The organism is Streptomyces xanthophaeus (assembly GCF_000725805.1).
In the GTDB taxonomy this organism is placed as follows: Bacteria; Actinomycetota; Actinomycetes; order Streptomycetales; family Streptomycetaceae; genus Streptomyces; species Streptomyces xanthophaeus.
Genome location: NZ_KL647133.1, coordinates 115344 through 340160, shown reverse-complemented (window position 1 = coordinate 340160; position 224817 = coordinate 115344). Strand labels below are relative to the sequence as shown.

The following is a 224817-nucleotide window of genomic DNA, read 5'->3' as shown; positions in this document are numbered from 1 at the left end:
CGCACGGGCACAGGAGTAGGCGATGCCCGCGCCCATCATGCCCGCGCCGAGGACGGCGACCTTGCGGACGGTGCGCGGCTCCACGCCGCGGGGGCGGCTGCGGCCCGCGTTGACGGCCTGGAGGTCGAAGAAGAACGCCTGGATCATGTTCTTGGCGGTCTGTCCGGTGACCAGCTCGGTGAAGTAGCGGGCCTCGATGGTCAGCGCGGTCTCGAAGTCCACCTGGGTGCCTTCGACGGCGCAGGCCAGGATGTTGCGCGGCGCCGGGTACGGGGCCCCGTTGAGCTGCTTCTTCAGGTTCGCCGGGAAGGCCGGCAGGTTCGCGGCGAACCGCGGGCTGGACGGCGTACCGCCCGGGATCTTGTAACCGGGGACGTCCCAGGGCTGCTTCGACTCCGGGTTGGCGTCGATGAAGGCGCGGGCCTTGGCCAGCATCTCCTCGGGGGTGGCGGCCAGTTCGTGGACCAGACCGTTGTCGAGGGCGCGCTTCGGGTTGTACTGGGTGCCCTGCAGGAGGACCTTGAGCAGCGCGTCGGCGATGCCCATGAGGCGCACGGTGCGGGTGACGCCGCCACCGGCGGGGAGCAGGCCGAGGGTCACCTCCGGCAGGCCGATCTTGGAGCCGGGCGCGTCGAGGGCGATGCGGTGGTGGCAGGCGAGGGCGATCTCGTAACCGCCGCCCAGGGCGGCGCCGTTGATGGCGGCGACGACGGGCTTGCCGAGGGTCTCGATGCGGCGCAGCGAGCCCTTGATGGCCGTGCCGGTGTCGAAGGCCAGCTGGGCGTCCTCGGGGCGCAGCCGGATCATGTCCTTGAGGTCGCCGCCCGCGAAGAAGGTCTTCTTGGCGGAGGTGAAGACGATGCCGCGGATGGAGTCCCGCTCGGCCTCGGCGCGGTCGGCGATCGCCGCGATGGAGTCCTTGAAGGCCTGGTTCATCGTGTTGGCGGACTGGCCGGGGTCGTCGAGGACCAGGGTGACGACGCCGGTCTCGTCCTGTTCCCAGCGGATCGTGGTGGACTCGCTCATGTTCGCTACTTCCGTGTCAGAGGTGGGATCAGGGATCAGGACGGATCAGATGCGTTCGACGATGGTGGCGACGCCCATGCCGCCGCCGACGCACAGGGTGACGAGCCCGTAGCGCTTGTCCTGGCGCTCCAGTTCGTCGACGACGGTGCCGAGGATCATCGCGCCGGTGGCGCCGAGCGGGTGGCCCAGCGCGATGGCGCCGCCGTTGACGTTGACCTTGTCCAGGGAGACGCCCATGTCCTTCACGAAGCGCAGGACGACGCCGGCGAAGGCCTCGTTGATCTCGATGAGGTCGATGTCGTCGATGGTCAGGCCCGCCTTGGCGAGGGCCTTGCGGGTGGCCGGGGCGGGGCCGGTGAGCATGATGGTGGGCTCGGAGCCGGAGACGGCCGCCGAGACGATGCGGGCGCGGGGGCGCAGGCCGTTTCGCTCGCCCGCCTCGCGGGAGCCGATGGCGACGAGCGAGGCGCCGTCGACGATGCCGGAGGAGTTGCCCGCGTGGTGGACGTGGTCGATCTTCTCGACCCAGTGGTACTTCTGCAGGGCGACCGCGTCGAACCCGCCGAGCTCGCCGATGTCCGCGAAGGAGGGCTTCAGCTTGGCCAGGGTGTCCGCGGTGGTGCCGGGGCGGATGAACTCGTCGTGGTCCAGGACGACCAGGCCGTTCCGGTCGGTCACCGGGACGACGGACCGGGCGAAGCGGCCGTCCTTGACGGCGGCGGCCGCCCGCTCCTGGGACAGGGCGGCGTACTCGTCGACGTCGCGCCGCGAGAAGCCCTCGATGGTGGCGATGAGGTCGGCGCCGATGCCCTGCGGGACGAATCCGGTGTCCCAGTTGGTCATGGGGTCGGCGAACCAGGCTCCGCCGTCGGAGGCCATCGGGACGCGGGACATCGACTCCACGCCGCCGGCCAGTACGAGGTCCTCCCAGCCGGAGCGGACCTTCGCGGCGGCCATGTTGACGGCCTCCAGCCCGGAGGCACAGAAGCGGTTCTCCTGCACGCCCGCCACGGTGTCCGGGAGCCCGGCGGCGATGGCCGCGATACGGGCGATGTCCGAGCCCTGGTCGCCGACCGGGCCGACGACGCCCAGCACGATGTCGTCGATGGTGGCGGGGTCGAGGCCGGGGTTGCGCTCGCGCAGGGCGTGGATCAGCCCGACGACCAGGTCGATCGGCTTGGTGCCGTGCAGGGATCCGCTGGCCTTGCCGCGGCCGCGCGGCGTGCGGATCGCGTCGTATACGTACGCTTCGGTGCTCACTGGTCAAGCCTTTCTGGAGGTCCGGCGTCAGCCGAGGAGGGAGCGGCCGATGATCTCTTTCATGATCTCGGTCGTGCCGCCGTAGATGGTCTGGATGCGGCCGTCGGTGAAGGCCCGTGCGACCCGGTATTCGGTCATGTATCCGTAGCCGCCGTGGAGTTGCAGGCAGCGGTCCGCGACGCGCTTTTGGAGTTCGGTGGCCCACCACTTGGCCATCGAGGCGTGTACGTGGTCCAGTTCGCCGTTCGAGTGGTCGGCGATGCAGCGGTCGAGGAAGGTGCGGGTGACGGCGCACTCGGTGGCCATCTCGGCTATCTCGAACCGGATGTGCTGGAGCTTGGAGAGCGGCCGCCCGAAGGCCTCGCGCTCCTTGACGTACCGGGTGGTGATCTCCAGCAGGTGCTCGGCGGCGGCGATGCCCGCCATGGCGATGCCCATCCGCTCCTGCGCGAGGTTGGTCATCAGGTGGAGGAAGGCGCCGTTCAGCTCGCCGAGCAGGTTCTCCTTCGGCACGCGGACGTCGTGGAAGAAGAGCTCGGCGGTGTCCTGGGCCTTCTGGCCGATCTTGTCGAGGTTGCGGCCGCGTTCGAAGCCCTCCGCGCCGCGCTCGACGACCAGCAGCGACAGGCCGTGCGCCCCGCCCTCGGGGGTGGTCCTCGCGACGACGATCACCAGGTCGGCGAGGATCCCGTTGGAGATGAAGGTCTTGGAGCCGTTGAGCACCCAGTGGTCGCCGCGGTCCTCGGCCGTCGTACGGATGCCCTGGAGGTCCGAGCCCGCGCCCGGTTCGGTCATGGCGATGGCGGTGATGGTCTCGCCGGAGCAGAAGCCGGGCAGCCAGCGGCGCTTCTGCTCCTCGGTGGCGAGCGAGGTGAGGTACGGGCCGATGATGTCGTTGTGCAGGCCGATCGCGAGCCCCGGGGCGCCCGCCCGGGTGAACTCCTCGGCTATCACCGCGGCGTAGCGGAAGTCGGTGTTCCCGCCGCCGCCGTACTCCTCGGGCACGGCCAGGCCCAGCAGGCCCTGCCGGCCGGCCGCCAGCCAGGCCTCGCGGCTGACGATGCCGTCCTTCTCCCACTGCTCGTAGTGCGGCAGCACCTCCTTGGTGAGGAAGGTGCGGACGGTCTCGCGGAACGCCTCGTGGTCGGCGTCGAAGAGCTGGCGCTTCATCGCGCGGCTCGCTTCATCGGGGCTCCTCAAAGCCAGTTCTTGACGGTTTCGATCAGGCGGGCCGGATCGGGGCCGACGGGGGTGACGTTAAGCATGGTGACCCCCGCCTCCCGGAAGGCCTCGATGCGTTCGCGTACGTAACCCTCGGGCCCGCACAGCGTCATCAGTTCGCAGAACTCGTCCGGGACGGCGGCCGCGGCGTCGCGCTTGCGCCCGGAGAGGTAGAGCTCCTGGATCCGGCGGGCTTCCTCCCCGTACCCGTAGGCCACGGCGAGGTCGTTGTAGAAGTTCTTGCCGACCGCACCCATCCCGCCGACGTACAGCGCGATCTGCGGGCGGGCGAGGTCCCGTACGGCCGCGGCGTCCGCGCCGATGGCGAGCAGGCCGCCCGCCACCGTGTGCAGCGGGCCGAGCTCCGGGGACCGCTTCGCGGTTCCTTCGGCGAGCGGGCCGCCCCACACCTCGCGGGCCTTCTCCGGGATGAAGAGGGTGGGCAGCCAGCCGTCGGCGATCTCGGCCGTCAGGCGTACGTTGGCCGGGCCGAGCGAGGCGAGGTAGACGGGGATCGCGTCCCGTACCGGGCGGGTGAGGATCTTCAGCGGCTTGCCGTGCCGGCCGCCCTTCTCGGGCGGCAGCGGCATGTCGGTGATGCCGTGGTGGTCGATCGTCTCGCGGCGCCAGATCCGGCGGCACAGCTCGACCGTCTCGCGGGTCCGGCCGAGCGGCTTGTCGTACGGCAGGCCGTGCCAGCCCTCCACCACCTGCGGGCCGGAGGCGCCGAGGCCCAGGATGGCGCGGCCGCCGGAGATCGCGTCCAGTCCGGCGGCCGTCTGGGCGATCAGGCCGGGGGTGCGCGAGTAGACGTTGAGGATCGCCGAGCCGATCTGCATCCGCTCCGTCCGGGCGGCGAGGTACCCCATGATCGTCGGGGAGTCGAAGCCCCAGGCCTCGGCCACCCAGACCGCGTCCAGGCCCGCGCTCTCCAGCGCCGCCGCCTCGTCGGCGGCCCGGCGCGGATCTCCCGCGTAGTCGAGCATCATGGACAGTTCCATCAGCGTTCCTCCCCGAGCAGGGCCGGTACGTCCCAGTCGGCGGCCACCGACGCGGTGTGCGCCCCTGGCAGGGCGGGCCCGCCCACGGCGGCGGCCGGGGTCGCCGAGAACCGCGGAGCGGGCGCGGGCTGGACGATGCCGCCGACTTCGGTGAAGGTGCCGCGGGCGGCGAGGTGCGGGTGCCCGGGGGCCTCGCGCAGGGAGAGCACCGGGGCCACGCAGGCGTCGGTCCCCTCGAAGACCTCCGTCCACTCCTTGCGCGTACGGGACTTGAAACGGGCGGCCACGCTCTCGCGCAGCTCGCCCCAGCGGGCCAGGTCCTTGCGGGCGGGGGCCCGGTCCTCGATGCCGAGGAGTTCCACGAAGGTGTCGTAGAACTGCTGCTCCAGCGCGCCGACGGCCATGTACTGGCCGTCGGAGGTCTCGTAGGTGCCGTAGAAGGGGCAGCCGCCGTCGAGGAGGTTGGCCCCGCGCCGGTCCTGCCAGCCGCCGGCCGCCATCATGCCGTGGATCATGGCGGTGAGGTGGGCGGTGCCGTCGACGATGGCCGCGTCGACGACCTGCCCCGTACCGGTGCTGCGGGCGTGCTGGAGGGCGGCGAGCACCCCGATGACCAGGTAGAGCGAGCCGCCCGCGTAGTCCCCGACGAGGTTGGCGGGTACGGCCGGGGGCTCCCCCGGGCTGCCGATCATGCCGAGCGCGCCGGTGACGGCGATGTACGCGATGTCGTGCCCGGCGGTGTGGGCGAGGGGGCCTTCCTGTCCCCAGCCGGTCATCCGGCCGTAGACCAGCCGGGGGTTGCGGGCGTGGCAGTCGGCGGGGCCGACGCCGAGCCGCTCGGCGACCCCGGGGCGGAAGCCCTCGATGAGGACGTCGGCGCGCTCGACCAGGTCCAGGACGCGGGCGGGGCCCCCGTCGGACTTCAGGTCGACCAGCACGGAGCGCTTGCTGCGGTTGGTGACGTCGAAGGCGGGGTCGACCGCGAGTCCGCCACCGCCCGGCCGGTCCACGCGGACCACGTCCGCGCCCAGGTCGGCGAGGAGCATGGCGGCGAACGGGCCGGGGCCGATGCCCGCCAGCTCGACGACGCGCACTCCGGCGAGCGGGCCGTTCCCGTTCCCTGTCACTGCCATCGAGCCCCCAGCGTTGTTAGCCGCACGGTGTGACACAACTGATGTAACACCAGCGATGCTAGGAACGTGTCCCACTCAGCACAAGAGCAAGCGCTTAGCCGTTTGCCTCGATCCGGGCGTCCAGCTCCTTGACGTGCCGCTTGAGGGCCACCGTCCGGTAGCTCTCCTCCACCCACTCGCACAGCACCTGGAGGGAGGGCGCCCCCTTCTCCCCCAGGGGTACCGAGACCCAGCCGGACCGGCCCAGACCGTACCCGGTGGGCTCCGCGCCGGGCGCCGTCAGCGCGTGCCCGTGCAGCGCCTCGTCCTTGAGCTTCACGGACAGGCCGGGCGGCTGGGGGCCGTCCGTGTTGCCCAGGAAGACGAAAATCTTCTTGTTGACCTTCATCACGCAGTCCTCCGGCCCCCACGGGTGGTCCTCCACGGCCTCCGGAAGCCCCAGCGCGAACTCCCGCACCGCCTCCCACTTGCGCACCGCAGCCTGCCCGGCCTTCATGACGCCTCCTGCTACCGCTGGTCACACCTGCCCGCGCGGGCAGCCTGTCCTCACGCTAGCCTCAGCCACCGACACCAGCTGGGAGGAGCGGTCATGAACGCACAGGTTCGGCAGGACCCACCGGAACGGGCCTACGACGTGGTCCTCTTCGGCGCGACGGGGTTCGTGGGAGCACTGACCGCCGAGTACCTCGCCGCGCACGCACCGGACGGCTGCCGGTGGGCCCTCGCGGGCCGGGACCTCGGCAAGCTGGAGCGGCTGCGCGAGCGCCTGTCCGCCGCCCGTCCGGAGTGCGCGAAGCTGCCCCTGCTGCAGGCCGACGCCGGGGACGCCGCCGCCCTGCGGGAACTGGCCGCCTCGACCCGGGTGCTGGCCACGACCGTGGGTCCGTACATCTGGTACGGAGCCCCGCTGGTCGCCGCCTGCGCCGAGGCGGGCACCGACTACGTGGACCTCACCGGGGAGCCCGAGTTCGTCGACCGGATGTACGTCGAGCACGACGCGCGGGCCCGGGAGACCGGTGCCCGGATCGTGCACGCCTGCGGTTTCGACTCGGTCCCGGCCGACCTCGGGGCGTACTTCACGGTGCGTCAGCTCCCCGAGGGGGTCCCCCTGACGGTCGACGGGTTCGTACGCTCCAACGCCCTCTTCTCGGGCGGCACCCTGGCCTCCGCCCTCACCGCGGTCAGCCGCGGCCCGCAGACCCTGGCCGCCGCCTCCGCGCGCCGGCTGCACGAGCCCCGGCTGCTGGGACGCCGGGCGCGGGGGCCGGTGGGGGCACCGCGGTTCAGCCGCGAGACCGGCACCTGGGCGCTGCCGCTGCCCACGCTGGACCCGGCCGTCGTGGCCCGGTCGGCGTCCGCCCTGGAACGCTACGGCCCCGACTTCCGCTACCGGCACTACGCCTCCGTCAAGCACCTGCCCGTCGCGCTGGGCGGTACGGCGGCGCTGGGTGCGACCGTGGCCCTGGCCCAGTTCCCGCCCGCCCGACGGCTGCTGATGAACCGTTGGGAACCGGGACAGGGGCCGGACGCGGAGCGCCGGGCCCGCAGCTGGTTCACGCTGCGGTTCGTGGGCGAGGGCGGCGGACGCCGGGTCTTCACCGAGGTCTCGGGCGGCGACCCGGGCTACGGGGAGACGGCGAAGATGCTGGCCGAGTCCGCGCTGTGCCTGGCCTACGACCCCGTACCGGAGGCCGGAGGGCAGCTGACGACGGCGGTGGCGATGGGCGACGCACTGCTGGACCGGCTCCAGCGGTCCGGGATCACCTTCCGGGTGGCGCACAGCGGCTGACCGCGGCCGGCCGGGGCCTGCGGGCCCCGGCCGGCCCGCCGGGAGCCCGGTCCAGGGCTCAGGAGGCCTCGCGCAGGGCGCGGCGGCACAGGGAGTCCGCGTGCCGGGTGGTCTCCGGGATCCGGAAGCGGGGGCTGAGGGCCAGGACGTGGGCGCAGGCGTTGTCCAGCGAGACGCGGTGGCCGACGGAGACGTACACCGGCTTGATCCCGTGCTGGGTCCGCAGCGCCCGCCCGACCTCGGCGCCGTCGGGCGCGAGCAGTGCGGCCCCGTCACCGCGCCGTGCGCCCGGCTCCTCGTAGGTGAAGGTGAACGGGTTCTTCGCGACCCCGACGGACGGCAGGCCGGTGACCACGCCGAGGTGGCAGGCGAGACCGAAGCCGCGGGGGTGCGCGAGGCCGTAGCCGTCGCAGACGACGAGGCCGGGCCGCACGCGCAGGGAGTCGAGGGCGGCGAGCACGGTCGGCAGCTCACGGAAGGCGAGCAGACCCGGAACGTACGGGAAGCTGACGTGCCCGACGGCGGTGGCCTCCTCCACGACCTCAAGGGTCGCGGCGTCGAGCACCACGGCCGCGGCGGCCACCAGGTCCCGGGCGTCGTCGTAGGCGACGTCCACGCCCGCGACGAGGCCCTGGCCGGGCGGCGGGCCGGGCTCGGTGAGCACGACCTGATGGCGTAGTTCGTCCTGTATCGCCCGGGCCTCGGCCTCGTCGGCGGGGATCTTCGCACTCGTCATGATGGAGCGAGAGTAGCCTGGCGATCATGTTCGTCATGGAGCTCACCTACACCGCGCCCATCGAAGCCGTCGAAGAGGAGATGGACGCCCACATCGCCTGGCTGGACGGCCACTACGCGGCGGGCGTCTTCCTCGCGTCGGGCCGCAAGGTGCCGCGCGACGGCGGCGTGATCCTGGCCGGCGGGGTCTCCCGTGCCGAGATCGAGAAGATCGCCGCCGGGGACCCCTTCGCGGTGGCGGGCGTCTGCGCCTACCGGATCACGGAGTTCATCGCGACGAAGACCTCGGCCGACCTCTCGACGGTCCGGGAGAGCCCGCTGGCCTGATCACGGGTCGGGCCGAGGGGGGCGTCCGAGCCGCACAGCACTTGAGGGAGGGCCGCAGGGGCCTGCCCGGCCCCTGCGGCCCCCGCGGCCCCTCCGGCCCTCCGGTCAGCGGCGTTCCAGCCGCGCCACCCGCCCCTTCTCCCCCGCCGCCCAGCAGGCCGCGTCCGGCGTGCAGTCGACGGTGTCGAAGGAGCCCGGGTCCAGGGGCCGCCAGGTGCGGCCCCCGTCGGTCGTGACGTCCGTGCCGGTCGGGCCGACGGCGAGGGCCGCACCCCGGGTGTACGGGAACCAGGCCGCGCCCGAGCGGTAGGCGGGCGGCGGGGTCACGGCCTGGCGCCAGGTCCGCCCCGCGTCGGCGGACACGGCCGCGGCCTGCGGGGAGGGCTGGCCCGTGCGGTAGTCACCGCCGACCGCGAGGCCCGTCGTACGGTCCCGGAAGGCGAGGGCGAAGACCCCGCGCGCCGGATCGCCCGCGGGAACGGTGGAATCGGCGACCCGCCAGGTCAGGCCCCGGTCCGCGGAGTGCAGCACCCGTGCGGTGGCCCCGCCGCCCGTGGCCAGCCAGACGTCCCGCGGGCCGGACGCGACCAGGCACTGGCCGCTCGCGGCGAATCCCGCCTCGCCGGGCAGCGCCTCGGGCATGCCGGAGGCGGGCAGCACCCGCCAGGTGCGTCCGCCGTCCTGCGTGGACAGGATGCGGAACTTGCCGTCCACCGGGTCGCTCATCGCCAGGCCGTGCCGGGAGTCGAAGAAGGTGAGGCAGTCGTAGAAGGCACGCGGGTCGGGATTGCGGAAGGTCTCGGTCCAGGTGGCGCCGCCGTCCTCCGTGCGCAGCACCCTGGAGGCCTCGCCCTCCCCGATGGACAGGGCCACCGCGCGCCGCGCGTCGAAGGCCTCGATGTCCCTGAGTTCCAGCCCCTCCGCGACGGCGCCCGGCGGCGAGACGTCCCGCCAGCTGCGGCCGCCGTCCACGGTGCGCAGGACGGTCCCCTTGGAGCCCGCCACCCAGGCCGTCGAACGGCTGACCGCCGCCAGGCCGCGGAAGCGGGCGTCCTTGCCGGTGTCCTTCAGCGCCCAGGCCGCGCCGCGCAGTTCGGACGGAGTTCCGTCCGGGGAGGCCTGGGCGGGTGCCGCCAGGAGACCCACCGATAAAACCGCCGCGCACATGCCAATTCCCAGAAGTCTCATGGCGCCGGAAGCTAACGCACCCCGGATCGGCCGTCCAGGGCGCCTCGGGAAGAGCGTCCGCGCCACCTTTGCACGGCGTTGGGCCTGTGGAGTGATCGGTAACAGGCCCTTCTTCACCCCCTCCATGACCTGCGAAAGCAGCTGGTCCACCTTCCGGCGTCTCCACCGGCACCGTCACTCTGTGCGATCACACGGACGGGTTCCGGCCAATCGGTGACACAGCTCACGTCATCTCGCATGCACGGATTTGCCGATTCCGGCGTCTATCCGGTTGCCGGGCTCCACCCCCTCAGTCCGGCAGCAGATCCGCCGCAAGGGAGTGCGCCTTGATCACTGTCATCGAGCAGGCCGTTCAGGCCCGTCTGGTCGCCACCGCGCCGAAGGTCGAGACCGTGCCCGTCACACTCTGCTACGACCGTGCGGATCCGTTCGCCGTACGGATGGCCTTCCCCGCCCCGGCCACGCTGGAGGGCATCGAGGTCTCGTGGACCTTCGCGCGCGAGCTCCTGGAATCCGGCCTGGACCGCCCGACGGGCAGCGGCGACGTGCGCGTGCGCCCGTACGACGCCGACCGGACCACCGTCGAATTCCACGCGCCCGAGGGCGTCGCGATCGTGCTCATGACCACGGCCGAGCTCCACCGGTTCCTGGAGCGGGCCGCCACCGTGGTGCCGCCGGGCCTGGAGCACCTCTACCTCGACATGGACCACCGGCTCGCCGAGCTGATGCGCGACACCTGCTGAGCGCCGGGCGGCGCCCGCTAAATCCGATTGCGGACGGCTCCGGCCGTCCGTAGCTTCGTAGGTGCCCCATTGCCGCCGAAACGGAGCAGGACATTGCTCGTCTGAGGTTCGAGACACCGACCACCCCTCCCGTGACCTTCCGCGTCACCGGCTGACCGTCGGCTGTCTCCCCGCGTTGCACGCACCACTCACGCAACCTGGAGGCCTCTATGAGTCACGCCCCTGCATTCATCACCTGCTCCGCCCTCTCCTTCGACTGGCCCGACGGCACTCCCGTGTTCGAGGGGTTCCAACTGGCCGTCGGCCCCGGCCGTACGGGCCTGATCGGCCTCAACGGCTGCGGGAAATCCACGCTGCTGAAGCTCGTGGCAGGTGAACTCACCCCGTCCGAGGGCCAGTTCTCCGTCGCAGGCACGGTCGGCTACCTGCCGCAGAACGTCACGCTCGACACGGAGCTGCGCGTGGACGAGGCGCTCGGGATCCACCCGGCGCGCGCCGCACTGCACGCCATCGAGGCCGGCGAGGCCACCGAGGCGAACTTCACCGCGGTCGGCGACGACTGGGACGTGGAGGAGCGGGCCCTGGCCACGCTCGACCAGCTCGGCCTCGCCCGGATCGGCCTGGACCGCACCGTCGGCGAACTGTCGGGCGGCGAGTGCGTCCTGCTGCGGCTGGCCGCACTGCTGCTCGCCCGCCCCGACGTGCTCCTGATGGACGAACCCACCAACAACCTCGACCTGCGCGCCCGGCGCCGCCTGTACGCGGCGGTCGAGTCGTGGACCGGGGTGATGGTCCTGGTCAGCCACGACCGGGAGCTGCTGGAGCGCGTCGACCAGATCGCCGACCTGCGCGACGGCGAAGTCCGCTGGTACGGCGGGAACTTCACCGACTACGAGGCGATGCTTGCCGCCGAACAGGAGTCGGCGGAGCGGATGGTCCGCGTCGCGGAGGCCGACGTACAGCGGCAGAAGCGCGAACTGGCCGACGCCCAGGTCAAATTGGCGCGTCGCAAGCGGTACGGCCAGAAGATGTACGAGAACAAGCGCGAGCCGAAGATCGTGATGGGTGCCCGCAAGCGCGCCGCGCAGGAATCGGCCGGCAAGCACCGGATCATGCACACCGAGAAGCTGGCCGAGGCGAAGGACCGCCTGGACCAGGCGGTCGAGGCGGTGCGCGACGACGACGAGATCCGCATCGAGCTGCCCGCCACCCGGGTCCCGCCCGGACGGCGCGTGCTCACCCTGACCGACCTGCACCTGGCGCACGGGGCCGCCGTCCGCGGCGGGTGGGAGCTGCGCGGGCCGGAGCGGATCGCACTCGTGGGCCGCAACGGCTCGGGCAAGACCACGCTGCTGCGCACGATCGCCGGGCAGCTCGCACCGATGTCCGGGGAGGCGGTGGCCCATGTGACCACACGCTTCCTGCCGCAGCGCCTGGACGTGCTCGACGAGAGCCGCTCGGTGGTGGAGAACGTGGCACGGTTCGCCCCTCAGGCCACGAACAACCTGGTCAGGGCGCGCCTGGCGCACTTCCTGTTCCGCGGCGCCCGGGCGGACCGGCCGGCCGGCACCCTGTCGGGCGGCGAGCGGTTCCGGGCGGCGCTGGCCGCGCTGCTGCTGGCGGAGCCCGCGCCGCAGCTGCTCATGCTGGACGAACCGACGAACAACCTGGACCTGGCGAGCGTGCGGCAGCTCACGGACGCGCTGGACTCCTACGAGGGCGCACTGGTGGTGGCCAGCCACGATGTGCCGTTCCTGGAGTCGATCGGCATCACCCGGTGGCTGCTGCTGGACGGCGACCTGCGGCCGACCACGGCCGAGGAGGTCCGCGAGACCCTCTGGCACGCGTAGAGCGGGCCCGGGGTCCCCCGGGGGCGCGGCGGGGCGGACACCGGCACGGGCACGGCACGGACAGGTACCGGAATGCCCGAGTCCGCCCCGCACGCCCGCCGGGGTCCGAGTCGTCAATCTGGGGTCGTCGGACCCACCTGCGGGCATGAGTTTGTCCGCGGCGGTTCCCCTCCAGACCCCTCCTAAACTGCATAAATAACTGGACGTAACCGGACATAGGTAGGCCTGGGGCTTGGCTCGTCTTGATGTCGCGCTTAACCTACGACTCCGTAGGCTACGGAACCGTAGGTAATTCGCTTTGCACCCAGGAGTACCCGTGACGATCACCTCTCCCCACCTCGGCAGCTCGGAGGCGTGGACCGACGCCAAGCTGCTGTTCGCGCTGGAAGAGGTGGTCGAGAAGGAACTCAACCGCCATCTGAAGGTCACCAAGGACTGGATGCCCCACGAGTACGTCCCGTGGAGCGACGGCCGGAACTTCCCGGGCTTCTTCGAGGACGGCGAGGCCTGGGACCCGGAGCAGTCCAAGGTCACCGACATCGGCAAGATCGCGCTCGTCGTGAACCTGCTGACCGAGGACAACCTCCCCAGCTACCACCACGAGATCGCCTCGCTCTTCGGCCGCAACGGTGCCTGGGGCACCTGGGTGCACCGCTGGACCGCCGAGGAGGGCCGCCACGGCATCGTGATGCGCGACTACCTGCTGGCCTCGCGCGCCGTGGACCCGGACAAGCTGGAAGCATTCCGGATGCAGCACATGTCGGAGGGCTTCGAGTCCGACAACCGGCACTCGATGCTGCACTCGGTGGCCTACGTGGCCTTCCAGGAGCTCGCCACCCGCATCTCGCACCGCAACACCGGCCACCAGTCCGGTGACCCGGTCTGCGACCGGATGCTGGCCCGCATCGCGCAGGACGAGAACCTGCACATGGTCTTCTACCGGAACCTGCTGGGCTCGGCCTTCGAGCTGGCCCCGGACCTCACGATGCAGGCCGTGCGCGACGTGGTCGTCAACTTCCGGATGCCCGGACACGGCATGCCCGGCTTCGAGCGGATGGCCGCGCAGATGGCGATCGGCGGGGTCTACAACCTGCGGATCCATCACGACGACGTCCTGAGCCCCGTGATCCGGTTCCTGAAGATCATGGACATCGACGGCCTCGGCCCCGAGGGCCAGAAGGCCCAGGAGGAGCTCGGGCTCTTCATGAACGGCCTGGACAGCGAGGCCCGCAAGTTCGACGAGCGCCTGGCCGCCCGCGCGGCCCGCATCGCGGCCCGCAAGGGCTGAACGAGCCCCACCTCGGCCCGCCTGCAGGCCTGACGTCGGACCCGCCCTCGGACCCGCCCTCAGGCCTGACCGGTTTCCGCTCGCTCGCCCGAGTGACGCCGATTGCCCTGGCAGAGCCGCGCTCTGCCAGGGTTTCGCGTCATGACCTCGCTCCGGGTGGACATCGACCAGCTGACCCGCCTGACACGTGCCCTCGACTCCGCCCTGGTCTCGCTGCGCGAGGCCCGGCGGGCACTGGACCACGTAAGGGCCGACCAGCTCGGCACCGCGGACCTCGACGCCGCCTGTGACGGCTTCCAGGACCGTTGGGCCCACGGCGCGCGGGAGCTGACCAAACGCGTCAAGCGCGTACGGGAGGGCGTGGACCGCAGCGCGGCGCAGTACGCGGAGCTCGAGGCGGCCGTCCGCGAGGCCTTCCGCCGGGCGGCGGCCGACCCCCGTGCCTGAACACACCGCCCTGGGCTTCGACCCCGCGCCCGGCAATCCCGCAGCGGTCCTGGCCCTCACCAAGAAACTGGCCGCGTCGGCCGCCTCCCTCGGCGAGGCCGCCCGCGTGGTCAACGCCCTCGTCTCGCAGAGCTCGGCCTGGCAGGGCGAGGCCGCCACCGCCTTCCGCGCCGCCCTGTCGGACGACCTCCCGCGCTACCTGGGCTCGGCGCACACCTCCCTGGCGGAGGCCGCGCGCCGGCTCACCTCGTGGCACGACACCCTGGTCGCCCACCGCGCCCTGGCGGCCCGCTACGCCACCCTGGCCGCCGCGGCCAAGACGGAGGACTCCCTGTCGGACACCCGCCGCCTGGCCCGCGAACTCGCCGAGGAACACCGGTCGGCGGCCCGCCGCGTGGCAGACACCCTGAACGCCACGGCCGCCCGCCTGGCCCCGAAGGAACCGGGCGTCCTCGCCTCGATCTGGCACAAGATCACAGACGACCCGGGCGACGCCCTGTCGAACGCGTCAGCGGTCCTGGGGTTCGTGGGTGCCCTGGTGGCCCTCGCTTGCCCGCCGGCCGGGCTCGCGATCATGCTCGTCGGCAGCGGCCTCTCCCTGGCCGCCTTGGCAACGCACACCGCTGACCCGAAGTTCCGCAAGTCCCTGTCCGACGGCTTCACCAAGGGCGAGTTCGACGCGGACTTCTGGAAGAGCGGCGTGACCCTCCTCGGTGACACCGCCGGCACTGTCCCGGGCTTGGCAGCTGTGGCCTCTGGAGCCAAAGCCGGCACGGCCGCCGCCCGTGCAGCGATGGCCGCAGCCCCAGAGAGCAGTGCGCTCTCGGCGCTTGCACCCGGAACCACCGCCTTCAGGCAAACCGCATGGAGTACCGCCGACGACCTACGGCAGATGGAGAGTCCACTCACAGGCTGGGCTCTGCGGTCATCTACACAATCCACCAGGGACCGGGTGGGAGTGGCCGTGGTGGGGGCCGGGGCGGCCACCGCCGGACTCGACTATGCAAGTGACGATGAGACACTCGAGCACAGCACCACCGCAGTGGACGGCGCACGGGGCGTTCTGGACGACACACCCTCAGCCGTCGCAAAAACAAGCCATATCTGGACGGTGCTGAGGCCGTGACGAGTCACCACGCGCTGCCCCCAGTCTGGTTCCGGCTGCCTCCTGGATTCCACGACATCGGTCTCACCGACAGAGAGCTCTTGGACGGCATGGCCGAGGCTCTGGGCAGCCCTGACGCCCAGCGGGAGTTGGCCCAGCTCATGGACGGCCTCGACCAACTGTCCGGACATGACGTCGTCCACACGTCCATCTGCTTTCACCCGGATGCGCCCGGCAGCGTCACCACCGCCCTGTTCTCGCTGACTACCCAGCGTCTGGAGCAGCCCAACCCTCGGCTCTCCGTGGCACGAACAGCTCTGTCCATCGCCCGCGCCACTCTGTGGAGAAGCTCGCACCGGCGGTTCATCGAACTGCCGTCAGCGCTCCCGTGCTACTTGATCTCCGGGGTCATTTCCGTCCCCGGCCTGGAAAGGGAGTTGTTCCAGGCCAGAGCCGCCACCGCTCACGCAGACGGGATCCATCTGCTGGTCCTCGACTTGACCAGTGCCTCAACCCAGCACGCTGACGCGTACACAGACATCCTCGAGGCGATCGTTCACACCATGAGCTTCGCCGATCCTGCACCCAGCAAGCCGACGTCTGCCGGGACCTCGCGCATCCAGGAGTTGCTCCGATGAGTCTCGCGCTCACCAAAGTCGCCTGGGACCACCCGCCGACGGCTGTCGGGTACCAGCGGCTGGTGGTCCGTCGCGCCGTATGGGTGCTCAGTCTCGGTGTCCCTCCCCTGGCAACCTTTGCCTGCGTCGGCCTCGTGCCGCATGCCGGGGTCGCGTGCGCTCTGATCACGATGCTCGTGTCGCCCCTCCTGCCCTGGGTGGCCATCGCCTACGCGCGGAGGCGGCGGGTGGCTGGCGTGCTCCAGGCCTACCCATGGCGCGAACTGCCCTGTCAGCAGCCTGCGAGGGCGACCGGGAGCCCCGCAACCATCCTCGTCCCGTTCCGCGAGAACTTCACGGCCACGTTCCGCACCATCCCGTTCCCCATGGATCTGGCCGAGCGGGAAGACGGCACCCCGGGCCGGATCTGGTTCGCGGGGGACCCCCGCTTCGGTGGGGTCGTTTCGCCCGTCGGGGGGCACTACCCCGTGCGGGTCGTGCCCCATGTTCCGCGGCGGGAGGAATGCGGCGGCGACGGCTTCGACCTCGCCCTGCGGGTCGGGCTCGTGCGGCGGAGCGGGAAGGCGACTCGGACCTGATCAGCCGCGGGGACGCAGGGCGAGGCGCTCGGATTCCGAAAGGCCGCCCCAGACGCCGAAGCGCTCGTCATTGGCCAGGGCGTATTCCAGGCACGCCGCCCGACCCTCGCACGCCCCGCACAGCCGCTTCGCGTCCCGGAGGGACGAGCCGGGCTCCGGGAAGAAGAAGCCCGGGCCCGTCTGGGCGCAGAGCGCGAGGTCGTACCAGGCGGGGGCGGTGGTGGTGGAAGCACTGTTCATCGACATGCCGGAGATCCTGACCGCCACGGATGGACGTCCTATCAACGCCTGATCAACACCGCACCCCGCCCCACCACAGAGGCACTGCCCATCGAGCATCGCACCCGCCACTGACAACGCCGCCCACAGAGTGAACGACCGTGCGTTCGGTAAGATGCCCTCATGGCAGACGGACGCGTGGAGCGCGGGAACCAGACGCGGCGAGCCGTTCTCGAAAGGACGGTGCGCACGGCTTCCGTGGACGGCCTGGAGGGGCTGTCCCTGGGGAAGATCGCCGCGGACCTCGGGCTGAGCAAGAGCGGCGTCTTCGCCCTCTTCGGCTCCAAGGAGGATCTCCAGCTGGCCACCGTACGGGCCGCCGTGGAGGTGTTCGTCGCGCAAGTGGTGCGGCCCGTGCGCGAGGATCCCGCCGGTCTCGCCAAGGTGTGGCGCCTGTGCGAGCTCTGGCTCGACTACTCCCGCGGGCGGACCTTCCCCGGCGGCTGCTTCTTCTACGGCGTGTCCGCGGAGTTCGACGCGCGCCCCGGCCCCGTACGCGACGAGATCGCCAAGGCCCGCTCCGACTGGACGCGTTACGTGGAGCGGGTCCTCGACGAGGCTCGGCAGGCAGGCGGTTTCCGTGCCGGGGCCGACCCGGCGGAGGTGCCGCAACTCGCCTTCGAGTTCATCGCGCTGATGGAACTGGCCAACGCGCATTCCGTCCTGCACGACGACCCTTCGGCGTACGAGCGGGCCGGCCGCGGCATCCTCGCCCGGCTGCGCGCGGCGGCGGCCGATCCGGACGAACTGACTCGGTAGCCGTCAGCCGACCGCCGCCACGGGCTCGGTGACGAACCCGACGGCCGCCGCGATGACTTCCGGGTCGGCCAGTACGCGCCGGTGCCCCAGCCCGGTGGTCTCGACGAGGCGGGCCTGGGCGCCGTAGGCGGCCGCGAGGGCGCGGGACTGGTCCGGGGCGGCGACGTCGTCGTCCGTGTCGTGGATGAGGAGGATCGGTGCTGTCGGCCCTTCGGTGCCAGGGCGCCTGCGGGCGTCGAGCCGCTGCCAGATGTCGGCCTCCCCGGGGAAGAGCCGGTTCTCCACGTGGCCGCGCAGGGCGGCCTTGACCCTTGCGGTGAGGCCGAGCCGGGACGCGAACCCGTCCGTCAGGTAGTCGAAGTCGGCGACGGCCCCGATGCCGACGATCCGGTCGGCCCGCACCCCGTCCCGCAGGACGAAGACGGTGGCGAGCACGCCGAAGGAATGGGCGATGACGGCGGAGAAATCGCCGTGCTCCGCGTGGAGTTCATGAATGATGGCGCGGTAGTCGAGGATCGTGGAGGCCTTCCCGCCGGACTCCCCGTTGCCGGGGGCGTCGAAGGCGACCACACTGCGGCCCTCGGCCCGCAGCGCTTCGACGAAGCCGGCGAACCGCGAGGCGCGCGAGGACCAGCCGTGCACCAGCAGGACGGGCCGCTCGCCATCGCCCCATCGGTACGTGGTCACGGGTACGCCACGTACGACCAGCCGTCCGGTCTCGGCCTGCGCGAACACCGCGGCCTCCGCGGGCCGCAACCGCGCACGCCCGAGGGGCCGGACGAACAGACCGAAGGCCGCGCGCCCGGCGGTCCCCGGCGCGATCCGGGCGGCGGTGTTGAGGGTGGCGCTCAGGAGTGAAGCCATGGGAGACATGCCCGGTTCTCCGGATCTTCTCAGGGTGCCCAGATGACAGGGGAAGGGAAGTGCGATGGGGAGATATTAGCACGATCGTTCGTGCTAATTCTGGGACGGCTGCACTCCGCCCTGTCACGCCAACCGCCAGGTCGGCAACGACCGGTCGCGCCTGTCGACAGCCACCTCCAACGGCGGCGGGTACATAGGCTGACCGGCTGTGGCCGGCCATGCCCCCGACAGCGGGCAGGAAGCTGAGAAGGGAAGCGCGACGTGGCAATCTGCTTCGAACTCGTAGTGAACTTCGGCAACAACACCGAGGCGGCCCGGAAGGCCGCCCTCACCGACACCGAGCCATGGGCGCTTCGCGCAGGCACCCATCGCATCCCCCTCCACCGGCCGATACTGAGCACCACAGGCCCCCACATCCAACTCTCCGTCCTCCCGCTGGCCGTCGGCTGGGGCGTCGCACTCGACGGAAGCCTCCCAAGATTCCAACTCTCGGCAGCTGAGCTCACCGAGCTGGGACACCAGCTTTACGGCCTGCTCGCCACGTTCGACGGATACGTCGCTGCGCTGGTCGGCTGGGATCCCGAGTCGTTGCTGGACCCCGCTGAACTCAAGAGGGAGTGGTCCGAGGAACTGGCCGATGGCACTCTTCACGGGCTCGTCCTCTGCGAAGAGCTCCACGACGACCTGGGCCTGGGCGACGACTTCGTCCCGTTCCGGCCCGGCTATCGCTGGTTGCCGTACCAAGGTGAGAAGCCGAGCAACCTCACGGCCGAGTAGCGACGGCGGGGCTTCGAACCGGTCAGCGGAGCGCGTCCGCCTTGCGGGCAACGGAAAACCCTTCGACAGGCAGAGCCGGGGCGGGCCATGATCCGCCTTCGTGTCCGTACCGAAGCAGTCCCTGGTCCGTGCCGCCGCGTACAACAACGCCGAGTGGTGCGCGGCGATGAGCCGAACGCACGGGGTGGCGGGCCGGTTCGGGCCGCAGGCCTGGGCCGCGCCGTCCCGTACGCCGCTGTACTACCCCGACGCTGTGACGCTGGTCCCGGGCGCCGATCCGGCCGCGCTGGCCGCCCGCATCGACACCGCGCCGGGCGCCTCCGTCAAGGACAGCTTCGCCGACCTCGACCTGACGGGCGCCGGGTTCCGGGTGCTGTTCGAGGCGCAGTGGATCCACCGCCCCGCGTGCGCACCCGCCATCGCGTCAGATCTGAGCTGGGGCGTGGTGAGCCACCCGGACACGCTGCACGCCTGGGCGCTCGCCTGGGCTGACGGGGACGGCAACTCGGGCCTCTTCCGGCCTGCACTGCTCGACGACCCCGACACGTTCGTGCTCGCCGGACGCTCTGCCCACGGCAGGGTGCTGGCCGGCGCGGTGGCGAGACGTAGCGGCCCCGTGGTAGGCATCACCAACGTCTTCGCGCTGGACGGCGGCCCTGACGTGGCCTGGCCGGTCGTACTGGACGCCGCGAACCGGCTCTTCCCCACGCTGCCCGTGGTCGGCTACGAGCACGGGCAGGACCTGGCGGCCGCCGTTCGCCACGGCTTCGAGCCCATCGGTCCGCTACGGATCTGGCTGCGTGCCTGATCCGCAGACGGAGGCGCTGAGCGTCACGCGACCTCCGGGCGCCGGGGCGTCTTCCGCGTCTTCATCCCGCCGACGATGAGCGCCAGCCCCACGACCACGACGCCGAGGTAGGCGGTGGACGGAAGGTCGACGACCTTGTGCATCCAGCCCCACTCCGTTCCGAAGAAGGTCTGCGAAGCGAAGCTGACGAGCCCTTGGGCTCCTACGACGTAGCCGATGCTTTCGACGGTGTATCCGATGGTTGTTCGCACGGATCAACCCTCTCGCGGCAGCGCCGCAACAACGTCCTCCGCAGGGCCGAAAGCGCAGTAGGCCAAAGGATGCAGTCGGACCTGGCGCCGTCATCGAGGAGGGCTGGGACGGCCTGTCCTCGATGACGGCATCATGGCCGACGCCGCTCACCGGCGGCGGCCGGACCGACGGCCCGGGCTCACTTCAGGTGCCGGGCGAAGAACCGGGCTCCGTCCTCCATTTCGGACTGCGGGACACCGGTGTGCCCACCGAGGTTGGCGTGCAGGGACTTCTCCTTGGAGCCGAAGGCGTCGAACAGGTCGAGGGCCGCCTGCCGGTCGTTGCCTTCGTCGTCCCACTGCAAGAGGACCCGCAGCGGAATGGTGACCTGGCGGGCCTCCTCGAAGATGGCGGCGGGGATGAAACTCCCGGCGAAGAAGCCGGCGACCGCGATGCGCGGCTCGACGGCTGCCAGGCGGACGCCGATGGAGATCACTCCGCCCTCGAACCCGACCGGGCCGCCGGTCTCGGGCAGCGCAAGGAGCGCGTCCAGGGCGGTCTGCCATTCCGGGACCGCCTTTTCGACCAGCGGGAGGATGAGGGCGTCCACGATCTCGTCGCTGACCGGCTCGCCGGCCTCCATCACCCGGCGCAGGTCGGCGCGGGCCTGCTCGGCGGCGGCCCAACGGGGCCGGTCACCGCTGCCGGGGAGCTCGATGGTGGCCGCGGCCCAGCCGTACTCCGCCGCGTAGTACCGGGCCCGCCCCGCCAGCCGGGGGTACATCCTGCGCAGTCCGAGGGGAGGGTGGCCGATCAGGATCAGCGGCGCCGGTGCGGATGCGGATGCGGGCGTCCACAGGATGCCGGGGATCTCGCCGAGGGTGAATTCGCGCTCGAGGACGCCGTCGTCGAGGCGCTGCTCGGAAGTGAAGTGCATGGTCGTGCCTTTCGGGAGGGCTCATGTACGGCGCTCCCGGACGACTTATCGCCCGACCGTGACCCCGGAGGAGAGCACCCATGTCAACAGGTTCACGGGTACCACCTCCTCGTTCTCTCGCACGGCCTCCCGAAAGCTAGCAGCGGCCTCCGCGGGCCGGCAATCGGGTTTTCGGAGGCTCTGTGGCTGTGGTGCGCTCGCCACCAGGCCGCGAGGGACCGGTCAGGAGTAGAAGCCCTTGCCGTATTCGGCGCGGCTCATCGTGAAGTCGGCCGGGCGTTCTCGGCGCAGGTACTCGTAGCGGGACCGGAAGATCCTTGCACGGCGCTCGGCCGCAGCCCGAGCGGATTTCTGGGATCCGTGCGGTGGTCAGTCCTCGTGCTTTGCGCGGCTCGGCTGGACGCGCTTGGGTTCGCCCGGCATCTTCGGGTAGTCCGGCGGGTAGGGCATGTCTCCCAGGCCGTGGTCGTGCTCGTCGCGGTCGGCGAGTTCCAGGACGGCGTCCAGGGTGAAGGCGTGCTCGTCCATGTCGGCGTGCAGGTCGCCCAGTTCGGCGAAGCGCGCCGGCATCGTCACGATGTCGAAGTCCCGCGGCTCCGCGTCGTCCACCTCGTCCCAGCGCAGCGGGGCCGACACCGGGGCGTGTGGGCGGGGGCGGACCGAGTAGGCGGAGGCGATCGTGCGGTCGCGGGCCGTCTGGTTGTAGTCGACGAAGATCCGCTCGCCGCGCTCCTCCTTCCACCAGGCCGTCGTGACCTTGCCCGGCATCCGGCGTTCCAGTTCGCGGCCGAGGGCGATCGCGCACCGACGGACCTCGGTGAAGGTCCAGCGCGGTGCGATCGGCACGAAGACGTGTAGCCCGCGGCCGCCCGAGGTCTTGGGCCAGCCCCGCAGGCCCAGTTCCTCCAGCAGGGCCCGCAGTTCGTGCGCCGCCGCCACCGCGTGGTGGTAGTCGGTGCCCGGCTGCGGGTCCAGGTCGATGCGCAGTTCATCGGGCCGGTCGGTGTCGTCTCGGCGCACCGGCCAGGGGTGGAAGGTGAGACAGCCCAGATTGGCGGCCCACAGGACGGCCGCGGGCTCGGTCGGGCAGATCTCGTCGGCCGTGCGGCCGCTCGGGAAGGCGATGTGGGCCGTCGGGATCCAGTCGGGAAGGTTCTTCGGCGCCCGCTTCTGGAAGAAGGACTCGCCCTCCACCCCGTCGGGGAAGCGCTCCAGGGTCGTGGGGCGGTTGCGCAGGGCGCGCGTGATGCCCTCCGCGACGGCGAGGTAGTACTCGGCCACGTCCCTCTTGGTGAGGCCGCGCTCCGGGAAGTACACCTTGTCCGGGCTGGACAGCCGTACCTTCCGCCCGCCCGCCTCCAGCTCGATCGCATTTCCGGCAGCACCCATGAGCGCCACCGTAGGCGGGCCCGGCCGGGCGCGCATACCGGGCGGGCCCGGACGTACCACCGCAGAATCGAAGGCATGGATCTACCGGTGATGCCGCCCGTGAAGCCGATGCTCGCCAAAGCCGTGGCGAAGATCCCGCCCGGGATGCAGTACGAGGCCAAGTGGGACGGCTTCCGCGCCGTCGTCCACCGCGACGGCGACGAGGTGGAGATCGGCAGCCGCACCGGGAAGAGCCTGACCAGGTACTTCCCCGAGCTGGTGACGGCCCTGAAGGAGAATCTGCCGGCCCGTTGCGTCGTGGACGGCGAGATCGTGATCGCTCATGGCGGGCGCCTCGACTTCGACCGGCTGACCGAGCGCATCCATCCCGCGCAGTCCCGCGTCACCCTCCTCGCCGAGAAGACCCCCGCCAGCTTCGTCGCCTTCGATCTGCTCGCACTCGGCGACGATTCGCTCCTCGACACGCCGCTCACCGACCGGCGCGCCGCCCTCGTCCAAGCCCTTTCCACTGCTCGGCCCCCCGTCCATCTCGCGCCCGCGACCACCGACCCCGCGCTCGCGCAGGAGTGGTTCGAGCGGTTCGAGGGCGCCGGGCTCGACGGGGTGATCGCGAAACCGCTCGATCTGCCCTACCGGCCCGATGCCCGGCTCATGTTCAAGATCAAGCACGAGCGTACGGCGGACGCCGTCGTCGCAGGTTTCCGTTTCCACAAGAGCGGTCCGATTGTCGGATCGCTGCTCCTCGGCCTCTACGACGACAGCGGCGCCCTCCAGCACGTGGGGGTGTGCGCCGCCTTCCCCATGAAGCGCCGGGCCGAACTCGTCGAGGAACTCGACCCGCTCCGGATGGCCGACGCCACGGGGCACCCCTGGGCGGCCTGGGCCGAGGAGGAGGCCCACGGGAGCGCCCGGCTGCCGGGCGCACAGAGCCGCTGGACCGGGAAGAAGGACCTGTCCTGGGTCCCGCTGCGCCCGGAACGGGTCTGCGAGGTGAAGTACGACCACATGGAGGGCGACCGCTTCCGGCACACCGCCCAGTTCCGCCGCTGGCGGCCCGACCGCACCCCCGAGAGCTGCACCTACGCCCAGCTCGAGGTGGTGGTCGGCTACGACCTGGACGAGGTGTTGGGCGGGAAGGGTACGCAGGACCCGTAGGGCACCCGGGCGGACGTGTGTGGTTCTCGCCTTCTCCCCTCCCCCGCCCCCTGACCTCACGAAGCCTGGCCTTCGCGGTCTCCTGAGCCTTGCGGGTCCTGGCCCTCCGGGCAGGTCAGCTTCTCCCACACCACCCGGTCCGGCCCCGCCGCGTTCGGCGCGTACTGCGGGCGCGCCGCCAGCCAGCGCGCCACACGGGCCCGGACCTCCGGGTCCGCGTACGCCCGGTCCGGCGTGTCCGCCAGGTGCCGGACCCTGGCCCGTGCCCGCATCACCTCGGGGTCCTCCAGCGCGCAGTCGAACAGCGCCGCCTGCTCGCGCGACGCACCCGTCCGGGCTGCGCCGGTCGCGAAGCGCTCGCCCACGGCGGCGTCCACGACCACCTGGAAGTCGAACCACGGCTTCAGCGTGCGGACCGCCCAGGCGTGGTGGTCCGCGGCGAACAGCTCCGAGCCCGGGTCCCGGTGGGCCGTACGCGCCACCCTGCGCGCGGCCCACAGCGCGAGCGAAGTGCCCTGGCCCAGGGTCGGGTTGGTGTGCGTGATGGCGTCCCCGACCGGCACCAGACCGGACACCACCGGGCCCCGCTCGTCGACGAGGGCGCTCCACCGGTTGTCCAGGCCCGCGGTGGCCACCACCCCGGACAGCGGTTCGGCGCCCAGCTCCAGCCAGGCCGCGCCGGGAGGGAAGCAGCGGGCGGCGGCCTCGAAGACGGAGGGGTCGCGCAGGGCGGTGCGGGTGCTGTCCCCGGTGTGGACGATCAGGGTCACGGCGAACACCCGGTTGTCGGCCGGGAAGACCGCACATGCGGCGAAGGTCCCGCCGGTGACCGCCCACGGGCGGCGCGGCCCTTCCGCCATGCCGTCGGGCAGCCGGTACCAGCGGCAGAAGTACGCCAGCCCCGTGCGGTGCCGTTCCACGACGGGGGGACGGCAGCCCGCGGCGGCCAGCCAGCGCTCGACACCGCCGCGCCGCCCGCCCGCGTCCACGACGAGGTCCCCCTCGTGACGCCCGGCCTCGGTCGTCACTCCCGTCACCCGGACCTCAGCCCCGGCCCCGGCCCCGGTCCCGGGTGCTGGCGCGGGTGCCGTGGTCAGGCCGGTGACCGGCTGCCCGTACCGCGCCACGACACCCGGTTCGGCGCGCACCGCCGAGGCCAGGGCGCTCTCCAGCACGATCCGCCGGGCCTGGATCATCACGAGGTCCTCGTCTCCGGGCCGGGCGGGCGGCCGTACGTCGAACCAGTCGAGCTCGTGCCGTTCGCACGCCCCGAGGCGCAGCATCTCCTCGTGGACATCGGGCAGTTCCGACCGCAGGACCGCGCGCGCGGCCCCGAGCAGCACGTGCGGCTGGGTGGCCTGCGGTACGGACGGGCGGCGCCAGCCGAAGAAGTCCCGGTCGAGGGCGGTGCCCGGGGCCCGGGGGTCGCGTTCGAACAGTTCGGCCGTGTGCCCCTGCCGTGCCGCGAGCAGGGCCGTGGCCAGCCCGCCGATCCCGCCACCGATGACCAGCACATGTGTCATGTGGAACGCCCCCCGAGCCGTGGGACCGCCGAACGGTACGACGATCAGACCGCCCAGAGCCTGCGCGGACGAGGGCGGCCCGAAACCCGCACAACTGTCCGATACCGCACCCCGATACCGCACCGGACGCCGTCCCGTGCCGGTCAGCCGCCCCTTCCGGCCCGCTCCGGCCAGCTCCGGGCCACTCCGGCCCGCTCCGGCGCCTTCCGGCCCCGGTCACTCCCGGCGCGCCGCCCCCGTCCCCGCGCCCGCGCCCGCGCTCGCACGGTGTGCCTCGACCGCCCGCCGGGCCTCCTCCTCGATCAGGTCGGTGTTGATCGCGACGGCCGCCTTCAGGCCCTGGGCCGCCGCTCCCGCGATCTGCTCCGTCGGCGCCGTCACGTTGCCCGCAACCCAGACCCCCGCCAGCGCGGTGGCCCCGGTCGCCGGATCGGAGGGGACGCAGGTGCCGATCGCGTGGCCGTCCCGCTCCACGGCGACGGCCGGCAGGCCCAGGCTCGTCAGCACGCCCGAGCGGGCGGCGAACCGGGGCGCCACCACCAGCGCCCGGCACGCCACGGAGGTCCCGTCGGCCAGCGTCACCCCGGTGAGCCCTTCCTCCCCGACGGCCAGGCCGGTCACCTCGCCCTCGGCCACCGCCACGCCCAGGGCGGCCAGCAGTTCCCGGTCCTGCACGGTGAGCCGCCGGGTGTGGGCCAGCAGGGTGACCCGCTCGCTCCAATTCCGCCACAGCTGCGCCTGGTGCACGGCGAGGGGCCCGGTGGCCAGTACGGCGAGCGGCTCGTCGCGGACCTCCCAGCCGTGGCAGTACGGGCAGTGGAGCACGTCCTGCCCCCAGCGCTCCCGCAGCCCCGGCAGCCCGGGGAGCTCGTCCACCAGCCCGGTCGCGACCAGCAGCCTGCGGGCCCGCACCGTGGACCCGTCCCCGCAGCGGACCAGGAAGCCGCCCCCGGGCAGCGGGTCGGCGGCGACGGCCGTGCCCTGCCGGATCTCCCCGCCGTAGCCGGCCACCTCCGCGCGGCCCTCGGCCAGCAGCGCGGCCGGGCTGTGGCCGTCGTGGCCGAGGTAGCCGTGCAGGTGCGCGGCGGGGGCGTTGCGCGGGGTGCCCGAGTCGAGTACCAGCACCGAACGCCGGGCCCGGACCAGGGTCAGCGCCCCGGCCAGTCCGGCGGCCCCGCCGCCCACGACCACCACGTCGAACCGGTTCGCCATCTCGTTGTCGTCCATGCCGGCGAGGGTCCGCCTACGGGGGCTCCCTTGACAAATCATGTTGCCGAAGCAGCAAATGGAGTCATGGCCGCCCAGGAGCAGGACGAAGAGATAGCGGGTGTGCTCACCGCCGTCGGGCCGCGGCTGCGCGCGCTGCGCCGGCAGCGCGGCACGACGCTGGCGCAGCTCAGCGAGTCCACCGGGATCTCGCTCTCCACCCTGTCCCGGCTGGAGTCCGGGCAGCGGCGCCCGACGCTGGAACTGCTGCTGCCGCTGGCCAAGGCGCACCGGGTGGCCCTGGACGAGCTGGTCGGGGCGCCGGAGACGGGGGATCCGCGCATCCGCCCGCGCCCGTTCGTCCGGCACGGTTCCACGTACGTGCCGCTGACGCGCAGTTCCGGCGTCGGGGTGAGCGCCTTCAAGATGATCCTCCCACCGCATGAGGGACAGCTGCCCGAGCTGCGGGTGCACGAGGGCTACGAATGGCTGTACGTGCTCTCGGGGCGGGTCCGGCTGCTGCTCGGCGAGCACGACCTGGTGCTGGGTCCCGGGGAGGCCGCCGAATTCGACACGCGTACCCCGCACGCCTTCTTCAACGCGGGTCAGCAGCCCGCGGAGTTCCTCAGCCTCTTCGGGCCGCAGGGCGAGAGGATCCACGTACGGGCCCGGCCCGGCCCCTCGACGGAAGGACGGCCATGACCACTCCCGACCGGAACGACGAGGATCCCGGACGCCAGGAACGCCCCGAACGGGTCACGCCCCGGCCCAATGCCGTCGTCGGCGTCGGGCTGGTCGTGGTGGGCCCGGACGGCCGGGTGCTGCTCGGCCAGGCGCACGACGGCCGCTGGGAGCTGCCGGGCGGCAAGGTCGACCCCGGGGAGGACTTCGAGCGGGCCGCCGCCCGGGAGCTCGCCGAGGAGACGGACCTGCGGGTGTCGCCCGAGGGGATCCGGGTGCTCTCCGTGCAGATCGACGCCAAGGCCGGCACGACCCGGCTGACGGCGGCCGCCGTGACCACCACGGCCGAGGGCGTGCCGGCCGTCACCGAGCCGCACAAGATCGTCCGGTGGGAGTGGTTCGCCCCGGCCGAGATCCCGGCGGCCCTGTACAGCCCCTCGGCGGCCGTCCTGCGCGCCTGGCGACCGGACCTCACGACGCTGCCGCGCCCGACCTCGGCCACGTACGCCTACCCGACCGCACCGTCCCGGAACCAGCCCCTCTGATCCCGTCCGGGCCGGGGCCCGCACGGCCGGGCCCAGCCGGCCCGCCCGGCCCTGGCCCTGGCACTGGCACTGGCACTGGCCCAGGCTCTGGCCAGGGCTGCCCACGTGAGCATCGCCCGCCTCTACTCCAGGATGCGTTCCGCGTCGTCCGGAACCCAGGGAAAGGGGACGTCGGGCCACCGTGTGGAGGCCCACGCGTCGACATCGACGGCGAGAACGGCATCCATGAAGGCCTGCGGCGGTCGGTAGCCGTGGGCGGTGACGTAGTGCGTGATCAGGAACGGAGCGGCGAAAGCGACGCCGGGCCCGCCCGGAATCCGCACCTCCCCGTTTCCTTCCGGTGCGTGGTCCTCAGGACACAGGTCGCACTCGTGCCAGCCGAGGCAGACGTTCATCCACTGGACCTTCTGAACGGCCTTCAGCTTCTCCACGAACGCCGTGGGGACCGCCCCGGTCGAGTACGGCTCGCCGGCTTCCAGCCAGCCGATGTTCAGACGGGTGTACGCCGGTCGGTACCAGAGGGCGTAGAAGCCGGACTCCCTGTCCGTGAACTCGTCCTCGTCCCGATAGTCGTACGCGCTGAGGTCTTCGTAGAACACCCGCACATCATCGCCCCCCGCCCTAGCCCGGCAGGGACCGCCTGGGGGCGAAGTTGCCGTCGCGTAGGTCCTCCGCCAGGAGGCGTTTGGCGATCGCGTCCGCCGCCACCCGCAGTTCGGCGCTCCGAGGCCGTCCGCGGTCCTTCTCCAGCTGGTCCCCGAGCCACTGCGCCCAGGCCTGCGAGATCGTCGCCGCCTCCCGCTCCCCCGCCACGGTGAGCGTGAGGAAGGCGTCCGCGCGGGTCAGGTAGCCCTCGTCCACCATCCGGTCGAAGACCGGCAGCAGCACCTCTGGCGGTAGCGAGCGCCGTGAGGCGATCACGCCCAGGCTGGCGTGGCCCACGGTGCGCGTCAGCAGCTCCACCTGCATCACCGCCCACGCCCCCGCGATGTCGAGCCGCGTGTCCGAGGCGGCGACGATCCCGCGCGCCGTTTCCGGCCCCATGTTCCGTACGAGTTTGCCGACGGCCAGCTCCAGCAGCTTGGCGGAGTCCCCGGAGGCCGTGGCGGGCGAGGCGAAGCCGTCGCCCATGTCCGTCGACCCGGCCCGGGCGCTGTCGCGCAGCTTGACCTGCTTGAGGAAGAGCGCCACGACGAAGCCGACCACGGCCACCGGCACCGTCCACAGGAACACCGTCTGCAGGGCGTCCGCGTACGCCGCGATCACCGGCGCGGCCGCCTCCGGGTCCATCCCGTGCACGCCCTGCGGGCTCTGCGCGGCCGCGCCCAGCTCCGCGGGGTCGGCCCCGGTGGCCCGGGACGCCTCGGCCACGGCCGTTTCCAGGCCGGGCCCCAGGGTGTTGGCGTAGATGGTGCCGAAGACGGCGGTCCCGAAGGCGCTGCCGAGGGTGCGGAAGAAGGTGACGCCGGAGGTGGCGGTGCCGAGGTCGGCGTAGTCGACGGTGTTCTGCACGGCGATGGTCAGCACCTGCATGCACAGGCCGATCCCGGTGCCCAGCACGAACATGTACAGGGATTCCAGCCAGGTGCTGGTTCCCGGCCCCATCAGCGACAGCAGGTAGAGGCCGATGCCCATCACCGCGCAGCCCACGATGGGGAAGATCCGGTAGCGGCCCGTCTTGCTGGTGGCGTTGCCGCTGTAGACCGAGGCGATCAGCAGGCCGATGACCATCGGCAGGGTCCGTACGCCCGACACGGTGGCCGAGTCCCCGTCCACGTACTGGAGGTAGGTCGGCAGGAAGGTCATCGCGCCGAGCATGGCGAAGCCGACGACGAAGCTCAGTACGGAGCAGACCGTGAAGACGGGGTTGCCGAACAGCCGCATCGGGAGCATCGGTTCGGCGGCCCGGGACTCCACCACGCAGAACGCCGCCAGGGCGAGCACCCCGCCCGTGAACAGGCCGATGATCACCCCGGAGGTCCAGGCGTACTCGTTGCCGCCCCAGCTCGTGCCCAGGATCAGGGCGCTCGCGCCGGCCGAGACCAGGGCGATGCCGAGGTAGTCGATCACGGTCTTGCCCGAGGCCCGTACCGAGGGGATCGTGCGGGCGGCCGCGATCACGACCAGGATGGCGATGGGCACGTTGACGTAGAAGCACCAGCGCCAGCTCAGGGAGTCGGTGAACAGCCCGCCCAGCAGCGGCCCGATGACGGTGGCCACGCCGAAGACGGCGCCGATCGCGCCCTGGTACTTGCCCCGTTCGCGCAGCGGCACCACATCGGCGATCAGTGCCATGGCGGTGACCATCAGGCCGCCGGCGCCGATGCCCTGGACGCCCCGCCACACGATCAGGAGGGTCATGTTGCTCGCGAACCCGCACAGGAAGGAGCCGCTGATGAAGATGATCGCCGACAGCTGGAAGATCAGTTTTCGGCCGAAGACGTCACCGAACTTGCCGACGAGCACCGTCGCGACGGTCTCCGCGAGGAGGTAGGCGGTCACCACCCACGACATGTGGTCGCCGCCGCCGAGGTCCGCCACGATCGTGGGCAGGGCGGTGCCCACGATGGTCTGGTCGAGGGCGGCCAGCAGCACGCCGAGCATGATCGTGCCGAAGATGACGTTGCGCCGCCGCCGGTCGAGCACGGGGGGCGCCGCTCGCGGGGCGGCGGGGGCGTCGGCGCTGGCAGTGGTCACATCTCGCACTCTCACAGCGCCCCCGCCCGGCCGCATGCGCACTGGGCCGGACGGGGGACCCCGCCGGGGCCGGGCCCCCGGGACGGCCGCGGCCACCGGGGCGGCTCGGACCGCCGCGGCCGCCGGGGTTCAGCGCAGGTGGGCCAGGCCCGGATGGGCCTGCGCGTAGCCGTCGACCAGGCGGCGGGCCACGGCGACCGAGTCGACCAGCGGGTGCAGTGCGAAGGCCTTCACCGCGTCCGCCCGGGCGCCGCTCGCCGCGGCCGCCAGGACCTCCCGTTCGACCGCCTTGACGGCCGTCACCAGCCCCACGGCGTGCAGCGGGAGCGGGGCGACGGACACCGGATGGGCGCCGTTCGCGTCGACCAGGCAGGGGACCTCGATGACGGCCTCGTCGTCGAGCACGGACAGCGTGGAGCGGTTGCGGACGTTGAGGATGAGCGTGGCCCGCTCGTCGCGGGAGATGGCCCGCATCAGGGCCAGCGCGACCTTCTCGTAGCCGCCCGACTCCAGGTCGCTCTCCTCGCGCTCGCCGGCCCCTGCCGCCTCGCGGTTCTCGGCCATGTACGTGGCCTCGCGCTCGGCCCTGGTCCGGTCCCAGGCGGCGAGCGCCGCCCCGGGGGGCAGGCCGTCGCGGCCGGCCTCGGCGTAGAAGCCGCGCTGCTGGTCGCGCAGGAACGCGCCGCGGGTCTGCTTCGCCTCCTGGTAGGCCCGTACCGTGTCGCGGTTGAAGTAGTAGTAGTGCAGGTACTCGTTCGGGATCGCACCGAGCGAGCGGAGCCACTCCGCTCCGAAGAGCCTGCCCTCCTCGAAGGACTCCAGCGCCTCGGTGTCCGCCAGCAGCCGGGGCAGCTCGTCGCGGCCGCCGATGCGCAGCCCGCGCACCCAGCCCAGGTGGTTGAGGCCGACGTAGTCGATCCATGCCTCCTGCGGCCGGGCACCCAGCAGCCGCGCGACGCGCCGGCCCAGCCCCACGGGCGAGTCGCAGATGCCGATGACCCGTTCCCCGAGTTCCTCGGCCATCGCCTCGGTCACCAGGCCGGCCGGGTTGGTGAAGTTGATGACCCAGGCCTCGGGAGCCACCCTGGCGATCCGCCGCGCGAGGGCGCGCGCCACCGGCACGGTCCGCAGGCCGTACGCGATCCCGCCCGCGCCGACCGTCTCCTGGCCCAGCACTCCTTCGGCCAGGGCGACCCGCTCGTCCGCGGCGCGCCCGTCCAGACCTCCGACGCGGATGGCGGAGAAGACGAAGTCGGCGCCGCGCAGGGCCTCGTCGAGGTCGCCGGTGGCCGTCACGGCCGGGGCGTCCGGCAGCCCGGCGGCAGCCGCCTGGCCGGCGAGGACCCGGGCCATGGCACCGAGCCGCGCGGGGTCCTCGTCGTACAGGGTCACCCGGGTCACCCGGCCTTCGGCACGGTCCGCGAGCAGGGCTCCGTAGACGAGCGGGACCCGGAAGCCGCCCCCTCCGAGGATCGTCAGCCGCACGTCCAACCGCCCTTCGCCGTCACCGCTCCGCGCCGGTGCCACGATCCGTGGCATCCCCGCCGCACACGGGCGGCGGGGTACCAGTCTGCCCCGGTCGGTTACTCGCCGAGCGGCGGCACGGCTCGCAGCCGGGCGCCCTGCGGCGGGGCGAAGCCGCCGCCACGGACCGGGCCCACGGGCACGCCCTGCGGCGCGGAGAGGATCAGGGTGATCCGGGTCAGCCCCATCTCACCCAGCATCCTGCTGCTTTCGGCCACCATCCGGCAGCGCACCAGCCCGTACCTCGGGTCGGGGTGGCGCACGGTGCGCACCGCCCCGTCCTGTTCGGCGGCCTCGGCCCCGTGCGTGCTCAGCCAGTGCGGCACCCCGTACCGGTAGGCCGCCTCCATGAACGGGTCACGGGCCACCTCCTGGCGGATGCTGCGCAGCCCCTCGTCCTCCGGGGCTCCGGCCAGCGCGTTGGCGAACTGGGCGAGCAGGGGCACGCACCAGGCCGGCTCGTGGTCCTCCAGGACCGCCGCGGCGTCCGGGTGGAACAGTACGAAGCGCAGGAAGTTGTCGTCCGGCAGCGCCGTGGGGTGCGGCCGTACGGACTGGAAGAGCTGGTCGAAGGCCGAATTGGTCAGCGCGACGTCCCAGCGGTGGTCCACCAGGAAGCTCGGGTAGGGCACCGCCTCCATGAGTGCGGCGTAGTCGCACAAGTAGTCGCGCTGGGCCGGGTCCTCGGGGAGCCGGCCGTCCTCCGAGGCCCGCCAGGTGAGCGGCGGGTCGCGGTCCACCATGACGCGGAAGAGCCAGAAGCACTGCCGCTCGCTCATCTCCAAGGCCTCGGCCAGGGCGAGCAGCTTGCGGTCAGTCCACTCCTTGACCAGGCCCCGTTCCCAGTTCCCGTACGCCCGCACGCTGATGCGCAGCCGTGCGGCGATGTCTTCCTGGCTCAAGCCCAGTTCTTCGCGGCGCTGGCGCAAAATCTCCTTGCGTCGCTCCGACCGCACGGCGCCGCGTGCCGACTCATCGCCCGCCAGGCGCTCCCCGTCGGCTCGGGCGAGGCCATCGGACGGGCCCACCGCTGCGAGATGTGGCACCGAGGGCTCCCCCTCCTCACGGTCTGGATCTTCATTTCCTGTGGCGATCCTGCTACCGACTTCATTCGAGTGTCAACTATTGTGGCAATTCCAGCCTGCCGACAGCTCATTCCCGCCACAGCTGTGGCAAGTTCTGGTCCTCCGGAGGCGGAGCGGATAGATTCCAGTGGCCGACACGTGCCCGTACCGACCTCGCGCGATCTAGGAGAACCACTGGTGACAGACGGCTTCCCGGCTCCCGTCGCGGTGGCCAACGCACCCTTGGCAGCCACCGTCACACGGGTTGCCGAACTCGCGGGCAAGATGGGCCGCGAACTGAACCAGGTCTTCGACCTGCGGCGGCTCTCGGAGGCCTCCGGCGTCCCCACGGACGTGGTCAGGACCCTGCTGGAAGGACGGCCGGCCGGCGAACCCGATCTGCAGGCCCGTTTCCTCCAGCGCCTCGACCTGCTGCGGCGCACCCGGGTCAAGTCCAACGGGCGCCGCTACACGCAGCAGGAGATCGCCGACGGCGCGGGCATGTCACGCCAGCAGGCCGGGGCGCTGATCAACGGCGACCGTCGGCCCACCATGGAACACTGCGACGCGATCCAGCGGTTCTTCGGCGTCCACGCGGGGTTCCTCACCGCCCACGACGCCGACGCCCTGACCGACGCGCTCCAGCGGACCGAGCAACAGCTGCTTCAGGACTTCGCTGGCCGCGCGCGGGAAACCGTACCGGCCTCGGCCGCTTCGGCAGGCGATCCGCTGGCAAGACTTCTCCAGAACCACGGAGTGCGGGGCATCGCCTGGCGCGCCGCACAACTGCCCAGCGACAAGCACCGGGACAAGGTGACCGAATGGCTGGACATGCTCCTCGAAAGCGTAAAACCGAACGAATCCTGACCCAGTCGAAAGTCTGGGTCTGATCCTTGAGTCCTGGTCCGGATCCGCGCCGACGGGGAGAACGGTGAGCATAGGCAGAGAGCAGCGGCGGTTGTGCGGGGAGCTGGTGGCCGGCATCCGGCTGACCGCCCCCGTGGAACCCGTGGACCTCTACGCTGCCCTCTGCGAGGGCATGAGCAGACACCGTGGCCGCAGGGTGGACTTCCGGATGGCCGCGTTCCCGCCGGGCACGGCCAGCGGGCTGTGGCTCGACATGGCCGACCGCGACCTGGTGGTCATCGAGGAGCGCACCGCTCCGGACCACCAGCTGGTGATCCTCGGCCACGAGCTGTGGCACATGAAGGCGGGCCACTGCAGCCACCACGTCGACGGCGCCGCCGTCGCCGCGCGGCTGCTGACCGACGAGGCGGACATCGGCGAGACCGTCCGGCGCGTGGCAGCGCGCACGCGCGCGGACGTCCAGGAGGAGACGGAGGCGGAGACCTTCGGTTTACTGCTGGGCAGCAGGTGCAGGACGTGGCTGGCCGGTTCGGCGAGCCACCGGGCTCCGGCCCAGCGTGACCAGTTGGCGGGCCGGATCGAGGCCTCGCTCGGATACCGGGGGCACAGGAACGACCGTTGAACGGCGAGGACTACTACATACCGGCAGGCGCGATGGCCATCGCGCTCGCCTTCAAGGTGCCGGCCCTGCGGCACAACTGGCGCGACCCGCTGCTGCGCTCGGTCTGCGCCCTGCTGACCCTGGCAGGGCTGGTCTTCACGTTCGCCGCGCCGCCGACCATCGCCGCGGTCAACCGCTGGACCGGCATCGTCAACGTCTCTGCCCCGCTGGTGTACTGCCTGATCACCGCGTTCAGCGCGTCCTGCCTGGTCCTGATGGTCAACTGGCGGGGCGGGCCGCCCGAAGAGACCAGGCGCATCTCACGGCGCTGGATCCTGGCCTACAGCATCGTGATCGTCGCCCTGGTGGCGCTGTTCGCCCTCGGTGAGACCCCGGTCGAGCGGCTGCGCGACTTCGACACCTACTACGCGAACACGCCGTACATCGGCATGATGATCACGCTCTACCTGCTCGCGCACCACGTGGCGGCCGTCGTGATGGTCGTGCTGTGCTGGCGCTGGTCGCTCCAGGTGCGCGGCTGGCTCCGCGTCGGCCTGGTGATCATCGTCTCCGGCTACATCTTCAACCTGACCTACGACGCCACCAAGATGACCGCGGTCGTCGCCCGCTGGCTCGGGAACGACCTGGACGGCCTGAGCACCTACGCCGCCCCGCCGCTGGCCTCCCTGGGCGCGCTGATCAGCGCCATCGGTTTCGTGGTCCCCCTCGTCTGCCAGCGCCTCTCGGACAACTGGCACACCTGGACGACCTACCGTCGGCTCGGCACGCTCTGGCACGAGATGCAGATCTCCGCGCCCAGCGGTACCCCCTCCGTCCAGATGTCCTGGTGGACCGCCGGCGAGCTGCGCGTGATCCAGCGCGAATCCGACATCCACGACGGCTTCCTGCACCTGGGGCCCTACTTCGACACGCGCCACCGCGACGACGCCTATGCGAGCGCCGTCGCGGCCGGGGCCGACGAGGAGACCGCCCGCGCGGTCGCCGACGCCGCCATGGTCGCGGCCGCCGTCCAGGCGCGCTCCGCGGACCCGGAGGGCCGGGTCATCGTGGCCAGCGAGGAGACCGTGCTCGACACCGCGGACGGGCCGCGCGACCTGCTGAGGATCTCGCACGCCCTGCGCCACTCCCCGGTGGTCGCGTCCGTACGCCGGGAAGTGGCCCCGTCGGGCAGCAGCAGCCGCTAGCGGGCGGCGGCCGCCGCCAGGGTCGGGAACAGGTCCTGGAAGGGGCCTGCCGAATCGATCCCGTCCCGGCCGTAGGGGGCGTCGAAGCTCCACACCATGAACAGCAGGAACACGATCAGCGCGCTGAACAGCCCGGCCAGCAGAAGCTCCCGGCCCGACCGGCGGATCTGCAGGGTGAAGATCAGGCCGACCGTGACCACCCCGCCGACCAGCAGCCCGAACCAGACCACCCCCGGGAGCGTGGACTCGGAGCTCTGGGTCCGCGAGTGGCGTGCGTCGTCGGCGGCGGCGATGTGGTCCAGCAGCGGCTGGTAGGCCTGCGCCTGGAGCTCGGTGGCCGGGCTCTGGTGGGTGACGTCGGTGCGCAGCTTGCCGAGGAGCTGGGCCCCCTCGGGCGAGGCGCCCTCGCCCGAGGTCAGCAGCGGCCAGTCCACGGCCACGGTGTGGGAGACGTAGGCGTCCACCTCACCGCGGATCCGGTCGCGCACGGCGGCCGGATAGACGTCGGCGCGCTGGGTGACCTCGTACAGCGCCTGGGCCTCGCGGCGCACGCTGTCCTCGGCGGCGCCGCGCGCCTCCCAGACCCCCGCGATGGCCAGACCGAGCACGATCGCGTAGACCACGCCCACCATCATCGTCATGTACTCGATGACGTCGGGGGTTTCGCTGGTGTCCTCGTCATCGGCGGCCCGGCGGTGCCGGATCGCGGTGATGGTGAGGACGAGGGCGCAGACGAGCGCCATGGCGATGGCCAGGACCAGCCATTCGGACACGTGGATTCTCCCGGTGTGGATCGGTGGGGCGGTGGGTCAGTGGTGGGCGTGCGGAGGCCGCTCGCAGGCCGGCCCGCACGGGTCGGCCGCGCCGGTCAGCCGCGGCCCTTGGAGCGGGGCCGCAGCGCGGCGGCTGCGAGGACGGCGGGGGTGGTGACGACCACCATGAGCATCAGGGTGGACATGCCGGCCGGGTTGCGCCGTTCCACGGCGACGGAGCGGTACGGACGCACGTGGAAGGCGCTGACGCGCGCGACCGCGGCTGCGGGGAGGGCCCGCTCGGGGGCTTCGGCCGCGGCCCGTACGGGCTCGGCCGCCGGGCCCGGTGCGGGCTCCGCGGGCTTGTGGTCCTCGACCGCCCCGGCGGCCCCCGGCTCCGCGGCCGGTCCGCCCGGGACGGGTGCCGCCGGGACGGGACGGGCTGCCGGGGCGGCCGGCCCGGGGGGCCGGGGCGTGCCCCCCGGGTGGTGCACGGTCGGGCCGCCGGTCCCGGGCACGAGGGCCGGGACCGAGGGCTTGACCGACGGACGGGTCCCGGGGGGCCGCGGCTGCCCGGCGGGCACGCACAGGTCGATCCGGGCCCCCCGGCCATGGCCGTCGCCCGCGACCGCCACGTGGCCGTGCAGGGGGCAGAGCGCCGCCACCAGACCCGCCCCGGCGAAGTACTGCCAAGCGGTCACCGCGCGTCCTCCCGATTCCGCAGCAGATGTAGGGGTTACGCCTGAAGAAACGATCACGGCTCGGCTTCGATACGCGGCAGACAGGTCAAGATCCATGCCGCAGGGGTCACTTCAAGCCATCGGCGGCAGTAGCCTGCGCCGATGGACGAGTGGGAGCGCTGGGAACGACGGGTCCAGACGGCCGCACATCCCGTGGCGTACCGGCTGCTGAGCGCGGCCGGGGCGCGCGGCCCGGTGGTGCGGGTGCCGCGGGTCGGTGTGGTGGTCAGCGACGCGCGCCTCGCCCGTGAGGTGCTCATGGACCCCGAGCGCTGGACCAAGACGGGGCCGGGCGCGGCGGGCGGCCTGTGGACGTCGGTGCTCGGCCCGCGGGTGCTGATCAACACGGAGGGCTCCGAGCACGCGGCGCTGCGACGGCGGCTCGGCCCACTGTTCACTCCCGGCCATGTGGCGGCCGTCTGCGAACGGGTGCTGCGCGCCCCGCTGGCCGCCCTGGAGCAGCGGCTCGCCGCGGGCGGGGAGGTGGACCTCGTACGGGTCGTGCGCCGGGGCGCCACCGAGGTGATCCGCGAGCTCGTGGGGCTGCCCGACTCCTCGGCCGACTTCGCCGAGGCCGCCGCGGTGGTGGCGGGGGTCCGGCTCTGGCGCACCTCGCTGACCGGGCGTCAGGCGGACCGGGCCCGGGCCGCCCTGGCGCGCCTGAGCGAGGCGGCCGTGGCGGCGTACCGGGCTGGCGACGAGAGCACCGTGCCGGGGCGGCTGCGCGCGCTAGGCCTGGACGAGGCCGAGGCCCGGGGCGCGGTCGGGGTGTTCCTGCTGACCGGCACGGAGACGCTGGTGTCCTTCGTGCCGCGGCTGGTGGCGCTGGCCCATGACACCGGCCGGGGGCCCGAGGGGATCACCGACGCGCTGATCGAGGAGGCCCTGCGGGTCACCTCCCCCACTCCCGTGATGCTGCGCAGCGCGGCCGGGGCGGGGCGGCTCGGAGGGGTCCGGGTGCAGGCCGGGGAGCGGGTGGTCATCGCCACGCTGCTGTGCACGCGGGCCTACGGGCCCTTCGCGCCGGACCGGGCGGCCGCCGCGGCCCCTGCGGGCTCGGGGGACTCGGCGGGCTGCCCCCGTGCGGGTGCGGGCGGGGGTGCGGGCGAGGGCGTGCGCGATCCCGCGGAGCTGCGCCGGCTGTGGTTCGGCGCCGGGCCGCACTTCTGCCTGGGGATGCCGCTGGCGATGGCCGAGATACGGGCGGTGACGGGGGCCCTGCGGGGTTTTCCCGGGCTGGAGGTCGTGGGGCGCAAGCCGGCCCGGGGGGTGCTGATCCCCGGCTACGAGCGGCTGTCGCTGCGCGCGGCGCTCCCGGCGCCCTGATCCCGCTGCGGACGCCCTGATGCCGCTGCCGCTGCCGCTGCCGCTGCCCCTGGCCCTGGCCTACCGGTCCTGCCGTTGCCGGTCCTGCTGCCGCTGGTCCGGGTGCGCCGCCCCGGGGGCCCGTACCGGCGTCCGCGACGCGGCCTCGGCCAGGATCCGCAGGGCGGCCTCGGAGGGCGATCCGGCCGCCGCCGTGTAGGTGATCAGGCTCTGGTCGGGATCGTCCGGCAGGTTCAGGCTCTCGTAGGCGAGGGTGAACTCGCCGACCAGCGGGTGGCGCAGGTGGTAGCCGCCGTGGCTCTTCTCCGCCACTTCCTGGGCCGCCCACAGGCCGGCGAATTCCGGGCTGCGCTCGGACAGTTCCTCGACGAGCGCGGCGAACCGGCTGTCGTGGGGGTGGCGTCCGCGGTCGAAGCGCAGGTAGGCGACGAGGTCCTGGGCCTTGCGCTCCCAGTTGACGAACCGTCCGCGCACCTGCGGGTCGAGGAAGACCAGCCACGCCTTGTTGCGGCGCTCCGGGGGCAGGGCGCCGAAATCGGTGACGAGGGTGGCGAACAGCGGGTTCCAGGCCAGGATGTCGGTGCGGCGGCCGATGACGAAGGCCGGGGTCTGCGGCATCGACTCCAGCAGTCTGCGCAGCCCCGGCCGGACCTCCTGGGCCCGCTCCGCCCCGGCCTCGGCACCGGCGGACTCCCCGCCGCCGCGCCCCGCCGTGCGGACGAGCCGGGTGAGGTGGGCGGTTTCGGCCGGATCGAGGCGCAGGGCGGCGGCGACGGCGCCGAGGACGGAGTCGGAGACGTTCTCGGCGCGGCCCTGTTCGAAGCGGGTGTAGTAGTCGACGCTCACCCCGGCGAGCTGCGCCAGCTCTTCGCGGCGCAGGCCCGGCACCCGGCGGCGGCCTCCGTAGGAGCGCATGCCCACGTCCTCGGGGCGGATCCGTGCACGTCGGGACCTCAGGAAGTCGCCGAGATCCGTCCGGGGGCCGCTCTGGTTCATGCCCACGAGCTTACGCGGACGGCTCAGTCGACCGAGAGAGCCGGGCCCGTGATCATGAGGCCGAGATCGTGGCCGGCGTAGGCGAAGAACGCGAACATCACCAGCGCCGCTCCGCCGAGCGAGAGGTCCTTGAAGAACTGCGTCTGCTCCATCATCCGGGCCTGCGGGTCGCTCTCCTTCCAGAAGGGGTGCATCAGCAGGGCCGCGGCGAAGCAGAAGGCCGCCAGCGCCAGCGCGCCGAGGTCGGCCCAGATCCCGAGGGCCACGCTCACCGCACCCGCCAGCATGACCACGCCGCTGACGAAGGTGGCCGCGAAGGCCATCGGCACCCCGGGCGAGGCGGTGTACCCGGCCATCTCCCGGGTCTTCGTCACGTGGGCCACGCCGGAAGCGGCGAAGAGCAGGAGGAACAGCAGGCGGCCGATCAGTACGAGGACGTCCATCATGACCTCCCTGGAGATCACGCGCAGGGGCTATGTTCACTTATGTCCCCTTTACTATGATCCACTCGTCCGGCCCACTCCGCCACGGCGCCCGCCCCTCCCCCACCCGATGATCGGAACATCATCCGGCGGGGTCAGCTGGGATCAGCAGCGGCATCAGAGGAACGCCCTCGACCGGGGCATCGCCCTCCTCGCCCACCGGCTGCGGCACCGGGGCGCGCTGCTGATCGCCGCGGTGATGCTGGTGTTCTCCGTGCTCGGCACCGTGGTGGGCTTCGCCGAGGAGACCCTCGGGTTCTACGGCCTGCTGGTGCCGCTTCCCTGTGCGGATTCCTCCCCGGCGACCGCGAGCAGCAGGCGACCGCCGAGGACCAGGAGGAACCGGAACTGACCCGGCTGCACAAGGCCGTGCTGGTGCTGCTCGTCCTGGTCTTCTCCTTCATGATCTTCTCGGTCATCATCCTGGGCGCGGCCGACTTCGTCTCCCCCGCGCTGGTCATCATGCCGGCGCGCGGGGTCACCGTCATCATGAACAACTCGAAGATCAGGGCCCTGGTGGTCACCGCCTGGCAGTCGGCCAGCGGCTGGATGAACCTGTGGGTGCCCACCACCGCCGTGACCATCGACGGAGTCGCCCTCGCCAAGGTCGGCTACGACCGCTACCTGCGGTTCGTCTGGCCCCTGTTGGCCATCCTCCTCGTGCTGATCTGCGGTTTCCTGGCCCTGGGCGCGGTGATGTGACCCGCCCCCGCCTACGCTGGGCCCATGTCCGACTCCGTGTCCCTCCCCGAGCCGGCGGCCCCCGAACCACCCGTCGCCGTCTGGGCGGTGCTGCGCCGGCCCCTGCACTTCCTGGGCTCCTGGTGGCCCTGGCGGTGCTGGGGCTACCTCGGCAGCGGCTTCCTCCTCGGGTACGCCGTCCTGCTCACCCTGGCCCTGCTCCTGGGGCTGGGGGTGGTGCTCGCGGTGGCCGGGATCGGGCTGCTGCTCCTGCTCGGCGCCGTCGTGGGCGCGGTGCCCCTCGGAGCCCTGGAGCGGCGGCGGCTGCGCTGGGTGGAGCCCGCGCGGGTGCCGGACCCGCACGCCTCCCTCGCCGGCGCCGGGGCCGCGGCGTGGCTGCGGACGAGGCTGCGCGAGCGGGCCACCTGGCGGGAGCTGGGGTACGCGGCCCTGCTGGGACCGGTCTTCGGGGCCGCCGGGTTCGGGGTCGTCGCGCTCCTGGCCTTCGCCCTGCTGCTCGTGGCGACCCCGGTCATCGCCTGGGCCATCGCCCCGGACACCTTGATGCTGATCCCCGGCCGGCCGCTCTCCGGCCCGCTGGAGGCCTTCGGCGGCACCGCCGTGGGACTGCTCCTCGCCGCGGTGGCGGCGTACGCGGGAGCCCTGCTGGCCGGGGCCCAGGTGAAGACCGCCCGGCTGCTGCTCGGGCCGCGCGAGGAGGACGCGCGGGTGCTGGAACTGACCCGCTCCCGGGTCCGCCTCGTCGATGCCTTCGAGGCCGAACGGCGGCGCATCGAACGGGACCTGCACGACGGCGCGCAGCAGCAGCTGGTCGCGCTCAGCATGACCCTGGGGCTCGCCGAGCTCGAACTGCGCAAGGTCCCGCAGGCCGCCGAGGCCGCCGCCCTGGTGGGCCGCGGCCGCGGCGAGGCCAGGGTCGCCCTTGAGCAACTGCGGGAGCTCGTACGCGGGATCCACCCTCAGGTCCTCACCGACCACGGGCTGGCGGCGGCCGTGGCCGAGGTGGCCCTGCGCCATCCGGTACCGGTGTCCCTGGACCTGGACGTACCGCGGCTCGACGAATCCGTGGAGGTCACCGCCTACTTCACGGTCACCGAGGCGCTGGCGAACGCGGCCAAGCACAGCGGTGCCTCGCACGTCACCGTCGTCGGTAGGGTCGAGGGCGACCGGCTCACGCTCACCGTCACCGACGACGGCCGCGGCGGGGCCGATCCCGGCGCGGGAGCCGGACTGACGGGACTGGCGGACAGGGTGGCGATGTTGAAGGGCAGGCTGGTGGTGTCCAGTCCGGTCGGCGGACCGACCGAACTCAGGGCGGAGGTCCCGTGCTCCGGCTGATCCTCGCGGAGGACTCCGTCCTGCTGCGCGCCGGACTGACCGAACTGCTCACGCGCGGCGGCCACCAGGTCCTGGCGGCCGTCGGCGACGCCGAGGAGCTGCTGCGGGCGGTGGCCGCGGAGCGCCCGGACGCCGTCGTCACCGATGTCCGGATGCCGCCCGGACTGCGCGACGAGGGGCTGCGTGCTGCTCTCGAACTCCGCTCTCGTGACGCCTCGTTGCCCGTGCTGGTCCTCTCGCAGTACGTGGCCACCGCGTACGCGACCCAGTTGCTCACCGGGGCTTCGGCGGCCGGGCTGGGCTACCTCCTCAAGGACCGGGTCGGCGAGGTGGCCGAATTCCTCGACGCCCTGGAACGGGTCGCGGCCGGCCAGACCGTCATCGACCCCGAGGTGGTACGGGTCCTGCTCAGCCGCCGGTCCACGGCGGACCCGCTCGCCCGGCTCACCCCGCGCGAGCAGCAGGTGCTGGCCCTGATGGCCGAGGGGCTCAACAACCAGGCCCTGGCGGGCCGCCTGTTCATCAGCGAGGCCGCGGTCGTCAAGCACGCGTCCAGCATCTTCATGAAGCTCGACCTGGACGCCACCGAGGGCAACCGCCGCGTCCTCGCGGTCCTGGCCCACCTGTCGGGCCGTCAGGCCTGACCGGGTCAGCACGCCTGCCGTGCGAGGTCCTCGAACGCCTCTCGCGTCATCGTGCCCCGCAGGGTCAGGACCTCTCCGGCCGGCAGCCCGGCCAGTCGGCGGGCGTCGAACGTCACCGAGGCACTGTAGGCGTAGGAGTCATCGGGATCGGCGAACGCGAGCTCGTAGGAGTGGCCCGGTACCAGGTCCTGTGGACCGCGGCTCTCGGCCGCCCATGACGCGGGCGGGGCGAACAGGGGGAAGTCCGCGGCCTCGTGCAGCCCGGGGGCGTACCAGCCGTTCCAGGACTCCTCCGTCGGGGAAGCTCCCGGTGCGACGTCCTGCGCCCCCTCCGGCGCGGGCCCGTCCGCGCCGCGGAGGCCGGTGCCGCGCAGCCCGGGGGCGCGTACCCGGCCGTCGCCCCCGCACGGCCGCAGCAGCGCGTGCGCGGCGCCCTGCTGGTCCACGTACACCGCGGCCAGCGGCCGTTGCTCGGGCGAGCAGCCCGCCGAGGACAGCACGATCACCCCGCCCAGTGCCGCGCCGAGGCAGGCTCGGACCTTCGCACCCGTCCAAACCCGCATCGATCCACCCCTCCGTGAGCCTCCACCCCGCGCGCAGTCTCGCACGCGGGGTGGAGGCATCGGACGGTGAGGCGGCGGACAAGGCCTTGCGGTCGGCGGCCTGGTTCTCCTGGCCCGGGGTTCGCTCGAACTGATCGAGTGCGAAACTCAGTTGGGACACGACGACCAAGGGAGTCCAGGGCATGGCAACAGGTGCCTCCGAGGGCCAGGATCCAACAGCAGGCATACGCGGGCAGCGGGTCCTCGACCTCCTGGACAAGGCGATCGACCTCCAGAGCCCGCTGGTGCGCAAGAACATCGCCCGGGCCCGCCAGCGGAACCCCGGGGCGACACCGGCGCAGGTGATCCGCAATCTGGAGCGGATGTACGTCAGTGCCCTGACCGGGACGGGCGCTGCCGTCGGCGGAACCGCAGCCGCGCCCGGCGTCGGTACGGGAGTCGCACTGGCACTGTCGGCGGGCGAGGCCCTCTCCTCTCTTGAGCTGGGCGCCCTCTTCGCGCTCTCGGTCGCCGAAGTCCACGGAGTCCCCATCGACGAGATCGAACGCCGCCGGACGATCGTGATGGGCATCATGCTCGGCGGGGGCGGCTCCGCCACCATTTCCAAGGTCGCCGAGCGCACGGGGCAGCACTGGGGCCGTCAGGTGGTCGCGAAGGTGCCCGTCGAGACGTTGCGGCAGATCAACAAGATCCTGGGGAGGAACTTCGTCACGAAGTACGGGACCAAGCAGGGAATCATCGTTCTCGGCCGGGTGGCACCGTTCGGCATCGGCGCCGTGATCGGTGGCGGCGCCAATGCGGCCATGGCCGGTCTGGCCGTGAGGGCCGGCCGTCGCGCGTTCGGCCCGCCCCCGGCGTCGTGGCCGTCGCCGGCTCCCAGCACCCCTCCGACCTCCTAGGACGCGCAAGGGTTGGTGTGCGGAGCCGACGGAAGCGGGTAACGTCTTTCAGACGCCGATTTACGAGTGAGAGCGTGATGGGCCCCTGCGGACGTCCTTCGACGTCGCCGCCCGTCCCCCGCCGGTGAATCCGTAGATCACTTCGCATCATGACCGGGAGAACCCGTGACCGTCAGCAAGAACATCAACAACCCCGTGGGCCAGGGCGGCGGCCAGCGCAAGAGGCTGTCCCGCGCCGAACGGCAGAACAACGGTCCGCACCGCAACCTCGACCGCCAGGGTGCCGCCGACCAGAAGGCGGAGCTGGTGCGCAAGATGCGCGAGAAGGCCGGCGTCGACGAGGGCGCCGGGCAGGCGGGCGACGACACCGCACAGGACTGACACGCCACCCCGCCGCAGGGCGGGCACCGTACGGGGCAGGGCCCGGACCGCGACGCGCGGTCCGGGCCCTGCCGGCGTACCGGGAGCCTTGCCGGCGTACCGTGCGCGGCCGGTCCGGTCAGCTCCCGTCCTCCGCGGGCCAGCGGCCTTCCACGTGCAGCCGGATGAGCGCGGCGTGCGAGAGCGGGCTCGTGAGGTCGGCGACGTCACCGTTGGTGGTGTAGTCGAGGAGGACGACGTCCGTCTTGTCGCGGAGCCGCTCGACCAGATCCGCGACGCGGTGTTCGAGGACCCACCGGTAGGCCGGCAGGTAGATCCGGCGGCGGGCCGTCTCGTAAGGCAGGAGCCGGTCTCCGCCCGGTCCGGTGCGGTGGCCTCGGACGGGGCCGTGGCGGCGCACCGTCCGCTTCAGCCCCTTCATCGTGGTGACGTCGAGCTTCGCCGGATCGACGTCGGCGTGCTCGAAGACCTTCAGGGCTTGCCAGATGCCCTCCACCGACTGGCCCGTCACACCGTCGCCGTAGGGCACCGGGATGCCGCCGTGCGGGTAGAACGGGCTGAGCCGCACCCACGGCTGCGCCGCCCTGGAGGTCACGTCGATGATCTCCGCGCCGGGGAACGCGGCGTTCAGCGACGCCTCCCCACGGCGACGGCCGGCCACACGGATCGGCATTTCAAGGCTCCCCTGCCTCGGTGACATGAAGCGCCCAGCATTCCCCACGCCACTGACATCTCTCCGGGTACGGCCGACGGGCGGCCGCCGGACCGCCCGTCGCGGGGGCCTACGTGCCCTGCTGCGGGGCCCTTGCCCTGATCATCAGGGCGGCGAGCAGGCCCGCGAGCAGCAGGCCGCCGGCCGCGCACCACAGGGTGGTGGTGTAGGCGCCCAGCACCTCCAGGGTGAGCGCGTCGGGCTCGTGCGAGGCCTCGCTCAGGCGGTTGACCATGACGGTGCCGAGCAGGGCCCCTCCGATGGCCTGGCCCAGGTGGTGGGCCGTGGCCAGGGCGGCCGAGGCCGCGCCGGTGTGCTGCGGGGTGACGGCGCCGGTCACGGTGGCGTAGAGCGGTACGAAGGCCAGGCCCAGGCCGAAGCCGACGAGCAGCATGCCGGGCAGTACGCCGCCCTCGTACGTGCTGTCGGCGCGCAGGCCCGCGAGCAGGGCCACCCCGACGGCCGTGACCGCCAGGCCGGCCAGGACCAGGACCCGGGGCGCGGTACGGGTCAGCAGGCGCGCGGCGACCTGGGTGGCGCCGACCAGGGCCGCGGCGGCCAGGGGCAGCTGGCCCAGCCCGGCCGAGGACGCGCTCTCGTCGAGGACCTGCTGTGCGAAGAAGCCCAGGCCCGGGAAGAGGGCGACGAAGGCCACGCCGACGAGGAGGAGCACCAGGAGGGAGCCCAGCCGGCTGCGGTCCGCGAGGAGGTGCGCCGGGAGCAGCGCGCCGGACGCCCTGGCCTGCCACCGCAGGAAGGCCACGATCAGCGCGACGCCCGCCCCGAGCAGTGCCTGGGTCTGGCCGGACCAGCCGATCGTCTCGGCCTCGGCCAGGCCGTAGGTCAGGGCGGCGGCTCCCGCCGAGCCCAGGAGCACGCCGAGCGCGTCGAAGCGGGCGCCGGTGCGGCCCGGGCGGTCGGGCAGCAGGGTGAGGGCCCCGACCAGGGCGAGCACGGCGAGGGGGACGAGCGACCACAGGGCCATGCGCCAGTCCGCGGCCTCGGAGATCCAGCCGCCGGTGAACACGCCGAGCGCGCCGCCGCCCGCGGCGACCGTCGCGTAGATCCCGAAGGCCCGGGCGCGTTCCTTGGGGTCGGTGAATCCGGTGGTCACCATGGACAGTGCGGCCGGGGTCAGCAGGGCGGCGCAGGCTCCTGCAAGGGCGCGGGCCGCGATCAGCATCTCGGGGTTGGCCGCCAGGCCGCCGAACGCTGCGGCCGCCGCGAATCCGACCAGGCCGGTCACCAGGATCCGGCGGGGCCCGAAGAGGTCGGCGAGGTGACCGCCGAGGAACAGCAGCCCTCCGAAGCCGAGCAGGTAGGCGGCGAACAGCGGGTCCAGACCGGAGACGTGGAGGCCGAGTGCGGCCTGGGCCTGCGGCAGGACGAGGGTGAAGTGCGCCGCTTCGACCAGCACCAGCAGTTGGGCCAGGGCGAGCACCAGCAGGCCCCACCAGCGCCTGGGGTGCGGTGCGGCCGGACCCTCGGAGACGGAGAGCGACAGGGGCGGGCCGAAGCCTTGTGCCGCGCCGAATCCCTGCGCCGGGGGCGTGGGGGCGTACGCGGGCGGCGGGGGCGTGGACCCGTACGGGGAACCGGGCTGCGGCTCCCGCTGGGGCGGCACGAGGCGCGGGTCGGGCGTCGCGGCGGGCGGGCCCGCGGCCGCAGCTCCGGCTCCGGCTCCCGCTCCGGCTCCGGCTCCGGCTCCGGCTCCGGCTCCGGCTCCGGCTCCGGCTCCGGCTCCGGCGACGCCGCTCGACCCGGCGGGCGATGCCGGGGCGTAGTCCAGCAACTGCGCTGCATGGCGCCCCAGTTGGGCCAGTACCGTGCCCGGCAGCCACTCCCCGACACCGTCCGCCGTCGTACGCGCGGCCACCTCCTCGGGGGTGGGCCGCAGGGCCGGATCCTTGTGCAGGCAGGCGGCCACGAGGTCGACGAGCGACTCCGGGACCCCGGTCAGATCGGCCTCCTCCTCGGCGACCCGGAAGAGGTGGGCGTTGAGCCCGGTGTCCCCGGCGCCGAAGAGGAGCCGCCCGGTGGCGGCGTAGACGAGCACGGCGCCGAGGCAGAAGACGTCGCTGGCGGAGGTGAGTTCGAGGCCGCGGACCTGTTCGGGGGACATGAAGCCGGCCGAGCCGATCAGCATGCCCGTGCGGGTGTGCAGGCTGTCCCCGGTGAGACTCTCCATCGCCCGGGCGATGCCGAAGTCGATGACGCGGGGGCCGTCGACGGTGACGAGGACGTTGGAGGGTTTGAGGTCGCGGTGGATCAGACCCGCCCCGTGCACGGCCTGCAGGGCGAGGGCGAGCCGGTTGGCGAGGGTGCGGACCGAGTCCTCGGGCAGCGGCCCGAAGTCCTTGGCGACCACGGTGTGCAGGTCGGGCCCCGGGATGTACTGGGTCGCCACCCAGGGCACGGCGGCCTCGGTATCGGCGTCGAGCACGGCGGCCGTCCAGCTGCCGCCCACCCGCCGCGCGGCGGCGACTTCACGGGCGAAGCGCCTGCGGAACTCGGGGTTCCCGGCGAACTCGGCCTGTACGACCTTCACCGCCACGGTACGTCCGCCCTCGGAGCGGCCCAGGTAGACCAGGCCCATGCCGCCCGCGCCCAGCCGGGCGATCAGACGGTACGGGCCTATGCGGTGCGGGTCTTCGGCGATCAGCTCGTCCACGGGAGCAAGATAGTCGAACTATCCAACAGCTGGGGACCATCAGGCGATTCGGGTGTCCCGCTCCTGCGCCCGGCCCCGTGTCCCGGCGGACCGGAAGGAGCCCGTCACGATGCGGGAGGCCCTCGGGGCGGCCCGCCCGACGGCCCCCTGGACGGCCGCCGACCGGGCCCAGAGCGCCAGCAGGACCGGCAGCGCCAGATAGCCGAAGCGGCCGGCGGGTGCCAGCAGGAAGGCCAGCGTGAGGCCGAGGGCGAGGCGGTCGGCGGCGGCCACCAGGGTCCGCGGCGGCCGCACCGCCAGCGAGAGCGCGACCACCAGAGCGCCCCCCAGGAGCAGTCCCACCGTCAGGTACCAGCCCCAGTCACCCAGTCCGGCCAGCAGCCGCCCCGGCAGCGGACTGCTCGCCGGGGTCGGCACCTCGGCCCGCCCGGTGGGGAAGGCGAACACCTGCCGCCACAGCTCGCCCGGCTGGAGCACCGCGCCCGGCAGCACCAGCAGGGCCGTGCCGGCCAGTGTCACCAGCGCGCAGCGGACCGCGGCCCGCCCGCCCCGGCAGGCCGCGAGCAGGGCCACCGCCACGGCCACCGCGGGCAGCGCCGTCCACTTCAGCGCGCACGCCCCGGCCAGCGCCGCTCCGGCCACGGCCGGCCGTCCGGCCGCAGCGGCCGCCAGGGCCAGGCAGCACAGTCCGGCCAGGGGCAGGTCCACCCCGCTCACCGCCAGCGGCAGGGCCACGACCGGGGAGGCCACCAGGGCGGCCGGGAGGGCGGGCCGGGTACTGCCCAGCACCCGCCGGGCCGCCCACAGGCAGCCGAACAGGGTCGCCGCGCACCAGATCCGGGCATCGCCCAGCAGCCGCACGACCCAGCCGTCGCCGCCCGCGCCGCCACCGCCGAGCAGCGCCCGCGGGAGTCCGAGCAGGGCCGTGCCCGGCAGGTAGGGGGTGTACTCCTCGACCCGCTCGGGCCCGTCCACGTAGAGCCGGCCCGACTGGAGCAGGAGCCGCCCCGCCCGCTCGATGACCGTGACCTCCGACTGGCCCCGTCCGGTCAGCACGAGCCAGAGCAGGGGCACCGCGACGGCCCCCAGCAGGGCCGCCACCAGCGCCTCGCGGCGGCGGCCGAGGAGGGTGGCCGCGGCGGCGGCCAGGTACCCGGCGGCCGCGCACCAGCCCCAGAGCCGGTGCGGTGCCAGCGTGGAGAACAGCGGGAAGGACAGGGCCCAGGCGGCTGCGAGCAGCCAGCCGACGGTCCGGTGAACGGTGCGGGAAGGGGTCATGGACCCATTCCAGCCGCGGGGCCCCGCCCGGTCTGCACGCTCAAGGGGACACTTCGCGGTGGGGTTTTCCCTACCCGTAGGGGGTGTTGGCGGGGCGTTCGCGGGGGCGTCGGTACGGCCGGATACGCGTGAGGGGCGCGACCCTGTAGGTCGCGCCCTTCACGTCACGTGCTCATCGGGCTCCGGTCAGCCGCGTGCCGACGGTTCAGGCCGCCTCGGGGGAGCCGCCGAAGCGCTCCTTGTACGACTCCAGGTCCTCTTCGGTGATCTTCGCGAAGAGGACCGGCGGGACGGTGAACGGCGTCCCCGCCGGAACGGCGTCGAGGGCCTTGGCCTGCTCGGGGGTCACCCAGGCCGCCGTGTCGTCGGCGAGCGTGAACGCGGAGCGCATGGCGCGGGCCGAGGCCGGGATGAGCGGCTCGGAGACCACCGAGTAGAGGTGGATGAGGTTCATCGCGGTGCGCAGGGTGAGCGCCGCGCCCTCGGGGTCGGTCTTGATCTCCAGCCAGGGGGCCTTCTCCTCCAGGTAGGAGTTTCCGGCCGACCACAGGGCGCGCAGCGCGGCCGCGGCCTTGCGGTACTGGAGGTCCTCCATGTGGCCCTCGTACTCGGCGAGGAGCTCGGCGATCTGCTCGCCGAGCTTGGCCTCGGCCCCGCCGGCGGCGGTGCCCGCCGGGACCTCGTCGCCGAAGCGCTTGCGGGAGAAGGAGAGCACGCGGTTGACGAAGTTGCCGAGGGTGTCGGCGAGGTCCTTGTTGACCGTGGCGGTGAAGTGCTCCCACGTGAAGGACGAGTCGTCCGACTCGGGCGCGTTGGCGATGAGGAAGTAGCGCCAGTAGTCGGCCGGGAGGATCTCCAGCGCCTGGTCGGTGAAGACGCCGCGCTTCTGCGAGGTGGAGAACTTGCCGCCGTAGTACGTCAGCCAGTTGAAGGCCTTGACGTAGTCGACCATCTTCCACGGCTCACGGACACCGAGCTCGGTGGCCGGGAACATCACGGTGTGGAACGGGACGTTGTCCTTCGCCATGAACTGCGTGTAGCGCACGTCCTCGGCCTCGTACCACCACGACTTGTAGTCGCGGTTCGCCGGGTCCAGGTCCGACCACTCCTTGGTCGAGCCGATGTACTCGATCGGGGCGTCGAACCAGACGTAGAAGACCTTGCCCTCGGCGGCCAGCTCGGGCCAGGTGTCGGCCGGCACCGGGACGCCCCAGTCCAGGTCGCGGGTGATGGCGCGGTCGTGCAGGCCCTCGGTCAGCCACTTGCGGGCGATGGAGGAGGCCAGCTGCGGCCACTCCTCCTCGTGCTGCGCGACCCAGGCCTCGACCTCGTGCTGGAGCTTGGACTGGAGGAGGAAGAGGTGCTTGGTCTCGCGGACCTCCAGCTCGGTGGAGCCGGAGATGGCCGAGCGGGGCTCGATCAGGTCCGTGGGGTCCAGGACGCGGGTGCAGTTCTCGCACTGGTCGCCGCGGGCCTTGTCGTAACCGCAGTGCGGGCAGGTGCCCTCGACGTAGCGGTCGGGGAGGAAGCGGCCGTCGACCGGCGAGTAGACCTGCCGGATCGCACGCTCCTCGATGAAGCCGTTCTTCTGGAGCTGGCGCGCGAAGTGCTGGGTGATCTCGCGGTTCTGCTCCGAGGAGCTGCGGCCGAAGTAGTCGAAGGACAGCGCGAAGCCGTCGTAGACCGCCTTCTGGGCGTCGTGGGCCTGCGCGCAGAACTCGGCGACCGAGAGGCCGGCCGCCTTGGCGGCGAGTTCGGCGGGGGTGCCGTGCTCGTCGGTGGCGCAGATGTAGAGGACGTCGTGGCCGCGCTGGCGGAGGTACCGGGAGTACACATCCGCCGGAAGCATCGACCCGACCATGTTGCCCAGGTGCTTGATCCCGTTGATGTACGGAAGCGCGCTGGTGATCAGGTGTCGAGCCATCCTCGGATGCTCCATTTCATATATGCGGTACCACGTGGCCTGCCGGGCGACGATGCGGTTCATCGTATCGAACCGCCCAAAGGCCACGTCCCGCTTTTTCACTGGGTGGACATACGTGAAAGCGAGGGCAGTGACCTCTCCGTCACGGCCCTCGCAATGGGCCAATGTTACAGCCGGTGGGCGGTGCCACCGACCCGTCAGTCCCGGCCGCCGCCCTCCCCGTCGAGCGCGGTGACGCGGCCGCCGCCCGCGAGCCGGCCCGTCAGCGAGACCGCGGCGCCCTCCGGCCCGGCGGGTGCGGTCAGGGTCCGGCCCGCCGCCTCCGCCCCGACGGCACCGGTGGCGGTGATCCCGGTGACCTCCCGGCTGCCGGCCGCGAGCTGGTACCAGCGTCCGGCCGGGGACCGCCACCGGGTGCCCGCGAGGAGGTGCTGGCCGAAGCGCCCGCAGGCCGCGGTGGCCCGGGCCCGTGCCACGTCCTGCGGCGGCCCGGACGGCGGGCTCAGCCGGACGAGCACGTCGCCGGGGCCTTCCCAGGACGAGGCCCTGGTGCAGGACCACACGCCCCGGCCGCCGCCGTCGGGCAGCTCCGAGGCGGCGAACTCCCAGACGTTGACGGCGCGCACCCCGCCGCCCCGCACCTCCCGCAGCCGGCAGGCGATGGGCGCCCAGGCGGCCCGGGCGGCCGGTCCGGTGGCCTCGCGCGGCTGCCGCGCGGCGACGGCGCCCGGCCCGTCGGGCAGCGGCGTGTAGGTGAGGTGTACGGGGGTCAGCGCGCCCAGGTCGGCGAGGACGAAGGAGTGCTTCTCCACGATGCGGGCCGAGGAGGTGACTTCGAGGACGGGCCAGGCCCCGCAGGCGCCCTCGGCGGGAGGTACGGGGACGGGTTCCGTGACCCCGTCGGCGGCGAAGGCCAGCGGCCTGGTCCCGTCCCCGGCCCGGAGCAGGTCGCGGGTGCCCGCCGCGGCGATCCACGGGGCGAGCAGGTAGCGGGCGCGGGTTCCGCCGGAGCCGCGGACCAGGGTGAGTGCGGCGGCGGTGGTGACCCCGGCCTCGTCGGTACGGGCGAACTCCAGCTCCCGTCCGCGCTGCCCGCCGGTGGCTTCGGCGTAGCGCACCACCCGTTCCCCGTCGAGCAGGAGCACCACGGTCCGGCCCTCGCTGTCCCCCGCGTACAGCAGCTGCGGGGGCCGGGCGGGCAGGTCGGCGGCGGTCCCCGGGGCGACGCCGACCCGTACGCCGCCGCGCTGCACCTGCGCGTACGGGGCCTGCGCGTACGGGTTCTGCGCGGCGGAGGCGGAGGAGCCCGGGGCGGAGGGGCTCCCGGCGGAGGCGGCCGGGGCGGAGGGGGTCCCTGCGGAGGCGGATGAGCCCGGCGCGGAGGAGGGCACCGGCCCCCGGGCGGCCACGGACGACCAGGTGCCGAGCGCCCGCGCGAGCAGCGCCCGGTCCTCGGCGCGCGCGCCGCGGGCGGGCCAGGCGGTGAAGTCCACCCTGGCGGTGTCGGCCCAGGCCTGCGCCGGGACCCGCTGGAGGCGGCCGGGGTCCAGCGCCCCGGCGCCCGCCGAACCGCCCGCGGGCCGCGAGGCGTACGGCTCGGGCGGACCGTCGGCGACCAGTACCCCGGCGACGACGGCGAGCGCGGCGGCCGCGGCCCACCCGGCCCGCATCCGGCGGCGCCGGCGCAGCAGGTCGGTGGGGCGGGTGCTGACCACGCTGGCGTCGAACTCCGGGCGGCCCAGCTCCCGCAGGAGCGTTTCACCGACCCGCACCGCCAGGGCCTCGCCCATCACGTCGGCGGGGGCCGGGACACCGGCCGCGCCCAGCAGCCGGGCGGCCGCCTCCTCGGGCAGGCCGTCCATGCGGTGCAGGACGAACGCCGCCCGGACCGGCGCGGGCTCATCCGCCAGCGCCCGGGCGGCCTCCTCGATGCCCCCGGCGGGCGGCCACAGCCGCAGCCCCCACACGAAGGGCGGGAGCGGCGGCCAGCCCGCGCGCGCCAGGGCGGTGCCGGCCCGCCCGGCGGGAGCGAGGCAGCCGCGCAGGACCCGTACCCGCACCTCGGCGAGCGGTCCGCCGGGGCTGTCGGGGCCGCCCGGACCGCCGCGCTCGCCGCCTGCGCCGGAGCGGGGCAGCGCGCGCTGCACGGCCCGGTGGGCCAGCAGCACCCGGCTGTGGCGGCCGAGGGAGTCGGGGAGCGTGAGGTAGGCGAGCCGTACGAGTCGGGGGTACTGCTCGACGAGGACCGCCTCGGCCTGTTCGAGGGCGGTGGAGCGGAATCGCGGTGATGTGCTCACGTTTCCGACAAACGAGTGAATCTTGGGATGGTCACACCCAGTGCACCGACATCGGCTGGCGGCATATGCATACGCGCTGGTTGCAGGCCTGCCCGATCGGCATCGATCACGAGCCGATCATCACCGAACGTAATATTTCCAGGTTTCCTCTTCTGCGCCCCGCGGATGCGCCCGCGCTGATTTCCTGAGCCCGCACAGGGGATGAGGTGGAACGGTGAGCGATGGCGGACCGGAGGAGTCCGGTGGGGCCGTGGGACTGCCGAGCCGGCGTCGGCGGCCGACTCCCATGAGCCAGTGGGACGCGGCGGCACGCCTGTCGTACTGGGCGTTCCACGCCGACCGGCGGCCTGCGTACATGCGGTTCGCGTACCTGCACCTGGGTTCCGACGCGGCGGCCGAGCAGACGGTGGACGCCGCCTTCGACTCGATCATGAGCCAGTGGCTCCGGATGCTCCACATGGACCGGCTGGACGCCTACGCCTGGACCGTCCTCAAGCACTGCATCGTCGACCGGGAGCGCCGCCGCTCCCCCCGGCAGCAGCGTCCCGAGCCGATGGACATCAGCGCCTTCGAGGCCGCCCTGAAGGAGGCTCACGCGGACCAGTACGAAGTACTGACCGACACCATCCGCTTCTACTCCGCCGTGTCCCGGCTGGCCGAGCGGCAGCGCGATGCCGTCCTGCTGCGGTACGGGCTCCGGTGCTCCCCCGGCGAGGCCGCCGCCGTCATGGGCGTCGACGAGGCCACCGTCGGCTCGTACCTCGGCCAGGCGCACCGGCGGCTCTCCCGCCTGCTCGACACCCCCGCCGAATCATGAGCCGCCGCGACCGCCGCGACCGCCGCGAGCAGGGGGACGCCGACGGAACCCCCCGCTCCCTCGCCGAGTTCCTGGCCCGGGCGGGGGTCCGCGACCGCTACCCGCACTACGACCTCGGCGCGGCCGAGGCCCGGCTGCTGCGCGCGCCGCGCGGGGCCGGCATCGCGACCCGGACCCGGCGCCGCTCCTCCGGCTGGAGCGACCCCGCGCGGGACTGCCCGCTCGACGCCGAACGCGCCCGGCGCGACCTCAAGGCCGCCTGCCTGGCCTCCGTGTGCGCGCCCGAGGCGCAGGCACGGCTCGGCTCCTTCGTCGCCCACGCCCACACCGACCTGGCCGGCGCGGTCGTCTTCGGCTGCCTGCTGCACCTGTCCGGGATGCGCGAAGGGGCCCGGTTCTGGTGGCAGTTCGCGGCGGGTTCCGGCAGTCCGTGGACCGCCCCGGCGGCCTACTGCCTCTTCCTCGACCACTCCCGCCGCGGCGAGCACCACGACGCCGGGCTCTGGGCCCGCGAGCTCGGCCGCCGCGGTTTCCGGCCGAGCGGGGCCCGCGACCTGCGGGAGGTGCGGCTGTGCGCCCAGGCGGCCGTCCTGCGCTTCGTGGAGCAGTCCGACGACCCCGATCTGGGCCCGGTGCCGCTGCCGCGGCCCGGGCTGCCCGGGGTCCTGGCCGCGTTCCTGCCCCCGCGGGCCGCCGCCGCGCCGGCAGCGCCCGACCGGCCCGCCGCCGGTCCACTGCGGAACCCCGCGCTGACGGCGGCGGCCCGCAGGACGGCCGTCCAGGGCTCCGGGACCGGCGAGGCTCTGGCGGAGGCCCGTCGCGCGCTGGCCGTCGTACGGGTCCTGGAGAGGCATCCGCTGGGGGTGCGGGGCGGACAGCTCGGCCGGGAGTCGGGCCTCGCCGAGGCGGAACTCGGTCCCCTGCTCGCGATGCTGTGCGAGGAGGAGTACGCGTACCGCCCGGGCGCCGGGGTGTACGCACCCGGCCCGGCCCTCGACCGGCTCGCCGCGCCCGGGGGCAGCGGGCTGGCGGGACAGCTCCAGCGCACCCTGGCCCTGGCGCGGGACAGCGCGGGCGCGGCGGTGTACCTGAGCCGGTACGCCGACGGCGAGGTCCGCATCACGCAGATGGCCGACGGGCCCGGCACCCCGCCGGTCCAGGAGTGGGTGGACTTCCGGGCGGCGGCCCACGCCAGCGCGGTCGGCAAGTGCCTGCTGACGCAGCTCGACCACGACGGCCGCGCGGACCACGTGGCCCGGCACCGTCCCGCGCGCCTCACCCCGCAGACCATCACCGACAGCAGGGCCCTGTTCAGCGCCCTGGACGCGGTGGCCCCGGGGGCGCCCGTCTTCGACCTGCGCGAGTACGCGCCCGGAGTGGTCTGCTCGGCGGTCCCGATCGCCACCGGCGACGCCGCCGGGAGCCTCGCGCTCTCCCTGCCCGCCGTCCACGCCCACCGCCTGCCCTCGGCCACCGGGGCCCTGCGGCGCAAGGCCGTTCCGGTGCTGCTCGCGCTGCTGCTGAGCGGCGCGATCCCGCCGGATCCGGCGGCCGCGCCCGCCGCCCCGGACACCACGGAGGCCCCGGAGCCGCAAGGCCCCGGCGGCGCGGGCCCCGCCGAGTACCGGGCCGGTACCGAACCGCAGCCCCGGCCCCTGCCGCAGCAGGCGCGGGCCCCGGTCACCCCGGAGACCCTGCGCCACCTCCGGCGGCTGTTCCGCACCCCGCTCACCGGCGCGACCCTGCCGTCCGACGGCCCCCACCTGGTCAGCGACAGCACGGCCGCGGCCGCCTACCTCTTCGACGCCGCCCCGCCCACGGGCCGGCCCTGCCTCGCGCTCCCCCACACCTTCACCGAGGTCGCCCCGGGCAGCCTGACGACACCGGACGGCCTGGTGGTCCTCCACACGTGAGCGAACGGCTCCCGCTGGCGCCCCGGCCGAGTCGCCGATCAGGTCGCCGAGGTGGAGCCGTACGGTCCGGCGGCATCGTACGAGGGCGCGAGGGGGCACTGACAGGCGACGCCGTCCGTGGAACGCAAAAGAACCCCACCGGAGTGGGGTTCTTGCTTGTGTCCGAGGGGGGACTTGAACCCCCACGCCCGATAAAGGGCACTAGCACCTCAAGCTAGCGCGTCTGCCATTCCGCCACCCGGACCAGGTGGTCGGCCCCGGTTTCCCGCGGCGACATGGACAACAATAGCAAAGGATCGGCGGGGCTCCGACCACATATTTGCCCGGCCTCCGGTCCGCCACGCCGCGCTGACCTGCATGCATGCACAGCACAACGCCGCGAGACGAATCGTCTCGCGGCGTGTGGCCGTCCTGCGGCGGCGCCGTGGCGGGTCAACCCGCCTGCGCCCGGGGGCGTCCCGCTCAGGGGCAGCTGATGACCTGGCCCGCGTAGGAGAGGTTTCCGCCGAAGCCGAAGAGGAGGACCGGGGCCCCGGAGGGGATCTCGCCGCGTTCCACCAGCTTGGACAGCGCCATCGGGATGCTGGCGGCCGAGGTGTTGCCGGAGTCGACGACGTCGCGGGCGACGACGGCGTTGACGGCCCCGATCTTCTGCGCGAGCGGCTCGATGATCCGCAGGTTGGCCTGGTGCAGGACGACCGCGGCGAGGTCCTCCGGGGCGACCCCGGCCTTCTCGCACACCTTGCGGGCCAGCGGCGGGAGCTGGCTGGTGGTCCATCGGTAGACGGACTGGCCCTCCTGCGCGAAGACCGGCGGCGAGCCCTCGATCCGGACCGCGTGGCCCATCTCCGGGACCGAGCCCCACAGCACCGGGCCGATGCCCGGCTCCGCGCAGGCCTCGACCACGGCCGCGCCCGCGCCGTCGCCGGTGAGGACGCAGGTGGTGCGGTCGGACCAGTCGGTGATCTCGGTCATCTTGTCGGCGCCGATGACCAGGGCGCGGGTGGCGGAGCCGGCCCGGATCGCGTGGTCGGCGGTGGCCAGCGCGTGCGTGAAGCCCGAGCAGACGACGTTGAGGTCCATCACGGCCGGGCCGCCGCCCATGCCCAGCTTGGCGGCGACGCGCGCGGCCATGTTGGGCGAGCGGTCGATCGCGGTGGAGGTGGCCACGAGGACGAGGTCGATGTCGTCGGGGGTCAGGCCCGCGCTCGCCAGGGCCTTGCCCGCCGCCTGGTAGGCCAGCTCGTCGACGGGCTCGTCCGGGCCCGCGATGTGCCGGGTCTTGATCCCGACGCGGGACCGGATCCACTCGTCGGTGGTGTCCACCCTGGCCGCGAGGTCCTCGTTGGTGAGCACTCTCGCGGGCTGGTAGTGCCCTAGCGCCACCACTCGTGAACCGGTCATGGGCGGGGTCCCCCCTCGTACGGAAGTCAGGATCACCCAGCTTCGCCTGCTACTGGTGGGTACGGGGGCGCGTGACCCGACAGGATTCCGCTACTGGAATTTGGAGATTCCCGAGGATCTTCCTGCCGGGAGCGGGGTGCAAAACGGAACCGGGAGAATGACCTTGTCGGATGCAGACGAGAACAGAAGGGGTGGGCTGATCACCATGGGACGGGTCACCGAGCGCCGTCGCGTCGTCCGGATCCGGAACGGGGTCGCAGGGGTCCGGCCGGACACGCTGGTGGCCGAGGAGCCGCTGGAGATAAGGCTGAACGGCAAACCGCTCGCCATCACGATGCGCACACCGGGGGACGATTTCGCACTCGCCGTGGGCTTCCTGGTGAGCGAGGGAGTGCTCGGCGCCGCCTCCGAGGTGCGGGCCGTCACTTACTGCGAGGGCGCGGACGAGGACGGTGTGAACACCTACAACGTCGTCAACGTGCAGCTCGCCGCGGGAGTTCCGGTGCCGGACATCACACTGGAACGGAACGTCTACACCACCTCCTCCTGCGGCCTGTGCGGAAAGGCCAGCCTGGACGCGGTCCGCACCGCCACCCGCTTCCCGGGAGCCGCCGCCGCCGACCCCGTACGGGTCCCCGCGGAGCTCCTCGGCAAGCTCCCGGACCGGCTCCGCGCGGCCCAGAAGGTCTTCGACCGGACCGGCGGGCTGCACGCGGCCGGTCTGTTCTCGGCGCAGGGCGAGCTGCTGGACGTACGGGAGGACGTGGGGCGGCACAACGCCGTCGACAAGGTCGTCGGCCGGGCCCTGCAGGGCGGCCTGCTGCCGCTGACCGGCGCCGTCCTGCTGGTCTCGGGCCGGGCCTCCTTCGAGCTCGCGCAGAAGGCCGTGATGGCGGGCATCCCGGTCCTGGCCGCGGTCTCGGCCCCGTCCTCGCTGGCCGTGGACCTGGCACTGGAGTCGGGGCTGACGCTGGTGGGCTTCCTGCGCGGGGCGGACATGAACGTCTACGCGGGCGAGGAGCGGATCACCTTGTAGCGGGGCGGACGGCTCCCCGTGCGGGGCCGGTACGGGGCTCCCCGTTCGGGCCCGGCACGGGTGCCCGGGCTGCGGGCCCGGCACGGCTCCCCCTGGGGCTCCCCTCAGCGGCCCCGGCGGGAGCGGCGGCCCACGGCCGGTGACGGCTTGGGCTCCGGCGGGTCGATGCGGTGCAGGTCGAGCGTGGCGGGAAGCGGTGTGGCGCCCGGGCCGCCCGACTCGGCCCAGGCGATGATCTCGTCGGTCGCCGTGTCGTCCAGGGCCCAGCCGAACCACACCGCCCGGGCGCCACGGCGGCGGGCCTCGCTGGTGGGCTGCACCACGATGACGTTGGCCTGCGCGCAGGGGCCGAGGCACTCGCTCGTACGGACGGCCAGCCGGCCCCCGGAGGCTTCGGCGGCCTCGCGCAGCCGGGCGAGCTGCCCGGCGTGGTCGGAGCCGGGATTCTTGCGGGGGTCACCGCAGCAGCACCCGCGGCAGACCACGAGGGTGCAGGGGCGTTCGGCACGGGCGGCGATCGGGCGTATCCAGGTCACCGCCGCACGTTACCGGGCCTGCCGGGCGGGGTGTTGGGAGCTCCAGGAGACCTCCACCACACGGGCGGCGGGAAGTTCGCCGCCCCGGCCCCTGGAGTCCCCCGCGCCCCCGGCGTCGCCGACGTCGTCCGCGTCGTCGTCCGCGTCGTCGAGCGGGTCCTCGGCGCGGCGTCGGGCGAGGACCGCGCAGACCATGAGCTGCATCTGGTGGAACAGCATCAGTGGGAGCACGGCGAGGCTCGCCTGGGCCCCGAACAGCACGCTGGCCATGGGGAGTCCGGCCGCCAGGCTCTTCTTCGACCCGGCGAACTGGACGGCGATGCGGTCGGCGCGGTCGAAGCCGAGACGCTTGGCCCCGTACCAGGTCACGAGGAGCATCACGCCGAGGAGCGCGGCCTCCACCAGCAGCAGGGCACCGAGGCGCGGGAGGCTCACCTGCTGCCAGACCCCGGCGGCCATGCCCGCGCTGAAGGCCGCGTAGACGACGAGCAGGATCGAACCGCGGTCGACGCGGCCGAGGACCTTCTTGTGGCGGACGAGGAAGCCGCCGACCCAGCGGCGCAGGAACTGGCCGAGGAGGAAGGGCAGCAGGAGCTGGAGGACGATCTTCAGCAGGGAGCCGAGGGAGAAGCCGCCCGCGTGGCCACCGAGCAGGAGCGCCGCGAGCAGGGGGGTGAGGAGGATCCCGGCGAGGCTGGAGAAGGAGCCGGCGCATATCGCGGCGGGGACGTTGCCCCGGGCCATGGACGTGAAGGCGATCGAGGACTGGATGGTCGAGGGGACCAGGCAGAGGAAGAGCAGGCCGCTGTAGAGCGGGGGCGTCAGGAGGGTCGGGACCAGGCCCCGGGCGGCCAGACCGAGGAGGGGGAAGAGGAGGAAGGTGCAGGCGAGCACGGTGAGGTGGAGTCGCCAGTGCCGGAACCCGTCGAGGGCCTCGCGGGTGGAGAGCCGGGCGCCGTAGAGGAAGAAGAGCAGGGCCACGGCCGCGGTGGAGGCGCCGTCCGCGAGGGCGGCGGCCGCGCCGCGGGCGGGCAACAGGGCGGCGAGGCCGACGGTGCCGAGCAGGGCCAGGACGTACGGGTCCAGGGGCAGCCTGGCGGGGAGGTGCGGGCGGCGCATGCGCGGGGTGCTCTTTCGCTGTCGGGGCGGGGTGCCCATGGGTTGGGGTGGGGTGCTCCCGCCTCCCGCTCAGGGGCAGGTCGGGGGTCATGCCTACGGGCGCGGGCGGGTGCTCCCTGCGCCCGCCCAGCGGGCAGGTCGGGGTGCTCCCGCGCCCGCCCACGGGCAGGTCGCTTCCCCGCCCATGCCCACAGGCAGATCGGGGTGCCACCCGTTCCCACCCACAGGCAAGTCGGGTGCTCCGCCACCCACCCACATGCAGGTCAGGGGTGCCACCCTTTCCCGCCCACATGCAGGTCAGGGGTGCCACCCTTTCCCGCCCACATGCAGGTCAGGGGTGCCACCCTTTCCCGCCCACAGGTAGGTCAGGGGCGCTCCCCACTCCCACCCGGGGGCAGGTCGGGCGCTCCCCGCTCCCGCGCACAGGCACGTCGGGTGGCTCCCCCGCCCGTGCCCACGGGCAGGTCGGGTCGCTCACCTCCATCGTCACCGGACGGCAGTCATCGGGAAACCTGCACACTGCACTCACTGTCATCGCGAAGCGCAATGACACCGCCCTAACATGGGGGTATGTACGACCCCGTCCAGTTGCGCACCTTCCTCACGGTCGCCCAGACGCTCAGCTTCACCCAGGCCGCCGGGCGGCTCGGTGTGGGGCAGTCCACGGTCAGCCAGCACGTGCGGCGGCTGGAGGAGGCGACGGGACGGCCGCTGTTCGTCCGGGACACGCACCGCGTGGAGCTGACGGAGGACGGCGAGGCCCTGCTGGGCTTCGCCCGGACGATCCTGGAGGCGCACGAGCGGGCGGCGGCCTTCTTCGCGGGTACGCGGCTGCGCGGCCGGCTGCGGTTCGGGGCGTCGGAGGACTTCGTGCTGACGCGGCTGCCGGAGATCCTGGAGGGCTTCCGGCACGAGCACCCGGAGGTGGACCTGGAGCTGTCGGTGGAGCTGTCGGGCACCCTGCACGAACGGCTGGACGCGGGGCGCCTCGACCTGGTGCTGGCGAAGCGGCGGGGTCCGGGGGACGAGCGGGGCCGGCTGGTGTGGCGGGACCGGATGGTGTGGATCGGGGCGGAGGGGCTGCGGGTGGACCCGGAGCGGCCGGTGCCGCTGATCGTCTTCCCGCCGCCGGGGATCACCCGGGCGCGGGCACTGGAGGCGCTGGAGCGGGAGGGCCGGGCCTGGCGGATCGCGTGCACGAGCGGCAGCCTGAGCGGTCTGGTCGCGGCGGCCCGGGCCGGGCTCGGGGTGATGGCGCACACCCGGGGCCTGATCCCGCCGGGACTGGTGCGGGTGGGCGGGCTGCCGGAGCTCGGGCCGGTGGACTTCGCACTGCTCCAGGGACAGCGGCCGACCCCGGCCTCGGACGCCCTGGCCGCGGCCGTCCTCGGCGGCGCGGACCGCCTCAGCCGTGCCTCCTGACCCGGCGGACCCGGCGGACCCGGCGGGGCCCCCGCGGGCGGGAAACCGCTGGCTGCGGAGGTCTTGTGGAGGAATCCGCAGGCTGATCATCTGTAGCCGGGCGTGGGGTAGCGTCGCCGCGCCGTGCGGAGAGGAGCGTGACCTTGCGCGAGATCACCGTCCCGCCGGTCGCCACGGGCGCGCCCGTCGGCGGCCTGGCCGACGTCGTCTTCCAGCATGCCCGCCAGGATCCCGGCCGGGTGGTGCTCGGCCGGAAGACCGGGGGGATCTGGCGCGATGTGACCTCACGGGAACTGGCGGCGCAGGTGCTCGCACTGGCCAAGGGGCTGCTGGCCCAGGGAGTGCGGTTCGGGGACCGCGTCGCGGTGATGTCCCGCACCCGGTACGAGTGGACGCTCTTCGACTTCGCGCTGTGGGCCGTCGGGGCACAGCCCGTCCCGGTGTACCCGACCTCCTCCACCGAGCAGGTGCACTGGATCCTGTACGACGCGCAGTGCACGGCCTGTGTCGTGGAGAACGAGGACCAGGCCATGACCGTGGGCTCGGTGATCGACCGGCTGCCGATGCTGCGCCGGCTGTGGCAGCTCGACACCGGGGCGGTGGACGAGCTCGTGGCCGCCGGGAGCGGGGTCGCCGAGGACGTCGTGCACCGCCACCGGAGCGCCGTGACCCCCGACGCGGTCGCCACCGTCATCTACACCTCGGGCACCACGGGCCGCCCGAAGGGGTGCGTGCTGACCCACGCGAACTTCATGTACGAGGCCGACACGCTGGTCAGCCGCTGGGAGTCGGTCTTCCGGGCGCGCCCCGGCGAGGAGCCCTCCACCCTGCTCTTCCTGCCGCTGGCCCACGTCTTCGGGCGGATGGTGGAGGTGGCCGCGGTCCGGGCCCGGGTCAAGCTCGGGCACCAGCCGGTGCTGGCGGCGGCCGAGCTGCTGCCGGACCTGGCCGCGTTCCGGCCGACCTTCGTACTCGGGGTCCCGTACGTCTTCGAGAAGGTCTTCGCGGCGGCCCGCCGTACGGCGGAGGCGCAGGGGCGTACGGGGCCCTTCGACCGGGCGGTGGAGACGGCGGTGCGGTACGCGGAAGCCCGCGAGGAGAAGGCCTTCGGCACCGGACCGGGGCCTTCGGCGGGGCTGCGGATGGAGCACCAGCTGTTCGAGAAGCTGGTGTACGCGAAGGTCCGCGAGGCGATGGGCGGCCGGGTGCGGCACGCGATGTCGGGCGGTTCGGCGATGTCGCGCCGCCTCGGGCTGTTCTTCGAGGGCGCGGGGATCACGGTGTTCGAGGGGTACGGGCTGACGGAGTCGTGCGCGGCGGCGACGGCGAACCCGCCGGGGGCCACGAAGTACGGCACGGTGGGCCCGCCCATCCCGGGCAGTACGGTGCACATCGCGCAGGACGGGGAGGTGTGGCTGCACGGCGGGCACATCTTCTCCGGCTACCTCAACGACCCGCACGCCACGGATGAGGTGCTGCGCGGCGGCTGGCTGGCGACCGGGGACCTGGGGCGGCTCGACGAGGGCGGGTACCTGACCATCACGGGCCGCAAGAAGGAGATCCTGGTGACCTCCAACGGCAAGAGCGTGGCCCCCAACGCCCTGGAGGAGCGGGTGCGTTCGCATCCACTGGTGTCGCAGTGCGTATTGGTGGGCAATGACCGGCCCTACATCGCCGCGCTGCTCACCCTGGACATGGAGGGGGTCGCGCACTGGCTGGCCATGCGCGGCCGGCCGCAGCTGGGGGCCGCGGACCTGGTGCACGACGAGGAGCTGACGACGGAGGTCCGCAGGGCGGTGGTGGCCGCCAACACCCTGGTCTCGCAGGCCGAGGCGATCCGCAACTTCCGGGTGCTGGCGGATCAGTTCACGGAGGAACAGGGGCTGCTGACCCCTTCGCTGAAGCTGAAGCGGCGGGCGATCGAGAAGACGTACGCCAAGGAGGTCGCGGCCCTCTACCAGGCATGACGTACCCGGCCGGGGCGCCGTCCCATGGATTCTGACGGTCCATCACTTTACTTCGTCCTTGATATTGACGATCCGTCAGGTCGCGCACAGAATGCGGGGATTCCGACCGGAGGGGATCCTTTACATGTTGCGACCGATCCGCACCCTGGCCGCCGCGGCAGCGGCCCTCGCGCTCGTCTCCGCCTGCAACTCCGCCTCCACCTCCAGCGGCACCGGCCCGAAGCCCGGCCCCGCCGGGAACGCCCGCGGGGTGACCGCAGACTCGATCAAGGTCGGCGGGATCGTGTCGATGACCACCGCCAGCGGCTACAGCAAGAAGGACACCGACCTCGGGGCCAGGGCGCGCTACCTCAGAGCCAACGCCGAGGGCGGCGTCAACGGACGCAAGATCGAATACCTCGGCGCGGAGGACGACGGCCAGGACCCGGCGAAGAACCTCGCCGCAGCCCGCAAGCTCGTCCAGCAGGACAAGGTCTTCGCGGTGTCCCCCATGAGCTCGGTGACCTTCTCCGGAGCCGACTTCCTGGAGCAGGAGAAGGTCCCCACCTTCGGCTGGGGCACCCTGCCCTCCTTCTGCGGGCCCAAGTACGTCTACGGGTTCAACGGCTGCCTGGTGCCCACCCCCGGCGGAACCCTCAACCAGACCTGGCCCGAGGGCATCGCGCAGATCCTCGGCGGGGCCCAGGGCAAATCGGTGGCGGTCATCGCCAACGACAGCGACGCCGGCAAGTTCGGCATCCGGACCTTCCAGCAGGGCTTCACGAGCGCCGGGTTCACCGTCTCCTACGCCAAGGCCTCCGTACCCGGCACGGCCGTTCCCAACGACTGGTCCGCGTACGTGAAGGAGATCATGGAGAGCAACGGCGGCAAGGCGCCGGACGCCGTGGTCTCCGTGATGCAGACCCCCAACAACATCGGTCTGTTCACCGCACTCAAGCGCAGCGGCTACAAGGGCCTGATCTCCGACCCCACCGACTACGACCCGGGCCTGCTCGCCAAGGACGCCACCAAGCAGGCGCTCGACGGGGTGCACGTCCTGCTGCAGTTCCAGCCCTTCGAGTCGGCCGATCCGCAGATGGCGCAGTTCAAGGCCGACATCAAGGCGGCCGCGGGCGGCCAGGACGTACCGCTCAACATGCACATGATGACCGGGTACATGTCGGCCGACCTGTTCCTGTCCATCGCGCAGAAGGCGGGCAAGGAGCTGACCGTCGAGTCCTTCCAGGCCGCCGCGCAGGGCTTCTCCGACACCGGCACGCTCGTCGGCGACCGGGCGGAACCCAAGGGGCAGAAGGACAGCTTCGGCTGCGGGGCGCTCGTACAGCTGAAGAACGGCGCGTACGAGGTCTCCGTCCCGTTCAAGTGCTACGAGCCCATCCCCTTCAAGTAGAGGACGCGGCATGGGCGATCTGCTCGTCTTCGTACTGAGCGGTCTGGTCTCCGGCGCCCTGTACGCACTGCTGGCCACCGGGCTGGTGCTGTCGTACTCGGCGTCCGGGCTGTTCAACTTCGCGCACGGGGCCACCGCCTACCTGTGCGCCCTCACCTTCTACGAGCTGCACTCGGGGCTCGGCTGGCCCGCGGTGCCCGCGGCGCTGCTGGTGGTGTTCGTCCTGGCCCCCGCCCTGGGCTGGGGGCTGGACCGGCTGATGTTCCGGCGGCTCGCGCGGGTCGGCGAGACCGCGCAGATCGTCGCGACCATCGGGCTGCTGGTGGCCCTGCCGGCCGCCGGGCTGTGGGTGGTCGAGCTGCTGGCCGACGCGGGCGCACCGGTCAAGCCCGCCGAGAACCAGTTCGGGCTGCCGGGGGTGGGGCCCAGCCCCGCGAAGTCCTGGCAGCTCACGGAGGGCGTCGGCATCGACTCCGACCAGCTGATCACCTGGGTGGTGACGGCGCTGGTCGCGGTGGCGCTGTGGGTGCTGATGCGGCACACCCGGCTGGGCCTGCGGCTGCGCGCCGCCGTCGACAACCGGTCATTGACCGAGCTGCGCGGGATCAGCGCCGACCGGCTGTCGTCGGTGGCCTGGATGATCGCGTCGGGGCTGGCCGGGCTGGCGGGGGTGCTGGCGACGCCGCTGCTGGGGCTGTCGGCGCACGACTTCACCCTGTTCCTGTTCGTCTCCGCGACGGCGGCGGTCATCGGGCGGTTCGCGTCCGTACCGCTCGCCTTCGCGGGCGGGCTGGGGCTGGGCGTCCTGCAGAACCTGGTGGCCGGATACGCCTCCTTCGCCGAGCGGATCACCGGCTTCCGCACGGCGGTGCCGTTCCTGATCCTCTTCGCCGGCCTGCTCCTGCTCACCCGGCGGGCCCGGACCGCCGGGGTCGCGGCCACCGACGCCCCGCCGGTGGACCACCTGGCCGGGGCGTCCTGGGGGCGGCGCTGGGGGGTGTGGGCAGCAGGTGCGGGGCTGCTCTGCGTGGCCTTCTACACCGTGACGACCCCGTTCTGGAGCGGACTGCTGGCCCAAGGACTGGCCATCGCCCTGGTGTTCATGTCCTTCACCCTGGTGACCGGGCTCGGGGCGATGGTCTCGCTGGCCCAGGCCACCTTCGTGACCGGCGCCGCGCTGGTCGCCGGGCTGCTGATGAGCCGCGGCTGGCCCTTCGTCGCGGCACTGGCGGCCGGGACCCTCGTCGCGGCCGCACTGGGAGCGCTCGTCGCCCTGCCGGCGCTGCGCCTGGGCGGGCGGTCACTTGCGCTGGCCACGCTGGCCCTGGCCTTCCTCGCCGACCAGGTGCTGTTCCAGCTGAGGTGGCTGCGCAACGGGGACGCGGGCTGGCCGGTGCCGCGCCCGGTGATCGGGCCGGTGGACCTGTCCGACGACCGGGCGATGGGGGTGGCCCTGGTGGTCCTGGCCGCGCTGGCCGCCGCCGGGCTGAGCGCGCTGCGCAACTCCCCGTCGGGGCGCGCGATGCTGGCCGTACGGTCGGCTCCCGCGGCGGCGATGGCCTCGGGGGTCTCCGTCCTGCGGACCAAGCTGCTGCTCTTCACGCTGTCGGCCGGACTGGCCGGGTTCGGGGGCGTCCTGTACGCCTCGTACAACACCCGCATCACGGCCACCGATTTCACGGCGATGACCGGGCTGGTGTGGCTGGCGGTCGTGGTGGCCGCGGGGGTCCGCAGGCCGCAGTACGCGGTGGTGGCCGGGCTGGTGTTCGCCGTGGCGCCGCGGCTGCTCGCGGACTACGTGACGGAGTCGGCCCATCTGCCGGTGATCCTGTTCGGCCTGGCGGGACTGGCCCTGGCCAACGACCCGGACGGGTACTGCGCGGCGGTCTCGGTGCGGCGGGCCCGCAGACGGGCCGCAGCCGCGGCTCCTGCCCCGGTGGCGGTCAAGGCTCCTGCTGGGGCTCCCGCCCCGCCTCCCGCTGCGGTTCCCGCCCCGCCTCCCGCTGCGGTTCCGGCCCCGGTGCCCGCGCCCCGTACTCCGCCCGCCGGTGGCGGGGCCGTGGCCGCGGACCGGCCCGCGCCGGTCGGTGGCATGGCCGTGGCCGCGGACCGGCCCGCCCTGGAGCTGCGCGGCGTCACCGCCGGGTACGACGGGGGCCTGGTGCTGCACGGGGTCGACCTCACCGTGCGCAGGGGGGAGATCCTCGCCGTGCTCGGGCCCAACGGGGCCGGGAAGAGCACCGCGTGCCGGGTGGCCGCCGGACTGCTGCCCGTGTCGGGCGGCTCCGTGCACGTGGGCGGGCGCGACGCCACGGCCGACGGGGCCGTGCGCCGGTCGCGGGCCGGGGTGCTGCTCGCACCCGAGGGCCGCGGGATCTTCCCCGCGCTCACCATCGAGGAGAACCTGGCCCTGTACCTCGGCGGGGCCGAGGCCCGGGCCGCCGTCTACGACCGCTTCCCCCGCCTCGCGGAGCGGCGCGGGATCCCCGCGGGTGCGCTGTCCGGCGGGGAGCAGCAGATGCTGGCCCTGGCCCCGCTGCTCCAGCGGCCGCCGGAGGTGCTGATCGCCGACGAGCCCTCGCTCGGGCTCGCCCCGCGCGTCGTGGACGAGGTGTACGCGCTGCTCACCGAGCTCCGCGGGGCCGGGACCGCGCTGCTGCTCGTGGAGGAGAAGGCGGCGGAGATCCTCGGGATCGCCGACACCGTCGCCTACCTCTCCCAGGGCCGGGTCTCCTGGTGCGGCCCGCGGGCCGAGGTGGAGGCGGACCGGCTGACCGAGGCCTATCTGGGGATGGCGACATGAGCGGATACGTACTTCAGGCCCGTGGCGTCAGCGTGCGGTTCGGCGGCGTCCGCGCGCTCACGGGGGTGGACCTCGGCATCCGGGCGGGCGAGGTGTGCGGGCTGATCGGGCCCAACGGGGCCGGGAAGACCACCCTGTTCGACGTCCTGTCCGGGATCCGGCGGCCCGACGAGGGGCGGATGCTGCTGGACGGCACGGACATCACCCGGCGCTCCCCCGTCTGGCGGGCCCGGCACGGCATGCGCCGGACCTTCCAGCGCCAGCAGTTGTTCGGCCAGCTCAGCGTGGCCGACAACGTGCTGGTGGCGCAGGAGTGGCGGGGCGGCGGGGGCGGTCTCGCCGCCGACCTCGTCGCCTTCCCGGCCCGCCGGGCCCGGGAACGGGCCCGGCGGGAGCGGGGCGAGCGGGTGCTGGCGGGCTGCGGGATCGGCGCGCTCGGGGCGGAGTACGCCGGCGGGCTGCCGGTCGGGCAGGCCCGGATGGTGGAGCTGGCCCGGGCGGTGGCCGATCCGCCGCGGGTGCTGCTGCTGGACGAGCCGGCCTCCGGCATGTCCGCTCCCGAGCGCGAACGGCTCTCCGCGGTGGTCCGGCGGCTGGCTGCGGAGGAGGGCTGCGCGGTGCTGCTCGTGGAACACAACGTGGCCTTCGTGATGGACCTGTGCACCCGGGTGGTCGTCCTGGACCTCGGAGCGGTGCTCGCCGAGGGCACGGCGGCCGAGGTCCGGGCGGACCCGCTGGTGCGGGAGGCGTACCTCGGGGCCGCGTGAGGCGCCCGTACGGGGTGCCGGACCGGGCCCCGTACGGAGTACCCGGCCAGGCCCCGTACGCGGTGCCGGGCCGGGCCCGGGCGGCGGGAATACGTCGCACGGGGGGCCGGTTGTCGACCCTCGTACGCCGCCTCACCACCGACGCGAGGGAAGCACCAGACGTGAACCAGGTCCCCACCATCCAGCTCAACAACGGCACCGCGATGCCCCAGCTCGGCTACGGCGTGTGGCAGGTCCCCGACGCCGAGGCGGAGCGTGCCGTCGCGACCGCGCTGGAGGCCGGCTACCGCAGCATCGACACCGCGTCCGTCTACGGCAACGAGAGCGGCACCGGCAAGGGCATCGCCGCCTCCGGGCTGCCCCGGGAGGAGCTGTTCGTCACCACCAAGCTGTGGAACGGCCCGAAGCAGACCTGGGACCGGGACGCGGTGCTGCGCGCGTTCGACGACTCGCTGGACAAGCTGGGCCTCGACCAGGTCGACCTGTACCTGATCCACTGGCCGCGCCCGATGCGCGAGGACTTCCTCACCATCTGGCAGTCCTTCGAGGAGATCGCCGCGAGCGGCCGGGCGAAGGCCGTCGGCGTGTCCAACTTCCGCCCCGCGGACCTGGACCGGCTGGCCGGGGTGAGCGCGCTGGTCCCGGCCGTGAACCAGATCGAGCTGCACCCGCTGTTCCCGCAGGCCGAGCTGCGCGCCCTGCACGCCGAGCGCGGCATCGCCACCGAGGCCTGGTCCCCGCTGGGCCAGGGCAAGGAGCTGCTGACGCTGCCGGCCGTCACCGCGATCGCCGCCAAGCACGGCCGCAGCGCCGCGCAGGTGGTGCTGCGCTGGCACCTGCAGCTGGGGAACGTCGCGATCCCGAAGTCCGTGACCCCGGAGCGGATCCGGGAGAACCTGGACGTCTTCGGCTTCGAGCTGGACGCCGCCGACATCGCCGCACTGGACGCCCTGGGCGCGGGCTCGGCGGGCCGCCGGATCGGTCCGGACCCGGCCGTCTTCGACGTGTGAGCGGCGCCCGCGTGAACCTTTCCGAAGGGCTCTACAAGATCCGGAACGTGGAGAGCGGGCTGGTGCTCCAGCTGGAGGGCGCCTCCCGGGTGCGGGTCGGCCCCGACGGGCCGCCCGCCCCGGAGGCGGCCCGCCGGTGGCGGATCTCGCCGGTGCACAGCGGCGGCGGGATCTTCCACGTGGTGAGCGAGGACAACGAGCGGCGGCTCGACGTGGCGAACGCCTCGACGGAGAGCGGTGCCCGCGTCCAGGTGTGGCGGGCGAACGCCTTCGGTGCGCAGGAGTGGATCGTCGAGGAGCACCTCGACGACCCCGGGGTGGTGTCGCTGATCGCGTGCATCAGCGGCCTGCCGCTGGAGGCCGACGGGCAGGGCCGCACCCGGCAGGGCGAGGACACCGACTCCCCCGCCCAGTGGTGGCGCCTGGAACCCCAGTGACCCCTGGCGCGCCGGGCGCCCCGGGCGCCCGGCGCATCCCCCGCGCCCCGCGCCCGGGCCCTCAGGCCCGGGTGTAGCGGCGCAGGGTGTACGTCGGCTCCGCCCGGGGCTCGTCCGGATCGGGCAGCGCGCCCAGCCGGGCCGCCAGCTCCTGCGTGGTGGTCCCGCGCGGGCCGATCCGGGAGGCGTACCGGCCCGCCAGCAGGTCGGCGGCCGCCGCGCGCGGGGTGCGGCCCTGGCCGTGGCCGGTGAACCGGGCCTCGCCCGTGGGCCGCAGGCCCGCGCGGGCCGCGCAGTGCGCGACCTGCTCCGAGGAGTCGGCCGGGGCCGTCGTCAGGTGCGGTGCGAGGAGGACGTCGATGTCGCTGCCGACGTCGTGTGCGGCGTCCTTGTCCACGGTGGTGACCAGGACCCCGCCCGGGCGCAGCACCCGGCCGGCCTCGGCGACCAGCGCGGCGACGGCGCCCGGCTCCCGCAGCAGGTGCAGCAGCCAGACCGCGCTCACCGCGTCCAGGGAGCCCGTGCGGACCGGCAGCCGGGTCCCGGAGGCGAGGACCACCGGGACACCGCGGCGGGAGGCGGTCGCGGCCATCCCGTACGAGGCGTCAGCGCCCAGGACGCGCAGGCCGGGGCGGGTCAGCCGGATGGTGACGATGCCGGTGCCGCAGCCCAGGTCCAGGAGGGTCCGGGTGTGCGCCGGGAGCAGGCCGAGGACCGCCGCGGCGGCGGCCTCGGCGCGCGGGGTGCCGCCGCGGGTGGCGTCGTAGGCCCCCGCCTCCTTGTCGTAGTCGAGCAGGGTCTTCGGTGCGGGGTGGCTCAGCGGCACCGGATCAGCTCGCGCCGTGGGCCGGGGCGATGGCCTCGACCCGTTCGGCGAGCGCGAAGTCGGTCTCGGTCACGACGCCGCCCGCGTCGTGGGAGTTCACCGACAGGCGGACGGTGTCGTAGCCGAGGGTCAGGTCGGAGTGGTGGTTCAACTCCTGCTGGACGGAGGCGATGTGGGCGACCAGGGCGCTCGCGGCGAAGTGCGTTCCCAGCCGGTAGGTACGGAAGATCCGGTCGTCCTCGAAGGCCCAGCCCGGGAGTTCCCGCAGGCGGTCCTCGATCTCCTTCTGCGACAGCGGCTCACTCGGCATGCACCGGCTCCTTTTTCCCGTGACGTGGAGTCAAGGTTCGCACAGCGGGCGCCGGTGTGACCCTTTCGCGCCATAGTGCGCCCGGGTACTTCCGTGCCTTCCGTGCCGGGCGCGGCGCCCCTATGCTCCTGCGCCGGACAGCACTGTTACCAGCGGTAACGAAGGGGCACCGGATGGCGGGCACGGGAAGTTCCAGACGTACGTTCATGGCGGGAGCGGCGGCCGGCGCCGGAGCACTGACGGCTGCCGGGGCGACGACGGCCGCAGCGGCCACGGCAGCTCCTGCGGGCGCGGCGGCCACGGCCGCATCGCCCCGGGCCGCCGGCCGCCGGGTGGCCGTACTCGGCGGCGGGGTGGCCGGCCTGACGGCCGCTCACGAACTGGCGGAGCGCGGCTACGCCGTCACCGTGTACGAGCGCCGGGCGCTCGGCGGCAAGGCCCGCAGCATGGACGTGCCCGGCAGCGCCCGCGGCGGACGCCGGCCGCTGCCCGCCGAGCACGGCTTCCGCTTCATCCCCGGGATCTACCACAACCTGCCCGACACCATGCGGCGCATCCCCTTCCCCGGGAACCCGAACGGCGTGTGGGACAACCTCGTCGCCCCGCGCGAGATGATGTTCGCCCGGGCCGGCGGCCGCGAGGACCTGCGCGCACCCATCCCCTGGCCCGGCCACTCCGCGGCCGACCTGACGCCCGACGAGCTGCGGCGCGCCCTCGGCGGCATCCTCCAGACCCTGGTCCGCCTCCCCCTGCACGAGACGGCGTACTTCCTCGACCGGGTGCTCGTCTTCCTGACCAGCTGCGACGAGCGGCGCGACGAGGTGTGGGAGCACACGCCCTGGTGGGAGTTCGTGCGCGCCGCGCAGATGTCCGCCGAGTACCAGCGCATCCTCGCCGTCGGCATCACCCGCAACATCGTGGCCACCAAAGCCGAGGAGGCCTCCACCCGTACGGTCGGCACCCTCGGCGAGGCCTTCGTCTTCAACGCGCTCGGGCGCGGCGCGGACGGGCCGCCCGACCGGATCCTGAACCTGCCGACCAACGAGGCCTGGATCGACCCCTGGGAGGCCCATCTGCGCTCCCTCGGGGTGGAGTTCAGGATCGGCTGGACGGTGCGCGAGGTGCAGTACGGCGGCGGCCGGGTGAGCGGGGTCGTGGCCTCGGACCCGGCCGGTACGCGGCAGACCGTCACCGCCGACCACTACGTGTCGGCGCTGCCCGTCGAGCACGCACGCCGCACCTGGAGCGCGGCCCTGCGGGCCGCCGATCCGATGCTGGGGCGCTGCGACAAGCTGGAGACCGACTGGATGACCGGCATCCAGTTCTATCTGACCGAGCGGGCCCCGCTCGTGCACGGACACCTCAACTGCATCGATTCCGCCTGGTCGCTGACGGCGATCCAGCAGGCCGAGCACTGGCCGTCCCGGGACTTCCCCGCCCACTACGGGGACGGCGCGGCGGTGGACTGTCTGTCGGTGGACATCTCGGAGTGGGACAAGCCGGGCATCCTCTACGGCAAGACGGCCAAGCAGTGCACCCGCGACGAGGTGGCGCGGGAGGTGTGGGCGCAGCTGAAGGCCTCCCTCAACGACACCGGGCGGACCCTGCTCAGCGATTCCGCGCTGCACTCGTGGTTCCTGGACCCGGGGGTGGACGGGCTCGGCACCCCTCACCCCACCAACGAGGACGAGCTGCTGATCCACCCGACCGGCACCCTCCACAACCGGCCGAGCGCGGGCACCCGCGTCCCGAACTTCTTCCTCAGCGGGGACTACGTGGCCGTCGACATCGACCTGGCCACGATGGAGGGGGCCAACGCCTCGGCACGCGCGGCCGTCAACGCCCTGCTGGACCGGGACGACTCCCAGGCCGCGCGGTGCACCGTGACGCCGCGCTACCGGGCGCCGGGCATGGAAGCCGCCCTGCGGCACGACCGGTGGCGCTACCGGCTGGGCCTGCGGAACGTGTTCGACGTGGGATGAGCCGCGTGGGATGAGCCGCGTGGATGAGCCGCGCCCGGCTGGGCGCGGACAGCGGCTACCGTCGTGGGCATGACGACGGCGAAGGTGGGCGCGCTGCTGCGCGACTGGCGGGAGCGGCGCGGGATCAGCCAGCTGGAGCTGGCGGGACGCGCCGACTCCTCCTCCCGGCACATCAGCTTCGTGGAGAACGGGCGGTCCCGGCCGAGCGAGGAGATGGTGCTGCGGCTCGCGGACCACCTGGAGGTGCCGGTCCGGGACCGCAACGCCCTGCTGCTGGCGGCCGGTTACGCCCCGCGCTATCCGCACACCCCGCTCGACGACCCGGCGATGGGCGTGCTGCGCGAGGGCCTGGAGCGGCTGCTGACCGGCTACGAACCGTATCCGGCACTGGTGGTGGACGGCACCTACACGGTGGTGGCGGCGAACCGGGGCATCACGATGCTGCTGGACGGGGTGCCCGGGCACCTGCTGGAGCCGCCGCTGAACGCCATGCGGCTCACCCTGCACCCCGAGGGCCTCGCCCCGCGGATCCACAACCTGAGGGAGTGGCGCGGGCACCTGCTGGCGCAGATGGAGCGGCAGATCGCCCTGTCCCGTTCGGCGCCGCTGCGCGCCCTGTACGAGGAGGTGGCGGCGTACCCCGTGCCGGACCGGCCCGGGACGGACGGGCCTGCGGACGCCGAACCCGAGGAGGCGGTCCCGTACATCGCCCTGCCGCTGCGGATCGAGCACGACGGCCAGCTGCTGTCCTTCGTCTCGTCCATCTCCACCTTCAACACGCCGATGGACGTGACCGTCGCCGAGCTGGCCATCGAGACGATGCTCCCGGCCGACCCGGCGACGGCGAAGTACCTGCGCTCACTGGGCTTCTGAGCCGCGCGAGCGCAGGGCCAGCTGCTGGAGGACGGCGAACGCGGCGACGGTGAGGGCCTGCGCCGCGATCCACACCGCCCCGGCGGTGGTGGGCGAGAACCACGCGAAGAGGGAGACCAGGCTGAGCACGGCCCAGGCGTAGTTGGCCTCGACCACGCAGGTCACCGGGAAGGCCGGGGGCTGCCGGCGCGAGGCCAGCAGGCCCACGGCGGCCCCGTAGAGCGTGAGGAGGACGCCGAACACGAGGACGGTCGTACGGCCGACGCCGAACAGCTCGCCGAGCGGGCCCGCGAAGGCCACGTAGGCGAGGGCGTTGGCGGTGGTGACGATCGCGTCGAGGGCGAGGAACCGGCGCAGCGCGATCTGCGGGGCGGTGGTACGGGCAAGGGTCGCGAACACGGTCACGGACATGGCGGGTGAGCCTCCGTCGAGGTCGATTGCGCTGGTGGGAGCAGGCCCCGGAGCCGAGTGCGCGACCCCGGAACCCGCTTCCACCACTGTGCCGCGCAGGTCCGGAGCGGTCGATTACCTGAGAGGTAACGCGCGCCGACCGGCGGTCTCCCGGGAGGGCGGGGGATCCGCCCTCCCGGGGCCCGCAGGCCTGCGCCGTGCGCCCCTGTGCGCCGCCGGGCGCCCTCTTGCGCGATGCGCGTGCGGCCAGCACGGTTTTCCTTGATGCTGCTCGGCGCTGCGGCGCACGAGGGGGAGGGCGGTGCCATGGGGTCGGCTACGGCATGGGCGCGTGCGACGTTCGGCGATGTGGCCCACCAATTGGTGGACATCATCCCGGCTTGCCTGCGACGGGCCCACGAGAGGGCGCGCAACGGTCACGAGGGCGTCCACACACAGACGTTGGAGGCGTACGGGCACGGGCTGTACGCGGCTCAGTACGAGGAACTGGCGGCCGGACTGGGTTCCGTGGGCGATGCCACGGCGGTGCGCCTGCAAGGACGCACCGTGGTGGTGCTCGCGGACCGCGTGATCTACCCGATCCGGTACGCGAAGAAGAACGTCCCGGTGACCGCCGCCCGGCTGCGCCGTGCCACGGGCTTCCGCGCGGAACTGATCCGCCGGCACGGCCCGGAGCCCATGCAGCAGGCGCTCGACCTGGGCCTGGACGAACTGGAGGACCCGGAGGTCCATCCCGACCTCGGGATCCTTCCCGAGGACGTCCGGCTGGTCCTGGTCGCCTACGCCTGCGCCATGGACCGCGGCGTGATGCACATCGAGTGGGGCTCCGCCGAACTGCGCCGGGAGGACCGGTACCTGCTCTGGCACCACCACGAACCGCTGCCGGCCACTGCCCCGTAGCGCCCCCCGGCGACTCGGGTCGCTGTCAGTGGCGGCGCCTACCCTCCGGCCATGAGCGTGATCGGTGAGTACTTCCGCGTGTCGCCCGCCGAGCTGGAACGTGCCGTCCGGGAACCGGACCGGATGCGCGAGTGGATCCAGGAGATGCAGGACTCCGAGCTGGATGCCGGGGCTTCGCCCGCCGGGGCGCGGCACTTCTCCACCTACAAGACGTGGGACCTGTTGCGCTTCCTCCTGCGGCGGGCGAGCTTCCCCGTGGACGTGGTCCACGGGGAGGAGCCGCTCGGAGCGGCGGGCGACTGGGGGTACGGTCCGCCGCTCCACCTGACCGCGGACCGCGTCGGGCTCGCGGCCGGGGCGCTGGGCCGCCTGACGTACGACCAGCTCCTGAAGGGGGTCGACGCCGCGGAGCTGCTCGCGGCGGACGTCTACCCCCTGGGCTGGGAGGACGAGGCCTCCCTGGAGTGGGGCAGGGACTACTACTGCGGACTCACGGAGTACCTCACCGCGGCGGCAGCCGAAGGGCAGGCCGTGATCGTGCGGCTGGACTGACGGAGCGACCGCCCCGCCGGAGCAACTCTCTCCCCGGCGACCGCGCCACCGGCCGTGAGCCGCATGGCAGGGGTCGGTGGTCGGTTGTCCAGCGGCATACCAACCTTTCTTGAGCCCCACGGCAGGAAATGTTGAGGGCGGCCTGGTTCCGCGGGAGTCGGGAGGTTACGCTTCGTGCAGCCCAGCCCCACTCGAACGCCTTGTCGACATACGGAGAATCCGCAGGTGCGAGCCGCCGCCCGACCCGACCTCGCCGCGGCCTGGCGTCGGATCGAGGAACTGTCCGGGCAGCGCGGCCAGGATCCGGCCGCGGTGCTGTCCGTGGAGCGGCTCAGCCACCTCTCCGGGGTCGAACCCGCGCGCGTGTCCGGGGTGGTGGCGGGCACCGTCGGCGAACTGCCGCTGGACCAGCGCGTGCACCTGCGGTTCCTGCGGCTGCGGGCCACCCGCCGCGACAAGCACGGCCGGGAGTGGCCGCTCGCCGCCATAGCCGACGACTTCGACGCACCCGGCGCCTCCCTCGGCCCCCTCAACGCGGGCACCGGACTGCCGCGGCTGGGCCACGCGGCGGGCGTCCAGCGGTTCTTCGGGGTCTACGCGGGTTTCCTCCTCGCCGACAGCAAGAGCGCGGTGGAACGGGCCCTCGCCCTCGCGGCGGCCACCGCGCCGGAGCGGTGCGACGACCTCGAACACCTCTCCCACCTCACGGGCATGACCCCGCAGGCCATCCGGCTGACCCTCGACGGCAGGCCGCCCCGGCTGCCGCTGAAGGAGCAGGTGCACCAGCGGTTCGAGCACCTGCGCCGGACCCGTCCGCGGGAGGACGGCCAGCCCCATTCGCTGGCCGCCATCGCCAAGTCCTTCGACGCCTCCGGCCAGTCCCTGACCCGTCTCGCCCAGCGCGAGGGACTGCCGAACCTGGCGGCGGCCGCCGGGATCCAGCGCTTCTACGGGGTCGACGGCGGCTTCCTGATGGCCGAGGACGCCGAGGCGATCGCCACCGCACTGTCCGGGATCGAACGCGAACTGGAGTCGACCGAGCGGGAGGCGCAGAACCCGATGCTGGCGGTGATGCGGGCGCACGACGTACGGAGCATCGTCACCAGGGCCGGACGGCTGTCCCCGCAGGGCTGGAAATCGCTGGCCGACCACCTGGACGACCTCCTCGCGCGCGAGGGGCAGCTCGGAATACCGGGCACGAAGGGCGGACCGGCGGCCGATGGCCGCACCGCCGAGGGGAAAGCGCCATGAGGACCACACGGGCCATGCGAAAGCTGGGTTCCGACCTGCTGAAGGACATCCGCCTGGAGCCGCCGGGCGAGGTCGCGGAGGTCATCGGGGGGCTGTGCGCCGCCTACGCCCGCCACCGCGGCAGTGACCGGCAAGTCGACTTCCACTTCGCCTCCTTCCCGCCCGACACGGCGAGCGGCCTGTGGCTGGAGCTCGACGACATCGACCTGATCGTCGTCGAGGCGCACACCCGTCCCGAGCACCAGCTCGTCATCGCCTGCCACGAGCTGTGGCACCTGGACGAGGGGACCAGCGACAGTCTCGGGCCGGGCATGGCGGTCGCCGCCCGGCTGACGGGACGCCACGGCTGCCTCGCCGAACTGCTCGACCCGGGCAACGGGCTGGACGCCGTGGTCCGGCAGGCCGCCGCCCGGGCCGACCAGGGGGACCCGGCGGAGATCCGGGCCGAGATGTTCGGGCTGCACCTCGGCAAGCTCCTGCGGCCCTACCTGCCCGCACCCCGGGAAGAACAGTTCCCCGAGGCGATCGAGCGCATCAAGACCTCGCTCGGCTGGGGAAGCCCCGTGTCACGCCGGTGACCTGCGCCACGCCAGCCGCCGCACCCTCGCGCCGATGCCCTCAGCACGGCCCTGACAGAGAGCACGACACGATGAACCAGTCTTCCCCGCCCCGCCACGCCGTCGTCATCGGCGGCAGTCTGGCCGGCCTCCTCGCGGCGGCCGTCCTCGCCGAGCACGCGACGGTCACTGTCATCGACGCGGACCCGCTGCCCGAGGGCCCGGCGCCGCGCCGCGGGCTGCCGCAGGCCCGGCACACCCACCTCCTGTGGTCCGGCGGCGCCCGCGCCATCGAGCAGATCCTGCCCGGCATCACCCAGGACTGGACGGACGCGGGAGCCATCCGCCGCAGCCTGCCCACCGACCTGGTCACCAAGACCGCGCAGGGCTGGATCCCGCGCTGCGGGGAGAAGCAGTTCAACATCTCCTGCAGCCGCGACCTCCTCGACTCCGTCGTCCGCGCCCGGGTGACCGCCCTCAAGGGGGTCACCACGCTCCAGCAGAGCCGCGTACGGGGCCTCGAAGGCACCGCGGCCAAGGTCACCGGCGTCCGCGTCGACACCCCGCAGGAGAAGGACCTGCTGGTCAGCGCCGACCTCGTGATCGACGCCAGCGGACGCGGCTCGCGCGCCCGGACCTGGCTCCAGACCCTGGGCGTGAGCGGCATCCGCCAGGCCGAGGTCGACTCCGGCCTCGTCTACGCGACCCGGATCTTCGAAGCCCCGCCCGGGGCGCACGAGATGGGCTTCCCCATCATCAACGTGCAGTCCGACCCGCGGGTGCCCGTACCCGGACAGACCGCGACGATCGTGCCCATCGAGAACGGCCAGTGGCAGGCCACCCTCTCCGGCACCCGGGGCGGCCAGCCGACCGGCGACCCCGACCGGTTCATCCCGTTCGCCAAGGGCATCCGGGACCCGATCGTCGGCGAACTCCTCGAAGGCAGGAAGCCCCTGACGGACGTCGCCGTCACCCAGGGCACGGCCAACCGGCGCGTCTACTTCGAGAAGGCCGAACTGCCCGACGGCTTCTTCGCCGTCGGCGACTCGGTCGCCACCTTCAACCCCCTGTACGGGCAGGGCATGACGGTCGCCGCCCAGGGCCTGCTGGCCGTACGCACCCTGCTGCGGGCCAAGGGCCTCGCCCACCCCGGCTTCTGCCGCGAGGCGCAGCGCGCGATCGCCCCGCAGGTGAGCACCGCGTGGGAGCTGGCCACCTCGCAGGACATCCTGTACCCGGGGGCCACCGGGATGAAGCCGCGGGCCGGGACCGGCCTGCTCAACGGGTACGTCAACCGGCTGATGACGGGGGCCACCACCGACGAGGTGCTGACCGCCGCCCTGTTCAACGTCCTCACCATGAGCAGCACCCCCACCCACTGGCTGCGCCCCTCGGTGGTCTGGCACGTCCTGCGCGCCTCGGAGCGGGGCGCCCTCCAGGCGCCGCCGCTCTCCGTCGCCGAGCGGGCCGTCGCCGGACTGGGCCCGGCCTCCGGCCCGGTCTCCGGCCCGGTCTCCGGCCCGGTGGACCCGGTCGGCCCCGCGGACGCCGTCGGACAGGCCCGGTGAACGGCGGGCTCCTGCTGTACCTGCCGGGATTCCTGATGGTCCTGGCCCTGCTGATCAAGGCGCCCATGCTGCGCCGCGACTGGGACCAGCCGCTGAACCGGGCCGCGTGCGCGCTGCTCGTCGTGGGCGCTCCGATCAATTTCCTGGCGGCGCCGCCGACGATCTCCGCCGTCAACCGTTTCACCGGCGTGGTCAACTTCTCCGCGCCGCTGGTGTTCTGCCTGGCCACCGTGTTCTCCGGGACGTGCGTGGTCCTGGTCCTGCAATGGCGCGGCGGCCCGGCCGGGGCCGTGCGGCGGGCCACGCGGCTGACGGCCGCCGTGTTCGGTGCGGCGACCGTGGCGATCGTCGTCCTGTTCCTGATCGGCGACGCACCGGTGGAGCGGCTCCGGGACCTGGACACGTACTACGCCACCACGCCGTGGATCCGCGAGATGATCGTCTGCTTCCTGGTGGCCCACACCGTGGGCACCTCGGCGCTGACCCACCTGTGCGCGAAGTGGCTGCTGCGCGCGGACCGTTCGCTGCGGCCGCTGCGGACCGGGCTGGCCCTGATCGTCGTCGGCGGGGTGCTGGACCTGGGCTACCTCGCCGCCAAGTGGGCCTCGGTGGCGGCCCGCTGGGCAGGCCGCGACTGGGTGTACCTGTCCACGGACGTGGCACCGCCCATGGCGGCCGCCGCGGGCATGATGGTCGGCGCGGGCTTCATCGTGCCCCTGGTCGGCGGCTCGACGGCCTGGCTGGACTACAGCCGGTACCGGCGGCTGACCCCGCTGTCGAAGGCGCTGCGCGGCTTCACCGCCTCCAACGCCCGCTCCGTGCCGCTGGCCTGGTGGTCGCCGGTCGGGATCCGGCTGATCCACCGGGAGTCCCTCATCGACGACGGGATCCTGGCGCTCGCCCCCTGGTTCGACCCGGACGTGCGGGCGGCCGCGTACGAGGCCGCGCGCGGGCAGGGCATGGACGGGGAACGGGCCGCCGTGGTGGCGGACGCGGCCATGCTCGCCGCGGCCTGCCAGAGCCGGACGGCAGGCGCCGCGCCGCGTCCCGGCGGCGGAGCGGGGAAGACGGACCCGTACCGCCTGGACAGCAGGCCGCTGACCGGGCTCGCCCGGGAGTTCCGCGGCTCCCCCATCGTCGACGCGGCGCGCAGGGGCGTACGGGCGCCGGCGGTGGCCTGAGACCCGAGGGCTCAGGCGGCCACCGGTGCGGGGACGGGGGCGGCCGTGGCGCTCTCCCCGGTCAGGACCCTGAGGCGTTTGGCGAAGAAGACCATGACGGCGCCCGCGGCGATCACCGTGGCGCCCTGCCAGAGGAAGTTCAGGCTCTGGCCGATCACCGCGTCGAGGCGGGGCAGCTGCGCGCCGATCGCATCTCCGGTGGCGGCCGCGAGGAACCAGACGCCCATCATTTGATTTGCGAAGGCCCGCGGCGCCAGCTTGGTGGTGACCGACAGGCCCACCGGGCTCAGGCACATCTCTCCCATGACCTGGATCACGTACACCCCGACCAGCCACATCAGGGAGACCTTGACGCCCTTGGAGGCGATGGCCGCGGCACCCGACATGACCACGAAGGAGGCGCCGGTCAGCAGCAGGGCCAGACCGAATTTGAGCGGGGTGCTCATACGGCGGCCCCGGCGCACCCAGAAGGCGGCGAAGAGCGGGGCGAGCAGGATCACGAACAGCGAGGGCAGGGACTGGGTCCAGCTGGCCGGGACGTGCAGGCCCAGCAGGCTCAGGTCGGTCTTCTGGGCGGCGAACAGGTTCAGCTCGTTGCCCATCTGGTCGTAGACCAGCCAGAAGAGCGTGGCGGCCAGGAAGAGCCACACGTAGGCCCGCAGCCTGGTCTTCTCCACGGGAGTGACCTTGGGGCTGCGGTACATGGAGAACAGCACCCCGGCCGGGACGACCACGGCGACGACGGTGAGCACGAAGGTGATGGTGTCGATGCTCAGCGCGTGCCCGGCGGCCAGCAGGGTGATCAGGACGGCCGTGAGGACCAGCCCGTACGCGGACGAGCGGCGCAGCCGGGACCGCTCGGCGGGGGTGAGGCGGACCACGGGCTCCTCGCGCAGCTGGGCGGAGAGCCGGCGCCCGCCGAGGACGTACTGGAGCAGGCCGAGGGCCATGCCGACGGCCGCGGCGCCGAAGCCGAGGTGCCAGTCGACCTCCTCGCCGAGGAAGCCGACGACGAGCGGGGCGATGACGGCGCCGAGGTTGATGCCCATGTAGAAGATCGAGTAGCCGGCGTCGCGGCGCTGGTCGTCCTCGGGGGCGTAGAGGCGGCCGACGAGGGCGGAGATGTTCGGCTTGAGGAGTCCGGTGCCGATGACGATGAGGACCAGTCCGGGCCAGATCAGGGCGGGCTGCGGGAAGGCCATCAGGGCGTGACCGGCCATGATCACCAGGCCGCCCCACAGGACGGCCCTGCGGGCCCCGAGGAAGCGGTCGGCGATCCAGCCGCCCGGCAGGGCCAGCAGCGAGATCATGGCCATGTAGACGCCTTCGACGGCCTCGGCGGTGCCCACGTGCAGGCCCATGCCGCCGTGGCCGCGGGAGGCGGCGAGGAAGTGCACGAGGATCGCGACCATGCCGTAGAGGCTGAACCGCTCCCACAGCTCGGCGAGGACGAGGGTGGCGAGCCCGCGCGGGTGCCGGGCGGGCCTGGTGGGCCGGGCGGGCCCGCGGGGCGCTTGCGTCTGCATGTCCACGGTTGCGTTCACAGGTCCAGTGCAGCGCCGCAGCCCGCCCCCGGGATCCTTCCTTCGGCCGGTTACCGGCGGAAACGGAACGCCCCGGACCGAAGGGCCCGGGGCGTTCGCCGTGCGGAAGGCGGTGCGGGAGGGGTCAGAGGTCCGCGAGGTCCAGGCCCGCCTGCGCGGCCGCGGCCTGCACGGTCTGCTCCAGCAGGACGGCGATGGTCATCGGGCCGACCCCGCCCGGTACGGGGGTGATCAGCGAGGCGCGGGCGGCGGCCGACTCGAAGTGGACGTCGCCGACGTTGCCCTCGTTGTAGCCGGCGTCCAGGACCACGGCGCCCGGCTTGATGTCCTCGCCGCGGATGAACTCGGCCTTGCCGACCGCGGCGACCAGCACGTCGGCCTGGCGCACGATCGAGGGCAGGTCCTGGGTGCGGGAGTGGCAGTAGGTGACGGTGGCGTTCTGTTCGAGCAGCAGCATCCCGGCGGGCTTGCCCAGGATCGCGCTGCGGCCCACGACCACGGCGTGCTTGCCGGTCAGGTCCACGTCGTAGGCGGCGAGCAGGCGCATGATGCCGCCGGGGGTGCAGGAGACGAAGCCCGGCAGCCCGAAGCCCATGGCGGCGAAGGAGTGCATCGTGACCCCGTCGACGTCCTTGCCCGGGGCGATCGCCTCGAAGGCGGCGCGCTCGTCGATGTGGTGCGGGACGGGGTGCTGGAGCAGGATGCCGCTGATCTCCGGGTCCTCGGAGAGCGCGGTGAGGGTCGCCACCAGTTCCTCGGTGGTGGTGGAGGCCGGCAGCTCCACGTGGCGGGAGGTGATCCCGGCCTTGGCGCAACGGTTCTGCTTCATCCGTACGTAGGTCACGGAGGCGGGGTCCTCGCCGACCAGGACGGTCGCGAGACAGGGCGCGGTGCCGGTGCGCTCGGTGATCTTCGCCGCGAGGGCGGCGGTCTCCTCCGAGATGCGGCGGGCGAGGGCGGTGCCGTCCATCAGCTGGGCAGTGGCAGTCGTCACGGGGTCTCCTGAACGTCGCTGCGGATCGCGGATCGCCCAGGCGCGCGGCAGTCGGCGTACGCCACGTACGCCGGGCCGCTCCCCGGTGGTGATCCACCCGAACGCCAGTCACGGCCCGCGGGCCACTCTAGTCGACATATCCGGTGGATGACGGGCGCCCGACCTGGGACGATCTAGACATGACGCGCACTTTCGACCACCTTGTCGCCGAAGCCGACGCGGTCTCCGTGGACGGCTGGGACTTCTCCTGGCTCGACGGCCGGGCGACCGAGCAGCGGCCCTCCTGGGGCTACCAGGGCCTGCTGCGGGAGCGGCTGGCCACGGTCCGCTCCGTGCTCGACATCCAGACCGGAGGCGGCGAGGTGCTCGCCGGGGCCGGTCCGCTGCCCCCGCTGACGGTGGCCACCGAGTCCTGGCCACCCAACGTCCAGAAGGCCACCGCGCTGCTCCACCCGCTCGGTGCGGCCGTGGTCGTCGACAGCGACGAGCCGCCGCTGCCCTTCGGCGACGGGGCCTTCGAGCTGGTCACCAGCCGGCACCCGGTGGCCGTCTGGTGGGACGAGGTCGCGCGGGTCCTGGCGCCGGGCGGCGCCTACCTCTCCCAGCAGGTCGGACCGGCGAGCGTCTTCGAGCTCGTCGAGTACTTCCTCGGCCCTCAGCCCGAGGAGGTCCGGCGCGGCCGGCACCCCGACGACGCGGTGGCCGAGGCCGCGCGGGCCGGGCTCGAAGTGGTCGATCTGCGCTCCGAGCGACTGCGGACGGAGTTCCATGACATCGGAGCCGTGATCTACTTTCTACGGAAGGTGATCTGGATGGTGCCCGGCTTCACGGTCGGGCAGTACCGGGACCGGTTGCGCGAGCTGCACGAACAGATCGAAAGCGACGGTCCGTTCGTCGCGCACACCGCCCGTTTCCTCGTCGAGGCCCGCAAAACGGGCTGACGGCGAGGCCGGACGGATCCGCGCCGGATCGGTTGCGCGGACACAGCGTGGCGCAGGTCACTCAATTCAGCGCGTAACGAATCGACTCGGGCGTGCGATGAACCGACAGGTGTCCTCGCGCGGCCACGGAATACAGACCCCCCTCGGGTCTGTTTCCCGAGTTCGCGCGATGATGTCCCGCCCGACCTTTATCTGTTCGCAACGAGAGGCTCCTTGTGTCGCTCAGCCCGTCCCGTACGTTCCCTCCGGAGATCGCCGAATCGGAGGCCCTCGTCGCGCTCGTCGAGCGCGGCCGCGAGCAGGGTCACATCAACGGTGACGACGTGCGCCAGGCCTTCGAGGCCGGCCGCATCCCGGTGGACCAGTGGAAGCGGGTCCTGCGCAGCCTGAACCAGGTCCTGGACGAGGAGGGTGTCGCCCTTCACGTCAGCGCGGCCCCCGCCACCAAGGCTGCAGCCAAGAAGCCCCGCAAGGCCGCCGCCGCCCCCGCCCGCACCGTGGCCAAGAAGGCCGCTGCCGCGCCGCGCCCCATCGGCGCGCGCAAGACGGCCGCCCCCGTCGCCGCCGCGGCGGCGATATCGGCAGACCCCGCGGCCGCTCCCGAGGACTCGGCGGAGACCGCCGAGCCGAAGAAGCGCACGGTCAAGAAGACCGCCGTGAAGAAGACCGCCGTCAAGAAGACCGCTGCGGCGAAGAAGACCGGAGCCAAGGACGCGGACGAGGGCGAGACCCCCGCCGCCGCCGAGGGCGAGGACTGGGCCGCCGAGGACCTCGCCGACGAGGCCGAGGAGGAGGCCCCCAAGACGGGCGGCTCCCAGGGCTTCGTCCTGTCCGACGACGACGAGGACGACGCCCCGGCGCAGACGGTCATGGTCGCCGGTGCCACCGCCGACCCCGTCAAGGACTACCTCAAGCTCATCGGCAAGGTGCCGCTCCTCAACGCGGAGCAGGAGGTCGAGCTCGCCAAGCGCATCGAGGCGGGTCTCTTCTCCGAGTACAAGCTCGAAGAGGAGGAGGACCACAAGCCCGCCTTCAAGCGCGAGCTGGAGATCCTCGTCGAGGACGGCCGCCGCGCCAAGAACCACCTGCTGGAGGCCAACCTCCGTCTCGTGGTCTCCCTCGCCAAGCGCTACACCGGCCGCGGCATGCTCTTCCTGGACCTGATCCAGGAGGGCAACGTCGGCCTGATCCGCGCCGTGGAGAAGTTCGACTACACCAAGGGCTTCAAGTTCTCCACGTACGCGACGTGGTGGATCCGGCAGGCGATCACCCGCGCCATGGCCGACCAGTCGCGCACCATCCGCATCCCCGTGCACATGGTCGAGATCATCAACAAGCTCGCCCGCGTGCAGCGCCAGATGCTCCAGGACCTGGGCCGCGAGCCCACCCCGGAGGAGCTGGGCAAGGAACTCGACATGACCCCCGAGAAGGTCATCGAGGTCCAGAAGTACGGCCGCGAGCCGATCTCCCTGCACACCCCCCTGGGTGAGGAGGGCGACAGCGAGTTCGGTGACCTCATCGAGGACTCCGAAGCCGTCGTGCCGGCCGACGCGGTGTCCTTCACCTTCCTCCAGGAGCAGCTCCAGTCCATCCTGGGCACGCTCTCGGAGCGCGAGGCGGGCGTGGTCTCCATGCGCTACGGCCTCAACGACGGCCAGCCGAAGACCCTGGACGAGATCGGCCGCGTGTACGGGGTCACCCGTGAGCGCATCCGCCAGATCGAGTCCAAGACCATGTCGAAGCTGCGCCACCCGTCGCGTTCGCAGGTCCTGCGCGACTACCTCGACTAGGCCCTCAGGCCAGTCGGAAGACGGGCCCCTTGGGTGTGAACGGCAGGGAGGCACCCTGCGGAACCAGATAGGCGTGCTCGCGCCGGATCCGCAGGGTGTCGCACCACCCGTCCGTGATCACCAGGACCGGGGCCCCGGGCGGGAAGTCCTCGGCCCGCTGGAGCAGGTCGATGCCCGGCTGCAGCACGGTCCCGCCCCGCCCCCGCACCTTCACCCGGCCCGCGATCTCGGTCGGGGGCAGATAGCCCGCGTCGTACGGCGCGGCGTCGCAGAACACCACGCGGGCCGCCGGTACGTCGCGGGCCTGCGCGTACGAAGCGATGGCGCCCAGCGCCTTGCCGAGCAGGGCCGCGGGCATGGACCCCGAGGTGTCGAGCACCACCCCGAACGTGCAGCGGGCGGTCTCCTCGGGCGGGAAGTACCGGCCCGCGCGCGGGATGTCCGGGGTCGAGGCCTGGCGGCGGGCCGGGCGCGCGTAGGACCGTACGGCCACCGGACGCGGCACGTACTCGTCGAACCAGCGGGCGAGGCGGGCGTCCCAGGGCACCGGCGGGTGGGCCAGCGCCCGGATCTCCTGGACCAGCCCGGCGGGCAGCAGCCCGCGCTCCCCGTACGCGTGCAGGTCGAAGCCCTGCACCAGGGCGCGCCGGTAGAACTCGTCGAGGTCCGTGTACGGGCCGGCTGCCGGGTGCGGCAGCGCTTCGCCCAGGATGTCGCCGACGCCCTTGCCCCGCAGGGTCGACAGGCGGCGCATCCGGCGCAGGTCGGTGGTGATGCGGTCGTAGACCTCCTCGGTGGACAGGCCCTTCAGCGCCTGGTCGTGGAGCAGCCCCTCGGGCATCTCGCCGACGCCCATCTCCACGAGCCAGCCGTTGACCACGTAGTCGGCGGCCACGTTGTGCAGGTACGGGTCGCGGCCGCCGCAGCGTTCGCCGTGGCGCAGGGCGGCGTGCAGCATCTCGTGGGCGAGGACGAACCGCCACTGCTCGTCGGTGAATCTGCGCAGCGGGTTGACGTAGATCTCCCCCGCGCTCGCGCTGACCGCCGCGACGGCGATGCCCTGGGAGCGGGCCAGCTCGGCGTCGGCGACGATCCGCAGCCCTGCGGCGAGGCCGCCGAGCAGCGGGTACGAGGAGACGAACCAGTTCAGGGCGCGGTCCCAGGGGTGCTGGCGGACCCGCTCCCCCGTGGTCCGGTCGCGGCGTCCGCCGGCCACGTCCATGGAGGCGGAGACGCTGCGGGTGAGGGCGTGCGCGAAGGCGGTCTCCCAGTGGGGGACGGTCGTGTTCCAGGCGTTCCAGGCCACCAGGACCTGGTCGGGGTGGTCCCCGGCGGTGCCGCACTGCGCGTACGCCTCGGGGATGCCGTCGCGGCGCCAGCGGGCGGCCAGGGTCTCCTCGTCGCCGCCGGGGTAGTCGGCGGGCAGGTGGTCCGGGGCCCGTCCGGCCGGGAAGGTGAGCAGGAAGCGGTTGACGACGGCGCAGCGGGCGGCGCGCTCGAAGCGGTCGGGCTGGGTCCGGTCCGGGTCCTTGGCGGCGGGGACGTGGCCGAAGCCGAGGTGGAGGAAGGCGTGGGCGAGCGTCCAGGCCCATTCACGGGGGTCGGCTCGCCGGGTGGGGTGGACGTGGACGGTGCCGTTGGAGTCCACGGCGGCCAGTCCCCCGGCGGGGGTGCCCGGGCACTTGGCCTGGCGGCAGATCCCGGCGTCCACGGCGGCGAGGGCCGGGTTCCGCTTGACCAGGGCGAGACCTTCGGCGAAGGCCTCGGCGGCGGGGTCGGGCCGTCCGTCCTTGCGGGCGCGGGTGCGTGCGCTCACCGGCGGGCCTCGACCAGGCGGGGCATGTCGCGGGCGGCTTCGACGAGGAACCAGGCGGGCAGGACGGGCAGGCCGTCGGCGTCGTCGGCGATGACGGTCTGGGCGACCTCGACGGAGATCTCGGCGAGCTGCACGAGCAGGGACTTGGCCCGGTGGGCGGTCTGCCGGACGGCGGGCGAGACGTGTTCCTTCTGCGCGGGGAGTTCCTTGACCAGGCGGCCGCGGAAGGCCTCGGCGAGGTAGTAGAGAAGGTCGCGGTCGGCGAGGCGGGTGGGCCAGGAGGCGTCGCCCTTGAGGATCGCCTCGATGCCGAAGGTGTGCCGGACGATCTTCGCGTAGCCGCAGAAGGAGACGGCGTGGGCGGGGGTGAGCGTGCCGTGCGCGACGATCTTCAGGGTCTGCTCGTCCATGCCCGTCCCGAAGGAGTGCAGGGCGTCGGAGAGCATGTGCCAGGAGCGCGGGGTCGAGAAGGGCTCCTCGGTCTTCGGCGGCGGCGACCAGAGGTGGTCGGGGCGGTCGGTGAGGTAGTCGGTGACCCAGGGGTGGATTCCGTTCTCGCCGGCCCACACCAGCCAGTCGCCCGCGGACGCCTGGAGGTGCACGTGGGTGAGACGGTTGACGAGGGCCGAGGCGATGGGGCGGGCGAGGGCGTTGTCGGTGGCCCGGTTGCCCGCGCCGATCACGATGGAGCCCGCGGGGAGTTCGTAGGAGCCGATCCGGCGGTCGAGGATCAGCGAGTAGAAGGCCTTCTGGACGTCCGGGGTCGCGGCGTTGAGCTCGTCGAGGAAGAGGCAGTAGGGCTCGTCGCGGGCGATCGCCTCGGGCGGGCAGAACACGGACCGGCCGTCGCGGATCTGGGGTACGCCGATCAGGTCCTCGGGGGCGAGCTGCGTCCCAAGGAGGCTGACGCACTCCAGCCCGAGGGAGTCGGCGAACTTGCGCACCAGCGAGGACTTGCCGATGCCCGGCGCTCCCCAGAGGAACACGGGCCGCACGGTGGCGAGGCCGAGGAGCAGTTCGGGGATCTGGGCGGGGGTGACGGTGACGGCGGCCTGCACGGACTTCCTTCGCGGCGGGAGGGCGGAACGCGCCCAGTGTGGGCGCACCCGGCTCCCGGCCGCAGCCGATTTTTTTCCCGTGCGGGGGCCGTCCTCGGACTTCGGGTCAGTGGATGACGCTGAAGCTGCGCCAGGGGAGGCTGGCGGGGGCGGTCACGTTGGAGAAGGTGGTGGCGACGTAGATGCCGTCGTCGCGGTCGCTCTTGCGGCAGTCCGGCGTCCGGTACAGGACGACGTCGACGAGCGTGTTGTTCTCCACGTGGGTGGCGCCGTGCGGGACGGCGATGCGGTGGCAGCCCGCCACCGGGGTGTTGGAGTAGCTCACTTCGAGCGTGGAGTCGTGGCCCCGGAAGCTGAGCATGCCCACTGTGGTCCGGCCCGCCGAGCAGGCGGTGGCGGTCAGCAGCAGTGCTGCGACCCCGGTCATGACGCCGATGCGCCGGCTGTGGGTCATGGCACGGTCCTCGTCTGTGCGGTGGCGGCTGTCAATGGGCACAGCCTGCCCCGGCCCGGCGGGGACGGCATCCGGGGTGTGGCCGTCCGGGTGAACCCCGCCGGGCGCCGGGCCCCTCAGGCTCCGGTGGGTCCGGCGGAGCGCCGGGCGCGGCGGGCCGACAGGACGGCGTGGACGAGCACGCCCACGAAGAGGAACAGCACGCCCTGGTAGACCGCCGCGTAGCCGGAACCGGCCACCAGCCACATCGAGAAGCCGAAGGCCAGGCAGGCGAGGACCGCGTCGCGCACGAGGCGGGGGCGGTCCACGCGCGCCGAGCGGCCCGAGGCGAGGAAGTACAGCTGCGCGGCGGTGGACAGCAGGTACGGGACGGTGGCGGTGAAGGTGGTGACCAGGACCAGGACCTCGAAGACCCCCTCCGAGCCGGCCGTGTAGTTGTAGACGGTCAGGGCCGAGGCGAGCGCGACGGTGACGAGGACGCCGACGACGGGCACGCCGCGCTTCTTCTTCGCGAAGGCCTTCGGGAAGAGCCCGTCGCGGGCGGCGGCGTACGGGGTCTGCGCGCTGAGCAGGGTCCAGCCGTTGAGGGCGCCCACCATCGAGACCACCGCTGCGCAGGCGACCGCCGTGCCGCCCCAGGTGCCGCCGAACATGGCGTTCACGGCGTCCGTGAAGGGGGCCTGGGAGCCGACCAGGGTGTCGTGGGCGACCAGGCCGAAGACGGCGAGGGTGCCGAGCAGGTACACGGCGGCGGCGCCGGCCGTGCCGAGGACGGTGGCCCTGCCGACGTTGCGGGCCGGGTCGCGCACCTCGCCCGCGCTGACGGCGGCGGACTCGACGCCGAGGTAGCTGAAGAGCAGGATCGCCGCGGAGGCGGAGACGGCGCCGACCGCGCTCTGGTCGGTGGCCCGGAAGGGGCCGAGGTTGTCCGGGTCGAAGAAGAACAGCCCGCCGACGGCCACCAGCAGGAGCGGGGCGAACTTCAGCACGGTCGCGACCAGCTGGACCGCGCCCACGTACCGGGTGCCGGCCAGGTTGGCGAGCGCGGGCAGCCACTGCACGGCCAGTGCGGCCAGGCACATGGACCACTTGTGGGCGCCGACGGCCGGGAAGAGCACCGTCAGGTAGCCGACGGCGGCCACGGCGAGGGCCGCGTTCGAGACCCAGGTCGTGATCCAGTAGCTCCAGGCGGCGAGGAAGCCGGCGAAGTCGCCGAAGGCGGCTCGGGCGTAGACGTACGGGCCGCCGGTGCGCGGGTGCTGCTCCGCGAGCCGTCCGAAGACGAGGGCGAGGGCGATCGCACCGGCGGTGAGCACGGCGAAGGCGACCAGGCTGATGGTCCCGAAGGGCGCCACCGAGGCGGGGAGGAGGAAGATTCCGCCGCCGATGATGTTGCCCATGACCAGGCAGGTGGCGATCGGGAGGCCGAAGCGGCGGGTGTGCGGGCCTCCGTCCGGGGTGGTCCCGGCGGCCCTCGCGGGCCCTGATGCCGGGCCGGCGGTCCCCGCGGTCCGGGTCGTTCCCGCGGTGTCGGTCGTCCCCGTGGCGGTCGTCCCCGTGGGTCCGCCCGTCCCGGTGGTCTCTGCGGGCGGGGCGGTGGTGCTGGTCATCGGTGGTGCGCCTCGGGTCGTCTCACATGGTGGGCAGGTCGACACATGGTCGGCCACCGCCCGACCGGCACCAAATCACCGGATTTCGTCCCGTGCGGGCGCCCCCGCAGAAGGAAGGGTTGCGCTCCCGTCGCCCTCCGGCCGGGGATCCTCCGCCGCCCCCGCGCCGGGCAGCGGGCCCGGCTGCCGGGCCGCTCGCGCCGCGGGCCCGGGTTCCACCGGGACCTGCGGCCCGTCCGCCTCCCGCAGCCAGCGCCGCAGGACGCGGTGCACCGACTCCGCGCCCACCAGTTCCGCGTCCGGGTCCGAGAGGTCCGTCGGCCACATCAGGAACGGGTGTCCCTGCTCCCCGCCCAGGCCGCCGTGCGAGCCGATCTGCTCCTCGAAGGCGTGCACCGCACCGGTCACGGGGTCGTACGCCGAGTTCACCATCACGTCGGCCACGTGCGGGAAGGAGTCGGTGCGCCGGACGGCCTCGGCCGCGCCCGGGCCGAAGGGTGCCAGGAACTCCTCCGCCTCCCCGGGCACGTCGAGGCGCGCCGTCATCCCGCCCGGGCCCAGCAGCACCCCGTCCACCAGCAGGAAGCCGACGCCCGGATGGTTGGCCAGGGTCGCCAGCAGCGCGGGGTGCGCCCGTTCGATCCACTCCCTGGAGGCCCGCCCGGGCACTTCCGGGAAGGAGATCAGCGCCAGGTTGCCCGAGGCCAGCACCACGGGCGCGGAACCGGGCTCCGGGTGGGCCTCCTCCTCGCCGTCCTCCTCCGGCCGGTGCAGGGCCGCGAGGACCGCCGCACGGGCCTCGGCCCCGCTGCGGGTACGGCCGGCCCGACGGGACACCGGCAGCCCGCAGCCCGCGCGCACGAGGTCCTTCAGGGTGAGCCCGTAGCGGCCCAGGAAGGTCTCCCCCGGGCTCTGGCCGTGGTCGGACAGCAGCACGATCCGGTACCGGCGCGGGGCGTGCTCGGCGACCCGGGCGAGCAGTGCCAGGCTGCGGTCGAGCCGGGCCAGGACCCGGTCGGTGTCCCGGCCGCTCGGACCGCTGTGGTGCGCGACCTCGTCGTAGGCGACCAGGTCCGCGTAGACGGCGGCCCGGCCCGCGAGCATGTCTCCGATCACGGCCGCCACCACCACGTCCCGTTCCACGACCGTGGCGAAGGCCCGGATCAGCGGGTACAGCCCGCCCCGCGACACCCTGGGCCGGTCCCCGCGCAGCCGCGCCCGTACCGACTGGCCGATCTCCCGGACCACCTCGGCGACGAAGGACAGGGCCGTGCGGACGGCGTTGGCCGGGTCGCTGAAGTACGCGAAGTAGCCCGCGCGGGACCGGTTCGCCCGGCCCCGCCGCGCCGAGACCGACAGCACCAGCGCCAGCTGGTCGGCGCCGCCGCTGAACAGGTTGCCGCGGCTGGCCCCGTCCAGACTGAGCAGTCCGCCGTCACCGGTGCGCTCCACGGCCCGCCGCTGGAGTTCGGCGGCGCTGGTCGGCCGGTTGCAGACGACCACCTCGCCGGTGTCCTTCTCGTACCAGCGGAAGGCGGGCACGTCGAAGTTGGAGCCGTGCAGGATGCCCAGCTGGCTGGCCCCGGTCTGGCTGGACCAGTCCGTACGCCACGACGCGATGCGGTGGCCGTCGTCCAGCCAGGCCTGCACGGTCGGCATCACGGCGCCGGCCGCGGCCCGGCGCAGCACCTCGTACCCGACCCCGTCGAGCTGGAGGAAGACCAGGCCCGGCGCGGGAGGGGCGGTGCCGGGTGCGCCCGCGCGGCCCTGCCTGCGGCGGCGCCGGTCGGCGAGCCGGTAGAGCCGCCGCCGGTAGGCCTCGTCGTCGCGCACGGCGAGCGCGGTCGAGGTCGCCGAGGCCACGGCGGACATCACCGCGGCCACCACGACGGCGGTCTCGGGCGCCACCTCGCCGCGCCCGTCGGGGCTCAGGCGGAGCGCCAGCAGCAGCAGCGAACCGTTCAGGAAGAAGACGAGCAGCCCGAGCACCAGGGCGGGCACCAGCAGCAGGGCCCGTACCAGCACCGGCCAGACCAGGGCGCTCAGCAGGCCGAAGGCCCCTGCGCCCCAGGCGGCGGTCAGTCCGAGCTGCGTGATGCTGGCGCCGTCACCGGACTGGAGCCGGAAGTCCGGCAGGATCCCGGCCAGCACCAGCATGGTGAGCGTGGACACCGCCCACACGAGGACCACCCGTACCAGGGTGCTGCCCGCGGTCCGCCACCGTCCTCGCCACACGCCGTACCCGCCTCACCGCTCCGGCCCGCGACGTGCCCGCGGACCCCCGTCCCGCCTCCCAGGCTCGCACAACGGCGCTCGCCGGGCCGGGCGACACGGTCCCGGTGCCGAGGTGGCGGTGGTGCGGTGGCGGTCGGGCGGGGCTCGCGCGGTCGGGTGGCCGGGCGGGCAGGCGGCCGGTCGGTCAGGTGCCGTCGTAGCCGGCGGTCGGCATGGACAGCCTGCGGTGCACCTCGGCCTTCATCGCGGACGTGTAGCGCGGCTCGTCGAGTCCGGCCGTCTCCAGCCGTACGCCGCGCCGTCCGCATTCGGCGGTGAACTCCTCGACGGAGCGCAGCGCGCGGGCCAGCACCCGGTGGTTGGCGGCGACGAACAGGTCGACCTGCCCGTCCTCGATCCCGGACCAGAGCCCGCAGTGGTCGGATCGCAGCCCGTAGAAGAGCAGTTGTCTCGTCACGACGTAGCCCTGGTCGGCGGCCCAGCGGGCGCACATCGCCTGCTGGCTCCGGGTGTCCACGGCGAAGGGATCGGCGTCCAGGTCTTCGAGCGGGGCCAGGCTGGCGATCGCGGCCACGCGCAGCTCTTCCATGCCGCCCGACCCTACTCCGAACCGCCGCCCGGGAGGAGGGGGTGGTCACTTCCGGTTCCCGGCGGATCTCCGGGGCAAGCTTTAGGCTCATGACCGAGGTACGGGTCCGGGCACGAGGGAGGGAGGCCGGATGCCGGTGGAGATCACCTGGTGGGGCCATGCCACGTGCACGGTCGAGGATTCCGGGGTCCGGGTGCTGACGGACCCGCTGTTCGCGCGGCGCCTGGCCCATCTGCGGCGCAGGCGCGGGGAGGTGCCCCCGCCCGCGGCAGCCGCCGCGGACGTGGTGCTGGTGTCCCACCTGCACTCCGACCACCTGCACCTGCCGTCCCTGGCCCGGCTCGCGACCGGTACCCGGCTGCTCGTGCCGCGGGGGACGCGCCGGGCGGTGCCCTCGCTGGCGCGCCTCGCCCGGGTGTGCGGGCTGGAGGTGACCGAGGTGGCGCCGGACGACGAGGTCGCCGTGCGCGACGGCGTCCGGGTACGGGCGGTCAGTGCGCGCCACGACGGGAGGCGGCTGCCCTTCGGCCCGCAACTCGCCCCCGCCCTCGGGTACGTGGTCCAGGGCGCGGCGCGGACCTACTTCGCCGGGGACACCGGGCTGTTCGACGCGATGGCCGACGAGGTCGGGCCGGTGGACGTGGCGCTGCTGCCGGTGGGCGGCTGGGGGCCCTACCTGGGGCCGGGACACCTGGACCCGGTGCGGGCGGCCACGGCCCTGGCGTCGCTGGCGCCCGCGGCGGCTGTCCCGGTGCACTACGGGACGTACTGGCCGATCGGTCTGGACGCGGTACGGCCGCACGAGTTCCACGCGCCGGGCGAGGAGTTCGCGCGCCACGCGCGGCGGCTGGCGCCGAAGGTGACGGTACGGGTGCCCGGGCACGGCGAGCGGGTACGACTGCCGTGATCCTGCGCGAGATCGCGGTGGCAGCCGGTCAGGTGCCGCCGGAGTCCACCCAGCAGGCGGTCGGATACCCGGCGCTGTTCCTCCTGGTGGCGCTCGGCGCGCTGGTTCCGGTGATCCCGACCGGGGCGCTCGTCAGTTCGGCGGCGGTGGTGGCCTTCCACCAGTCGCTCCCCCTGGGGCTGTTGCTGGTCTTCGCGGTATCGGCGCTGGCGGCGTTCACCGGGGACGTGACGCTGTACTGGCTGGGGCGGCGCGGGGTGCATTCCCGCAACGGGTCGCGCTGGCTGGAGGCGCTGCGCGGCCGGGCGACCCCCGAGCGGCTGGAGCAGGCGCAGACGAAGCTGGACGAGCACGGGGTGCTGGTCCTGGTGGTCTCCCGGCTGGTCCCGGCCGGGCGCATCCCGGTGATGCTGGCCTGCCTGCTCGCGGAGCTCCCGCTGCGCCGGTTCGCGCGGGGGGACGCCCCGGCGTGCCTGGCCTGGGCGGCGACGTACGGGCTGATCGGCATCCTGGGCGGCTCCCTGTTCTCCGAGCCGTGGAAGGGCGTCGCCCTGGCGGTGGGCCTGACCCTGCTGATCAGCGCGGGCCCCTCGCTCTGGCGCCGGCTGCGGCCGGGGTCCTGACCGGCCCGCCGGACCGCACCCCGCCGCAGGTCACGCTCCGGCCGCGTCCCGGCGCTGGACCTCAACCGCGGTTGACTTCCTAGGCTCCTGTGCAGCGCACGAACCGCGCGGAGCGAACGGAGCGGACCCACCATGGAGTACTCGCACGACGACGCCGAACTGATCCGGCAGCCCATCGGCTACTGGAGCTGGGCCGCCTACGACGCGGTCGTCGGCCGCACCCGGGCCGCACTCGCCGAGCTGGGCACCACCCAGCCGCAGTGGTGGGTCCTCGCCCAGGTCGCGACGGCCACGGAGGTGAAGACCCGCGACGAGGTGACCGCCGTCCTGCGGAACTACCTCGCGGTGGGCGAGGCCGTACTGGACGAGGAGACGGACACGCTCGTCGTCCGGGGCTGGATCACCCAGGACGCCTCGGGGCGCCTCGGGATCACCCCCGAGGGCAGGGAGTTCTTCGACCGGGCGGCGGCCCTCCAGGAGGACCTGTGGGCCGAGCGGCACGCGGGCATCTCCGACGAGGAGTACCTGATCGCCCTCAAGGTGCTCCAGCGGTTCGTCCACAACGTGGGCGGACGGGCCTGGCACCACTGAGTCAGCCGGGGGCCTGCGGTTCCAGGGTCCGGGAGGCGCCGATCGGCAGGTCCCAGAGGTCTTCCCGGGGCAGGCCGGCGCGGGCCCAGGCGGCCCTCGTCCGGTGGAGGGGCTCCATGACGGGTTCCGCCGACAGGACGAAGGCGCCCCAGTGCATGGGTGCCATCCGCCGGGCGCCGAGGTCGAGGCAGGCCCGTACGGCCTCCTCCGGGTCGGCGTGGACGTCGCTGAGCCACCAGCGCGGGGCGTAGGCCCCGACCGGCAGGAGGGCCAGGTCGATGCCGGGGTGGCGGCGGCCGATCTCGCCGAACCAGTGCCCGTAGCCGGTGTCGCCCGCGAAGTAGACCGTGCTCGGTGCCGCGCTGCGGGTGTCGGTGAGGGTCCAGCCGCCCCACAGGCTCCGGCAGGTGTCGGTCAGGGACCGCTTCGACCAGTGGTGGGCGGGGACGAACCCGAAGCGCACGCCGTCCAGTTCCGCGCACTCCCACCAGTCGAGCTCGGTGACCCGGGTGAACCCGCGGCGCCTGAACCAGCGGGCCAGGCCCGCCGGGACGAACAGCGCGGTGCCGCGCGGCAGCCGCTTGAGGGTGGGGGCGTCGAGGTGGTCGTAGTGGTTGTGGCTGATGACCACGGCGTCCACCGGTGGCAGGTCCTCCCAGCGGACGCCCACGGGCGTCATCCGGGTCGGGGTGCCGAGGATGCGCCGGGACCAGACGGGGTCGGTCAGGACGGTCAGCCCGCCGGTCCGGATCACCCAGCTGGCGTGCCCGGCCCAGGTGACGCACACCGTTCCGGGGGCCGCGGCGGGCAGCGGGGCGGGCTCGTACGGCAGGTCCGGGATGCCGCGCAGCCCTTCGGGAGCGGGCCGGAAGGCTCCCTCGCGGGCCAGCCGGGCGAAGGCACGGACGCCGGGCAGCGGGGTGGTCAGCCGGTCGGCGAAGGAGCGGGGCCAGCGGCGGAACTCGCCGAGGGGCCGGGGCGGAGCCATGTCGGGAGCCGGAGCCGCCGGAGCCGGGCCCGCACCCGGCGCCCGGGCCCCCGGACGCGGCGGAGCCGCCCGGTCCCGGGCGGGCGCGGCGACGGGGGCGAGTTCGGACGCGGCGGAGGCGGGCGCCAGCGCGGCGGCGGAGGCAGGCGCGAGTGCGGGGGCAGGTGAAGACGCGAGCGCGGCGGAGACAGGCGCCGATGCGGCGGCGGAGGCAGGCGCAGACGCGGTGACCGGGGCAGGCGCGAGCGCGGCGACGGGGGCAGACGGGGCGGCGGCAGACGCAGGTGCGGCGGCGGAGGCAGGCGCCAGTGCGGAGGCAGGCGCAGCCGCGAGCGGGGCGGTGGGCACAGGCGCGAGCGCGGCGGCGGGGGCTTCCGTCTGGTCGCTCATCGAGATGTCTCCGTTCACCGGTCGGGGATCAGGCCAGCCCGGCCAGGACTGATCCGAGGAGGTCCAGGGAGCGCCGTACCTGCGGGAGGCCGAGGGGGTCGGTGGCCGTGAGCGCGGCCAGCCGCTCCTCCGGGGTGGCCCCCAGCAGCGGACCGGTCGACAGGCGCACGCGCAGCGCCCCCAGTTCGTCGGCGAACCGCTGCCCGCCCGGCGTGGGCGCACCGAGGCGTGCGCCGAGCCAGTCCTCCAGTTCCATGGCGTCGCCGACGCCGTTCCTGGCGAGTCCGGCGCGTAGCGGGCCGAGGTCGGCGTACAGGTGACGGCCCGCCTGCGGGGGCCGGGCCAGGGCCCCGACCGCGAGCAGTTCCCGGTGGGCGGCGGCGGCCACCACCCCGTGCAGGGCGGCGGCCGCCCAGGCACGTCCCGCGACGGCGTCGGGTTCGTCCAGGGCGTGCGCGGCGGCCCCTGCGACGGGCCCGGCGACCAGCGCGCCGGTGGCGGTGAGCACGTCGAGGGTCCGGGCGCGCAGCCAGGTCCCGCGCGGGGTGGCGGGGAAACGCACCACCGCGGCGGGCCAGCCCGCGGGCAGCAGCGCCCCCGACAGGTCGACCAGGACCGCCGCCCGGTCGGGGAGCATCTCGGCCGGGCTCAGGACGAGGGTCTCGTGCGGCCGGTGCACGGTGTCGCGCCAGCTCTCGTCGCTGACGACGAACAGTCCGGCGGACTCGGCGGCCTCGCAGGCCTCAAGCAGCAGCTCGGGCGGCGGCACGGTCGCGGTGGGGTCGTCGGCCACCGACAGCAGCAGCACGCGCGGGTCGCCGCCCTCGGCCCGCACCCGCCGTACGGTCTCCAGCAGGGCGTACGGGTCCGGTACGCCGCCGCATTCGGCCGGGGTGGGTACGTGGTAGGCCCGCCGTCCCAGCAGCCGGACCTGCGGGGTCCACCAGGCGGGACAGGGCCGAGGCAGCAGCACGTCGCCCCCGTACGCGCCGAGCAGGGCGAGCAGCAGACCGGGAGCGCCGGGGCCGGCGGCCACGTCCTCGGGGGCGGTCACCAGGCCGCGCCGCCCCCAGTAGCGGCACGCGGCCTCGCGGACGGGGTCCCCTCCGCCGGGGGGTTCGGGGGCGGAGCGCCCGGCGGCCGCGGCGAGGACGGAAAGGAGTTCGGGGAGCACGGGCAGGCCGGGCTGGGGGGCGGGGGGACCGTACCGGACCGGACCACGCCCCTCCGCCGTCGTGCGCTGCATCCCCGCCACCGGTTCCCGCCTTCCGCGTCCGCACCGCTCCGTCCACTCCGCCAGCCTGCTCTTTATACGATTATTTGGTGCGGTATGCCCGTTGTCGAGGCGGTATCGGCCCCTCAGCCCTTCCGGCCCACGAGGGCGAGCAGCCGGGTCTGGGCGTTCGCGCCCGGCGGGATCTCCAGCGGCTCGGCGTACATGCCGCTCGCGGCGAGCCCGTCGGCGTACGGCATGACCTCCTTGACGGAGAACTCGACGAGGCCGTCCGGCAGCCGGTCGTCGGCGCCGATGCCCCGCGAGAGGTCCCAGGTGTGCACGACGCAGTCGGCGGTCAGTTCCGAGCAGTACGCCGATCCGAGTGCGGGCCCGTACGACAGCCGGACCGTCCGGTCGAGCACCCCGGGGGCACCGAACGCGGCGTGCGCGGCGGCCGAGGCCTGTTCCCAGGCGCCGACCGGGTCCTCGCCCAGCACGTCGCCGGAGAAGGCGTCGCCGAGCTCCTCCACGGTGCGGCCCTCGGTGACCAGCGGCGGGATCCACAACTGCTCCCCGGTCACGTGGTTGACCAGGTCCCGCACCGTCCAGTCCGTGCACGGCGTCGGCGCGTCCCACTGGTCGTCCGCGACGGCGCGCACGCGCTCGCCGAAGAGCCGCAGCGCCGCGGCGTGCTGTGCGAGCAGGGTGTCCGGCATGACCTCCACCGCCTCTGACAAAGGGTGTGCGACCCCCTGCGCCCACTCTCCTCGCACCCACCGGGCCCTGCCACCGCCCCGCCCGCTCCCCTTGCCGCGCAAGGGTGCCGTCCACATGTCAAAACGCAGGTCTCATATGCCGAACTGATCCTTTACGGTGGGGACAACGCTTCGACGAGGAGGGGCCAGGCCATGGAAGCCAGCAAGGAGACCGCCGTCTACACGCACGGCCACCACGAATCGGTACTGCGCTCGCACCGTTGGCGCACGGCCGCGAACTCGGCCGCCTACCTGGTCCCCGAGCTGCGGCCCGGCCTGTCCGTCCTGGACGTGGGCTGCGGCCCGGGCACCATCACCGCCGACCTGGCGGAGCTGGTCGCCCCGGGCGGCCGGGTGACCGCCGTGGACGCCTCCGCGGACGTCGTCGCACAGGCCCGCGCGTACGCGGCCGAGCGGGGCCTGGACGGGGTGGAGTTCGCCACGGCGGACGTGCACGCGCTGGACTTCCCGGACGACTCCTTCGACGTGGTCCACGCCCATCAGGTGCTCCAGCACGTCGGCGATCCGGTGCGGGCCCTGCGCGAGATGCGCCGCGTCTGCCGGCCGGGCGGGATCGTGGCGGCGCGGGACGCCGACTACGCGGCGATGACCTGGTACCCGGCGGAGCCGGGCCTCGACGGCTGGCTGGACCTGTACCGCCGGGTGGCCCGTGCCAACGGCGGCGAGCCGGACGCGGGCCGCAGGCTGGCGGCCTGGGCCCGGGAAGCGGGTTTCACCGACGTCCGCTGCACGGCGACGGCCTGGTGCTACGCCACCGCCGAGGAGATCGCCTGGTGGTCGGGGCTGTGGGCGGACCGCACGACGGCCTCCTCGTACGCGGACGTGGCCACCCGGGGCGGACACGCGACCCCCGCGGACCTGGAGACGGCCGCGGATGCCTGGCGCACCTGGGGCAGCCACCCGGACGCCTGGTTCTCGGTCCTGAACGGCGAGGTCCTGTGCCGCGCCTGACCCGGGGGCTGACGCGGGGCCCAGCCGCTGGCGCGGTGCCCGGCAGCAGCTTTGCCGCCGGGCCCCAACACCCGGCCTCACCCCGGACCTGACGGCGGTCCGGCGGGGCCGGGCCGTGGGCTGGTGCCGGGCCCGGCACCCGGCCTCACGCCGCGGTCGCACGCGGGGCCGGGCACGAAGTCCGACACCGGGTCTACGCGGGGCCGGCGCGGGTTCGGCTCGGGGCCCGGAGCGCGGTCCGACAGCAGGGCCCGACACCGGCTCACGCCGGGACCCGCACCCGGCCTCACGCCGCGGTCGCACGCGGGCCCGGCAGCAGGGCCCTGGCGCGGTCCGACAGCAGGTCTACGCGGGGCCGGCGCGGGTTCGGCTCGGGGCCCGGAGCGCGGTCCGACAGCAGGTCTGACGCGGCGTCCGGCACCGGGACCGGTGGTGGGGCTGGCGTTCGGTCCGGCGCGCCGGGGCTGGTGTCCGGACGGACATCCGCTTCGGCAGCGGATCCGGTGCCGCGTCGTTACGGGGTGCTCGGCGGGCGCATGCTGAAGTCGTAGCGGGGCGGCAGCGGGTGGTCGGTCAGGGCGGACCAGGCCTCGGCGAGGGTCTCCTCGCCCTCCCTGAGGTCCGGGATCTCGAAGCCGTCCTCGAAGACCCGCCGGGCCGCCGCCACATGCCCCTCCGCGGCCAGCAGCCGCGCCGCGAGCAGCCGGAAGCGGCCCTGTTCGCGCAGGCCGGGCCGCAGCCGGTCCCAGACGCTGCGGGCCTGGGGCAGCCGCCCGGCGGCCAGCAGGGCCGTCATGGCCTCCCGGCCCAGCGCGGACTCCGCGGCCGTCCACGCCTCGCCGCCCCGGCTCTCCCCGGCCAGGTCCTCGAAGGCCGCCGCGAAGCCGTCGGCCGCCCGCGCCGGGTCCCCTGCCAGGGCGTCCGCCACCGCGAGGCAGCGCAGCAGCGGCCACCGCGAGGGGGCCAGGGCCAGCCCGCGCTCCCAGCTCCGCACCGCCTGGGCCACGTCACCGGCGTGCCACTGCGCCACGCCCAGGTGGTATTCGGTGAGGGGGTCCGCCGGAGCCGTCTCCAGCATGTCCCGCCAGTGCGCGGCGACCAGGCTGGGTCCAGGCGGCGCCACCCGCTTCGGCGCGGGGAACACGCCCGTGCGCCACAGCTGCGCCCACGGCGCCTGTTCCTCGCCGAGGGTGGACTCCTCGAAGGGGGTGCCGGGCAGCTTGTGGCCCCCGCACAGCACCTCCAGCGCGCCCCAGCCCGATCCCGTCGCCAGCCGTTCGCCGGGCTCGGTGTCGGCGCGGCCGCGCCAGGCCTCGTAGGCCGCGTCCACCTGCTCCCGGGGCAGTACGCGGTCCAGCGCGCCGCCGGCCGCGGCGCGGGCCGCCGCCCAGTCGGCTCCGTGCACGGCCCCGGGGTCGGCCGAGAGCGGCCCGTACGCCTCCAGCCAGCTGAACTCCGCCCCGCCCTCCAGCCGTACGTGCTCCAGCTGGGTCCGCGCCAGACCGGCCTGGATCTCGGCGTAGCCGCCGGTGCCCGGCTCGGTCAGCCACTCCTGCCAGCGCCGACCGCCCGCCCCCGCGCCCCACACGAACAGCTTGCGCCCGCGCAGCCGGTCCGTGGAGGTCTGCGCGAGCCCGTGGCCCTCGGCGTCCAGCGAGGCGATCCAGGGCCGGGTCCCGCCCGGGACCTCGTAGAAGAAGTCGGCCGGGTGCGCGCTGCGCAGCGGGTACGTACGGTCCGCGTCCTCCCAGACGGGTACCGGGATCCGCCGCAGCGTGCGCTCGTAGCCGAAGTGCCAGGCCTCCTCGGCGGGGGCCAGCACCCGGGTGCCCGGGTCCTCCGGGACGGCGGTGTTGGACCACCAGTACACGGGCGCGGGCCGCTCGTGCGGGTTGCGCACGCGGACGCCGGCGTACAGGAACGCGGAGTCCTCGGGCAGCCACAGGTCGACCTGGAACGGCAGGTCGCGCAGCCGCTCCCATTCCCACATGCGCAGCATGACGCCGCCGTCGGGAGCCGGGACGAGCGCGGCGTGCAACGGGGCGCAGGACAGGGTGGTGTGGCCGGTGGCGCCGATGTTCCACTCGATGCCGCCGGAGAACCAGGCGCCGCTCAGGGCGAAGTTGGCGGGCTGGAACACCGGGTTGCGGTAGAGGAGTTCGCGTCCGGTGGGCAGGTGCACGAGGGAGTGGACGCGCCCGCCGAGCCCGGGCAGGACGGTGACCCGCAGGTGGGCGTTCTCGATGACGACCGCGTCGAACTCCCGTTCCGTGCGCTCGCGCTGGTACCCGTCGGCGACCCGCACGGGCAGCAGCGAGCGCAGCGGCCCGTACGCGATCTGCCGTGCCATGTCGCGCGGGAGCCCCTGGAGCGAACGCTCGTCCAGGACGTGCACCCCGTCGGGTGCGCGCAGCGCGGGCAGGGGGTTCTCGGGGCCGGTCGGGGCGGCGGGGAGCGTCAGTACGGCGCGTCGGACGGTGGTGGCCATGAAGAACAGGGAACACGCCACGGCGGCCGGTGCACAGGGGTTCCGCAGATCACCACCGGTCAGGATTACGCAAAGGACGTACGAGGGGTTACGCGAAGGCGCCCGCGACGAGGTCGGCGAGCAGTGCGCCCGCACGCCCGTCCGGGTCCAGGTCCGGGTCGTAGATGGTGACGTTGAGCCCCACGCACCGCGGTGAGCGCACCAACACCCCGAGCAGTTCGGCGAGTTCGTCCGGGATCAGGCCTCCGGCATCAGGGCTGTCCACGGCCGGCATCACCGCCGGATCCAGTACGTCGGCGTCCAGGTGCACCCAGAAGCCGGCGGTGACCGGCGGGTGGAGTCCCTCCAGGGCGGCCCGCGCCACCGGCCCCGCGCCGCGTTCGCGGATCTCCCCCACGGTGGCCGCCGCGATGCCCGCCGCGCTCAGCTCCGCCAGGTCGGCGTCCCCGTCCCGCAGGCCGAAGAGGCGTACGTCCTCGTCCCGCAGGTAGGGGGCCAGCCCCTCCAGGTCGGCGAGATCGGGCTGCCCGCGGCCCGTGGAGAGGGCGAGCTCCTCTCCCCCGGCCGCGCCGACGGGGCCGTTCACGGCTTCGTTCCCGGGGTGGCGGAAGTCCGCGGAGCCGTCGATCGCGGCCAGTCCGTAGCGTCCGAGCCGGCGCATGGCCAGGGCGGCGCCCAGCTGGATCGAACAGTCGCCGCCGAGCACGACGGGGAACTCCCCGTCCCTGAGGTGGCGTTCGATCCGGTCGGCGAGGGTGACGGTGTACGCGGCGAGGGCCTCGGCGTGGAAGACCCCGTCGCCCTCCTGCCAGTCGCCGCGGTCGTAGCGCGGCGGGACCACGACCCCGCCCTCGCGCGCCCCGAGCCGGCCGAGCAGGCCTTGCTCACGCAGGGCGCCGGCCAGCTTGTAGACCCCGGGGACGGTGCCGGGCGCGGGCGGACGCAGGCCGAGGTTGGACGGGGCGTCGAGGAGCACGAGGGATCGCATGGACCCATCCTGTGCCACGCGCCTGCGGCGGGCACGGCATTTCGCCCGCGACGGCCACCGCGGGCGCGGGACGGACGCCACCGGCGCGGGACGGACGGCACCATCCAGGGACGGACGGCGCGGGCGCCGGACAGCGGCACGGGCGCCGGACCACTCGCCGCCGCCCGGGACGGGCAGGACCGGCGCGGGAGGGCCGGGCGCCGGACGGGCGGGGCCGGGCGCCGGACGGGCGGGGCGGGGCGCCGCTAGCGGCGCCGCCGGGCCAGGTACGCCCCGCAGAGTCCGCCCAGGACCGCCGCGATCAGCAGGGCGCCCCACAGGGGCATCGTCACCAGCGGGATCAGCAGCCGGATCCGGGTCTGCGCGGTGTTCTCGAAGATGAACACCAGGGTGAGCACCACCAGCGCGGCGATCGAGGCACGGCGCGGCGTGATCATCCCGCGGGCCCTTCCGGAGCCCTTGGACGACGTGGGGGAGGTCATGGCCCCATCGTCCGCCCCCGGCGGGCCCGGGGCTCAGTCGTGCAGGGCCAGACGGGGGACGTCCCGCCGGTCGATCCCGAAGACCTGCGCGTACAGGGACAGTTCCGCCTCCAGCGCCCGGACCATGGTGCCGGCCCGCCGGAAACCGTGGCCCTCGCCCTCGAACGCCACGTACGCGTGCGGTACCGACCGGCCTCGCATGGCCGCGAGCAGCCGTTCGGCCTGGGCCGGCGGGCAGACCGGGTCGTCCAGCCCCTGGAGCAGCACGAACGGTGCGGTGATCCGGTCGGCGCGGGCCACCGGCGAGCGCTCGCGGCAGAGCACGGCGAGGGTCTGCGGGGGCCCGGCGAGGCCGTCGATGTAGCGGGACTCCAGGTCGTGGGTCTCCTCTGCGAAGCCGATCAGGTCCAGCACCGGGTAGATGATCGCCGCGCAGGCGTAGAGGCCGGTGGAGGCGAGGGAAGCCGCGGCCGTCCAGCCGCCCGCGCTGCCGCCGCGGATGGCGAGCCGGCCCGGGTCGGCGGTGCCCTCGGCGGCCAGCGCACGGGCCACTGCCGCGCAGTCCTCCACGTCCACCAGGCCCCACTGCTCGCGCAGCCGCTCCCGGTAGGCGCGGCCGTAGCCGGTGGAGCCGCCGTAGTTCACCTCGACCACGCCGATGCCGCGGGAGGTGAAGTAGGCGATGTGCAGGTCGAGTACGGGCGGTACGTGGTCGGTGGGGCCGCCGTGCGCCCACACCACGTACGGGGGCAGTTCGTCGGCGGGGGCCCGGCAGGCGGGGTGGTGCGGCGGGTAGACGTGCGCGTGGATCTGCCGGTCGTCGGGGCCGAGGAAGGTGCGGCTCTGCGGCTCCGGGTAGTAGGCCGGGTCCGGCCGGGCCGGGCCGTCGGCGCCGCCGGCCGCGTCCGCCCCGGGCCCGGCCCCGCCGCCGATCACCCGGGCGTGCCCGCTGGACGTGTCCAGTTCCACCACCTCGTACGGGCTGCGCGGGCTGGCGGCGACCCCGTAGACCCGGGTGCCGCACACGGCGAGCGTCGGCTGCCAGGCCGTCCACGGGCCGGCCGCGTCCACCAGGTCGCCGCTGTCCGGGTCGAGCACGCCGAGCACCGAGGAGCCCTGCCCGTGCAGGACGGCGAGCAGCCCTCCCCCATAGCCTTCGGCCTGGGAGGTGCCCCCTTGGAGCGGCGCGAGCCAGCGCAGCCCGGGCTTCCACAGGGCGCCGCCGAACTCCTCCTCGCGGGGGCAGAGGTTGACCGCGGCGCCGGTGGCGGGGTCCACCCGGTAGGGGTTCCACCAGCCGCTGCGGTCGCTCACCGCCAGCAGGGTGCCGTCCGGGGTCCACTCCACCTGGGCGACGGCCTCCTCGGGGCCGCCGAGCACGGTGCGCGCCCCGGTCAGCTCCCCGTCCGCGGTGATGTCGGCGAGCAGCAGCTCGGTGCCGTCCCAGGGCATCCGGGGGTGGTCCCACACCAGCCGGGCGAGGCGGCGCCCGTCCGGGGAGATCCGGGGGCCGGTGCTGAACCGGTGCCGGTCGTCGGTGAGTTCGCGTACGGCGCCGCGGTCGCCCGCCGCCGTCCCGTCCAGCGGTACGGCGGCCAGCACCCGGCGCACGTCGGTGGGGGCCGGGCCGGTGAACTCCTCCAGCACGCACCAGACTTCACCGTCGCGCAGTACGGGGTCGGCCCAGCGCAGTCCGCCGCCGACCCCGGACAGGGGGGTGAGGGGCCGCGGAGCGGCGCCGTCGGGGGCGTCCGGTTCGTACGCGTAGAGCCGCTGGTCGGCGAAGTGGACGAACACCAGCAGGGGGCCGCCCGCGTCCCGCTCGGCCCCGGCCCAGGGGCTGCCGCCGTACTCGGTGACCCTGCTGCGCACGTTCCACGGGGCGGGCAGTGCCGTGACCGCGGGTCCGCCGTCGGCGGGGCGGCGCACCAGGGCGCGGCGGCCGCCCTCCTGCGGCCGGGGTTCGGTCCACCACACCTCGGGGCCGACCGCCCCGAGGTACTCGGGCCGCCCGTCGAGCGCGGCGGCGAGGCCCGCGTCGATGGGCGAGGGCCAGCTTCCGTAGGGCAGGGTGTCCGCCGCCATCACAGGGTTCCCCTCACAGAGTCCGCAGCGCGTGGTCGAGGACCCGGACGCCGAAGTGCAGGGCTTCGACGGGGACGCGCTCGTCCACCCCGTGGAAGAGGGACCAGTAGTCGAAGCCGGGAGGGAGCTTCAGGGGGGAGAAGCCGTAGCCGGTGATGCCGAGGCGGGAGAACTGCTTGGCGTCGGTGCCGCCGGCCATGCAGAAGGGCACCACGCGGCCGTCGGGGTCGAAGCGTTCGACGGATTCGCGCAGGATCCCGAAGGTCCGCCCGTCCACCGGGGCTTCGAGGGCCACCTCGCGGTGCGCGAACTCCCAGCGCACGTCGGGGCCGGTGAGGGTGTCGAGGGTGGCGATGAACTCGGCCTCGCCGCCCGGCAGCATCCGGCCGTCCACGTAGCCGGTGGCCTCGCCGGGGACGACGTTGAGCTTGTAACCGGCCTTCAGCATGGTCGGGTTGGCACTGTTGCGGACGGTGGCCTGCACCAGGCCGGCGGCCGGACCGAGCCCGGCGAGGACTGCGTCGAGGTCGAAATCGGGGCTGCGCGGGTCCACGGACAGGCCCTGGAGGGCGGCGAGTTCGGTGATGCAGGCGGTGACGGTGGCGGTGAGGCGGACGGGCCACTCGTGGGCGCCGATGCGGGCGACGGCGGCGGCGAGCCGGCTCACGGCGTTGGCCCGGTTGGGCTTGGAGCCGTGGCCCGCGGTGCCGTGCGCGGTCAGCTTCAGCCAGGCCGTGCCGCGTTCACCGGCGGCGATCGGGTAGAGGGCGGGTCCGGCGCCGGTGTGCAGGGTGAAGGCGCCGGACTCGCTGATCCCCTCCGTGCAGCCCTCGAAGAGGTGCGCGTGGCGGTCGGCGAGGAAGCCGGAGCCGTCGACGGCGCTGTCCTCCTCGTCGGCGGTGTAGGCGATCACGACGTCCCGGCGCGGCTTGATCCCGGCCCGCGCCCAGGCCCGTACGACGGCCAGCACCATCGCGTCCATGTTCTTCATGTCGACGGCGCCGCGGCCCCACACCACGCCGTCGCGGACCTCGCCGGAGAAGGGGTCGACGCTCCAGTCGGCGGCCTCGGCCGGGACCACGTCGAGGTGGCCGTGGACGAGGAGGGCCTCGGCCCCGCGGTCGGTGCCCTCGACGCGGGCGACGACGTTGGTGCGGCCCGGGGAGCGCTCCAGCAAGGCCGGCTCCAGTCCGGCGGCGGCCAGGCGCTCGGCGACGTACTCGGCGGCGGGGCGCTCGCGGCAGTCGCCGCCGCCCCGGTTGGTGGTGTCGATGCGGATGAGGTCCGAGGTGAACCCGACGGCCTCGTCGAGCGCGGTCTCGTCCACGGCTCCTGCCGGGGCCTCGGCGGTGATTGCGGGCATGTCAGCCATACTGCTCCTCCACGGCGGCCGAGACGACCGTCGTGACCGCCTTGAAGGTCCGGATCCCCTCGTACATCGTCTCGCTGCTGTACGAAACACGGCGTTCGCCGGACCTGTGCACGCCCGGGACCACGGTGGCGGCCATCGCCAGGTGCTCGGCGTCGAACTCCAGCTCCACGGCGAAGGGTCCGCCGAGGACCGGTTCGCGGCGGACCGCGAGGGCCGTGGCCTCCTTGGCGGCGGCGCGGATGTCGGCGGCGGTGCGGGCCGGGGTGCGGCAGACGGCGGCGTACCGCGAGACGTGGTCCTTGACGGCGACGGTGACGGCGTCCGGGGCGTAGCCCGCGGCGTCGACGCAGGTCAGGTCGTCGCCGGTGACCAGCACGACGGGGACCCCGTACTCGGCGACGACGTGGGCGTTGAGCAGGCCCTCGCTGGCGCGGACCCCGTTGACCCAGACGCCGGTGATGGAGTTGGCGAGGTAGGTGTGGGCGAGGACCCCTTCGGTGCCGGCCCCGGTGTGGTAGCCGACGAAGGCGACGCCGTCCACGTCCCCGTGCTGGACGCCTTCGACCATGGACAGGGACTTGTGGCGGCCGGTGATCATCTCGACGCGTGCGTCGAGCCGCTCCAGCAGCAGGTTGCGCATGGTCCAGTGGGCCTCGTTGACGAGGACCTGGTCGGCGCCCCCGTCGTAGAAGCCGAGGACGGCGGCGTTGACGTCGGAGGTGAACATCGACCGGCAGCGTTCCCACTGGGGTGTCCCGGGCAGCACGTCGGCGGGCCAGGTGACGCCGGTGGCGCCTTCCATGTCGGCGGAGATGAGGATCTTCATCGGGCCCCCGGGCGGTCGGTTGCACGCGGTCCGGGCACACGGTCCGGGCACGGACGGCCGCACGCGGCGCGGACGCCGCGCGCAGGGGCCCCACCCTAGCCGCCGGGGGCCCGTACGGCCCGGGGCCACGCCCGGCTGCCGGCGGCCGGTGCGCCGCCGGGAAATCCACCCGAACCGGTGAGCCCCCGCGTCCCGCGCGGGCACCACCGGTCAGCCGGCCGGCAACGCCCGGTCTCAGCCCTCGACTTCGCCCGCCAGATTGGCCAGCAGGGTGTCGTAGATCCGGCCGAGGCCCTTGGGCGCGAAGGTGCGCTCGAAGAAGCCTCCGATGCCTCCGGCGCCGTTCCACACGCTGGTGACGACGACCTTGGACCTGCTCTCGCCGGCGGGGGTGACCACCCAGGTGGTGACCATGGTGGAGTTGCGGTCCTTCTCCACCAGCTGTCCGTCGGTGGGCTCGGTGACCTCCAGCAGGCAGTCGCGCACGCGCTTGCTGGTGGCCTGGAGCTTCCAGTGGACGAGGGTGCCCTCGCCGTCGCCGCCCTCGCGCACCTCGTACTCGCTGAAGTGCTCGGGCAGCAGCTTGCCCCGGGTCCCGGCGTAGTCCGCCAGCGCGTCGAACACGGTCTCCGCGTCGGCCGCGATGATCCGCTCCGTGGTGGCCTCGACCTGCGCCATAGCTGTTCCTCCCGCAGTTGTCCTCGCTCGTCACGGCGAAGCCAACCACCTCCGGCCCGGGCGCCCAAATCCGGGCCGGACGGTGCGGGCGGAAGCGGCCGCCCGCACGATCATGGGAACACTTGTTCTATTCTCGGCGCAGAGCTACCGAGGGAGGCGCCCATGCGCTGGGACCATCTGACCGAGCGGCCCGCGGGTCCGGCCGCGCTCTTCGGGGCCGGCTCCGTCGTCACGCGGACGTTCGACACGCCCGAGTTCCGCGGGATCACCTTCCACGAGGTGCGGGCGCGCTCGGTCCTCAACCGGGTGCCGGGCGCCTCGCGCATGCCGTTCGAGTGGACCGTCAACCCCTACCGGGGCTGCAGTCACGCCTGTGTCTACTGTTTCGCCCGCAACACCCACAGCTACCTCGACCTGGACACCGGTCTCGGCTTCGACTCGCAGATCGTCGTCAAGACGAACGCCCCCGAGGTGCTGCGCCGCGAGCTCGCCGCGCCCCGCTGGAGCGGCGCGCACGTCGCCATGGGCACCAACGTCGACTGCTACCAGCGCGCCGAGGGCCGCTACCGGCTGATGCCCGGGATCATCGAGGCGCTGCGCGACCGGGCCAACCCCTTCTCCGTCCTGACCAAGGGCACGCTGATCCTGCGCGACCTCCCCCTCCTGCGGCAGGCCGCCGAGGTCACCGAGGTCGGGATCTCCGTCTCCGTCGGCTTCACGGACACCGCCCTGTGGCGGACCGTCGAACCCGGGACCCCCTCCCCCGCCGCCCGGCTGGCCGCCGTACGGACCCTGACCGACGCCGGCCTGGAGTGCGGGGTGCTGATGGCGCCCGTCGTCCCCTTCCTCGGCGACTCCCCGGAGCAGCTGCGGGCGACGGTCCGCGCCGTCGCCGCGTCCGGGGCCACCTCCGTGACACCCCTGGTACTCCATCTGCGGCCCGGGGCGCGCGAGTGGTTCATGTCCTGGCTGGGCGAGCACCACCCCCACCTGGTCGGGCGGTACGAGCGGATGTACGCGGGCGGCTCGTACGCGCCCACCTGGTACCAGCGGCAGATCACCCGCCAAGTGCACGAGCTGGCGGCCGCATTCGGCATCGGCCCCGGAGGCCGGCGGGAGACCGGGCGCGACCTTGCCCCCGGGCGGCACGGGGACCGGCCCGCGGAGGCCGCGGCCGCTGCGCCGGTGCAGCTCACCCTGCTGTGAGCGCCGGCAGCCCCTGAGGACTCATCACATCGGGCCATTACAGGCCCCAATACCGCCTTCCGGCCTCGGTTTCCGGGACGATTCCGCCCAGAACCCTCGGCTGGGAGGCCCCATGCTGCACCCCTTGAAGAAGCGCGCCGCCGTACTGCTGGCGATCTCCACCGTCGCCGCCGCACTGGCCAGTCCCGTCACGGCCGCCCCGGCGCCCTCCGCACCGGCGCCGTCGAAGGCGGACCTGCGCTGGACGGACTGCGCGACCCCCCGCTACCCGACGCTGCAGTGCGCCTCCCTCAAGGTCCCGCTCGACCACGACCTGCCCGCCGGGCGGCAGATCTCCCTGGCCCTCACCCGGGTCCGGCACACCGCCGCCACCTCCCAGGGGCCGCTGCTGGTCAACCCCGGCGGCCCGGGCGGCAGCGGCCGCAGCCTCGCCGGGTTCGTCGCCTCCGCGCTGCCCAAGGACGTGGCCGCGCAGTACGACGTGATCGGCTTCGACCCGCGGGGCGTGGGCCGCAGCGAGCCGGCCCTCGACTGCGGGAACGGCCACTTCAGCCCCGTACGGCCGGACTCGGTCCCCCGCGACGCGGCCACCGAACGGGCCAACCTGAAGCGGGTGCGGTCCTTCGCCGAGTCCTGCCGGGACAAGCACGCGGACGTGCTCCCGCACATCGGGACCGTCTCGGCCGCCCGCGACCTGGAGGTGCTGCGCACCGCGCTGGGCGCCGAGCAGATCAGCTACTTCGGCTACTCGTACGGCACCTACCTGGGCGCGGTGTACGCCAAGCTCCACCCGGGCAAGGTGCGGCGGCTCGTCCTGGACTCCGTGGTCGACCCGGGCGGGGTCTGGTACGAGGACAACCTCGCGCAGGACCGCGCCTTCGACGCCCGCCACAAGGCCTTCCTGGCCTGGGTGGCGCAGCACGACGCCACGTACGGGCTGGGCACGGACCCGGCGCGGGTCGAGGAGCGCTGGTACGCGATGCGCGAGGACCTGCGCCGCACCCCCGCGGGCGCGAAGGTGGGTCCCTCCGAGCTGGAGGACACCTACATGCCGGGCGGCTACTTCAACGGCTACTGGCCGAACCTCGCGGAGGCCTTCTCCGCGTACGCCGTGAAGGGGGACCCCAAGCCGCTGGTGGCCGCGTACGAGCGGTTCGGCGCGGTGGAGCCCTCCGCGGGCAACGGCTACAGCGTGTACACGGCGGTGCAGTGCCGGGACTCGGCCTGGCCGAAGGACTGGAACAGGTGGCGGGCCGACATGTGGCGCACGCATGCCGAGGCCCCGTTCATGACCTGGAACAACGCCTGGTACAACGCCCCGTGCGCGTTCTGGCCGACCGAGTCGCTGCAAGCCCCCGACGTGACCAACGACGCCCTGCCGCCCGCCCTCCTGCTCCAGGCGACGGAGGACGCCGCGACGCCCTTCGGGGGCGCGCTCAGCATGCGGGACAAGCTCAAGGGCGCGGCTCTGGTCGTCGAGGAGGGCGGCGGCAACCACGGCATCGCGCTGAGCGGCAACAAGTGCCTGGACGAGAAGGTGGCGGCCTACCTGCGGACGGGGCAGGCCGCGGACGCCACCTGCCCGGCGCAGGCGGCCCCCAAGCCGGCCGCGGCCACCCGGGCGGTGACCCCCTCGGCGGGCGGCGCGGCCCTGCACGGGCTGCTGGGCTTCCGCGGCTGAACCCTTCCGGGGCAAGATCGTCCCCATGACCACGCCGACGGACAGTCACCTCACCCGCATCGCCGCTCCGGAGGGCGTGAGCCCCGGGACCGGCTACAGCCACGTCGTCTGGGGCACCGGGCGGTTCGTCGCGGTCTCGGGGCAGTGCGCCCTCGACGAACGGGGCGAGGTCGTGGGCGCCGGCGATCCGGCCGCCCAGGCCCGGCAGGTGTTCGAGAACCTGCGCCGGTGCCTGGCGGCGGCCGGGGCGACCTTCGACGACGTCGTGAAGCTCACCTACTTCGTCACGGACGTCGCCCACCTCCCGGCGGTCCGGGAGGCCCGGGACGCCGTGATCCCCGCCGACCGGCTCCCCGCGTCCTCCGCGGTCCAGGTCGCGGCGCTGTTCCGGCCCGAACTCCTGCTGGAGGTGGAGGCCTTCGCCGTCGTCCCCGAGGCCCGCTGAGTCCGGCCCGGTCCGGCCGCGTCCGGCCGCGCTCAGCCCCGTCCGGCCGCGCTCAGCCCAGCGCGCGCAGGGCGGCCGTCGCCGCCACCGCGAGCCGGGGGTGCGACTGGGCCCGGGTGAGGACCTCGCGGGCGCGCGGGTCGCCGAGGGCGCCCAGTCCCTCGACGCAGGCGAGTGCGACCCGCCAGTACGGGTCGTGCGGTGACAGCAGCCGGGACAGCGTGGCGATCAGCGCCGGGGCCGATTCCGGGGCGCGCAGGGCGGTGAGCAGCCGGACCGGCTGGAGGGCGTAGGCCGTGCGCAGGCCGTTGGTGGCGAGGGCGGCGGCCGCGCGGGCGGTGCGGGGGTCGCCCAGGACGGCCAGGGCCTCGGCGGCGGCCGTGCAGCGGGGCGGGTCCCGGTGGTTGAGGAGGAGCACCAGGGACTCGAAGGCCCGGCGGTCCCCTGCCAGCCCCAGCCGGTACGCCGCCAGTTCGCGGGCCCACAGGGGCAGCCCGGACTCGGTCAGGGAGGCGGCGAGGGCGTCCGGCCCGGCCGCGAGCAGCCGCTCGTACTCCGGGGACTGCGCCGAACCGATGGCTTCCGCACGCAGGCGCTCCAGCACGTCGTTCACGCGGGCCACCCTAGGGCGCCGCGGAGACCGCCGTGGTGCCTTCTCCCGTACGGGGAGGAGCGGGATCACGAGGCCTGATGATCGATGATCGATGATCGGTACATTTGGGCGGTACAGGTCACATCTCCGCGCTCTGGCGCAGCAGTTACCGGCGAGTTACTGTCGCTTCAACACGTACGAGGGCGGCCTGGTGACGCAGCCGCCCCGTGCCGGTCGGTTCGTATCCGAACGGCGTGGCCCCGGGACAGGGCCGCTCCGTCCCCGCCCTTCCGGGCCTTCGCCCCTGGGCTCCTCCCGCACGGTTCTCCGTACGGCATCAGCGCGCGCCGTGCGCCGCGCGCCCCTCAGTCGTCACCCTCTTCCACTGGAGTCCCTCGATGGACCGTCCGTCCAGTCACCCCACGCTCCGCACGATCGCCGTCGTCGGCCTCGGCACGATGGGCTCCGGCATCGCCGAGGTCCTCGCCCGGGCCGGTCACGAGGTCATCGGCATCGACATCGACGAGAGCGCCGCCCGCCGGGCCACGGCCGCCCTCGCCTCGGCCACCGCCCGTTCCGTCACCAAGGAGCGCCTCAGCGAGCAGGAGCGCGCCGACGTGCTCGCCCGCTTCCGCACCTTCGGCGACCTGACCGCCGCTGCGGACGCCGACCTCGTCATCGAGGTCGTGCCCGAGACGTACGAGGTCAAGCAGCAGGTGTTCCGCGAGCTCGACGCGGTCGTGCGGCCCGACGCCATCCTGGCGACCGGCACCAACGCGCTCTCGGTGACCCGTCTCGCCGCCGAGTCCCAGCGCCCCGAGCGCGTGCTGGGCCTTCACTTCTTCAACCCGGCCCCGGCGATGAAGCTGGTCGAGGTGGTCTCCTCGGTCCTCACCGCCCCGCCCGCGGTGGAAGCGGTCACCGAACTGGCCCGCTCGCTCGGCAAGGAGCCGGTCGCGGTCGGCGACCGTCCCGGCTTCGTCGCAGACGGGCTCCTCTTCGGCTACCTCAACCAGGCCGCGGCGATGTACGAGTCCCGGTACGCCTCCCGCGAGGACATCGACGCGGCGATGCGGCTCGGCTGCGGCCTGCCCATGGGCCCGCTGGCCCTGCTCGACCTGATCGGCGTGGACACCGCCCGGACCGTCCTGGAGGCCATGTACACCTCCTCGGGCGATCGGCTGCACGCTCCGGCCCCGATCCTGGGCCAGCTCGCCGAGGCGGGCCTGACCGGGCAGAAGGCCGGGCGCGGGTTCTACACGTACGAGGCTCCGGGCAGCTCCACGGTCGTCCGTGACGCGCAGACCCCGCTGGAGGGGAGCGGGGTCGGCGGGGGACTGCCCGTCCGCTCGGTCGGCGTGGCCGGTTCGGGCACGATGGCGAGCGGGATCGCGCAGGTCTTCGCGCAGTCCGGGTACGCCGTGGTGCTGGCCGCCCGCAGCCAGGAGAAGGCCGAGGCCGCGAAGGCATCGATCGGGAAGTCCTTGGGCCGTGCGGTGTCCAAGGGCCGCCTGACCGAGGAGGCGGCCGCCGCGACCCTGGAGCGGATCACCCCGGCCGGCTCGCTGGACGCCTTCGCCGAGGTGGACCTGGCCGTGGAGGCCGTCGCCGAGGACCTGGCGGTCAAGCAGGAGCTCTTCGCGGCCCTGGACAAGGTCTGCAAGCCGGGCGCGGTGCTGGCCACGACCACCTCCTCGCTGCCGGTGATCGCGGTCGCCCGGGTGACCTCGCGTCCGCAGGACGTGATCGGCATGCACTTCTTCAACCCGGCCCCGGCCATGAAGCTGGTCGAGGTGGTCCGCACGGTGCTGACCACCGACACCGCGCACGCCACCGTCCGCGAGGTCTGCCTCAAGGTGCGCAAGCACCCGGTGGACTGCGGTGACCGGGCCGGCTTCATCGTGAACGCGCTGCTGTTCCCGTACTTGAACAACGCCGTGAAGATGGTCGAGCAGCACTACGCGAGCCTCGACGACATCGACGCGGCGATGAAGCTCGGCGGCGGCTACCCGATGGGACCGTTCGAGCTGCTCGACGTGGTCGGCCTCGACGTCTCACTGGCCATCGAGAAGGTCCTCCACAAGGAGTTCCGCGACCCGGGCCTGGCCCCCTCCCCGCTGCTGGAGCACCTGGTGGCGGCGGGCTGCCTGGGCCGGAAGACCGGCCGCGGATTCCGTGAGTACGCCCGCCGGTAAGGGGACACCCGCTGACCGGCAGGCCCATGAGCCGGATGCGTGGGGAGGGCTGCTCGGGTCCGCCGGACCCTCACGGCGGACTGACCCTCCCGAGCCCAGTGCGGGCTCTCCCCCGCATCCATCCCCCCTGCACCCCCCGCAGGCGCGGTCCCCTGCGCAAATGAAGTACTTTCGCTCTATGTCCCAGCCCGCCAAGACCTCACCCCGCGCCTCCTCGGCCTCCGACGCCCCGGAGAGCGCGGCCGGCACCCGGGCGGCCGCACAGCGGCTCAAGATGCGGCGAGAGCTCGCCGCGGCCGCCATGGAGCTGTTCGCGACCAAGGGGTACGAGGCGACGACGGTCGACGAGATCGCGGCGACCGCCGGGGTGGCGCGGCGTACGTTCTTCCGGCACTTCCGGTCCAAGGAAGAGGCGATCTTCCCGGACCACGACGACACCCTGACCCGCGCCGAGGCGGTGCTGGACGTGGCCCCGGCGCACGAGCACCCGCTCGACACGGTGTGCCGCGGGATCAAGGAAGTCATGAAGATGTACGCCGCCTCTCCGGCGGTGTCGGTGGAGCGCTACCGGCTGACCCGCGAGGTACCGGCGCTGCGGGAGCGGGAGATCGCCTCGGTGGCCCGGTACGAGCGGCTGTTCACCCGCTACCTGCTGGCCCACTTCGACGAGCACGAGCCGCACGACGGCAACGACGACCCGCTGCTGGCCGAGGTGGCCGCCTCCGCGGTGGTGACCGCCCACAACCACGTGCTGCGGCGCTGGCTGCGGGCGGGCGGGCAGGGGGACGTGGAGGCGCAGCTGGACCACGCCTTCTCGATCGTGCGCAAGACCTTCGGCACGGGGATCGGCGCGGGCCGCACCCTGAGCGCGGCGCCGGCCGCTCCGGCGGCCGTCCGTACGCAGGGTGAGGTACTGGTCGCGGTGGCCCGTACGGACGCTCCGCTGGACGAGGTCATGCGGACCATCGAAGAGGCACTGAAGCAGAAGTAGCAGCACCCGACGCGACACGCGTCACAGCGGCCGCTCCCGTTCCGGGAGCGGCCGTTTCCGTTTGTCCAGCTTGCCCCTACTCGCCGGTAACTCTGATCGATCATCGCTCATCGGTGCAGGTCAATCGGCAAATGAGAGAAAGTTTTGGCACGCGGTGCCTTGCTGAGTGACACGGGGTGCCATACGTTGAATCTCGTCCGGATGTCCCCGCGACCCACGCCCAACCCGGCACGGAACGCGCCCCGGATTGCCTGCGTCACCAGGCACCGCACGCCCCACCACGGGCTGCCCAGCACCACCGCACCAGCCGGACCGACGGCACACACACCACACACCACATGCACCACGCACCCCCGTTTACCTCAGCGCACCCTCATCAGCGCTAGCCGGAGGCTCTCCCGTGAAGGACATCCTGGACGCGATTCAGTCGCAGTCCGCCACTGCCGCAGACTTCGCAGCCCTGCCGCTCCCCGAGTCGTACCGCGCGATCACCGTGCACAAGGACGAGGCGGAGATGTTCGCCGGGCTCACCACCCGCGAGAAGGACCCGCGCAAGTCCCTGCACCTGGACCAGGTCCCCGTCCCCGAGCTCGGCCCGGGCGAGGCCCTGGTGGCCGTCATGGCCTCCTCGGTCAACTACAACTCGGTGTGGACCTCGATCTTCGAGCCGGTCTCCACCTTCAGCTTCCTGGAGCGCTACGGGCGCCTCTCCGAGCTCACCAAGCGCCACGACCTGCCGTACCACGTCATCGGCTCCGACCTCGCGGGCGTCGTCCTGCGCACCGGCCCCGGCGTCAACGCCTGGAACCCGGGCGACGAGGTCGTCGCGCACTGCCTCTCGGTCGAGCTGGAGTCCTCCGACGGCCACAACGACACCATGCTCGACCCCGAGCAGCGCATCTGGGGCTTCGAGACCAACTTCGGCGGTCTCGCCGAGATCGCCCTGGTCAAGTCCAACCAGCTGATGCCCAAGCCCGGCCACCTCAGCTGGGAGGAAGCCGCCTCCCCCGGCCTGGTCAACTCCACCGCCTACCGCCAGCTCGTCTCCCGCAACGGCGCCGGCATGAAGCAGGGCGACAACGTCCTCATCTGGGGCGCCAGCGGCGGCCTCGGCTCGTACGCCACCCAGTTCGCCCTCGCCGGCGGCGCCAACCCGATCTGTGTCGTCTCCTCCCCGGAGAAGGCCGACATCTGCCGAGCCATGGGCGCCACCGCGGTCATCGACCGCAACGCCGAGGGCTACAAGTTCTGGAAGGACGAGCACACCCAGGACCCGAAGGAGTGGAAGCGCTTCGGCAAGCGCATCCGCGAGCTCACCGGCGGCGAGGACATCGACATCGTCTTCGAGCACCCCGGCCGCGAGACCTTCGGCGCCTCCGTGTACGTCACCCGCAAGGGCGGCACCATCACCACCTGCGCCTCGACCTCGGGCTACATGCACGAGTACGACAACCGCTACCTGTGGATGTCCCTCAAGAAGATCATCGGCTCGCACTTCGCGAACTACCGCGAGGCCTGGGAGGCCAACCGCCTGATCTCGAAGGGCAAGATCCACCCCACCCTCTCCAAGGTCTACTCCCTGGAAGAGACCGGCCAGGCCGCCTACGACGTCCACCGCAACCTCCACCAGGGCAAGGTCGGCGTCCTCGCGCTCGCCCCCGAAGAGGGCCTCGGCGTCCGCGACCACGAGATGCGCGCCACGCACCTCGACGCCATCAACCGCTTCCGCAACGTCTGAGACGCCTCAAAGGCCAAAGGGACAGCCTGAGATGACAGAGCGCCAGAAGGACCGTCCGTGGCTCATGCGGACGTACGCCGGCCACTCCACGGCCGAGGCGTCCAACGAGCTGTACCGCCGCAACCTCGCCAAGGGCCAGACGGGTCTGTCGGTCGCCTTCGACCTGCCGACCCAGACCGGCTACGACCCCGACCACATCCTCGCCCGCGGCGAGGTCGGCCGGGTCGGGGTCCCGGTCTCCCATCTGGGCGACATGCGGCGGCTGTTCCAGGACATACCCCTGGAGCAGATGAACACCTCGATGACGATCAACGCCACCGCCATGTGGCTGCTGGCGCTCTATCAGGTGGCTGCCGAGGAGCAGGGCGCGGACATCTCCCAGCTCCAGGGCACCACGCAGAACGACATCGTCAAGGAGTACCTCTCGCGCGGGACGCACGTCTTCCCGCCGGGACCCTCGCTCCGCCTGACGACGGACATGATCGCGTACACGGTCAACCACATCCCGAAGTGGAACCCGATCAACATCTGCAGTTACCACCTGCAGGAGGCCGGGGCCACCCCGGTCCAGGAGATCTCGTACGCGATGTCCACCGCGATCGCCGTCCTCGACTCCGTGCGCGACTCGGGCCAGGTGCCCGAGGAGCGCTTCGGAGAGGTGGTCGCCCGCATCTCCTTCTTCGTGAACGCGGGTGTCCGCTTCATCGAGGAGATGTGCAAGATGCGCGCCTTCGGCCGCATCTGGGACCAGGTCACCCGTGAGCGCTACGGCATCGAGAACGACAAGCAGCGCCGCTTCCGCTACGGCGTCCAGGTCAACTCCCTCGGCCTGACCGAGGCCCAGCCGGAGAACAACGTCCAGCGCATCGTGCTGGAGATGCTGGCCGTCACCCTCTCCAAGGACGCCCGCGCCCGCGCCGTGCAGCTGCCGGCCTGGAACGAGGCGCTGGGCCTGCCCCGGCCCTGGGACCAGCAGTGGTCGCTGCGCATCCAGCAGGTCCTCGCCCACGAGAGCGACCTGCTGGAGTACGAGGACATCTTCGCGGGATCCCACGTGATCGAGGCCAAGGTCGAGTCCCTGGTGACCGAGTGCCTCGCCGAGATCGACCGGATCCAGGAGATGGGCGGCGCGATGGCCGCCGTCGAGTCCGGTTACCTCAAGGGCGAGCTGGTCTCCTCGCACGCCGAGCGGCGGGCCCGGATCGAGGCCGGCGAGGACAAGATCGTCGGGGTCAACTGCTTCCAGCAGACCGAGGAGAACCCGCTCACCGCCGACCTGGACGGCGCCATCATGACGGTGGACGCGGCGACCGAGGCAGTGACCGTGGAGCGCATCGGCCGCTGGCGCGCCGAGCGGCAGGAGTCCTCGGACCGGCAGGGCAACGGCGACCCGTTCGTCTTCCCCACCACCCAGCAGGCGCTGGAGCGCCTCAAGGAGGCGGCGGCCGGTACCGAGAACCTGATGGAGGCCACCCTGGAGTGCGCCCGGGCCGGCGTCACCACCGGCGAGTGGGCGAGCGCCCTGCGCGAGGTGTTCGGCGAGTTCCGGGCCCCGACCGGGGTCTCCTCGGCCCCCGTGGCGGTCACCGCGGAGGAGGGCACGCCGATGGCCCTCGTCCGCGCGAAGGTCTCCCGTACGGCCGAGGACCTCGGCTCCGGGCGGCTGCGGCTGCTGGTCGGCAAGCCCGGCCTGGACGGCCACTCCAACGGAGCCGAACAGATCGCCGTGCGGGCCCGTGACGCGGGCTTCGAGGTGGTCTACCAGGGCATCCGGCTGACGCCGGAGGAGATATCCGCGGCCGCGCTGGCAGAGGACGTCCACTGCGTGGGACTGTCCATCCTGTCCGGATCGCACAGCGCCCTCGTCCCGGACGTGCTGGAACGGCTGCGCGCGGCGGGGGCGGGCGACATCCCCGTCGTCCTCGGCGGCATCATTCCGAACGCCGACGCCATCGCGCTCAAGGCGGCCGGAGTCGCCGCCGTCTTCACACCCAAGGACTTCGGTATCACGGAGATCATCGGCCGTATCGTCGACGAGATCCGGAAAGCGAACAAGCTCGACCCTCTGGAGGTCCCCGCATGACCACGCCCACGTCTCCCGTGAACCGGCTGCGCCCGCGTCGCTCCTGCCTCGCGGTTCCGGGCTCGAACCCGCGCTTCCTGGAGAAGGCCCAGGGCCTGCCGGCCGACCAGGTCTTCCTCGACCTGGAGGACGCCTGCGCGCCACTCGCCAAGGAAGGCGCCCGCCACACGATCGTGGACGCGCTGAACAACGGCGACTGGACGGGCAAGACCCGGGTCGTGCGCGTGAACGACTGGACCACGCACTGGACCTACCGCGACGTCATCACCGTCGTCGAGGGCGCCGGCCAGAACCTCGACTGCATCATGCTGCCGAAGGTCCAGGACGCCCAGCAGGTCGTGGCCCTGGACCTGCTGCTCACGCAGATCGAGAAGACCATGGGCTTCGAGGTCGGCAAGATCGGCATCGAGGCGCAGATCGAGAACGCCAAGGGCCTGGTGAACGTCGACGAGATCGCCGCCGCCTCGCCGCGGCTGGAGACGATCATCTTCGGCCCGGCCGACTTCATGGCCTCCATCAACATGAAGACGCTGGTCGTGGGCATGCAGCCGCCCGGCTACGGCGCGGACGCCTACCACTACATCCTGATGCGGATCCTGATGGCGGCCCGCACCCACAACCTCCAGGCGATCGACGGCCCCTTCCTCCAGATCCGCGACGTGGACGCCTACCGCGAGGTGGCGGGCCGGGCGGCGGCGCTGGGCTTCGACGGCAAGTGGGTGCTGCACCCGGGCCAGGTCGACGCGGCCAACGAGGTCTTCTCCCCCTCGCAGGAGGACTACGACCACTCCGAGCTGATCCTGGACGCCTACGACTGGTGCACCTCGGAGGCCGGCGGCAAGAAGGGCTCGGCGATGCTCGGCGACGAGATGATCGACGAGGCCAGCCGCAAGATGGCCCTGGTCATCGCGGGCAAGGGCCGGGCCGCGGGCATGCAGCGCACCAGCAAGTTCGAGATCCCGGAGGCCTAGGACCATGCAGTTCGGACGCACGTACGAAGAGTTCGAGGTCGGCGCGGTCTACAAGCACTGGCCCGGGAAGACGGTCACCGAGTACGACGACCACCTCTTCTGTCTGCTGACCATGAACCACCACCCGCTCCACATGGACAGCAACTACGCCGAGAACACGACCGACTTCGGCAAGAACGTGGTCGTGGGCAACTACATCTACTCGCTGCTGCTGGGCATGTCCGTGCCGGACGTCTCGGGGAAGGCCATCGCCAACCTGGAGATCGAGTCCCTGCGGCACGTGGCGCCGACCTTCCACGGCGACACCATCTACGGCGAGACCACGGTCCTCGACAAGACCCCGTCGAAGTCGAAGAACGACCGCGGCATCGTCTACGTGGAGACCAAGGGCTACAAGCAGGACGGCACCCTCGTCTGCGTCTTCCGGCGCAAGGTGATGGTCCCGACCGAGACGTACATCAAGGAGCGCGGCGGCGAGCAGCCCGGCCGCCCCACGCTGAAGGAACAGGGGAAGTAGCCATGGCCCGACTCGCCCAGACCGCCGGGCTCACGGACGTCCAGCGGGAGATCCTCAAGACCGTCCGCGAGTTCGTCGACAAGGAGATCATCCCGGTCGCGACCCAGCTGGAGCACCGCGACGAGTACCCGCAGGACATCGTCGACGGCCTCAAGGAGCTCGGCCTCTTCGGCCTGATGATCCCGGAGGAGTACGGCGGCCTGGGTGAGTCGCTCCTCACCTACGCCCTGTGCGTCGAGGAGATAGCGCGTGGCTGGATGTCCGTCTCGGGCATCATCAACACGCACTTCATCGTGGCGTACATGCTCAAGCAGCACGGCACGCAGGAGCAGAAGGACCACTTCCTGCCGCGCATGGCGCTGGGCGAGGTGCGCGGCGCGTTCTCGATGTCCGAGCCGGCCCTGGGCTCGGACGTGTCGGCCATCTCCTCCAAGGCGGTGAAGGACGGCGACGAGTACGTCCTGAACGGCCAGAAGATGTGGCTGACGAACGGCGGCAGCTCCACCCTCGTGGCGGTCCTCGTGCGAAGTGACGAAGGACACCCCGAGGGCACGGCGCCCCACAAGTCGATGACCACCTTCCTCGTGGAGAAGGAGCCGGGCTTCGGTGAGGTCCGTCCGGGTCTGACCATCCCCGGCAAGATCGACAAGATGGGCTACAAGGGCGTCGACACGACCGAGCTCATCATGGACGGACTGCGCATTCCGGCCAATCGGGTCCTCGGCGGCACGACCGGACGCGGGTTTTACCAAATGATGGACGGGGTCGAGGTCGGCCGCGTCAACGTGGCGGCGCGTGGCTGCGGCGTCGCTCAGCGTGCTTTCGAACTGGGCGTCTCTTATGCCCAGCAACGTCACACTTTCGGAAAGCCGATCGCCGAACACCAGGCCATTCAGTTCAAGCTGGCCGAGATGGCTACCAAGGTCGAAGCCGCCCATGCGATGATGGTCAATGCAGCACGCAAAAAGGACTCCGGGGAACGAAACGACCTCGAAGCAGGGATGGCGAAGTACCTCGCCTCCGAGTACTGCAAGGAGGTCGTGGAGGACGCCTTCCGCATCCACGGTGGATACGGATTCTCGAAGGAGTACGAGATCGAGCGCCTCTACCGGGAGGCCCCGATGCTGCTGATCGGTGAAGGTACCGCCGAGATCCAGAAAATGATCATCGGGCGACGTCTGCTCGAGGAGTACCGCCTCCAGGGCTGAAAGTACCTTTTGTGGTGAATCATCCATGGGTTCGTCGCAAACGGGTCACAGGCAGTCACTGGCCGACGGCCATCGACTCGGCTTCTGGCTTGCCCAGTTGTTGCGTGCAACCGATAGCATTCCAGTAAAGCCGCCGTCCCGTCCCCCCGTTTGCGGCGCGGCAATCACCCGCTACGAAGGTCATCCATGCCCCACAGCCAAACCTCTGCACCTCGCGTCGGCTTCCTGAACGGACGTCTCGCACGCGGAGCATCGCCGTGGCTTCTGCCGACCGTCGCCACCGCGGCGCTCAGCCTCACCCGGGCGCGCAAGTCCGGGCGCTGGGCCGCGGCGGCCGTGCCCGCCACCGCGCTCGCGGCGGGCATGCTGTGGTTCTTCCGCGACCCCGAGCGTGAGATCGCTCAGGGCCGTGTCATCTCGCCCGCCGACGGTGTGGTGCAGAGCATCATGCCGTGGAAGGACGGGCGGACCCGGGTCGCGATCTTCATGAGCCCTCTGAACGTCCACGTCAACCGCGCGCCCCTCGCGGGCACGGTGACGTCCGTGGAACACGTTCCCGGCGGGTTCGTCCCGGCGTTCAACAAGGAGAGCGAGAACAACGAGCGCGTCGTCTGGCACTTCGACACCGAGCTCGGCGACATCGAGATGGTGCAGATCGCCGGCGCCGTCGCACGCCGCATCGTCCCGTACCTGCCGGCCGGCACCAAGGTGGAGCAGGGCGAACGCATCGGTCTGATCCGCTTCGGCTCCCGCGTCGACATCTACCTCCCCGAGGGCGTCGAGGTCGCGGTCGAGGTCGGTCAGGCCACCACCGCGGGGGTGACCCGAATTGACCGTGACTGACCCCGAAACTCCTTCGACTCCGTCGCAGGGCTGGGTGCCCGAGTCCGTCGAGGAGGAGTCCGCCGAGGACGACATGCCGCTCTCGCTGCGGCTGTCGATAGCGGACACCCTCACGCTCGGTAACGCGACCTGCGGATTCATGGCGGTGTACTTCACCACCACCGGAATCCTCATCCCGCACCTCACCGGCAGCGGCGAGTCGGGCATGGCCCGGCACAGCGCGGCGACCGCGGTGATACTGATGCTCCTCGCGGCGGTCTTCGACCTCTTCGACGGCATCGTGGCCCGCAAGCTGCGCAGCTCGCCGATGGGCGCCGAGCTGGACAACCTGTCCGACCTGATCAGCTTCGGCCTGGCTCCCGCGTACTTCGTGCTCGTCTACGGCATGGTCGCCGACGACGCGCACCAGAAGATGTCGGCGCTGGCCGCGATCGTGGTGCTGCTCGCCGTGGTGCTCAGACTCGCCAGATTCAGCTGCGTGACGATGAAGGACGGCATGTTCCAGGGCATGCCGAGCCCCTTCGGCGCGCTGACGGTCGTCTCGATCGTGCTGCTGGAGCTGCCGTTCGTCCCGACGCTGCTGGCGATCATCGGGGTGGCCTGGCTGATGGTGAGCCGGGTTGAGTACCCCAAGCCGCGGGGTGTCCTCGCGGTGGCGATGCTCAGCTGGATCGTCGGTGCGATGGGTCTGCTGGCCGCGTGGGCGTTCGACGCGCCGGGCGGTGCGGCCCTGCTCCAGACGGGCTGTGCCCTCCAGATCGCGCTGGCGGCCACCATCCCGCTCTTCGCGACGACCCGCCGGGCGAACACCTTCCGGCACAACCGCCGCGAGGCCCGCGCCTCGCTGCGCTAGACGTACGCGAAAGGGCCCCCGGATGCCGATGGCATCCGGGGGCCCTTTGTCGTTCCCGCCCGCCGTCCGGGCGGGGGACGCCTCAGCCGGCCGGAGTGAAGCTCTTCGCCGCCTCGGCGACCGCGGCCTCCTTGACCACCGTCAGGCCGCCCGGGGTCTTCGCGTCCGGCTTCATGATCACGCTCTGCCGGGTGGAGGGGGCCTTCGGGTCGGAGAAGTCGTGCGTGATCCCGAAGCCGCTGTCGTACGCCTTCAGGCTCAGCAGGGCCTTGCCGACGCCCGCACGGGTGAGGTCCTTGTCGGCGCAGGCCTTCTTCAGGGCCTCCCCGTAGACCGAGGCGGCCGTGTACCCGGCCACCACGCCGTTGTCGAGGTCCGCGCCCGGGTACTCCGCCTTGTAGGCCGCGGCGAGGGCCGCCGGAGCCGCGGCCGTGGAGCCGATCGGGAGGGTGGACGCGGCCACGTAGTAGTCCTTCTGGAGCGCCGCGCCCGCCGGGGTGGCGAGCAGCTGGGGCGCGTACGCGGAGTTGTTGCCGACCACCGGGACGTTCCAGCCGCCCGCGGCGGCCACGCCGACCAGCGAGGCGGCCTGGCGCGGTCCGGCACTGATCACGACGGCCTTGACCCCCGCCTGCTTGAGCGCGGCCACCTGCGCGGACATGTCGTTGTCGGTGGGCTTGATCTTCTGCTCCACGACCGTGAGCCCGGCCTCCTTCGCCGCGTGCTTGGCCCCGGCGAGGGCGTTCTCGCCGTAGTCACCCTCGAAGTACACGTGGCCGATCTTGTCCCCAGAGGCGATGCGCTTCTCGTCGAGGAGGTAGCCGATGGCGTTGACCGTCTCGATGTCGTAGGTGGCCCCGATCGTCCGGATGGACGGGCTGCCCAGCAGGGAGGCGGACCAGGCCTGCGGGACGACCAGGCCCTTGTCCTGGCCGTCGATGCGATCCTTGACCGCGGCGACGAACGGGGAGCCGATGAACTGCGCGAAGCCGAGGACCTTGGGCTCCAGCTCGGTGTAGGCCGCCAGCGCCTTCTGCGGGTCGTAGCCGTGGTCGCGGACCGTCAGCTCGTACTGGCGCCCGCAGACGCCTCCCGCGGCGTTGGCCTGCTTGACCCAGAGCTGCTGGGCCTGGGTGACGCTCTTGCCGAGCGAGGCGTAGACGCCGGTCATGTCGGTCAGGGCGCCGAGCTGCACGGTGGTCGCGGTGACCCCCGGGCCGGTCTTGACACCCCCCTCGGACTGCTTGTCCTCGCTGCCGCCGCCCGCCTTGGAACTGCACCCGGCGGCGCCGGTGAGGACGAGCGCGGCCAAGGCGGCCGCCGTACCGAGTCGTGCTCCCTTGCCGGGGCGGGATCTCTTCACGCTGTCTCCTTCGGGGTTCGTGCGGGCTTGGAGGGACGGATGCGGGCGAGCCCGCCGGGCAGGAACAGGACGACCGCGACGACGGCCGCGCCGTACAGGTAGCGGGACGCCTCGCCCGGGGAGACCCCGCCCGTGCCGGGGGCGGAGACGAGCGGGAGGGCGTCGCTGTAGCGGGTGAGCAGCTGGGGCAGCAGGGAGACGAAGGCGGCGCCGATGACGGCGCCCGCGACCGTGCCGAGACCGCCGATCACGATCATGGCGAGGTACTCCAGGGCGAGGACCATGCCGAAGTAGTCGGGCACGGTCCGCTGGAAGACCAGGGCCAGCAGGACCCCCGCCAGACCCGCGTACATGGACGACAGGACGAAGACGGCGGCCCGGTAGCGGGCCACGGGAACGCCCATCACCCCGGCGGCGATGTTGTGGTCGCGGATGGCGTTCAGGGCGCGTCCGGGGCGCCCGCGCAGGACACCGCGGGCGAAGAGGGCGCAGCCCAGGAGTGCGCCGAGGGCCACGTACCAGAGCTTCTCGGCGGACTGGAAGGGGACGGCTGCGACGACCGTCTCGGTGTCGTCGAAGGTGATCCCGAGGAGGGACAGGGGTTCGACGGCCCGGCCGTTGAAGCCGCCGGTGAGGGAGGTGGCGTTGAACAGGACGTGCTGGCCGATGAAGATCAGCGCGAGGGTGGCGATGCCGAGGTAGGCGCCGCGCAGTCGGCCGGCGATGGGGCTGAACAGTCCCCCGGCGGCTCCCGCGAGGGCGACGGCGAGGAGGGCCGCGAGCCAGCTGGGCAGGCCCAGCCCGACCAGCTCGTGGCCGCCGGAGCGGCCGCCGTCCCCGGCCAGCGCGCAGTACCCGTACGCGCCGACGGCGAGGAAGAAGGCGTGCCCCATGGACAGCTGTCCGGTGGCGCCGGTGAGCAGGTTGAGCCCGATCGCCCCGATCCCGGCGGCGATGGCGAAGAGCCCGGCCTGGAGCCAGAACCGGTCGAGGTAGAAGGGCAGGGCGAGCAGGAGGGCGCCGCCCGCGGCCCAGAGGGCGTACCGGACCCGGCCGGGGCGCGGCCCGCGGCCCGCGCCGCCCGTTCCTGTGCCCGTGCCCGGGAGCGCCGGGGCGGCCTCGGTCGGGGCGGCCGCGGCCCCGGGGATCACGTCAGACACGGGCGAGCTCCTTGGTGCCGAAGAGGCCCGCCGGACGCAGCAGCAGCACCACGACCATGACCAGGTAGGGGGCGAGGTCGCCGATGCCGCGGCCGAGGAAGGCGAGCTGGCTCTGGTAGCCGGTGGCCAGGGCCTCGGTGACGCCCACGATCAGGCCGCCCGCCAGGGCGCCGGTGGTGGAGTCCAGGCCGCCGAGGATGGCCGCGGGAAAGGCCTTGAGGGCGGCCAGGGACGTGGCCCGTTCCAGGCCTGGGGTGGGGAAGACGGTGAGGAAGAGGGCGGCCACGGCGGCCAGGGCTCCGGCGACCGCCCAGGCGGCCAGGGAGACCCGGCCGAGCCGGACGCCCATCAGCGCGGCGGTCTCGGGCTTCTCGGCGGCGGCGCGCATGGCCACGCCCCAGGCCGTGAAGCGGAAGACCAGGAGGAACGCGCTGATCATCAGGGCCGCTGCGGCGAAGGCGGCGATGCGGGTCTGCGGGAGGGTGACCGGGCCCAGGTGGACCACCGCGTCGCCCCACGGGTCGCCGAGTGCGAGGACGTCCGTACCGATGCGGCGGGTGAGGTCGGTGGTGAGCAGGATGTCGACGCCGATGGTGACGATGGCGAGGACGCTGTGGTCCTGGCCCCGGTAGCGGCGCATCACCAGGAACTCGACGCCCGCACCGACGGCGGCGGCCGCGCCGATGCCGACGGCCAGGGCGGGCCAGAAGCCGATGTCGTCGTGGAGGACGGCGGTGACGTACCCGCCGGCGAGCAGGAGGGAGGCGTGCGCGAAGTTGACGACCTCGGTGGCCTTGAAGATGACCACGAAGCCGAGGGCGATCAGGGCGTAGACGGAGCCCATGGAGAGCCCGCCGAGCAGCAGTTCCAGGAAGGTGGTCACGCGGCCGGTTCCTCCTCGCCCAGATAGGCGCGCACGACCGCGGGGTCGTTCTGCACCTGGGCGGGGGTTCCGCCGCCGATCCGTCTGCCGAAGTCGAGTACGGTCACCGCGTCCGCGAGCCGCATCACCACCCCCATGTCGTGTTCGACCAGCACGATCGATATGCCGAGGCCGTCCCGGACGCCCGCGACGACGGCGGCGGTGCGCCTGCGTTCGTCGGCGGTCATCCCGGCGACCGGTTCGTCCAGGAGCAGCAGCCGGGGCTCCATGCACAGGGCCCGGGCCAGCTCGACGAGCTTCTGCTTGCCGTACGGGAGGGAGCCCGCGGGGGCGGCCAGGTCGGCTTCCAGACCGACGAAGGCGGCGATCTCGCGGACCCGTTCCCGGTGGCGGCGGTCCTCGCGGGTGGCGGCGGGCAGCCGCAGCCCGGTGGCCAGGAAGCCGGACCGCATCAGCCGGTGGCGGCCGAGCAGCAGGCTGTCGGCGACCGTGGTGTGCGGGGGCAGGGCGAGGTTCTGGAAGGTACGGGCGATGCCGAGGGCCGCCACGGCGTGCGGGGCGAGTCCGGTGAGTTCGGCGTCGCCGAAGCGGACGCTGCCGGACGCGGCCCGGTAGACGCCGGAGAGCACGTTGAAGCAGGTGGACTTGCCCGCGCCGTTGGGCCCGATGACGGCGTGCACGCTGCCCGGCTCCACGGTGAAGGAGACCCCGTCGAGCGCGGTCAGCCCGGCGAAGCGGACGGTGACGTCGCTGACGGTGAGCGGCGGGACGCCGGGGGCGGGCGCGGCGGGGGCGGGCAGGCCGGGACCCGGCCGGACCGGTCCGGAGGGGCCGGGGATGCTGGGGCCGGTCATGCGGACCACCGGGCCAGGGGGCGGGGCGCCGCCGGGGCCGGGGCGTCCTCGCCGGTGAGGCCGAGGTAGCGGCGGCGGACCTCGTCCGAGGCGGCCAGCTCGGCGGCCGGACCCGCGAGGGTGACCTCCCCGACCTCCAGGACGTACGCGTACGAGGCCAGCCGGAGCGCGAGCGCCGCGTTCTGCTCCACCAGCAGCACCGAGGTCCCCGAGGCATTGATCTCGGTGATCGTCCCGGCGATGACCGCGGCCATCTTCGGCGCCAGCCCCAGGGAGGGCTCGTCCAGGAGCAGCAGCCGGGGGCGGGCCATCAGCGCCCGGCCGAGGGCGAGCATCTGCTGCTCGCCGCCGGACAGCAGCCCGGCCCGCTGCCCGGCCCGCCCTGCCAGGACCGGGAACAGCTCGTGGACCCGGGCCAGCGAGCGGGCCACGTCGGCCCGGGACCCGGCGCGGGAGCCGAGGGCTCCGGCCCGCAGGTTGTCCGCGACCGTCATCCGGGCGAACACCTGCCGCCCTTCGGGCACTTGCACCACCCCCGCGGCCACCGCCCGGTCCGGACCCAGTCCGTCCAGCGGCCGGCCGTCGAAGCTGATGCTCCCGGCGGTGACCGCGCCCCGGTGGAACCCGAGCGTCCGGGACACCGCACGCAGCAAGGTCGACTTTCCCGCGCCGTTGCCGCCGAGCACGACGGCCACCGCGCCCTCCGGCACGTCCAGCGACACGTCGCGCAGTGCCCGTACCGGCCCGTAGCCGACGGACAGCCCGCGCACCTGAAGCGAGGCCACATCCCCTCCTACCGCCAAGCCCTCTCCGGGCGTTGTGCTGGCGCACAGACCAGCACCGGGGGGCGGCGCCCGTCCACGGCCCGAACCGGAATCGCTGCCGATGACCAGCCGGGACCGGGGTGCGGTTGTGCAGCGGCACAGACCTGCTGACGGGGCCCCTTACGCAGGCGCCCGGCGGATGACATCCTCTGCGGCCATGGGCGGACGCAGGGCGCGCACGGAAGCGGAGTGGTCGGTGCTGCTGACGGCGGCCGAGGTGCTGCTGGAACGCGTCCCGGCGCTGACGGAACAGCTGATCGGCGACCTGGCGAAGCACTCCCCGCTGTTCGACCTCGCGGTGCCCCGTGACGAGCACTGGCAGCAGGTCACCGAGGCCATGCGGTACGGCATCGAGGCCTTCGCGGCGCGCCGCTCGGACTCCCGCAAGGACCTGGACTACGCGCAGGAGCTGGGGCGGCGGCGGGCCGAACAGGGGCTCCCGCTGGACCTGTTGCTGTACGCGTACCGGCGCGCCGGGCGGCTGACCTGGGACGCCCTGCTGGACATCGTCACGGAGGAGGATCCGGAGGCCCTGCCGGTGCTGGCCCGGACGGCGGGCGCGATGTGGGCCGGGATCGAACAGCAGGCGGCGGCGACCGCCGAGGCCTACCGGGAGGGCGAACTGGAGATGCGGCGGCGCAGCGACGAGCGGGTGCAGGCGCTGCTGGACGCGCTGCTGGAGGGGAACGCCGCGCCGGGGCTGGCGGCGCGGGCGGCAGCGGGCCTGGACCTGCCGGAGCAGGGCCGGTACGCGGTGGTCGTGCTCCCGGTCGACCGGCGGGACTCGGTCCACCGGGTGTCGGCCGTGGGCGGGATGCGGCTGTTCTGGCGGATGCGCGCGGAGCACGAGCTCGCGGTCGTGGCCCTGGGGTCCTCCTCGCTGGACGAACTGGCGGCGGAGCTGGCCGACCGCTGCCCGGGCCCCGGCGGGATCGGCCCCGTGGTGGACGGGCTCGCGGAGCTGGGCCGGGCCAGGCGGCTGGCGGAGACGGCGCTGGCCACCTGCGGGGCGGAGGACCGGTCCCTGGTCCGGCTGTCGCAGCGGCTCCCCACGGCCCTGGTCGTACGCCAGCCCGAGCTGGCCGCGGAGCTGGTGCAGGAGGTCCTGGGTCCGCTCCTGGAGCTGGACCCGGCGGACCGGGCGGTGCTGCTGGAGACCCTGGACGCCTGGCTGGCCGCGGAGGGGTCCGCGGGGCGGGCGGCCACGCGGCTGTACTGTCACCGCAACACGGTCTTCAACCGGCTGCGCCGCCTGGAGCACCTGACCGCCCGGTCGCTGTCGCGCCCGCACGACCTGATCGCCCTGACCCTGGCGGTATCGGCCCACCGGCTGGCCGGGACGGCGTAGCCTTGATGTCGGAAAACCGCCAGCCCCACACCGTCCGCCCCGGGATCCTGGATCCATGCACACCGACACCGAGCGCTGCGTCAGAGCCGTGCAGTCGAAGGACGCCCGCTTCGACGGCTGGTTCTTCACCGCGGTCCTGACCACCCGGATCTACTGCCGTCCCAGCTGCCCGGCGGTACCGCCCAAGGCACGGAACATGACCTTCCTGCCCAGCGCCGCCGCATGCCAGCAGGCCGGGTTCCGGGCCTGCAAGCGCTGCCGGCCCGACACCAGCCCCGGCTCCCCCGAGTGGAACGCCCGGGCCGACGCCGTGGCCCGCGCCATGCGGCTCATCCAGGACGGGGTCGTCGACCGCGAGGGCGTGCCCGGTCTCGCCGCCCGGCTCGGCTACTCGACCCGCCAGGTCGAACGGCAGCTCGGCGCCGAGCTCGGCGCCGGGCCGCTGGCCCTGGCCCGGGCGCAGCGCGCCCAGACGGCACGGCTGCTCATCGAGACCTCCGAGCTGCCGATGGGCGACGTGGCCTTCGCCGCCGGGTTCTCCTCCATCCGCACCTTCAACGACACCGTCCGCGAGGTGTTCGCGCTCTCCCCCAGCGAGCTGCGGGAGCGGGCTGCGAAGGCCGGCGGCCGCCGGGACGCCGGGCCGCGGATCCCGGGGACGATCAGCCTGCGGCTGCCGTTCCGGGCCCCCCTCAACCCCGACAACCTCTTCGGCCACCTCGCCGCGACGGCCGTACCGGGCGTGGAGGAGTGGCGGGACGGCGCCTACCGCCGCACCCTGCGCCTGCCCTACGGCACGGGCGTCGTGGCCCTGACCCCGCAGCCCGACCACATCGGCTGCCGCCTCGCCCTGACCGACCTGCGCGACCTCACCGTCGCCATCAGCCGGTGCCGCTGGATGCTCGACCTGGACGCCGATCCGGAGGCCGTGGACGGGCAGCTGCGCCGCGACCCGCTGCTGGCCCCGCTCGTGGACAAGGCCCCGGGGCGCCGGGTCCCCCGTACGGTCGACGCGGCGGAGTTCGCCGTACGGGCGGTCCTGGGCCAGCAGGTGTCCACCGCGGCTGCCCGTACGCACGCCGCCCGGCTGGTCACCGCGTACGGCGAACGCGTCGAGGACCCGCACGGCGGGCTGACGCACCTGTTCCCCTCGCCGCAGGCGCTGGCCGGGCTGGATCCGGAGGCGCTGGCCCTGCCGCGCAGCCGGCGCACCACCTTGACCACCCTGGTCACGGCCCTCGCCGACGGTTCGCTGCCGCTCGGCATCGACAGCGACTGGGAGGCGGCGCGGGCGCGGCTGGCGGCGCTGCCGGGCTTCGGGCCGTGGACCACGGAGGTGATCGCGATGCGGGCGCTCGGCGACCCGGACGCCTTCCTGCCCTCCGACCTCGGGGTGCGGCGGGCCGCGCAGGGGCTCGGCCTGCCCTCCACCCCCGCCGCGCTGACCGCCCGGGCGGCCGCCTGGCGGCCCTGGCGCGCGTACGCCGTGCAGTACCTGTGGGCCACCGACGCCCACCCCATCAACCACCTGCCCGCCTGAGGAGCACACCGCACATGAGCGTCACCACCCGCACCACCGGCAACACCACCGGCAAGCAGTACACCGTCGTCGACAGCCCGCTCGGGCCGCTCACGCTGGTCTCCACCGGCGGAGTCCTGAGCGCCCTCTACATGACGGACCACCGCCACCAGCCCGGCGAGGAGACCTTCGGGGAGCGGGTCCCGGCCGGCGCCGCCCCGTTCGGTGAGGTGGTCCGCGAGCTGACGGCGTACTTCGCCGGGGAGCTGAGGCAGTTCACCGTGCCGGTGCACCTGGAGGGCACCGAATTCCAGCGCAGCGTGTGGGACCAGCTGCTGCGGATCCCCTACGGCGAGACCTGGTCGTACGGGCAGCTGGCCGCGGAGCTCGGCAAGCCGAACGCCTCGCGGGCGGTGGGCCTGGCCAACGGGAAGAACCCGGTCAGCATCATCGTCCCGTGCCACCGCGTCATCGGGGCCTCGGGCGCGATGACCGGCTACGGCGGCGGGCTGGACCGCAAGGTGCGGCTGCTGGAGCTGGAGCAGAAGTGACCCCGGCGCCGGCGGTGTCTCAGACGACGGCGAGCGGGACCAGGAGGGCGAAGGCGGCGCCGGCCTCGACCGCGTAGCCGAAGAGCGAGGGGTGCTGGACGGGGGCGGCGAGCAGGACCACGCTCTGCTGGGCGGTGGCCGCCTCGACCCAGTCGGGCTCGGCGCCGAGGTTGCCCTGGTACCAGCCCTCGCAGGCGCCGGGCCCGGTGACGGCGAGGAGGTCGTCCTCGCGGCGGTAGAAGGCCTGCCAGCCGGGGGCGGGCGCGGACCAGGCCTCGAAGTCGGTGAACTGGGCCCAGCCGCCCTCGCGTATCGCGGTGTCGAAGAGCCAGACGGGCGTCCCCTCGGGGGTCACCTCGCCGCCGGCCTGCTGGTCGGTGGTGAAGTGGACCATGGCGAGGGCGTCGGGCCCGTCGGCGGTGCTGGGCCAGGCGTACATGGTGATCATCTGCTGAATTCTGTCCTGCTCGGCGTCGGCACGGTGTCAGGGGTCCCCGGTGTCACGAGGCGGCAGGGCGGCGGCCGTTCTCCAGTTCCACGGTGCCCTCGCCCGACTCCAGGACGCGGCAGGCCTCCACGGCGCGCAGACCGAGGGATCCGTGCAGGTGGGCGGTGAGTTCGGCGGGCTCGACCAGCCGCCAGGACAGGAGCTCCTCCTGCTGGAGCTCGATGGAGGCCAGCTGCTCGGCGTCCAGCACCCCGCCGTCGTAGAGGTACGCGACGATCGGCGGGCGGGCCGGGCCCAGCACCCAGTCGACGGCGAGCAGCCGGCCGAGCGGTACGTCGATGCCGATCTCCTCGGCGCTCTCGCGGCGGGCGGCGCTGCGCGGCGACTCGCCCCGGTCCGACTCGACGGTGCCGCCCGGCAGGACCCAGCCCTCACGGTAGTTGGGCTCGACGATCAGGACCCGGCCCTGCGCGTCCCGGTAGAGGGCGGCCGCTCCGGCCAGCACCCGGGGCAGGCTCGCGATGTACGTGGCGTAGTCATCCGTGGTGGTCACGCCGCAACCCTACCCAGCCGTCCCGGCACCCGGGCCGGGGCCCGTGTCGTCGCGGGTCCTGGACTCGGCCACGCGCCGCAGCCTCGGGTGGCGGGCGGCGTTCTGCTCGGTGATGGCGTCGCCGACCATGGCCCGTACCGCGTCCCGCATGCCGTGCAGGGCGTGGTGGCGGGCGGGTCCGGCGCCGGGGTCCTCGCGGAGCTCCTTGACCAGAGCCCAGCACAGCAGCAGCATGACGACGACGAAGGGCAGCGCCACCAGGATGGTGGCGGTCTGCAGGGACTTCAGGCCGCCCGCGACGAGGAGCACGGCGGCGACGGCGGCCATCAGCACGCCCCAGGTGACGACGAGCCAGGTGGGCGGGTGCAGGGAGCCGCGGCTGGTGAGCGAACCCATCACCAGGGAGGCCGAGTCGGCGCTGGTGACGAAGTAGGTCATGACCAGCAGCATGGCCGCCCACGAGGTGACCGCGGACAGCGGCAGGGCGTCCAGCATCGCGAACAGCGAGGCCTCCGTGCCCTCCTTGAGCTCGGCGGCGAATTCGACGACGCCGGTGGAGTCGAGCCGGATCGCGGTGCCGCCCATCACGCAGAACCAGACGACGGTGGCCCCGCTGGGGACGAGCAGGACGCCGATGAGGAACTCGCGGATGGTGCGGCCGCGCGAGATGCGGGCGATGAAGGTGCCGACGAAGGGGGCCCAGGAGAGCCACCACGCCCAGTAGAAGATCGTCCACGCGCCGAGCCAGGCGGAGTCGGTGAAGGCGCCGGTGCGGCTGGCCATGGGCAGCAGCTGGTCGAGGTAGCCCCCGACGCTGGAGGGGATCACGTCGAGGATGTAGACGGTGGGGCCGAGCAGGAAGACGAAGAGCATCAGGGTGGCGGCGAGCACGAGGTTGATGGTGCTCAGCCATTTCACGCCCTTGTGCAGGCCCGAGAAGGCGGAGAGGACGAAGGCCGCCGACAGGGAGCCGATGATGACCAGCTCCACGCCGGTGGAGTCCTCGATGCCGGTGGTGAGGCTGAGCCCCTTGGACACCTGGAGGGCTCCCAGTCCGAGGCTGGTGGCGGTGCCGAAGACGGTGGCGAAGACGGCGAGCAGGTCGATGGCCTTGCCCGGCCACCCGTTCGCCCGTTCCTCGCCCATCAGGGGGACGAAGGCGGAGCTGAGGCGGTTGCCGCGGCCCTTGCGGAAGGTCGCGTAGGCCAGGGCGAGACCGGCGATGCCGTAGATCGCCCAGGGGGTGAGGGTCCAGTGGAAGAAGGAGTACTCCATGGCCGCGAGGGCGGCGCCGCCGGTGGCGGGGGCGGCCCCGGAGGCCGGGGGCGGGTTCAGGTAGTGGGTGAGCGGCTCCCCGACCCCGTAGAACATCAGGCCGATGCCCATGCCCGCGCTGAACATCATGGCGATCCACGCGAGGTTGGTGAACTCGGGCTCGGAGCCGTCGGCGCCGAGCCGGATCCGGCCGAACCGGCTGATCGCGAGCACGACGCACATGACGAGGAACACGTCGGCGGCGATCACGAACAGCCAGGCGAAGTTCTCCAGCACCCAGGCGAGCGCGGTGCCCGACGCCGCGTCGAAGGAGTCCCCGGCGAGCGCGGCCCAGGCGACCACGGCCAGTACGGCGATCACGCCCACGATGACGACCGTGAGGTCGGGCGCGCCCTCGCCCGGGGTGTCTGGACGTGACTGTTCCGGTGAATCCGCGCTCATGCGGCCACACTATGCAGGCGTATATACCTATTTAGGGGCATGGCGCGCCGGGTGTGGCCCAGAGCACTCATGGGCATAGGAGGATCCTCCGGATAAGCTCATGGCGGCGCGACTGCACTGTTCGATAGCAAGGGAATAGCAAGGTGACGGACGGAGCAGTAACTGAGACCGCGCGCGTGCTCATCGCCGCGGACAAATTCAAGGGCTCGCTCACGGCCGTTCAGGTCGCGGAGCGAGTGACGGCAGGCCTTCGCAGGGCCGTACCGGGCGTGGAGATCGAGACCCTCCCGGTCGCGGACGGCGGCGACGGCACGGTCGCGGCCGCGGTGGCGGCCGGTTTCGAGCGCCGGGAGGTACGGGTCACCGGACCGCTCGGCGACCAGGTCACGGCCGCTTTCGCGCTGCGCGAGGGCACCGCGGTGGTCGAGATGGCCGAGGCCTCCGGGCTCCAGCTGCTGCCCGCGGGCACCTTCGCCCCCCTGACGGCCACCACGTACGGCTCGGGCGAGCTGCTGAAGGCCGCGCTGGACGCGGGTGCGCGCTCGATCGTCTTCGGCGTGGGCGGCAGCGCCACCACCGACGGCGGCGCCGGCATGCTGGCCGCCCTGGGCGCCGTGTTCCTGGATGCGAACGGCGAACCGGTCGGTCCGGGCGGCGGCGCACTGGCCTCGCTGGCCTCGGCCGACCTGTCCGGCATCGACCCCCGCTTCGCCGACGTGGACTTCGTCCTCGCCAGCGACGTGGACAACCCGCTGACGGGCCCGAAGGGCGCGCCCGCGGTCTACGGCCCGCAGAAGGGCGCCTCGCCCGAGGACGTGGCGACGCTCGACGCGGCCCTGGCCCACTTCGCGGTGGTGCTGGAGAAGTCGGTCGGCGCGAAGGCCGCCGAGTGCGCGGTGCTCCCGGGTGCGGGCGGCGCGGGCGGCATCGGCTACGGGGCGCTGCTGCTCGGCGCCACGTTCCGTCCCGGCATCGAGCTGATGCTGGAGGTGCTGGGCTTCGCCCCGGCCCTGGAGCGGGCCACGCTGGTGATCACCGGTGAGGGTTCGCTGGACGAGCAGACCCTCCACGGCAAGGCCCCGGCAGGTGTGGCGGCAGCCGCGCGTGCGGCGGGCAAGCCGGTGGTCGCCGTCTGCGGCCGTCTGCTGCTGGACCAGGAGGCCCTGGAGGCGGCCGGCATCCGCCGGGCGTACTCGCTGACGGACCTGGAGCCCGATCCGGCGAAGTCGATCCCGAACGCGGGTCCGCTGCTGGAGCAGGTCGCGGCCAACATCGCCGCCGACGTCCTCTGACCCACCCGTACGGTGCGGCCCGGACCCCCGCTGGGGTCCGGGCCGCGGCCGTTGCCGGGGAGCGGTCCACGGGGCCCGGGTGCCCTCCCGGAGCGCACCCACGCGCACCGCCCGGCGAAGTCCGTCCCTGCAGCCACTCCCAAACAAGCGCGACAGTGTTAGAAATGGCTCATGACCGGACGTTTTGGTCGGCAGCCGACCGGATGGGGCCAGCGCCTGCGCGCGCGCCTGTCCAAGTGGGTCCACAGCGTCGCCGGTCAGGTCTTCGCCCTCAATGCCGTGATCGTGCTGATACTGATCACCGCGGCCGCGGCGGCCCTGGTGGTCCAGGCCCGCTTCGACAGCCAGCGCGACGCCGCCAACCGCTCGCTCGCCGCCGCCGAGGCCTTCGCCCACGCCCCCGGCCTCCCCGAGGCCCTGCGCTCCAACGACCCGACCGCCGCGCTCCTGTCCCTGGCCGAGGAGGCCCGCAAGGCCGCGGGGCTGGACTTCATCGCCGTCATGAGCACCGACGGGATCCGGTACACCGACTCCCGGCCCGAACTGATCGGGAAGCGCGCCACCGGAGACCTGGCGCGCGCCGCAGCGGGCCAGTCCTTCACCGAGGCCTTCACGGGCGAACCGAGCGACGCCGTGCGCGCGCTGGTTCCCGTACGCGACGCCAGTGGCGCCGTGATCGGGCTGGTCGGCACCGGCATCGAGGTGGAGAACGTCTCCGACACCGTCGAGGACCAGCTCCCGCTCCTGCTCGGCGCCGCCGCGGGCGCGCTGCTCCTCGGCACGGGGGGCGCCGCGCTGGTCAGCCGCCGGCTGCGGCGCCAGACCCACGGCCTGGGCGCCGCCGAGATGACCCGGATGAACGAACACCACGAGGCGGTCCTGCACGCCGTGCGCGAAGGCGTCATGATCATCGACGCCGGCCACCGGCTGGTCCTCGCCAACGACGAGGCCCGCCGCCTCCTCGACCTGCCCCCCGACCCCGAACAGCGGCACGTCGGCGACCTCGGCCTCGAACCGCGCACCGCGGAACTGCTCGTCTCCGGCCGCGTCGCGACGGACGAGGTGCACCTGGCGGGCGACCGGCTGCTCGCCGTGAACGTACGCCCCACCAAGCCCTACGCGGGCCAGCCGTCCGGCACCGTCATGACGCTGCGCGACTCCACCGAACTCGCCGCGCTCTCCGGCCGGGCCGAGGTGGCCCGCAGCCGCCTCCAGCTGCTGTACGACGCCGGGGTGCGGATCGGCACCACCCTGGACGTGGTGCGCACCGCGGAGGAGCTCTCGGAGGTGGCGGTCCCCCGCTTCGCCGACTTCGCCACCGTGGAACTGCTGGACCCGGTGCTGCGCGGTGACGAGCCCTCCGTGGTCAGCGGGCTGTACACCGGGATGCGCCGGGCGGCCATGAGCGGGGTCCGCACCGACCAGCCGCTCCAGCCGGTCGGTGACGTCATCCGGTTCGACGTGCCGACCGCGCCGATGGCCACGGCCCTGGACGCCGGGCACGCCGTGCTCGCCCCCGATCTGAAGGCCGCGATGGGCTGGCGCGCCCAGGACGCCCCCGGGACGCGCGTCGCCCTCGACTACGGGCTGCACTCGCTGATCTCCGTACCGCTCCAGGCGCGGGGCGTCGTCCTCGGCATGGCCAACTTCTGGCGGGCCGCCGACACCCCGGAGCCCTTCGACGAGGAGGACCTGTCCTTCGCCGAGGAGCTGGCGGCGCGCGCCGCCGTCTCCATCGACAACGCCCGCCGCTTCACCCGCGAGCACGCGATGGCGGTGACGCTCCAGCGCAGCCTGCTGCCGCGGGTGCTGCCGGACCAGAGCGCCGTGGACGTCGCCTTCCGCTACCTGCCCGCGAAGGCGGGGGTCGGCGGGGACTGGTTCGACGTGATCCCGCTGCCGGGCGCCCGGGTGGCGCTGGTCGTCGGCGACGTCGTCGGGCACGGGGTGCACGCGGCGGCCACGATGGGGCGGCTGAGGACCGCGGTGCACAACTTCTCCACGCTGGACCTGCCGCCCGACGAGCTGCTCGGCCACCTGGACGAGCTGATCAACCGGATCGACCAGAACGAGAGCGGCGGGGGCGCCGAGGGCGAGGCCGCGGACGCGGAGGGCGGCGCCGGGGAGGACCTGGGCGGCGGACCGGCCCAGGTCACGGGCGCCACCTGCCTCTACGCGGTCTACGACCCGGTCTCCGGGCGCTGCGTCATGGCCAGCGCCGGACACCCCGGTCCCGCCCTGGTCAGCCCCGACGGATGGGTGGAGTTCCCCGAGCTGCCCACGGGGCTCCCGCTCGGCGTGGGCGGCATGCCCTTCGAGGCCGCCGAGTTCCAGCTGCCCGAGGCGAGCCGGCTCGTGCTGTTCACCGACGGCCTGGTGGAGGACCGGGACCGGGACTTCGACACCGGGCTGCGCCTGCTGGGCGAGACACTGGCCCAGCCCGGCCGCAGCCCCGACCAGGCCTGCGCGGACGTGCTCTCCGCACTGCTGTTCCCGAACCCGAGCGACGACATCGCGCTGCTGGTGGCCGACACCCGGCGGCTGGAGGCGGACCGGATCGCCGAGTGGGAGGTGCCCGGTGCCCCTTCGGCCGTCTCCCGGGTGCGCAACGCGGGCTCGGCCCAGCTCACCGCCTGGGGGCTGGAGGGCATCTCCTTCACCACCGAGCTCATCCTCAGCGAGCTGATCACCAATGCCATCCGGTACGGGAGCGCGCCCGTGCGGGTGCGTCTGCTGCGCGACCGGAGCCTGATCGTCGAGGTCTCCGACGGCAGCAGCACCTCCCCGCACCTGCGGTACGCGGCCACCACCGACGAGGGCGGGCGCGGGCTGTTCCTCGTCGCGCAGTACGCCTTGCGCTGGGGCACCCGCTACACGGACCGCGGCAAGGTCATCTGGGCCGAGCTGCCGCTGACCGGGGACGGCGGGCCGGCAGAGGCGGCTGAGCCGGACCTCGACGCGCTGGAGGACCTGGCCTGGTGACCCGGGGGCCCCGCGGCCAGGGCACGCCGCGTCAGGGCCGGCGGGTCCGGGCCAGCAGCACCGCCACGTCGTCCTGCGGGGCGCACGGCAGCAGCCGCTCCAGGACCGTGTCGCACAACTCCTCCAGCGGCTGGTCCGCCGCGCTGAGCGCCTGTGCCAGCTGGTCCATGCCCTGATCGAGGTCGCGGTCCCGGGCTTCGATGAGGCCGTCGGTGTACAGCACGAGCAGGCTCCCGGGGGACAGCCGGACCTCCTGCGTGGCGAACTCCTGCCCGCCTCCCGTGCCCAGCGGGGTGCCGGGCGGGCCGTCGAGGAAGCGGATCCGCCCGTCCGGGCCGACCACCGCGGGCGGCGGGTGTCCGGCCCGGGCGATCACGCAGCAGCCCGTCTCCGGGTCGTGGACGGCGTAGACGCAGGTCGCCATCTCGTCCTCGCCCAGGTCGGCCACGACGGCGTCGAGGGAGCGGAGCAGCTGCGCGGGGGGCGTGTCGAGGCGCGCGAGGGTGCGTACCGCCGTACGGAGCTGGCCCATGACGGCCGCCGCGTGGATCCCGTGCCCCATGACGTCCCCGATGACCAGCCCGGTGCGCCCGCCGGGCAGCCGGATGGCGTCGAACCAGTCCCCGCCGACGTCGTGGTCACTGGCGGGCAGGTAGCGCCCGGTCAGCTCCAGGCCCGCCACTTCGGGCAGGGCGCTGTTGGTGAGGCTGCGCTGGAGGGTGAGGGCGGCCTGCCGCTGGTGGGTGTACATCCGGGCGTTGTCGATGTTGAGGGCCGCGCGGGCGACCAGCTCGTCGAGCAGGACGCAGTCCTCCTCGTCGAAGGGCTCGCGCTCGCGCGTGCGGGTGACGGCGACCGCGCCGAGCACGGTGCCGCGGGCGACCAGCGGGACCATGCGGGCCGAACCCAGGGTGGCGAGGTAGGCGCGCAGCCGCCCGGCGCGCGGGTCCCTGATCAGTGCCGGGATGTCGGAGGTGTACAGGTTCATGGACCGGCCCTCGGCGATCACCTGCTCGTAGACCGTGCCCGTGGGGATCCGGAAGGTCTGCCCGGCGGCGAGTTTCGCGGTGGGGGCGGCCGGGTCGGGGAAGGAGGCCGCGAGGCGGCGCAGGACCCCGTGCGTGGACGCGGCCGCCTCGTCCGGTTCGAGCACCGCCTCCAGGAGCTGTACGTCGGCCGAGTCCGCGAGCTGCGGTACCAGCACCTCCACGATCTCCTGGGCGGTCTGGCGCAGGTCCAAGGTGGTGCCGACGCGGGTGCCCGCCTCGGCGAGGAGGGCGAACCGGTGCCGGGCGCGGTCGGCGTCCGCCTGGGCCCGCTGGCCCTCGGTGATGTCGATCAGCGAGGCGATCAGGCCGAGGCGGCGGCCGGCGCCGTCGAGGAGGGGAGCGTAGGAGCAGGACCAGGTCCGGTCGTGCTCGGGATCGGCCGGGGTGCGGCCGGTGCGGCGGACGTCGACGACGGCGGTGCCCCCGTCGAGGGCCCGCTGCATCATCGCCTCCAGCGCGGTGGCGTTGACCCCGGGGACCACCTCGGTGAGCCGTTTGCCGAGGTGGTCCTCGGCGGAGACCCCGTTCATCCGGGCCAGGGCGTCGTTGACCCGCAGGAAGCGCAGGTCGGGGCCGAGGGTGGCGAGGCCGATGGGCGACTGGGTGAACAGGCTCTGGAGGGCGGCCAGCGAGTCCCGCATGTGCAGGACCTGGGAGGTCTCCACGGCGATGAGCAGGGCTCCCGTACCGCCCCCGGCGTCGCGGGCGGGCACGATCCACATCTCCATCGGGACCCGGTGCCCGTCGCGGTGGCGCACCGGCAGGGTGCCGACGACCGTCTCCCCGGCCTGGACCCGCCGGGTCAGCTCGTCGGCGAGCTCCCGGTTGGCCTCGGGGACCAGGACGGAGCTGCCGGGACGGCCCAGGACGTCCTCGCGGCGGTGCCCGAGCAGGTCCTGTGCGGCCAGCGACCACTCGGCGATGCGTCCCTGCGCGTCCTCGCGCCACAGGGCGATCGGCAGCAGCTCGCGGAGCACGCCCGCGTAGCCGACGGCCGCCGCCGGCTGCTCCGGCACCTCGCTCGCGGACTGGTAAGTGTCCAATGCACCGACCTCACCCCGGGGGGTCTGATTCCTACCGATTCACCCTATCCGAGGGCTCGGCGCGGGGCGCTGCGTCCACGGAGGGCGGCCGGGCGGACGGGGCCGGGACGGGGTCCGGCGCCTCAGCCGAGGGCGCCGGCGGTCCGGGCGGCCCGCACGGCCCGGGGTACGCCGGCCGGGTCGAGGACGCCCGCGATCCCCCGGGCCAGGCAGGGGATCCGGTCCACGGGGATGCCCGCGATGTTGATCCGCCCGGAGGTGGTGCCGTAGACGGCGAACTCCCTGCGCAGCCTGAGCATCTGCTGCGAGCTGAGCGGCAGCATCGAGAACATGCCCTTCTGCCGGGCGAGGGACGCGGCCAGCGATCCGTGGCCCAGCGCCTCCAGGCGGGCGGTCAGCTCCGTGCGGTTGGCCGCGATCCGGCCCCGCATGACGTCCAGCTCCGCACGCCAGGCGGCGCGCAGCCCGTCGTCGTCGAGGATCGTGGTGACCACGGCCGCGCCGTGCTCGGGCGGCATCGAGTACAGCGTCCGGGCGGCGTTCTGCAGGGCCGTCTCGGCGTGCCGTACGGCCCTGGCCGAGGAGCCGAGGACGATGGCGCAGCCGGTGCGGTCGCTGTAGAGGCCGAAGTTCTTCGAGCAGCTGACGGCGATCAGCAGCTCCGGCACCCGCTGCGCCAGCATGCGGGTGGCCCACAGGTCGGCTTCGAGCCCGTCGCCCAGCCCGTGGTAGGCGAGGTCGACGAAGGGCACCCAGCCCGCGCGGACGGACAGCTCGGCCAGCGCTTCCCAGGCCTGGCGCGAGGGGTCGGCTCCGGTGGGGTTGTGGCAGCACCCCTGGAGCAGGACGACGTCGTCGCGGCGGGCGCCGGCCAGGTCCCGCAGGGCCGCCTCGGTGTCGAAGTCGCCGGCCGCGTCGCGCCAGGCGTAGGTGCGCACGTTCAGGCCCGCGGCCTCCAGGATGGGCCGGTGGTTCACGTAGGCCGGGTCACTGATCCACACGGTGGCGCCCGGGCGGGTCCGGCAGATCAGGTCGGCGAGCAGGCGCAGCGCCCCGGAGCCCGCGACGGTCTGGACGGCCGCCGCGCGGTCGGCCGGTCCGCCGGCCCCCAGGACCGCGCCCAGCAGGGCGCGGTTGAAGGCGGCGTTGCCGGAGAGCCCGCGGTACTCCTTGGACTCGGAGCGCTCCGCCAGGCGTATCTCGGCCGCGCGCACCGCGGCCATGACCGGGGTGCTCCCCGCCTCGTCGCGGTAGACGCCGAGGACGAGGTTGAGGCGTTCGGGCCGCTCGTCGGTGCCGAACTCGTACGTCAGGTCCCACAGCGGGTCGGTGGGCGGCGGGGGAAGGAGCTCAAGCATCTGCGGGGACCTCGGGACGGTGACGGACGGGGGTCGGGGTCGGGGCCGGAGCCGGGACGGGGGCCGCCGGGGTGCGGGGGCGGCGGTTGGCGAGGACCACGCCCACGGTGATCAGCGGTACGCCGATCAGGACCGCGACGGTCGGGGACTCGCCGAGCACCGGGACGGCCAGCAGGACGACGGCGACGGGGCTGAGGCTGCCGACGACGGAGCTGCGCCCGGCGCCCAGGCGCCGGATGGCGAAGGCGTACAACAGGCCCGCGCACAGTCCGACACCGAGCCCCTGCACCACCAGGAACAGCGCGATGTCACTGCCCGCGGCGTGCGCGATGCCCGTCGGGAGCACCCCGGTCAGGACCAGGAGCCCGATCACCGCGAAGGACGGCAGGCAGAGCAGGCCGATGGAGCCGACCGGGTCGAGGTCCACGTCGCGCAGACCGACCGTGTACAGGGCCCACAGGCCGCTGGCGACGAGGAGGGTGCCGGCGCCCTCCAGCACGTCGGCGTCCACCGGGACCACGTAGCGCCAGACGAGGGCGGCCACGCCGAGGGCGATCAGCGCGAGCCCGGCCGGCTGGGTCCCGCGGGGGGCGCCGTGGCCGCGGGCGGCCATCAGCGCGCTGACGAAGAGCGGCACCATGCCGGGGACGATCGAGCCGACGAAGGCGGCCGAGGTCAGGGCGCCGCCGTGCATGGCCGCCAGGAAGAACGGCACCCCGGCGCCACAGACGATCTTGGCCGCGGGTCCGGGCCGCACCGCGAGGATGCGGTGGCGGCGGCGCCACAGGGCGGGGAGGAGGACGAGGAGCGGCACGCCGAAGCGCAGCAGGGCCGCGTCGGCGGGCAGCAGGGAGGAGGCGCTCAGGGCGCGGGCGCTGAGGGCGAAGGCCGCCCAGATGGCCACGGTGACCAGCAGCGCCGCCATGCCCTCGGCCTGCGGGGAGAGCCCGCGCCGGCCGGGGTGTCCGGCCTGCGGGGCTGCCATGGGGGGAGGCGCGGCCGCGCCGGTGGTGTTCGTCGCGACCAAGGGAAACGCTCCAGCCTCTGGGACACGGGCCGGTCCGGTCCGTGCCTGGGCAACGCTAGGCCCTGGGGCGGGGCAGCCGATTGCCAGTTCTGTCCCCCAGGCCTACGTTTGGGGCAGGATCTGCCAAGGACCGCGGAAGAGCGGGCACGAAGGCGTCCGAACCTCCACGAACCACCCAGAACCTCCGAGGAGCGCGGCCATGGACGCGGTCGATCTGCAGATCATCCGGGAGTTGCAGGCCGACGGCCGCCTCTCGAACCAGGACCTCGCCGACCGCGTCCGGCTGTCCCCCTCCCCCTGCCTGCGCCGGGTCCGGCGCCTGGAGGAGGCGGGCCTCATCCGCGGCTACACGGCCATGGTCGACCAGGTCGCCTTCGGCCTGCCGGTCACCGTCTTCGTCCGGATCCGGCTGGAGCGTCACACGGCGGAGGCGGTCCGGCTCTTCGAGGAGCACGTCGCGGGCATCGAGCACATCCAGGACTGCTATCTGATGGCGGGGAGCAGCGACTACCTGCTGCGGGTGGTCATCGAGGACCTGGAGGCGTACGAGGCCCTGGTGCGGCACCGGATCCACGCCATCCCCGGCATCGCCTCGATCGAGTCGAGCTTCGCCTACGGCAGCGTCAAGCAGTCCCGCACCTACCCCCGCCCGCGCCCCGGACCCGGACGCCCGACCCCTAGGTGACCCCAGGTCAGCCGCCCCTTCCCGTAGGGGAGTTGTCGGGGCGATCACCCATGGCGGCGGCACGGGACGGGCGCCAGGGTTGAGCCATGACAGAGCGAACAGCAGCGATCACCCGGTTCTCCTTCGTGGCGGCCCCCGTCCTCCTCGTGTTCTACGGGTCCGTACGCCTCCTGGCGGAGGGGTCCAAGGAGCCCGGCGCCGCATGGACCACCGGCCACCTCGCCTTCCTCCTGGGGGTGTTGTTCTTCGGGGTGGTCTGCGAGGGGCTGCGGCGCACCGCGGCCGCTTCCGGCGGACCGGCACGCCGGCGGGTGGCCCTGGCCGGGGCGGTGGCCGGGCTGGCGGGCACCGCGGCGGCCGCCGCCCAGGCCGTGATCGACCTGTACGCGGGACTCCGGGCGGCCGACAAGCCCGAGATGAGCGACATCTTCGCCCGGGTGCAGGACGTTCCCGGTGTGATGCCGGTCGTGTAACCGTCGTGCCGCTCTTCCTGTACCTGGGAATGATCACCCTGCTCGCCACGCTGCGGGGCCCGGGCGCCGTCCGCTCCCTGGTGCTCTTCGCCCTGGGCACGGCCGCGATCGCGACGAACCTGGACCTCCTGCCGCTCGGCGGCCTCTGCTACCTGCTGGCCTTCGCTCCCCTGCGCCGGCGGATATCCGTGGCGCAGCACCAAGAGCGTGCAGGAGCCAGGTAGGAGCAGGTAGGAGCACAGGTAGGAGGATCGCTCCCCGGCCCGGAACGCGACGTCGCATTCCCGCCAGCACCGGTGGGCCCGCTCACGAGAGGGTCGGCGAAGGCCCGCGTTCCCGAGCGCGGGCCCTTCCGTCCGGCACTTGGCGAAAGGCCCGCGCATGCATGTCGTCCCCGGTCTCAAGGTCCTGTACTTCGGCACGCCGGTGGTGCTGATCAGCTCGCTCAACGAGGACGGCACGGCGAACCTCGCACCGATGTCCTCGGCGTGGTGGCTGGGCAGGTCCTGCATGCTCGGTCTCGGCAACAACGCCCAGACCACCGCGAACCTGCTGCGGGAGGGCGAGTGCGTGCTCAACCTGCCCTCGTCGGCGCTGGTCGATGCGGTCGACCGGATGGCGCTCACCACCGGAAGACGTGCCGTGCCGGACTACAAGGTGAAGCAGGGCTACCGGTACGAGCCGGACAAGTTCTCGGCCGCGCGGCTGACCGAGCAGGCATCGGATCTGGTCCGGGCCCCCAGGGTCGCGCAATGTCCGGTCCAGCTGGAGTGCCGGGTCGTCTCGGCGCACCCCTTCGGCGGGTCCGAGCCGGACGCCACCGCCTTCGAGGTCGAGGTCCTGCGTGCCCATGTCGAGGAGGACCTGGTCATTCCCGGGACGCACCACGTGGACCCGCTCGGCTGGGACCCGCTGATCATGAAGTTCTGCGAGTTCTTCGGCGGTGGGCACAACATCCACCCGTCGAGGCTCGCCGAGGGCTGGAACATGCCGCACCGCAGCCGGCCGACGGCCGTCTGAGCAGGGATCCGAGGCATGCCCCGCGGGGGCGGCGGCTCAGCGGCCCGCGGTGACGGCCGCCTCGAACACCTCGTACGCCGCCCGGTCGAAGAGGACGAAGCGGACCTCCTCCACCAAGGTGTCGGCCGCCCGCACGCTCTCCACGGCGATCTGGGCCCCGTCGTCCATCGGCCAGCCGTAGATGCCCGTGGAGATGGCCGGGAAGGCGACCGTACGGGCGCCCAGCTCGTCGGCGACCCGCAGGGACTCGCGGTAGCAGGACGCCAGCAGCTCCGAGCGGTCCTCGTCCCGCGACCAGACCGGGCCGACGGTGTGGATCACGTGGGCCGCGGGGAGCCGGCCGGCCGTGGTGGCGACGGCCCGGCCCGTCGGCAGGCCCTTGCCGTAGTGGGAGCGTCGCAGGTCCTCGCAGGCCGCGAGGATCTCCGGCCCGCCGCGGCGGTGGATGGCGCCGTCCACTCCCCCGCCGCCGAGCAGCGAGGAGTTCGCGGCGTTGACCACGGCGTCGGCCTCCTCGGCGGTGATGTCGCCCTGGACGAGGGTGATGCGGACCATCAGGAGTCCTTCCGAAGGCTGCGCCACACGGCCTTGGCGGCGTTGTGCCCGGACATGCCGTGCACACCGGGGCCGGGCGGGGTCGCGGAGGAGCAGATGAAGACGGCCGGGTGCGCCGTCGCGTACGGGAAGAGCGAGGGCTTGGGGCGCAGCAGCAGCTGGAGTCCCGAGGTGGCTCCGCAGGCGATGTCCCCGCCGACGTAGTTGGGGTTGCGGGCCGCGAACTGCGGCGGGCCGGCCGTGGCGCGGGCCAGGACCAGGTCGCGGAAGCCCGGGGCGAACCGCTCCAGTTGGCGCTCGACGGCATCGGTGAGGTCGCCGTCCCAGCCCGCGGGGACGTGCCCGTACGCCCAGAACACGTGCTTGCCGGCGGGCGCCCGGCCCGGGTCGACGAGGCTGGGCTGCGCGGTGATGAGGAACGGGTTGCGCGGGGCCCGGCCGCCCGAGGCGAGCTGGAGGGCGGCGTCGATGTCGCGGCTGCCCGGCCCGATGTGGACGGTGCCCGCGCGGCGCGGCTCCTCGGCGGTCCACGGGACCGGGCCGTCCAGGGCGTAGTCGATCTTGAAGACGGAGGGGCCGTACCGGTAGCCGTCGTAGGCGCGCCCCAGGCGGGCGATCCGTGACAGTGCGGTCGGCGAGGTGTCGAAGACGTAGGCCCGCGCGGGCGGGAGGTCGTCGAGCCGCTTCACCTCGAAGCCGGTGTGGACGACCCCGCCGAGCGCGCGCAGGTACGCGGTGAGGGCGTCCGAGATGGACTGCGAGCCCCCGCGCGGCAGCGGCCAGCCGTTCGCGTGCGCGGCCAGGAGGAAGACCAGGCCCACCGCGCCGGTGCCGATCCCGCCGAGCGGGGCGTTGACGTGCGCCACGAGTCCGGAGAGGAGGGCGCGGGCCCGGTCGTCGCGGAAGCGCCGCAGCAGCCAGGTGGACGGCGGCAGTCCGGCGAGCCCGAACCGGGCGAGGGTGACCGGATCCCGGGGCAGCGCCGTACTGGGCAGGGACATGAAGTCCCGGGCAAGGGTGTCCCATCGGCCGAGGAACGGCTCCACCAGCCGCCGGTAGGTGCCCGCGTCGCGCGGCCCGAAGGAGGCGGCCGTCTCCGCGACCGAGCGGGAGAGCACCGCGGCGGTGCCGTCGTCGAAGGGGTGGGCCAGCGGCAGCGGGGCGTCCAGCCACTCCAGCCCGTACCGCTTCAGCGGCATCGTGGCGAAGACCGGCGAGCCCACGCCGAGCGGGTGCACCGCCGAACAGGGGTCGTGGCGGAAGCCCGGGAGGGTCAGCTCCTCGGTCCGGGCACCACCGCCGACCGTGTCCCCGGCTTCGAAGACGGCCACCGAGAAGCCGCGCCGGGCCAGTTCGACGGCGGCCGTCAGCCCATTGGGCCCCGCCCCCACCACGACCGCATCGAGAATCGACGGCACTTGCGACTCCTTCGTCCGGCGGCGCCACTGCACCCAGGATATTCCGCCCGCAGGGACGGATTCGTCGCCCGGTCCTGCCGGGCGCCCCTCACTCTCCCCGCAGCAACTCGCGGATCCGTACGGCCGTGGTCTCGTCGCGGCCTACCGCGAAGGGCAGCGCGTTGTCCCGGTCCACCCGGAAGGGGACGCCGTCGACCGTGCTCTGGGCTCCGCCCGCCTCCGCGACCAGCAGCAGCCCGGCCGCGTGGTCCCAGGCCGAGGGCCAGGTGAAGGCCAGGCCGTCCATCTCCCCGCGGGCCACCTTCAGGTACTCCAGGCCCGCCGAACCGCAGGGCCGGGCCGCCACCCCGGGGACGTCCAGGCGCGTGAGGGTCCGCTTGTCGGCCTCGGAGGTGTACAGCGGGTGGGCCATGGCGATCCTCAGCTCGGCGCCCGGCTCGGGCGAACCGCTGTGGATGCGCACGCCGTCGACGTAGGCGCCCTGCCCGCGCACGGCGGTCGCCAGCTCCTCCAGGGCCGGGGCGAAGGTCCAGGAGGCGAGGATCTCCCCGCGGTGGGCCAGGGCCACCAGGGTGCAGAAGGCGGGGTTGCCCGCGACGAACTGCCGGGTGCCGTCCACCGGGTCCACGATCCACACCGGGGCGTCCGCGCGCAGCGCCCCGTACACGGTCGGGTCGGCGTGGACGGCTTCCTCCCCGACCACGGCCGAGCCGGGCAGCAGCCGGGTCAGGGAGGCCGTGAGGTGCTCCTCCGCCTTGCGGTCCGCGACGGTCACCAGGTCGTGCGGTCCGCTCTTCTGGTCCACCTCGTGGTCGGCGAGCTGCCGGAACCTCGGCATGATCTCGACCGCCGCCGCCTTGCGGACGGCCTCTTCCACATCGGACAGGCCACGGGCCAGGAACTCATCGATCATGCCCCCAGCAAAGCACGCCCCGCCGACAAACCCCACCGCCGGACGGGACGGACGGCCGGACAACGGGTGGACACCCGGTGAACCCGCCATCGGCGGCATCCCGCCGCGAGGGCCCTGCGCCGCGGCCGTCCGGCCCTCACAGCGCTTCGTCGGCGGCCCGGTCCATGAACGTCTGCAGCGCGGCCAGCTGCTGCCGCACCGCCTCGGCGAATTCCTCGCCCCGCTTGTTCACGTCGACGCCCGCGGGGCCCCGGTCGATCCAGTCCGTGGCCAGCTTGCCCACCTCGGTGGAGCGGGCGTCGATCGCCTCCAGGTCGTGCCGGCCCTCCGGCGTGGTCACCAGGCGCACCGTCGTGACGGACCGCGCCAGGTCCGTGTTGGCCGGGGCGAACCTGTCCTCGAACTGACGCCGCCTCTCCTGAGCGGTCTTGCCGGGGTCGAGGCTCACGGACAGCAGCTGGGCGGCTTGCTGCACGTACTTGTTCGTGCTCGCCGCGAGCTCGACGTAGGCGGCCCGCCGGACGTCCGCCCGCCGTGCGGCGGCTTCCGCGTGGTGGGAGTCCTTGGCCTCGAAGTAGGCGAGCGTGCTTCCCGTGAGACCGGCCAGGGCGCCGATGCCCGCTCCGACGAGCGCGGCGTAGGCCGATCCGTGCGGCTTCGCCCGCTCGCGGGTCCCCTCGTCAGCCCTGTCCTTCTTCTGTGTCATGCACTACCCGTACCGCGGCCGGCGCCACCCGGCACCTCCAACCACCTGGAGGCACGAATCCCCCCGCAGGGGCCGCGTCAGGTCGCGGCGCCTGCGGGGGGGGGAGCTTCAGGGCGTCACAGGATCTCGATGGAGTCGACCTTGGGCGGACGGTTCGGGAACGTGATCTCCGTCCAGCGGTTGACCCGCACGGAGTCGCCGTTGGCGTCGTAGTAGATCAGGTCGTTGTTGCCGGTGGAAATCTTGTCGACCCACCAGCCCCCGAACCCGGTCCGCCCCTTGTTCGCGTAGCAGTCCACGCTCTGCCGGCCTCCGTCGTGGGACCAGATCTTCAGGAAGTTCTCACCGCCACGGCACTCGACGTGATCGATGGCGAACGCGTTGCCGGGGACGGTCAGGGTCAGTGATGCTGCCGCGGCGAACACCACGGCAGCCGATCGAATCAACCTCTTCGGCGTCATGAGCACGATCTCTCCTTCACGGGAATCGAGCGGAAACAGGGCGCGCCGCACCCACGGGCACGTCGGCAACCCACACCGCGACGGTCCGGCCATCGACCTTCGCGGTTGCACACCGAGACTCGCCCGCGATCGGTGGCCCCTGCAATCAAATCCGCTGTGCGCGACTGGAATTCGCACCATGTTGTCCCGATTCAGACCTCTGATGGACAGTTGAAACGTTTGAGCGCCTTGGCCCTTTTCGGCCACAGACCACGGCGGTGGCGGACGGAGTGCTCCGTTGGAGTGGTCCGTGGAGTTCACGCACGTCCGGGAGCGCCTCGGCTCCGAAGCAGGCGTGCGCTCCGCCCTCACCTGGGCGGCGCACGAGACCACGACTTCCCGAAAGGTGAACATGCGCACTCGCAGCACCGTTCTCGCCCTGTCCGCCGTCCTGGCGATGGCCTGCGCGGCCCCCGCTCTCGCCGCCTCCGACAACGGCACTCCCCCGGTGACCCTGCCCGCCATGGAGCACAAGGGCCTCGCCGCGATCGGTCTCACCGCCGACCAGCGGCTGGTGGAGTTCGATGTCGACAAGCCGTCCAAGAGCGTCCCGGCCCGGAGGGTGTCGGGCCTGACGGGCGACGCCAAGCTGGTCGGCATCGACTTCCGCGTCCAGAACGAGAGGCTGTACGGCGTCGGTGACCGGGGCGGCGTCTACACCCTGGACACCGGCAACGCGCGGGCGACGAAGGTCTCCCAGCTGACCGTCGCACTCTCCGGGACGTTCTTCGGGGTCGACTTCAACCCGGCCGCGAACCGGCTGCGCGTCATCTCCGACACGGGCCAGAACCTGCGCCACAACATCGACGACGCGGCAGCGGCCCCCGGCACCGCCGTCGACGGCCCGCTCACCAACCCCGGCACCCCGCCCGCCACCGCCTCGGGCGTCACGGGCGCCGCCTACACGAACAACGACCTGAACGCGGCAACGGCCACGACCCTGTTCGACCTGGACACCCTGGCCGACCGGATCTCGCTGCAGTCCCCCGCGAACGCCGGCACCCTCGCCCCCACCGGCAGTCTCGGCATCAACGCGGTACCGGACGCCGGCTTCGACATCTACTCCTCGCCCAGGACCGGGACGAACCGGGGCTTCGCCACGATCAGCACGGGCGGCTCCTACGCCCTGTACGAGATCGACGTCCTGAACGGCAGGGCGACCAGCCGCGGTGCCTTCCCCGGCCGCACGCAGGTCACCGACATCGCGCTGCCGCCGAACCAGGGCTGATCGCCCACCGGCGGGCATCGGGCGGGGCCGCTCGGGGCGGTCCCGCCCGATGTCACCCGTCCGTGCGTACCCCGCCGACGCAGGTCAGGTCAGGTCAGGTCAGGTCAGGTCAACGCCGGGATCACGTACTGCCCGTAGGCGTCGATCGTGGCCTCCTTCGCGTCGTGCATGTCGTAGACGGCGAACTGGTCGACGCCCAGGTCGCGCAGGATCCGCAGCTTCTCGATGTGGGCCTCCACCGGGCCCAGCAGGCAGAAGCGGTCGACGATCTCGTCGGGGACGAAGTCGGCGGACGGGTTCCCCGCGCGGCCGTGGTGGCTGTAGTCGTAGCCCTGGCGGGCCTTGACGTACTCGGTGAGCTCGTCCGGGACCATCGAGGAGTGCTCGCCGTAGCGGGTGACGAGGTCGGCCACGTGGTTGCCGACCATGCCGCCGAACCAGCGGCACTGGTCGCGGGCGTGGGCGAGGTCCTCGCCCACGTACGCGGGGGCCGCCACGCAGATGGTGATCGAGTCCGGGTCCCGGCCCGCCGCCTCGGCGGCCTCCCGGACGGACTTGATCATCCATTCGGTGAGGTAGGGGTCGGCGAGCTGGAGGATGAACCCGTCCGCCTTCTGTCCGGCGAGGGCCAGGGCCTTGGGCCCGTACGCCGCCATCCACACCGGGAGCTTCCCGTCCCTGATCCAGGGGATCCGCAGCGGCTTGCCGTCGACGAGGGCCTCGCGGCCCTCGGCGAGGTCCCGGATGACGTCGATGGCCTCGCCCAGGCGGGCCAGGGTGTTGGGCGCGCGCCCGGCGACGCGCATCGCCGAGTCCCCGCGCCCGATCCCGCACACCGTGCGGTTGCCGAACATGTCGTTGAGGGTGGCGAAGGTGGAGGCGGTCACCTCCCAGGTGCGGGTGCCCGGATTGGTGACCATCGGGCCGATGTGGAGCTTGCGGGTGTGCTCCAGGATCTGGCTGTAGATGACGAACGGCTCCTGCCACAGCACGGCGGAGTCGAAGGTCCAGCCGTAGCGGAAACCGTTGCGCTCGGCGCGGCGCATGAGGCTGATGACCTGCGAGGCGGGCGGGTCGGTCTGCAGGACGAGGCCGAAGTCCATACGGGCGGCTCCTTACGTGCGCTTACAGGTACTGGCAGGTGGAGCGGGGGATGTAGACCCCGTGGCCGGCCCGCCCGGTGAACTCGCGCCGGTCGATGACGAGTTCGCCGCGCGAGAGCACGGTGTCGACGCGTCCGGTGATCCGCTTGCCCTCGTACGCCGAGTAGTCCACGTTCATGTGGTGCGTCTCGGCGGAGATGACCTGCTCGGCGTGCGGATCGTAGAGGACGATGTCGGCGTCGGAACCCGGCGCGATGGTGCCCTTCTGGGGGTAGAGGCCGAACATCCGGGCCGGGCTCGCGCAGGCGATCTCGATCCAGCGGCGGCGGCTGATGTGGCCGTCCAGGACGGCCTGGTGAAGGAGGTCCATCCGGTTCTCCACGCCCGGCAGGCCGTTGGGGATCTTGGAGAAGTCCCCGCGGCCGAGCTCCTTCTGGCCCCGGAAGCAGAAGGGGCAGTGGTCGGTGGAGACCACCTGGAGGTCGTTCGTCCGCAGCCCCCGCCACAGCGCCGCCTGGTGCTCGCGGGGCCGCAGGGGTGTGGAGCAGACGTACTTGGCGCCCTGGAAGTCGGGCTCCGCGAGATTGTCGGTGGACAGGAACAGGTACTGCGGACAGGTCTCGCCGAAGACCGGCAGGCCCTTGTCACGGGCGGCCGCCAGCTCGGCGACGGCCTCCTCCGCGGAGACGTGGACCACGTACAGCGGGGAGCCGGCCACCCGCGCGAGCTGGATGGCCCGGTGGGTGGCCTCGGCTTCGAGGAGCACCTTGCGGACCTCGCCGTGGTGGCGGGGGTCGGTCTCCCCGCGCGCCAGGGCCTGTTCGACGAGCACGTCGATCGCGATGCCGTTCTCGGCGTGCATCATGATCAGCCCGCCGTTGCCGGAGGCCCGCTGCATGGCGCGCAGGATCTGCCCGTCGTCGCTGTAGAAGACACCCGGGTAGGCCATGAACAGCTTGAAGGAGGTGACGCCTTCCCCGACGAGGAGGTCCATCTCCTTCAGGGTGCCTTCGTTGACGTCCGAGAGGATCATGTGGAAGGCGTAGTCGATCGCGCAGTTGCCGTCGGCCTTGTCGTACCAGGTGTCGAGCCCCTCCCGCAGGGCGTGGCCCACGCTCTGCACCGCGAAGTCGACGATGGTGGTGGTGCCGCCCCAGGCGGCGGCGCGGGTGCCGGTCTCGAAGGTGTCCGAGGCCGCGGTGCCGCCGAAGGGGAGTTCCATGTGCGTGTGCGCATCGACGCCGCCGGGGATCACGTACTTCCCGCTCGCGTCGATCGTACGGTCGGCCGTCCAGACCTCGGCGGCCGCGGAGCCGTGGGCGGCCAGGGCGGCCACCCGGCCGTCCTCGATCAGGACGTCGGCGTGCAGTTCGTCGGCGGCGGTGACGACCAGACCGCCGCGGATCAGGGTGCGGATGCTCATGGGAATCCCCCTACGGGATGCTGCGGAGCGCCTGTTCGAGGATCTCGGCGCCTTCTTCCGCCTCGGCGACGGTGAGGGAGAGCGGCGGCGCGATGCGCAGCACGCTGGTGTTGTACCCGCCGCCCTTGCCGAGCAGCAGCCCGCCGGCGCGGGCGGCCTCCAGGACGGCGGCGGCCGCGTCCGGGTCGGCCCGGTCGGTGCCGGGGCGGGTCAGCTCCAGTCCGGCCATCAGGCCTCGGCCGCGGACCTCGCGTACGGCCGGCACATGGGCGGCGATCGCGCGCAGCCGCTCCAGCAGCAGGCCGCCGACGCGGCGGGCGTTGCCCTGGAGGTCGTGCTCCAGCAGGTACGAGAGGTTGGCGACGCCGGCGGCCATGGTGACCGGGGAACCGCCGAAGGTGGAGATGGAGTTCGCGTCCAGGCAGTTCATCACCTCGGCGCGGGCCACGACCCCGCCGATGGACATGCCGTTGCCGATGCCCTTGGCGAAGGTGAGGATGTCCGGCGGGCCGTTCTGGGCGTGCGCCTGCCAGCCCCAGAAGTGCTCGCCGGTGCGGCCCCAGCCGGTCTGCACCTCATCGCTGATCCACAGGATGCCGTGCCGGTCCAGGACCTCGCGGAAGGCCCCGTAGAGCCCGTCGGGCGGTGAGGTGAACCCGCCGACGCCCTGGATCGGCTCGGCGAGGAGCGCGGCCACTCCCCCGCGGGTCTGACCGAGCACGTCCTCCAGGTCGGCCACGGCCGCCGCGGTGAAGTCGGCGTCGGACAGGGCGGCGAACGGGCCGCGGGTGCGGACGGCGCCGTGGACGTAGTGCGTCTGCAGCGGCGAGAGGCTGGTCGGGGACCAGCCGCGGTTGCCGGTGACCCCGACGGTGGAGAAGGACCGGCCGTGGTAGCTGTTGCGCATCGCGAGGATCTGGTTGGAGCGGCGGTACGTCGTCGCGAGCAGCAGGGCCGTGTCGTTGGCCTCGGTGCCGGAGGTGGTGAAGAAGACCCGGGCGTCGGGGATGCCGGACAGCGCCGAGACCCGTTCGGCCAGTTCGACCATCGGCCGGTTCAGGTACAGGGTGGAGGAGTGGATGATCCGCCCGGCCTGTTCGGAGACGGCCTTGGTGACCTCGGGCAGGGCGTGGGCCGTCATCGTGGTGAGGATGCCGCCGAAGAAGTCGAGGTAGCGGTTGCCGTCCGCGTCCCAGACGTGGCGGCCCTCGCCGTGGGTGAGCTCGATGGGGCGGTCGTAGTACAGCGCGAGCCAGTCGGGCAGGACGGCGGCGTGGCGGCTGTGCAGGGGGATCGGGTTGGTCACGGCTGTACGAGCCCTCCGTAGGCGTCGGGGCGGCGGTCGCGGTAGAAGGCCCACTGGTCGCGGACCTCCTTGATCAGGCCGAAGTCGAGGTCGCGGACGAGGAGTTCCTCCTCCTTGTCGCTGGCCACGTCGCCGACGAACTTCCCCCGCGGGTCGACGAAGTAGCTGGTCCCGTAGAAGTCGTTGTCCCCGTACTCCTCCTGGCCGACCCGGTTGATGGCGGCGATGAAGTACTCGTTGGCGACGGCGGAGGCGGGCTGCTCCAGCTGCCAGAGGTGCGCGGAGAGGCCCCGGTGGGTGGCGGAGGGGTTGTAGACCAGCTGAGCCCCGGCCAGACCCAGTTGGCGCCATCCCTCGGGGAAGTGGCGGTCGTAGCAGATGTACACGCCCACCCGGCCGACGGCGGTGTCGAAGACGGGCCAGCCGAGGTTGCCCGGACGGAAGTAGTACTTCTCCCAGAAGCCCTTGACCTGGGGGATGTGGTGCTTGCGGTACTTCCCGAGGTAGCTGCCGTCGGCGTCGATGACGGCGGCGGTGTTGTAGTAGAAGCCCTCGCTCTCCAGCTCGAAGACCGGGACGACGATGACCATGCCGGTCTCGCGGGCGAGGTCCTGCATCCGGCGGACGGTCGGACCGTCGGGGACCGCCTCGGCCCAGCGGTAGTGCTCGGGCTCCTGGACCTGACAGAAGTAGGGGGCGTTGAACACCTCCTGGAAGCCGATGATCTTCGCCCCCTGAGCAGCGGCCCGGCGGGCGTGCTCCTCGTGTTTGGCGATCATCGTTTCGGTGTCTCCGGTCCAGGTGGCCTGGACCAGCGCGGCGCGGACGACTTGGGCCATGAGCTGCTCCTCGCGACGGGAACGCCGGTTCTACGCACGTAGACGGAGTGCGTAGGGAGTAGAACGTAGGCCTCGGCACAGCGTGGGGCAAGACCGCGTTGCGCGGTTGGAGTAGTCGATCACGTTACGTCTCCCCGCGGTCGTTAGCGGTCAGGAGACGGGCGTTTTACGCCATGGCAATTCCGGCCACGCGCAGGGCGTGGACCAGGTCCCGGTGCCGGGGCCCGGACAGGGCGCGGGCCGCGTCCAGCAGCCGGGGAGCGAGCCATTGCGGGTCTCGGCCGGCGAGCCGCGCCGCCTCCTCCGCGGTGCGGACCCGGACGAAGGCGCCGAGCAGGGCCTCGGCCTCCCGGGTGTGGCCGGCCCCGCCGAGGGCGAGGGCCGCATCGGCGATCTCGGCGGTGGGGCGGGCCACGCCCTGACGCAGCAGCGCGTCGCTGTCGGCCTCCCGGCCCGCCTCGCCGAGCGCCGCCGCGGCGGCGGCGAGCCGCTCGGGCGGGAGCGAGGCGGCCTCCCACAGGAGCGTGGCCCAGTCGGCCGCGAGCCCGGCGCGGGTCAGTTCGGCGGCGAGCCCGGGCAGCCGCCCGGCGGGCCAGGCGGCCGCCTCGCACAGCAGCACGTGGGCCTCGCCCGTACGCCCCCGGGCGCGCAGGGTGAGCAGTTCGGCGACGAAGGCCCCGGTGGGGCGGGCGCCCGCCGGAGACGGGGACGAAGACGGGGAAGGGGCGGGGGCCGGGGCGGCCGTGGGGGCGGGATGGCCGAAGCGGGCCCCGCGCGGCGCGGCGCGCACCGGGTCCGGTCCGGCCGCGGGGGCCTGCGCCTCGTAGCCCGGCGGCGGGGTGAAGTCGGCGGCCCCGGAGGGCGCGGCTCCGGCGTATCGGGCCCCTCCGGCGCGGCGGCCGGTGCGCAGCCACCGTCCCTCGGCGCGCCCGACGGGCGGCTCCGGCTCCGGCGCCTCCGGTTCCGGGGCCGGGGCCGCGGCCCCGGCAGGGGTGGTGACAGGGGCGGCCTGCTGGGGCCGGGCCACCAGGGGCTGGGGCCGCTCCGCGACCCGCTGCCGCGGTACGCCCGGCAGCGGCGGGCCGTCCTGCCCCGGCCCTGCGGGGCGGGTGGCCGCGGCCAGCCGGGCGCTCAGGTCCTCGTACCGGGCCGCGGCACGGGCCGCGTCGTCCCGGGTCCAGGAGAGCTCCCGGTCCAGGACGTCCGCCTCGGCCCGGTCGGTCGCGCCGGCCCGGCGGGCGGACAGGCTCCGCAGGGCAGCGTCCGCCTCGGCCCGCTGGGTGTCCGCCGTGGTGAGCAGGGTCCGCAGCTCCTCGGTGCCGCCCGGCAGCCGGTCCCACGCGCCGACCGCGGCGGCCCGCAGCCCGGCCGCGTAGGCGCCCTCGCGCGCCGCGAACTCCTCGCCCCGCAGTCCGGCGAGGTCGCGCAGCAGCGATTCCACGACGTCCCACGGCGCCATCGCGGCCCCCTGGAGACAGGCCCGCACGCCTTCCGGGTCCCGGCGCAGGAATTCCCCGTACCAGCCTGCCCCGGGATCCAGTCTCTGGGTCAACCCCCGCAGATAGTCGGAGAATTGACTGATCGCCAGCGAAGTCGCGGTCTCCATGACCGCATTGCACCCCACCCGTGTTACGGGCGCGCTACGGGAATCTCAAAGCTTGACGGCGATCGCGGTGTGCGGCCTCTTGCCCCGCCGCCAGAGCGTGGCGGGCACGTCCACCGCCCAGAACTGCCAGGTGTACTTGCGCGACATCAGGGCGCGCACCCGCCGCAGCCCCGCCTCGTCCAGCAGCCGGGCCCGCCCCTCCAGGACGGGCGCGCCCTCCTCGACGCGGCCGCGCACGTCGCATGCGGTCACGGTGACCCGCCCGTCGCGGGCGATCCGCTTCACCTTCCAGGAGTCGCTGCGCGTCCACACGTACAGCTCGCCGCCGTCGGCCACCGCCCAGACCGGGGTCGCCACCGGCGTGCCGTCCTTGCGGAAGGTGGTGAGACTGACGTACCGCGCCCTGCCGAGCTCTTCCATCGTCATGCCCCGACATTAGGCGACCGGGTGGAGGTCCACCCCTGCCGGTGGAGCCTTTCCAGGCCGTCGAGGAGGAGGTCGAGGGCGAACTCGAACTCGAACTGGTCGTCGCAGATGCGGCCGACGGCGGATTCCTCGTCGTGGGCGGCCGCGGCGGCCAGCTCCGCGACGCGCGGGTACGCCCCCGCCAGCGCGGCGAGCGCGTCCGCGGTCATGCCCGGGGAGCCGGCGGGCGCGGGATCGTCGAACAGCTCCTGGCTGAAGCCGAGCAGGCGGCTCCCCATGGCGTGCATGACGTGGTGGGTGAGGTCGACGGAGAAGCCGCCGTCGCGGAACGTGCCGATCATCGAGTCCAGGTACGCCAGCACGGCCGGGGTCGGCGCGGTGCGCGACTCGATCACCTGCGCGGCCCAGCGGTGGCGCAGGAGCTCCTGACGGGCCGACAGGATGCGGCGGCGGACGATGTCCTTCCAGCCGGAGCCCTCCAGTGGCGGGGCGATCCCGGCGACGACCGCGTCGACCATGCCGTCCAGGAGCTGTTCCTTGTTGGCCACGTGCTTGTAGAGGGCCATCGGCACGACGCCCAGTTCCTGGGCGAGCCTGCGCATGCTGAGCGACTCGATGCCGCCGTCGTCGGCGAGCGCGACGGCGGCCCGCAGCACCCGCTCCCTGTTCAGCGGCTCCCGGCGCGCGGATCCCACGTGCTGTGCCATCCCGACCCTCTCCTCGCCGCTGGGCACCGGCCGGCCACCCCGCTTGACGAGTGTACGGCGTACGCCTACGGTGACCGCCAGGTGTACGGCGTACACCTCGAAGGTCGAAGGGACCGATGATGAGCCCCAACCGAAGGACCGCGGCACTCGCGGGCACGCTGTTCCTGGTGACCGAGGTCGCCGCGATCGGGGGGCTGGCCCTCTACCAGCCACTGCTCGACGGGGCGCCGGGCACGCTCGCCCCGGGCGCCGGCACCTCGGCGCTGCTCGGGGCGCTGTGCGAGCTGGTGCTCGTGGCGGCCGTCATCGGGACCGGGGCCGTACTGTTCCCGGTGGTGCGCAGGCGGCACGAGGGGGTGGCGGTGGGATACCTCTGCCTGCGGCTGCTCGAAGCGGTGGTGATCACCGTCGGGATCCTCGGCGTCCTGACCCTGCTGACGCTGCGCCAGGACGCGGCAGGGGCGGCGGGAGCGGCGACGGCGGTGGGCGACGCGGGGGCAGACCGGGCCCTCGTGGCCCTGCACGACTGGACGTTCCTGCTCGGCCCGAACGTGGCCCTGGGCCTGAACACGGCACTGCTGGCGTACCTGATGTTCCGCACGAGGCTGGTGCCGCGGCCCATCGCGGTCCTGGGCCTGATCGGGGGCCCGCTGATCTGCATATCGGCGGCGGCCGTGGCGGCCGGGCTCTACGAGCAGGTCTCGGTGGCGGGATCGGCCGCGGCCCTCCCGGTGTTCGCCTGGGAACTGGCGCTCGCCGCCCGGCTCCTCACGAAGGGGTTCGACCCGGCCCGCGTCGCGGCGTGACCCCCGCCGCCCGTCAGGCGGGGACGAAGGCGCAGCGGCGCAGTACGTCGTCCAGCGAGAGGCCCAGCGCCTCGGCGAGGGCGGCGACCGTGAAGAAGGCGGGGGTGGGGGCCCGGCCCGTCTCGATCTTGCGGAGGGTCTCGGCGGAGAGTCCGGCGCTCGCGGCGACCTCGACCATGCTGCGGGGACCTCGGGCCTCGCGCAGCAGCGCGCCGAGCCGCTCGCCGCGCTCGCGCTCTTCGGGGGTGAGGGGGGTACGGACCATGCCCCCATCCTACCCCCGCACCCCAATAACTATCCCGTTAAAGTTATACCGGTATAGTTATTGGCATGGTGGAACTCAAGACAGAACAGTCGATCGACAAGATGCGCGCCGCGGGACGGGTCGTCGCCCATGCCCTGGCCGCCGTACGGGACCGGGCTCAGGTCGGCGTCTCCCTGCGGGAACTGGACGCGGCGGCCCGCGAGGTGCTCCGCGGGGCGGGGGCGAGCTCGCCCTTCCTCGGCTACCGGCCGCGGTTCGCCCCGGTGCCCTTCCCCGCGGTGATCTGCGCCTCGGTCAACGACGCGATCGTGCACGGCATCCCCGGCGACCACGTCCTGCGCGACGGCGACCTGGTCAGCATCGACTGCGGGGCGAAGCTCGGCGGCTGGGTCGGCGACGCCGCGGTCAGCTTCACCGTCGGCCGGGCCCGCCCCGCCGACCTGCGGCTCATCGCCACGGCCGAGGCGGCCCTGGCCGCGGGCATCGCGGCCGCCGTCGTCGGCAACCGGATCGGGGACATCGCCCACGCGGTCGGCACGGTCGGCCGCGCCGCCGGGTACGGCATCCCCGACGGCTTCGGCGGTCACGGCATCGGCCGCAGCATGCACGAGGACCCGGGCGTGCCCAACGAGGGCCCGCCGGGACGCGGGATGAAGCTGCGCGCCGGCATGGTCCTCGCGATCGAGCCGATGCTGGTGGCGGGCGGCACCGACGACTACACCTGCGACCCGGACGGCTGGACCCTGCGGACCGTCGACGGCAGCCGCGCCGCCCATGCGGAGCACACGGTCGCGATCACCGCCGACGGCCCCCGGATCCTCACCGCCCTGTGACCCCTACGGCGTGCCGCGGGGGTGGACGACCATCGCCGAGCCGCCGCCCCGCCGGCTGGTCTCCGCCGCGGCCAGCCAGCGCCCGTCGGGCAGCCGCTGGACACCGGTGGCCGCGCCGATCTCCGGGTTCTGCCGGAACCCGTGGCCGATGGCCTCCAGTTCGGCGCGCAGCGGGCTGTTCCACAGCCCCGGCTCCAGCTCGGTGGTGGTCTGGTTGCGCTGGCTGGCCCGGGGCGCGGCGATCGCGTCGACCAGCGGAAGACCGCGGTCCACGTGGCCGGTCAGGGTCTGGAGCACCGTGGTGATGATGGTGGCACCGCCCGGGGAGCCCACCGCCAGGACGGGCCGCCCGTCCTCCAGGACGATGGTCGGCGACATGGAGGAACGCGGCCGCTTGCCGGGACCGGGCAGGTTCGGGTCCGGGACCCCGGGGGCGGCGGGCGCGAAGGAGAAGTCGGTCAGCTCGTTGTTGAGCAGGAAGCCCCGGCGGGGCACGGTGATCGCGCTGCCGCCCGTGGACTCGATGGTCAGGGTGTAGGAGACCACGTTGCCCCAGCGGTCGGCGACCGTCAGGTGCGTGGTGTTCTCCCCCTCGTAGGTGGTGGGTGCGGCCTGCCCGGTCGTGGCGCACGGCGCCGGGTTGCGCGGGTCGCCGGGGGCCAGCGGGCTGGTCAGCGCGCGGTCCGGGGAGATCAGGCAGGCGCGGGCGTCGGCGAACCGCTGGGAGAGCAGCTCCCGGGTCGGCACGTCCTCGGCGGCCGGGTCGCCGACCCAGCGGCCCCGGTCGGCGAAGGAGATCCGCGAGGCCTCGATGAAGCGGTGCAGGTACTGGGTCTCGGAGAGGGCTCCGAGGTCGGTGCGCTCCAGGATGTTCAGCGCCTCGCCGACGGTGGTTCCGCCCGAGGAGGACGGCGCCATGCTGTAGACGTCCAGGCCCCGGTAGCCGATCCGGGTGGGCGCCTGCCGCTTGGTCTCATAGGCGCGCAGGTCCGCGGCGGTCAGGTCGCCGGGGCGGACCTTGCGGGTGGCGGCGGGGTCGACCGGGGGCTTGCGGACGGTCCGGACGATGTCCTCGGCGATCGGGCCGCGGTAGAGCGCGCCGGTGCCCTTGCGGCCGAGTTCCGCGTAGGTCGCGGCGAGGTCGGGGTTCTTGAAGGTGGAGCCGACCACCGGCAGGGCGCCGCCCGGCAGGAACAGCTTGGAGGTGGCCGGGAAGTCCCGGAACCGGGCCTCGTTGGCCGCCGTCTGGGCGCGGAAGGTCGCGTCCACGGTGAAGCCCTTGCGGGCCAGCTTCTCGGCGGGCTCCAGCAGTTCGCGCAGCGGCCGGGTGCCCCAGGCGTCGAGGGCGCTCTTCCAGGTGGCGGGGGTGCCCGGGACCCCGACGCCGAGGCCGCTGGTCTGGCCCTCCTCGAAGGGGATGGGCAGTCCGTTCTCCTGGAAGAGGCCGGCGGTGGCCGTCGCCGGGGCGGTCTCGCGGCCGTCGATGGTCTGCACCCGCCGGGAGGCGGCGTCGTAGTGGACGAAGTAGCCGCCGCCCCCGATGCCCGCCGAGTACGGCTCGGTGACCCCGAGCGCCGCGGCGGTCGCGACGGCCGCGTCCACGGCGTTGCCACCGGAGCGCAGGACGGCGATCCCCGCGGCGGAGGCGTCGGCGTCGACACTGGCGACGGCCCCGCCGTAGCCCACGGCCACCGGGACCTTGGCCGGGGGCGGCGCGGCCGACGGCGGCGCGGCCGCGCCGGTGGCGACGAGCGCACCGGCGAGGGCGAGCAGCGGTAACGTGCGGGCGGCAGGACGGTGCATGGAGGACCTCCGGTCGGCAGCGTGCGCCGAGCCTAGCGGCCACCCCGCCGCCCCGGCAGTGGACCGCCCCGCGCCGTCCCCCTCCGGGTGATCCCGCACCCCCGCCCGGCCGGTCGGCGCCCCTGCCCTGGCCAGGACCCCGCCCGGGACCCGCCGCGGGTGAACAGGCACGGCCGCGGCCCCTGTTGTGGGGCTGACCCCGTGCGGATCATGCCCTAGCATCCGGCGCATGAACGACGACGTGCGCAACATCGTGCTCGGGGTGGTGGCCACCGCACTCAGTGGAGGGTTCGGCTGGTTCTCCCGTACCTACCTCTGGCGGCGCGCGCTCCGCCGCAAGCAGGCCTTCCTCGGCCTGCCCACCGGATCCGACTGCCTGTTCGTGGTCAACCGGCAGATGGGCGGCACCGATTCCTCGCTGCACCGCAACGACGCCTTCGCCCTGCTGGAGATATCCGCCCTGATCAAGGACTGCGGGGCGACCGTGCAGATCGTCACCCACGACGCGGCCCGCCAGGGCTTCGGCGAACGGGCCGAGTTCTGCGTGGGAGGACCCGTCTCCAACGCCCGGACCACGGCGCACCTCTCCTCCATGCTGCCGGGGGTCCGCGTCGACACGAACAGCGAGCGCGGTCCGGACCGGGGCTCGATCAAGGTCGGCGGGGAGACGTACCGGTGGGAGAAGGGGCAGACGGAGTACGTGCTGCTGGCGCGGCTGACCGCCGGCCGGGCCTCGCGGCCGGTGTTCCTGCTGTCGGGGCAGACCGCGAACAGCAACCAGGCCGCCGCCCGTTACCTGGCCAAACACCACGAGCGGCTGGCCCGCACCTACGGCCGGGACTCCTTCTGCGTCGTCCTGAAGGTGATCAACTCCGACGCCTACGGGCCCGACGTGACCGAGCTGGTCGCCGACGTCAGCGCCGCGGCCCGGACACCCGTAGCGGCAGACGCGTGATCCCGTTGATGAAGTTGGACACCAGCCGGCGCGGCGGGCCCGCCAGTTCGGGCGCGGGCATCAGGCGGATCCACTCCTCGTGGAGGGTGCGCAGCTGGAGCCGGGCGAAGTGGGCGCCGAGGCAGACGTGCGGGCCGTCCCCGAAGGAGACGTGCGGATTGGGCGTGCGGTCCAGGGCCAGGCGTTCGGGGGCGGTGAAGACGCGTTCGTCGTGGTTGGCGGCGGCGTGGAACACCACCACCTTGTCCCCGGCCCGGATCCGCTGCCCCGCCAGCTCGGTGTCGGCGGCGGCCGTGCGCCGGAAGCTGAGCACCGGCGGGTGGACGCGCAGCAGTTCCTCCACGGCCGTCGCCACCGGGACCCGGCCGTCGGCGAGCTCCCGGTAGGCCTGCGGTTCACCGGCCAGTGCGAGCAGTCCGCCCGGGGCGGCGCTGCGCACGGTGTCGTTGCCCGCGACGGTGAGCAGGAAGAAGAACATCTCCAGCTCGGCCGGGTCCAGCCCGGCCCGGGCCAGCGCCGTCATCACGTCGTCGCCGGGGTGCGCGAGCTTGTGGGCGGCCAGTTCCCGGGCGTACGCGAACATCTCGCCGAGCAGGGCCGGTGAGCGCGGGTTCAGCGGAACTCCGTCCGGGCCGAGGCGGGGCGCGGGGGCGTCCTCGGGGTCCTGGTAGCCGATGATCCGTACGGTCCACTCCAGCAGCAGGGCGCGGTCGGAGGCGGGGACGCCCAGCAGATCGGTGAGGTTCAGCAGGGCGTACTCGTCGGTGACGGTCCGCACGAGGTCGGCGGCGCCGTCCTCGGCCTGTTCCCGCGCCGCGGCGAGCAGGGTGCGGGCCCGCTCCCGTACCCGTCCGGCGAAGGCGTCGACGCGGGCGGGGGTGAAGGCGCGGGCGACCAGGCGGCGCAGCCGGCCGTGCTCCCCGAGGGCTGCGGCCGGGTCCTGGTTGAGCATGGTGCGGCGCAGGAAGGGCAGGTCGGCGGGGTCGGGGTCGCGGATCTGGGTGGCCCCGAGCCAGGAGGAGTACGCGCGGTGGTCGCGCAGGACCCGTACGACGTCGGCGTGCCGGGTGACCGCCCAGAAGCCGGGTCCGGCGGGCCAGCCCATGACCTGCGGTTCCGGCTGCCAGGCGACGGGATGGTGCGCGCGCAGCAGCCGGTAGCGGGCGTGCGGGACGCCCTCGGCGTAGATCCGGGGGTCGAAGACGTCGGGAACCTCGTGGTCCATGGGCCCACCGTGGCGTGGGCGACCCCCGGCCGCAAGAGGGCGTCCGGAGCCTGTCGAGGAGTCCGGGTGTCCTGGGCGGCCGGGGTGTTCAGCGGCCGATGTCGCAGCGCTCCCCGGCGAAGGCGGAGTCCGGGCCGCGCAGCATCACGTCGACGGTTCCGCTCTCGTTCACGGCGACGGACACCGCCGTGCAGACCAGCTGGCGCCGGGCGACCTGCGACAGCTCCTGGACCTTGAAAGGGACCCTGACGTCGACGACGCCCTCGCCGGGGAACGTGACGCCGACCGCCCCGGCGTTGCCCTCCAGGGCCGGCAGCCGGGTGCCGAGCCCGGCGGCCCGCTCCTGCGGTCCGGGGCCGGCGAGCAACCGCAGCAGGGTGCCGGTGGGGGACGAGGGCGGCGAGTCCACCTGTGGCGACGGGACGAGCTTTCCGTCCGGCGTCACGAAGTACACGAGGCCGGAGTGGTCGCGCGGCCCGATGACCACGGAGGCCGCGGCCCCGCTCTCGATCACGCCGGTCGGCTTGATCCCGCAGCCGGCCGTCAGCAGGCCCAGCAGGGCGGCGGCCACGGACGAGGCCGTCCGTACCCGGGTCATGCGCGGGCCTCCAGGGGCATGTCGACGGTGAACACGGCTCCTCGGCCGGATCCGTTCGCGGCCCGCAGGGTGCCGCCGTGCAGCCGGACGTTCTCCAGGGTGATGGCGAGGCCGAGGCCGCTGCCCGCGGAGCGGGTACGGGCGGCGTCGGCCTTGAAGAACCGGTCGAAGATGTGCGGCAGCACCTCGGGGGCGATGCCGGGCCCGCTGTCGGCGACCTCGATCAGCAGCCGCTCCCCCTCCCCCTCCGGACCGGGCCGGGCGTCGACGGTGACGGTGACGGGGGCGCCGCCGTGCTTGAGGGCGTTGCCGACGAGGTTGGCGAGGACCACGTCGAAGCGGCGCGGGTCGAGCCGGGCCCGGACCTCGTGCGGCAGCCGGGTGGTGACCCGTCCGTCGTCCCAGTGGCGGCGTTCGAGGGTCTTGGTGACGGCGACGGCGATGTCCACGTCGTCCAGGTTGAGTTCGGCGGCGCGGGCGTCGAAGCGCGATATCTCCATCAGGTCCTCGACGAGGACGGCGAGCTTGCCCGTCTCGGCGCTGATCAGCCGCAGGGCCTTCGCGGTGTCGGGGTCGAGGTGGGCGGCGTCCTCGTCGAGGACCTCGGTGACGGCGAGCATCCCGGCCAGCGGGGTGCGCAGTTCGTGCGAGACGTCGGCGGCGAAGCGGCGGGCCCGGACCTCTGCGTCCCGGAGTTCGCTCACCGACTGTTCGAGGGCGCGGGCGGTCTCGTTGAAGGTGCGGGCGAGGCCGGCGAGCTCGTCGGCGCCGCGGACCTCGATGCGGGTGTCGAGGTGGCCCCGGCCGAGGCGCTGCGCGGCGCGGCGCATGTCCCGGACCGGACGGAGCACCCCGCGGGCGGCGAGCAGGGCGGGGATCACGGCGATGGCGAGACCGGGGACGGCGCCCTGTTTGGCGGCGTCGACCATGGCGTCGACGGTGTCCCGCTCGGAGGTCAGCGGCATCAGGGCGTAGAAGACGAGGCCGGTGGGTTCCCGGAGTTCCTTGTGGGTGAAGACGGCCGGCATGCCGATGGTGAGGTACGGGTCCCCGTCCGCCTCCACCCGCTGGAAGGCGCCGTGCGGATTGGCGGTGACCTGCCGGCGGAGCTGATCGGTGACCACGTCGGATGTGACCGGGGTCGTGTTGGAGACGGCGTGCAGGTCCCCGTACTCGGCGAACACCCCCCACGGGTGCGGTTTGCCGCGCTTGGCGAGATCGGTGACGACGGCCTGGAGGGTCTCCTGGTCCATGGGGACGCGGAAGGCCTTGGAGTCGATCAGGTCGCGCAGCGTGCTGACGGCCGTGTCCTGGCTCTGCGTGAGGATCGCGTTGCGCGCCTTCTGGTAGGTGAGGGCGGCCGTGGACACCGCGCTGATCGCGGCGACGAGCAGGAAGGCCGCGATCAGGCGGGTGCGCAGTCCGAGCGGTGCGATGCGTCTCATGTCCGGCCCCCTACAGCGGGCCGAAGCGGTAGCCGAAGCCCCGCACCGTCTGGATGTAGCGGGGGCTGCCCTCGGGGTCCTCCACCTTCAGGCGCAGGCGGCGCACGCACGCGTCGACCAGCCGGGCGTCGGCGTGGTAGCTGTGGTCCCACACGTATTCGAGGAGCTGTTGGCGGGAGAAGACCTGTTCCGGTGAGGCGGACAGGTGGAGCAGGAGCTTGATCTCGCTGGGGGCGAGGGGGACGCGTTCGCCGCTCTTGGCGACGGTCAGTCCCGAGCGGTCGATGGCCAGCTCTCCGTGGTGCTCGACCCCGGGCCGGCCGCCGACCGGGTCGTGCAGGCGCCGCAGGACGGCCCTGACGCGGGCCTCGATGACCTCGGTGCGGGCGGGTTTGACGATGTAGTCGTCGGCGCCGGCTTCGAGGCCGACGACTATGTCGAAGTCGTCGCCGCGCGCGGTGAGCATGATGATCGGCACCTCGCTGGCGTCCCGGATCCGGCGGCAGACCTGGACGCCGTTCATCCCCGGCAGCATCAGGTCGAGCAGGACGAGTTCGGGGCGGAAGCTCCCCATCAGGACGAGGCCCTCCTCGCCGGTCTCCGCGGCACTCACCTCGTGGCCGCGGCGGCGCAGGCCGAGGCCGACCCCTTCCCGGATGGAAGGGTCGTCCTCGATCAGGAGTATGCGTGGCATCGGGTCAGCGTCCCAGGGTCGATCGTGCGTTTCCTCGTCCTAACGGCCGGTCTTGCGCCGCAGGGATTGAAGCAGGCCGGTGATCTCCGTCAGGCGCAGCGGTCCGGCGAGGAGGACGACGACCAGGGCGATCGCCACGGTTCCCGTCCCGGCGGCGGCGAAGTTGCCGAAGCGGTCGGCTGCGAGGGCGGCCCCGTATCCGGCGGCGGCCGCGGGAACGCAGGCGGCCAGGAGCCGCAGGTGGGTCCGTACGGCCGTCGTGCGGCGTTCGCTGCGGGTACCCGTGCGGGGGCCGAGCCGGCGGGCGAGGGTGTACGCGGTCACGGCCGCGCCCGCGGTGAAGGCGACGGAGGAGGCCGCGGCCATGCCGGTGACCGCCCAGCGGGGGGACAGCAGGAAGTACGCGGCGGCGGACAGCCCGGCGTTCAGCCCGGCGATGACCAGGTTGAGGAAGAAGGGGGTGCGGGTGTCGGAGAGGGCGTAGAAGCCGCGCGAGAGCACGTACTGCGCGGAGAAGGCGATCAGGCCGGGGGCGAAGGCGATGAGCATGCCCGCCATGACCTCGATGTCCGCGGCGGTGGTGCGGCCGTACTCGAAGACGCTGCCCATGACCCAGGGGGCGAGGGCGGCGAAGACGGTGGCGGCGGGCACGACGAGGGCGGCGCTGGAGCGCAGCGCGTACGACAGCTCCCGGCGCACGGTGGCGAGGTCGCCTTCGGCGGCGGACGCGCTCATCCGGGGCATCAGGGCCGTGACGAGCGAGACGGTGATGATGCCCTGGGGGACGATCCACAGCTGGTAGGCGTTGCTGTAGGCGGTGTAGCCGGCGCCCGCGAGGCCCGCTGCGTCGGCCTGCGCCCCGGTGGTCGTGGAGAGCCGGGTGACGACCCAGTAGGCGATCTGGTTGGTGAAGACGAGCATGACCAGCCAGCCCGCGTTGCGCAGCGGACGGCCGAGGCCGCTGCCGCGCCAGTCGAAGCGGGGGCGCCAGCGGAAGCGGGCGGCGCGCAGCGAGGGGATCAGGGCGAGGGCCTGGAGGACGATGCCCGCGGTGGTGCCGATGCCGAGGAGGCGGGTCTCGGCGGCGGTCAGGCCGTCGGCGGCGTCGTGGGAGACGTAGAGGAAGAGCCCGAAGACCGCGATGATCACGAAGTTGTTGAGGACCGGGGTCCACATCATCGCGCCGAACCGGCCGCGGGCGTTCAGCACCTGACCGAGCAGGGTGAACAGCCCGTAGAAGAGGATCTGCGGCAGGCAGTAGCGGGCCAGGGCCGTCGTGGTGCTCGCCTGGGCCCCCTCGTAGTCGGTGTAGGTGGCGACGATCAGCGGGGCCGCGAGGACCGCCACGGCGGTGAGCGCGAGGAGGGCGGCCGTGCAGGCGGTCAGCAGCCGGTCGGTGTAGGCGGAGCCGCCGTCGGCGTGTTCCTTGGCGGCCCGGACCAGCTCGGGTACGAAGACGGCGTTGAGCGCGCCGCCGACGAGCAGCATGTACAGGATGTTCGGGACGGTGTTGGCGACGGCGTAGCTGTCGCCGAGCAGTCCGGTGCCCAGGGCGGCGACGACGACGGCGGAGCGGACGAAGCCGGTGGCGCGGGAGACGACGGAACCGGCCGCCATGAGGGCGCCGCTGCGCAGCACCGACCCCTTGGCGGGGGCGGGCGCGGAGGCGGGCGCGGGCGTTGGGGCAGGCCCGGGAGCCGTGTCCGTCGCGGGTCCGGCCGGCGGGGCGGTCTGCGCCCCGGGGGGCGTCGTCCCGGTGGTGGTGCCGTGGCTCACCGGCGGGCCAGGTACGCCTGGAACGCCTTGTAGAGGGCCGTATTGGCGTATCCGTCCATCGGGGTCTCCCACTCGCCGAGCGTCTCGACGACCTGCCCGCCGGTGCCGAGCTTCCAGCGCAGCAGCCCGAAGGATCGTTCGTCGGGGTCAAGGGTGGAGGGTATCCCGCGCATGTCGTACTCGGTCGCCCCGAGGTCGTGGGCGTCGGACATCATGCGCCACTGCAGGGCGTTGCTGGGGCGTACCTCGCGCCGGTGGTCGGCCGAGGCGCCGGTCTGGTACCAGACCCGGCTCCCGGCCACGATCATCGTGTGGGCGGCGAGCACCTCGCCCTGGTGGACGCCCAGGTAGAGCCGCATCCGGCCGGGCTCCTCGGCGTTGAGGACGGCGTACTGCTGCTCGTAGTACGCGAGGGAGCGGCCGAGCCGGAAGCCGTCGCGGGTCTCGGTGATCCGGAGCAGCCGGTAGAACTCGGGGAGGTCGGCGGCGGTGCCGAGGACGGTTTCCACCCCGGCCTTGGCGGCCTTGCGCACGTTGCGGCGCCATTCCTGGTTCAGCCCGCACCACAGGTCCTCGCGGGAGCGGCCGGCCAGCGGGACGCGGAAGACGTGGCGGGGCTGGGCGTCGCCGTCGCTCTCGCCGCCGCAGCGCTGCCAGCCCCGGGTGCGCAGCCGGTCGGCGAGGGCCGCGCCGACCGGGTCCACCTCGGTGGCGAGCACGTCGGACACCTGCCGGCCCGGCCCGGTGGCGGACTTGACGGTGGCGGCGTCCCAGCGGCGGTAGGCGGGGGTGGGGCCGATGCGGACGGCGAAGGCGCCGGCCGCCTTGAGGTGGCGCATGAAGGGGCCGAGCCAGCGGTCGATCCGGGGGTCGGCCCAGTCGGCGACGGGACCTTCCGGCAGGTAGGCGAAGTATTTCCGGGTGCCGGGGAATTGCCGGTAGAGAACGAGTCCGGCCCCCTCGATTTCACCGCCCGGGTAGTGCCATCCGACCCTTTCCGAGCGCCAGAGGTCCTTTACCCCGGCCCAGGAGGGGTACTGGAGAAAGCTGGCCCCGCCGTGCCGGGAAAGGAAGGCCTGGTATTCGGCCACGGACAGGGTGCGCACCGTCAGCTCCGGCTCCTGACCCTGGTGCTGGAGCTGCGGGGTGGGGGTCACGAGCAGTGCACACATGGCTGACGAGCCTTCCTGTACGTCCTGTTGGGGGGATGTACAGGACTGTCACAGCCGACCGTGACCGGTGTGCGCAGCGTTTGTGACCGGACGATGACCGTTTCGCTGCGGTCCAGGTCACAAGCAAAAGACCGACATTTTCGGCGGATTGTGCAACCTAGAGTCGTGTCGTTCGCATCTACGTTTGCGAACACCCGATACTCCCGCTACTCGAAGGGGCCCTTCGTTGAGCCGCATACGCCGCACCGCCATGGCGGGTACCGCACTTCTCGCCGCCGCACTGACCGCCTGCTCGGGCGGGAGCGGCAACGGGGGCGGCGCCGACGACGGCAAGGCCGAGCTGAAGCCGAAGCCGGACATGGCGGTCTCGGTGAACCTCACGGGCGATCAGGTCAAGGCGGGCACACCGGTCACGGTGACCCTCGCCGAGGGCAAGCTGGCCCAGGTGAAGGTGACGGACGCCAAGGGCGCGGAGCTGCCGGGGAAGATAGCCGACGACGGGAAGACCTGGACCTCGGAGCGCAACGCCCCGCCCGGCTCGGAGTACAAGGTCGAGGCGCAGAACACCGAGAGCCAGAGCGCCACCACGCAGTTCAAGACCAGCGCCGCCGACAAGGTGAACAAGGTCTCGATCAACGTGCCCAAGGGCAGCACGGTGGGCGTGGCGATGCCGGTGTCGATCGTCTTCGACAACCCGGTGACGAACAAGGCCGAGGTGGAGAAGCAGCTCAAGGTCACGACCTCGAACAACACCGAGGGTTCCTGGGGCTGGATCAAGGACTACTCCGGCAACGACCGCGTCGACTGGCGGCCCAAGGAGTACTGGAAGGCCGGCACGGACGTGAAGGTCGAGATGAACCTGAACGGCGTGGACTCCGGCAAGGGCGGCGGCCTCTTCGCCAAGGACTACAACACCGAGTTCAAGATCGGCAAGGACCGCCGGATCGAGGTCAGCCTCGACACGAAGAAGATGTCAGTGACCGAGAACGGCCAGGCGCTCAAGTCGATCCCGGTCTCCGCCGGCACTCCGGGCGGCAAGAAGGCCTCCTGGTCCGGGAAGATGGTGATCATGACGAAGGAGGGCACCATCCGGATGGACTCCCAGACGGTGGGCCTGGACGACGCCTACGACAAGATGGTCGACTACTCGATGCGGCTCACCTGGTCGGGCATGTACGCGCACGCCGCGCCGTGGAACGCCGCCAACTTCGGCCGCGCCAACAGCAGTTCCGGCTGCGTGGGGATGAGCGACGCCGACGCCAAGGACTTCTTCGCCCAGTCCCAGGTCGGCGACCCCTTCGAGGTGGTCGGCCAGGGTTCCAAGGGCAACGCCGAGATCGGCAACGGCTACGGCGAGTGGAACCTGTCCTGGGACGAATGGAAGGCCAAGAGCGCGGCGACCGGCACCCCCCAGAACGGCTGAGCGCGCTCCGGCCCCTCCCTGCCCTTCACTGACTTTCGTTCAATTGTTACCACCACGTAACTTACTGACGGGTTACCCCCAGTAAGCCCCTCCCGTTACCGTCGGGTCACTTTGACACCCCCGGCGTACGCGAGGAGCGATTGATGGAACGCACCACCACCGCCGCAGCCGTGGCAGCCCTGTTGGCGGCAGCCGCCCTGGGCCTGGCCCCCCACCAGGCCCAGGCAGCTCCCGCCCCCGCCGCGGCCGTAGCCGCCGGCACCCCGGCGGCCTCGCCGGAACTCCGCTTCCACGACATCCCCGGCTCCGGCGGCATCACGCTCAAGGGCAACGTCTTCACCCCGGCCGACGCCTCACCCGGCCGGAAGTACCCCCTGATCGTGCTGCCCACCAGCTGGGGCATGCCGCAGATCGAATACATCGCCCAGGCCAAGAAGCTCGCCGACTCCGGCTACGTCGTGGTCAGTTACACCTCCCGGGGCTTCTGGCTCTCCGGCGGCCAGATCGAGGTGGCCGGGCCGCCGGACGTCGCCGACGTATCCGCCGTCATCGACTGGGCCCTCGCCCACACCCCCGCCGACGCGGACCGCATCGGCCTCGGCGGGGTCTCCTACGGTGCGGGCATCAGCCTGCTGGCCTCGGCGCACGACCCGCGCGTCAAGGCCGTGGTCGCGCTCAGTGGCTGGGCCGACATCATCGAGTCCATCTACTCCGGCCGCACCCAGCACCTCCAGGCCGCCGGGATGCTCGGCGCCGCCGGGTACCTCACCGGCCGCCCCGGCCCCGAACTCCAGTCGATCCTCAGCGACTTCCTCGGCTCCCGGCTGGAGAAGGAACAGACCATGATCGAGTGGGGGAAGAAGCGCTCCGCCTCCGAGCAGGTGGACCGGATCAACGCCAACGGCGCCGCAATCATGCTGGGCAACGCCTGGGGCGACACCATCTTCCCGCCCAACCAGTACGCGAAGTTCTTCGAGGAGCTGAGCGGCCCCAAGCGGCTGGAGTTCCGTCCCGGCGACCACGCCACCGCCGAGGCGACCGGCCTGCTCGGCCTGCCCAACGACACCTGGACCAACGCCCACCGCTGGTTCGACCGCTACCTCAAGGGCGAGCGCAACGGCATCGACAGCGAGGCCCCCGTCCAGCTGAAGTCCCGCAGCAACGACGGCTACGAGGGCTACGCCGACTGGAAGTCGGTCGGCTCCGGCGGCACCGAGAAGCTCGCGCTCTCCGACTCCGAGCACGTCTTCGCGAACGTCGACTCCGGGGCCAACGGCGGCATCCTCTTCCTCTCCAGCATCCTCGACCAGTTCGCCAAGGCACCGCCCACCGCCTCGGTCCCGCTCCTGCCCCGCGCCTTCGCCGCCGTCTGGCAGTCCGGGCGCTACGAGGAGGACCGCCGCGTGCGCGGCACGGTCCGGGTGCACACCACCGTCACCCCCACCAAGGCCGACGGCACCTTCGTCGCCTACCTCTACGACGTCGGCCCGCTCGGCATCGGCAAGCTGGTCAGCAACGCCCCGTACACCTTCCACGGCAGGACCCCGGGGCAGGCCTTCGGCGTGGACCTGGAACTGTTCTCCACCGCCTACGACGTACCCGCGGGCCACCGGCTCGCCCTCGTCATCGACACCGTCGACCCGCTCTACATCGAGCACAACCCGACCGGCGCGCAGCTGACCTTCTCCTCGCCGCGCACCGATCCCTCGTACGTCTCGGTGCCGCTGCGCGAGCAGTGATCCACGGCTGCTGCCGGGCGGGGTGGCCCTTCGGCGCTACCTCCCCTGCAGCAGCGTCCCCGGATCGGTCCCGGCGACCTCGACCGCCCGGGTCTTGACGTTGCTCCGCTCCCGTCTGGCCACCCACGTGGCGAACCAGGAGAGCAGCATGCACATCCCGATGTAGATCGGAGAGATGATCATGACGACGGGGATGAAGGGCAGGTCGTAGTCCAGGTTGGAGGCGATCAGCTTGCCCGCGTGCAGGAACTCCTCGTAGGTGATCAGGAAGCCGAGCGAGGTGTCCTTCAGTGCCACCACCAGCTGGCTGATGATGGCGGGCAGCATCGCGCGCACGGCCTGCGGGGAAAGGACGTAGGTCATCACCTGCGTCTTGCGCATGCCCAGCGCGTACGCCGCCTCGCGCTGCCCCCGGTCCACGGAGTTGATGCCGGTGCGGAAGACCTCGGCCAGCACCGAGCCGTTGTACAGGGTCAGCCCGGCCACCAGGGCGGGCAGCGGCTGGACCTTCAGCGCGACGAAGATGAAGAAGATCATCACCAGCACCGGCATGGCCCGGAAGAACTCCACGCACAGGGTGGCCAGCCAGCGCAGCGGCCGGTGCACCGAGAGCCGGCCCGCGGCGAGCACCGCGCCCAGCACCACGGAGAGCACGGAGGCGTAGGCGAAGGCCTTCAGGGTGTTGCCCAGACCCCTGAGCAGCAGTTCCTGGATGCCCTTGTACGTGAAGGGGGTCCACTTGGCGGAGGTGAACTGGTCGGTGTCGAAGAGCAGGTAGACCAGCCAGGCGAGCAGGGCGACGATCACCACCGTCGAGGCGATGCCGTAGAAGAAGTGCCTGCGCCGGGCCAGCGGGCCGGGGATGTCGTAGAGGGCGGTCGACTCGGTGTCCCCCTGGAGCGCGTGAGCGGTCATCGGGCGACTCCGTAGCGCTTCTCCAGCACGTTGAAGAGCGCGCTGATGGACAGGGTGATGATCAGGTAGCCGACGGCGATCCAGACGAAGGTCCAGACGATGCTGTAGCCCAGCTCGTTGAGGGTCTTGTAGGTGCCCAGCAGCTCGTTGACGCTGAAGGCGCCGGCGATCGCGGAGTTCTTGGCCAGCGCGATCAGGGTGGAGCCGATGGGCGGGATCACGGAGCGGAAGGCCTGCGGGAGGACCACCGAGCCGAGCGTCTGGCCGAAGGACATGCCCAGGCTGCGGGCCGCCTCGCCCTGCCCCTTGGGGACGGTGTTGATGCCGGAGCGCAGCACCTCGCAGATGAAGGCGGAGGTGTAGCAGCCCAGCGCGAGGACGGCGAACACCTGGAAGGGCAGGACCAGCCCGAACCGGGGCAGGCCCAGCAGCACGGCGAAGAAGAGCAGGGTGAGCGGGGTGTTGCGCAGGATGGTGACCCAGACCGTGCCGAAGACCCGGAAGGAGCCGACGGGGGCGACCCGGAACGAGGCCATCAGGAAGCCGAGGACCAGGGCGAGCAGGGAGGAGTAGACGGTCAGTTCGACCGTGCCGAGGAAACCCTCCCCGTAGAGCGCGAAGTTCTCTGTCAGTACGTCCATGGCGGTGCCCTCTCCCTCAGCTCGCCGGGTAGCGGTCGATGGCGGGCGGCGTCGGGGCGGGCTCGCCGGACAGGCCGAGCGTGGCCTCGTAGGCCTTCTTCCAGTTGCCGTTCTTCTCCTGCGCCTCCAGGGCGTCGTCGAGTGCGAAGCGCAGGGCGTTGTCGCTGCGCGGTACGCCGATGCCGTAGGGCTCCTCGGAGAAGGGCTCGCCGACCACCTTGAGCTCCTCGGGGACCTTGGCCGCGTAGCCGAGCAGGATCGAGTCGTCGGTGGAGACGGCGTCGACCTGGTAGGTGAGCAGGTTGTCCACGCAGACGGAGTAGGTGTCGTAGGCGACGAGGACCGCCTTCGGGAACTCCTTCTGGAGGCGCTGGTACGGGGTGGAGCCGGCGGCGGAGCAGACCTTCTTGCCGGCGAGGTCCTCGGGGCCCTTGATGTCCTTCTCGTCCTTGCGGACCAGGAGGGACTGGCCGGCCATGAAGTAGGGCCCGGCGAAGCCGACCTGCTTCTTGCGGTTGTCGTTGATCGTGTAGGTGCCGACGTAGTAGTCGATCTGGCCGTTCTGCAGGGCCGTCTCGCGGTTGGCGGAGGCGATGGTCTTGAACTCGATCGTCTTGGGGTCGAAGCCCAGGGAGGCGGACATCATCTTGGCGATCTCGATGTCGAAGCCGGAGTAGCGGCCGCTCGCGGGGTCCTTCTCCCCCATGTACGGCTGGTCCTCCTTGGCGCCGACCACGAGGTGACCGCGGCGCTTGGCCTTCTCCCAGGTAGGCGAGTCGGGCAGTCGGAAGGCGGAGTCGACCTGGTAGACGGGCAGGTCCTCGGGCTGCGGCCCCTTGACCGGCGGGCTGCCGGGCTTGCCGCAGCCGGCCAGGGCGGCGAGGACGGCGAGGGTGAGGGCGAGGGCACGGACGGGGATCATCGGGCGGCCCCCTCAGTGCTTCAGGATCTTGGAGAGGAAGTCCTTGGCCCGGTCGCTCTCGGGGGCGGTGAAGAACTCCTCCGGGCTCCGGTCCTCGACGATCCTGCCGTCGGCCATGAACACGACGCGGTTGGCGGCGGAGCGCGCGAAGCCCATCTCGTGGGTGACCACGACCATGGTCATGCCCTCGCTGGCCAGCTGCTGCATGACCTCCAGCACCTCGTTGATCATTTCCGGGTCGAGCGCGGAAGTGGGCTCGTCGAAGAGCATCACCTTCGGGTTCATGGCGAGGGCCCGGGCGATGGCCACGCGCTGCTGCTGTCCGCCGGAGAGCTGGGCGGGGTACTTGGCGGCCTGGTCGGCGAGGCCCACGCGCTCCAGGAGTTCGCGCGAGCGCTGGTCCGCCTCGTCCCGCTTGCGGCCCCGGACCTTCATCTGGGCGAGGGAGACGTTGGCGAGGACGGTCTTGTGCGCGAAGAGGTTGAAGGACTGGAAGACCATCCCGACCTCGGCGCGCAGCTGGGCCAGTTCCTTGCCCTCCGCGGGCAGCGGCTTGCCGTCGAGCTTGATCGTCCCCGATTCGACGGTCTCCAGCCGGTTGATCGTCCGGCACAGGGTCGATTTCCCGGATCCGGAGGGGCCGATGATCACCACCACCTCCCCGCGGCCGACGGTGAGGTCGATGTCCCGGAGTACGTGCAACTCTCCGAAGTGCTTGTTCACGTCCCGCAGCTCGATCAACGGATCGACGGCCATGCGCTGCCCTGCCCACTTGTCGGTGTCGAGGTCCGCAAACTATCCAGCCGCCGAAGGGGACTTCAGCTCGACACGCCTAAAGGGGACATAAAGCTCATCTGGTCGTGCGGGATTCAGCCCTCGGAGGCCTCGGCATAGGCCTGGCTGAGCTCGGGGGACCCGGTCATCGCCCAGGAGACCCCCGATTCGATCACGTTCAGCTCCCGGCCCGAGGCCAGCCGGATCACCGGCTGGCCGTTCGGCCACACCTGCCACACGGCACCCTGAACGGTCCTGACGATCACGGTGCCCAGGTAGAAGCCCGCGTCGTTGCCCAGCCACGGCACCGCCTCGGGGTCCCGCCGCCAGCGGGGCATCAGCTGGTCGAGCTGCTCCAACGAGGCCGGGCTCTGGTCGAGTTCGAGCCCGGCCGACCTGGCCTGGTCGCGCAGCATCTCGCACTCCGCGAACAACTCGTTGACGCCGTCGGGGTCATCCGCGAGCGCCGCGGCGAGCCCCGCACCACCCTGTTCCGTTTCGTGCCGGTGGAGCCAGTTGCCCAGGAAAGGGATGTTCATACCGCCCAGCGTGGCACCAGGATCCCCGGCTGGCCACAGGGCGCGCCTGGATCGTTGCGGGCGGTCGTCTCCTCAGACGGTCTCGGCATCCAGGTCGAGGTCCACGACGACCGGGGCGTGGTCGGAGGCGCCCTTGCCCTTGCGCTCCTCGCGGTCCACGTAGGCGTCGGTGACGGCCTTGGTGAAGGGCTCGTTCCCGAAGACCAGGTCGATGCGCATCCCCTTGTTCTTCGGGAAGGCGAGCATCCGGTAGTCCCAGAAGGTGTAGGCGCGGTCGTACTTGAGCGCGCGGGGCAGCACCTCGGTGAGCCCGGCGGCGCGCAGCGCCTCCAGGGCGGCCCGCTCCTCGGGGGTCACGTGGGTGGCGCCCGCGAAGACGGCCGGGTCGTAGACGTCCTCGTCGGTCGGGGCCACGTTGAAGTCGCCGAGCACCGCGAAGGGCCGGGCGCCGGCCGCGTCCTCGGCGACCGCCGCCGTCAGGGAGCGGAACCAGTTCAGCTTGTACCCGTAGTGGTCGTGCGCGACCTCGCGGCCGTTGGGCACGTACACCGACCAGACGCGGACCCCGCCGCAGGTCGCGGAGATCGCCCGGGGCTCCTGGACCCCCTCGTAGTCCGGGCCGCCGGGCAGCCCCAGCACCACGTCGTCCAGGCCGACCTTGGAGAGCAGGGCCACCCCGTTCCACCGGCCGGTGGCATTGACGGCCGACTCATAGCCCAGCTCGCGCAGCTCGTCGTGCGGGAACTGCTCCGCGGAGCACTTGGTCTCCTGGATGCACAGGACGTCCGTGCCGGAGCTCTCCAGCCAGGCCAGCAGGCGCGGCAGCCGGGCGGTGATCGAGTTGACGTTGTACGTGGCGATACGCATGCGTCCCAACCTACCGCCCGGCACCGACAGTCACAGTTGCGTGCTGTCCCCGGCGGTGAGTCGTCCGTGGTCGGAGCCGCCGAGGGCGCCCAGGACCGTGTCGTAGACCGGCCTGGCGATGTCGGACAGGTACGCGTCGTGGACGTCGAAGGCGCGCCGCGGCTTGACCTCGCGGAGGTAGTCGATCACCTCGGAGACCTTGTTCCAGGGGGCGTGCACCGGGAGCATCAGGGTGTCGACCGGGGCGTCGGGCACGGTCAGCGCGTCGCCGGGGTGGAAGAGGGAACCGTCCACGAGGTAGCCGACATTGGTGATCCGCGGCAGGTCGGGGTGGATCACCGCGTGCAGTTCGCCGTGCACCTGCACCTCGAACCCGGCCGCGGTGAAGGTGTCCCCGTGGCCCACGGTGTGCACCCGGCCCGGGTAGGCGGGGGCGAGCCGGTCCGCGACGCTGCGCAGGGTCCACAGGGACGCCGCCGGGTTCGCGTCGAGCGCGGCCCGCAGCCGGCCCTCCTCGAAGTGGTCGGGGTGCTCGTGCGTGACCAGCAGGGCGTCCGCCCCCAGGCCCGCGTCCGGTTCGCTGAAGGCGCCCGGGTCGATGACGAGCGTGTGCCCGTCCTTCTCCAGCTGGACGCAGGAGTGCAGCCGCTTGGTGAACTTCATGATCCCAGGCTAGCGGCGGAACGGAACCTCAGGGGGTGGTCGAGGAGACCACGTAGACCTTGGAGACCTTGGGGTCCGTGAGGTCCACGGTGATGTCCCGGGTGGGCCGCGGGTCGTCCTGTTCGAGGGTGGTGCCGAGCCACTCGTCGTGGGTCTTCCAGTTCCAGCCCGCGACCGAGGTGTCGTGCGCGGAGATCGACACCCCGGGGGTCAGCTCCTCGCGGCTGGAGCCGACCGAGGTGAGGAAGGCGTCCAGCTCCGGCGGTGTGACCGCGAACTGGGTGTACAGCCGGCTGGTGCGCCAGTTGTTCGTCTCCAGGAAGCCGACCCGCCAGGCCTTGTCCGGGATCGGCACCTCGTAGATGCTGCGCTGCACCCGCGAAGGCCAGCCGGGGCGCACCTTGGTGGCGCCGACCTTGGCCGCCTTGTCGCGGCCGCTCTGGCGGCTCTGCTGCGCGGACACGGCGAGGTAGCCCGCGGGGACGCCGACCAGCAGCAGGATGATGATCGCGGTGATCCAGCGGCGCCGGACGACGTGCTTGCGGTCCTCGGCGGGCGGCGGCGGTACGGAGTCGCCGTCGGGTGCGGAGGCCTGGCGGGGCAGGGAAGGGGGCGTCACTGCTGTTCGTCGTCCTTGGATTCCGTGGGGGCCGCGGCGATGCGCCGGCCCAGCTGCGCGTAGCGCTCGTACCGCTCCACCCGGCGACGGGTGGCCCGGCGGAAGCGGCGGGCGACGAGCCGCGAGAGGTCGGCGGCGCCGACCATCCCCGCCTCGGGGCCGAGCTGCGCCTTGGCGATGCGGGCCTCGGGCCGGTAGCCGCGGCCGGTGAGGTGGCGGCGGAAGGCGTCCCGGGCGGGGCCGATCAGCAGGTCGTCGGCAGCGCTGACGCCGCCGCCGATGACGAAGCAGGACGGGTCGAGGGCGGCGGCGAGGTTGGCGATGCCGACGCCGAGCCACTGGCCGATGTCCTGGAGCAGTTCGACGCACATGGCGTCGCCCTCGCGGGCCAGCTCGGTGATCAGCGGGCCGGTGATCTCGGAGACGTTGCCGCCGACCCGGGCGATGATGTTGTAGGCGACCGGGGAGTCGGCGGCGGCCAGTTCGCGGGCCTCGCGGACCAGGGCGTTGCCGGAGCTGTACTGCTCCCAGCAGCCGCGGTTGCCGCAGGGGCAGCGGTGACCGCCGGGGACGACCTGCATGTGGCCGAACTCGCCGGCCACGCCGTACCGGCCGCGCTTGACCTGGCCGCCTTCGAGGATGGCCCCGCCGATGCCGGTACCGAGGGTGATCATGACGAGGTGGTCCTCGCCGCGTCCGGCGCCGAAGCGCCATTCCGCCCAGGCTGCGGTGTTGGCATCGTTGTCGACCATGACCGGGACCGCGAGCCGGGACTGGAGGGCGTCGCGCAGCGGCTCGTCGCGCCAGGCCAGGTGGGGTGCGAACAGGACCCGGGAACGGTCCGCGTCGACCCAGCCGGCCGCGCCGATGCCCACGGCGTGCACGTCGTGCCGGTCGGAGAGGTCCAGCACCAGTTCGACGATGGTGTCCTCGACGACCTTGGGGCTCTTCGACTTGTCCGGGGTCTCGGTGCGGATCTTCTCCAGGATGACCCCGTCGGCGTCGACGACGCCCGCCATCACCTTGGTGCCGCCGATGTCGATGCCGACGGTCGGGACGCGCGGGGCGGTCAGGTGCGACCGGCGCTCACGGGTCCCGACGGTCCGCAGGACGGTGCCCCGCGCCGCGCCACGGTGGGCGAGCGCGAAATCCCGGTACGTGCTCATCGAGTCGGGCCGTCCCTCAAGGTGCGGTGGTGCCGGGCGGGGTGTCCGGGCCGGATGGAGTGCTCTCCGGCCCCGATTCTGCCACTCTCTCCAGTTCGTGGCTCAGTTCGTCGAGCTCCGAGCCGCCCGCCATCTGCCGGGTGAGCTCGTCCAGCGTGATCGAGTCGCGGGTGTGGCTGCCCGCCATCGTGCCGCGCTTGAGGAGCACGAAACGGTCCCCGACCAGGTAGGCGTGGTGCGGGTTGTGGGTGATCAGGACCACGCCGAGGCCCGCGTCGCGGGCGGCCGCGACGTACTTGAGGACCACCCCGGACTGCTTGACGCCGAGGGCCGCGGTGGGCTCGTCCAGGACGAGGACCTTCGCGCCGAAGTACACGGCGCGGGCGATGGCCACGCACTGCCGCTCGCCGCCGGACAGGGTGCCGATCGGCTGGTCGACGTCGCGCAGGTCGATGCCCATGCGCAGCAGTTCGGCGCGGGTCGTCTCGCGCATGAATGCCACGTCGAGGCGGCGCAGGGGGCCGCGGCCCCGGGTGGGTTCGGAGCCGAGGAAGAAGTTCCGCCAGACGGGCATCAGCGGGACCACGGCGAGGTCCTGGTAGACGGTGGCGATGCCGTGGTCGAGGGCCGCGCGCGGGTTGGCGAGCACGGTCTCCTCCCCCTCGATCTCGAAGGAGCCCGCGTCGTGCCGGTGCAGCCCTGCGATGATCTTGATGAGGGTGGACTTGCCGGCGCCGTTGTCACCGAGGACGCAGGTGATCTCCCCGGCGGAGACCTCCAGGGACACCCCCTGGAGGGCGCGGATGTTCCCGTAGTACTTGCTGACGTCGGTCAGCTTCACCAGCGCGGTCACTTCGCCTCCGCCCGCTTGCGGACCCATGCGTTGAGCAGCGTGGCCAGCAGGAGCATCGCACCGAGGAAGAACTTGAACCAGTCCGGGTTCCACTGGGCGTACACGATGCCGTTGCTGGTCATGCCGAAGATGAAGGCTCCGACGGCCGAGCCGATGGCGGAGCCGTAGCCGCCGGTCATCAGGCAGCCGCCGATGACGGCCGCGATGATGTACAGGAACTCGTTGCCGACGCCCTCGCCCGACTGGACCACGTCGAAGGAGAAGAGGATGTGCTGCCCGGAGATCCAGGCGCACAGGGCGACGCCCATGTAGAGCCCGATGCGGGTCTTCACGACGGGTACGCCGGTCGCGCGGGCCGCGTCGGCCCCGCCGCCCACGGCGAAGATCCAGTTCCCGGCGCGGGTGCGCAGCAGGATCCAGGTGGCCACGGCGACCAGGACGAACCACCACAGGATAGTGACCTTCAGGGTGACCGAGCCGATGTTCCACTGCGAGGCGAACAGGGCGCGGGCCGAGGAGAAGCCCTCCATGTCGGCGATCGACTTGGTGGAGACGGAGCCACTGATCAGCTTGGTGAAGCCGAGGTTCAGGCCGGTCAGCATCAGGAAGGTGCCGAGCGTGATGATGAAGCTCGGCAGCTTGGTGCGGGTCAGCATGAACCCGTTGAAGAAGCCGATCGCCAGGGTGACCAGCAGGGACACCAGGACGCCGACCCAGACGTTGGCGGTCATCTGGTAGCTGAACATCGAGCTGAACAGCGCCGAGGTGGTGACCATGACGCCGGCGGAGAGGTCGAACTCGCCGCCGATCATCAGCAGGGCCACCGGGACCGCCATGATCCCGATGGTGGAGGCCGAATACAGGACCGTGCTCAGGCTGGACGCCTGCAGGAAGCTGTCGGCGGCGAAGGAGAAGAAGACGAACACGGCCGCGGCGCCGACCACGGCGCCCAGCTCCGGACGGCCCAGCAGTCTGCGCACCAGCGAGGTGGGCGCCAGCCGTTCGTCCACGGCGGCGGACGCGCTCATCGGCTGCCCCGCTTGATGAACTCCTCCAGCTCGGCCGCCTGGTCCGCGGTGACGATCTGCGGTCCGGTGAGGACCGGGCGGCCGCCGCCGAGCACGTCCGCGTTGTAGCGGTAGAGCCAGAGCAGGTCGACGGCCTCGTAACCCTGCAGGTAGGGCTGCTGGTCCACGGCGAAGCCGAGGGCGCCGGACTTCAGGTCGCGGGCCACCGACTCGTTGAGGTCGAAGGTGTCCACCTCGGCCTTGCTGCCCGCCGCGTCCTTGGCCTTGACGGCGGTCGGGGCGAAGGGGGCGCCGAGGGTGAGGATCGCGTCGACGGAGGGGTCGGCCTGGAGCTTCGCCTGGAGGGCGGCCTGGACGGAGGGCATGTTGGTGCCCTCGACGTACAGGTTCTCCATCGTGCCGGAGAAGGTCTTCTTCGCTCCGGCGCAGCGCTGCTCGTGGCCCACGTTGCCCTGTTCGTGCAGGACGCAGACGGCCTTCTTGCGGCCGCGCTTGTTCAGCTCGGTGCCGACCGCCTCGCCGGCGATCTCCTCGTCCTGGCCGATGTGGGTGAGGGCCCCGTACGCGGCGGACTGGGCGGATCCGGAGTTCACGGTGACCACCGGGATGCCGGCCTTGACGGCCTTGCCGATGACGTCCTTGAGGGCCTCCGGCTTGGCGAGGCTCACGATGATCCCGTCGACCTTCTGGTCGATGGCGTTCTGCACGAACTGCGCCTGCTGCTGTGCCTGGTCGTCGTGGGCGTAGACGAAGTTGATGTTGTCCTTCGCGGCCGCTTCCTTGGCGCCCTTCTGGACGATGTCCCAGAAGGTGTCGCCGTCGCCCGCGTGGGTGACCATCGCGAAGGTCCAGCGCGGGGTGGACACGGCCGGCCGGCCCGCCTCGGCGGCCTTCGCCCGCTCCTCGGCGCGCTTGCCGCCCGTGCTGCTGCAGCCCACGAGCGAGGCTCCCAGCACCGCCGCGAGGACGGCGCCCACGACGCGCACCCCTGTCCGAACCCTAGCCACGTCGCCGCGCCCTTCCCTCGTCCGTCTCGTCCGTCATCTCGTCCGTCATGATTCGGTCATTCCGGTTCCAGCCGCCCAGTATCCGCCACAGTGGACCATGAAGGGTCATCGGGGCGTGCCCGGGCAGATTGACAGGTCCCCCGTACGGGGTCACGTTGAGTGCATGCGCATCGGGCTCATCGGGACGGGACGGATCGGCTCGTTCCATGCGGCGGCCCTGGCCCGCCGTCCGGACGCGGGCTCGCTCCTGCTCGCCGACGCCGACCCCGCGCGGGCGGCCCGGCTGGCCGACCGGCTCGGGGCGACCGCCGCGCCCTCCGTGGAACAGGTCTTCACCTGGGGCGTGGACGCGGTGGTGGTGGCCTGCGCCACCGCCGGGCACGCGGAGCTGGTGGTACGGGCGGTGCGCGGCGGGCTGCCGGTGTTCTGCGAGAAGCCCGTGGCCCCGGACCTGGCCCGCACCCTTGCGGTGCTGCGCGAGGTGAGCGCGCTGGGCGGGGTGCTCCAGCTGGGCTTCATGCGCCGCTTCGACGCGGGCTTCGCCACCGCCCGGGATCTGGTCCGCTCCGGCGCCCTGGGCCGGCTGCACACCATCCGCACGATGACGGCGGATCCGGCGCCGCCGGACGCCTCGTACCTGGCCGGATCCGGCGGTCTCTTCCGGGACTGCATGGTGCACGACTTCGACATGGTCCGCTGGGTGACCGGGCACGAGGTGACCGAGGTCTACGCGGCCGGGTCCGATGCGGGGCCCCCGCAGTTCCGCGAGACCGGTGACGTGGACACGGCCGCGGCGGTGCTGACCCTGGACGACGGGACGCTCGTCAGCTCCACCGGCACCCGGTGCAACGGCGCCGGGTACGACGTGCGGATGGAGCTGGCCGGGGAGCTGGACCAGGTCTCCGCCGGGCTGGACGACCGTACGCCCATCGCCTCGACGGAACCGCACGGCCCGCCGCCCGCGACCAAGCCGTGGACCGGCTTCCTGGAGCGGTTCGGCCCGGCCTACGAGGCGGAGCTGGCGGCCTTCGTCCGGCTGGTGCGCGGCGAAGGGCCCAACCTCTGCGAGGGCGTCGAGGCGCTCGCCGCACTCCGGGTCGCGGAGGCGTGCGAGCTGTCGCGCCGGGAGCGGCGCCGGGTACGGCTGGAGGAGCTCCCGGACCTGTGACCAGGCCCGTGTGTGGGCGGGCATGGAGGCCACAGTACGACGGGCGGATCATGCTCCGGGGGGCCTGATCCGGACAATCGTTCAGCCCGCCGCGCGCCGCCCCCACGCGGTGCCCGCGAGGACCAGGGCCGCCCCGGCGAATCCGGTGACGCCGAGGTGCTCGCCGCCGATGGCGATGCCCGCGGCGGCCGCCCACAGCGGTTCGGTGCCGAGCAGCAGGCTGACGCGGGAGGGCGAGGTGCGCCGTACGGCCCACATCTGCACGAAGAAGGCGAAGAGGGTGCAGAAGACGGAGAGGAAGACCAGACCGGCCCATTCGGCGGGCCCGAAGTCGGCGGCCGCGGCCCAGGGGGTGTCGCCGGTGCCCGGTACGGCGGCCAGTACGGCGAAGACGAGGACGGCGCCGCCGAGCTGCACCGTGGTCAGGGAGAGCGAGTCGGCGTCCTGGACGGACTTGATCCGCGCCATCAGCAGCACGTGCAGGGTCCGGGCGAGCGCCGCGCCGAGGATGAGCAGGTCACCGAGCCCGGGGGCGGTGAAGCCCCCGCCCTGGGTGAGCAGGACGACCCCGGCGACGGAGACGGCCGCGGCGCCGAGGAAGGCGGCCGGGGGTGCCTCGCGCCGGAGGGCGGCCTCGGCGAGCGGGGTGAAGATCATGGTGAGGCTGATGATCAGCCCGGCGTTGGTGGCGGAGGTGTGCACCACCCCGTAGGTCTCCAGCAGGAAGATCCCGCCTAGTACGCCGCCCAGCAGACCCGCCCCGCGCAGCTGGGCGGGGGTCAGCACGCGCAGCCGCTGCCAGCCGGTGGCCACCAGGACGGGCAGCACCAGCGCGAAGCGCAGGACGAGCACCGCGATCACGGTGTGGGTGGTGGTGATGCCCTTCGCCGCGAGGTAGCTGCCGCCCCAGACGACGGCCACGGCCAGGACGGGCAGGTCGGCGGTCCAGGTCCGGCGGGGGGCGGTGGGTCCTGCTGGGGCGAGGGCGGGCGAGGCGGTGGTCACCGGGTCTCCAACGGCTGTGACGGAGTGGAGGCTTCGGCGGCTCGCACGGGTGCGCGCCCACGCTATCCGAGCCGATCATGCAGGTCGACCGCTTTACGGTCCGGGCCGGTCAGTCCCCGAAGGTGCCGAACTCGGCGCGGCCCTTCACCCGGTAGGTGTGCAGGGCCGTACCGCTGCCGGTGGTGCGCGAGGTCGTGAGCTCGAAGGCCGTCGGCAGCCCTCCCGTCGAGAACAGCTTGCGGCCGGCCCCCAGGAACACGGGGAAGACCAGCAGGTTCAGCTCGTCCACCAGGTCCCGGGCCAGCAGCCACTGCGCCAGCGCCCCGCTGCCGTGCACCTGGAGCTCGCCGTCGAGCGCGTCCTTGACCCGGACGATCTCGCTCTGGAGGTTCTCCCCGTCGATCACGGTGGTCCCGGCCCAGGACGGCTCCTTCAGGGTGGTCGAGGCCACGTACTTGGGGAGCCGGTTGAGGCGGCCCGCGACGGGGTCGGCCGGGTCGTCGTGCTGCGGCCAGTACCCCGCGAAGATCTCGTAGGTGCGGCGCCCGAGCAGGAAGGCTCCGGCCCGGTCGAAGACCTCTGTGACGAACTCCCCCATGCCCTCGTCGGCGAACGGCACGACCCAGCCCCCGTACTCGAACCCGCCGGTGGTGTCCTCCTGCGGCCCGCCGGGGCCCTGCATCACGCCGTCGAGGGTGAGGAAGGTGGTGAGGGTCAGCTTGCCCATGGCTCTGCACTCCTTGTTCGGTGGTGCGTCCTGGCGGATCGCGCACTCAGGGGTTCAGACTCGCGGCGGGCCGCGAACTCATCGGTGCGGCGCGCGAGGACACCGGGCCGCATTCCTGCCGGCGTAGCCCTGGCGGCGGGTACGCCGCAGGGGCGCACCCTGTGGGTGCGCCCCTGCGGGCCGTGCGCGCCCCGGGGGTGTCGGCCCCCGGGTGCGGGTCAGTTCCTGGGCGTCAGCCGCCCAGCTCCTGGTGGCGGGCGGTGTGCGCGGCCGTACCGGTCTCCGTCAGGGAGCCGTACAGGCGCAGGCGGGAGAAGCCGCCGTCCGGGAAGATGTCGATCCGGACGTGGGTGCCGACCGCCGGGGCGTCGAGCACGAAGCGGTGGTTGGTGTCGGGCTGCAGGCGGGTGCGCGGCAGGAACTCCGTCCACTCGCCCTCCTCGCCCGTCTTGACGGACAGCGAGGCCCAGCCGGCCGAGTTGCCCTTGAGGTAGGCGGTGTCGATCTCGACGGCGCGGATCTCGGACTCGGCGACGAGCTGGTAGCGGATCCAGTCGTTGCCGTTGTCGCGGCGGCGGGCGGTCTCCCAGCCGTCGTCCATCTTGCGGGAGCGGCCCGGGTTGATGGTGTTGGTCGGCGGCGAGTAGAAGCGGTTGGAGGCGTCCTCCACCGAGCCGCCGTTCTCCAGCGCCACGACGTCGAAGGTGCCCAGGGTGGCGAGCCACTGCGGGTCCGGTACGACCTCGCCGTACACGCGCAGGCGGGCGATGCCGCCGTCGGGGTGCTGGTTGACGCGCAGGTGGGTGAAGCGCTGCTCGGCGGTGACCTCGAAGCCGTTGGCCGCGTGGCCGCCGACCGCGGTGCGCGGGACGAGGGTGGTCCACTTGACGTCCTCGCCGAGGAGCTCCTCCGGGGTGGGCGCGAGCGCGCCTTCCCAGTTGGTGCCCTCGATGGAGACGGCCTGCGGCATGTTGCCGCGGAAGTGGGCGGTGTCGACGACGATGCCGCGGATCACGCCGGGCGCGCCGAGGCGCACCAGGGCGTAGTCGTGGTCCTCGGGGGTCGGCCAGGGCTGGGTGGCGGAGACGCCACGGCGGCGGCGGGTCTCCCAGCCGTCCATGATCTTGCCCTTGTGGCCGAAGTGCTCGGGGTCGAAGTGCGCGGCCTCGGCGATGAGCAGGTTCTCGCGCTGGGCGAAGAACTCGTCGTTGGCGAAGGTGACACCGGCGCCCAGCTCACGGGCGGCGAGGTTCGCGTACTGGGTGAACGGGAAGTCCGCGGTGCGGTAGTCCGCGTACGGGTCGCCGCCTCCGTACGGGTTCGCGTTACCGGTGAAAGAAGGAATCGCCACTGTCAGTTCTGCCTTTCGAGGAGGAGGCCCGTGGGCTCGGTCGGGGTGCCGTGGTCGGCGATCTGCGTACCGCGCAGCCAGGTGGACTTCACGACGCCGTGCAGGGTCTTGCCCGCGTACGCCGTGATCCGGTTGCGGTGGTGCAGTTCCGCGGGGTCCACGGTGAAGGTCTCTTCGGGTGCGAGGACCGCGAAGTCGGCGTCGCGGCCGGGCTCGATCGCGCCCTTCTGCGCGAGGCCCGCGAGTGCTGCCGGGGCGCTCGACATCCAGCGGACGACGTCCTCCAGGGAGCGTCCGCGGCGCCGCGCCTCGGTCCAGATCGCCGGGAGTCCCAGCTGGAGGGAGGAGATGCCGCCCCACGCGGTGGCGAAGTCGCCGGTCTTCAGGTCCGCCGTGGAGGGCGAGTGGTCGGAGACGATGCAGTCGATCGTGCCGTCGGCGAGCGCGTCCCAGAGCAGGTCCTGGTTGGCGGCCTCGCGGATGGGCGGGCAGCACTTGAACTCGGTGGCGCCGTCCGGGACTTCCTCGGCGGTGAGGGTGAGGAAGTGGGGGCAGGACTCGACGGTGATCTGCACGCCCTCGGCCTTGGCGGCAGCGATCAGCGGCAGCGCGTCGGAGGAGGACAGGTGCAGGACGTGGACGCGCGCGTTCAGCCGCTTCGCCTGGTCGATCAGGTTCTGGATCGCGGTGTTCTCCGCGTCCTTGGGGCGGGAGGCCAGGAAGTCCGCGTACTTGGGGCCCGGGTTCTGCGGGGCCGACTCCAGGTGGTGCGGGTCCTCGGCGTGCACGATCAGCAGGCCTCCGAAGCCGGTGATCTCCGCGAGGGAGGTGGCCAGCTGCTCCTGGTCGAGCTCGGGGAACTCGTCCACGCCCGAGGGCGACAGGAAGCACTTGAAGCCGTAGACGCCCGCGTCGTGCAGGGAGCGCAGGTCCTTGACGTTGTCCGGGAGGGCGCCGCCCCAGAAGCCGACGTCCACGTGCGCCTTGGCGCGGGCTACCTCCTGCTTGACGCGCAGGTTGGCGGTCGTGGTGGTGGGCGGCAGGGAGTTCAGCGGCATGTCGAGGATCGTGGTGATGCCTCCGGCCGCGGCGGCGCGGGTGGCCGTCCAGAACCCTTCCCACTCGGTGCGGCCCGGGTCGTTCACGTGGACGTGGGTGTCGACCAGGCCGGGGAGCAGGACGTCGTCGCCGAAGTCCTCCAGCCGGGCTCCGGCCGGTACCTCGGCCTCGTACGCCAGCACGGCCGTGATCTTCCCGCCGGCGACGGCCACCGAGGCGGCGCGCGTCCCCTCGGGGGTGATGACGCGCGTCGAGCGCAGTACCAGTTCCACAGCCACGTCGGACACCGGAACCTCCCCATCTACTTCCACAGAGCGAAATTCAACGTTCTGTTGACGGAGTCTTCACGCCGATGCGGGAGCAGTCAAGAGCGCCCGGACGGACCGCTGACACACCCGCACCGCAATTGGATGTTTCCACAGGATGGAATTAAGATTTCGCTATACAGAATGTAGCTACCACCACCTGGGGTGGGGCGGGTAACTTCCCGAGGACGTCCGCCACCCGGACAAACCGCCTCTGACCGGCGGGGACGGCAATCGCCCCGGCTCTAGGGCCGGCGCCGACCGACCGGTAGGCTGCTTCCTTGCCTGCCAGCACCGAAAGGACCGCGCCGTGCCGACGTCCAGCGCCAGCACCACCGACGCTTCCGCCAAGCCCACCGCCGCCAGCGGTGGCGTTCAGTCCCTCGAGCGCGCCTTCGATCTGCTCGAACGCATGGCCGATGCCGGGGGCGAGGTCGGCCTCAGTGAGCTCTCCGCCGCCAGCGGTCTGCCGCTGCCGACCATCCACCGCCTCATGCGCACCCTCGTGGCATGCGGCTACGTCCGCCAGCAGCCCAACCGACGGTACTCCCTCGGACCGCGCCTGATCCGCCTCGGCGAGTCCGCGTCGCGCCTCCTGGGCACCTGGGCCCGGCCCTACCTCGCCCGCCTGGTCGAGGAGACCGGCGAGACGGCGAACATGGCCCTGCTCGACGGGGACGAGATCGTCTACGTCGCACAGGTGCCGTCCAAGCATTCCATGCGCATGTTCACCGAGGTCGGCCGCCGGGTGCTCCCGCACTCCACCGGCGTGGGCAAGGCCCTCCTCGCCTACACCCCTGCCGACGAGGTACGGGCCCTGCTGGCCCGCACGGGGATGCCCGCGGCGACCGAGAAGACCATCACCACGCCCGAGGGCTTCCTGGATGCCCTGGAGCAGGTCCGCAAGACCGGCTACGCCGTCGACGACAACGAGCAGGAAATAGGAGTCCGCTGCCTGGCGGTCTCGGTGCCGAACTCGCCGACCGCCGCGGCCATCTCCATCTCCGGCCCGGCGGGCCGGGTCACCGAGCAGGTGGCGGAGTCCTTCGTGCCGATCCTGCAGGGCGTCGCGGCCGAGCTGTCGGTGGCCCTGTCCAACCAGAACCCGGCCTGACCGACACCACCCGCCTGGCAGGCGCAGCAGCACCCGAAGGCCCCGCCGCCCCTCGGCAACGACGGGCGACGGGGCCTTCGCGAAGTGAGTACGGTCTGCTCATGCAGAACATCGCGGTGGAGCAGCAGCGGGGGCACGTCCTCCTCATAGCCGGGGACGCCGCCGTGCGACGGCGCACCGTGCAGGTCGCGCCGAGCGCCAACCTGGCCGCGCTGGGCGTGGTGCCCGTCGCGATGCTGCTGGGCAGCGAGGTCCCCAGCGACACCACGTACCTCGACGGGGCCCGCGACCCCAACACCGTGCTGATGCGGCTGCGCACCGCCGCGGCCACGCCCGGCCCGCTGCTGGTCTACCTCTCGGGCCGGCTCAGCGTCGACCGCCGCAGCCGCCGCCTGCACCTGTGCCTCGCCGGGACCACTCCGGCCAGCGTCCGCTACACGGGGCTGCCCTGGGAGTGGCTGGGCGCCGAGCTGCGCGGCCGTCCCGCCGGGCTGACCACGGTGCTCCTCGACCTCGCCGCGGACAAGGCCGCCTGGCCGCTGCTCCAGGAGTACGGCAGCCTGCCCGCCTCGCCCTCCGCCGAGGTCTACGGGGTGGTCGCGCCGCCAGGCTTCGCGGGCGCCGGCGAGGGGGTCAGCGGCTACACCCGGGAGTGGATCAACCAGCTCCGCAGCAGCCCCGGGCGGCCCGCCAACCTCCAGCTGCACGCCTTCGCGGTGGGCTCCGCCGCCCTCCCGCCCGGCGCACTGGTCCTGCCCACCACCCGCGAGCTGGAGGCGGCAGGGGGCCGGGAAGCCGTACGGGAGCCCGTACGGGAGCCTGCGGGCGCGTCCGGGCCCGTACCGCCCGCCGCGGTCCCACAGGCCGCGCAGGGGCCCGTACCGCCGCCGCGCCCCGGCCACGCGCCCGGCCACGCACCCGGCGCCTCCCCCGGTCAGGCGCCCGGGCAGGACCCGCGGCCGCACATCCACGCCCTGGCCACCGCCGGACGGCACCTGGAGGCGGCCACCCTCGCCCAGGCCTGGGAGCAGCACGTCCTGCAGGCGTACGGGTACACCTCGGCGGAGGCCACCCAGTGGGCGGAGATCCGGGCCGACCTGGCGCGGATGGCGGGCAACTTCCGGCTCGCGACCCAGCTGTGGACCAGCGCCGGGCGCGCACGGCTGGCCCACCAGCCCCCGGACGCCCCCGAGGTGAAGGGCGCCGCCGCGGGCGCCCTCTACTGCTGGACCCAGCTCAAGGACCAGGCGGCGGCCGTGGAAGCCGGTCCGGAACTCATCAGCCTGCTGCGCGCCCTGCCCTCGCTCGACCCCCGCCACCTGGAACTGGCACGGCAGCGGCTCGAACTCCTCAGCCGCACCCCGATCGGACGCTGAGGCCCGCGCTGCTACGGCGCCGGGACCCGGGCCGGGCCGGGGACCCGGGCCGGGTCCGCCGCGTGGGTCAGGCGGCCGTCGGCCATCGTCGCGGTGCGGTCCATCCGTTCCAGGTGGGTGTGGTCGTGGGTGACCAGCACCGTGGCGGTGGAGCGTTCCCGGGTCAGGGTGACCAGCAGGTCCAGCACGGCGGCGCCGCGCTCGTGGTCCAGCGCGCTCGTCGGCTCGTCGACCAGCAGCACGGCGGGCTCGTTCATCAGGGCGCGGGCGATGTTGATCCGCTGGCGCTGGCCGCCGGAGAGCTGGTGGGGCCGCCGGTCCGCCTTGTCGGCCAGACCCACCGCGTCCAGCAGCTCCAGGGCCCGGCGGCGCAGCTGCCGGGAGGGGCGGCCGGAGAGGTGCGCCATGACCTGGAGCTGTTCGGCGGCGGTGAGCGAGGCCAGCAGGTTGGGCTGCTGGAAGACGATGCCGATCTTCTCCCGGCGCAGGGCCGACTTCTGCGCCGCACCGAGCCGGGCCGTGTCCTGGCCCGCGACCACGACCCGGCCGGAGTCGGGGGTGACCAGGGTGGCGGCGACGGCGAGCAGGCTGGACTTGCCCGATCCGGAGGGCCCGATCACCGCCGTGAGGGTGCCCGCGGGGACCTCCAGGCAGACCTCGTCGAGGGCGGTGAGGCGCCCGTCGCCGTCCGGGTAGGTGAGCGTGACGTCATGGACGATCAGGGTCATCGGGCGCTCCCGAGGGCGGTCAGCGGGTCGACGGCGGTGATCCGCCGGACGGAGAGGGCGGCGCCCAGCGCGCCGAGCAGGATCATGACCCCGGCGGGGACCAGCACGGTGGCGGCGTCGAGCACGAAGGGCACGTCCCCGCCGCTGATCAGCGCGCCGGAGGCGACGGCGAGGGCCGTGCCGAGTCCGGTGCCGACGGCGAGCATGACCACGGCCTGGCCGAGGGCGTCCCGCAGGAGGTACGGGGTGGAGGCACCCAGTGCCTTCAGGACGGCGATGTCCCCGCTGCGCTGGATGGTCCACACCGTGAAGAAGGCCCCTATGACCAGGGCCGAGATGGCGAAGAGAAAGCCGCGCATCAGCTGGAGCGAGCCGTTCTCGGCCTGGTAGGAGCCTATGGCGCCCAGGGCCTCGTCCACGGTCTGCGCCTTCGTGCCGGCGGCCCCGTCCCCGGCGGCCAGGTCCATGCCGTCGCCGGACAGGGCGATGACGGTGGCCAGGGTCTCCAGGGAGGTGCCGGGGTTGCCGATGCGCTGCCAGTCGAGGAGGTCCATCCAGACGACCGGGGTGTGGCTGTAGGAGGCGGTGCCGGAGACCGCGGCCACGGACAGTTCCAGCGAGCCGATCTTGACCTTGGCTCCCGCGGAGAGGCCGCCGAGCTCCTCGGCCGCCTTCTCGGTGAGCACCACCCGGCCCTGGCCCAGGCCGCTGCCGCGCGGCCCGGGCTTGCCGGGGCCGTCCCCGGGCTCCACGCCGAAGACGGACACGGCGGCGGTGCGCTCGCCCGAGACGGCGTTGGTGGTGCGGATGCCCACCGGCTCGGCGCTGCGCACCCCGCGCTGCGCCCGCCAGGCCTGCCAGGCGCTCTCGGGCACCTGGGAGTTGGTGAAGGAGACCTTCTGGTCGCCGCCGGGCGCGGCGAAGGCCAGGTGCGAGGCGGGCAGCCCCGTGACGGCCGAGATGTTCTCCCTGGCCAGCCCGGACGTGAGCCCGGACAGCAGGCCGACCAGCAGCGTGATCAGCAGGACGACGGAGCCCATGAGGGCGAACCGGCCCTTCGCGAACCGTAGATCTCTCCATGCGACGAACATGTTCCCCACCCTGGTCCTCCGTGCGGGCACAAGGCATCGCGCCACGGTAGCGATCCTCGTATCGAAGGGAGCATCCGGACATCAAACTTTTGGTTGACCGGGGCCGGCCGGCCCCCACTTACGCTGGTCGGGCCATGGCTTCCCCCGATCCCCGCTCCGCGCGCGCCCTCACCCCCGTGTCGAAGGTGCTGCGCCTGTGTCTGCACGCACTGCTCTTCGGCCTGCTCGCCCTCGCCGCCGGGCGGGCCGTCACCGCTTCCGCCCCCCGCTGCGAAGGGGTGGTCGCGGTGTGCGCGGTGATGGCCGCCGTGTACGTCATCGGCGTACGGACCCCCGCCGTGCACGGTTCGCCGCGCGCCGGGGCGGTCTGGCTGGCCGCTCTCGGGGCGGCCTGGGCGGGGCTGCTCGTCCTGTCCCCCGACGGGCTGTGGATCGCCTTCCCGCTGTACTTCCTGGAGCTGCACCTGCTGCGGCTGCGCTGGGGGGTCGCGGCCGTCGCGGTGACCGCCTGCGCGGCGATCGGCGGGTTCCTCCTGCACAGCGGTCCGCCGACCCCGGGGGCCTTCCTGGGCCCGCTGCTCGGCGGGGCCGTGGCGGTGGCGACCGTGCTGGGCTACCAGGCGCTGTACCGGGAGAGCGAACGCCGCCGCCAGCTGATCGAGGAGCTCATCGCCACCCGGGCGGAACTGGCGGCGGCCGAGCGGGGCGCGGGCATCCTGGCCGAGCGCGAACGCCTCGCCCGGGAGATCCACGACACCCTGGCCCAGGGCCTGTCGTCCATCCAGCTGCTGCTGCGGGCCGCCGAGCGGACGCTGCCCGCCGGGGCCCCCGCGGCCGAGCACATCGGCCGGGCCCGGCAGGCCGCCCAGGACAACCTGGCCGAGGCGCGCCGTTTCGTCCGGGCCCTCGCTCCGCCGGACCTGGAGCACGGCTCGCTGGCCGCCGCGCTGGAGCGGCTGTGCACGGGGGTGCCCGGGCCGCGGGTCCGGTTCTCGCTGAGCGGCACCCCGCGGGTGCTGCCCACCCCGTACGAGGTGGCCCTGCTGCGGATCGCCCAGTCGGCGCTGGCCAATGTCGTGCGGCACGCGCGGGCCGGGCGCGCCGAGATCACCCTGACGTTCATGGACTCCTCGGTCACGCTGGACGTGGTGGACGACGGGCGGGGCTTCGACCCCTCCAGCGCCCCCTCGGGCGGGGGCGGCTTCGGGCTGCCCGCGATGCGTTCGCGCGCCGAGACGCTGGGCGGGCTGTTCACCGTCGAGTCCGACCCCGGCCAGGGCACCGCCGTGGCCGTCACCCTGCCGCTCCCGGCGGACGCGGATGCCGCGCCGCTCCCCGGACCGGGCCCGGACCCCGTGGAGGCTCCCCGATGACGATCCGGCTGCTGCTGGCCGACGACCACCCGGTCGTCCGGGCCGGGCTGCGCGCGGTGCTGGACACCGAACCGGACTTCACGGTGGCCGCGGAGGCCGCGACCGCCGAACGGGCCGTGGAGCTGGCGGCCGCCGAGCCGGTGGACGTGGTCCTGATGGATCTCCAGTTCGGCCCGGGCATGCACGGCTCCGAGGCGACGGCGCTGATCACGGCCCGCCCGGGCGCTCCCCGGGTGCTGGTCCTGACCACGTACGACACGGACGCGGACATCCTGGCGGCGGTCGAGGCGGGTGCCTCGGGGTACCTGTTGAAGGACGCCCCGCCGGAGGAGCTGGCCGCCGCGGTGCGCACCGCGGCGGCGGGTCAGTCGGCGCTGGCCCCGGCGGTGGCGCTGCGGCTGATGGACCGGATGCGGACCCCTGCGGAGGCGCTGACGAAGCGGGAGCTGGAGGTGCTCCAGCTGGTCGCCGACGGTCTGTCGAACCAGCAGATCTCCAAGAGGCTCTTCCTCAGCCAGGCCACGGTCAAGTCCCACCTGGTCCACATCTACGCCAAGCTCGGCGTCGACTCGCGCACCTCGGCGGTCGCGGCGGCCGGCAGCCGCCGCCTGATCCGTACGCCCTGAGTCCGCGACGGGGCGCCCGGGGGCGCCGCCCGCGGCCGGCTACGCGACCCAGTGCGGCCGGTCCACCGCCGAAGGCAGGGGCACTCCGTCGTGGAAGGCGCTCGCGAGGCGGCGTACGCCCTCGTCCAGCTGCTGGGCGGACAGCGTGTACGGGATGCGCAGCCGGTGCTCGAAGGTGCCCGGGTCCACTCCGAAGCGGGCGCCGCGGCCGATGTGGACCCCGGCCGCCGCGGCCCGCTCGGACAGGGCGGAGCTGACCGGTTCGCCGAGGTCGACCCAGAGCGAGAGGCCGCCCGGCGGGAGCTGCCAGGACCATTCCGGGGTGTGCCGCTGGAGCGACTGCACCAGGGCCTCGCGCTGGATCCGCAGCTGGGCGAGGCGCACCGGCAGGTGCCGGTCGAGGCCCGCGAGCAGCGGGAGCGCGACGAGCTGGTCGAGGACCGAGCCGCACATGTCGGCCGCGACCCGGACCGCCGTCAGCTCGTTGATCATCTTCTCGGTGGCCCGGATCCAGCCGACCCGCAGTCCGCCCCAGTGGGTCTTGCTGAGGGAGCCGATGGTGACGACGTGGTCGGCGCCGCCGCGCGGGGCGAGCGAGGCCAGCGGCGGGGGCGCGGGGACGTCGAGGGCGATGTCGGAGATGGTCTCGTCGACCACCAGCCAGGTCCCGGTGCGCCGTGTCGCGGCCAGCAGCCGCAGCCGCTGCTCCTGCGGCATGAGCGCGCCCGTGGGGTTGTGGAAGTCGGGGATCGTGTAGGCCAGCCTCGGCACGGTCTGGCGCAGCGTGGACTCGGCTATCTCCATGTCCCAGCCCGCGTCGGACACGGCGATGGAGCCGGTTCGCAGCCGTGCGTGGCGCAGCGCGTCGAGGGCGTTGGCGTAGGTGGGGCTCTCGGTGACCACCCGGTCCCCCGGCCCGCAGAGCAGGCTGACCACGAGCGCGAAGGCCTGCTGGGCCCCGGCCGTGACCAGGATCTGCTCGGGGCGGGTGGGCAGGCCGCGCCGGGTGAAGCGGTCGGCCACGGCCGTGCGCAGGTCGGGCAGGCCGAAGGGGTGGTAGCCGGGGGTACGGGCGGCCGCGGGGAGCCGGGGGGCGGCCCAGGCGAGGGCTTCGGCCAGGGTGCCGTCCGGGGCGCCCATGGCGGCGATGGCGAGGTCGATGCCGGGATCGCCGTCGGCGCTGTAGCCGCCCGCCCCGACGAGGGAGTGGGCGCCGACGGGGCCGTGGCCGTCGGGGAGTTCGGTCCAGGTGCCGGCGCCGCGCCTGCTGCGGACGTAGCCGCTCTCGCGCAGCAGGTCGTAAGCGGCGGTCACGGTGGCCCGGCTGGCTCCGACGGCCTCGGCGAGTTCGCGCTCGGCGGGCAGCCGTACGTGCAGGGCGATCCGGCCGTCGAGGATCAGGGTGCGGACGGAGTCGGCGAGGGCCCGGTAGCCGGGGCGGGCCCGCACGTCGGCGGGCAGCAGGGCCGCGAGCTGACGGCTGCCGATGGTTCTGTCCGCCGTCTGGACCACTCGCCCGTTCGCCATGCCAACCTCCCCTGATTGGCTCTGACGTCCAGGCCAATCGAGGTCCAGACTCGCCGTATTGGCCCCCGATTGGCAAGGAGTCCCCGCGATGTTGACCGACCGTGACGAGCGCGCACTGCTGAGCGCCTCCGAGAACCGGATCTGCGAGCCGCTGCGGATCGGGGCCGCGCTGGCCTCCGTGCGCCGGACCCTGTCGGGGCGTGCACGGCGGTCCGGGAAGGAGCGAGAATCGGTGACATGTCCACCCACACCGGTCCGCCAGTGATCGCGGGCCTCCTGCTGGCCGCCGGTGGCGGCCGTCGCCTCGGCGGCCGCCCCAAGGCCCTGCTGCCCTACCGCGGGCGCCCGCTCGTCGAGAACGCCGTGCGCGTGCTGCGCGAGGCGGGCTGCGGGCCCGTGCACGTGGTGCTCGGGGCCTCGGCGGCGGAGGTCCGCGAGCGGGCCGACCTGAGCGGGTGCGTGGTGAGCGACAACCCGGACTGGGCGCAGGGCATGGGCTCGTCCCTGCGGGTGGGCCTCGCCTCCCTGGCCGGTACAGGCGCGGGCGCGGCTCTGGTCTCGCTGGTGGACCAGCCGGGCATCGGCGCGGCCGCCGTGGCCCGGGTGCGGGAGGCGTACCGCTCGCCGGCGTCCCTGGTGGCGGCGGCCTACGACGGGGAGCGCGGGCATCCCGTGCTGTTCGGCGCGGACCGCTGGGCGGACATCGCCGCGACGGCGACCGGCGACAAGGGCGCGCGGGTGCACCTGGCGCGGCACGAGGACGAACTGGTCCTGGTGGAGTGCGGGGACATAGCGGAGGCCTTCGACATCGACACCCCGCCCGACCTGGCACGACTGGCTTGAGTGGACCTCCGGCCGGCCTTGAGCAGGGGGTGACGACGGTGGCACTGAGGGCCACGAGGAAGTGGAATCTGTCGACTCAGAGAATCTCGACATCAACAAACCATTGAACTTCCACCATGAGGAAATTACTATCCACTGGTCAGAAGCGCCCTGAACCAAGAACGGCGCCCGCGACCGTATTCCGGAACTCTCCACACCCGACGGCACTGCGTGCCGTCTCGCGCGAGCATTCCCCCGCGGCCGCCAGGCACCGCCGCTGAAGGAGTGACAGTTATGTCCGCACCAGCGCCGTCTCCGCTGGCCATCGTCGACGCCGAGCCCCTGCCCCGGCAGGACGAGGTCCTCACCGGACCGGCCCTCGCCTTCGTGGCCGAGCTCCACCGGCGGTTCGCCCCCCGCCGCGCCGAGCTGCTCGCCCGCCGCGGCGAGCGACGCGCCGAGATCGCCCGGACCTCCACCCTCGACTTCCTCCCGGACACCGCACAGGTCCGCGAGGGCGACTGGAAGGTGGCCCCGGCCCCGGCGGCGCTGAACGACCGCCGCGTGGAGATCACCGGCCCGACGGACCGCAAGATGACCATCAACGCCCTGAACTCGGGCGCCAAGGTCTGGCTCGCCGACTTCGAGGACGCCTCGGCCCCCACCTGGGAGAACGTCGTCCTCGGCCAGCTCAACCTGATCGACGCCTACGAGCGCCGCATCGACTTCACCGACTCCCGGACGGGCAAGGCCTACGCCCTGCGGCCCGCCGAGGAGCTGGCGACCGTCGTCATGCGGCCGCGCGGCTGGCACCTCCAGGAGCGCCACCTCCGGTTCGAGGGCGGCCCGGCCTCCGGCTCGCTGGTCGACTTCGGCCTGTACTTCTTCCACAACGCGCAGCGCCTGATCGACCTCGGCAAGGGCCCGTACTTCTACCTGCCGAAGACGGAGTCGCACCTCGAGGCGCGCCTGTGGAACGACATCTTCGTCTTCGCCCAGGACTACGTCGGCATCCCGCAGGGCACCGTCCGCGCGACCGTCCTGATCGAGACGATCACGGCCGCGTACGAGATGGACGAGATCCTTTTCGAGCTCAAGGACCACGCGGCGGGCCTGAACGCCGGCCGCTGGGACTACCTCTTCTCCATCGTGAAGAACTTCCGTGACGGCGGCGAGAAGTTCGTGCTGCCGGACCGCAACGCGGTCACGATGACCGCCCCGTTCATGCGGGCGTACACCGAACTGCTGGTCCGCACCTGCCACAAGCGCGGCGCGCACGCCATCGGCGGCATGGCGGCCTTCATCCCGTCCCGCAAGGACGCCGAGGTCAACAAGGTCGCCTTCGAGAAGGTCAAGGCGGACAAGGACCGCGAGGCCGGCGACGGCTTCGACGGCTCCTGGGTCGCCCACCCCGACCTGGTCCCGATCGCGATGGCCTCCTTCGACGCGGTGCTCGGCGAGAAGCCGAACCAGAAGGACCGTCTGCGCGAGGACGTCTCGGTGGCCCCGGGCGAGCTCATCGCCATCGACTCCCTCGACGCGAAGCCCACCTACGAGGGCCTGGTCAACGCGGTCCAGGTCGGCATCCGTTACATCGAGGCCTGGCTGCGCGGCCTCGGCGCCGTCGGCATCTTCGGCCTGATGGAGGACGCCGCCACGGCCGAGATCTCGCGCTCGCAGATCTGGCAGTGGATCAACGCCGGCGTGGTCTTCGAGAACGGCCGCCAGGCCACCGCCGAGCTGACCCGCGAGATCGCCGCCCAGGAACTGGCCGCGCTGCGCACCGAGGTCGGCGAGGAGGCCTTCGCCTCCGGCAAGTGGCAGCAGGCCCACGACCTCCTCCTCCAGGTCGCGCTGGACGCGGACTACGCGGACTTCCTCACCCTGCCCGCGTACGACCAGCTGACCGGCTGACACTTGAGGTTCGGCTGAACGCACAGCAGCCGAAATCAGCGCCTCCGCCCCCGTTGCCCTTGTGGCAGCGGGGGCGGAGGCGTTTCCAGCCAACCGAGGAGCCGAACGACCGGTCGGTCGTTACCCCATCGTAATCTGCGGCTACCTAGCGGTAACAAGAGGCGGCGTGTCACCTTTCCGATTGCCACCGGCCGGCGGTGCCCCCACTTTCCCAGCCACGCAATGGAGTTGTACCTGGCTTCCGCGTGGCCGAACGCAGGAGTTCCGCAGTGATCGGATCCCGCACCGCCCTCAGGAAGAAGCCCGCCAGTCGAGTGCGACGACTGACCGCCGTCGGCCTGGCCCTCCCGCTCGCGTTCACCGCCCTGCTCACGGCCGGGGCCGGAACCGCTGCCGCGGGCCCCGGCACCGGCCCCACCGCCGTCGTCTCGCTGGGCGACAGCTACATCTCCGGCGAGGCCGGCCGATGGAAGGGCAACAGCCTGACCAACACCGGCAACCGGCTCGGCACCGACCGGGCCTGGGTCAGCGGCAGCACGTACGACCCGGCGAAGGTATACGGCGCCACGGCCGGCGGCTGCCACCGGTCCGACTCGGCCGAGGTGCGCAGCGCGGGCCCGATCGCCGACGTGGCGGTCAACCTGGCCTGTTCCGGGGCCACCGCGGAGAACGTGTTCCGGGCCTCGAACGGCGGCGTGGCCTACAAGGGCGAGGCCCCGCAGGCCGACCAGCTGGCCGCCGTGGCCGCCTCCCACGACGTCAAGCTGATCGCGCTGTCGGTCGGCGGCAACGACCTGGGCTTCGCCGACATCATCAAGGACTGCGCGTACGACTTCATCATCTGGAACTCGTACTGCTACGACGACCAGCAGTCCGGCGTCGACCAGAAGATCGACGGGGTCATGGCCAAGGTCGGCAAGTCCGTGGACGAGATCCGGGCCGTGATGCGCGGGGCCGGGTACGCCGACTCCTCATACCGGATCGTGCTCCAGTCCTACCCCTCGCCGATCCCGCGCGGCGCGGAGAACCGCTACACGCAGAGCGACTGGAGCCGGCTCAACACCGGCGGCTGTCCGTTCTGGAACCGGGACTCGGACTGGGCCCGCGACTCGCTCGTGCCGCAGCTCGCGAACCGGCTCAAGGGGGTCGCCGCCGCCAAGGGCGTGCAGTTCCTGGACCTGCGGGACATGATGCAGGGCCGTGAGGTGTGCGCGAAGGCCAGCAGCCTGGTCAGCTCCACGAAGCCGGCGTCGGCGAAGACCAGCGAGTGGGCCCGCTGGATCGACAGCAGCGAGACGCAGGGGCTGATCCAGGAGTCCATGCACCCGAACCACTTCGGCCAGCTGGCCGCGGGCCGGTGCCTGGCCCTGGTCGCCGCGCAGCCGGCCACCTCGGGCTTCTCCTGCAAGAACACCGCGGGCGCCGACCAGACGGGCATGTTCCTCAGCCCGGTCTCCTAGACCGTCTCCCGCACGGTACGTCGCGGCACGGCACGGCCCCTCTTCCCGGGCCCGCCGTGCCGTCGGCGCGCGGGACCCCGCCGGGGTGCCCGCGAGAGGCCGGTCAGCCGGATTCGTCGAGCACGGACAGCACGTTGCCCGCCGGGTCCTTGAACCAGGCGATGGTGGGCCCGCCGCCCGCACCGCGCACGATGCCCTTGTCGTCCGCCTCGAACCCCTCGTAGCGCTCCATGGTGACGCCGCGCGCGGTGAGTTCGTCCACGGCCCGGTCCACGTCGTCCACGGGGAAGTTCAGGACGGTGAAGCCCGCCGGCTCATGGTTGTCCTTCGGGTAGACCAGGACCGTGGCGTCACCCGCGAGGTGCAGGGCCAGGTGGCCCATGGTGCCCTCCTCCGAGACGCGCAGCCCGAGGGTCGAACCGTAGAACTCCTTCGCCTTGTCCAGGTCGTCGACCGAGAACCCGCTGAATGCCTTGCTGTCTGCGAACATGGCTGTTCCTTCGATGGGGCCCGTGCCACTCGTACTTCCCATCGTCCCCCCGCGCCCGTCGGCCGTCGATTCCGCACCACGCGCCCGGTCCGCACGGCTACGCGACGTAGCCGGCGCAGCCACCGGAAATCCGGGTGAGCGGCGCCGCACCGGCTGGCATGCTCGGGCGCATGGCAACCCGTACCGCACGTCCCAGTCTCTACATCTCCGTCGACGTCGAGGCCGACGGGCCCATCCCGGGGCCGTACTCGATGATCAGCTTCGGGGCGGCGGTCGCGGGGCGGCAGGACGGCGCGGTGTACACCGCCGCCGATCCCGAACAGCTCACCTTCTACCGGGAGTTGCGCCCCATCAGCGAGGAGTTCGTGCCGCAGGCGCTGGCCGTGAGCGGGCTGGACCGCGACCGGCTGCTGAAGGAGGGAACCGAACCGGGCGCGGCCATGGCCGAGTTCAGGACCTGGGTGCGGGAGGTCTCCGCGGGGGCGCAGCCGGTGATGTGCGGCTACCCGGCCTCCTTCGACTGGACCTTCCTGTACTGGTACTTGATGCGGTTCGGCGCCGACAGCCCCTTCGGCCACTCCGGCTGCCTGGACATGAAGACGCTCTACGCGACGAAGGCGCGGGTCCCGCTGCGCGCCGCCGTCAAGGGCCGGATGCCGCGCGAGCTCCTCTCCCGCCGTCCCCACACGCACCACGCCCTGGACGACGCGGTCGAACAGGCCGAGCTGATGAGCAACCTGATGCTCTGGCAGCCGTAGGCCGGCCCGCCCGGCCCGTACCGCGGTGGACGCACCGCACGGCGGCGCGTACGCCACACCCGCAGTGGGTGGCGTGCGCGCCGCCGTGGGGTCCGGCCGGGCCGGATGTCAGTGCACCGGCACCGGTTCCGGGGCGGCCGAGGCCGCGCCCTTGCCCGCGCCGAGGTGGTTGAAGGCCAGGTTCAGCAGGATGGCCACCACGCAGCCGGTGCTGATGCCGGAGTCGAGGACGACCAGCAGGTCCTTGGGGAAGGCGTGGTAGAAGTCGGGCGCGGCGATCGGGATCAGGCCGATGCCGACCGCGGCGGCGACGATCAGGGCGTTCTCGCCCTTCTCCATGGCCGCGCCGGCCAGGGTCTGGATGCCGCTGGCGGCGACCGACCCGAAGAGCACGATCCCGGCGCCGCCGAGGACCGGCAGCGGGACCACGCCGATGACGGAGGCCGCGATCGGGCACAGGCCCAGCAGGATCAGGATGCCGCCGCCCGCGGCGACCACGAAGCGGCTGCGCACCTTGGTCATGGCGACCAGGCCGATGTTCTGGGCGAAGGCGCTGCACATGAAGCCGTTGAACAGCGGGCTGATCGCGCTGCCGAGGGTGTCGGCGCGCAGGCCGCCCTCGATGGTCTTGGCGTCCGCCGGACGTCCGACGATCTTGCCGAGCGCGAGGATGTCGGCGGTGGACTCGGTCATGCAGACGAGCATGACGATGCACATGGAGATGATCGCGGCGACCTGGAACTGCGGGGCGCCGAAGTGGAACGGGGTCGGGAAGCCGACGACGGAGGCGTTCTTGACGGCGTCGAAGCTGGTCATGCCGAGCGGCAGGGCGATGAGCGTGCCCGCGACCAGGCCGAGCAGGATGGCTATCTGCTGGAGGAAGCCGCGCAGGAACTTGCGCATCAGCAGGACGATGACCAGGGTGGCGGCGGCCATGCCGATGTTCTTCATCGAGCCGTAGTCGGCGGCGGTGCTGTTCCCGCCCTGGGACCAGTTGAAGGCCACCGGCAGCAGGGACACACCGATCAGGGTGATGACCGTGCCCGTCACGACCGGTGGGAAGAACCGGACGAGTTTGCCGAAGTAGGGGGCGGCGAAGAAGCCGAGGACCCCGGCGACGATGATCGCGCCGAAGATGATGGGGATGGCATTGTCCCCCTCCCCCTTGCCGATGGCGATCATCGGGGTCACGCCGGCGAAGGAGACGCCGTTGACGAAGGGGAGTTTGGCGCCGATCTTCCAGAACCCGAGGGTCTGGAGGAGGGTGGCGAGGCCGGCGGTGAAGAGCGAGGCGCCCATCAGGAAGGCGGTCTCGGTGGCGGAGAGACCGACGGCAGGGCCGACGATCATGGGCGGGGCGACGACACCCGCGTACATGGCGGCCACGTGCTGGAGACCGCTGGTGAACATCTTGAGCGGAGGCAAGGTCTCGTCGACCGGGTGCTTCCCCTCCGGTACTGCGACTGCATCTTTGCGAAACCTGGGCATGGCGGCCACGGCTTCCTCCGGTCGGTTAAACACGTCGGCAGGGACGTGGGTGTCTTGGAGGTGGTACGAAAGCTGTGCGAGTCGAGCCTTTGTTCAGTTGTGGGTGGTGCGACTACGTGTCCCAAGGGGTGCAGAAACGATTCGCCCAAAACCGTTCCGCGCCGGTCGTCCTGTGTGGAGAAGCCGGTGGCAGGTTCACCGCCCCCGGGGGCGCCCTCGGATTGCCTCGGGCGCTTCCCGGGAACAGCTGCCGCGGACCCCGCTCGGGTCCGCGGCGACCGGCCGGGGGCCGTCCCCCCCGGCCGGACGGTGTGGACTCAGCCCTGCGCGGTGATCCGCGCGAGGCGCTGAGCCTCTTCCCGCGTGGACACGGCGATGGCGTCCTCGTCGGCGAAGAGGAGTCGGTTGTTCTCGACGATCTGCTTGCCGTTGACGAACGAGGCCGTCACGGGGGCCGCGGCACCGAAGACCAGCGCGGTGACCGGGTCGGCGATCGAGGAGTGCAGGAAGGTGCTCAGGTTCCACAGCACGAAGTCGGCGCACTTGCCGACCTCCAGCGAACCGATGTTGTCGGCGCGGCCGAGGACCTGGGCGCCGCCGTAGGTGCCGAGGCGCAGGGCCTGGCGCGCGTTGAGGGCGCGCTCGCGGTGGACCGGGTTCAGGCGGTTGATCAGCAGCGCGTTGCGCAGCTCGGTGTGCAGCTCACCGGACTCGTTGGAGGCGGTGCCGTCCACGCCGAGGCCGACCGGTACGCCGGCGGCCAGCATGTCCGGTACGCGGGCGATGCCGGCGGCCAGGCGGGCGTTGGAGGACGGGCAGTGCGCGACACCGGTCTTGGTGCGGGCGAACGCGGCGATGTCGGAGTCGTTCATGTGGACGCTGTGCGCCATCCACACGTCCTCGCCGAGCCAGCCGGTCGACTCGAAGTAGTCGGTCGGGCCCATGCCGAACAGTTCCTTGCAGAACTGCTCTTCCTCGACGGTCTCGGAGCCGTGCGTGTGCATGCGCACACCCAGGCGACGGGCCAGCTCGGCGCCCTGCTTCAGCAGCTCGGTGGAGACCGAGAAGGGGGAGCACGGGGCGACGGCGACCTGGGTCATCGCGTCGAAGGAGGCGTCGTGGTACTTCTTCACGGTCGCCTCGGTGTCGGCGAGCGCACCCTCAAGGGTCTCGACGGCGTGGTCCGGCGGCAGGCCGCCGTCCTTCTCGCTGCGGTCCATCGAGCCGCGGGCGAGGGTGAAGCGGACGCCCATCTCGGAGGCGGCGCGGATGATCGAGCCGGAGAGGTCGCCGGAGCCCTTGGGGTACACGTAGTGGTGGTCCATCGCGGTGGTGACACCACCGCGGGCCATCGCGGCCAGGGAGCCCTGGGCGGCCGTGTACGTCATCTGCTCGTCGATGCGCGCCCACGTCGGGTACAGCGCGACGAGCCAGTTGAAGAGGTTGTGGTCGGTGGCCAGACCACGCGTGATCCACTGGTAGAAGTGGTGGTGCGTGTTGACCAGGCCGGGGGTGACGAGGTGACCCGTGCCGTCGATCCGGCGGACCACGTTCTCGAGGTTCTCGGGGGCTTTGCCCGCACCGATCGACTCGATCTTGTTGCCGGCGACGACCACGTGGCCCGAGGCGTACTCGGTGTCGTTGGCGTCTACGGTCGCGATCGCACAGTTCTCGATGACGATGCGCTCGACCGCGCTGTCAAGGGCTGCCGATGCTGCCATGGGACTTCCTCGTGCTTTCAGTGGCGGTGCGGGCACGGCAAGGCCCAGGAGATTTGAGTGCCGGAGCCGGGGGCCTTGACAGCTGACAGTACTGCCGCCCCGTGTGATGCGTCCGGGTGCCGATTCAGGAAGCTGAAGGGTGTCGCGCCGTCCCGGGGCCACTGCGGAGCCCCGGGACGCGCGTGCCGCGTCAGAGGTTGGTCATGTCCACGGGGATACGGGCGTCTACGCCGTCCCGGAGAACAGTGGCCTCGATCAGACCGTACGGGCGGTCCGCGGCGAAGTACACCTCGTTGTCGTTCTTGAGGCCGAAGGGCTCAAGGTCCACGAGGAAGTGGTGCTTGTTCGGGAGCGAGAAGCGGACCTCGTCGATCTCCGAACGGTGGTTGATGATGCGCGAACCCATCTGGTACAGGGTCTGCTGCAGCGAGAGGGAGTAGGTCTCCGCGAAGGCCTGCAGCATGTGCTTGCGGGTCTCGGCGTAGGACTTCTCCCAGTTGGGCATCCGCTGCTCGTCGTCCGACCAGTTGAAGCGCCAGCGGGCCGACACCTGGGTGGCCAGGATGCGGTCGTAGGCCTCCTTCAGCGTCGTGTACTTGTCCTTCACGTAACCCCAGAACTCGGAGTTCGTGGAGTTCATGACGACGAGGTCCTTGAGGCCGGAGATGACCTCCCAGTTCTTGCCGTCGTACGTGATCTGGGTGACGCGGGTCTCCATGCCCTCACGGACGAAGGAGTGGTTCACCTCGTCGGAGCCGATGAACTTGGAGTTGGCGTCCGAGGTGGCGATCCGGGACCAGGAGTACTCCTCGATCCGGATGCGCGCCTTCTGGATCGGCTCCTGGCTGTTCACGAACCAGCGCGCCAGGTGGATGCCGAACTGCTCGGCGGACTCGATGCCGTATTCCTTGGCGAAGGCGTACACCGTGTTCTTGGTGGTGTCCGTCGGCAGGACGTTGGCGTTCGAGCCGGAGTAGTGGACGTCGTCCATGTCGCCGGAGAGGGCGACCGAGACGTTCAGGTCCTTGATGTGGTGGGTGTCGCCGTCCCGCGTGATCTTGACGACGCGGTTCTCTGCTTTGCCGTACTGGTTCTGGCCCAGAATCGTGGCCATGCTAGCTCCCTCGGTAAACGGAGTAGCCGAACGGGTTGAGCAGCAGCGGTACGTGGTAATGCTCGCCGGGAGTGACCGCAAAGGTGATCGTCACTTCCGGAAAAAACGCACCGCTGTCCCTTACGCGGGGGGCGTCCTGCTGCGCCTCGGCTTGCTTCTTGGAACTGTGCTTATTGAAGAAGTACGTCTCGGTCTCGAAGTCGAGACGTACGTGGGTGGTTCCCTCCGGCAGGGCCGGCAGGTCCTTGCAGCGCCCGTCCGCATCGGTGGCGGAGCCGCCCAGGGCCGCCCACTCGCCGTCCAGGCCCGTACGGGCCGAAAGGGAGATGGCGACGCCTTCGGCGGGCTTGCCGATGCTGGTGTCCAGGATGTGCGTGGACACCGACGCGGTGGTTTCGGTGCTCATGGTCACTCTCCTTCTACGAGTCGGGTCAGGCGGATCTTGTTGATCTTGACGAGCTCGCCGCGGGCGATTTCCCGCTCCTGCTCCGGCGAGTTGTCGATCCGGACCTTGACCGCGTCCCGCATGAACTCACCGGTCGCACCGGTGGCACAGATGAGGAAGACGTGGCCGAACTTGTCCTGGTAGGCCAGGTTCAGTTCGAGGAGTTCGCTCTTGAGCTCCTCCGAGGCACCGGCCATGCCGCGCTGCTCGCGGGCGGAGGTCGGGTCTCCCGGCTTCGGCCGGCCGATCGGCGCATGGCCTCCCATGGCCTCGCCCAGGTCCTCCGCGGTGAGCTCCGCCATGGCGGCCTCGTTCGCGGCGAACAGGGAATCGGCTGTGGCGAAGGGGCGCTGGGCGAGCAGTTTGCTCCCCCATGCCGAACTGGCGCACACCTCGTGCAGCTCGGCCGTGGCCGCGCTGTCGTCCAAGGCGTTGAACCGGGTGAGACCCGGGGTCGGACTCGAAGTCACGGTAGGCCTCCGTGGCCTGTTGTTGCTTTGACGGGCTGCGCATAGCTAACGCCCTCGACAACACGGCGTCAACACTTTGTTGAAACTTCCCGTACACAAAAGCCGCCGCCCGGGTGAATTGGGCGGCGGCTCGTGACTTTGGGTGACGCTGCGTTCACCCTTGGCTGTTCTTATTGGGGTTTTCCCTGTTCAAGTAGTTGTAGACCGTGAAACGGCTTACGCCCAGGGCGCCCGCGACCGTCTCCACACCATGCCGGACGGAGAAGGCGCCTCGCGCCTCGAGTATCCGCACGACGTCCTGCTTGGACTTCCGGTCGAGCTGGGCCAACGGTACGCCGTGCCGGCGCTCCAGGGCCGCCAGGATGTGGTCCAGCGAGTCCGAGAGCTGGGGCAGGCGCACCGCCAGCAGCTCCTGGCCCTCCCAGCTGAGCACGACGTCGTCGGGCTGCGCCAGGGCCGGATCCATGAGCTCGCCGCCCATCGCGTCCACCAGGGGCTTGACTGCGGTGACGAAGGGGTGGTCGCGGGGCTCGGTCACGGCGTCTCCTCCCCGACCACGTTGACCTGGAGGGAGACCCGGGTCGCCCCGGCCTCCAGGGAGTCGCGCAGCAGCGCGGCCACCGCGGCCAGCACCTGGCCGGACTCGCCTTCGGCCGTATTGCCGAACGGGCCGACGTCCACCGCGTCCAGCTGGGCCTTCTGGATGACCTCGCGAGCGGCCACGGCATGGGCAGGGGCCTCTTCGAGATCGAAGGGCTCGGTCGTGAACTCCACTCTCAATCGCACGCGGTCAAGCTACCCCGCGGTCGTCATTTTTCGAGAGTCCGCACTTGACATCTGCGACGAGCCCGATGCAGTCTTCCATCAAGCAGAAACTAACTTCCGCAATACGGAAGGAGCGCACACCCCTCATGGGATACACGGACCAGCGCTTCGATGTAAACCTTTCGATCCTCTTCACGGAACTCCCGCTCCTGGAGCGCCCCGCGGCTGCCGCCGCGGCGGGCTTCACCGCGGTCGAGCTGTGGTGGCCCTGGATCGAGACCCCCACCCCCGCCCAGGCGGAGCTCGACGCCCTCAAGAAGGCTCTTGAGGACGCCGGCACCCAGCTGGTGGGTCTGAACTTCTACGCCGGCCAGCTGCCGGGCCCGGACCGCGGTGCGGTATCGGTTCCCGGTGAGGAGTCGGAGCGCTTCAACGCCAACATCAACGTGGCCGCGGACTTCGCGGCCTCGGTCGGCTGCAAGGCGCTGAACGCCCTCTACGGCAACCGGGTCGACGGCGTCGACCCGGCCGTGCAGGACGAGCTCGCGCTGAAGAACCTGGTCGTGGCGGCTCAGGCCGCGGACCGCGTCGGCGCGATCCTCCTGATCGAGACCCTGAACAAGCCCGAGTCGCCGCTCTACCCGCTGGTGAGCGCCCCGGCCGGCATCGAGGTAGTGGACAAGGTCAACGAGGCCACCGGTCTCGGCAACGCCAAGTTCCTGCTCGACCTGTACCACCTGGCGATGAACGATGAGGACCTCTCCGAGGTCATCGAAAAGTACGCCGCCAAGACCGGGCACGTCCAGATCGCCGACAAGCCGGGACGCGGTGCCCCCGGCACCGGCGAGCTGCCCCTCGAGGCACTGCTCGACCAGCTGAAGAAGGCCGGATACGAGGGCTACGTAGGCCTCGAGTACAAGGCCGCCGACGCCGCCGCGTCCTTCGCGTGGCTGCCGGCCGAGGCCCGCGCCGCCAAGTAGGCGGACAAAGTCCAGGCGATCAGCCAGGCACGTCACGAACTTTTCGTACAAAGCATTAAGAGAAGGACCCTCATCATGAGCAACCTCCCCAAGATCGCCTGGATCGGTCTCGGAATCATGGGCTCCCCCATGGCCGAGAACCTCCTGAAGGCCGGCTACCCGGTCACCGGCTTCACGCTGGAGCAGGACAAGCTGGAGCGCCTCGCCGCCGCCGGCGGCACCGCGGCCGGCTCGATCGCCGAGGCCGTCAAGGACGCGGACGTCGTCATCACGATGGTGCCCGCCTCCCCGCAGGTCGAGGCCATCTCCTACGGTGAGAACGGCATCCTCGAGAACGCGAAGTCCGGCGCGCTGATCATCGACATGTCGTCGATCACCCCGCAGACCTCGATCGACCTCGCGAAGAACGCCGCCGAGAAGGGCATCCGCGTCATCGACGCCCCGGTGTCCGGCGGCGAGGCCGGCGCCATCGAGGCCGTCCTGTCGATCATGGTGGGTGGCGAGCAGGCCGACTTCGACGAGGCCCTGCCGGTCCTCGAGGCCCTCGGCAAGACCATCGTGCTCTGCGGCCCGCACGGCTCCGGCCAGACGGTGAAGGCTGCCAACCAGCTCATCGTCGCGGTGAACATCCAGGCGTGCGCCGAGGCCGTCGTCTTCCTCGAGAAGTCCGGCGTGAACCTCCAGGCCGCTCTGGACGTCCTCAACGGCGGTCTGGCCGGCTCCACGGTCCTGACCCGCAAGAAGGACAACTTCCTGAACCGCGACTTCAAGCCCGGTTTCCGGATCGACCTGCACCACAAGGACATGGGCATCGTCACCGACGCCGCCCGCAACGTCGGTGCGGCCCTGCCCGTCGGCGCGGTCGTCGCCCAGCTGGTCGCCTCGCTGCGCGCCCAGGGTGACGGTGGCCTGGACCACTCCGCGCTGCTGCGCGCGGTCGAGCGCCTCTCCGGCGACCAGGTCTGATCCGCCTCCGGGGCCCACGGGCCCCGGACCTCCCCGCGAGGGGACCTGAGTTTCCGGATGGCGCCGGTGCTGACACCTGTCCTGTCGCGCCCAAGTGCCGGCGCCGTCCGGATCACCTCTCTCCCACATCTTTGTTCAACAAACTGTTGACGTCGCGTTCACGCCGAAATTAGGCTGTTCCGCATGACGGAAGACGCCTTCCGTCAGCAGTTACCCGTACGGAAGGTCACCATGTCGAAGCGCACGCTGACGACCGAGTCCGGCGCCCCGGTCGCCGACAATCAGAACTCTGCCACCGCCGGCGTCGGTGGCCCGCTCCTGGTCCAGGACCAGCAGCTCCTCGAGAAGCTTGCCCGCTTCAACCGCGAGCGCATCCCGGAGCGCGTGGTGCACGCCCGCGGTTCGGCCGCGTACGGCCACTTCGAGGTGACGGACGACGTCACCGCGTACACCAGCGCCGCGTTCCTGAACACGGTCGGCAAGAAGACCGAGACCTTCCTGCGGTTCTCCACCGTCGCCGACTCCCTCGGCGGCGCGGACGCGGTCCGCGACCCGCGCGGTTTCGCGCTGAAGTTCTACACCGAAGAGGGCAACTACGACCTCGTCGGCAACAACACCCCGGTGTTCTTCATCAAGGACCCGATCAAGTTCCCCGACTTCATCCACTCCCAGAAGCGCGACCCCTTCACGGGCAAGCAGGAGCCGGACAACGTCTGGGACTTCTGGGCGCACGCCCCCGAGGCCACGCACCAGATCACCTGGCTCATGGGTGACCGCGGTATACCGGCGTCGTACCGTCACATGAACGGCTACGGCTCCCACACGTACCAGTGGACCAACGCCCAGGGCGAGGCCTTCTTCGTCAAGTACCACTTCAAGACGAACCAGGGCATCCGCTGCCTCTCGGGCGAGCAGGCCGCCGAGCTCGTCGGCTCGGACGCGAACTCGCACCAGACCGACCTGCTGCAGGCGATCGAGCGCGGTGTGAACCCGAGCTGGACCCTCTACGTCCAGATCATGCCCGCCGCCGAGGCCGCGGACTACCGCTTCAACCCGTTCGACCTCACCAAGGTGTGGCCGCACAGCGACTACCCGCTGCAGCGCGTGGGCCGCCTGGTCCTCGACCGCAACCCGGACAACGTCTTCGCCGAGGTCGAGCAGTCCGCCTTCTCCCCGAACAACTTCGTCCCGGGCATCACCGCCTCGCCGGACAAGATGCTCCAGGGCCGTCTGTTCGCGTACGCCGACGCCCAGCGCTACCGCCTCGGTGTGAACCACACCCTGCTGCCGGTCAACGCCCCGAAGGCCACGAAGGCCGAGAACTACGGCCGCGACGGCGTCATGGCGCTGCGCAACGGCTCGCGCCACGACAAGAACTACGAGCCCAACTCGTACCAGGGTCCGGCCGAGACCGGTCTGGCGCTCGGCGCCCCGAAGGCCGTCTCCGGCTACACGGGCACCCACGAGGCCCCGGCCCACAACAAGGACGACGACTTCTTCCAGGCCGGTGAGCTCTACCGCCTGATGTCGGAGGCCGAGAAGCAGCGTCTGGTGGCGAACATCGCCGGCGGCCTGTCTCAGGTCACCCTCGAGGACGTCATCGAGAAGAACCTGGCTCACTTCCACGCCGCCGACGCCGACTACGGCAAGCGCGTCGAGGAGGCCGTCCGCGCCCTGCGCGACGCCTGAGCCGCACAGCTGTACCGGGGACCTGACGGGAGGTCAGGTCCCGGGTGCTGAGCCCGAGCCGTGGACCCGGATGAGGGGTGGTACGCGGTGAGGGCAGGACGAGGACCGTGGCGGGCGTGCGAGCCAGTGCGGTGGTAATGGGTTCCGAGGCCCGTCTCTTGACCTGAGGGAGACGACGCCGGAGTTCTCGTCGCCGACCGCCACGGTCCCAGCCACTCCTCTCCCGTACAGGGGCGACGCACAGAGCCCCCTGTACGGACCGGAGGAGCCTCCTACTCCGCCCGGCGGTGCGAACGTCCTGTCGCGCCAGCCTCGCCCCGTCGGGCGGTCACAAACCAGAGCGCCGAGTCACGGACGGTCCCGTGACCCGGCGCTTTGTCGTTCCCCGCCCCATACCGTTGCGGAACTGCCGTTGCCCGCCCGGCGGACTCCGCGCCGGTCCCGCAGCTCGCGGTCGCGCAGCGGTCCGCGAAGGGCCTGCCCGGCGTGGCCTCGCCCACGGACGCCGCCCGCATCGACCGCCGCCGGGCCCCGCCCGCGGGCGGGAAGCCGCTAGGCGGTGATCGGTTCGGTGAGCTGTCCGTACAGCTCGGGGCGGCGGGTGCGGAGCAGGCCGAAGTCCAGCCAGTCGCGGCGCTGGTCGAGGTCGAGGTCGGCGACGAGGACGGCGGGGCGGTCGCGGGGCGCGCGCAGCATGACCCGCCCGTAGGGGTCGGAGATGAAGGAGGAGCCGTAGAAGGTGGAACGGCCCTCGGTCCCGACGCGGTTGGGCACGATCATGAACAGGGCGTTGGCCAGGCCGTTGGCGCTGATGGCGTGTTCCCACATCGGGCGGGTGTCGAAGTCGGGGAGGTCCACCTCGGAGCCGATGGCGGTGGGGTGGACGAGGATCTCGGCGCCGTGCAGGGCGTAGGCACGGGCGAGTTCGGGGAACCACTCGTCCCAGCAGGTGGGGAAGCCGAAGCGGGCGCCCTCGTGGGCGACGACCGGGAAGCCGCTGTCCCCCGGGCGGAAGCACAGGTCCTCGCGGTAGCCGGGGAAGGCGGGGATGTGGTTCTTGCGGGTCCGGGCGATGAGCGTGCCGTACGGGTCCACGCAGACGGCGGTGTTGTAGCCGAGGCCGCCGTCCCGGGCCCGTTCGTAGAGCGAGGCGTGGACGGTGATGCCGAGGCCGGTGGCGAGTTCGGCGGCGAGGCGGGCGGTGGGGCCGTCCTCGACGTCTTCGAGGTGCCGGGCGGCTCCGTCGGCCATCGGGTCGTCGGTGTTGCAGAAGTAGGGACTGCGGGTGAGCTCCGGCAGGCACACCACCCGGGCGCCCTCCGCGGCGGCCAGGGCCACGCCCTCGCGCAGCCGCTCGTCGTGCTCCTCCGCGTCGGGGTACCAGCGCATCTGGACGAGGCCGACGCGCAGGGAGCCCCGCTCGGCCGGCTCGGTGCGGGCCGGGGAGCCGAGGGGCGAACCGTAGGAGGTGAGGAGTTCGTAGCTCATGCGGTGGGGCCCTTCCGTGCCGTGGGGAGCTGCTGGGTGATGCAGTGGACCCCGCCGCCGCCGTACGCGAGTGCCGGGGTCGGTACGCCGACCACCTTGCGGCCGGGCAGGGCCGAAGCGATGGCGGCGAGGGCGGCCCCGTCGGCCCCGGAGCGGGTGTCGCCGCCCAGCGGGACCACGCAACCGCCGTTGGCCAGGTAGAAGTTGAGGTACCCGACCTCCACGGGTGTGCCCGCCACCTCGCCGTAGGTGGTCTGCGGGACGGTGACGACCTCCAGGGCGCGCCCGCGGGCGTCGGTGGAGGCCTCCAGGACGGCGAGGTTGGCGCGCATCCGGGCGTGGTCGGGGTGGGCGGGGTCCTCGGGGAGGGAGACGATCACCTTGGCGGGGGCGACGTAGGCGGCGACCCCGTCGACGTGGCCGTCGGTCTCGGTGTCCTCCAGGCCGCCGTAGGGCAGCCAGATGACCTTCTCGATGCCCAGGCGGCGGCCGAGTTCCTCCTCGATATCGGTGCGGCTCATCCGGGGGTTGCGGTTGGGGTGCAGCAGGCACTGCTCGGTGGTGATCAGCGTGCCTTCGCCGTCGACGGTGAGGGCGCCGCCCTCCAGGATCATCGACGAGTGGACGCGCGGGGTGCCGAGCCGGTCCAGGAGGAGGGAGGCGAGCTTGTCGTCGGCGGCCCAGGGGTAGTGCTTCTCGCCCCAGGCGTTGAACCGGAAGTCGACGCCGACCCGGGCGCCGTCCTCGTCGTAGGCGAAGATCGGGCCGGAGTCGCGCAGCCACGAGTCGTCCACCGGCAGCTCGATGACCTCTATGCCGTGACCGTCGGTGGCGCCGGCACCGGCACCGGCGCCGGCACACGCGGCGCGGGCCTCCTCGGCGCGGCCGGGTGCCGCGATCATGACGACGGGCTCGAAGGCGGAGATGGCCCGGGCCACGGCCGCGTACTCGCCGAGGGCCGCCTCGAAGGCGGGCCCCCACAGCTCGGCGCGGGTGGGCCAGACCATCAGGCAGGCCTCGTGTTCGGCCCACTCCGCGGGCATCCGCGCGGTCACGTTCGTCCTGCTCTTCGCAGTCATCAGGGGTGCTCCCTCGGTAGAGCATCCTGACTGAAATTTTAGTCAGGATGAACGAGACTGAAAAATCAGTCAGGCGGTCGGATGAGAGCTATCGTGGGACCTGACTGAAAGCTCAGTCAAGTGCTCATACGACGAAAGGTGCGGGCAAGAGTGGCCGACCGCCAGGCGTTGATCTTGGAAGCAGCCGTACGGGTCATCTCACGCAACGGCGTCAGAGGCCTGCGCGTCGAGGAGCTGGCGGCCGAGGCCGGCGTCTCCACGGCCTTGATCTACTACCACTTCAAGGACCGCGCCGGACTCGTCCAGCGCACCCTCGCCTTCATCAGCGACCGCGCCACCGGCTACACCGACGAGGCCCTGAAGGGCACCGAGGACGCCCGCGCCGTACTGCTCCAGCTGCTGCTCGGCGAACTCCAGGACACCCCCCGGGTCCGCGAGAACAGCACCGCCTGGGGCGAGTTGCGGGCCAGTGCCATCTTCGACACCGATCTGCGCGAGACCCTGGCCGAGTCCACCCGCTCCTGGTCCCAGGACACGGCGGACGCCATCTCGGACGCCCAGGCGGCGGGCCTCGCCGACCTGCACGTCACCCCCCTCGACGCGGCCGACCGGCTGACCGCCCTGGTGGAGGGCCTGAGCGAACGCTGGCTGAGCGGCTCCCTGACCCTGGAACGGGCGCGGGAGCTGCTGACCGGCGCGGTGGACGCGGAACTCGGCCCCCACCCCGGCTAGCAAGCCCCGGTCGGCGCCGCCCCGGGCATGCAGGACGGCCCCCGCCCCTCCTCGCGGAGGGAACGGGGGCCGTCGTCGTACCGCTGCGGGACCGTCGAGCGGTCCCGGCGCGGTCAGACCTTCAGGGGCTTGATCGCGGTGGGGGCGTGGCCGGACTCGGTGGCCAGCTCCTCGAACTCGGTGACGTCGCTCATGTCGACGGTCTTGCTCATCGAGATGTTGGTGATGCGCTCCAGGATGGCCTCGACGACGACCGGGACCTGGAATTCCTGGGCCAGCTTCTTGGCCTGCTCGAAGGCCTCGCCCAGCTTGTCCGGGTCGGTGACGCGGATGGCCTTGACGCCCAGGCCCTCGGCGACCTTGACGTGGTCGACACCGTAGACACCCAGCTCGGGGGTGTTGATGTTCTCGAATTCGAGGTTGACCTCGAAGTTGATGCCGAGACCGCCCTGCGCCTGACGGATCAGACCCAGGTAGGCGTTGTTCACCAGGACGTGGACGTAGGGGACCTTGTGCTGGGCGGCGACCGCCAGCTCCTCGATCATGAACTGGAAGTCGTAGTCGCCCGAGAGCGCGACGATCGGGGTCTCCGGCTCCGCGGTGGCGGCACCGATGGCGGCCGGGATGGTCCAGCCGAGCGGGCCGGCCTGGCCGCAGTTGATCCAGTTGCGCGGCCGGTAGACGTGCAGCATCTGCGCGCCGGCGATCTGGGAGAGGCCGATGGTGGTGACGTAGCGCGTCTCCGGGCCGAAGGCCTTGTTCATCTCCTCGTACACGCGCTGCGGCTTCATCGGGATGTTGTCGAAGTGCGTGCGGCGCTGCAGGGTGGCCTTGCGCTCCTGGCCCGAGGCGGCCCAGGCGGAGAAGTCCGGCAGCTTGCCCTCGGCCTTGAGCTCCTTGGCGACCTCGATGAACAGCTCGAGGGCGACCTTGGCGTCGGAGGCGATGCCGAAGTCCGGCGCGAAGATCTTGCCGATCTGGGTGGGCTCGATGTCGACGTGGACGAACTTGCGGTCACCGCGGTACGCGTCGAGGTTGTAGCCGGTGTGACGGTTGGCCCAGCGGTTGCCGATGCCGAGGACGAAGTCCGACTCCAGGAAGGTCGCGTTGCCGTAGCGGTGCGAGGTCTGGACGCCGACCATGCCCGCGCTCAGCTCGTGGTCGTCCGGGATGACGCCCCAGCCCATGAGGGTGGAGATGACCGGAACGCCGGTCAGCTCGGCGAACTCGACCAGCAGGTCGGAGGCGTCGGCGTTGATGATGCCGCCACCGGCGACGATCAGCGGACGCTCGGACTCCAGCAGGAACTGGATGGCCTTGGCGGCCTGGGCGCGGGAGGCCTGCGGCTTGTAGACCGGCAGCGGCTGGTAGGTCTCCGGGTCGAACTCGATCTCGGTCAGCTGGACGTCGATCGGGAGGTCGATCAGGACCGGGCCGGGGCGGCCGGAGCGCATCAGGTGGAAGGCCTCCTGGAACACGCCCGGGACCTGCGCGGCCTCCAGGACGGTCGTGGCCTTCTTGGTGACCGGCTTGGCGATCGAGGCGATGTCGACGGCCTGGAAGTCCTCCTTGTGGAGCTTCGAGACCGGAGCCTGACCGGTGATGCACAGGATCGGGATCGAGTCGGCGATCGCCGAGTACAGGCCGGTGATCATGTCGGTGCCGGCGGGGCCGGACGTACCGATGCAGACACCGATGTTGCCCGCCTTGGCACGCGTGTAGCCCTCGGCCATGTGCGAGGCACCCTCGACGTGGCGGGCCAGCGTGTGGTTGATGCCGCCCACGTTCTTGAGCTCGCGGTAGAACGGGTTGATCGCAGCGCCGGGCACGCCGAAGGCTTGCGAAACGCCCTCGAGCTTGAGGATCTCCACTGCAGCGGCGGCGGCTGTCATACGGGGCATCGAGTTCTCCTGCGGGTCCGACGGTCAGGCTTTTCCGTAATCCGGAAGTTTTGTTCTGCTATACGGAACAAGCTAAGCGGCAGTTTCGCGCACGTCAAGGCGCTTCAGCACCCCGGAACCCACCAAAAGCCGCTTCTCGCTTCGTGACTCGCACAAATTGGCCGCCCCTCTGGCCGGAATCCACGGGAATCCGAGGACTGACCGCCCCGGTGGTGGCCGGTGGTGGAGCATGGACCCACGCACGGCTACGGAGGGGTCCAGGTCTCATGGCGGAAGCGGTACCGGTGCGCTGCCCGGGGTGCATGCGCGAGAACAGCTACACCTCCCCGGTCTTCCCCTGCGCCTGCGGGAGCCCGGTGGTCCCGCCGCTGGACCTGACGGCCCCGCCGGAGCCGCTGACCCATCGCACCTGGTCGGACGCCTGGGTGACGGTGCGGTGCGCGAGCTGCGGGCGGGAGAGCGAGTGGCCGCATCCCGAGGTGGGGTGCGGGTCCTGCGGGACGGTGGTGCGACTCGCGGTCCATCCGCTGGAGCAGGACGAGCCGGAGCGGGCGGGACCGGAGCGTGCAGGTCGCGAGCAGCCGGGGTCAGGGCCGTCGGGTGCGCGGTCCGGATCGCAGCAGTCCGGTCCGTCGGGGGCCGGTCCTTGGACATCCGGTCCTTCGGCATCCGGTCCGTCCGGTCCGGAGCAGGGGGAGCACGGGGACGACACCGACGGCCTCCGGGACGAGCCGCCCGCGGGTACGGAGCGGGGCCTGCCCGGGGAGCCCGCGGCCGGTCCGGCCCGGCCGCCCGTGCGGCGCAGCCCGCGCCCCGGCCCCGTACCGCCGCCATCGGACCCCGCGGTGCCGCGGCCGCCGTTCCGCCCGGTGACCATCCGTACGGCCCGCGACGCCGTGGCCACGGCCGCGCTGTACCTGCGCTGGCTCGGCTTCCAGGATGTACGGCAGCCGGACGGGCGGCCGATCCCCTCCGCGGCCGTGGACCTGCGGGCTCCGGGCCTGGTCGCCCAGGTGGACCCGACCACCGCACCGGCCGGGCTGCGGGCGGTGGAATGCGTCTGGCTGAACGGACTCACAGCTTCCGCGACCAGCGTCTACTTCTCCCTCGCCGGATACACGGAGGACGCCCGCACCCGGGCGGACGACCTGGGCATACCGCTGTTCGTCATGGACCTCACCGGCATGCCGCTGCCGGTCAACGACCCGGCGGACGCACTGATCGGCACGGGGGCCTAGGCTCGGAGCGTTATCGCTACTTGTTAGCCGCCCTTCCTGCCGAGGAGAGCCCCCGATGAGCCTCTACGACATCCCGCTGACCACCCTGTCCGACGAGCCGACCAGCCTCGCGGCCCACAAGGGCAAGGCGATCCTGGTCGTGAACACCGCCTCGCAGTGCGGGCTCACCCCTCAGTACTCGGGGCTGGCCCGCCTGCAGTTCGCGTACGAGGCGAAGGGCTTCACCGTGATCGGCGTGCCCTGCAACCAGTTCGGCGGTCAGGAGCCCGGCAACGCCGACGACATCCAGACCTTCTGCGCGGCCGGCTTCGGCGTGACCTTCCCGATCCTGGAGAAGTCCGAGGTCAACGGGGAGAACCGGCACCCGCTGTACCAGGAGCTGGTGAAGACCCCGGACGCGGAGGGCGAGGCGGGGGACATCCTGTGGAACTTCGAGAAGTTCCTGATCTCCCCCGCCGGTGAGGTCGTGGCCCGCTTCCGCCCGCGCACCGAGCCCGAGTCCCCCGAGGTCATCGCCGCGATCGAGGCGCACCTGCCCGCGTAGCGCCCGGGGTCACCTCAGGCCGGTCACATCAGGCCGGTCACATCAGGTCGGCCTCCGCGTACTCCGCCGCCGAGCCGGCCGCGGTGAGGTCCCGCAGCTCCACCCGGCGGATCTTGCCGGACACGGTCTTCGGGAGCTCGCCGAACTCGATGCGGCGGATCCTCTTGTACGGGGACAGCACCGCGCGCGAGTGCTCGAACAGCGCCCGGGCCGTCTCCGGCCCGGGCTCCCAGCCGGCCGCCAGCGTCACGTACGCCTTGGGGACGGCGAGGCGCAGCGCGTCCGGGGCCGGGACGACGGCGGCCTCGGCGACGGCCTCGTGTTCCAGGAGGGCGCTCTCCAGCTCGAACGGGCTGATCTTGTAGTCGGAAGCCTTGAAGACGTCGTCGGCGCGGCCGATGTAGGTGAGGTAACCGTCGGCGTCGCGGGCGGCGATGTCGCCGGTGCGGTAGAGCCCGCCCGCCATGGCCTCGGCGGTGCGCTCCGGGTCGTCGCGGTATCCGGTCATCACCCCGGCGGGCCCGGTGCGCAGGTCCACGCAGAGTTCGCCCTCCTCGGGGGACTCCTTGCCGGTGACCGGGTCGAGGAGCACGATCTCGTAGCCGGGCGCCGGACGCCCCATGGAGCCGGGCTTGACCGGGACGCCGGGGAAGTTGCCGACCTGGAGGGTGGTCTCCGTCTGCCCGAAGCCGTCGCGGATGGTGATCCCCCAGGCCTCGCGGACCTTGTCGATGACCTCCGGGTTGAGCGGCTCCCCGGCGGCGACGGCCTCGCGCGGGGGCGTGGCCAGCTTGGTCAGGTCGGACTGGATCAGCATCCGCCACACGGTCGGCGGGGCGCAGAAGGTGGTCACGCCGTGCTTGTCCATCTCGGCCATGAGCCGCTCGGCGTCGAAGCGGGCGTAGTTGTGGACGAAGACGGTCGCGCCTGCGTTCCAGGGGGCGAAGACGTTGGACCAGGCGTGCTTGGCCCAGCCGGGCGAGGCGATGTTGAGGTGGACGTCGCCGGGGCGCAGGCCGAGCCAGTACATGGTGGACAGGTGCCCGACGGGGTACGAGGCGTGCGTGTGCTCGACGAGCTTGGGGCGGGCGGTGGTGCCGGAGGTGAAGTACAGCATCAGCGGGTCGGTGGCGAGGGTCTCGCCGTCGGGCGTGAAGTGGGCGTCGGCCGCGTACATGTCCTCCAGCCGCCGCCACCCGGCCGGGACCTCCGGTCCGGCGGCGATGCGGGTGTAGCCGCCGGGCACCTCGTCGAACTTGGCGGTGTCCTCGGCGCGCGCGATGACGTGGCGTACGTGACCGCGTTCGACCCGGTCGCGCAGGTCGGCCGCGCCGAGCAGCGGGGTGGCGGGGATGACCACGGCGCGCAGCTTCATCGCGGCGAGCATCACCTCCCACAGCTCCCGCTGGTTGCCGAGCATGACCAGGACCCGGTCGCCCGCGGCGACGCCCTGCCCGCGCAGCCAGTTGGCGGCCGCGTCGGACCGTACGGCCAGCTCCCCGAAGGACACGCTCCGGCTGGTGCCGTCCTCCTCGACGATGCGCAGGGCGTCGGCTCCGTTGCCGGTGGCGATGCGGTCGAACCAGTCCAGGGCCCAGTTGAAGCGGTGCGGCCGGGGCCAGGTGAATCCGGCGCGCGCGCCCTCGTAGTCGCCGCGGCGCTCCAGCAGGAAGTCCCGCGCGGCCAGGAACGCGTCGGCGGCGGTGTTGCGGGTGCTGTTCTGCGTGCTTTCGGTCATGCCAGGCATCGTGCCGTGTCCGGTGAAAGGACCACCAGAGCGGCGTCAGCCGTGGATTGACCCGAAGCGAACGGAGACCGTGCGGGCGGCACCTGCATCCGCGTCCGCGGTGTCGGACATGACTGCGGCCATCTGCTCCCCCTCGGCGGCGATCTCGTCCCTGCGCGCCTTGGTGACGCCACCGAAGAGCTCGACCGTCAGGGCGGCGCCGTCCAGCTTCCACAGCCCGGCGAGGAACCCGTCGACGAGCAGGGTGCAGTGGGCCTGGTTCCCCGTCCAGGTGCGGCCCTTGATCTCCGGCGGCACCACGCGGCTCCGGTCGGCGTGCGAGAGGAGGAGGTTGTCGAACTCGGGGAGGAAGCGCGGCGGCGCGGGCGTGTCGGCGTCGGGCCGGGGCGCACCGGGGAGGTCGAAGAGCTCGACCCCGCCCTCGTCCTGGAAGACGGCCAGGCCCGGACGCAGCCGCTCGAAGGCCTCCCGCAGCCGGGTCAGACCGGCCCAGACCTGCATGTCCTTGACGGAGGCGGGCCCGAAGGCGGCGAGGTAGCGCAGCACGACCTCGTCCACGGGCTGTGCCTGCCCGGCGCTCGTCCCCAGCCACTGCTCGACGGTGGTCAGCCGGACCTGCCCGCTGCGGCCCCACACCCCGCGGGGCGTCACCTGGACGAGCGGCAGCCGGCAGCGAGCCGCGACGGAGAGGGACTGCGGGTCGGCCTCGGGCCACTCCTTGAGCAGCTCCTCGCGGATCTCCCCCATGGTGCGCGGCGCACTCTCGACGAAGGCGCGGGCCCGCTCGGCGAGCTGGTCGAGGTCCACCCCGGGCAGGCCCTTGCGGAAGTAGCCGATCTCGCGGTCGCGGGCAGGCTGGACGAAGGGGCGCAGGGTGAGGGCGTCCCGGGCGGTGTGGGTGTGAATGGTGGAGCGCATGGTGACCATCCGGACCACCTCGCGGGACTCCATGAGCCCGGCCAGCTCGGCGGGCCGGAATCCGGCGAGGCGGGCATGGAGCTGGAAGTAGGGCGGCTTCACGTTCTGCGCCTGGAGCCCGAGGAGGTGTTCCACGGCGTCGCGCGCGGACATCTCGGCGCGGCTGAGGAGCAGCTGGCGGGCGAGCGTGGCACGGTTCAGTGCGCGGGTGCCGAGTACGGGATGCGGGTGCGTCGTCCTGGAGGCCATGACAGCAACCTAACCGTCCCTTGCGGACATCTTCTGTCCTCAAGGGCCACGCACGGCGCGAAGTCCGCGCCGGGGACCGGGGAAGTCGGCCGACCCCGCTCCGATGCCCCTTTCTCCCGTATATCCTGCACCTTGCCCGTAAACATACGTTCGACCGGGAGCTGACCTGCGATGTCGGAGCGTCCAGACCGCCGCCCCTCGCCGCCCGACCGCCACCCGGGCCCCGCATCCCCGGCCGGGGCCGCCGCGCAGGCGAACCACCGCAGCGTGATCGACTCCGCCGTCTACCGCGACGGCCGCCGGGTCGCCTCCCCCTCCACCCTGGCCGACACCTTCCGGCAGCTGCGCGGCGAACCCGACGGCATGGCCTGGATCGGCCTGCACCGGCCCACCAAGCCCGAACTGCACTCCCTGGCCGGTGAGTTCAACCTCCACGAACTCGCCGTCGAGGACGCCCTGGAGGCCCATCAGCGTCCCAAGCTCGAACGCTACGGAGACACCCTCTTCGTCGTCCTGCGCGCGGCCCGCTACCTCGACGCGCAGGAGGAGGTCGAGTTCAGCGAGCTCCACATCTTCGTCGGCCCGGACTTCCTGATCACCGTCCGCCACGGCGGCGCCCCGGACCTCTCCAGCGTCCGACGCCGCATGGAGCAGACCCCGGAACTCCTGCGCCTGGGCCCGGAGGCCGCCCTGTACGCCATCCTCGACGCGGTGGTCGACGGCTACGCACCGGTCGTGGAGGGAGTCCAGACGGACATCGACGAGATCGAGACCGAGGTCTTCCGCGGTGACCCGGCGGTCTCCCGCCGCATCTACGAACTCTCCCGCGAAATGGTCGAGTTCCAGCGCGCGACCCGCCCCCTGGTCGGCATGCTCCACGCCCTGATGGCCGGCTTCGCCAAGTACGGCACGGACGAGGAGCTCCAGCGCTACCTCCGCGACGTGGCGGACCACGTCACCCACACCAGCGAACGCGTGGACGGCTTCCGCCAGGCCCTGACGGAAATCCTGACGGTCAACGCCACCCTGGTCTCCCAACAACAGAACGCCGAGATGCGCGCCTTGGCGGAAGCAGGCTTCGAACAGAACGAGGAGATCAAGAAGATCTCCTCGTGGGCCGCCATCCTGTTTGCACCCACGCTGGTGGGAACGATCTACGGCATGAACTTCGAGACCATGCCGGAGCTGCGGTGGGCGGCAGGCTACCCCTTCGCAATCCTGCTGATGGCAGCGGTCTGCGTCAGCCTCTACGTCATCTTCAAGAAGCGCGACTGGCTGTAGACCGCACAGCAGAACCACTGATCAACTTAGCTCCTGCGAACGCACGGGAGTGGCTCTCAGGACCCCCTGGGGAGAATCTGGGGAGAATCCGCAGCCCGCCCATGCCTGGCGCTCCCCAGCGCCTTGGGGCTGGCTGCCCCACACCGCCGATCACCTTCGACTGCACGCAGTCGCGGACGGTAACGAAAGCGGGTGGCACAGCATCCGCTGTGCCACCCGTTCATCACGCCGCGATCGGGCCTCCTCCGACCTCTCGGCACCAGTACGTCTTGCCTCCCAGAGCCAGCGGCCGAGGCCGGTCCCTTGGGGGTGATGGTCCCTGAACTGCGGGTCAGCTGACCCAGATGCCCTCGGGCGAGAGCCGACGTGCAAGACTCCGGCCTGCGTCACTGATTGGGCTTGACCAGGACACGTCTGCAACCTGACAGCCGAAGTCGTCCGCGAGCGCGTGTACAAGCGTGGCACCGACACCCTGGCGGCGGTAGGCATCCGCCACCCAGACCAGGTCGATGCGCGGGCGCATGGTGTCGTCCTCGTCCCCGTACCGTGACCCGTCGATCAGATTCCAGCTGCGGTGCTCGTTGAAGTCGTGGGCGGTCAGGTAGCCAATGACGCAACCGTTCGCCTGCAGCAGGTACGCCCGCACATTGTCCGGGGTCACCTCGGGCTCGCTAACGTGGGACCACGAGGGGAAGTCGTAGTGGTTCTCCCTCTGCGGCATCCGCGCGACCTTGTATGCCAGTTTCCTCCACGCGATGGGTGACTGCGTCGTCACGACGGCCAGGTCGCTCCACCATTCGAGGTTCTTGGGCGCACGGATACCGAACGCCCACGCCACATGGTGGGCGTTGTGCACCTTTCCGTCGTCCGAGAGGTCTTTCAGGCTCATGCCGCAGGGACAGGCGCTGCCGGTCGGCGTCTCCGCAGAGCGGAACTGCACGGGTGTCGCGCCGTAACTGAGGTCCTGGTCTCTACCGCCCACCCAGGGCCGGAAGGGGGCATCGTCCGCCTCGACATACCCGGTCCACCGGTCCACCCACCCAGGATGCTGCGCGGGGAACATCTCCCGGATCTGCTTCTGAGCGGACGGCAGCGTCGGGCGGACCCACACACTTCCAGCAGTCGCCCGGCCGTTGAGGCGCACTCCGTACTTCTTGGCCTTGCCCCGTAGAAACTTCAGGAACGCGTGGGGCGGCGCGTCAAAGTCGATGCCTCGCATCAGCTCCCGCTCGCCGGGAGCGAGCCAGTCATCGACTGGAAGCGCCAGTCGGCGAGCGCGTGGAGCTCGCTGTAGTCGTGGTCGATCTCGGCTAAGCGCAGCGCCTCGACCACAGCTTCGACCTGCGGGAACTGAACATGCAAGGTGACCCAGCGCGGGCCGCCCACGAACCAGAGCTCGCCCGGGTAGCCGTCGCACCGGATGCGCTCGATACAGGCGCCGCGTGCCCGTTCGACGGCCTCCTCGTAGGCGGCGGGCAGCTCAAAGTCGTACCCCCGCGAGGTCAGGGCATCGACGTACCCATCGCGATCGAGCTCGACCTTGGCATACCAGCGGAAGGCCCGAACGCCGATCCTCCGGGAGCTCGGGTCGCGTCGATCAGGGTCGAGG

Annotated in this window: 209 protein-coding genes, 1 tRNA gene, 3 pseudogenes and 1 riboswitch (2 of these 214 running past the window's edge); of the genes and pseudogenes, 93 read left to right on the top strand and 120 right to left on the bottom strand. The window is 72.6% G+C overall.

What is annotated here, in order from left to right; all coding sequences use genetic code 11:
* From IO30_RS0134120 to IO30_RS0134095, 6 genes are all read right to left on the bottom strand, one after another.
* On the bottom strand, positions 1–1026 hold the start of the coding sequence (locus IO30_RS0134120) for a 3-hydroxyacyl-CoA dehydrogenase NAD-binding domain-containing protein (protein WP_031149572.1). 1146 nt of this gene lie to the left of the window's left edge; the window shows 1026 of its 2172 coding nt (coding positions 1–1026); it begins with the start codon at positions 1024–1026; its stop codon lies off the left edge, out of view.
* A gap of 45 nt (positions 1027–1071) precedes the next feature.
* Positions 1072–2286, bottom strand: coding sequence for an acetyl-CoA C-acetyltransferase (locus IO30_RS0134115; protein WP_031149570.1), 1215 nt, complete (start codon positions 2284–2286; stop codon positions 1072–1074).
* 27 nt (positions 2287–2313) lie between these two features.
* Positions 2314–3456 carry an acyl-CoA dehydrogenase family protein gene (locus tag IO30_RS0134110; RefSeq protein WP_031149568.1) on the bottom strand — a complete coding sequence of 381 codons (1143 nt, stop codon included), beginning with the start codon at positions 3454–3456 and terminating at the stop codon, positions 2314–2316.
* Positions 3457–3482: 26 nt separating this feature from the next.
* Positions 3483–4508, bottom strand: a complete 1026-nt coding sequence (locus tag IO30_RS0134105) for an LLM class F420-dependent oxidoreductase (protein ID WP_031149566.1) — start codon at positions 4506–4508, stop codon at positions 3483–3485.
* Complete coding sequence (locus IO30_RS0134100) at positions 4508–5641, bottom strand: CaiB/BaiF CoA transferase family protein (RefSeq protein WP_037895875.1); 1134 nt, start codon at positions 5639–5641, stop codon at positions 4508–4510. Before IO30_RS0134100 ends, IO30_RS0134105 begins: the two co-directional genes overlap by 1 nt.
* 94 nt (positions 5642–5735) lie before the next feature.
* Positions 5736–6137, bottom strand: coding sequence for an MmcQ/YjbR family DNA-binding protein (locus tag IO30_RS0134095; RefSeq protein ID WP_031149562.1), 402 nt, complete (start codon positions 6135–6137; stop codon positions 5736–5738).
* Between the two features lie 93 nt (positions 6138–6230).
* Here IO30_RS0134095 and IO30_RS0134090 point away from each other — a divergent pair, with 93 nt between their 5' ends.
* The gene (locus IO30_RS0134090) at positions 6231–7430 is read left to right on the top strand and encodes a saccharopine dehydrogenase family protein (protein ID WP_031149560.1); all 1200 of its coding nucleotides are present in this window, start codon (positions 6231–6233) and stop codon (positions 7428–7430) included.
* 58 nt (positions 7431–7488) lie between these two features.
* On the opposite strand, the gene IO30_RS0134085 is transcribed toward IO30_RS0134090, so the two are convergent.
* Entirely contained in the window at positions 7489–8166 is a 678-nt protein-coding gene (locus IO30_RS0134085) for an endonuclease V (RefSeq protein WP_031149559.1), read from the bottom strand.
* Positions 8167–8192: 26 nt separating this feature from the next.
* On the opposite strand from IO30_RS0134085, the gene IO30_RS0134080 reads away from it, so the two are divergent.
* Positions 8193–8492: a YciI family protein gene (locus tag IO30_RS0134080; protein ID WP_031149557.1), complete on the top strand. Its 300-nt coding sequence runs from the start codon at positions 8193–8195 to the stop codon at positions 8490–8492.
* A gap of 105 nt (positions 8493–8597) precedes the next feature.
* Here IO30_RS0134080 and IO30_RS0134075 read toward each other — a convergent pair whose 3' ends face one another.
* On the bottom strand, positions 8598–9680 hold the full coding sequence (locus tag IO30_RS0134075; RefSeq protein WP_031149555.1) for a WD40/YVTN/BNR-like repeat-containing protein: 1083 nt from the start codon (positions 9678–9680) through the stop codon (positions 8598–8600).
* A gap of 326 nt (positions 9681–10006) precedes the next feature.
* Between IO30_RS0134075 and ssgD the strand changes: the two genes are divergently transcribed.
* From ssgD to IO30_RS0134040, 7 genes are all read left to right on the top strand, one after another.
* The gene (ssgD, locus tag IO30_RS0134070; protein ID WP_031149553.1) at positions 10007–10423 is read left to right on the top strand and encodes a spore wall synthesis regulator SsgD; all 417 of its coding nucleotides are present in this window, start codon (positions 10007–10009) and stop codon (positions 10421–10423) included.
* A gap of 209 nt (positions 10424–10632) precedes the next feature.
* Positions 10633–12273, top strand: a complete 1641-nt coding sequence (locus tag IO30_RS0134065) for an ABC-F family ATP-binding cassette domain-containing protein (RefSeq protein ID WP_031149551.1) — start codon at positions 10633–10635, stop codon at positions 12271–12273.
* A 316-nt stretch (positions 12274–12589) separates the two neighbouring features.
* Entirely contained in the window at positions 12590–13561 is a 972-nt protein-coding gene (locus IO30_RS0134060; protein ID WP_031149549.1) for an acyl-ACP desaturase, read from the top strand.
* Positions 13562–13702: 141 nt separating this feature from the next.
* A complete protein-coding gene (locus IO30_RS0134055; RefSeq protein ID WP_031149547.1) occupies positions 13703–14008 on the top strand; it encodes a hypothetical protein in 306 nt (101 codons plus the stop codon).
* Positions 14001–15134: a hypothetical protein gene (locus IO30_RS0134050; protein ID WP_031149546.1), complete on the top strand. Its 1134-nt coding sequence runs from the start codon at positions 14001–14003 to the stop codon at positions 15132–15134. The genes IO30_RS0134055 and IO30_RS0134050 overlap by 8 nt, the downstream gene beginning before the upstream one ends.
* Positions 15131–15751, top strand: coding sequence for a hypothetical protein (locus tag IO30_RS0134045; protein WP_031149545.1), 621 nt, complete (start codon positions 15131–15133; stop codon positions 15749–15751). The genes IO30_RS0134050 and IO30_RS0134045 overlap by 4 nt, the downstream gene beginning before the upstream one ends.
* Positions 15748–16329 carry a hypothetical protein gene (locus IO30_RS0134040; RefSeq protein WP_031149544.1) on the top strand — a complete coding sequence of 194 codons (582 nt, stop codon included), beginning with the start codon at positions 15748–15750 and terminating at the stop codon, positions 16327–16329. Before IO30_RS0134045 ends, IO30_RS0134040 begins: the two co-directional genes overlap by 4 nt.
* On the opposite strand, the gene IO30_RS0134035 is transcribed toward IO30_RS0134040, so the two are convergent.
* A complete protein-coding gene (locus tag IO30_RS0134035; protein ID WP_031149543.1) occupies positions 16330–16575 on the bottom strand; it encodes a WhiB family transcriptional regulator in 246 nt (81 codons plus the stop codon).
* A gap of 156 nt (positions 16576–16731) precedes the next feature.
* Here IO30_RS0134035 and IO30_RS0134030 point away from each other — a divergent pair, with 156 nt between their 5' ends.
* Positions 16732–17367 carry a TetR/AcrR family transcriptional regulator gene (locus IO30_RS0134030; RefSeq protein ID WP_031149542.1) on the top strand — a complete coding sequence of 212 codons (636 nt, stop codon included), beginning with the start codon at positions 16732–16734 and terminating at the stop codon, positions 17365–17367.
* Positions 17368–17370: 3 nt separating this feature from the next.
* On the opposite strand, the gene IO30_RS0134025 is transcribed toward IO30_RS0134030, so the two are convergent.
* Positions 17371–18231 carry an alpha/beta hydrolase gene (locus tag IO30_RS0134025; RefSeq protein ID WP_051902767.1) on the bottom strand — a complete coding sequence of 287 codons (861 nt, stop codon included), beginning with the start codon at positions 18229–18231 and terminating at the stop codon, positions 17371–17373.
* 261 nt (positions 18232–18492) lie between these two features.
* Here IO30_RS0134025 and IO30_RS0134020 point away from each other — a divergent pair, with 261 nt between their 5' ends.
* A complete protein-coding gene (locus IO30_RS0134020) occupies positions 18493–19008 on the top strand; it encodes a hypothetical protein (protein ID WP_031149540.1) in 516 nt (171 codons plus the stop codon).
* 166 nt (positions 19009–19174) lie between these two features.
* Positions 19175–19816 carry a hypothetical protein gene (locus IO30_RS0134015; protein ID WP_373316517.1) on the top strand — a complete coding sequence of 214 codons (642 nt, stop codon included), beginning with the start codon at positions 19175–19177 and terminating at the stop codon, positions 19814–19816.
* 23 nt (positions 19817–19839) lie between these two features.
* Here IO30_RS0134015 and IO30_RS0134010 read toward each other — a convergent pair whose 3' ends face one another.
* The 3 genes from IO30_RS0134010 to ligD form a co-directional block, all read right to left on the bottom strand.
* Entirely contained in the window at positions 19840–20067 is a 228-nt protein-coding gene (locus IO30_RS0134010) for a hypothetical protein (RefSeq protein WP_031149538.1), read from the bottom strand.
* A gap of 179 nt (positions 20068–20246) precedes the next feature.
* Positions 20247–20984, bottom strand: coding sequence for a dienelactone hydrolase family protein (locus IO30_RS0134005; protein WP_031149537.1), 738 nt, complete (start codon positions 20982–20984; stop codon positions 20247–20249).
* A gap of 369 nt (positions 20985–21353) precedes the next feature.
* The gene (gene ligD, locus IO30_RS0134000; protein ID WP_031149536.1) at positions 21354–22373 is read right to left on the bottom strand and encodes a non-homologous end-joining DNA ligase; all 1020 of its coding nucleotides are present in this window, start codon (positions 22371–22373) and stop codon (positions 21354–21356) included.
* Between the two features lie 75 nt (positions 22374–22448).
* On the opposite strand from ligD, the gene IO30_RS0133995 reads away from it, so the two are divergent.
* A complete protein-coding gene (locus tag IO30_RS0133995; protein WP_031149535.1) occupies positions 22449–23528 on the top strand; it encodes an ATP-dependent DNA ligase in 1080 nt (359 codons plus the stop codon).
* Positions 23529–23584: 56 nt separating this feature from the next.
* Here IO30_RS0133995 and IO30_RS0133990 read toward each other — a convergent pair whose 3' ends face one another.
* Positions 23585–25051 carry an NAD(P)/FAD-dependent oxidoreductase gene (locus IO30_RS0133990; protein WP_051859179.1) on the bottom strand — a complete coding sequence of 489 codons (1467 nt, stop codon included), beginning with the start codon at positions 25049–25051 and terminating at the stop codon, positions 23585–23587.
* Positions 25052–25267: 216 nt separating this feature from the next.
* On the bottom strand, positions 25268–26278 hold the full coding sequence (locus tag IO30_RS0133985; RefSeq protein ID WP_051902766.1) for an NAD(P)/FAD-dependent oxidoreductase: 1011 nt from the start codon (positions 26276–26278) through the stop codon (positions 25268–25270).
* 66 nt (positions 26279–26344) lie between these two features.
* Between IO30_RS0133985 and IO30_RS0133980 the strand changes: the two genes are divergently transcribed.
* Together IO30_RS0133980 and IO30_RS0133975 are read left to right on the top strand one after the other, a co-directional pair.
* Positions 26345–26959, top strand: a complete 615-nt coding sequence (locus tag IO30_RS0133980) for a helix-turn-helix domain-containing protein (RefSeq protein WP_031149532.1) — start codon at positions 26345–26347, stop codon at positions 26957–26959.
* Positions 26956–27483: a nucleotide triphosphate diphosphatase NUDT15 gene (locus IO30_RS0133975; protein WP_051859177.1), complete on the top strand. Its 528-nt coding sequence runs from the start codon at positions 26956–26958 to the stop codon at positions 27481–27483. Before IO30_RS0133980 ends, IO30_RS0133975 begins: the two co-directional genes overlap by 4 nt.
* A gap of 122 nt (positions 27484–27605) precedes the next feature.
* Here IO30_RS0133975 and IO30_RS0133970 read toward each other — a convergent pair whose 3' ends face one another.
* From IO30_RS0133970 to IO30_RS0133955, 4 genes are all read right to left on the bottom strand, one after another.
* Entirely contained in the window at positions 27606–28082 is a 477-nt protein-coding gene (locus IO30_RS0133970; protein ID WP_031149530.1) for a DUF7919 family protein, read from the bottom strand.
* A 22-nt stretch (positions 28083–28104) separates the two neighbouring features.
* A complete protein-coding gene (locus IO30_RS0133965) occupies positions 28105–30216 on the bottom strand; it encodes an MDR family MFS transporter (RefSeq protein ID WP_031149529.1) in 2112 nt (703 codons plus the stop codon).
* A gap of 93 nt (positions 30217–30309) precedes the next feature.
* A complete protein-coding gene (locus tag IO30_RS0133960) occupies positions 30310–31665 on the bottom strand; it encodes a 6-phospho-beta-glucosidase (RefSeq protein WP_031149528.1) in 1356 nt (451 codons plus the stop codon).
* Positions 31666–31763: 98 nt separating this feature from the next.
* Entirely contained in the window at positions 31764–32660 is an 897-nt protein-coding gene (locus IO30_RS0133955) for a helix-turn-helix domain-containing protein (RefSeq protein ID WP_267886456.1), read from the bottom strand.
* Positions 32661–32966: 306 nt separating this feature from the next.
* On the opposite strand from IO30_RS0133955, the gene IO30_RS0133950 reads away from it, so the two are divergent.
* From IO30_RS0133950 to IO30_RS0133940, 3 genes are all read left to right on the top strand, one after another.
* Complete coding sequence (locus IO30_RS0133950; RefSeq protein ID WP_031149526.1) at positions 32967–33635, top strand: helix-turn-helix domain-containing protein; 669 nt, start codon at positions 32967–32969, stop codon at positions 33633–33635.
* Between the two features lie 64 nt (positions 33636–33699).
* The gene (locus tag IO30_RS0133945) at positions 33700–34257 is read left to right on the top strand and encodes a hypothetical protein (RefSeq protein WP_031149525.1); all 558 of its coding nucleotides are present in this window, start codon (positions 33700–33702) and stop codon (positions 34255–34257) included.
* Positions 34254–35441 carry an MAB_1171c family putative transporter gene (locus tag IO30_RS0133940; protein ID WP_031149524.1) on the top strand — a complete coding sequence of 396 codons (1188 nt, stop codon included), beginning with the start codon at positions 34254–34256 and terminating at the stop codon, positions 35439–35441. The genes IO30_RS0133945 and IO30_RS0133940 overlap by 4 nt, the downstream gene beginning before the upstream one ends.
* Here IO30_RS0133940 and IO30_RS0133935 read toward each other — a convergent pair.
* Both IO30_RS0133935 and IO30_RS47765 read right to left on the bottom strand, forming a co-directional pair.
* Positions 35438–36214 carry a bestrophin-like domain gene (locus IO30_RS0133935; protein ID WP_031149523.1) on the bottom strand — a complete coding sequence of 259 codons (777 nt, stop codon included), beginning with the start codon at positions 36212–36214 and terminating at the stop codon, positions 35438–35440. The genes IO30_RS0133940 and IO30_RS0133935 overlap by 4 nt on opposite strands.
* Before the next feature lie 95 nt (positions 36215–36309).
* The gene (locus IO30_RS47765) at positions 36310–36894 is read right to left on the bottom strand and encodes a hypothetical protein (RefSeq protein WP_031149522.1); all 585 of its coding nucleotides are present in this window, start codon (positions 36892–36894) and stop codon (positions 36310–36312) included.
* A 141-nt stretch (positions 36895–37035) separates the two neighbouring features.
* Here IO30_RS47765 and IO30_RS46535 point away from each other — a divergent pair, with 141 nt between their 5' ends.
* Positions 37036–38259, top strand: coding sequence for a cytochrome P450 family protein (locus IO30_RS46535; RefSeq protein ID WP_031149520.1), 1224 nt, complete (start codon positions 37036–37038; stop codon positions 38257–38259).
* A gap of 60 nt (positions 38260–38319) precedes the next feature.
* Here IO30_RS46535 and IO30_RS0133920 read toward each other — a convergent pair whose 3' ends face one another.
* Positions 38320–39255 carry a helix-turn-helix transcriptional regulator gene (locus IO30_RS0133920; protein WP_063768485.1) on the bottom strand — a complete coding sequence of 312 codons (936 nt, stop codon included), beginning with the start codon at positions 39253–39255 and terminating at the stop codon, positions 38320–38322.
* Positions 39256–39278: 23 nt separating this feature from the next.
* Positions 39279–39719, bottom strand: coding sequence for a DoxX family membrane protein (locus IO30_RS0133915; RefSeq protein ID WP_308443090.1), 441 nt, complete (start codon positions 39717–39719; stop codon positions 39279–39281).
* Positions 39720–39864: 145 nt separating this feature from the next.
* On the opposite strand from IO30_RS0133915, the pseudogene IO30_RS44095 reads away from it, so the two are divergent.
* From IO30_RS44095 to IO30_RS0133895, 3 genes and pseudogenes are all read left to right on the top strand, one after another.
* Positions 39865–40439: pseudogene (locus IO30_RS44095) on the top strand (hypothetical protein); the annotation flags it as partial.
* Positions 40440–40463: 24 nt separating this feature from the next.
* Positions 40464–41777, top strand: coding sequence for a sensor histidine kinase (locus IO30_RS0133900; RefSeq protein WP_051902765.1), 1314 nt, complete (start codon positions 40464–40466; stop codon positions 41775–41777).
* Positions 41765–42421, top strand: coding sequence for a response regulator transcription factor (locus tag IO30_RS0133895; protein ID WP_031149510.1), 657 nt, complete (start codon positions 41765–41767; stop codon positions 42419–42421). The genes IO30_RS0133900 and IO30_RS0133895 overlap by 13 nt, the downstream gene beginning before the upstream one ends.
* A gap of 5 nt (positions 42422–42426) precedes the next feature.
* On the opposite strand, the gene IO30_RS0133890 is transcribed toward IO30_RS0133895, so the two are convergent.
* On the bottom strand, positions 42427–42984 hold the full coding sequence (locus IO30_RS0133890; protein WP_051859175.1) for a hypothetical protein: 558 nt from the start codon (positions 42982–42984) through the stop codon (positions 42427–42429).
* A 182-nt stretch (positions 42985–43166) separates the two neighbouring features.
* On the opposite strand from IO30_RS0133890, the gene IO30_RS0133885 reads away from it, so the two are divergent.
* Together IO30_RS0133885 and IO30_RS0133880 are read left to right on the top strand one after the other, a co-directional pair.
* Entirely contained in the window at positions 43167–43883 is a 717-nt protein-coding gene (locus tag IO30_RS0133885; RefSeq protein ID WP_031149506.1) for a hypothetical protein, read from the top strand.
* Between the two features lie 165 nt (positions 43884–44048).
* The gene (locus IO30_RS0133880; protein WP_031149504.1) at positions 44049–44264 is read left to right on the top strand and encodes a DUF6243 family protein; all 216 of its coding nucleotides are present in this window, start codon (positions 44049–44051) and stop codon (positions 44262–44264) included.
* A 118-nt stretch (positions 44265–44382) separates the two neighbouring features.
* Here IO30_RS0133880 and IO30_RS0133875 read toward each other — a convergent pair whose 3' ends face one another.
* The 5 genes from IO30_RS0133875 to IO30_RS45710 all read right to left on the bottom strand — a co-directional run bounded on the left by IO30_RS0133875 (position 44383) and on the right by IO30_RS45710 (position 53146).
* On the bottom strand, positions 44383–44937 hold the full coding sequence (locus IO30_RS0133875) for a DUF6939 family protein (RefSeq protein ID WP_031149502.1): 555 nt from the start codon (positions 44935–44937) through the stop codon (positions 44383–44385).
* Between the two features lie 109 nt (positions 44938–45046).
* Complete coding sequence (locus IO30_RS45715) at positions 45047–47647, bottom strand: bifunctional serine/threonine protein kinase/MFS transporter (RefSeq protein ID WP_078904898.1); 2601 nt, start codon at positions 47645–47647, stop codon at positions 45047–45049.
* A 39-nt stretch (positions 47648–47686) separates the two neighbouring features.
* Positions 47687–48925 carry a glycosyltransferase 87 family protein gene (locus IO30_RS0133860; protein WP_063768484.1) on the bottom strand — a complete coding sequence of 413 codons (1239 nt, stop codon included), beginning with the start codon at positions 48923–48925 and terminating at the stop codon, positions 47687–47689.
* A 205-nt stretch (positions 48926–49130) separates the two neighbouring features.
* Positions 49131–50849: a methionine--tRNA ligase gene (metG, locus tag IO30_RS0133855; protein ID WP_031149497.1), complete on the bottom strand. Its 1719-nt coding sequence runs from the start codon at positions 50847–50849 to the stop codon at positions 49131–49133.
* A 197-nt stretch (positions 50850–51046) separates the two neighbouring features.
* Positions 51047–53146 (bottom strand): hypothetical protein, encoded by a 2100-nt coding sequence (locus IO30_RS45710; protein WP_037895870.1) that lies wholly within the window; start codon positions 53144–53146, stop codon positions 51047–51049.
* A gap of 214 nt (positions 53147–53360) precedes the next feature.
* On the opposite strand from IO30_RS45710, the gene IO30_RS0133840 reads away from it, so the two are divergent.
* Positions 53361–53963: a sigma factor-like helix-turn-helix DNA-binding protein gene (locus IO30_RS0133840; RefSeq protein WP_237403389.1), complete on the top strand. Its 603-nt coding sequence runs from the start codon at positions 53361–53363 to the stop codon at positions 53961–53963.
* 803 nt (positions 53964–54766) lie between these two features.
* Positions 54767–55486, top strand: a pseudogene (locus IO30_RS47345) (IclR family transcriptional regulator domain-containing protein); the annotation flags it as partial.
* Positions 55487–56035: 549 nt separating this feature from the next.
* Here the strand turns inward: IO30_RS47345 and IO30_RS0133825 are convergent.
* Both IO30_RS0133825 and IO30_RS0133820 read right to left on the bottom strand, forming a co-directional pair.
* A tRNA-Leu gene (locus IO30_RS0133825) sits at positions 56036–56120 on the bottom strand.
* Positions 56121–56338: 218 nt separating this feature from the next.
* Positions 56339–57280 carry a beta-ketoacyl-ACP synthase III gene (locus tag IO30_RS0133820; RefSeq protein WP_031149492.1) on the bottom strand — a complete coding sequence of 314 codons (942 nt, stop codon included), beginning with the start codon at positions 57278–57280 and terminating at the stop codon, positions 56339–56341.
* A 205-nt stretch (positions 57281–57485) separates the two neighbouring features.
* Between IO30_RS0133820 and fdhD the strand changes: the two genes are divergently transcribed.
* Entirely contained in the window at positions 57486–58316 is an 831-nt protein-coding gene (gene fdhD / locus IO30_RS0133815) for a formate dehydrogenase accessory sulfurtransferase FdhD (protein WP_031149490.1), read from the top strand.
* Between the two features lie 104 nt (positions 58317–58420).
* On the opposite strand, the gene IO30_RS0133810 is transcribed toward fdhD, so the two are convergent.
* Both IO30_RS0133810 and IO30_RS0133805 read right to left on the bottom strand, forming a co-directional pair.
* The gene (locus IO30_RS0133810) at positions 58421–58852 is read right to left on the bottom strand and encodes a (2Fe-2S) ferredoxin domain-containing protein (RefSeq protein WP_107065069.1); all 432 of its coding nucleotides are present in this window, start codon (positions 58850–58852) and stop codon (positions 58421–58423) included.
* Positions 58853–58861: 9 nt separating this feature from the next.
* Entirely contained in the window at positions 58862–59971 is a 1110-nt protein-coding gene (locus IO30_RS0133805) for a bile acid:sodium symporter family protein (protein WP_037895868.1), read from the bottom strand.
* A 570-nt stretch (positions 59972–60541) separates the two neighbouring features.
* On the opposite strand from IO30_RS0133805, the gene IO30_RS0133800 reads away from it, so the two are divergent.
* The 8 genes and pseudogenes from IO30_RS0133800 to IO30_RS0133770 all read left to right on the top strand — a co-directional run bounded on the left by IO30_RS0133800 (position 60542) and on the right by IO30_RS0133770 (position 69767).
* Complete coding sequence (locus IO30_RS0133800) at positions 60542–61393, top strand: LysR family transcriptional regulator (RefSeq protein ID WP_031149485.1); 852 nt, start codon at positions 60542–60544, stop codon at positions 61391–61393.
* A 143-nt stretch (positions 61394–61536) separates the two neighbouring features.
* Entirely contained in the window at positions 61537–63360 is a 1824-nt protein-coding gene (locus tag IO30_RS0133795; RefSeq protein ID WP_031149483.1) for an AMP-dependent synthetase/ligase, read from the top strand.
* 124 nt (positions 63361–63484) lie between these two features.
* Positions 63485–64750 carry an ABC transporter substrate-binding protein gene (locus IO30_RS0133790; RefSeq protein ID WP_031149482.1) on the top strand — a complete coding sequence of 422 codons (1266 nt, stop codon included), beginning with the start codon at positions 63485–63487 and terminating at the stop codon, positions 64748–64750.
* A 10-nt stretch (positions 64751–64760) separates the two neighbouring features.
* Positions 64761–67553, top strand: coding sequence for an ABC transporter permease subunit (locus IO30_RS0133785; RefSeq protein WP_031149481.1), 2793 nt, complete (start codon positions 64761–64763; stop codon positions 67551–67553).
* Positions 67550–68083, top strand: a pseudogene (locus IO30_RS0133780) (ATP-binding cassette domain-containing protein); the annotation flags it as partial. The gene IO30_RS0133785 and the pseudogene IO30_RS0133780, both read left to right, overlap by 4 nt.
* Before the next feature lie 18 nt (positions 68084–68101).
* Complete coding sequence (locus IO30_RS48235; protein WP_411572688.1) at positions 68102–68320, top strand: ABC transporter ATP-binding protein C-terminal domain-containing protein; 219 nt, start codon at positions 68102–68104, stop codon at positions 68318–68320.
* Positions 68321–68481: 161 nt separating this feature from the next.
* A complete protein-coding gene (locus IO30_RS0133775) occupies positions 68482–69330 on the top strand; it encodes an aldo/keto reductase (protein WP_031149477.1) in 849 nt (282 codons plus the stop codon).
* Between the two features lie 11 nt (positions 69331–69341).
* Positions 69342–69767, top strand: a complete 426-nt coding sequence (locus tag IO30_RS0133770; protein ID WP_031149476.1) for an RICIN domain-containing protein — start codon at positions 69342–69344, stop codon at positions 69765–69767.
* A gap of 61 nt (positions 69768–69828) precedes the next feature.
* Here IO30_RS0133770 and IO30_RS0133765 read toward each other — a convergent pair whose 3' ends face one another.
* Together IO30_RS0133765 and IO30_RS0133760 are read right to left on the bottom strand one after the other, a co-directional pair.
* The gene (locus IO30_RS0133765) at positions 69829–70563 is read right to left on the bottom strand and encodes a class I SAM-dependent methyltransferase (RefSeq protein ID WP_031149474.1); all 735 of its coding nucleotides are present in this window, start codon (positions 70561–70563) and stop codon (positions 69829–69831) included.
* Positions 70564–70597: 34 nt separating this feature from the next.
* On the bottom strand, positions 70598–70903 hold the full coding sequence (locus tag IO30_RS0133760) for a 4a-hydroxytetrahydrobiopterin dehydratase (protein WP_031149472.1): 306 nt from the start codon (positions 70901–70903) through the stop codon (positions 70598–70600).
* 173 nt (positions 70904–71076) lie between these two features.
* Here IO30_RS0133760 and IO30_RS0133755 point away from each other — a divergent pair, with 173 nt between their 5' ends.
* Complete coding sequence (locus IO30_RS0133755) at positions 71077–72885, top strand: hydroxysqualene dehydroxylase (RefSeq protein ID WP_031149470.1); 1809 nt, start codon at positions 71077–71079, stop codon at positions 72883–72885.
* A gap of 69 nt (positions 72886–72954) precedes the next feature.
* Entirely contained in the window at positions 72955–73758 is an 804-nt protein-coding gene (locus IO30_RS0133750; protein WP_031149468.1) for a helix-turn-helix domain-containing protein, read from the top strand.
* Here the strand turns inward: IO30_RS0133750 and IO30_RS0133745 are convergent.
* Entirely contained in the window at positions 73744–74169 is a 426-nt protein-coding gene (locus tag IO30_RS0133745; protein WP_031149466.1) for a hypothetical protein, read from the bottom strand. The two genes, IO30_RS0133750 and IO30_RS0133745, sit on opposite strands and share 15 nt — an antisense overlap.
* Before the next feature lie 306 nt (positions 74170–74475).
* Here IO30_RS0133745 and IO30_RS0133740 point away from each other — a divergent pair, with 306 nt between their 5' ends.
* The 6 genes from IO30_RS0133740 (at position 74476) to IO30_RS0133715 (ending at position 80178) form a co-directional block, all read left to right on the top strand.
* Complete coding sequence (locus IO30_RS0133740) at positions 74476–75069, top strand: hypothetical protein (RefSeq protein WP_031149464.1); 594 nt, start codon at positions 74476–74478, stop codon at positions 75067–75069.
* A gap of 51 nt (positions 75070–75120) precedes the next feature.
* Positions 75121–75621 (top strand): YfbM family protein, encoded by a 501-nt coding sequence (locus IO30_RS0133735; RefSeq protein ID WP_031149463.1) that lies wholly within the window; start codon positions 75121–75123, stop codon positions 75619–75621.
* Positions 75622–75846: 225 nt separating this feature from the next.
* Positions 75847–76872, top strand: a complete 1026-nt coding sequence (locus IO30_RS0133730; protein WP_031149461.1) for a hypothetical protein — start codon at positions 75847–75849, stop codon at positions 76870–76872.
* A gap of 14 nt (positions 76873–76886) precedes the next feature.
* Positions 76887–77450 (top strand): hypothetical protein, encoded by a 564-nt coding sequence (locus tag IO30_RS45000; RefSeq protein WP_051902764.1) that lies wholly within the window; start codon positions 76887–76889, stop codon positions 77448–77450.
* 71 nt (positions 77451–77521) lie between these two features.
* A complete protein-coding gene (locus IO30_RS0133720) occupies positions 77522–78997 on the top strand; it encodes an NAD(P)/FAD-dependent oxidoreductase (protein ID WP_107066952.1) in 1476 nt (491 codons plus the stop codon).
* Entirely contained in the window at positions 78994–80178 is a 1185-nt protein-coding gene (locus IO30_RS0133715) for an MAB_1171c family putative transporter (protein ID WP_051902763.1), read from the top strand. Before IO30_RS0133720 ends, IO30_RS0133715 begins: the two co-directional genes overlap by 4 nt.
* Before the next feature lie 11 nt (positions 80179–80189).
* Here IO30_RS0133715 and IO30_RS0133710 read toward each other — a convergent pair whose 3' ends face one another.
* Both IO30_RS0133710 and IO30_RS0133705 read right to left on the bottom strand, forming a co-directional pair.
* A complete protein-coding gene (locus IO30_RS0133710; protein WP_202205082.1) occupies positions 80190–81722 on the bottom strand; it encodes a peptide MFS transporter in 1533 nt (510 codons plus the stop codon).
* 124 nt (positions 81723–81846) lie between these two features.
* A complete protein-coding gene (locus IO30_RS0133705) occupies positions 81847–82692 on the bottom strand; it encodes a bifunctional 5,10-methylenetetrahydrofolate dehydrogenase/5,10-methenyltetrahydrofolate cyclohydrolase (RefSeq protein WP_031149452.1) in 846 nt (281 codons plus the stop codon).
* A 51-nt stretch (positions 82693–82743) separates the two neighbouring features.
* Positions 82744–82838: riboswitch (ZMP/ZTP riboswitch) on the bottom strand.
* Positions 82839–82895: 57 nt separating this feature from the next.
* On the opposite strand from IO30_RS0133705, the gene IO30_RS0133700 reads away from it, so the two are divergent.
* Positions 82896–83657 (top strand): methyltransferase domain-containing protein, encoded by a 762-nt coding sequence (locus IO30_RS0133700; RefSeq protein ID WP_031149451.1) that lies wholly within the window; start codon positions 82896–82898, stop codon positions 83655–83657.
* A 215-nt stretch (positions 83658–83872) separates the two neighbouring features.
* Positions 83873–85447, top strand: a complete 1575-nt coding sequence (locus IO30_RS0133695; protein ID WP_031149450.1) for an RNA polymerase sigma factor — start codon at positions 83873–83875, stop codon at positions 85445–85447.
* 4 nt (positions 85448–85451) lie between these two features.
* Here the strand turns inward: IO30_RS0133695 and IO30_RS0133690 are convergent, their stop codons facing one another.
* From IO30_RS0133690 to IO30_RS0133665, 6 genes are all read right to left on the bottom strand, one after another.
* The gene (locus IO30_RS0133690; RefSeq protein WP_031149449.1) at positions 85452–87263 is read right to left on the bottom strand and encodes a vWA domain-containing protein; all 1812 of its coding nucleotides are present in this window, start codon (positions 87261–87263) and stop codon (positions 85452–85454) included.
* Positions 87260–88321 (bottom strand): ATP-binding protein, encoded by a 1062-nt coding sequence (locus IO30_RS0133685; protein WP_031149448.1) that lies wholly within the window; start codon positions 88319–88321, stop codon positions 87260–87262. Before IO30_RS0133685 ends, IO30_RS0133690 begins: the two co-directional genes overlap by 4 nt.
* Positions 88322–88427: 106 nt before the next feature.
* The gene (locus IO30_RS0133680) at positions 88428–88775 is read right to left on the bottom strand and encodes a hypothetical protein (protein WP_031149447.1); all 348 of its coding nucleotides are present in this window, start codon (positions 88773–88775) and stop codon (positions 88428–88430) included.
* Positions 88776–88891: 116 nt separating this feature from the next.
* Positions 88892–90385: an amino acid permease gene (locus IO30_RS0133675; protein WP_078904897.1), complete on the bottom strand. Its 1494-nt coding sequence runs from the start codon at positions 90383–90385 to the stop codon at positions 88892–88894.
* Between the two features lie 75 nt (positions 90386–90460).
* Entirely contained in the window at positions 90461–92620 is a 2160-nt protein-coding gene (locus IO30_RS0133670) for a phage holin family protein (protein ID WP_031149444.1), read from the bottom strand.
* A gap of 184 nt (positions 92621–92804) precedes the next feature.
* Positions 92805–93209, bottom strand: coding sequence for a hypothetical protein (locus IO30_RS0133665; protein WP_031149442.1), 405 nt, complete (start codon positions 93207–93209; stop codon positions 92805–92807).
* Positions 93210–93339: 130 nt separating this feature from the next.
* Between IO30_RS0133665 and IO30_RS0133660 the strand changes: the two genes are divergently transcribed.
* From IO30_RS0133660 to IO30_RS0133650, 3 genes are all read left to right on the top strand, one after another.
* On the top strand, positions 93340–94116 hold the full coding sequence (locus IO30_RS0133660; RefSeq protein ID WP_031149440.1) for an MBL fold metallo-hydrolase: 777 nt from the start codon (positions 93340–93342) through the stop codon (positions 94114–94116).
* On the top strand, positions 94113–94739 hold the full coding sequence (locus tag IO30_RS0133655) for a DedA family protein (RefSeq protein WP_373316457.1): 627 nt from the start codon (positions 94113–94115) through the stop codon (positions 94737–94739). The genes IO30_RS0133660 and IO30_RS0133655 overlap by 4 nt, the downstream gene beginning before the upstream one ends.
* Before the next feature lie 132 nt (positions 94740–94871).
* Positions 94872–95330, top strand: coding sequence for a MarR family winged helix-turn-helix transcriptional regulator (locus IO30_RS0133650; protein WP_031149438.1), 459 nt, complete (start codon positions 94872–94874; stop codon positions 95328–95330).
* Between the two features lies 1 nt (position 95331).
* Here IO30_RS0133650 and IO30_RS0133645 read toward each other — a convergent pair whose 3' ends face one another.
* The 3 genes from IO30_RS0133645 to IO30_RS0133635 form a co-directional block, all read right to left on the bottom strand.
* A complete protein-coding gene (locus IO30_RS0133645; RefSeq protein WP_051859205.1) occupies positions 95332–96447 on the bottom strand; it encodes an MBL fold metallo-hydrolase in 1116 nt (371 codons plus the stop codon).
* Positions 96448–96736: 289 nt separating this feature from the next.
* The gene (locus IO30_RS0133640; protein ID WP_031149435.1) at positions 96737–97954 is read right to left on the bottom strand and encodes an aminotransferase class I/II-fold pyridoxal phosphate-dependent enzyme; all 1218 of its coding nucleotides are present in this window, start codon (positions 97952–97954) and stop codon (positions 96737–96739) included.
* Between the two features lie 113 nt (positions 97955–98067).
* Entirely contained in the window at positions 98068–98640 is a 573-nt protein-coding gene (locus tag IO30_RS0133635; protein ID WP_031149433.1) for a TIGR03086 family metal-binding protein, read from the bottom strand.
* A 192-nt stretch (positions 98641–98832) separates the two neighbouring features.
* Between IO30_RS0133635 and IO30_RS0133630 the strand changes: the two genes are divergently transcribed.
* On the top strand, positions 98833–99651 hold the full coding sequence (locus tag IO30_RS0133630) for a methyltransferase domain-containing protein (protein ID WP_031149431.1): 819 nt from the start codon (positions 98833–98835) through the stop codon (positions 99649–99651).
* Positions 99652–100165: 514 nt separating this feature from the next.
* Here IO30_RS0133630 and IO30_RS0133625 read toward each other — a convergent pair.
* From IO30_RS0133625 to IO30_RS0133595, 7 genes are all read right to left on the bottom strand, one after another.
* Complete coding sequence (locus IO30_RS0133625) at positions 100166–102139, bottom strand: DUF5107 domain-containing protein (protein ID WP_031149429.1); 1974 nt, start codon at positions 102137–102139, stop codon at positions 100166–100168.
* An 88-nt stretch (positions 102140–102227) separates the two neighbouring features.
* Positions 102228–103127 (bottom strand): arginase family protein, encoded by a 900-nt coding sequence (locus IO30_RS0133620; RefSeq protein WP_031149427.1) that lies wholly within the window; start codon positions 103125–103127, stop codon positions 102228–102230.
* Positions 103128–103372: 245 nt separating this feature from the next.
* Positions 103373–103609 carry a LapA family protein gene (locus IO30_RS0133615; RefSeq protein ID WP_031149425.1) on the bottom strand — a complete coding sequence of 79 codons (237 nt, stop codon included), beginning with the start codon at positions 103607–103609 and terminating at the stop codon, positions 103373–103375.
* 33 nt (positions 103610–103642) lie between these two features.
* Positions 103643–105694, bottom strand: coding sequence for a prolyl oligopeptidase family serine peptidase (locus IO30_RS0133610; RefSeq protein ID WP_031149423.1), 2052 nt, complete (start codon positions 105692–105694; stop codon positions 103643–103645).
* Between the two features lie 13 nt (positions 105695–105707).
* Positions 105708–107066, bottom strand: coding sequence for a M20/M25/M40 family metallo-hydrolase (locus IO30_RS0133605; RefSeq protein ID WP_031149421.1), 1359 nt, complete (start codon positions 107064–107066; stop codon positions 105708–105710).
* On the bottom strand, positions 107059–107892 hold the full coding sequence (locus IO30_RS0133600) for a M55 family metallopeptidase (protein WP_031149419.1): 834 nt from the start codon (positions 107890–107892) through the stop codon (positions 107059–107061). Before IO30_RS0133600 ends, IO30_RS0133605 begins: the two co-directional genes overlap by 8 nt.
* A 234-nt stretch (positions 107893–108126) precedes the next feature.
* A complete protein-coding gene (locus tag IO30_RS0133595) occupies positions 108127–108570 on the bottom strand; it encodes an SRPBCC family protein (RefSeq protein WP_031149417.1) in 444 nt (147 codons plus the stop codon).
* Positions 108571–108732: 162 nt separating this feature from the next.
* Here IO30_RS0133595 and IO30_RS0133590 point away from each other — a divergent pair, with 162 nt between their 5' ends.
* The 3 genes from IO30_RS0133590 to IO30_RS0133580 all read left to right on the top strand — a co-directional run bounded on the left by IO30_RS0133590 (position 108733) and on the right by IO30_RS0133580 (position 111902).
* Entirely contained in the window at positions 108733–109776 is a 1044-nt protein-coding gene (locus tag IO30_RS0133590) for an Rv2578c family radical SAM protein (RefSeq protein WP_031149415.1), read from the top strand.
* 112 nt (positions 109777–109888) lie between these two features.
* Complete coding sequence (locus IO30_RS0133585; RefSeq protein WP_031149413.1) at positions 109889–111457, top strand: alpha/beta hydrolase; 1569 nt, start codon at positions 109889–109891, stop codon at positions 111455–111457.
* Between the two features lie 25 nt (positions 111458–111482).
* The gene (locus IO30_RS0133580) at positions 111483–111902 is read left to right on the top strand and encodes a RidA family protein (protein WP_031149411.1); all 420 of its coding nucleotides are present in this window, start codon (positions 111483–111485) and stop codon (positions 111900–111902) included.
* Between the two features lie 52 nt (positions 111903–111954).
* On the opposite strand, the gene IO30_RS0133575 is transcribed toward IO30_RS0133580, so the two are convergent.
* Positions 111955–112515 (bottom strand): HEAT repeat domain-containing protein, encoded by a 561-nt coding sequence (locus IO30_RS0133575; RefSeq protein ID WP_031149409.1) that lies wholly within the window; start codon positions 112513–112515, stop codon positions 111955–111957.
* A gap of 377 nt (positions 112516–112892) precedes the next feature.
* Here IO30_RS0133575 and IO30_RS0133570 point away from each other — a divergent pair, with 377 nt between their 5' ends.
* From IO30_RS0133570 to pssA, 9 genes are all read left to right on the top strand, one after another.
* Positions 112893–114689, top strand: a complete 1797-nt coding sequence (locus IO30_RS0133570; RefSeq protein WP_031149407.1) for a 3-hydroxyacyl-CoA dehydrogenase family protein — start codon at positions 112893–112895, stop codon at positions 114687–114689.
* A 178-nt stretch (positions 114690–114867) separates the two neighbouring features.
* The gene (locus IO30_RS0133565; protein WP_031149406.1) at positions 114868–115680 is read left to right on the top strand and encodes a TetR family transcriptional regulator; all 813 of its coding nucleotides are present in this window, start codon (positions 114868–114870) and stop codon (positions 115678–115680) included.
* 400 nt (positions 115681–116080) lie between these two features.
* Positions 116081–117418, top strand: coding sequence for a crotonyl-CoA carboxylase/reductase (gene ccrA, locus IO30_RS0133560; protein ID WP_031149404.1), 1338 nt, complete (start codon positions 116081–116083; stop codon positions 117416–117418).
* Between the two features lie 31 nt (positions 117419–117449).
* Positions 117450–119501, top strand: coding sequence for a protein meaA (locus tag IO30_RS0133555; protein WP_031149403.1), 2052 nt, complete (start codon positions 117450–117452; stop codon positions 119499–119501).
* Complete coding sequence (locus IO30_RS0133550; RefSeq protein WP_031149401.1) at positions 119498–120472, top strand: HpcH/HpaI aldolase/citrate lyase family protein; 975 nt, start codon at positions 119498–119500, stop codon at positions 120470–120472. Before IO30_RS0133555 ends, IO30_RS0133550 begins: the two co-directional genes overlap by 4 nt.
* Positions 120473–120476: 4 nt before the next feature.
* Complete coding sequence (locus IO30_RS0133545; RefSeq protein WP_030010163.1) at positions 120477–120989, top strand: MaoC family dehydratase; 513 nt, start codon at positions 120477–120479, stop codon at positions 120987–120989.
* A gap of 2 nt (positions 120990–120991) precedes the next feature.
* Positions 120992–122197 (top strand): acyl-CoA dehydrogenase family protein, encoded by a 1206-nt coding sequence (locus IO30_RS0133540; protein ID WP_031149398.1) that lies wholly within the window; start codon positions 120992–120994, stop codon positions 122195–122197.
* Positions 122198–122383: 186 nt separating this feature from the next.
* A complete protein-coding gene (locus IO30_RS0133535; protein WP_031149394.1) occupies positions 122384–123040 on the top strand; it encodes a phosphatidylserine decarboxylase in 657 nt (218 codons plus the stop codon).
* A gap of 73 nt (positions 123041–123113) precedes the next feature.
* On the top strand, positions 123114–123893 hold the full coding sequence (gene pssA, locus IO30_RS0133530) for a CDP-diacylglycerol--serine O-phosphatidyltransferase (protein WP_373316518.1): 780 nt from the start codon (positions 123114–123116) through the stop codon (positions 123891–123893).
* A gap of 82 nt (positions 123894–123975) precedes the next feature.
* Here pssA and IO30_RS0133525 read toward each other — a convergent pair whose 3' ends face one another.
* Genes IO30_RS0133525 through IO30_RS0133505 form a run of 5 tightly spaced genes read right to left on the bottom strand, consistent with a single transcriptional unit; the run spans position 123976 to position 128938 of the window.
* Entirely contained in the window at positions 123976–125256 is a 1281-nt protein-coding gene (locus IO30_RS0133525; RefSeq protein WP_078903923.1) for an ABC transporter substrate-binding protein, read from the bottom strand.
* A complete protein-coding gene (locus tag IO30_RS0133520; RefSeq protein ID WP_051902762.1) occupies positions 125253–126416 on the bottom strand; it encodes a branched-chain amino acid ABC transporter permease in 1164 nt (387 codons plus the stop codon). Before IO30_RS0133520 ends, IO30_RS0133525 begins: the two co-directional genes overlap by 4 nt.
* The gene (locus tag IO30_RS0133515; RefSeq protein ID WP_031149386.1) at positions 126409–127299 is read right to left on the bottom strand and encodes a branched-chain amino acid ABC transporter permease; all 891 of its coding nucleotides are present in this window, start codon (positions 127297–127299) and stop codon (positions 126409–126411) included. Before IO30_RS0133515 ends, IO30_RS0133520 begins: the two co-directional genes overlap by 8 nt.
* The gene (locus tag IO30_RS0133510; protein WP_078904895.1) at positions 127296–128153 is read right to left on the bottom strand and encodes an ABC transporter ATP-binding protein; all 858 of its coding nucleotides are present in this window, start codon (positions 128151–128153) and stop codon (positions 127296–127298) included. The genes IO30_RS0133515 and IO30_RS0133510 overlap by 4 nt, the downstream gene beginning before the upstream one ends.
* Positions 128150–128938 carry an ABC transporter ATP-binding protein gene (locus IO30_RS0133505; protein WP_031149382.1) on the bottom strand — a complete coding sequence of 263 codons (789 nt, stop codon included), beginning with the start codon at positions 128936–128938 and terminating at the stop codon, positions 128150–128152. Before IO30_RS0133505 ends, IO30_RS0133510 begins: the two co-directional genes overlap by 4 nt.
* A 196-nt stretch (positions 128939–129134) precedes the next feature.
* On the opposite strand from IO30_RS0133505, the gene IO30_RS0133500 reads away from it, so the two are divergent.
* From IO30_RS0133500 to IO30_RS0133490, 3 genes are read left to right on the top strand one after another with little or no spacing between them, the layout of a single operon-like run.
* Positions 129135–130325 carry a PucR family transcriptional regulator gene (locus tag IO30_RS0133500; RefSeq protein WP_031149380.1) on the top strand — a complete coding sequence of 397 codons (1191 nt, stop codon included), beginning with the start codon at positions 129135–129137 and terminating at the stop codon, positions 130323–130325.
* Between the two features lie 55 nt (positions 130326–130380).
* Positions 130381–131865 (top strand): DNA-3-methyladenine glycosylase 2 family protein, encoded by a 1485-nt coding sequence (locus tag IO30_RS0133495; RefSeq protein ID WP_031149378.1) that lies wholly within the window; start codon positions 130381–130383, stop codon positions 131863–131865.
* A gap of 14 nt (positions 131866–131879) precedes the next feature.
* Complete coding sequence (locus IO30_RS0133490; RefSeq protein WP_031149376.1) at positions 131880–132395, top strand: methylated-DNA--[protein]-cysteine S-methyltransferase; 516 nt, start codon at positions 131880–131882, stop codon at positions 132393–132395.
* Between the two features lie 19 nt (positions 132396–132414).
* Here IO30_RS0133490 and IO30_RS0133485 read toward each other — a convergent pair whose 3' ends face one another.
* The 3 genes from IO30_RS0133485 to IO30_RS0133475 are packed head-to-tail and all read right to left on the bottom strand — an operon-like array spanning position 132415 to position 135112.
* A complete protein-coding gene (locus IO30_RS0133485) occupies positions 132415–132843 on the bottom strand; it encodes a hypothetical protein (RefSeq protein ID WP_031149374.1) in 429 nt (142 codons plus the stop codon).
* 52 nt (positions 132844–132895) lie between these two features.
* Positions 132896–133396: an NUDIX domain-containing protein gene (locus IO30_RS0133480; protein WP_031149373.1), complete on the bottom strand. Its 501-nt coding sequence runs from the start codon at positions 133394–133396 to the stop codon at positions 132896–132898.
* Positions 133397–133405: 9 nt separating this feature from the next.
* Positions 133406–135112, bottom strand: coding sequence for a BCCT family transporter (locus tag IO30_RS0133475; protein ID WP_031149371.1), 1707 nt, complete (start codon positions 135110–135112; stop codon positions 133406–133408).
* 143 nt (positions 135113–135255) lie between these two features.
* On the opposite strand from IO30_RS0133475, the gene IO30_RS0133470 reads away from it, so the two are divergent.
* Positions 135256–136404, top strand: coding sequence for a glycerate kinase (locus IO30_RS0133470; protein WP_031149369.1), 1149 nt, complete (start codon positions 135256–135258; stop codon positions 136402–136404).
* A 171-nt stretch (positions 136405–136575) separates the two neighbouring features.
* Entirely contained in the window at positions 136576–139386 is a 2811-nt protein-coding gene (locus tag IO30_RS0133465; RefSeq protein ID WP_031149368.1) for a SpoIIE family protein phosphatase, read from the top strand.
* 31 nt (positions 139387–139417) lie between these two features.
* On the opposite strand, the gene IO30_RS0133460 is transcribed toward IO30_RS0133465, so the two are convergent.
* From IO30_RS0133460 to IO30_RS0133450, 3 genes are all read right to left on the bottom strand, one after another.
* Positions 139418–141478: a SpoIIE family protein phosphatase gene (locus tag IO30_RS0133460; RefSeq protein ID WP_031149366.1), complete on the bottom strand. Its 2061-nt coding sequence runs from the start codon at positions 141476–141478 to the stop codon at positions 139418–139420.
* Between the two features lie 122 nt (positions 141479–141600).
* The gene (locus IO30_RS0133455) at positions 141601–142836 is read right to left on the bottom strand and encodes an aromatic amino acid transaminase (RefSeq protein ID WP_031149364.1); all 1236 of its coding nucleotides are present in this window, start codon (positions 142834–142836) and stop codon (positions 141601–141603) included.
* Complete coding sequence (locus tag IO30_RS0133450; RefSeq protein ID WP_237403390.1) at positions 142829–143863, bottom strand: DMT family transporter; 1035 nt, start codon at positions 143861–143863, stop codon at positions 142829–142831. Before IO30_RS0133450 ends, IO30_RS0133455 begins: the two co-directional genes overlap by 8 nt.
* Before the next feature lie 199 nt (positions 143864–144062).
* Between IO30_RS0133450 and IO30_RS0133445 the strand changes: the two genes are divergently transcribed.
* The 4 genes from IO30_RS0133445 to IO30_RS0133435 all read left to right on the top strand — a co-directional run bounded on the left by IO30_RS0133445 (position 144063) and on the right by IO30_RS0133435 (position 146041).
* Positions 144063–144548, top strand: a complete 486-nt coding sequence (locus IO30_RS0133445) for an Lrp/AsnC family transcriptional regulator (protein ID WP_031149360.1) — start codon at positions 144063–144065, stop codon at positions 144546–144548.
* Between the two features lie 86 nt (positions 144549–144634).
* Entirely contained in the window at positions 144635–145021 is a 387-nt protein-coding gene (locus tag IO30_RS42415) for a hypothetical protein (protein ID WP_157853434.1), read from the top strand.
* Between the two features lie 5 nt (positions 145022–145026).
* A complete protein-coding gene (locus IO30_RS42410; RefSeq protein WP_051902758.1) occupies positions 145027–145245 on the top strand; it encodes a hypothetical protein in 219 nt (72 codons plus the stop codon).
* Between the two features lie 157 nt (positions 145246–145402).
* On the top strand, positions 145403–146041 hold the full coding sequence (locus IO30_RS0133435) for a flavin reductase family protein (RefSeq protein WP_031149358.1): 639 nt from the start codon (positions 145403–145405) through the stop codon (positions 146039–146041).
* Positions 146042–146077: 36 nt separating this feature from the next.
* On the opposite strand, the gene IO30_RS0133430 is transcribed toward IO30_RS0133435, so the two are convergent.
* From IO30_RS0133430 to IO30_RS0133410, 5 genes are all read right to left on the bottom strand, one after another.
* Positions 146078–146596, bottom strand: a complete 519-nt coding sequence (locus IO30_RS0133430; protein ID WP_031149356.1) for an O-acetyl-ADP-ribose deacetylase — start codon at positions 146594–146596, stop codon at positions 146078–146080.
* Positions 146596–148014 (bottom strand): phytoene desaturase family protein, encoded by a 1419-nt coding sequence (locus IO30_RS0133425; protein ID WP_031149354.1) that lies wholly within the window; start codon positions 148012–148014, stop codon positions 146596–146598. The genes IO30_RS0133430 and IO30_RS0133425 overlap by 1 nt, the downstream gene beginning before the upstream one ends.
* Positions 148015–148102: 88 nt before the next feature.
* On the bottom strand, positions 148103–148927 hold the full coding sequence (locus IO30_RS0133420) for an inositol monophosphatase family protein (protein ID WP_031149353.1): 825 nt from the start codon (positions 148925–148927) through the stop codon (positions 148103–148105).
* Between the two features lie 136 nt (positions 148928–149063).
* Positions 149064–149633, bottom strand: coding sequence for a hypothetical protein (locus tag IO30_RS0133415; protein ID WP_031149351.1), 570 nt, complete (start codon positions 149631–149633; stop codon positions 149064–149066).
* A gap of 116 nt (positions 149634–149749) precedes the next feature.
* Positions 149750–150094 (bottom strand): beta/gamma crystallin domain-containing protein, encoded by a 345-nt coding sequence (locus tag IO30_RS0133410; RefSeq protein ID WP_199921016.1) that lies wholly within the window; start codon positions 150092–150094, stop codon positions 149750–149752.
* Between the two features lie 391 nt (positions 150095–150485).
* Between IO30_RS0133410 and IO30_RS0133405 the strand changes: the two genes are divergently transcribed.
* Positions 150486–151361 (top strand): DUF4394 domain-containing protein, encoded by an 876-nt coding sequence (locus IO30_RS0133405; protein ID WP_031149347.1) that lies wholly within the window; start codon positions 150486–150488, stop codon positions 151359–151361.
* 104 nt (positions 151362–151465) lie between these two features.
* Here IO30_RS0133405 and IO30_RS0133400 read toward each other — a convergent pair whose 3' ends face one another.
* From IO30_RS0133400 to IO30_RS0133370, 7 genes are all read right to left on the bottom strand, one after another.
* Positions 151466–152464: a TIGR03842 family LLM class F420-dependent oxidoreductase gene (locus IO30_RS0133400; protein ID WP_031149345.1), complete on the bottom strand. Its 999-nt coding sequence runs from the start codon at positions 152462–152464 to the stop codon at positions 151466–151468.
* A gap of 22 nt (positions 152465–152486) precedes the next feature.
* Positions 152487–153887, bottom strand: a complete 1401-nt coding sequence (gene hydA / locus IO30_RS0133395) for a dihydropyrimidinase (RefSeq protein ID WP_031149343.1) — start codon at positions 153885–153887, stop codon at positions 152487–152489.
* A 10-nt stretch (positions 153888–153897) separates the two neighbouring features.
* On the bottom strand, positions 153898–155193 hold the full coding sequence (locus IO30_RS0133390; protein ID WP_031149341.1) for an aspartate aminotransferase family protein: 1296 nt from the start codon (positions 155191–155193) through the stop codon (positions 153898–153900).
* A complete protein-coding gene (locus IO30_RS0133385; RefSeq protein WP_031149339.1) occupies positions 155190–156032 on the bottom strand; it encodes a nitrilase-related carbon-nitrogen hydrolase in 843 nt (280 codons plus the stop codon). Before IO30_RS0133385 ends, IO30_RS0133390 begins: the two co-directional genes overlap by 4 nt.
* A 166-nt stretch (positions 156033–156198) precedes the next feature.
* On the bottom strand, positions 156199–157584 hold the full coding sequence (locus tag IO30_RS0133380) for a hypothetical protein (protein ID WP_037895957.1): 1386 nt from the start codon (positions 157582–157584) through the stop codon (positions 156199–156201).
* Positions 157585–157683: 99 nt separating this feature from the next.
* The gene (locus IO30_RS0133375) at positions 157684–158064 is read right to left on the bottom strand and encodes a PPOX class F420-dependent oxidoreductase (protein WP_031149335.1); all 381 of its coding nucleotides are present in this window, start codon (positions 158062–158064) and stop codon (positions 157684–157686) included.
* Positions 158061–158771 carry a TetR/AcrR family transcriptional regulator C-terminal domain-containing protein gene (locus IO30_RS0133370; protein WP_031149333.1) on the bottom strand — a complete coding sequence of 237 codons (711 nt, stop codon included), beginning with the start codon at positions 158769–158771 and terminating at the stop codon, positions 158061–158063. Before IO30_RS0133370 ends, IO30_RS0133375 begins: the two co-directional genes overlap by 4 nt.
* Before the next feature lie 119 nt (positions 158772–158890).
* On the opposite strand from IO30_RS0133370, the gene IO30_RS0133365 reads away from it, so the two are divergent.
* Positions 158891–159577 (top strand): DUF4386 domain-containing protein, encoded by a 687-nt coding sequence (locus IO30_RS0133365; RefSeq protein WP_031149332.1) that lies wholly within the window; start codon positions 158891–158893, stop codon positions 159575–159577.
* A 13-nt stretch (positions 159578–159590) separates the two neighbouring features.
* Here the strand turns inward: IO30_RS0133365 and IO30_RS0133360 are convergent, their stop codons facing one another.
* Positions 159591–159842, bottom strand: coding sequence for a helix-turn-helix domain-containing protein (locus tag IO30_RS0133360; protein ID WP_031149330.1), 252 nt, complete (start codon positions 159840–159842; stop codon positions 159591–159593).
* Between the two features lie 65 nt (positions 159843–159907).
* On the opposite strand from IO30_RS0133360, the gene map reads away from it, so the two are divergent.
* Positions 159908–160675, top strand: a complete 768-nt coding sequence (gene map, locus IO30_RS0133355; protein ID WP_031149328.1) for a type I methionyl aminopeptidase — start codon at positions 159908–159910, stop codon at positions 160673–160675.
* Positions 160676–160678: 3 nt separating this feature from the next.
* Here map and ggt read toward each other — a convergent pair whose 3' ends face one another.
* A complete protein-coding gene (gene ggt, locus IO30_RS0133350; RefSeq protein ID WP_031149326.1) occupies positions 160679–162478 on the bottom strand; it encodes a gamma-glutamyltransferase in 1800 nt (599 codons plus the stop codon).
* A 229-nt stretch (positions 162479–162707) separates the two neighbouring features.
* Between ggt and IO30_RS0133345 the strand changes: the two genes are divergently transcribed.
* The gene (locus tag IO30_RS0133345) at positions 162708–163433 is read left to right on the top strand and encodes a hypothetical protein (RefSeq protein ID WP_031149324.1); all 726 of its coding nucleotides are present in this window, start codon (positions 162708–162710) and stop codon (positions 163431–163433) included.
* On the opposite strand, the gene IO30_RS0133340 is transcribed toward IO30_RS0133345, so the two are convergent.
* From IO30_RS0133340 to IO30_RS0133315, 6 genes are all read right to left on the bottom strand, one after another.
* A complete protein-coding gene (locus tag IO30_RS0133340; RefSeq protein ID WP_031149322.1) occupies positions 163393–164658 on the bottom strand; it encodes a cytochrome P450 in 1266 nt (421 codons plus the stop codon). The genes IO30_RS0133345 and IO30_RS0133340 overlap by 41 nt on opposite strands.
* 88 nt (positions 164659–164746) lie before the next feature.
* Positions 164747–165256, bottom strand: coding sequence for a hypothetical protein (locus IO30_RS0133335; protein WP_031149321.1), 510 nt, complete (start codon positions 165254–165256; stop codon positions 164747–164749).
* Positions 165253–166701, bottom strand: a complete 1449-nt coding sequence (locus IO30_RS0133330; protein ID WP_031149319.1) for a sensor histidine kinase — start codon at positions 166699–166701, stop codon at positions 165253–165255. Before IO30_RS0133330 ends, IO30_RS0133335 begins: the two co-directional genes overlap by 4 nt.
* Positions 166702–166711: 10 nt before the next feature.
* Entirely contained in the window at positions 166712–167395 is a 684-nt protein-coding gene (locus tag IO30_RS0133325) for a response regulator transcription factor (protein WP_031149318.1), read from the bottom strand.
* A 39-nt stretch (positions 167396–167434) separates the two neighbouring features.
* Positions 167435–169171: a murein biosynthesis integral membrane protein MurJ gene (gene murJ / locus IO30_RS0133320; RefSeq protein ID WP_373316458.1), complete on the bottom strand. Its 1737-nt coding sequence runs from the start codon at positions 169169–169171 to the stop codon at positions 167435–167437.
* Positions 169168–170343 carry a lipid II:glycine glycyltransferase FemX gene (locus IO30_RS0133315; RefSeq protein WP_031149314.1) on the bottom strand — a complete coding sequence of 392 codons (1176 nt, stop codon included), beginning with the start codon at positions 170341–170343 and terminating at the stop codon, positions 169168–169170. The genes murJ and IO30_RS0133315 overlap by 4 nt, the downstream gene beginning before the upstream one ends.
* A 250-nt stretch (positions 170344–170593) precedes the next feature.
* Between IO30_RS0133315 and IO30_RS0133310 the strand changes: the two genes are divergently transcribed.
* Complete coding sequence (locus IO30_RS0133310) at positions 170594–171766, top strand: L,D-transpeptidase (RefSeq protein WP_078904894.1); 1173 nt, start codon at positions 170594–170596, stop codon at positions 171764–171766.
* A 143-nt stretch (positions 171767–171909) separates the two neighbouring features.
* Positions 171910–173505: a CocE/NonD family hydrolase gene (locus IO30_RS0133305; RefSeq protein WP_031149311.1), complete on the top strand. Its 1596-nt coding sequence runs from the start codon at positions 171910–171912 to the stop codon at positions 173503–173505.
* 36 nt (positions 173506–173541) lie between these two features.
* Here the strand turns inward: IO30_RS0133305 and IO30_RS0133300 are convergent, their stop codons facing one another.
* From IO30_RS0133300 to IO30_RS0133245, 12 genes are all read right to left on the bottom strand, one after another.
* Positions 173542–174420, bottom strand: coding sequence for an amino acid ABC transporter permease (locus IO30_RS0133300; RefSeq protein WP_031149310.1), 879 nt, complete (start codon positions 174418–174420; stop codon positions 173542–173544).
* Positions 174417–175061, bottom strand: a complete 645-nt coding sequence (locus IO30_RS0133295; protein ID WP_031149308.1) for an amino acid ABC transporter permease — start codon at positions 175059–175061, stop codon at positions 174417–174419. Before IO30_RS0133295 ends, IO30_RS0133300 begins: the two co-directional genes overlap by 4 nt.
* 16 nt (positions 175062–175077) lie before the next feature.
* A complete protein-coding gene (locus IO30_RS0133290) occupies positions 175078–175983 on the bottom strand; it encodes a glutamate ABC transporter substrate-binding protein (protein ID WP_031149306.1) in 906 nt (301 codons plus the stop codon).
* Positions 175984–175995: 12 nt separating this feature from the next.
* The gene (locus tag IO30_RS0133285) at positions 175996–176739 is read right to left on the bottom strand and encodes an amino acid ABC transporter ATP-binding protein (protein WP_031149304.1); all 744 of its coding nucleotides are present in this window, start codon (positions 176737–176739) and stop codon (positions 175996–175998) included.
* A gap of 113 nt (positions 176740–176852) precedes the next feature.
* The gene (locus tag IO30_RS0133280) at positions 176853–177296 is read right to left on the bottom strand and encodes a DUF6278 family protein (protein ID WP_031149303.1); all 444 of its coding nucleotides are present in this window, start codon (positions 177294–177296) and stop codon (positions 176853–176855) included.
* Positions 177297–177368: 72 nt separating this feature from the next.
* Positions 177369–178163 carry an exodeoxyribonuclease III gene (locus IO30_RS0133275; RefSeq protein ID WP_031149302.1) on the bottom strand — a complete coding sequence of 265 codons (795 nt, stop codon included), beginning with the start codon at positions 178161–178163 and terminating at the stop codon, positions 177369–177371.
* A 30-nt stretch (positions 178164–178193) separates the two neighbouring features.
* Positions 178194–178826, bottom strand: coding sequence for an MBL fold metallo-hydrolase (locus IO30_RS0133270; protein ID WP_031149300.1), 633 nt, complete (start codon positions 178824–178826; stop codon positions 178194–178196).
* Between the two features lie 28 nt (positions 178827–178854).
* Positions 178855–179445, bottom strand: a complete 591-nt coding sequence (locus IO30_RS0133265) for a hypothetical protein (protein WP_031149298.1) — start codon at positions 179443–179445, stop codon at positions 178855–178857.
* Positions 179442–180611: an ROK family glucokinase gene (locus IO30_RS0133260; RefSeq protein ID WP_031149297.1), complete on the bottom strand. Its 1170-nt coding sequence runs from the start codon at positions 180609–180611 to the stop codon at positions 179442–179444. The genes IO30_RS0133265 and IO30_RS0133260 overlap by 4 nt, the downstream gene beginning before the upstream one ends.
* Before the next feature lie 16 nt (positions 180612–180627).
* Positions 180628–181491 (bottom strand): ATP-binding cassette domain-containing protein, encoded by an 864-nt coding sequence (locus IO30_RS0133255; RefSeq protein ID WP_031149295.1) that lies wholly within the window; start codon positions 181489–181491, stop codon positions 180628–180630.
* Positions 181461–182492, bottom strand: a complete 1032-nt coding sequence (locus IO30_RS0133250) for an ABC transporter permease (RefSeq protein WP_031149293.1) — start codon at positions 182490–182492, stop codon at positions 181461–181463. Before IO30_RS0133250 ends, IO30_RS0133255 begins: the two co-directional genes overlap by 31 nt.
* Positions 182489–183499, bottom strand: coding sequence for a sugar ABC transporter substrate-binding protein (locus IO30_RS0133245; RefSeq protein ID WP_051859166.1), 1011 nt, complete (start codon positions 183497–183499; stop codon positions 182489–182491). Before IO30_RS0133245 ends, IO30_RS0133250 begins: the two co-directional genes overlap by 4 nt.
* Positions 183500–183662: 163 nt before the next feature.
* Here IO30_RS0133245 and IO30_RS0133240 point away from each other — a divergent pair, with 163 nt between their 5' ends.
* The gene (locus IO30_RS0133240) at positions 183663–184667 is read left to right on the top strand and encodes a Gfo/Idh/MocA family protein (RefSeq protein WP_031149289.1); all 1005 of its coding nucleotides are present in this window, start codon (positions 183663–183665) and stop codon (positions 184665–184667) included.
* Between the two features lie 81 nt (positions 184668–184748).
* Here IO30_RS0133240 and IO30_RS0133235 read toward each other — a convergent pair whose 3' ends face one another.
* The 4 genes from IO30_RS0133235 to allB all read right to left on the bottom strand — a co-directional run bounded on the left by IO30_RS0133235 (position 184749) and on the right by allB (position 189087).
* Entirely contained in the window at positions 184749–185672 is a 924-nt protein-coding gene (locus IO30_RS0133235) for a DMT family transporter (protein WP_031149288.1), read from the bottom strand.
* 109 nt (positions 185673–185781) lie between these two features.
* Positions 185782–186399 carry a dihydrofolate reductase family protein gene (locus tag IO30_RS0133230; protein ID WP_031149286.1) on the bottom strand — a complete coding sequence of 206 codons (618 nt, stop codon included), beginning with the start codon at positions 186397–186399 and terminating at the stop codon, positions 185782–185784.
* 232 nt (positions 186400–186631) lie between these two features.
* On the bottom strand, positions 186632–187750 hold the full coding sequence (gene alc, locus IO30_RS0133225) for an allantoicase (protein ID WP_031149284.1): 1119 nt from the start codon (positions 187748–187750) through the stop codon (positions 186632–186634).
* 2 nt (positions 187751–187752) lie between these two features.
* On the bottom strand, positions 187753–189087 hold the full coding sequence (gene allB / locus IO30_RS0133220) for an allantoinase AllB (protein ID WP_373316519.1): 1335 nt from the start codon (positions 189085–189087) through the stop codon (positions 187753–187755).
* A 337-nt stretch (positions 189088–189424) separates the two neighbouring features.
* Here allB and IO30_RS0133215 point away from each other — a divergent pair, with 337 nt between their 5' ends.
* The gene (locus IO30_RS0133215; RefSeq protein WP_031149280.1) at positions 189425–190228 is read left to right on the top strand and encodes an IclR family transcriptional regulator; all 804 of its coding nucleotides are present in this window, start codon (positions 189425–189427) and stop codon (positions 190226–190228) included.
* A gap of 101 nt (positions 190229–190329) precedes the next feature.
* A complete protein-coding gene (locus IO30_RS0133210) occupies positions 190330–191604 on the top strand; it encodes a hypothetical protein (protein WP_031149278.1) in 1275 nt (424 codons plus the stop codon).
* 11 nt (positions 191605–191615) lie between these two features.
* On the opposite strand, the gene IO30_RS0133205 is transcribed toward IO30_RS0133210, so the two are convergent.
* Both IO30_RS0133205 and IO30_RS0133200 read right to left on the bottom strand, forming a co-directional pair.
* Positions 191616–192332 carry an ABC transporter ATP-binding protein gene (locus IO30_RS0133205; protein WP_031149276.1) on the bottom strand — a complete coding sequence of 239 codons (717 nt, stop codon included), beginning with the start codon at positions 192330–192332 and terminating at the stop codon, positions 191616–191618.
* The gene (locus IO30_RS0133200) at positions 192329–193423 is read right to left on the bottom strand and encodes an ABC transporter permease (protein WP_031149274.1); all 1095 of its coding nucleotides are present in this window, start codon (positions 193421–193423) and stop codon (positions 192329–192331) included. Before IO30_RS0133200 ends, IO30_RS0133205 begins: the two co-directional genes overlap by 4 nt.
* Positions 193424–193557: 134 nt before the next feature.
* On the opposite strand from IO30_RS0133200, the gene IO30_RS0133195 reads away from it, so the two are divergent.
* Together IO30_RS0133195 and IO30_RS0133190 are read left to right on the top strand one after the other, a co-directional pair.
* Positions 193558–194796 (top strand): sensor histidine kinase, encoded by a 1239-nt coding sequence (locus IO30_RS0133195; RefSeq protein ID WP_051859165.1) that lies wholly within the window; start codon positions 193558–193560, stop codon positions 194794–194796.
* Positions 194793–195422 (top strand): response regulator, encoded by a 630-nt coding sequence (locus IO30_RS0133190; protein WP_031149270.1) that lies wholly within the window; start codon positions 194793–194795, stop codon positions 195420–195422. The genes IO30_RS0133195 and IO30_RS0133190 overlap by 4 nt, the downstream gene beginning before the upstream one ends.
* A gap of 39 nt (positions 195423–195461) precedes the next feature.
* Here IO30_RS0133190 and yczR read toward each other — a convergent pair whose 3' ends face one another.
* Entirely contained in the window at positions 195462–196949 is a 1488-nt protein-coding gene (yczR, locus tag IO30_RS0133185; protein ID WP_031149268.1) for a MocR-like transcription factor YczR, read from the bottom strand.
* A gap of 88 nt (positions 196950–197037) precedes the next feature.
* Between yczR and IO30_RS45705 the strand changes: the two genes are divergently transcribed.
* From IO30_RS45705 to IO30_RS0133170, 4 genes are all read left to right on the top strand, one after another.
* A complete protein-coding gene (locus IO30_RS45705; protein ID WP_157853433.1) occupies positions 197038–197214 on the top strand; it encodes a hypothetical protein in 177 nt (58 codons plus the stop codon).
* Complete coding sequence (locus IO30_RS0133180) at positions 197187–197792, top strand: nucleotidyltransferase family protein (protein ID WP_031149266.1); 606 nt, start codon at positions 197187–197189, stop codon at positions 197790–197792. The genes IO30_RS45705 and IO30_RS0133180 overlap by 28 nt, the downstream gene beginning before the upstream one ends.
* A 273-nt stretch (positions 197793–198065) precedes the next feature.
* A complete protein-coding gene (gene aceB / locus IO30_RS0133175; protein WP_031149264.1) occupies positions 198066–199685 on the top strand; it encodes a malate synthase A in 1620 nt (539 codons plus the stop codon).
* Between the two features lie 314 nt (positions 199686–199999).
* Positions 200000–201145 carry a GDSL-type esterase/lipase family protein gene (locus IO30_RS0133170; RefSeq protein ID WP_237403391.1) on the top strand — a complete coding sequence of 382 codons (1146 nt, stop codon included), beginning with the start codon at positions 200000–200002 and terminating at the stop codon, positions 201143–201145.
* Between the two features lie 103 nt (positions 201146–201248).
* Here the strand turns inward: IO30_RS0133170 and IO30_RS0133165 are convergent, their stop codons facing one another.
* Positions 201249–201635: a VOC family protein gene (locus IO30_RS0133165; RefSeq protein ID WP_031149261.1), complete on the bottom strand. Its 387-nt coding sequence runs from the start codon at positions 201633–201635 to the stop codon at positions 201249–201251.
* Between the two features lie 170 nt (positions 201636–201805).
* Here IO30_RS0133165 and IO30_RS0133160 point away from each other — a divergent pair, with 170 nt between their 5' ends.
* Positions 201806–202393 carry a 3'-5' exonuclease gene (locus IO30_RS0133160; RefSeq protein WP_031149259.1) on the top strand — a complete coding sequence of 196 codons (588 nt, stop codon included), beginning with the start codon at positions 201806–201808 and terminating at the stop codon, positions 202391–202393.
* Positions 202394–202501: 108 nt separating this feature from the next.
* On the opposite strand, the gene IO30_RS0133155 is transcribed toward IO30_RS0133160, so the two are convergent.
* The 7 genes from IO30_RS0133155 to IO30_RS0133125 form a co-directional block, all read right to left on the bottom strand.
* Positions 202502–203881 (bottom strand): nucleobase:cation symporter-2 family protein, encoded by a 1380-nt coding sequence (locus tag IO30_RS0133155; RefSeq protein WP_107065074.1) that lies wholly within the window; start codon positions 203879–203881, stop codon positions 202502–202504.
* A 317-nt stretch (positions 203882–204198) separates the two neighbouring features.
* Entirely contained in the window at positions 204199–205602 is a 1404-nt protein-coding gene (locus IO30_RS0133150; protein WP_031149255.1) for an 8-oxoguanine deaminase, read from the bottom strand.
* A 190-nt stretch (positions 205603–205792) separates the two neighbouring features.
* Positions 205793–206716 carry a factor-independent urate hydroxylase gene (gene pucL, locus IO30_RS0133145; protein ID WP_031149253.1) on the bottom strand — a complete coding sequence of 308 codons (924 nt, stop codon included), beginning with the start codon at positions 206714–206716 and terminating at the stop codon, positions 205793–205795.
* 1 nt (position 206717) lies between these two features.
* Positions 206718–207122 (bottom strand): hydroxyisourate hydrolase, encoded by a 405-nt coding sequence (gene uraH / locus IO30_RS0133140; protein ID WP_031149251.1) that lies wholly within the window; start codon positions 207120–207122, stop codon positions 206718–206720.
* Between the two features lie 2 nt (positions 207123–207124).
* Positions 207125–207631 carry a 2-oxo-4-hydroxy-4-carboxy-5-ureidoimidazoline decarboxylase gene (uraD, locus tag IO30_RS0133135; protein ID WP_031149250.1) on the bottom strand — a complete coding sequence of 169 codons (507 nt, stop codon included), beginning with the start codon at positions 207629–207631 and terminating at the stop codon, positions 207125–207127.
* Between the two features lie 154 nt (positions 207632–207785).
* Positions 207786–208169, bottom strand: coding sequence for a helix-turn-helix domain-containing protein (locus tag IO30_RS0133130; protein WP_031149248.1), 384 nt, complete (start codon positions 208167–208169; stop codon positions 207786–207788).
* Positions 208166–208417 (bottom strand): YkoF family thiamine-binding protein, encoded by a 252-nt coding sequence (locus tag IO30_RS0133125; RefSeq protein ID WP_037895848.1) that lies wholly within the window; start codon positions 208415–208417, stop codon positions 208166–208168. Before IO30_RS0133125 ends, IO30_RS0133130 begins: the two co-directional genes overlap by 4 nt.
* 125 nt (positions 208418–208542) lie before the next feature.
* Here IO30_RS0133125 and IO30_RS0133120 point away from each other — a divergent pair, with 125 nt between their 5' ends.
* The 3 genes from IO30_RS0133120 (at position 208543) to IO30_RS0133110 (ending at position 212031) form a co-directional block, all read left to right on the top strand.
* A complete protein-coding gene (locus tag IO30_RS0133120; RefSeq protein WP_031149244.1) occupies positions 208543–209376 on the top strand; it encodes a TIM barrel protein in 834 nt (277 codons plus the stop codon).
* 75 nt (positions 209377–209451) lie between these two features.
* Positions 209452–210342, top strand: a complete 891-nt coding sequence (locus IO30_RS0133115) for a 2-hydroxy-3-oxopropionate reductase (protein ID WP_031149242.1) — start codon at positions 209452–209454, stop codon at positions 210340–210342.
* A gap of 231 nt (positions 210343–210573) precedes the next feature.
* Positions 210574–212031 (top strand): catalase, encoded by a 1458-nt coding sequence (locus IO30_RS0133110; protein WP_031149240.1) that lies wholly within the window; start codon positions 210574–210576, stop codon positions 212029–212031.
* A 552-nt stretch (positions 212032–212583) separates the two neighbouring features.
* Here the strand turns inward: IO30_RS0133110 and IO30_RS0133105 are convergent.
* Together IO30_RS0133105 and IO30_RS0133100 are read right to left on the bottom strand one after the other, a co-directional pair.
* Entirely contained in the window at positions 212584–213519 is a 936-nt protein-coding gene (locus IO30_RS0133105) for a nitrilase-related carbon-nitrogen hydrolase (protein WP_031149238.1), read from the bottom strand.
* Entirely contained in the window at positions 213516–214598 is a 1083-nt protein-coding gene (locus IO30_RS0133100) for an agmatine deiminase family protein (RefSeq protein ID WP_078904893.1), read from the bottom strand. Before IO30_RS0133100 ends, IO30_RS0133105 begins: the two co-directional genes overlap by 4 nt.
* Before the next feature lie 150 nt (positions 214599–214748).
* On the opposite strand from IO30_RS0133100, the gene IO30_RS0133095 reads away from it, so the two are divergent.
* Entirely contained in the window at positions 214749–215330 is a 582-nt protein-coding gene (locus IO30_RS0133095; RefSeq protein WP_031149235.1) for a TetR/AcrR family transcriptional regulator, read from the top strand.
* A 113-nt stretch (positions 215331–215443) separates the two neighbouring features.
* On the opposite strand, the gene gcl is transcribed toward IO30_RS0133095, so the two are convergent.
* The gene (gene gcl, locus IO30_RS0133090) at positions 215444–217231 is read right to left on the bottom strand and encodes a glyoxylate carboligase (RefSeq protein WP_031149233.1); all 1788 of its coding nucleotides are present in this window, start codon (positions 217229–217231) and stop codon (positions 215444–215446) included.
* A gap of 302 nt (positions 217232–217533) precedes the next feature.
* On the opposite strand from gcl, the gene IO30_RS0133085 reads away from it, so the two are divergent.
* Entirely contained in the window at positions 217534–218469 is a 936-nt protein-coding gene (locus tag IO30_RS0133085) for a hypothetical protein (protein WP_237403392.1), read from the top strand.
* A 55-nt stretch (positions 218470–218524) separates the two neighbouring features.
* Positions 218525–219013 carry a glutathione peroxidase gene (locus IO30_RS0133080; RefSeq protein ID WP_031149229.1) on the top strand — a complete coding sequence of 163 codons (489 nt, stop codon included), beginning with the start codon at positions 218525–218527 and terminating at the stop codon, positions 219011–219013.
* 37 nt (positions 219014–219050) lie between these two features.
* Here IO30_RS0133080 and IO30_RS0133075 read toward each other — a convergent pair whose 3' ends face one another.
* Both IO30_RS0133075 and IO30_RS0133070 read right to left on the bottom strand, forming a co-directional pair.
* Entirely contained in the window at positions 219051–220751 is a 1701-nt protein-coding gene (locus IO30_RS0133075; protein ID WP_031149228.1) for an AMP-binding protein, read from the bottom strand.
* Between the two features lie 45 nt (positions 220752–220796).
* Complete coding sequence (locus IO30_RS0133070; RefSeq protein WP_031149226.1) at positions 220797–221927, bottom strand: winged helix DNA-binding domain-containing protein; 1131 nt, start codon at positions 221925–221927, stop codon at positions 220797–220799.
* Between the two features lie 171 nt (positions 221928–222098).
* Here IO30_RS0133070 and IO30_RS0133065 point away from each other — a divergent pair, with 171 nt between their 5' ends.
* Positions 222099–223208: a magnesium and cobalt transport protein CorA gene (locus IO30_RS0133065; protein WP_031149224.1), complete on the top strand. Its 1110-nt coding sequence runs from the start codon at positions 222099–222101 to the stop codon at positions 223206–223208.
* Positions 223209–223539: 331 nt separating this feature from the next.
* Here the strand turns inward: IO30_RS0133065 and IO30_RS0133060 are convergent, their stop codons facing one another.
* Positions 223540–224427, bottom strand: coding sequence for a GNAT family N-acetyltransferase (locus tag IO30_RS0133060; protein ID WP_031149222.1), 888 nt, complete (start codon positions 224425–224427; stop codon positions 223540–223542).
* Positions 224427–224817 carry the 3' portion of a hypothetical protein gene (locus IO30_RS0133055; RefSeq protein WP_031149220.1) on the bottom strand. 20 nt of this gene lie beyond the right edge of the window, so the window shows 391 of its 411 coding nt (coding positions 21–411); its start codon lies beyond the right edge, outside the window; the stop codon is at positions 224427–224429. The genes IO30_RS0133060 and IO30_RS0133055 overlap by 1 nt, the downstream gene beginning before the upstream one ends.

Excerpts from the sequence above, each read along its gene's own strand:
- IO30_RS0133085 (WP_237403392.1), top strand. The coding sequence starts at position 217,534 with ATGCGCGAGAACAGCTACACCTCCCCGGTCTTCCCCTGCGCCTGCGGG.
- IO30_RS0133200 (WP_031149274.1), bottom strand. The coding sequence starts at position 193,423 with ATGTTCGTCGCATGGAGAGATCTACGGTTCGCGAAGGGCCGGTTCGCC.
- IO30_RS0133500 (WP_031149380.1), top strand. The coding sequence starts at position 129,135 with ATGGGCGGACGCAGGGCGCGCACGGAAGCGGAGTGGTCGGTGCTGCTG.
- IO30_RS0133485 (WP_031149374.1), bottom strand. The coding sequence starts at position 132,843 with ATGATCACCATGTACGCCTGGCCCAGCACCGCCGACGGGCCCGACGCC.
- IO30_RS0133310 (WP_078904894.1), top strand. The coding sequence starts at position 170,594 with ATGGCGGGTACCGCACTTCTCGCCGCCGCACTGACCGCCTGCTCGGGC.
- IO30_RS0133640 (WP_031149435.1), bottom strand. The coding sequence starts at position 97,954 with ATGCAGCGCACGACGGCGGAGGGGCGTGGTCCGGTCCGGTACGGTCCC.
- IO30_RS0133285 (WP_031149304.1), bottom strand. The coding sequence starts at position 176,739 with ATGGCCGTCGATCCGTTGATCGAGCTGCGGGACGTGAACAAGCACTTC.
- IO30_RS0133150 (WP_031149255.1), bottom strand. The coding sequence starts at position 205,602 with ATGGCAGCATCGGCAGCCCTTGACAGCGCGGTCGAGCGCATCGTCATC.
- IO30_RS0133465 (WP_031149368.1), top strand. The coding sequence starts at position 136,576 with ATGACCGGACGTTTTGGTCGGCAGCCGACCGGATGGGGCCAGCGCCTG.
- IO30_RS0134090 (WP_031149560.1), top strand. The coding sequence starts at position 6,231 with ATGAACGCACAGGTTCGGCAGGACCCACCGGAACGGGCCTACGACGTG.
- IO30_RS45705 (WP_157853433.1), top strand. The coding sequence starts at position 197,038 with ATGTTGACCGACCGTGACGAGCGCGCACTGCTGAGCGCCTCCGAGAAC.
- IO30_RS0133900 (WP_051902765.1), top strand. The coding sequence starts at position 40,464 with ATGTCCGACTCCGTGTCCCTCCCCGAGCCGGCGGCCCCCGAACCACCC.
- IO30_RS0133275 (WP_031149302.1), bottom strand. The coding sequence starts at position 178,163 with ATGCGTATCGCCACGTACAACGTCAACTCGATCACCGCCCGGCTGCCG.
- yczR (WP_031149268.1), bottom strand. The coding sequence starts at position 196,949 with ATGGCGAACGGGCGAGTGGTCCAGACGGCGGACAGAACCATCGGCAGC.
- IO30_RS0134055 (WP_031149547.1), top strand. The coding sequence starts at position 13,703 with ATGACCTCGCTCCGGGTGGACATCGACCAGCTGACCCGCCTGACACGT.
- IO30_RS0134085 (WP_031149559.1), bottom strand. The coding sequence starts at position 8,166 with ATGACGAGTGCGAAGATCCCCGCCGACGAGGCCGAGGCCCGGGCGATA.
- IO30_RS0133105 (WP_031149238.1), bottom strand. The coding sequence starts at position 213,519 with ATGAGCTACGAACTCCTCACCTCCTACGGTTCGCCCCTCGGCTCCCCG.
- IO30_RS0133110 (WP_031149240.1), top strand. The coding sequence starts at position 210,574 with ATGTCGAAGCGCACGCTGACGACCGAGTCCGGCGCCCCGGTCGCCGAC.
- IO30_RS0133210 (WP_031149278.1), top strand. The coding sequence starts at position 190,330 with ATGCAGAACATCGCGGTGGAGCAGCAGCGGGGGCACGTCCTCCTCATA.
- IO30_RS0133580 (WP_031149411.1), top strand. The coding sequence starts at position 111,483 with ATGACCACGCCGACGGACAGTCACCTCACCCGCATCGCCGCTCCGGAG.
- IO30_RS0134065 (WP_031149551.1), top strand. The coding sequence starts at position 10,633 with ATGAGTCACGCCCCTGCATTCATCACCTGCTCCGCCCTCTCCTTCGAC.
- IO30_RS0133675 (WP_078904897.1), bottom strand. The coding sequence starts at position 90,385 with ATGACCAGCACCACCGCCCCGCCCGCAGAGACCACCGGGACGGGCGGA.
- IO30_RS0133075 (WP_031149228.1), bottom strand. The coding sequence starts at position 220,751 with ATGACCGAAAGCACGCAGAACAGCACCCGCAACACCGCCGCCGACGCG.
- IO30_RS0133990 (WP_051859179.1), bottom strand. The coding sequence starts at position 25,051 with ATGACACATGTGCTGGTCATCGGTGGCGGGATCGGCGGGCTGGCCACG.
- IO30_RS0133980 (WP_031149532.1), top strand. The coding sequence starts at position 26,345 with ATGGCCGCCCAGGAGCAGGACGAAGAGATAGCGGGTGTGCTCACCGCC.
- IO30_RS0133325 (WP_031149318.1), bottom strand. The coding sequence starts at position 167,395 with ATGCCACGCATACTCCTGATCGAGGACGACCCTTCCATCCGGGAAGGG.
- IO30_RS0133490 (WP_031149376.1), top strand. The coding sequence starts at position 131,880 with ATGAGCGTCACCACCCGCACCACCGGCAACACCACCGGCAAGCAGTAC.
- pssA (WP_373316518.1), top strand. The coding sequence starts at position 123,114 with ATGCCGCTCTCGCTGCGGCTGTCGATAGCGGACACCCTCACGCTCGGT.
- ligD (WP_031149536.1), bottom strand. The coding sequence starts at position 22,373 with ATGGGTGCTGCCGGAAATGCGATCGAGCTGGAGGCGGGCGGGCGGAAG.
- aceB (WP_031149264.1), top strand. The coding sequence starts at position 198,066 with ATGTCCGCACCAGCGCCGTCTCCGCTGGCCATCGTCGACGCCGAGCCC.
- IO30_RS0133415 (WP_031149351.1), bottom strand. The coding sequence starts at position 149,633 with ATGACACAGAAGAAGGACAGGGCTGACGAGGGGACCCGCGAGCGGGCG.
- IO30_RS0133610 (WP_031149423.1), bottom strand. The coding sequence starts at position 105,694 with ATGGCGGCGGACACCCTGCCCTACGGAAGCTGGCCCTCGCCCATCGAC.
- IO30_RS0133165 (WP_031149261.1), bottom strand. The coding sequence starts at position 201,635 with ATGTTCGCAGACAGCAAGGCATTCAGCGGGTTCTCGGTCGACGACCTG.
- IO30_RS0134035 (WP_031149543.1), bottom strand. The coding sequence starts at position 16,575 with ATGTCGATGAACAGTGCTTCCACCACCACCGCCCCCGCCTGGTACGAC.
- IO30_RS0133760 (WP_031149472.1), bottom strand. The coding sequence starts at position 70,903 with ATGCCGAGTGAGCCGCTGTCGCAGAAGGAGATCGAGGACCGCCTGCGG.
- IO30_RS0133190 (WP_031149270.1), top strand. The coding sequence starts at position 194,793 with ATGACGATCCGGCTGCTGCTGGCCGACGACCACCCGGTCGTCCGGGCC.
- IO30_RS0133630 (WP_031149431.1), top strand. The coding sequence starts at position 98,833 with ATGGAAGCCAGCAAGGAGACCGCCGTCTACACGCACGGCCACCACGAA.
- IO30_RS0133270 (WP_031149300.1), bottom strand. The coding sequence starts at position 178,826 with ATGAAGTTCACCAAGCGGCTGCACTCCTGCGTCCAGCTGGAGAAGGAC.
- IO30_RS0133535 (WP_031149394.1), top strand. The coding sequence starts at position 122,384 with ATGCCCCACAGCCAAACCTCTGCACCTCGCGTCGGCTTCCTGAACGGA.
- IO30_RS0133735 (WP_031149463.1), top strand. The coding sequence starts at position 75,121 with ATGAGCGTGATCGGTGAGTACTTCCGCGTGTCGCCCGCCGAGCTGGAA.
- IO30_RS0133205 (WP_031149276.1), bottom strand. The coding sequence starts at position 192,332 with ATGACCCTGATCGTCCATGACGTCACGCTCACCTACCCGGACGGCGAC.
- IO30_RS0133920 (WP_063768485.1), bottom strand. The coding sequence starts at position 39,255 with ATGAACCAGAGCGGCCCCCGGACGGATCTCGGCGACTTCCTGAGGTCC.
- IO30_RS0133115 (WP_031149242.1), top strand. The coding sequence starts at position 209,452 with ATGAGCAACCTCCCCAAGATCGCCTGGATCGGTCTCGGAATCATGGGC.
- IO30_RS0133605 (WP_031149421.1), bottom strand. The coding sequence starts at position 107,066 with ATGGCTGACATGCCCGCAATCACCGCCGAGGCCCCGGCAGGAGCCGTG.
- IO30_RS0133540 (WP_031149398.1), top strand. The coding sequence starts at position 120,992 with ATGGCCCGACTCGCCCAGACCGCCGGGCTCACGGACGTCCAGCGGGAG.
- IO30_RS0133565 (WP_031149406.1), top strand. The coding sequence starts at position 114,868 with ATGTCCCAGCCCGCCAAGACCTCACCCCGCGCCTCCTCGGCCTCCGAC.
- IO30_RS0133280 (WP_031149303.1), bottom strand. The coding sequence starts at position 177,296 with ATGAACATCCCTTTCCTGGGCAACTGGCTCCACCGGCACGAAACGGAA.
- IO30_RS0133635 (WP_031149433.1), bottom strand. The coding sequence starts at position 98,640 with ATGCCGGACACCCTGCTCGCACAGCACGCCGCGGCGCTGCGGCTCTTC.
- IO30_RS0133435 (WP_031149358.1), top strand. The coding sequence starts at position 145,403 with ATGCATGTCGTCCCCGGTCTCAAGGTCCTGTACTTCGGCACGCCGGTG.
- IO30_RS0133595 (WP_031149417.1), bottom strand. The coding sequence starts at position 108,570 with ATGGCGCAGGTCGAGGCCACCACGGAGCGGATCATCGCGGCCGACGCG.
- IO30_RS0133100 (WP_078904893.1), bottom strand. The coding sequence starts at position 214,598 with ATGACTGCGAAGAGCAGGACGAACGTGACCGCGCGGATGCCCGCGGAG.
- IO30_RS0133495 (WP_031149378.1), top strand. The coding sequence starts at position 130,381 with ATGCACACCGACACCGAGCGCTGCGTCAGAGCCGTGCAGTCGAAGGAC.
- IO30_RS0133065 (WP_031149224.1), top strand. The coding sequence starts at position 222,099 with ATGTCGGAGCGTCCAGACCGCCGCCCCTCGCCGCCCGACCGCCACCCG.
- IO30_RS0133885 (WP_031149506.1), top strand. The coding sequence starts at position 43,167 with ATGGCAACAGGTGCCTCCGAGGGCCAGGATCCAACAGCAGGCATACGC.
- IO30_RS45000 (WP_051902764.1), top strand. The coding sequence starts at position 76,887 with ATGCGAAAGCTGGGTTCCGACCTGCTGAAGGACATCCGCCTGGAGCCG.
- IO30_RS0133230 (WP_031149286.1), bottom strand. The coding sequence starts at position 186,399 with ATGGGCAAGCTGACCCTCACCACCTTCCTCACCCTCGACGGCGTGATG.
- IO30_RS0133330 (WP_031149319.1), bottom strand. The coding sequence starts at position 166,701 with ATGAGACGCATCGCACCGCTCGGACTGCGCACCCGCCTGATCGCGGCC.
- IO30_RS0133345 (WP_031149324.1), top strand. The coding sequence starts at position 162,708 with ATGAACGACGACGTGCGCAACATCGTGCTCGGGGTGGTGGCCACCGCA.
- IO30_RS0133250 (WP_031149293.1), bottom strand. The coding sequence starts at position 182,492 with ATGAGCGCGTCCGCCGCCGTGGACGAACGGCTGGCGCCCACCTCGCTG.
- IO30_RS0133445 (WP_031149360.1), top strand. The coding sequence starts at position 144,063 with ATGGACGCGGTCGATCTGCAGATCATCCGGGAGTTGCAGGCCGACGGC.
- IO30_RS0134095 (WP_031149562.1), bottom strand. The coding sequence starts at position 6,137 with ATGAAGGCCGGGCAGGCTGCGGTGCGCAAGTGGGAGGCGGTGCGGGAG.
- metG (WP_031149497.1), bottom strand. The coding sequence starts at position 50,849 with ATGGCTCGACACCTGATCACCAGCGCGCTTCCGTACATCAACGGGATC.
- IO30_RS0133155 (WP_107065074.1), bottom strand. The coding sequence starts at position 203,881 with ATGCCCAGGTTTCGCAAAGATGCAGTCGCAGTACCGGAGGGGAAGCAC.
- IO30_RS0133965 (WP_031149529.1), bottom strand. The coding sequence starts at position 30,216 with ATGCGGCCGGGCGGGGGCGCTGTGAGAGTGCGAGATGTGACCACTGCC.
- IO30_RS0133555 (WP_031149403.1), top strand. The coding sequence starts at position 117,450 with ATGACAGAGCGCCAGAAGGACCGTCCGTGGCTCATGCGGACGTACGCC.
- IO30_RS0133600 (WP_031149419.1), bottom strand. The coding sequence starts at position 107,892 with ATGAAGATCCTCATCTCCGCCGACATGGAAGGCGCCACCGGCGTCACC.
- IO30_RS0133365 (WP_031149332.1), top strand. The coding sequence starts at position 158,891 with ATGAGCCCCAACCGAAGGACCGCGGCACTCGCGGGCACGCTGTTCCTG.
- IO30_RS46535 (WP_031149520.1), top strand. The coding sequence starts at position 37,036 with ATGGACGAGTGGGAGCGCTGGGAACGACGGGTCCAGACGGCCGCACAT.
- IO30_RS0133680 (WP_031149447.1), bottom strand. The coding sequence starts at position 88,775 with ATGACCCACAGCCGGCGCATCGGCGTCATGACCGGGGTCGCAGCACTG.
- IO30_RS0133625 (WP_031149429.1), bottom strand. The coding sequence starts at position 102,139 with ATGGCCACCACCGTCCGACGCGCCGTACTGACGCTCCCCGCCGCCCCG.
- IO30_RS0133240 (WP_031149289.1), top strand. The coding sequence starts at position 183,663 with ATGCGCATCGGGCTCATCGGGACGGGACGGATCGGCTCGTTCCATGCG.
- IO30_RS0133570 (WP_031149407.1), top strand. The coding sequence starts at position 112,893 with ATGGACCGTCCGTCCAGTCACCCCACGCTCCGCACGATCGCCGTCGTC.
- IO30_RS0133335 (WP_031149321.1), bottom strand. The coding sequence starts at position 165,256 with ATGACCCGGGTACGGACGGCCTCGTCCGTGGCCGCCGCCCTGCTGGGC.
- IO30_RS0133070 (WP_031149226.1), bottom strand. The coding sequence starts at position 221,927 with ATGGCCTCCAGGACGACGCACCCGCATCCCGTACTCGGCACCCGCGCA.
- IO30_RS0133650 (WP_031149438.1), top strand. The coding sequence starts at position 94,872 with ATGGAGTACTCGCACGACGACGCCGAACTGATCCGGCAGCCCATCGGC.
- IO30_RS0134110 (WP_031149568.1), bottom strand. The coding sequence starts at position 3,456 with ATGAAGCGCCAGCTCTTCGACGCCGACCACGAGGCGTTCCGCGAGACC.
- IO30_RS0133550 (WP_031149401.1), top strand. The coding sequence starts at position 119,498 with ATGACCACGCCCACGTCTCCCGTGAACCGGCTGCGCCCGCGTCGCTCC.
- IO30_RS0133370 (WP_031149333.1), bottom strand. The coding sequence starts at position 158,771 with ATGGCACAGCACGTGGGATCCGCGCGCCGGGAGCCGCTGAACAGGGAG.
- IO30_RS0133260 (WP_031149297.1), bottom strand. The coding sequence starts at position 180,611 with ATGAGCACGTACCGGGATTTCGCGCTCGCCCACCGTGGCGCGGCGCGG.
- IO30_RS0133975 (WP_051859177.1), top strand. The coding sequence starts at position 26,956 with ATGACCACTCCCGACCGGAACGACGAGGATCCCGGACGCCAGGAACGC.
- IO30_RS0133510 (WP_078904895.1), bottom strand. The coding sequence starts at position 128,153 with ATGACCGGCCCCAGCATCCCCGGCCCCTCCGGACCGGTCCGGCCGGGT.
- IO30_RS0133475 (WP_031149371.1), bottom strand. The coding sequence starts at position 135,112 with ATGAGCGCGGATTCACCGGAACAGTCACGTCCAGACACCCCGGGCGAG.
- IO30_RS0133755 (WP_031149470.1), top strand. The coding sequence starts at position 71,077 with ATGGCGGGCACGGGAAGTTCCAGACGTACGTTCATGGCGGGAGCGGCG.
- IO30_RS0133375 (WP_031149335.1), bottom strand. The coding sequence starts at position 158,064 with ATGACGATGGAAGAGCTCGGCAGGGCGCGGTACGTCAGTCTCACCACC.
- IO30_RS42415 (WP_157853434.1), top strand. The coding sequence starts at position 144,635 with ATGACAGAGCGAACAGCAGCGATCACCCGGTTCTCCTTCGTGGCGGCC.
- ggt (WP_031149326.1), bottom strand. The coding sequence starts at position 162,478 with ATGCACCGTCCTGCCGCCCGCACGTTACCGCTGCTCGCCCTCGCCGGT.
- gcl (WP_031149233.1), bottom strand. The coding sequence starts at position 217,231 with ATGCCCCGTATGACAGCCGCCGCCGCTGCAGTGGAGATCCTCAAGCTC.
- IO30_RS0134040 (WP_031149544.1), top strand. The coding sequence starts at position 15,748 with ATGAGTCTCGCGCTCACCAAAGTCGCCTGGGACCACCCGCCGACGGCT.
- IO30_RS0133295 (WP_031149308.1), bottom strand. The coding sequence starts at position 175,061 with ATGGACGTACTGACAGAGAACTTCGCGCTCTACGGGGAGGGTTTCCTC.
- IO30_RS0133195 (WP_051859165.1), top strand. The coding sequence starts at position 193,558 with ATGGCTTCCCCCGATCCCCGCTCCGCGCGCGCCCTCACCCCCGTGTCG.
- IO30_RS0134025 (WP_051902767.1), bottom strand. The coding sequence starts at position 18,231 with ATGGCTTCACTCCTGAGCGCCACCCTCAACACCGCCGCCCGGATCGCG.
- uraH (WP_031149251.1), bottom strand. The coding sequence starts at position 207,122 with ATGAGCACCGAAACCACCGCGTCGGTGTCCACGCACATCCTGGACACC.
- IO30_RS0133800 (WP_031149485.1), top strand. The coding sequence starts at position 60,542 with ATGTACGACCCCGTCCAGTTGCGCACCTTCCTCACGGTCGCCCAGACG.
- IO30_RS0133060 (WP_031149222.1), bottom strand. The coding sequence starts at position 224,427 with ATGCGAGGCATCGACTTTGACGCGCCGCCCCACGCGTTCCTGAAGTTT.
- IO30_RS0133890 (WP_051859175.1), bottom strand. The coding sequence starts at position 42,984 with ATGCGGGTTTGGACGGGTGCGAAGGTCCGAGCCTGCCTCGGCGCGGCA.
- IO30_RS0133665 (WP_031149442.1), bottom strand. The coding sequence starts at position 93,209 with ATGGAAGAGCTGCGCGTGGCCGCGATCGCCAGCCTGGCCCCGCTCGAA.
- IO30_RS0133545 (WP_030010163.1), top strand. The coding sequence starts at position 120,477 with ATGCAGTTCGGACGCACGTACGAAGAGTTCGAGGTCGGCGCGGTCTAC.
- IO30_RS0133455 (WP_031149364.1), bottom strand. The coding sequence starts at position 142,836 with ATGCTTGAGCTCCTTCCCCCGCCGCCCACCGACCCGCTGTGGGACCTG.
- IO30_RS0134075 (WP_031149555.1), bottom strand. The coding sequence starts at position 9,680 with ATGAGACTTCTGGGAATTGGCATGTGCGCGGCGGTTTTATCGGTGGGT.
- IO30_RS0133300 (WP_031149310.1), bottom strand. The coding sequence starts at position 174,420 with ATGACCGCTCACGCGCTCCAGGGGGACACCGAGTCGACCGCCCTCTAC.
- IO30_RS0133700 (WP_031149451.1), top strand. The coding sequence starts at position 82,896 with ATGACGCGCACTTTCGACCACCTTGTCGCCGAAGCCGACGCGGTCTCC.
- IO30_RS0133620 (WP_031149427.1), bottom strand. The coding sequence starts at position 103,127 with ATGCGATCCCTCGTGCTCCTCGACGCCCCGTCCAACCTCGGCCTGCGT.
- IO30_RS0133875 (WP_031149502.1), bottom strand. The coding sequence starts at position 44,937 with ATGCCGATCCGTGTGGCCGGCCGTCGCCGTGGGGAGGCGTCGCTGAAC.
- map (WP_031149328.1), top strand. The coding sequence starts at position 159,908 with ATGGTGGAACTCAAGACAGAACAGTCGATCGACAAGATGCGCGCCGCG.
- IO30_RS0134080 (WP_031149557.1), top strand. The coding sequence starts at position 8,193 with ATGTTCGTCATGGAGCTCACCTACACCGCGCCCATCGAAGCCGTCGAA.
- IO30_RS0133290 (WP_031149306.1), bottom strand. The coding sequence starts at position 175,983 with ATGATCCCCGTCCGTGCCCTCGCCCTCACCCTCGCCGTCCTCGCCGCC.
- IO30_RS0133180 (WP_031149266.1), top strand. The coding sequence starts at position 197,187 with ATGTCCACCCACACCGGTCCGCCAGTGATCGCGGGCCTCCTGCTGGCC.
- IO30_RS0133820 (WP_031149492.1), bottom strand. The coding sequence starts at position 57,280 with ATGACCGGTTCACGAGTGGTGGCGCTAGGGCACTACCAGCCCGCGAGA.
- IO30_RS0134005 (WP_031149537.1), bottom strand. The coding sequence starts at position 20,984 with ATGCACTTCACTTCCGAGCAGCGCCTCGACGACGGCGTCCTCGAGCGC.
- IO30_RS0133740 (WP_031149464.1), top strand. The coding sequence starts at position 74,476 with ATGGGGTCGGCTACGGCATGGGCGCGTGCGACGTTCGGCGATGTGGCC.
- IO30_RS0133745 (WP_031149466.1), bottom strand. The coding sequence starts at position 74,169 with ATGTCCGTGACCGTGTTCGCGACCCTTGCCCGTACCACCGCCCCGCAG.
- IO30_RS0133995 (WP_031149535.1), top strand. The coding sequence starts at position 22,449 with ATGGATCTACCGGTGATGCCGCCCGTGAAGCCGATGCTCGCCAAAGCC.
- IO30_RS0133430 (WP_031149356.1), bottom strand. The coding sequence starts at position 146,596 with ATGGTCCGCATCACCCTCGTCCAGGGCGACATCACCGCCGAGGAGGCC.
- IO30_RS0133860 (WP_063768484.1), bottom strand. The coding sequence starts at position 48,925 with ATGACCCCTTCCCGCACCGTTCACCGGACCGTCGGCTGGCTGCTCGCA.
- IO30_RS0133585 (WP_031149413.1), top strand. The coding sequence starts at position 109,889 with ATGCTGCACCCCTTGAAGAAGCGCGCCGCCGTACTGCTGGCGATCTCC.
- IO30_RS48235 (WP_411572688.1), top strand. The coding sequence starts at position 68,102 with ATGTCCGCTCCCGAGCGCGAACGGCTCTCCGCGGTGGTCCGGCGGCTG.
- IO30_RS0134105 (WP_031149566.1), bottom strand. The coding sequence starts at position 4,508 with ATGGAACTGTCCATGATGCTCGACTACGCGGGAGATCCGCGCCGGGCC.
- IO30_RS0133750 (WP_031149468.1), top strand. The coding sequence starts at position 72,955 with ATGACGACGGCGAAGGTGGGCGCGCTGCTGCGCGACTGGCGGGAGCGG.
- IO30_RS0134100 (WP_037895875.1), bottom strand. The coding sequence starts at position 5,641 with ATGGCAGTGACAGGGAACGGGAACGGCCCGCTCGCCGGAGTGCGCGTC.
- IO30_RS0133255 (WP_031149295.1), bottom strand. The coding sequence starts at position 181,491 with ATGGGTCCGCAAGCGGGCGGAGGCGAAGTGACCGCGCTGGTGAAGCTG.
- IO30_RS0133660 (WP_031149440.1), top strand. The coding sequence starts at position 93,340 with ATGCCGGTGGAGATCACCTGGTGGGGCCATGCCACGTGCACGGTCGAG.
- IO30_RS0133405 (WP_031149347.1), top strand. The coding sequence starts at position 150,486 with ATGCGCACTCGCAGCACCGTTCTCGCCCTGTCCGCCGTCCTGGCGATG.
- pucL (WP_031149253.1), bottom strand. The coding sequence starts at position 206,716 with ATGGCCACGATTCTGGGCCAGAACCAGTACGGCAAAGCAGAGAACCGC.
- IO30_RS0133790 (WP_031149482.1), top strand. The coding sequence starts at position 63,485 with ATGTTGCGACCGATCCGCACCCTGGCCGCCGCGGCAGCGGCCCTCGCG.
- IO30_RS0133615 (WP_031149425.1), bottom strand. The coding sequence starts at position 103,609 with ATGACCTCCCCCACGTCGTCCAAGGGCTCCGGAAGGGCCCGCGGGATG.
- IO30_RS0133590 (WP_031149415.1), top strand. The coding sequence starts at position 108,733 with ATGCGCTGGGACCATCTGACCGAGCGGCCCGCGGGTCCGGCCGCGCTC.
- IO30_RS0133160 (WP_031149259.1), top strand. The coding sequence starts at position 201,806 with ATGGCAACCCGTACCGCACGTCCCAGTCTCTACATCTCCGTCGACGTC.
- IO30_RS0133080 (WP_031149229.1), top strand. The coding sequence starts at position 218,525 with ATGAGCCTCTACGACATCCCGCTGACCACCCTGTCCGACGAGCCGACC.
- IO30_RS0133705 (WP_031149452.1), bottom strand. The coding sequence starts at position 82,692 with ATGGACGGCACCGCCCTCGCCCGCCGCATCTCGGAGGAGACCGCCGCC.
- fdhD (WP_031149490.1), top strand. The coding sequence starts at position 57,486 with ATGGGACGGGTCACCGAGCGCCGTCGCGTCGTCCGGATCCGGAACGGG.
- IO30_RS0133360 (WP_031149330.1), bottom strand. The coding sequence starts at position 159,842 with ATGGTCCGTACCCCCCTCACCCCCGAAGAGCGCGAGCGCGGCGAGCGG.
- hydA (WP_031149343.1), bottom strand. The coding sequence starts at position 153,887 with ATGAGCATCCGCACCCTGATCCGCGGCGGTCTGGTCGTCACCGCCGCC.
- IO30_RS0133315 (WP_031149314.1), bottom strand. The coding sequence starts at position 170,343 with ATGTGTGCACTGCTCGTGACCCCCACCCCGCAGCTCCAGCACCAGGGT.
- IO30_RS0134030 (WP_031149542.1), top strand. The coding sequence starts at position 16,732 with ATGGCAGACGGACGCGTGGAGCGCGGGAACCAGACGCGGCGAGCCGTT.
- IO30_RS0133120 (WP_031149244.1), top strand. The coding sequence starts at position 208,543 with ATGGGATACACGGACCAGCGCTTCGATGTAAACCTTTCGATCCTCTTC.
- IO30_RS0134015 (WP_373316517.1), top strand. The coding sequence starts at position 19,175 with ATGAGCCGAACGCACGGGGTGGCGGGCCGGTTCGGGCCGCAGGCCTGG.
- IO30_RS0133340 (WP_031149322.1), bottom strand. The coding sequence starts at position 164,658 with ATGGACCACGAGGTTCCCGACGTCTTCGACCCCCGGATCTACGCCGAG.
- IO30_RS0133985 (WP_051902766.1), bottom strand. The coding sequence starts at position 26,278 with ATGGACGACAACGAGATGGCGAACCGGTTCGACGTGGTGGTCGTGGGC.
- IO30_RS0133420 (WP_031149353.1), bottom strand. The coding sequence starts at position 148,927 with ATGATCGATGAGTTCCTGGCCCGTGGCCTGTCCGATGTGGAAGAGGCC.
- IO30_RS0133305 (WP_031149311.1), top strand. The coding sequence starts at position 171,910 with ATGGAACGCACCACCACCGCCGCAGCCGTGGCAGCCCTGTTGGCGGCA.
- IO30_RS0133785 (WP_031149481.1), top strand. The coding sequence starts at position 64,761 with ATGGGCGATCTGCTCGTCTTCGTACTGAGCGGTCTGGTCTCCGGCGCC.
- IO30_RS0133400 (WP_031149345.1), bottom strand. The coding sequence starts at position 152,464 with ATGGACTTCGGCCTCGTCCTGCAGACCGACCCGCCCGCCTCGCAGGTC.
- IO30_RS0133720 (WP_107066952.1), top strand. The coding sequence starts at position 77,522 with ATGAACCAGTCTTCCCCGCCCCGCCACGCCGTCGTCATCGGCGGCAGT.
- IO30_RS0133805 (WP_037895868.1), bottom strand. The coding sequence starts at position 59,971 with ATGCGCCGCCCGCACCTCCCCGCCAGGCTGCCCCTGGACCCGTACGTC.
- IO30_RS0133385 (WP_031149339.1), bottom strand. The coding sequence starts at position 156,032 with ATGGCCCAAGTCGTCCGCGCCGCGCTGGTCCAGGCCACCTGGACCGGA.
- IO30_RS0133410 (WP_199921016.1), bottom strand. The coding sequence starts at position 150,094 with ATGACGCCGAAGAGGTTGATTCGATCGGCTGCCGTGGTGTTCGCCGCG.